190 protein-coding genes, 1 tRNA gene and 1 pseudogene (2 of these 192 cut by a window edge) are annotated in these 230,686 nt (G+C 45.6%); 90 read left to right on the top strand and 102 right to left on the bottom strand.

Translation table 11 applies throughout. The annotated features are described in order from the left end of the window. Both B5X68_RS12660 and B5X68_RS12655 read right to left on the bottom strand, forming a co-directional pair. Positions 1 to 129, bottom strand: partial view of a helix-turn-helix transcriptional regulator gene (locus B5X68_RS12660; protein WP_082215030.1) — the 5' portion only. It extends 312 nt beyond the left edge of the window; the window shows 129 of its 441 coding nt (coding positions 1-129); it begins with the start codon at positions 127 to 129; its stop codon lies beyond the left edge, outside the window. A gap of 235 nt (positions 130 to 364) precedes the next feature. Beyond that, complete coding sequence (locus B5X68_RS12655) at positions 365 to 1,180, bottom strand: 2,3,4,5-tetrahydropyridine-2,6-dicarboxylate N-succinyltransferase (protein WP_082215029.1); 816 nt, start codon at positions 1,178 to 1,180, stop codon at positions 365 to 367. Positions 1,181 to 1,592: 412 nt separating this feature from the next. Here B5X68_RS12655 and gap point away from each other — a divergent pair, with 412 nt between their 5' ends. Further along, positions 1,593 to 2,606 (top strand): type I glyceraldehyde-3-phosphate dehydrogenase, encoded by a 1,014-nt coding sequence (gap, locus tag B5X68_RS12650; protein ID WP_082215028.1) that lies wholly within the window; start codon positions 1,593 to 1,595, stop codon positions 2,604 to 2,606. A gap of 57 nt (positions 2,607 to 2,663) precedes the next feature. Here gap and trmB read toward each other — a convergent pair whose 3' ends face one another. The 7 genes from trmB to B5X68_RS12615 all read right to left on the bottom strand — a co-directional run bounded on the left by trmB (position 2,664) and on the right by B5X68_RS12615 (position 11,931). Further along, a complete protein-coding gene (gene trmB / locus B5X68_RS12645; RefSeq protein ID WP_082215027.1) occupies positions 2,664 to 3,323 on the bottom strand; it encodes a tRNA (guanosine(46)-N7)-methyltransferase TrmB in 660 nt (219 codons plus the stop codon). A 15-nt stretch (positions 3,324 to 3,338) separates the two neighbouring features. Beyond that, entirely contained in the window at positions 3,339 to 4,640 is a 1,302-nt protein-coding gene (locus B5X68_RS12640) for a bifunctional folylpolyglutamate synthase/dihydrofolate synthase (RefSeq protein WP_082215026.1), read from the bottom strand. Between the two features lie 9 nt (positions 4,641 to 4,649). Continuing rightward, on the bottom strand, positions 4,650 to 5,576 hold the full coding sequence (locus tag B5X68_RS12635) for a hypothetical protein (RefSeq protein ID WP_082215025.1): 927 nt from the start codon (positions 5,574 to 5,576) through the stop codon (positions 4,650 to 4,652). Positions 5,577 to 5,683: 107 nt separating this feature from the next. Next, a complete protein-coding gene (locus tag B5X68_RS12630; RefSeq protein ID WP_082215024.1) occupies positions 5,684 to 6,769 on the bottom strand; it encodes an HU domain-containing protein in 1,086 nt (361 codons plus the stop codon). 27 nt (positions 6,770 to 6,796) lie between these two features. Next, a complete protein-coding gene (locus B5X68_RS12625; protein ID WP_082215023.1) occupies positions 6,797 to 8,467 on the bottom strand; it encodes a TonB-dependent receptor in 1,671 nt (556 codons plus the stop codon). Between the two features lie 42 nt (positions 8,468 to 8,509). Beyond that, positions 8,510 to 11,521, bottom strand: a complete 3,012-nt coding sequence (locus tag B5X68_RS12620) for a tetratricopeptide repeat protein (RefSeq protein ID WP_082215345.1) — start codon at positions 11,519 to 11,521, stop codon at positions 8,510 to 8,512. 158 nt (positions 11,522 to 11,679) lie between these two features. Continuing rightward, positions 11,680 to 11,931 carry a hypothetical protein gene (locus B5X68_RS12615; RefSeq protein WP_082215022.1) on the bottom strand — a complete coding sequence of 84 codons (252 nt, stop codon included), beginning with the start codon at positions 11,929 to 11,931 and terminating at the stop codon, positions 11,680 to 11,682. Positions 11,932 to 11,996: 65 nt separating this feature from the next. Here B5X68_RS12615 and B5X68_RS12610 point away from each other — a divergent pair, with 65 nt between their 5' ends. Further along, on the top strand, positions 11,997 to 12,989 hold the full coding sequence (locus B5X68_RS12610; RefSeq protein WP_229208383.1) for a tetratricopeptide repeat protein: 993 nt from the start codon (positions 11,997 to 11,999) through the stop codon (positions 12,987 to 12,989). Here the strand turns inward: B5X68_RS12610 and menD are convergent, their stop codons facing one another. The 6 genes from menD to B5X68_RS12580 form a co-directional block, all read right to left on the bottom strand. Beyond that, on the bottom strand, positions 12,990 to 14,705 hold the full coding sequence (menD, locus tag B5X68_RS12605) for a 2-succinyl-5-enolpyruvyl-6-hydroxy-3-cyclohexene-1-carboxylic-acid synthase (protein WP_082215020.1): 1,716 nt from the start codon (positions 14,703 to 14,705) through the stop codon (positions 12,990 to 12,992). An 86-nt stretch (positions 14,706 to 14,791) separates the two neighbouring features. Further along, positions 14,792 to 15,655 carry a sigma-70 family RNA polymerase sigma factor gene (locus B5X68_RS12600; RefSeq protein WP_015810559.1) on the bottom strand — a complete coding sequence of 288 codons (864 nt, stop codon included), beginning with the start codon at positions 15,653 to 15,655 and terminating at the stop codon, positions 14,792 to 14,794. Between the two features lie 64 nt (positions 15,656 to 15,719). After that, the gene (gene pnp, locus B5X68_RS12595) at positions 15,720 to 17,858 is read right to left on the bottom strand and encodes a polyribonucleotide nucleotidyltransferase (RefSeq protein ID WP_082215344.1); all 2,139 of its coding nucleotides are present in this window, start codon (positions 17,856 to 17,858) and stop codon (positions 15,720 to 15,722) included. Between the two features lie 110 nt (positions 17,859 to 17,968). After that, positions 17,969 to 18,244, bottom strand: a complete 276-nt coding sequence (gene rpsO, locus B5X68_RS12590) for a 30S ribosomal protein S15 (RefSeq protein WP_026628777.1) — start codon at positions 18,242 to 18,244, stop codon at positions 17,969 to 17,971. Between the two features lie 103 nt (positions 18,245 to 18,347). Then, positions 18,348 to 19,847, bottom strand: a complete 1,500-nt coding sequence (locus B5X68_RS12585; RefSeq protein ID WP_082215019.1) for an LptF/LptG family permease — start codon at positions 19,845 to 19,847, stop codon at positions 18,348 to 18,350. Continuing rightward, a complete protein-coding gene (locus B5X68_RS12580; protein ID WP_082215018.1) occupies positions 19,847 to 20,239 on the bottom strand; it encodes an START-like domain-containing protein in 393 nt (130 codons plus the stop codon). Before B5X68_RS12580 ends, B5X68_RS12585 begins: the two co-directional genes overlap by 1 nt. Before the next feature lie 201 nt (positions 20,240 to 20,440). Between B5X68_RS12580 and B5X68_RS12575 the strand changes: the two genes are divergently transcribed. From B5X68_RS12575 to B5X68_RS12560, 4 genes are all read left to right on the top strand, one after another. Further along, positions 20,441 to 20,517: transfer RNA gene (locus tag B5X68_RS12575), tRNA-Met, on the top strand. 128 nt (positions 20,518 to 20,645) lie between these two features. Further along, complete coding sequence (locus B5X68_RS12570; RefSeq protein WP_082215017.1) at positions 20,646 to 22,421, top strand: ABC transporter ATP-binding protein; 1,776 nt, start codon at positions 20,646 to 20,648, stop codon at positions 22,419 to 22,421. A gap of 101 nt (positions 22,422 to 22,522) precedes the next feature. After that, complete coding sequence (locus tag B5X68_RS12565) at positions 22,523 to 23,224, top strand: 2OG-Fe(II) oxygenase (RefSeq protein ID WP_082215016.1); 702 nt, start codon at positions 22,523 to 22,525, stop codon at positions 23,222 to 23,224. A 4-nt stretch (positions 23,225 to 23,228) separates the two neighbouring features. Next, positions 23,229 to 23,507, top strand: a complete 279-nt coding sequence (locus B5X68_RS12560; RefSeq protein ID WP_082215015.1) for an Ada metal-binding domain-containing protein — start codon at positions 23,229 to 23,231, stop codon at positions 23,505 to 23,507. Here the strand turns inward: B5X68_RS12560 and B5X68_RS12555 are convergent. From B5X68_RS12555 to B5X68_RS12545, 3 genes are read right to left on the bottom strand one after another with little or no spacing between them, the layout of a single operon-like run. Continuing rightward, positions 23,491 to 24,402: a DNA-3-methyladenine glycosylase family protein gene (locus B5X68_RS12555; RefSeq protein WP_082215014.1), complete on the bottom strand. Its 912-nt coding sequence runs from the start codon at positions 24,400 to 24,402 to the stop codon at positions 23,491 to 23,493. The genes B5X68_RS12560 and B5X68_RS12555 overlap by 17 nt on opposite strands. A 60-nt stretch (positions 24,403 to 24,462) precedes the next feature. Next, positions 24,463 to 25,482: a DNA polymerase III subunit delta gene (gene holA, locus B5X68_RS12550; RefSeq protein ID WP_082215013.1), complete on the bottom strand. Its 1,020-nt coding sequence runs from the start codon at positions 25,480 to 25,482 to the stop codon at positions 24,463 to 24,465. Positions 25,483 to 25,506: 24 nt separating this feature from the next. After that, positions 25,507 to 26,103 carry an acyl carrier protein phosphodiesterase gene (locus tag B5X68_RS12545; RefSeq protein WP_082215012.1) on the bottom strand — a complete coding sequence of 199 codons (597 nt, stop codon included), beginning with the start codon at positions 26,101 to 26,103 and terminating at the stop codon, positions 25,507 to 25,509. Between the two features lie 96 nt (positions 26,104 to 26,199). Here B5X68_RS12545 and B5X68_RS12540 point away from each other — a divergent pair, with 96 nt between their 5' ends. Further along, positions 26,200 to 26,715 carry an FKBP-type peptidyl-prolyl cis-trans isomerase gene (locus tag B5X68_RS12540; RefSeq protein ID WP_082215011.1) on the top strand — a complete coding sequence of 172 codons (516 nt, stop codon included), beginning with the start codon at positions 26,200 to 26,202 and terminating at the stop codon, positions 26,713 to 26,715. A 66-nt stretch (positions 26,716 to 26,781) separates the two neighbouring features. Here B5X68_RS12540 and B5X68_RS12535 read toward each other — a convergent pair whose 3' ends face one another. After that, a complete protein-coding gene (locus B5X68_RS12535; RefSeq protein ID WP_082215010.1) occupies positions 26,782 to 27,261 on the bottom strand; it encodes a deoxycytidylate deaminase in 480 nt (159 codons plus the stop codon). 69 nt (positions 27,262 to 27,330) lie between these two features. Here B5X68_RS12535 and B5X68_RS12530 point away from each other — a divergent pair, with 69 nt between their 5' ends. Then, complete coding sequence (locus B5X68_RS12530; protein ID WP_082215009.1) at positions 27,331 to 28,413, top strand: DUF922 domain-containing protein; 1,083 nt, start codon at positions 27,331 to 27,333, stop codon at positions 28,411 to 28,413. Positions 28,414 to 28,426: 13 nt separating this feature from the next. On the opposite strand, the gene B5X68_RS12525 is transcribed toward B5X68_RS12530, so the two are convergent. From B5X68_RS12525 to B5X68_RS12515, 3 genes are read right to left on the bottom strand one after another with little or no spacing between them, the layout of a single operon-like run. Next, positions 28,427 to 30,208 carry a ComEC/Rec2 family competence protein gene (locus B5X68_RS12525; RefSeq protein WP_082215008.1) on the bottom strand — a complete coding sequence of 594 codons (1,782 nt, stop codon included), beginning with the start codon at positions 30,206 to 30,208 and terminating at the stop codon, positions 28,427 to 28,429. 1 nt (position 30,209) lies between these two features. Next, positions 30,210 to 31,499, bottom strand: coding sequence for a M43 family zinc metalloprotease (locus tag B5X68_RS12520; RefSeq protein ID WP_082215007.1), 1,290 nt, complete (start codon positions 31,497 to 31,499; stop codon positions 30,210 to 30,212). Next, positions 31,480 to 32,427: a PhoH family protein gene (locus B5X68_RS12515; protein WP_082215006.1), complete on the bottom strand. Its 948-nt coding sequence runs from the start codon at positions 32,425 to 32,427 to the stop codon at positions 31,480 to 31,482. The genes B5X68_RS12520 and B5X68_RS12515 overlap by 20 nt, the downstream gene beginning before the upstream one ends. A 246-nt stretch (positions 32,428 to 32,673) precedes the next feature. Between B5X68_RS12515 and dnaB the strand changes: the two genes are divergently transcribed. Further along, positions 32,674 to 34,287: a replicative DNA helicase gene (dnaB, locus tag B5X68_RS12510; protein ID WP_082215005.1), complete on the top strand. Its 1,614-nt coding sequence runs from the start codon at positions 32,674 to 32,676 to the stop codon at positions 34,285 to 34,287. A gap of 128 nt (positions 34,288 to 34,415) precedes the next feature. Here the strand turns inward: dnaB and rlmD are convergent, their stop codons facing one another. Beyond that, positions 34,416 to 35,813: a 23S rRNA (uracil(1939)-C(5))-methyltransferase RlmD gene (gene rlmD, locus B5X68_RS12505; RefSeq protein WP_082215004.1), complete on the bottom strand. Its 1,398-nt coding sequence runs from the start codon at positions 35,811 to 35,813 to the stop codon at positions 34,416 to 34,418. A gap of 62 nt (positions 35,814 to 35,875) precedes the next feature. Between rlmD and B5X68_RS12500 the strand changes: the two genes are divergently transcribed. The 3 genes from B5X68_RS12500 to B5X68_RS12490 all read left to right on the top strand — a co-directional run bounded on the left by B5X68_RS12500 (position 35,876) and on the right by B5X68_RS12490 (position 41,037). Beyond that, entirely contained in the window at positions 35,876 to 38,080 is a 2,205-nt protein-coding gene (locus B5X68_RS12500; RefSeq protein WP_082215003.1) for a T9SS type B sorting domain-containing protein, read from the top strand. A gap of 526 nt (positions 38,081 to 38,606) precedes the next feature. Next, the gene (locus B5X68_RS12495) at positions 38,607 to 39,260 is read left to right on the top strand and encodes an NAD(P)-dependent oxidoreductase (RefSeq protein WP_082215002.1); all 654 of its coding nucleotides are present in this window, start codon (positions 38,607 to 38,609) and stop codon (positions 39,258 to 39,260) included. A gap of 454 nt (positions 39,261 to 39,714) precedes the next feature. Further along, on the top strand, positions 39,715 to 41,037 hold the full coding sequence (locus B5X68_RS12490; RefSeq protein WP_229208382.1) for a putative porin: 1,323 nt from the start codon (positions 39,715 to 39,717) through the stop codon (positions 41,035 to 41,037). Here B5X68_RS12490 and B5X68_RS12485 read toward each other — a convergent pair. Beyond that, complete coding sequence (locus B5X68_RS12485) at positions 41,009 to 41,488, bottom strand: SRPBCC family protein (RefSeq protein WP_082215001.1); 480 nt, start codon at positions 41,486 to 41,488, stop codon at positions 41,009 to 41,011. The two genes, B5X68_RS12490 and B5X68_RS12485, sit on opposite strands and share 29 nt — an antisense overlap. A gap of 111 nt (positions 41,489 to 41,599) precedes the next feature. Between B5X68_RS12485 and B5X68_RS12480 the strand changes: the two genes are divergently transcribed. Next, entirely contained in the window at positions 41,600 to 42,046 is a 447-nt protein-coding gene (locus B5X68_RS12480) for an SRPBCC domain-containing protein (protein ID WP_082215000.1), read from the top strand. A gap of 53 nt (positions 42,047 to 42,099) precedes the next feature. Here the strand turns inward: B5X68_RS12480 and B5X68_RS12475 are convergent, their stop codons facing one another. Continuing rightward, positions 42,100 to 44,217, bottom strand: coding sequence for a Tex family protein (locus tag B5X68_RS12475; RefSeq protein WP_082214999.1), 2,118 nt, complete (start codon positions 44,215 to 44,217; stop codon positions 42,100 to 42,102). Positions 44,218 to 44,369: 152 nt separating this feature from the next. Between B5X68_RS12475 and B5X68_RS12470 the strand changes: the two genes are divergently transcribed. Continuing rightward, entirely contained in the window at positions 44,370 to 45,170 is an 801-nt protein-coding gene (locus B5X68_RS12470; protein ID WP_141110302.1) for a ThuA domain-containing protein, read from the top strand. An 88-nt stretch (positions 45,171 to 45,258) separates the two neighbouring features. Here the strand turns inward: B5X68_RS12470 and B5X68_RS12465 are convergent, their stop codons facing one another. Both B5X68_RS12465 and B5X68_RS12460 read right to left on the bottom strand, forming a co-directional pair. Further along, positions 45,259 to 45,501: a hypothetical protein gene (locus tag B5X68_RS12465; RefSeq protein WP_082214997.1), complete on the bottom strand. Its 243-nt coding sequence runs from the start codon at positions 45,499 to 45,501 to the stop codon at positions 45,259 to 45,261. 57 nt (positions 45,502 to 45,558) lie between these two features. Beyond that, positions 45,559 to 46,782 (bottom strand): RsmB/NOP family class I SAM-dependent RNA methyltransferase, encoded by a 1,224-nt coding sequence (locus B5X68_RS12460; RefSeq protein ID WP_082215342.1) that lies wholly within the window; start codon positions 46,780 to 46,782, stop codon positions 45,559 to 45,561. 99 nt (positions 46,783 to 46,881) lie between these two features. Here B5X68_RS12460 and B5X68_RS12455 point away from each other — a divergent pair, with 99 nt between their 5' ends. Together B5X68_RS12455 and B5X68_RS12450 are read left to right on the top strand one after the other, a co-directional pair. Further along, positions 46,882 to 48,120, top strand: coding sequence for a cation:proton antiporter (locus B5X68_RS12455; protein WP_082214996.1), 1,239 nt, complete (start codon positions 46,882 to 46,884; stop codon positions 48,118 to 48,120). Positions 48,121 to 48,154: 34 nt separating this feature from the next. Beyond that, entirely contained in the window at positions 48,155 to 48,619 is a 465-nt protein-coding gene (locus B5X68_RS12450) for an SRPBCC family protein (RefSeq protein ID WP_082215341.1), read from the top strand. Here the strand turns inward: B5X68_RS12450 and B5X68_RS12445 are convergent. Beyond that, a complete protein-coding gene (locus B5X68_RS12445) occupies positions 48,616 to 49,842 on the bottom strand; it encodes a GAF domain-containing sensor histidine kinase (protein ID WP_229208381.1) in 1,227 nt (408 codons plus the stop codon). The two genes, B5X68_RS12450 and B5X68_RS12445, sit on opposite strands and share 4 nt — an antisense overlap. A 486-nt stretch (positions 49,843 to 50,328) precedes the next feature. On the opposite strand from B5X68_RS12445, the gene B5X68_RS12435 reads away from it, so the two are divergent. From B5X68_RS12435 to B5X68_RS12415, 5 genes are all read left to right on the top strand, one after another. Continuing rightward, complete coding sequence (locus tag B5X68_RS12435) at positions 50,329 to 50,766, top strand: DUF2147 domain-containing protein (protein WP_082214993.1); 438 nt, start codon at positions 50,329 to 50,331, stop codon at positions 50,764 to 50,766. 114 nt (positions 50,767 to 50,880) lie between these two features. After that, positions 50,881 to 51,894, top strand: coding sequence for an LLM class flavin-dependent oxidoreductase (locus tag B5X68_RS12430; protein WP_082214992.1), 1,014 nt, complete (start codon positions 50,881 to 50,883; stop codon positions 51,892 to 51,894). A 36-nt stretch (positions 51,895 to 51,930) separates the two neighbouring features. Then, complete coding sequence (locus tag B5X68_RS12425) at positions 51,931 to 52,872, top strand: helix-turn-helix transcriptional regulator (RefSeq protein WP_082214991.1); 942 nt, start codon at positions 51,931 to 51,933, stop codon at positions 52,870 to 52,872. A gap of 5 nt (positions 52,873 to 52,877) precedes the next feature. Beyond that, positions 52,878 to 53,408 (top strand): NADPH-dependent FMN reductase, encoded by a 531-nt coding sequence (locus B5X68_RS12420; RefSeq protein WP_082214990.1) that lies wholly within the window; start codon positions 52,878 to 52,880, stop codon positions 53,406 to 53,408. A 136-nt stretch (positions 53,409 to 53,544) separates the two neighbouring features. After that, the gene (locus tag B5X68_RS12415; protein WP_082214989.1) at positions 53,545 to 54,831 is read left to right on the top strand and encodes an O-acetylhomoserine aminocarboxypropyltransferase/cysteine synthase family protein; all 1,287 of its coding nucleotides are present in this window, start codon (positions 53,545 to 53,547) and stop codon (positions 54,829 to 54,831) included. A 62-nt stretch (positions 54,832 to 54,893) separates the two neighbouring features. Here B5X68_RS12415 and B5X68_RS12410 read toward each other — a convergent pair whose 3' ends face one another. Next, entirely contained in the window at positions 54,894 to 57,038 is a 2,145-nt protein-coding gene (locus B5X68_RS12410; RefSeq protein WP_082214988.1) for a S9 family peptidase, read from the bottom strand. Between the two features lie 258 nt (positions 57,039 to 57,296). On the opposite strand from B5X68_RS12410, the gene polA reads away from it, so the two are divergent. Continuing rightward, positions 57,297 to 60,167 carry a DNA polymerase I gene (gene polA, locus B5X68_RS12405; protein ID WP_082214987.1) on the top strand — a complete coding sequence of 957 codons (2,871 nt, stop codon included), beginning with the start codon at positions 57,297 to 57,299 and terminating at the stop codon, positions 60,165 to 60,167. 63 nt (positions 60,168 to 60,230) lie between these two features. Here polA and B5X68_RS12400 read toward each other — a convergent pair whose 3' ends face one another. After that, the gene (locus B5X68_RS12400) at positions 60,231 to 61,829 is read right to left on the bottom strand and encodes a SusD/RagB family nutrient-binding outer membrane lipoprotein (protein ID WP_310588651.1); all 1,599 of its coding nucleotides are present in this window, start codon (positions 61,827 to 61,829) and stop codon (positions 60,231 to 60,233) included. A 41-nt stretch (positions 61,830 to 61,870) separates the two neighbouring features. Next, positions 61,871 to 65,137: a SusC/RagA family TonB-linked outer membrane protein gene (locus B5X68_RS12395; RefSeq protein WP_082214986.1), complete on the bottom strand. Its 3,267-nt coding sequence runs from the start codon at positions 65,135 to 65,137 to the stop codon at positions 61,871 to 61,873. 609 nt (positions 65,138 to 65,746) lie between these two features. On the opposite strand from B5X68_RS12395, the gene B5X68_RS12390 reads away from it, so the two are divergent. The 12 genes from B5X68_RS12390 to B5X68_RS12335 all read left to right on the top strand — a co-directional run bounded on the left by B5X68_RS12390 (position 65,747) and on the right by B5X68_RS12335 (position 85,867). Then, complete coding sequence (locus tag B5X68_RS12390) at positions 65,747 to 65,956, top strand: response regulator transcription factor (protein WP_229208380.1); 210 nt, start codon at positions 65,747 to 65,749, stop codon at positions 65,954 to 65,956. Between the two features lie 77 nt (positions 65,957 to 66,033). Next, a complete protein-coding gene (locus tag B5X68_RS12385) occupies positions 66,034 to 66,666 on the top strand; it encodes a hypothetical protein (RefSeq protein WP_082214984.1) in 633 nt (210 codons plus the stop codon). 161 nt (positions 66,667 to 66,827) lie between these two features. Beyond that, positions 66,828 to 68,555, top strand: coding sequence for a 3-keto-alpha-glucoside-1,2-lyase-like domain-containing protein (locus tag B5X68_RS12380; RefSeq protein WP_229208379.1), 1,728 nt, complete (start codon positions 66,828 to 66,830; stop codon positions 68,553 to 68,555). Between the two features lie 22 nt (positions 68,556 to 68,577). Further along, positions 68,578 to 70,572: a plastocyanin/azurin family copper-binding protein gene (locus B5X68_RS12375; protein ID WP_082214982.1), complete on the top strand. Its 1,995-nt coding sequence runs from the start codon at positions 68,578 to 68,580 to the stop codon at positions 70,570 to 70,572. Between the two features lie 187 nt (positions 70,573 to 70,759). After that, the gene (locus tag B5X68_RS12370) at positions 70,760 to 71,407 is read left to right on the top strand and encodes an RNA polymerase sigma factor (RefSeq protein WP_082214981.1); all 648 of its coding nucleotides are present in this window, start codon (positions 70,760 to 70,762) and stop codon (positions 71,405 to 71,407) included. 81 nt (positions 71,408 to 71,488) lie between these two features. Continuing rightward, positions 71,489 to 72,592, top strand: coding sequence for a FecR family protein (locus B5X68_RS12365; protein WP_082214980.1), 1,104 nt, complete (start codon positions 71,489 to 71,491; stop codon positions 72,590 to 72,592). Between the two features lie 100 nt (positions 72,593 to 72,692). Then, positions 72,693 to 76,151, top strand: a complete 3,459-nt coding sequence (locus B5X68_RS12360) for a SusC/RagA family TonB-linked outer membrane protein (RefSeq protein WP_229208378.1) — start codon at positions 72,693 to 72,695, stop codon at positions 76,149 to 76,151. A gap of 34 nt (positions 76,152 to 76,185) precedes the next feature. Continuing rightward, positions 76,186 to 77,718 carry a SusD/RagB family nutrient-binding outer membrane lipoprotein gene (locus B5X68_RS12355; protein ID WP_082214978.1) on the top strand — a complete coding sequence of 511 codons (1,533 nt, stop codon included), beginning with the start codon at positions 76,186 to 76,188 and terminating at the stop codon, positions 77,716 to 77,718. 44 nt (positions 77,719 to 77,762) lie between these two features. Next, a complete protein-coding gene (locus tag B5X68_RS12350; protein WP_082214977.1) occupies positions 77,763 to 78,695 on the top strand; it encodes an RraA family protein in 933 nt (310 codons plus the stop codon). A gap of 38 nt (positions 78,696 to 78,733) precedes the next feature. Beyond that, complete coding sequence (locus B5X68_RS12345) at positions 78,734 to 80,218, top strand: mandelate racemase/muconate lactonizing enzyme family protein (RefSeq protein ID WP_082214976.1); 1,485 nt, start codon at positions 78,734 to 78,736, stop codon at positions 80,216 to 80,218. An 89-nt stretch (positions 80,219 to 80,307) separates the two neighbouring features. Continuing rightward, on the top strand, positions 80,308 to 82,584 hold the full coding sequence (locus B5X68_RS12340) for a cation:proton antiporter (RefSeq protein WP_229208377.1): 2,277 nt from the start codon (positions 80,308 to 80,310) through the stop codon (positions 82,582 to 82,584). Between the two features lie 40 nt (positions 82,585 to 82,624). Then, positions 82,625 to 85,867, top strand: coding sequence for a cyclic nucleotide-binding domain-containing protein (locus tag B5X68_RS12335; RefSeq protein ID WP_082214975.1), 3,243 nt, complete (start codon positions 82,625 to 82,627; stop codon positions 85,865 to 85,867). Here the strand turns inward: B5X68_RS12335 and B5X68_RS12330 are convergent. The 4 genes from B5X68_RS12330 to B5X68_RS12315 are packed head-to-tail and all read right to left on the bottom strand — an operon-like array spanning position 85,862 to position 89,243. Further along, positions 85,862 to 86,431, bottom strand: coding sequence for an HD domain-containing protein (locus tag B5X68_RS12330; protein WP_082214974.1), 570 nt, complete (start codon positions 86,429 to 86,431; stop codon positions 85,862 to 85,864). The genes B5X68_RS12335 and B5X68_RS12330 overlap by 6 nt on opposite strands. Before the next feature lie 2 nt (positions 86,432 to 86,433). Next, on the bottom strand, positions 86,434 to 87,480 hold the full coding sequence (locus tag B5X68_RS12325) for an adenylate/guanylate cyclase domain-containing protein (protein ID WP_082214973.1): 1,047 nt from the start codon (positions 87,478 to 87,480) through the stop codon (positions 86,434 to 86,436). Continuing rightward, complete coding sequence (locus tag B5X68_RS12320; protein ID WP_082214972.1) at positions 87,477 to 87,851, bottom strand: response regulator; 375 nt, start codon at positions 87,849 to 87,851, stop codon at positions 87,477 to 87,479. Before B5X68_RS12320 ends, B5X68_RS12325 begins: the two co-directional genes overlap by 4 nt. Before the next feature lie 27 nt (positions 87,852 to 87,878). Then, a complete protein-coding gene (locus B5X68_RS12315) occupies positions 87,879 to 89,243 on the bottom strand; it encodes a sensor histidine kinase (protein WP_082214971.1) in 1,365 nt (454 codons plus the stop codon). A gap of 36 nt (positions 89,244 to 89,279) precedes the next feature. Here B5X68_RS12315 and B5X68_RS28635 point away from each other — a divergent pair, with 36 nt between their 5' ends. Beyond that, entirely contained in the window at positions 89,280 to 89,513 is a 234-nt protein-coding gene (locus B5X68_RS28635) for a hypothetical protein (RefSeq protein WP_141110274.1), read from the top strand. Here B5X68_RS28635 and B5X68_RS12310 read toward each other — a convergent pair. The 3 genes from B5X68_RS12310 to B5X68_RS12300 form a co-directional block, all read right to left on the bottom strand. Further along, on the bottom strand, positions 89,491 to 90,174 hold the full coding sequence (locus tag B5X68_RS12310; protein ID WP_082214970.1) for an NAD-dependent epimerase/dehydratase family protein: 684 nt from the start codon (positions 90,172 to 90,174) through the stop codon (positions 89,491 to 89,493). The two genes, B5X68_RS28635 and B5X68_RS12310, sit on opposite strands and share 23 nt — an antisense overlap. 194 nt (positions 90,175 to 90,368) lie before the next feature. Beyond that, on the bottom strand, positions 90,369 to 91,223 hold the full coding sequence (locus B5X68_RS12305; RefSeq protein WP_082215338.1) for an oxidoreductase: 855 nt from the start codon (positions 91,221 to 91,223) through the stop codon (positions 90,369 to 90,371). Positions 91,224 to 91,310: 87 nt separating this feature from the next. Then, positions 91,311 to 92,213 (bottom strand): helix-turn-helix domain-containing protein, encoded by a 903-nt coding sequence (locus tag B5X68_RS12300; RefSeq protein ID WP_082214969.1) that lies wholly within the window; start codon positions 92,211 to 92,213, stop codon positions 91,311 to 91,313. 93 nt (positions 92,214 to 92,306) lie between these two features. Between B5X68_RS12300 and B5X68_RS12295 the strand changes: the two genes are divergently transcribed. Next, on the top strand, positions 92,307 to 94,856 hold the full coding sequence (locus B5X68_RS12295) for a glycoside hydrolase family 95 protein (protein ID WP_082214968.1): 2,550 nt from the start codon (positions 92,307 to 92,309) through the stop codon (positions 94,854 to 94,856). 510 nt (positions 94,857 to 95,366) lie between these two features. Here B5X68_RS12295 and B5X68_RS12285 read toward each other — a convergent pair. Both B5X68_RS12285 and B5X68_RS12280 read right to left on the bottom strand, forming a co-directional pair. Further along, positions 95,367 to 96,023: a metal-dependent hydrolase gene (locus B5X68_RS12285; RefSeq protein ID WP_082214966.1), complete on the bottom strand. Its 657-nt coding sequence runs from the start codon at positions 96,021 to 96,023 to the stop codon at positions 95,367 to 95,369. A 76-nt stretch (positions 96,024 to 96,099) separates the two neighbouring features. Then, entirely contained in the window at positions 96,100 to 96,669 is a 570-nt protein-coding gene (locus B5X68_RS12280) for a Crp/Fnr family transcriptional regulator (RefSeq protein WP_082214965.1), read from the bottom strand. A 282-nt stretch (positions 96,670 to 96,951) separates the two neighbouring features. Here B5X68_RS12280 and B5X68_RS12275 point away from each other — a divergent pair, with 282 nt between their 5' ends. The 7 genes from B5X68_RS12275 to B5X68_RS12245 all read left to right on the top strand — a co-directional run bounded on the left by B5X68_RS12275 (position 96,952) and on the right by B5X68_RS12245 (position 105,703). After that, on the top strand, positions 96,952 to 99,384 hold the full coding sequence (locus tag B5X68_RS12275; RefSeq protein ID WP_082214964.1) for an ABC transporter permease: 2,433 nt from the start codon (positions 96,952 to 96,954) through the stop codon (positions 99,382 to 99,384). 11 nt (positions 99,385 to 99,395) lie between these two features. Then, positions 99,396 to 101,756, top strand: a complete 2,361-nt coding sequence (locus B5X68_RS12270; RefSeq protein ID WP_082214963.1) for an ABC transporter permease — start codon at positions 99,396 to 99,398, stop codon at positions 101,754 to 101,756. Between the two features lie 6 nt (positions 101,757 to 101,762). Beyond that, positions 101,763 to 102,479, top strand: a complete 717-nt coding sequence (locus B5X68_RS12265; RefSeq protein WP_082214962.1) for a hypothetical protein — start codon at positions 101,763 to 101,765, stop codon at positions 102,477 to 102,479. A gap of 145 nt (positions 102,480 to 102,624) precedes the next feature. Next, on the top strand, positions 102,625 to 103,149 hold the full coding sequence (locus B5X68_RS12260) for an RNA polymerase sigma factor (RefSeq protein ID WP_082214961.1): 525 nt from the start codon (positions 102,625 to 102,627) through the stop codon (positions 103,147 to 103,149). Next, a complete protein-coding gene (locus B5X68_RS12255; protein WP_082214960.1) occupies positions 103,136 to 103,975 on the top strand; it encodes a HEAT repeat domain-containing protein in 840 nt (279 codons plus the stop codon). Before B5X68_RS12260 ends, B5X68_RS12255 begins: the two co-directional genes overlap by 14 nt. 25 nt (positions 103,976 to 104,000) lie before the next feature. Next, positions 104,001 to 104,864, top strand: a complete 864-nt coding sequence (locus tag B5X68_RS12250; RefSeq protein WP_082214959.1) for a DUF4097 family beta strand repeat-containing protein — start codon at positions 104,001 to 104,003, stop codon at positions 104,862 to 104,864. Positions 104,865 to 104,869: 5 nt separating this feature from the next. Further along, positions 104,870 to 105,703, top strand: a complete 834-nt coding sequence (locus B5X68_RS12245) for a DUF4097 family beta strand repeat-containing protein (protein WP_082214958.1) — start codon at positions 104,870 to 104,872, stop codon at positions 105,701 to 105,703. Between the two features lie 103 nt (positions 105,704 to 105,806). On the opposite strand, the gene B5X68_RS12240 is transcribed toward B5X68_RS12245, so the two are convergent. The 13 genes from B5X68_RS12240 to hisS form a co-directional block, all read right to left on the bottom strand. Then, entirely contained in the window at positions 105,807 to 106,241 is a 435-nt protein-coding gene (locus tag B5X68_RS12240; protein WP_082214957.1) for a MarR family winged helix-turn-helix transcriptional regulator, read from the bottom strand. A 400-nt stretch (positions 106,242 to 106,641) separates the two neighbouring features. Continuing rightward, a complete protein-coding gene (locus tag B5X68_RS12235) occupies positions 106,642 to 108,489 on the bottom strand; it encodes a chloride channel protein (RefSeq protein WP_082214956.1) in 1,848 nt (615 codons plus the stop codon). Between the two features lie 68 nt (positions 108,490 to 108,557). Then, positions 108,558 to 109,322, bottom strand: coding sequence for a hypothetical protein (locus B5X68_RS12230; RefSeq protein WP_082214955.1), 765 nt, complete (start codon positions 109,320 to 109,322; stop codon positions 108,558 to 108,560). A gap of 134 nt (positions 109,323 to 109,456) precedes the next feature. Then, positions 109,457 to 111,385, bottom strand: coding sequence for a response regulator (locus B5X68_RS12225; RefSeq protein WP_082214954.1), 1,929 nt, complete (start codon positions 111,383 to 111,385; stop codon positions 109,457 to 109,459). An 11-nt stretch (positions 111,386 to 111,396) separates the two neighbouring features. After that, the gene (locus B5X68_RS12220) at positions 111,397 to 111,978 is read right to left on the bottom strand and encodes a chemotaxis protein CheB (RefSeq protein ID WP_082214953.1); all 582 of its coding nucleotides are present in this window, start codon (positions 111,976 to 111,978) and stop codon (positions 111,397 to 111,399) included. Continuing rightward, positions 111,975 to 112,790 (bottom strand): CheR family methyltransferase, encoded by an 816-nt coding sequence (locus tag B5X68_RS12215; RefSeq protein ID WP_082214952.1) that lies wholly within the window; start codon positions 112,788 to 112,790, stop codon positions 111,975 to 111,977. The genes B5X68_RS12220 and B5X68_RS12215 overlap by 4 nt, the downstream gene beginning before the upstream one ends. A gap of 3 nt (positions 112,791 to 112,793) precedes the next feature. After that, positions 112,794 to 116,219: a response regulator gene (locus tag B5X68_RS12210; protein WP_082214951.1), complete on the bottom strand. Its 3,426-nt coding sequence runs from the start codon at positions 116,217 to 116,219 to the stop codon at positions 112,794 to 112,796. Positions 116,220 to 116,370: 151 nt separating this feature from the next. Further along, a complete protein-coding gene (locus B5X68_RS12205) occupies positions 116,371 to 119,706 on the bottom strand; it encodes a UvrD-helicase domain-containing protein (protein ID WP_082214950.1) in 3,336 nt (1,111 codons plus the stop codon). Between the two features lies 1 nt (position 119,707). Next, positions 119,708 to 120,229, bottom strand: a complete 522-nt coding sequence (locus B5X68_RS12200) for a hypothetical protein (RefSeq protein ID WP_082214949.1) — start codon at positions 120,227 to 120,229, stop codon at positions 119,708 to 119,710. A 52-nt stretch (positions 120,230 to 120,281) separates the two neighbouring features. Then, the gene (hisC, locus tag B5X68_RS12195) at positions 120,282 to 121,355 is read right to left on the bottom strand and encodes a histidinol-phosphate transaminase (protein WP_082214948.1); all 1,074 of its coding nucleotides are present in this window, start codon (positions 121,353 to 121,355) and stop codon (positions 120,282 to 120,284) included. Positions 121,356 to 121,383: 28 nt separating this feature from the next. Then, on the bottom strand, positions 121,384 to 122,652 hold the full coding sequence (gene hisD, locus B5X68_RS12190; protein ID WP_082214947.1) for a histidinol dehydrogenase: 1,269 nt from the start codon (positions 122,650 to 122,652) through the stop codon (positions 121,384 to 121,386). A 4-nt stretch (positions 122,653 to 122,656) separates the two neighbouring features. Beyond that, complete coding sequence (gene hisG / locus B5X68_RS12185) at positions 122,657 to 123,520, bottom strand: ATP phosphoribosyltransferase (RefSeq protein ID WP_082214946.1); 864 nt, start codon at positions 123,518 to 123,520, stop codon at positions 122,657 to 122,659. 47 nt (positions 123,521 to 123,567) lie between these two features. Continuing rightward, positions 123,568 to 124,938 (bottom strand): histidine--tRNA ligase, encoded by a 1,371-nt coding sequence (gene hisS / locus B5X68_RS12180; protein ID WP_082214945.1) that lies wholly within the window; start codon positions 124,936 to 124,938, stop codon positions 123,568 to 123,570. A 230-nt stretch (positions 124,939 to 125,168) separates the two neighbouring features. On the opposite strand from hisS, the gene B5X68_RS28915 reads away from it, so the two are divergent. Beyond that, entirely contained in the window at positions 125,169 to 125,321 is a 153-nt protein-coding gene (locus tag B5X68_RS28915) for a hypothetical protein (RefSeq protein WP_169719995.1), read from the top strand. Positions 125,322 to 125,358: 37 nt separating this feature from the next. Here B5X68_RS28915 and B5X68_RS12175 read toward each other — a convergent pair whose 3' ends face one another. Further along, a complete protein-coding gene (locus B5X68_RS12175) occupies positions 125,359 to 125,682 on the bottom strand; it encodes a hypothetical protein (RefSeq protein WP_229208376.1) in 324 nt (107 codons plus the stop codon). A 109-nt stretch (positions 125,683 to 125,791) separates the two neighbouring features. Between B5X68_RS12175 and B5X68_RS12170 the strand changes: the two genes are divergently transcribed. Then, positions 125,792 to 126,565 (top strand): class I SAM-dependent methyltransferase, encoded by a 774-nt coding sequence (locus B5X68_RS12170; RefSeq protein WP_082214943.1) that lies wholly within the window; start codon positions 125,792 to 125,794, stop codon positions 126,563 to 126,565. A gap of 44 nt (positions 126,566 to 126,609) precedes the next feature. On the opposite strand, the gene B5X68_RS12165 is transcribed toward B5X68_RS12170, so the two are convergent. From B5X68_RS12165 to pyrG, 5 genes are all read right to left on the bottom strand, one after another. Then, on the bottom strand, positions 126,610 to 127,620 hold the full coding sequence (locus tag B5X68_RS12165) for a glycosyltransferase family 2 protein (protein ID WP_082214942.1): 1,011 nt from the start codon (positions 127,618 to 127,620) through the stop codon (positions 126,610 to 126,612). A 115-nt stretch (positions 127,621 to 127,735) separates the two neighbouring features. Then, positions 127,736 to 129,031 carry a glutamate-1-semialdehyde 2,1-aminomutase gene (gene hemL / locus B5X68_RS12160; protein WP_082214941.1) on the bottom strand — a complete coding sequence of 432 codons (1,296 nt, stop codon included), beginning with the start codon at positions 129,029 to 129,031 and terminating at the stop codon, positions 127,736 to 127,738. An 18-nt stretch (positions 129,032 to 129,049) separates the two neighbouring features. Continuing rightward, positions 129,050 to 130,762 (bottom strand): ABC transporter substrate-binding protein, encoded by a 1,713-nt coding sequence (locus B5X68_RS12155; protein ID WP_082214940.1) that lies wholly within the window; start codon positions 130,760 to 130,762, stop codon positions 129,050 to 129,052. A 121-nt stretch (positions 130,763 to 130,883) separates the two neighbouring features. After that, on the bottom strand, positions 130,884 to 132,707 hold the full coding sequence (gene yidC / locus B5X68_RS12150; RefSeq protein ID WP_082214939.1) for a membrane protein insertase YidC: 1,824 nt from the start codon (positions 132,705 to 132,707) through the stop codon (positions 130,884 to 130,886). An 84-nt stretch (positions 132,708 to 132,791) separates the two neighbouring features. Next, positions 132,792 to 134,456 (bottom strand): CTP synthase, encoded by a 1,665-nt coding sequence (pyrG, locus tag B5X68_RS12145; protein ID WP_082214938.1) that lies wholly within the window; start codon positions 134,454 to 134,456, stop codon positions 132,792 to 132,794. Positions 134,457 to 134,738: 282 nt separating this feature from the next. On the opposite strand from pyrG, the gene B5X68_RS12140 reads away from it, so the two are divergent. Continuing rightward, a complete protein-coding gene (locus B5X68_RS12140; protein WP_082214937.1) occupies positions 134,739 to 135,641 on the top strand; it encodes a PIG-L deacetylase family protein in 903 nt (300 codons plus the stop codon). A 130-nt stretch (positions 135,642 to 135,771) separates the two neighbouring features. Here the strand turns inward: B5X68_RS12140 and nspC are convergent, their stop codons facing one another. Then, entirely contained in the window at positions 135,772 to 136,929 is a 1,158-nt protein-coding gene (nspC, locus tag B5X68_RS12135; protein WP_082214936.1) for a carboxynorspermidine decarboxylase, read from the bottom strand. A 122-nt stretch (positions 136,930 to 137,051) separates the two neighbouring features. On the opposite strand from nspC, the gene B5X68_RS12130 reads away from it, so the two are divergent. The 3 genes from B5X68_RS12130 to B5X68_RS12120 all read left to right on the top strand — a co-directional run bounded on the left by B5X68_RS12130 (position 137,052) and on the right by B5X68_RS12120 (position 139,263). Continuing rightward, a complete protein-coding gene (locus tag B5X68_RS12130; RefSeq protein ID WP_082214935.1) occupies positions 137,052 to 137,639 on the top strand; it encodes a 3'-5' exonuclease in 588 nt (195 codons plus the stop codon). Further along, positions 137,636 to 138,517 carry a bestrophin family protein gene (locus B5X68_RS12125; protein WP_082214934.1) on the top strand — a complete coding sequence of 294 codons (882 nt, stop codon included), beginning with the start codon at positions 137,636 to 137,638 and terminating at the stop codon, positions 138,515 to 138,517. Before B5X68_RS12130 ends, B5X68_RS12125 begins: the two co-directional genes overlap by 4 nt. Positions 138,518 to 138,846: 329 nt before the next feature. Beyond that, entirely contained in the window at positions 138,847 to 139,263 is a 417-nt protein-coding gene (locus B5X68_RS12120) for a hypothetical protein (RefSeq protein ID WP_082214933.1), read from the top strand. 86 nt (positions 139,264 to 139,349) lie between these two features. Here the strand turns inward: B5X68_RS12120 and B5X68_RS12115 are convergent, their stop codons facing one another. The 3 genes from B5X68_RS12115 to B5X68_RS12105 form a co-directional block, all read right to left on the bottom strand. Beyond that, positions 139,350 to 139,970: a DUF6134 family protein gene (locus tag B5X68_RS12115; RefSeq protein ID WP_082214932.1), complete on the bottom strand. Its 621-nt coding sequence runs from the start codon at positions 139,968 to 139,970 to the stop codon at positions 139,350 to 139,352. A gap of 197 nt (positions 139,971 to 140,167) precedes the next feature. Next, positions 140,168 to 140,806, bottom strand: a complete 639-nt coding sequence (locus B5X68_RS12110) for a hypothetical protein (protein ID WP_082214931.1) — start codon at positions 140,804 to 140,806, stop codon at positions 140,168 to 140,170. A gap of 72 nt (positions 140,807 to 140,878) precedes the next feature. Further along, positions 140,879 to 142,387: a serine hydrolase domain-containing protein gene (locus B5X68_RS12105; protein WP_082214930.1), complete on the bottom strand. Its 1,509-nt coding sequence runs from the start codon at positions 142,385 to 142,387 to the stop codon at positions 140,879 to 140,881. 308 nt (positions 142,388 to 142,695) lie between these two features. On the opposite strand from B5X68_RS12105, the gene B5X68_RS12100 reads away from it, so the two are divergent. Together B5X68_RS12100 and B5X68_RS12095 are read left to right on the top strand one after the other, a co-directional pair. Next, a complete protein-coding gene (locus tag B5X68_RS12100; RefSeq protein ID WP_082214929.1) occupies positions 142,696 to 143,859 on the top strand; it encodes an MFS transporter in 1,164 nt (387 codons plus the stop codon). A gap of 79 nt (positions 143,860 to 143,938) precedes the next feature. Further along, on the top strand, positions 143,939 to 144,940 hold the full coding sequence (locus B5X68_RS12095) for an alpha/beta fold hydrolase (protein ID WP_082214928.1): 1,002 nt from the start codon (positions 143,939 to 143,941) through the stop codon (positions 144,938 to 144,940). Between the two features lie 44 nt (positions 144,941 to 144,984). Here the strand turns inward: B5X68_RS12095 and B5X68_RS12090 are convergent, their stop codons facing one another. Next, positions 144,985 to 145,905 carry a sugar phosphate isomerase/epimerase family protein gene (locus B5X68_RS12090; protein ID WP_082214927.1) on the bottom strand — a complete coding sequence of 307 codons (921 nt, stop codon included), beginning with the start codon at positions 145,903 to 145,905 and terminating at the stop codon, positions 144,985 to 144,987. Between the two features lie 192 nt (positions 145,906 to 146,097). On the opposite strand from B5X68_RS12090, the gene B5X68_RS12085 reads away from it, so the two are divergent. The 10 genes from B5X68_RS12085 (at position 146,098) to B5X68_RS12040 (ending at position 155,121) form a co-directional block, all read left to right on the top strand. Then, the gene (locus B5X68_RS12085; protein ID WP_082214926.1) at positions 146,098 to 146,790 is read left to right on the top strand and encodes a hypothetical protein; all 693 of its coding nucleotides are present in this window, start codon (positions 146,098 to 146,100) and stop codon (positions 146,788 to 146,790) included. 19 nt (positions 146,791 to 146,809) lie between these two features. Further along, positions 146,810 to 147,823, top strand: a complete 1,014-nt coding sequence (locus tag B5X68_RS12080; protein WP_082214925.1) for a hypothetical protein — start codon at positions 146,810 to 146,812, stop codon at positions 147,821 to 147,823. Between the two features lie 48 nt (positions 147,824 to 147,871). After that, positions 147,872 to 148,891, top strand: a complete 1,020-nt coding sequence (locus B5X68_RS12075) for a Ppx/GppA phosphatase family protein (protein WP_082214924.1) — start codon at positions 147,872 to 147,874, stop codon at positions 148,889 to 148,891. Positions 148,892 to 149,117: 226 nt separating this feature from the next. Continuing rightward, a complete protein-coding gene (locus tag B5X68_RS12070; protein ID WP_082214923.1) occupies positions 149,118 to 149,780 on the top strand; it encodes a hypothetical protein in 663 nt (220 codons plus the stop codon). Between the two features lie 214 nt (positions 149,781 to 149,994). Next, positions 149,995 to 151,491, top strand: coding sequence for an HsdM family class I SAM-dependent methyltransferase (locus B5X68_RS12065; protein WP_082214922.1), 1,497 nt, complete (start codon positions 149,995 to 149,997; stop codon positions 151,489 to 151,491). Positions 151,492 to 151,589: 98 nt separating this feature from the next. Further along, positions 151,590 to 152,177, top strand: a complete 588-nt coding sequence (locus tag B5X68_RS12060) for a TetR/AcrR family transcriptional regulator (RefSeq protein ID WP_082214921.1) — start codon at positions 151,590 to 151,592, stop codon at positions 152,175 to 152,177. A gap of 34 nt (positions 152,178 to 152,211) precedes the next feature. After that, entirely contained in the window at positions 152,212 to 152,451 is a 240-nt protein-coding gene (locus B5X68_RS12055) for a hypothetical protein (protein WP_082214920.1), read from the top strand. 16 nt (positions 152,452 to 152,467) lie between these two features. Continuing rightward, positions 152,468 to 153,730 (top strand): MFS transporter, encoded by a 1,263-nt coding sequence (locus tag B5X68_RS12050; protein WP_082214919.1) that lies wholly within the window; start codon positions 152,468 to 152,470, stop codon positions 153,728 to 153,730. Positions 153,731 to 154,049: 319 nt separating this feature from the next. Continuing rightward, the gene (locus B5X68_RS12045) at positions 154,050 to 154,814 is read left to right on the top strand and encodes a ParA family protein (RefSeq protein WP_082214918.1); all 765 of its coding nucleotides are present in this window, start codon (positions 154,050 to 154,052) and stop codon (positions 154,812 to 154,814) included. Positions 154,815 to 154,818: 4 nt separating this feature from the next. Continuing rightward, positions 154,819 to 155,121 (top strand): hypothetical protein, encoded by a 303-nt coding sequence (locus tag B5X68_RS12040; protein ID WP_082214917.1) that lies wholly within the window; start codon positions 154,819 to 154,821, stop codon positions 155,119 to 155,121. Positions 155,122 to 155,195: 74 nt separating this feature from the next. On the opposite strand, the gene B5X68_RS12035 is transcribed toward B5X68_RS12040, so the two are convergent. The 5 genes from B5X68_RS12035 to B5X68_RS12015 all read right to left on the bottom strand — a co-directional run bounded on the left by B5X68_RS12035 (position 155,196) and on the right by B5X68_RS12015 (position 163,065). After that, positions 155,196 to 157,010 carry a M64 family metallopeptidase gene (locus B5X68_RS12035; protein ID WP_082214916.1) on the bottom strand — a complete coding sequence of 605 codons (1,815 nt, stop codon included), beginning with the start codon at positions 157,008 to 157,010 and terminating at the stop codon, positions 155,196 to 155,198. Then, positions 157,011 to 157,472, bottom strand: a complete 462-nt coding sequence (locus B5X68_RS12030) for a hypothetical protein (protein ID WP_141110273.1) — start codon at positions 157,470 to 157,472, stop codon at positions 157,011 to 157,013. It abuts the gene before it with no gap. Between the two features lie 75 nt (positions 157,473 to 157,547). Continuing rightward, positions 157,548 to 159,062, bottom strand: coding sequence for a DUF1501 domain-containing protein (locus B5X68_RS12025; RefSeq protein ID WP_082214914.1), 1,515 nt, complete (start codon positions 159,060 to 159,062; stop codon positions 157,548 to 157,550). Between the two features lie 3 nt (positions 159,063 to 159,065). Then, the gene (locus B5X68_RS12020) at positions 159,066 to 162,320 is read right to left on the bottom strand and encodes a DUF1553 domain-containing protein (protein ID WP_082214913.1); all 3,255 of its coding nucleotides are present in this window, start codon (positions 162,318 to 162,320) and stop codon (positions 159,066 to 159,068) included. 31 nt (positions 162,321 to 162,351) lie between these two features. Then, positions 162,352 to 163,065, bottom strand: a complete 714-nt coding sequence (locus B5X68_RS12015; RefSeq protein ID WP_212567998.1) for a DNA alkylation repair protein — start codon at positions 163,063 to 163,065, stop codon at positions 162,352 to 162,354. A gap of 137 nt (positions 163,066 to 163,202) precedes the next feature. Here B5X68_RS12015 and B5X68_RS12010 point away from each other — a divergent pair, with 137 nt between their 5' ends. The 5 genes from B5X68_RS12010 (at position 163,203) to B5X68_RS11990 (ending at position 170,807) form a co-directional block, all read left to right on the top strand. After that, positions 163,203 to 163,712 (top strand): molybdopterin-dependent oxidoreductase, encoded by a 510-nt coding sequence (locus tag B5X68_RS12010; protein ID WP_082215336.1) that lies wholly within the window; start codon positions 163,203 to 163,205, stop codon positions 163,710 to 163,712. A gap of 24 nt (positions 163,713 to 163,736) precedes the next feature. After that, positions 163,737 to 164,585: a polysaccharide deacetylase family protein gene (locus B5X68_RS12005; RefSeq protein WP_082214912.1), complete on the top strand. Its 849-nt coding sequence runs from the start codon at positions 163,737 to 163,739 to the stop codon at positions 164,583 to 164,585. Positions 164,586 to 164,727: 142 nt separating this feature from the next. Beyond that, positions 164,728 to 167,280, top strand: coding sequence for a TonB-dependent receptor (locus tag B5X68_RS12000; protein WP_082214911.1), 2,553 nt, complete (start codon positions 164,728 to 164,730; stop codon positions 167,278 to 167,280). A 59-nt stretch (positions 167,281 to 167,339) separates the two neighbouring features. Beyond that, positions 167,340 to 168,056 carry a LolA-like protein gene (locus B5X68_RS11995; RefSeq protein WP_082214910.1) on the top strand — a complete coding sequence of 239 codons (717 nt, stop codon included), beginning with the start codon at positions 167,340 to 167,342 and terminating at the stop codon, positions 168,054 to 168,056. 177 nt (positions 168,057 to 168,233) lie between these two features. Beyond that, positions 168,234 to 170,807 (top strand): AfsR/SARP family transcriptional regulator, encoded by a 2,574-nt coding sequence (locus B5X68_RS11990; RefSeq protein ID WP_082214909.1) that lies wholly within the window; start codon positions 168,234 to 168,236, stop codon positions 170,805 to 170,807. An 18-nt stretch (positions 170,808 to 170,825) separates the two neighbouring features. Here B5X68_RS11990 and B5X68_RS11985 read toward each other — a convergent pair whose 3' ends face one another. From B5X68_RS11985 to B5X68_RS11970, 4 genes are read right to left on the bottom strand one after another with little or no spacing between them, the layout of a single operon-like run. Continuing rightward, positions 170,826 to 172,136: a glycoside hydrolase family 99 protein gene (locus B5X68_RS11985; RefSeq protein WP_082214908.1), complete on the bottom strand. Its 1,311-nt coding sequence runs from the start codon at positions 172,134 to 172,136 to the stop codon at positions 170,826 to 170,828. A 60-nt stretch (positions 172,137 to 172,196) separates the two neighbouring features. Beyond that, complete coding sequence (locus B5X68_RS11980; RefSeq protein ID WP_082214907.1) at positions 172,197 to 172,886, bottom strand: DUF3823 domain-containing protein; 690 nt, start codon at positions 172,884 to 172,886, stop codon at positions 172,197 to 172,199. Between the two features lie 12 nt (positions 172,887 to 172,898). Further along, positions 172,899 to 174,794 carry a RagB/SusD family nutrient uptake outer membrane protein gene (locus tag B5X68_RS11975; protein WP_082214906.1) on the bottom strand — a complete coding sequence of 632 codons (1,896 nt, stop codon included), beginning with the start codon at positions 174,792 to 174,794 and terminating at the stop codon, positions 172,899 to 172,901. 11 nt (positions 174,795 to 174,805) lie between these two features. After that, entirely contained in the window at positions 174,806 to 177,946 is a 3,141-nt protein-coding gene (locus tag B5X68_RS11970) for a SusC/RagA family TonB-linked outer membrane protein (RefSeq protein WP_082214905.1), read from the bottom strand. 368 nt (positions 177,947 to 178,314) lie between these two features. Between B5X68_RS11970 and B5X68_RS11965 the strand changes: the two genes are divergently transcribed. The 4 genes from B5X68_RS11965 to B5X68_RS11950 all read left to right on the top strand — a co-directional run bounded on the left by B5X68_RS11965 (position 178,315) and on the right by B5X68_RS11950 (position 182,713). Further along, positions 178,315 to 179,373 carry a hypothetical protein gene (locus tag B5X68_RS11965; RefSeq protein ID WP_082214904.1) on the top strand — a complete coding sequence of 353 codons (1,059 nt, stop codon included), beginning with the start codon at positions 178,315 to 178,317 and terminating at the stop codon, positions 179,371 to 179,373. 1 nt (position 179,374) lies between these two features. Beyond that, positions 179,375 to 180,844, top strand: a complete 1,470-nt coding sequence (locus B5X68_RS11960; RefSeq protein ID WP_082214903.1) for an MBOAT family O-acyltransferase — start codon at positions 179,375 to 179,377, stop codon at positions 180,842 to 180,844. A gap of 38 nt (positions 180,845 to 180,882) precedes the next feature. Next, a complete protein-coding gene (locus B5X68_RS11955) occupies positions 180,883 to 181,689 on the top strand; it encodes a helix-turn-helix transcriptional regulator (RefSeq protein ID WP_082214902.1) in 807 nt (268 codons plus the stop codon). A 79-nt stretch (positions 181,690 to 181,768) separates the two neighbouring features. After that, the gene (locus B5X68_RS11950) at positions 181,769 to 182,713 is read left to right on the top strand and encodes a nitrilase family protein (protein WP_082215335.1); all 945 of its coding nucleotides are present in this window, start codon (positions 181,769 to 181,771) and stop codon (positions 182,711 to 182,713) included. 32 nt (positions 182,714 to 182,745) lie between these two features. Here B5X68_RS11950 and B5X68_RS11945 read toward each other — a convergent pair whose 3' ends face one another. From B5X68_RS11945 to B5X68_RS11895, 11 genes are all read right to left on the bottom strand, one after another. Continuing rightward, positions 182,746 to 183,348 carry an START domain-containing protein gene (locus tag B5X68_RS11945; protein ID WP_229208375.1) on the bottom strand — a complete coding sequence of 201 codons (603 nt, stop codon included), beginning with the start codon at positions 183,346 to 183,348 and terminating at the stop codon, positions 182,746 to 182,748. Positions 183,349 to 183,477: 129 nt separating this feature from the next. Then, the gene (locus B5X68_RS11940; protein ID WP_082214901.1) at positions 183,478 to 184,188 is read right to left on the bottom strand and encodes a hypothetical protein; all 711 of its coding nucleotides are present in this window, start codon (positions 184,186 to 184,188) and stop codon (positions 183,478 to 183,480) included. Next, on the bottom strand, positions 184,185 to 184,589 hold the full coding sequence (locus tag B5X68_RS11935) for a hypothetical protein (protein WP_082214900.1): 405 nt from the start codon (positions 184,587 to 184,589) through the stop codon (positions 184,185 to 184,187). The genes B5X68_RS11940 and B5X68_RS11935 overlap by 4 nt, the downstream gene beginning before the upstream one ends. Before the next feature lie 19 nt (positions 184,590 to 184,608). Beyond that, positions 184,609 to 185,847: a C39 family peptidase gene (locus tag B5X68_RS11930; RefSeq protein WP_082214899.1), complete on the bottom strand. Its 1,239-nt coding sequence runs from the start codon at positions 185,845 to 185,847 to the stop codon at positions 184,609 to 184,611. 13 nt (positions 185,848 to 185,860) lie between these two features. Continuing rightward, the gene (locus tag B5X68_RS11925) at positions 185,861 to 186,496 is read right to left on the bottom strand and encodes a response regulator (RefSeq protein WP_082214898.1); all 636 of its coding nucleotides are present in this window, start codon (positions 186,494 to 186,496) and stop codon (positions 185,861 to 185,863) included. Between the two features lie 107 nt (positions 186,497 to 186,603). Next, on the bottom strand, positions 186,604 to 187,656 hold the full coding sequence (locus B5X68_RS11920) for a sensor histidine kinase (protein WP_082214897.1): 1,053 nt from the start codon (positions 187,654 to 187,656) through the stop codon (positions 186,604 to 186,606). Between the two features lie 109 nt (positions 187,657 to 187,765). Continuing rightward, on the bottom strand, positions 187,766 to 188,554 hold the full coding sequence (locus tag B5X68_RS11915; protein WP_082214896.1) for a phytanoyl-CoA dioxygenase family protein: 789 nt from the start codon (positions 188,552 to 188,554) through the stop codon (positions 187,766 to 187,768). 11 nt (positions 188,555 to 188,565) lie between these two features. Further along, positions 188,566 to 189,852: an MFS transporter gene (locus tag B5X68_RS11910; protein ID WP_082214895.1), complete on the bottom strand. Its 1,287-nt coding sequence runs from the start codon at positions 189,850 to 189,852 to the stop codon at positions 188,566 to 188,568. After that, positions 189,849 to 190,730 (bottom strand): sugar phosphate isomerase/epimerase family protein, encoded by an 882-nt coding sequence (locus tag B5X68_RS11905; RefSeq protein ID WP_141110272.1) that lies wholly within the window; start codon positions 190,728 to 190,730, stop codon positions 189,849 to 189,851. The genes B5X68_RS11910 and B5X68_RS11905 overlap by 4 nt, the downstream gene beginning before the upstream one ends. Before the next feature lie 17 nt (positions 190,731 to 190,747). Continuing rightward, positions 190,748 to 192,109: a Gfo/Idh/MocA family protein gene (locus B5X68_RS11900; protein ID WP_082214893.1), complete on the bottom strand. Its 1,362-nt coding sequence runs from the start codon at positions 192,107 to 192,109 to the stop codon at positions 190,748 to 190,750. Beyond that, positions 192,106 to 192,837: a 3-keto-disaccharide hydrolase gene (locus B5X68_RS11895; RefSeq protein ID WP_082214892.1), complete on the bottom strand. Its 732-nt coding sequence runs from the start codon at positions 192,835 to 192,837 to the stop codon at positions 192,106 to 192,108. Before B5X68_RS11895 ends, B5X68_RS11900 begins: the two co-directional genes overlap by 4 nt. A 152-nt stretch (positions 192,838 to 192,989) precedes the next feature. On the opposite strand from B5X68_RS11895, the gene B5X68_RS11890 reads away from it, so the two are divergent. Continuing rightward, a complete protein-coding gene (locus B5X68_RS11890; protein ID WP_082214891.1) occupies positions 192,990 to 193,889 on the top strand; it encodes an AraC family transcriptional regulator in 900 nt (299 codons plus the stop codon). On the opposite strand, the gene B5X68_RS11885 is transcribed toward B5X68_RS11890, so the two are convergent. The 4 genes from B5X68_RS11885 to B5X68_RS11870 form a co-directional block, all read right to left on the bottom strand. Continuing rightward, positions 193,856 to 194,920, bottom strand: a complete 1,065-nt coding sequence (locus B5X68_RS11885; RefSeq protein ID WP_082214890.1) for a hypothetical protein — start codon at positions 194,918 to 194,920, stop codon at positions 193,856 to 193,858. The genes B5X68_RS11890 and B5X68_RS11885 overlap by 34 nt on opposite strands. A gap of 33 nt (positions 194,921 to 194,953) precedes the next feature. Further along, entirely contained in the window at positions 194,954 to 195,682 is a 729-nt protein-coding gene (locus B5X68_RS11880) for a hypothetical protein (RefSeq protein WP_082214889.1), read from the bottom strand. Next, positions 195,660 to 196,124 carry an RNA polymerase sigma factor gene (locus tag B5X68_RS11875; protein ID WP_170916636.1) on the bottom strand — a complete coding sequence of 155 codons (465 nt, stop codon included), beginning with the start codon at positions 196,122 to 196,124 and terminating at the stop codon, positions 195,660 to 195,662. Before B5X68_RS11875 ends, B5X68_RS11880 begins: the two co-directional genes overlap by 23 nt. A gap of 202 nt (positions 196,125 to 196,326) precedes the next feature. Continuing rightward, positions 196,327 to 196,761, bottom strand: a complete 435-nt coding sequence (locus B5X68_RS11870; RefSeq protein ID WP_082214887.1) for a VOC family protein — start codon at positions 196,759 to 196,761, stop codon at positions 196,327 to 196,329. Positions 196,762 to 196,991: 230 nt separating this feature from the next. On the opposite strand from B5X68_RS11870, the gene B5X68_RS11865 reads away from it, so the two are divergent. The 3 genes from B5X68_RS11865 to B5X68_RS11855 all read left to right on the top strand — a co-directional run bounded on the left by B5X68_RS11865 (position 196,992) and on the right by B5X68_RS11855 (position 201,255). Further along, the gene (locus B5X68_RS11865) at positions 196,992 to 199,388 is read left to right on the top strand and encodes a TonB-dependent receptor (protein WP_082214886.1); all 2,397 of its coding nucleotides are present in this window, start codon (positions 196,992 to 196,994) and stop codon (positions 199,386 to 199,388) included. Between the two features lie 62 nt (positions 199,389 to 199,450). Continuing rightward, a complete protein-coding gene (locus B5X68_RS11860; protein WP_082214885.1) occupies positions 199,451 to 200,470 on the top strand; it encodes a sensor histidine kinase in 1,020 nt (339 codons plus the stop codon). 17 nt (positions 200,471 to 200,487) lie between these two features. Beyond that, on the top strand, positions 200,488 to 201,255 hold the full coding sequence (locus B5X68_RS11855; protein ID WP_082214884.1) for a LytR/AlgR family response regulator transcription factor: 768 nt from the start codon (positions 200,488 to 200,490) through the stop codon (positions 201,253 to 201,255). Between the two features lie 120 nt (positions 201,256 to 201,375). Here the strand turns inward: B5X68_RS11855 and B5X68_RS11850 are convergent, their stop codons facing one another. From B5X68_RS11850 to B5X68_RS11840, 3 genes are all read right to left on the bottom strand, one after another. Beyond that, positions 201,376 to 201,627, bottom strand: a complete 252-nt coding sequence (locus tag B5X68_RS11850) for a PIN domain-containing protein (protein ID WP_082214883.1) — start codon at positions 201,625 to 201,627, stop codon at positions 201,376 to 201,378. Then, positions 201,624 to 201,827: a hypothetical protein gene (locus tag B5X68_RS11845; protein ID WP_082214882.1), complete on the bottom strand. Its 204-nt coding sequence runs from the start codon at positions 201,825 to 201,827 to the stop codon at positions 201,624 to 201,626. The genes B5X68_RS11850 and B5X68_RS11845 overlap by 4 nt, the downstream gene beginning before the upstream one ends. A 63-nt stretch (positions 201,828 to 201,890) precedes the next feature. Next, complete coding sequence (locus B5X68_RS11840) at positions 201,891 to 202,646, bottom strand: MBL fold metallo-hydrolase (protein ID WP_082214881.1); 756 nt, start codon at positions 202,644 to 202,646, stop codon at positions 201,891 to 201,893. A gap of 104 nt (positions 202,647 to 202,750) precedes the next feature. Between B5X68_RS11840 and B5X68_RS11835 the strand changes: the two genes are divergently transcribed. From B5X68_RS11835 to B5X68_RS11825, 3 genes are all read left to right on the top strand, one after another. Then, entirely contained in the window at positions 202,751 to 203,167 is a 417-nt protein-coding gene (locus B5X68_RS11835) for a DUF6157 family protein (protein ID WP_082215333.1), read from the top strand. A gap of 118 nt (positions 203,168 to 203,285) precedes the next feature. Further along, on the top strand, positions 203,286 to 203,594 hold the full coding sequence (locus tag B5X68_RS11830) for a type II toxin-antitoxin system HigB family toxin (protein ID WP_082214880.1): 309 nt from the start codon (positions 203,286 to 203,288) through the stop codon (positions 203,592 to 203,594). Between the two features lie 4 nt (positions 203,595 to 203,598). Next, the gene (locus tag B5X68_RS11825; protein ID WP_082214879.1) at positions 203,599 to 203,955 is read left to right on the top strand and encodes a helix-turn-helix domain-containing protein; all 357 of its coding nucleotides are present in this window, start codon (positions 203,599 to 203,601) and stop codon (positions 203,953 to 203,955) included. A 7-nt stretch (positions 203,956 to 203,962) separates the two neighbouring features. Here B5X68_RS11825 and B5X68_RS11820 read toward each other — a convergent pair whose 3' ends face one another. The 4 genes from B5X68_RS11820 to B5X68_RS11805 all read right to left on the bottom strand — a co-directional run bounded on the left by B5X68_RS11820 (position 203,963) and on the right by B5X68_RS11805 (position 208,213). After that, on the bottom strand, positions 203,963 to 204,391 hold the full coding sequence (locus tag B5X68_RS11820; protein ID WP_082214878.1) for an SRPBCC family protein: 429 nt from the start codon (positions 204,389 to 204,391) through the stop codon (positions 203,963 to 203,965). A 98-nt stretch (positions 204,392 to 204,489) separates the two neighbouring features. Next, entirely contained in the window at positions 204,490 to 206,025 is a 1,536-nt protein-coding gene (locus tag B5X68_RS11815) for an alkaline phosphatase family protein (protein ID WP_082214877.1), read from the bottom strand. Positions 206,026 to 206,037: 12 nt separating this feature from the next. Beyond that, positions 206,038 to 206,844: a hypothetical protein gene (locus B5X68_RS11810; RefSeq protein ID WP_082214876.1), complete on the bottom strand. Its 807-nt coding sequence runs from the start codon at positions 206,842 to 206,844 to the stop codon at positions 206,038 to 206,040. A gap of 91 nt (positions 206,845 to 206,935) precedes the next feature. Then, positions 206,936 to 208,213 (bottom strand): chloride channel protein, encoded by a 1,278-nt coding sequence (locus B5X68_RS11805; protein WP_082214875.1) that lies wholly within the window; start codon positions 208,211 to 208,213, stop codon positions 206,936 to 206,938. Positions 208,214 to 208,402: 189 nt separating this feature from the next. Here B5X68_RS11805 and B5X68_RS11800 point away from each other — a divergent pair, with 189 nt between their 5' ends. The 5 genes from B5X68_RS11800 (at position 208,403) to B5X68_RS11785 (ending at position 211,109) form a co-directional block, all read left to right on the top strand. Further along, the gene (locus B5X68_RS11800) at positions 208,403 to 208,873 is read left to right on the top strand and encodes a carboxymuconolactone decarboxylase family protein (RefSeq protein ID WP_082214874.1); all 471 of its coding nucleotides are present in this window, start codon (positions 208,403 to 208,405) and stop codon (positions 208,871 to 208,873) included. 43 nt (positions 208,874 to 208,916) lie between these two features. Next, positions 208,917 to 209,261 (top strand): YciI family protein, encoded by a 345-nt coding sequence (locus B5X68_RS11795; protein WP_082214873.1) that lies wholly within the window; start codon positions 208,917 to 208,919, stop codon positions 209,259 to 209,261. 12 nt (positions 209,262 to 209,273) lie between these two features. Then, on the top strand, positions 209,274 to 210,503 hold the full coding sequence (locus tag B5X68_RS11790) for an RNA polymerase sigma factor (protein ID WP_082214872.1): 1,230 nt from the start codon (positions 209,274 to 209,276) through the stop codon (positions 210,501 to 210,503). 123 nt (positions 210,504 to 210,626) lie between these two features. Then, on the top strand, positions 210,627 to 210,776 hold the full coding sequence (locus B5X68_RS28910; RefSeq protein WP_170916635.1) for a hypothetical protein: 150 nt from the start codon (positions 210,627 to 210,629) through the stop codon (positions 210,774 to 210,776). 30 nt (positions 210,777 to 210,806) lie between these two features. Further along, on the top strand, positions 210,807 to 211,109 hold the full coding sequence (locus B5X68_RS11785) for a hypothetical protein (protein WP_082214871.1): 303 nt from the start codon (positions 210,807 to 210,809) through the stop codon (positions 211,107 to 211,109). A 51-nt stretch (positions 211,110 to 211,160) separates the two neighbouring features. On the opposite strand, the gene B5X68_RS11780 is transcribed toward B5X68_RS11785, so the two are convergent. Next, positions 211,161 to 211,970 (bottom strand): sugar phosphate isomerase/epimerase family protein, encoded by an 810-nt coding sequence (locus tag B5X68_RS11780; RefSeq protein WP_082214870.1) that lies wholly within the window; start codon positions 211,968 to 211,970, stop codon positions 211,161 to 211,163. A gap of 118 nt (positions 211,971 to 212,088) precedes the next feature. Between B5X68_RS11780 and B5X68_RS11775 the strand changes: the two genes are divergently transcribed. From B5X68_RS11775 to B5X68_RS11760, 4 genes are all read left to right on the top strand, one after another. Further along, positions 212,089 to 213,102 (top strand): GntR family transcriptional regulator, encoded by a 1,014-nt coding sequence (locus B5X68_RS11775; RefSeq protein ID WP_082214869.1) that lies wholly within the window; start codon positions 212,089 to 212,091, stop codon positions 213,100 to 213,102. 100 nt (positions 213,103 to 213,202) lie between these two features. Beyond that, positions 213,203 to 214,228 (top strand): Gfo/Idh/MocA family protein, encoded by a 1,026-nt coding sequence (locus B5X68_RS11770; RefSeq protein ID WP_082214868.1) that lies wholly within the window; start codon positions 213,203 to 213,205, stop codon positions 214,226 to 214,228. 11 nt (positions 214,229 to 214,239) lie between these two features. Further along, positions 214,240 to 215,991: a D-apionate lactonase family protein gene (locus tag B5X68_RS11765; protein WP_082214867.1), complete on the top strand. Its 1,752-nt coding sequence runs from the start codon at positions 214,240 to 214,242 to the stop codon at positions 215,989 to 215,991. Positions 215,992 to 216,071: 80 nt separating this feature from the next. Beyond that, the gene (locus tag B5X68_RS11760) at positions 216,072 to 217,640 is read left to right on the top strand and encodes a sulfatase (protein ID WP_082214866.1); all 1,569 of its coding nucleotides are present in this window, start codon (positions 216,072 to 216,074) and stop codon (positions 217,638 to 217,640) included. Positions 217,641 to 217,643: 3 nt separating this feature from the next. Here the strand turns inward: B5X68_RS11760 and B5X68_RS29555 are convergent. Then, positions 217,644 to 217,762, bottom strand: a pseudogene (locus B5X68_RS29555) (transposase); the annotation flags it as partial. A 48-nt stretch (positions 217,763 to 217,810) separates the two neighbouring features. Between B5X68_RS29555 and xth the strand changes: the two are divergent. Next, a complete protein-coding gene (gene xth, locus B5X68_RS11750; protein WP_082214865.1) occupies positions 217,811 to 218,593 on the top strand; it encodes an exodeoxyribonuclease III in 783 nt (260 codons plus the stop codon). 81 nt (positions 218,594 to 218,674) lie between these two features. Continuing rightward, positions 218,675 to 219,670: an ankyrin repeat domain-containing protein gene (locus tag B5X68_RS11745; protein WP_082214863.1), complete on the top strand. Its 996-nt coding sequence runs from the start codon at positions 218,675 to 218,677 to the stop codon at positions 219,668 to 219,670. A gap of 40 nt (positions 219,671 to 219,710) precedes the next feature. On the opposite strand, the gene B5X68_RS11740 is transcribed toward B5X68_RS11745, so the two are convergent. Both B5X68_RS11740 and B5X68_RS11735 read right to left on the bottom strand, forming a co-directional pair. After that, complete coding sequence (locus B5X68_RS11740) at positions 219,711 to 220,571, bottom strand: sugar phosphate isomerase/epimerase family protein (RefSeq protein WP_082214861.1); 861 nt, start codon at positions 220,569 to 220,571, stop codon at positions 219,711 to 219,713. 34 nt (positions 220,572 to 220,605) lie between these two features. Next, positions 220,606 to 221,922, bottom strand: coding sequence for a Gfo/Idh/MocA family protein (locus B5X68_RS11735; protein ID WP_082215332.1), 1,317 nt, complete (start codon positions 221,920 to 221,922; stop codon positions 220,606 to 220,608). Positions 221,923 to 222,137: 215 nt separating this feature from the next. Here B5X68_RS11735 and B5X68_RS11730 point away from each other — a divergent pair, with 215 nt between their 5' ends. Then, a complete protein-coding gene (locus B5X68_RS11730) occupies positions 222,138 to 222,476 on the top strand; it encodes a PadR family transcriptional regulator (protein WP_082214860.1) in 339 nt (112 codons plus the stop codon). Beyond that, positions 222,476 to 225,100: an ABC transporter permease gene (locus B5X68_RS11725; protein ID WP_170916634.1), complete on the top strand. Its 2,625-nt coding sequence runs from the start codon at positions 222,476 to 222,478 to the stop codon at positions 225,098 to 225,100. The genes B5X68_RS11730 and B5X68_RS11725 overlap by 1 nt, the downstream gene beginning before the upstream one ends. Before the next feature lie 23 nt (positions 225,101 to 225,123). Here B5X68_RS11725 and B5X68_RS11720 read toward each other — a convergent pair whose 3' ends face one another. From B5X68_RS11720 to B5X68_RS11710, 3 genes are all read right to left on the bottom strand, one after another. Further along, positions 225,124 to 226,602 (bottom strand): DUF1501 domain-containing protein, encoded by a 1,479-nt coding sequence (locus B5X68_RS11720; protein WP_082214858.1) that lies wholly within the window; start codon positions 226,600 to 226,602, stop codon positions 225,124 to 225,126. Positions 226,603 to 226,612: 10 nt separating this feature from the next. Then, positions 226,613 to 229,876, bottom strand: coding sequence for a DUF1553 domain-containing protein (locus B5X68_RS11715; protein WP_082214856.1), 3,264 nt, complete (start codon positions 229,874 to 229,876; stop codon positions 226,613 to 226,615). A 73-nt stretch (positions 229,877 to 229,949) separates the two neighbouring features. Next, a protein-coding gene (locus B5X68_RS11710) for a RagB/SusD family nutrient uptake outer membrane protein (RefSeq protein WP_082214854.1) crosses the window boundary here: on the bottom strand, positions 229,950 to 230,686 show its 3' portion. The gene runs 982 nt beyond the window's last position; only the last 737 of its 1,719 coding nucleotides appear in the window; its start codon lies beyond the right edge, outside the window; it ends in the stop codon at positions 229,950 to 229,952.

Below are 230,686 nucleotides of genomic sequence, written 5' to 3'. Positions count from 1 at the left end.
GCTTGGCTTGTTCCGTCCTGCAAGAATGTGAGACATACTGGAACGCTGAATGCCGATCTCATCTGCAAATAAGGATGGCGATATGTTTTTATCGGCTAATATCTGTTTAATCTTTTCATTCAAATTCACGATAATAGTAGTTTACAATGTTGTATGCAAGTTACTAAACGCAATTATGGTTTACAACTTTAAAGTTTAGTTTTGTTAATCAACGTTCAAATATTAAATTTACCAATGTAAATTACTGTCCATTTACATTGGTAAATCGTATTTGTGTTTCTAATTTGCCCTTTTAACCGCATGATTTAAAAAAAAAAGGGCGCTATCATCCGATAACGCCCTCCTACTGCAATAATTTATTATATTAAACTGTCACATTGTTTTCTCGCAATGCATCATTTAACGATGTTTTAAGATCTGTACTTGCTTTGCGCTTTCCAATGATCAATGCGCAGGGCACATGGTAGGTTCCCGCTGCGAATTCCTTAGGCAGTGTTCCGGGAATAACCACAGAATCTGCTGGAACAAAACCTTTGTATTCGACTGGCTCGGGACCTGTTACATCAATGATCTTAGAACTTCCCGTAATGGTCACACCTGCGCCTAAAACGGCTCTTTTTCCAATGTGGGCACCTTCCACGACGATGCAGCGGGATCCGATAAAAGCTCCGTCCTCGATAATAACAGGAGCCGCTTGTACAGGTTCCAGTACACCACCGATTCCTACGCCACCACTCAGGTGGACATTCTTTCCTATCTGTGCGCAGCTCCCGACAGTTGCCCACGTATCAACCATTGTGCCTTCATCTATATAGGCGCCAATGTTAACGTACGATGGCATGAGCACAACGCCCTTTGATATGTACGCGCCATAGCGCGCGACAGCCGGTGGCACAACTCTCACGCCCAACTTGTCATAACCGGTCTTCAATTTCATCTTATCATGGTATTCAAAGATGCCAACTTCGCTAACTGACATCTGCTGAATAGGAAAATAAAGAATGATCGCCTTTTTCAGCGCCTCATTTACCTTCCAGGAGCCGTCTTCCTGCGGTTCCGCAACCCGCAGTCTGCCTTTATCGACTTCTTCAATGATATCTTTAATGTAATTCACCGAAGCAGGATCCTTTAATAATTCCCTGTCGGACCAGTAAGATTCAATCTTTTCCGCAATAAACATGTTTAAGTATTAGATTAGTTAAAGTGTTTTAAAGTACTGTAATACAACAAGTTATATGAATCAACAATAATAAAGTCTTAAAATTAACCTTTTTACAAAATCTTGAAAACAGACAAAAAAGCACCAATTTTCGGCTCGAAATCATAGTTGATAGCTAACATCGCAATCTATTTACAGCAAAGGCAAATATAATGACATATGTCGAAGGATAGACAACAGTCCAAACAGAAATAAATACTATATATATTAGTAAATTCCCCAAAATACTAAAATAAGTAGCTCTCACTGCAATTTACTAAAAACAGTAGCAATTGAAGGTACCCCTTTACATTTACTTTTTTACGCAATTACTTTAAATAAGGGCACATTTTTGTTAATTTCGCGCTCAGTAATAAACAATCACTAGAAAGACATGTCTAAAGTAAAAGTTGCTATCAATGGATTTGGCCGCATTGGCCGTCTGGTTTACCGTCAGATTTATAATATGGAAGGCATCGATATAGTTGCTATCAATGACCTTACCAGCCCAAAAGTATTGGCTCACCTGCTTAAATATGACACTGCTCAGGGCCGTTTTGACGCCGATGTGAAATCGACTGACAATTCAGTTGTAGTAAACGGCGAAAACATCGTGATTTATGCGCAACGTGATCCTGCACAAATTCCCTGGGGATCGCATGATGTAGACGTGGTTCTGGAATGTACAGGTTTCTTTACAAGCCAGGAGTCTGCAAGTGCCCACATTAAAGCTGGCGCGAAAAAAGTAGTTATCTCCGCTCCTGCTACCGGCGATCTTAAAACGATCGTTTTCAATGTTAACCATGACATTCTGGATGGTTCTGAAACAATTATCAGCGGTGCTTCATGTACAACCAACTGCCTTGCGCCAATGGCACAGGTGTTGGAGGAAAAATTTGGCATCGTCAATGGTTTAATGACAACAATCCACGCATATACAAACGATCAGAATACACAAGATGCGCCGCATCCAAAAGGTGATTTGAGAAGAGCCCGTGCTGCTGCACAGAACATTGTTCCTAACAGCACAGGTGCTGCGAAAGCAATCGGACTTGTTCTTCCTGCATTGAAAGGCAAACTGGATGGTTCTGCTCAACGCGTACCTACATTGACTGGCTCATTGACTGAATTGACAGTTATTCTTGGAAAAGAAACTTCTGTTGAAGAGATCAATGCAGCTATGAAAGAGGCATCGAACGAAAGCTACGGATACACAGAAGACGAAATCGTGAGCAGCGATATCATCGGCATCAGCTACGGCTCACTTTTTGACGCTACACAAACAAGAGTTCAGAAAGTTGGTGATACACAGATTGTTAGAACTGTGGCTTGGTATGACAACGAAATGTCATACGTATCTCAATTGGTAAGAACAGTTTACTACTTCGCAGGTTTGATCGGCAAGTAATAAATTAATTTATACATTAAAAAGGCCTTTTTATCATGGATAGAAAGGCCTTTTTGTTTACAGGACAGTTGCTTTAATATACTTTATCGTGTAACCCTTCGAGACAAAAATGCTCTCATAATGTGTCTTTACACCATAATGTTCACCGTGTAATGGTGATTCGTAAAGGTCATCTGTGTGCTCGATCAACTTAAACTTCTCAGATTCCCCGAGCTTTTCCAAACTGTATTCGTACAAAAAAGTGCTGTCAGTTTTTAGATAAAACATTCCTCCGGGCCTCAAGTATTTTGCATAGCGCGACAGAAATGCTGGATTGGTAAGCCTCTTGTTCTCATCACGGTCCCTAACCTGCGGATCAGGATGGATAAGCCAAATTTCACTTAATTCGTTTTCCTCGAAAAACTCATCCGCATACTGGATCCCTGCCCTTAAAAAAGCGACATTGGTGAGACCATGTTCTGTTGCGATCAGGCTGCCCCTGGCAATACGATCGCCTTTTATATCCATTCCGATGAAGTTCTTTTCAGGGAATTGCTTTCCTAAGCCCACCGTATATTCACCCTTTCCGCATGCAAGTTCAACTACTACAGGGTTATTATTCTCAAAATATAATGGGTTCCAATGGCCTTTAATTTGCGTATATAATGGTTTTCCAGCCTCAATAACATTGTGCGCCTCGGCGCTGAATTTGTAGTGTTCTAATTTCCTTCTCGTCATTCTATTCAATATCAATTATAAATCCTTAATGTCTGCCACTACAAAAGTGCTCCCTCCCACATAGATCGAATCATTTGGGTCTGATTCCCGGACCGCAGCTTCCAGCGCATCATTTACGTTTAGAAAAGCGCTTCCTTCCAGGCCATATGCAGCTGCCATGTGCATTAATTCGGTTGAGTCCAGCGCCCGCATATTCGATGGCTGACAAAAATAAAATACACCCTCCGAGGGGAATAGTTGCAGCATGGATGAGATGTCCTTATCGCCAACAAACCCGACGACAAAGCGTTGACAGCCGCTCGCAATGCTTTCAAATTGCTCCAAAGCTGAGGCCAGGCCAGCTGTGTTATGGCCAGTATCACAATAAATGTCGGGCTTTTCTCCTAGCTTTTGCCAGCGCCCTTTCAGCCCTGTAAGCTGGGTTACTGAGGCAAGTGCAGTATACACAGCTTCATCGGAAAGCGCCCAACCCTGGTCTCGCAGAATTTGTATGGCAGCAACAACTCCTGCAACATTCTTCAACTGGTAAGCACCGGTAAGGTCTAAACGTAACCCCTCAAACACACTTCCAAGTGATTCTCTTTCATTTACATTCACCTCCATTAACCCATTATGAACTCCTATCTTACTGACTTCATATATATTGGATGCGAAAACTACCGGAGCATGCGCGTTCACGGCAGCATTGGAGAAGACGTGGCTGATAGCATCTGTCTGTCTTTCACTTATAACAACCGGAACTTCGGGCTTGATAATTCCTGCCTTTTCCGCTGCTATTTCTTCAAGTGTTTTACCAAGAAATTGCGTATGATCCAGACTGATATTGGTGATCAGAGATAATGCTGGCGTAATGATATTGGTAGAATCAAGTCTTCCCCCCATACCCACTTCTATCACAGCGACCTCCACGGATTGCTTTGAAAAATATGAAAATGCCATTGCAACAGTGGCTTCGAAGAACGAGGGAGATAGCTTATCAATGTTAGATTTATTTTCACCGATAAATTCCACAATGAAATCCTCTGAGATAAAAGCACCATTTACCTTAATCCTTTCCCTAAAATCCTTTAAATGAGGCGAAGTGTACAGTCCAACCTTATAACCCGCCTGCTGTAAAATGGCAGCAAGCATGTGTGATGTGCTTCCTTTACCATTTGTTCCTCCTATATGCAGCGTAGGATAGTCATTTTGAGGATCTCCGAGAGATTTACATAACTCCTGAGTAGTATGAAGGCCCGGCTTAAAAGCACGGGCCCCGATATTCTGAAAAACCGGTAACCGGCTATACAGATAATCCAATGTTTCCTGATAATTCATTCTTAAAAACTATTGGGAACGTATTTTAAATGTGATCGTTCCAACCGACTCATCCGGCACATTCGATGACTTTGGAATGAATGTCAGGTCCCGAACCGCGCTTTTATATTTATTAACAACCGCGTAGTCAGTAACTGTTGTGTTTTGCGTGATAATGCTCTTCACACGACCGTTTTTATCAACGGTGATCTTGAACGTGATGTCACCCGTAGCATCCGAATTATCGTCTACAACAGGTCTTCTCGACCAGCTCCATCCTGACAAGCTCAGACCAACTGCCGTTCCGCCGCCGCCGCCTTCACCTTTGTATGTTTTTGCAAAAAGGCTTCCAGTCTTAGAACCTTTATCGCCTACTCCTTCTGCGTCGTCTCCATTGTTATTGCCACCAACACCGCTTTTGGTGCCGTTAGTGCCGTTACTCCCCGACTTGCTTCCGGAAGATTTTGTAAAGAGTGCATCTTTATTTACGGCCTTTTCAGGAGTTGGTTTTGCAGCAGGTGCTGATGATGCTTCTGAACCGGTTGATTTCTTGCTTTCATTCTTTTCCGGTGCTTCCACAGGGCTCTCAGCCTTGGAAGTGATAACGGGCTTTTCAGCCACTGTTTTTGTAGGCTTTACCGGCTCTATTTTAGGAGGAGTCGGCGGTGTGGGCTTGGGTGTTGCAACGGATTTGACTTTTTTAACCTCATCTGCATCGGCTCGCATATTCTCTGCAACCTTGCTGTCATTTGGCTTATTAAAAGTTTGCACATCCCCTTTTCCAACCTTATCTGTTCCGTAATTAACTTCTACAAACAGCTCCATAGGCTCCACTTTTGGCAGCGAACTATTGAGCCTGATGAAGAAGAATATGCCCAGCATTGCAATCGTAATTCCTATGGACATGGCCCAGGAAACTGCAATTCGCTGACGATCTTCGGCTTGTAATACAATCATTGTATTTGCTATTATTTTACTTTTCCAACAACGTAAAATTAAGAAAAATCGTGTGTTACAAAAAAAGGAAGCACTTATTGCTTCCTTTTTTCCAATATTTTGGCTGCTTATTTTCTTTGGTAAACCCAGCCTGCTTCTCCGATTACTCCTTTCAATTTGGCAGAAGCGCGATAAGCATCGGTTTCATTGCCGTAGCCATTCACTGCTACTTTCACTTTTTTGCCGAATCTGTCCGGAGGAAGAATGCTCGCATCCTCGAAACCTTTTTCTTTCAGCTGCGCCAAAAGGACGTTTGCTTGTCTGGTTCCTTTGAATGTTCCGGCTATCACGTAAAACTTGGAAGCTTTCGCTGGCTCAACTGAGGCAGCCGGTTCTGGCTTAACCAATGGAACGACCGCCTTCTCTTCTGCTGAGTCAGCTTTAACAGCAACCTCTTTAACGGGCTGTGCAACGATTGCAGCGGAATCAATAACTGGCATTGTCGCGGGTGAAGGTGTAACTTCAACCGGTTCTGCCAACGTTTCTATTTTTTCCTCTTTGACAATTTCCGATTTTGAGAATAGCTCAGTAAATGGGTTCAGGGTACTTTGAATGTCTCCGTTTCTAGTATTTACCAAAAACACACTCAAACCGCAGATAACCGTTGCTATAACTGCGGCAGCAGCCCAACGTGCCCACTTAAACGAATTGGATCTTTCTTCCTCTGCCTCAATGATTTCAACCTGCTCTTCGGCAATGTAGGTTTCTGCTGGCGCAACAGGAATCAGCTTTTTATCAACTTGCTTCGCTCTGATCTTCTCGAAGCCATACCATTCATCCTTGAAATATTTTTCAGTGTTAGGCTCAAAAACCAGCTTACCCTCGATATTCTTGCTGAAATCCCCTATCCCTGCAATCTGCGCCTGGCCACGCTGTTCCAGGTTCTGGCGCAGCTCGTCGGTATAACCTTTCACATAATCCACTGCTTCCAAATGCGACAAACTCTCATGGCGGGATATGTAATTGGCCAAGAGTCCGTCATCCAGTTTCAGGAACTCATTGAATGCTAGCTTCTTGGCAGGCGGGGAAAAAGTTTGTGACATATCATCATAAGCAGCCGGAATCTGGTGCGAAAGCAATGCTCCGAATCCTGGAATGATTACAAATTCATATTCACCTACAAGTTTTCGGATTACTGTTTCGACTGCTATCATGAATTTTTTTCAGTTAACTGAGCGAAGTTAAAAAGAAAACGATAATCCTCCAATAAAGTTTAGTCCTTGCTGCGGGTAATATTGATAACGCTGGTACTGTTTGCCTAATACATTGTTGAGTGACACAAAAGCAGAGAAGTTCCTGGTTAACAGATAGTCAATCTTGAAATTCAGATCTGCAATAACGGGCAATTTGGTCACCTCGCCAGTCTGGAAATTTTTTGCTTTTATTCCTCTCAGCATATAGAAATCGGCAGTTACGAACAATTTTTTGCTGATGGAAAGTGCGTTAAACCAGTTTAATGTAAGATCGGGACGGTGCCATGGTTCTTCAAGGTCTGAAACAGAGTAGTCGAAGAAGTTTACTTTAAGCGAAGTTTTGAAAAGATCATTAAAGTTATAACCTGCCTGACCGGATATGCTCAGCACTTTTGTTTTGCCTGGATCGTACAGAATCGCAAATTTAGAAGTGTCCGCAAGAGAATTATTGAAATAGTAGAAGTTCCGATACTGCGTGTAGGCAACTTTACCTTCATAATTGAACCCAGACAAGCCTTCGCCCTTTACCCCACCACTGATTTCATAGTCCTTATCAGTGTTAAGAATTTGAACATTGGGACCCAGCCATTGGTTTTCGCCCAGCATACTTTTCAATGTGTTTCTCACCATATCGCCATTCCAGCCGGCAAAGATGTGTAATCCCGGAAATGGTGCAACATCTATGTTTAACACTGGAAACGCTTTGGTTCTGTTGATTTCAAGTTCGCTATCCGTTTCGTTGGCAACATTAATACCCGCTGTTACCGAAAAGAGCTCCGATGTATATTTAAATGTTGGTTTCACACGGAACAAATTCCTGTTAAATGTAAATCTGTCTACCCGTTGCGTTACGAATGCATCTGCTTCCAGCAATGCGTGAAACGACTCGGAGAGTGGCACGGAGGCCATCAACTTTGTTCCCCAGTCGAGCTCCGACGCTTCATAACGGTCACGTAATGTGTGTAAACTCGTTTTAACGGAATAGTCAACCAACACCGAAGCGTCTGTATTTTCGAAACCCAGGGCGACACCAAACCGGTTAATTGTCTGGCGGATGCTGTCCCGGTTTACCTGAACTGTTTCAGGCTGCGGTTGATAACCATAGAAATAATAGTTCTTACGGTCATAATCCAGCGCTGCCTCCACTTTATACTTGCTCCGTATATATTTCCCGCCCACCCTGAAATTCGTGGCTGCGTTTGCGGAGTTCTTGTTATCTACCGGACCATTAGCTGCCGACAAATGTTTAAGCTGAGTAGTGAAAACGAGATCTTCCGAAGGACGGCCACCCACAAATGCCTCACCCAGGAAGCGGCCGTAGTTACCGGCCCCGAGTTTAACATAGTTATTCAGCACATCCGGCTCATCCTTGCGTTTCTGTTCGTCGGAAGACGCTGCGACGCTGGGTGTAAGCTTTGGCGATGAAAGGTCTATTTGCGGATCAATGATCTGATAATCAACCTTTTTCTTACCTGTTTCTCCTTTAATAGGATCTACTTTATCATAAACCCGGTTAGCGGGAGCAAATTCAATGCTTTTCTCTTTTACAATTTCATAAGTCTGGCTTTCGATCTCTCCCCGCTGCGCCAAAGCAAACTGGGAAGAAAAGCCAAGTGTCAATAAAAATAAGGAAGAACGTATCGCGGTGGATTTCGTCATGAGTCTTAATATTTTCTGTTTGTCCCGCAGGATTGAATCTTTTTATTTACTGATCTGAGCTAATTTTTCCTTAGCAAGCTCAACTGCTTCCTTATCGTCGGAATTGTCGATGATGGACGTTAATGTAGCCTTAGCCTGACCCATTTCATTCAACCCGACATACACCTCAGCAAGCAGTATAAAAGACCTTACACGCCAGTAATCATATCCCTCGAAATTCTTGCCCATATCAATGATAGCAGTCTCGGCCTCTTTATACTTTTTGTTCTTAAAAAGCACCATAGCCGACCAGTAACTCGCTTCTGCGCCATATTCGTCTTTGGAAGAAGCAGCTATTTTCTTAAACTCTTCGCCCGCCTTCGTCAAGTCACCGCGTTCGTAAGGGACTTTACCCGCATACAATTGCGCTTTTCCTACTGCGCCCGGAATCAGGTTACCAGCGTTAATCACTTCTTTTGCATAATACAGCGTCGAGTCATAGCTCTTTAATGTATAGTAAGTGTCCATTAAACCAACCCAAGCCTGAGCCTGCTCCTTTTTGCTTTCGGAGTTACGAAGCAGCACGCGGAAGTTCGAAACTGCATTGTTATAGTTTCCACGACCAATTTCCAGTTCAGCCGAACGCTGCGCCGCTGCCGCCACAAATGTTGATTTGTTTTGTTGAACTACTTTACCGAAATATTCCAGTGCTTCATTCACTTTACCGATCTTGTCATAAGATGAGGCGATGAAGTAATTGGCGTCGTACTGGTGTTTACTGGCCGGATAACTCTGGATAAAGCTTTGCAGGGAGTTGATAGCGTTCTCATACTTCTCAGCATAATAAAGGTTACGTACGTTGTCAAACTCAACTTCTTCCAGTTTTTCATTACCTGGGTTGTTCTTTCTCACAACACCAAGAACCTGAGTGAACTCCTCAGGACGACCAACCGCTGTATAAGCCTCCTGAATCCCTTCCAATGCGCTGCTCGCCGAAGGGGAATCCGAATATTCTGTCAGGATCTTGCGGAAATCGACGATCGCTTGTTCATAAACCTGTAAGTTATAGTATGATTGCGCCCTGCGAAGCAATGCTGCCGGAATCGCGTTACTCTTAGGCTTCTCATTGATCATCCGTGTAAACCCTTTCACGGCGGCAGAATAACTTTGTTTTTGAAAATCAATGTCTGCCAACTGGAAATAAGCATCGTCCAGGTATCTCGACTGCGGATATTGGCTGATCAGTTGATCAAATTGTTTCCGCGCCTCTTGCTCGCGGTTCATGTATACATATGCGCGGGCTTTCTGGAACAATGCATAATCCTTATCCACCTTGCCCTTAGCTGAAACCTGCTCGTATGTCTTGATAGCCTCATTGTAGTTCTTCGCAGCGAGGTAGCAATCTGCTAACCTTGAAAAGCCATCCTCAATCATGAGCGGTTCGATTCCCTCAATGTTGTTGGTAAACTCCTTAAAGTAGGTTAGTGCCTGCGCGTATTTCTTTTGGTTATAGTATATGTAGCCAAGCGCGTACAAACTCTTCCTTGCGTAAACGCCCGCCTTCGGGTTTTTCGAAATCTGCGAATAGAGATTGGCAGCTTCATCTATCTTGTTCAAACCATACGTGGATTCTGCTTTGTAGTAAGTGGCAGAAATGAAAAGCTGCTCGTCCAGCGGATATTTGATGGACTTGTCAAACATGGCGATAGCATTATCAAACCGTTGTGCATTGAAATCCAGCACGCCCTGGTTGTAAGTAAGCCTCTGATAGGTGCCATTTATTTTAGTATTCCGCCTTGAAAGGCCTTCTATGTACTTTATTGCCCCAACAGAGTTGCTTGCGCTGGCATATCCTTCTGCTACTAATTCGGTCGCTTCTTCTGTATGTTTGCTTTCAGGATACTTCGTCATGAAGTCATTAAACTCCTTTACAGCCTCATTGTTGTTTCCGGACTCTAATTGAACCTTTGCGTGGTTGTATGCTGCTTCTTCTTTGATAACCGGGTTAAAGTCAAGCTTTGCTGCGTTATCGAACGAGGTTAAAGCATAACTTAAATTAGAAGTCTTTAAGTAGCTGATTCCCAGTATGTAAGAAGCGTACTGCGAAACAGAATCTTTACCCGGTCCGATAGGTTTTAGGTTCGTTATAGCACCTTCATAATTGCCGTTTCTGAATTGTGCATGACCGTAGTGAAGTGCCACAGTTGGAGGCACAGCGCCTGGTTTCATCCGCTTGTAACGCTCATAGGAAGTTACAGCCGCAGCATAGTCCCCTTTCTCGTAATAGACTTCTGCTACATATAATGCGACATCATCTAGTTTAGTATTGCCTCTCTGCGATTTCAGGATCTTCTCCCCGTATGCTAAAAGCTCATCATACCGTTTTAACTGATATAATGAAGAGATAATCCAGTTGGGTGCTTCATTCTTATAGTAAGGATGGTCTTCGATGCGCTGAAAATCCTGATAAGCTTCTTCAAATTTATTTTTCTGATAATTAATAACGCCCGCATAGAAGGAAGCGTCACCCGCATTGGCAAAAGAAGCCTCCGTTTTAACCTGATCAAATAATGGCAAAGCCGCATCCAACTGCTGCGTGTTATAATAGGACATGGCCAGCTGGTAAGTGCTTTCCAGCTTACTCGCCCCGCTCCCGGAGACATTAACGGCCTTTTCCAGGTAGGTAATGGCCTTTTCATATTGCCCGGATTCGTAATAATACCGCCCCAGATCACCGTAAATTTGCTGGGCTTTGGGATGCTCGGAATGGTTTTTAACGAAGCGGTCAACCTGCACTTCCGCCTCAGGATAGTTCAGATAAAGGCCCGTGACAGCCACATAATATTCAGCTGTGACTTTATTGTAATCCGTGGAACTCAATAACTTATCATCAGTGCTCAGGAATTCGTTGAACTCTTGCCTGGCAGCAACGTAATTAGACTTTTCATAATATTCCAGGCCGTTTCGAAAATGGGCTTCCGGTTCCGTAATACTTAATGTATTCTGAGCAAAAACCGAAGATGCGCCAACATATAAAAGCATTCCGAAAGTGGAGGCGCCGTGTTTAAAAACCATAGAGACTGAGTTGGTGAATTTTTGATTTGAATTAATGTCATTGACCATATCCTTTTAAAGAGTATTTTGGTGCGCTCTTACCTCTTAAAATTGTTTGCTATCTAACGAAAAGTGTACTAAAACCGTATACGTTGAAAGCAAACGCATTATTTATAATCCTAGAAGATCACTTCATTTCGCGTTAAAGACTCCGAAAAGTCACCATGCATTGCATCAAAACGGGAAGTTATTGCGGCAATGAACAGTTTGTCCATACAGCGCTCGATTTCTGCTGCACTTTCAACTTCATAGTCATCGATTTTGTAAGTTTGCTCATACATGCCCGATTCAATCTTGACAATGTATTTATTGTTCCACTGATAAAGGCCGATCTTAAATTTGTCGTTGGGTATATCCTTAATATATCTCATTGTAATTAAATTATTGCAACTCTATGGTAATCAGTATTAAACTAAATAAAATACTAATATTTTTAGTGCTAATTATTACTTCATGTTCCAGTCAGGACAAGAAAGATGCCGCTGATTTTTTCTTAAAGGGCAACCAGGCACTGAATCAAAAGAACTATGCCGAGGCTCTACGCTTGTATGACGAAGCAATTGCCAAAAATGCAGATTTTTCAGACGCCTACCTCAATAAAGGGATAACTTTATTGAAAATGGGAAAGCCAAATGATGCGTACGAGATTTTAACAGAAGCAATCAAAATTGACCCTACGCTCACACAGGCAAATCTCGTTAGGGCAGAATCAGGACTTGATTTAGGGAGATTGCGCGAGGCGAAGCAAGACTTACAGCAGATTGAAAAAGATTACAGGGACTCTTCCCGATTTTTTCTGGTTCGCGGGAATCTCCTGGGCGCCGAAGGCAATGCTTCACTAGCACTGGCAGACTATGACCGTTCCATTCAACTACAAAAATTAAATGTCGAAGCTTATGTGAACCGGGGTGCTATATACTACGGATTGAAAAACCTGAAATCTGCAAAAGAAGATTTCGAGAATGCGCTAGCATTAAATCCCGCGCAGCCACAAGCGCTCAACAATCTGGGACTAATTGCGACAAAAGAACAGAACTGGAAGTCGGCACTCTCCTATTTTGACCAAGTGCTGTCAGTAACTCCGGACGATCCTTATTCGCTCAACAATAAAGGTTATGTGCTTTTACAAACCGGCGCTCCAGAGCAGGCAAAAGATTTGATCGAAAAATCCCTGGAAAAATTGCCTAAGAACGGATATGCGTTTAGGAATCTCGGGGTTTATTTCCAGATAGTCGGACAAACTGAGAAGGCAATCGAAGCCTATAAAAAAGCAATTGACATTGCAGAGCCCGTAGAAATGCTTTACGGCTTGGCCGGGCAGGCTTATTTTCAACAAAAAAACACCGCGGAAGCCTGCAAAATCTGGCAGCAAGGCATTGTTCTGAAGGACTCAATCTCGATTGCTGAATCAGCCAAACGTTGCCTTTAATCATTGCTCGCGGCCTAACTTCCTCAAATCCTTCCAGACCCTTTCGTTTTCGTAAGGATCTGTAAAAATTTCAAGTAAACTGATGCCCCTGGTTTCAAGAAAGGCTTTGATGGATATTTCTAGTGACTCGGGTTCTCTGCAACTAAAATAAGCAATGTTCGAATCCTCACAGGTTCGTTTTGCAGAAAACGAATGTCTTGTTTCAAAGTATGTTTCGATCTCCGGCAACCCGGATGGTCCGTCGATCATCCGGAAAATATTTCCGCCGGCATTGTTAATGACCACGATTTTCAGATTTTGCGGAAGTGCATTCAGGAGCAAGCCATTTCGATCATACATAAACGCAACATCTCCAACGATCAGCAGCGTCTCTTCCTCGTTCACCAAAGCAGCGCCTATCGCGGTGCTTACACAGCCGTCGATCCCGCTTGTTCCTCTATTGCAAAACACGCTCCTAATGTTGCTTTCCAAGTTAAGTAAGTTGACATATCGGATAGACATGCTGTTTGCTACATGTAACTGGAAAACCCTATCTATACACTTAAACAACAAATTTAACGATGTTAAATCCGATAACTTAGATAGATTTCCAACATATTCGCCTCGGATCTGTTCAGAATTCCAGTTTTGAACAGACCATCCCGTAAGAAACGAAGAGTCCGTTTCCGGGTCAGAATTTTGTACAAACAATTGATAATCAATCTTTTCAAACAGGTTTTTGAAGAAATAATTAGGAGAAACCGGGATTGTCCTTGTCAACGATTGAGTTGGATCAGCCAAAAATTCATCTTCACTAATGTGCCAGTGCGCCCTTGGCCGGTTTTTTCTTACAAAAAGCTTAAAATCTTTTGAAATAAATGATAACCCGAATGTGATCAACAGATCCGGAACCAATTCTTCGGCATTTTTGCCGCCCAAAAACAGGTCATGATTTCGTATAATCCTAAGTCCTGAAACATTGGCAATGCTGTCTGCCAGTACAGGGATATCCCACTCTTCCGAAATCTTGTTCAGCACCTCGCTGAGCTCATGATCTGGTATATTCTGGCCCGCCGCGATTAATATTCTGGGATATTCTTCAAACTCATCCAGGAGTGCTTTCCAAACATCGGGCGAAAGGACTTTCTCAGCCGGCTGACGCGCTATAATTTTGAGGTTAGCAGAAGGGATCATCTCATCCCCTGCTGCGGGATAAAATGGCTCTCTGATCGGAACATTGATGTGCACGGGCCCCATTGGAACTATTGCAGCAAGCATTACCGCTTCATTTGATATTCTATTGATCGCCCATTTTACGTCCGCATGACTGTAATCGGCAGAAAACTCGAATGATCGCTTGATGTGCTTACCAAAAATTTCAGATTGATAGATGGTTTGCCCATCATACTGATGCAGCCATTCCTTCGGCCGGTCAGCGGAAATAACGACCAGCGGGATTTGCTGAAAAAACGCCTCAGCAACCGCCGGAGCAAAGTTATATACTGCACTTCCGGACGTACAGATCAATACCACGGGAACGCCCGTTTGCTGCGCTATTCCGAGCCCTATGAAGCCCGCCGAGCGCTCATCCATACACACATGTATCGTGAACCGCCCATAGCGTGTGAAAGCCAGGGTAAGCGCAGCACTGCGCGAGCCCGGAGAAACTACAACATGTCTCACGCCCTGCGCATAGCAAATGGCGGCAAGATCTACCAAAGGTTGTAAAATGGCCATATGTAAATGAAAATAGCCTCAATGAAGAGGCTATTTAATTAATTCTGAATCAAATTGCTGGTTAACTGCAACATACACTGCTGAAATTACCCCAAATAAGTTTTCAACGCTTTGCTTCTTGATACGTGACGAAGTCTTCTGATCGCTTTTTCCTTGATCTGACGAACGCGTTCACGAGTCAGGTTAAACTTCTCTCCGATCTCTTCCAGTGTCATCGCATGCTCGCCATTCAGGCCAAAATACAATGCGATAACATCTGCTTCACGCTGTGTCAATGTGCACAGCGCACGCTGAACTTCTTTACGCAACGATTCATTCACCAAACCGGAATCAGGCTTGTCTTCCAAATCGTTCTCCAATACGTCCAAAAGGCTGTTTTCCTCACCTTGAACAAATGGCGCATCCATAGAAACATGGCGGCCGGAGATTTTCATGGTGTCAACAACTTCGGAAGAAGAAATTTCAAGCACTTCTGCCAATTCTTCTGGTGATGGCTCACGCTCGAAACGCTGCTCTAGTTCTGAAAAAGTCTTTGATATTTTATTTAAAGAACCTACACGGTTGAGGGGTAAACGTACAATCCTCGACTGCTCTGCAAGTGCTTGCAGAATAGACTGACGAATCCACCAAACTGCGTAGGAAATGAATTTAAAACCTCTTGTTTCATCAAAACGCTGAGCAGCTTTAATCAAACCCAAGTTACCTTCATTGATCAAGTCGCCCAACGATAAGCCCTGATTTTGGTATTGCTTCGCCACAGACACAACAAAGCGAAGATTCGCCTTGGTAAGTCTTTCCAAAGCAAGCTGGTCACCATCCCTTATTTTTTGAGCTAACGTCACTTCCTCGTCCGGCGTCAACAAATCCACCTTCCCGATTTCTTGCAAATACTTGTCTAACGACTGACTCTCACGGTTGGTAATTTGCTTACTGATCTTTAGCTGTCTCATCTATCTTTTATTAATTTTATATATAACGACATTAAATATTGCCCCTGTTACCAAAAACACTATTTTAATCATTTTTGTTCTCTGGCTTCGGCAGCAACACTTTGCGGGACAGACGGTATTTACCGGTCTTCTTATCAATCTCAACCAATTTAACCTGAACTTCCTCTCCTACTTCAAGCACGCCGTCCATTTTTTCAAGACGTTCCCACTTGATTTCGGAAATGTGAAGCAAGCCGTCTTTTCCTGGCAAGAACTCAACAAATGCTCCAAATGGCATAATTGACTTCACTTTTCCAGAATAAACCTCACCGATTTCCGGCACCAGGATGATTCCTTTAATACGGGCAACAGCTTTATCCATCGAAGTCTTATCAGCAGAGAATATACTTACAAATCCTGCTCCATCTTTTTCTTCGATAGAAACCGTAGCACCAGATTCTTTCTGAATATCCTGAACAACCTTACCACCAGGCCCGATTACAGCTCCGATCATCTCACGGTCAATCTTGATAACGACAGCGCGTGGCGTGTGTGGTTTAAGATCCGCACGGCTTTCTGTCATGGTCTTGTTCATTTCACCCAGAATGTGCAATCTGCCTGCTTTCGCCTGCATAAGCGCCTCTGTGAGCACTTCAAAAGAAAGACCATTCACTTTCATGTCCATCTGGCATGCCGTGATCCCTTTTTCAGTTCCTGTTACTTTGAAATCCATATCTCCCAGGTGATCTTCATCACCCAAAATGTCAGAAAGAACTGCATATTTGCCCGTTTTCTCATCCGAGATCAAGCCCATAGCAATTCCTGACACAGGCGCTTTGATCTTCAAACCTGAATCCATCAATGCAAGAGATCCTGCGCAAACAGTTGCCATAGATGACGAACCGTTTGATTCAAGAATGTCGGAAACGATACGGATTGTGTATGGGTTGTCCTCCGCTACGGGCAATACTTTTTTCAATGCACGCAAAGCCAGGTTACCATGACCAACCTCACGACGGCCAGGGCCACGATTTGGCTTTACTTCACCCGTAGAAAATCCAGGGAAGTTATAATGCAGCATGAATTTGCTGTAACCGTATTTCATCGGCGTATCAACAATCTGCTCATCATTTTTCGTACCCAACGTAACAGTTGTCAAAGACTGCGTTTCTCCTCTTGTAAACAAAGCAGAACCGTGTGCATTTGGCAAAAAGTCAACTTCGGAAGCGATAGGACGAACTTCGTCCAGTTTACGACCATCCAGACGGATCCTTTCGTCCAAAACCAGGCGACGTGATGCTTCCCAAACGAGGTCATTGAAATAACGTTTTGCAAGCGATTTGTCAAAGCCTTCTTCATCTTCCGGGATGGAAGCCGCGAATTCTTCCCAAACTGCCTTGAAACCGTCTTTTCTAACCGTTTTGTTGGTAGAGCCCAATTGGGTTACCGCATATATTTTATCGTAAGCAAATGCTCTTAAACGTGCTTCCAAAGCTTCGTCAGCTGCATCGCCTACATATTCTCTCTTTTCTGTTTTGCCAACTGCCGCTTCAAATTCTTTCAAAGCAAGGCATTGTTGCTTAATGACTTCGTGTGCCACTTTCAAAGCTTCCACCACTTCTTCTTCGGAAACTTCGCTCATTTCACCTTCCACCATCGCGATGTCATTGTAAGTCGCACCGACCATCAATTCCAATGTAGCACGTTCCAGATCTGCTGAACCTGGATTAACGACATATTGTCCATCGATTTTCGCAACACGAACTTCTGAAACTGGTCCGCCAAAAGGAATATCAGATGCTGCAAGCGCAGCAGAAGCTGCTAATGCTGCCAATGCATCTGGTAACGCGGTTGCGTCAGCAGACATCAGCAGAATGTTAACCTGAACTTCTGCGTGATAATCATCTGGAAATAACGGGCGCAAAACGCGGTCAACCAGGCGGCTTGTTAAAACTTCCGGATCCGAAAGCTTGCCTTCGCGACGTTGGAAGCTGCCCGGAATTCGTCCCGCAGAAGCGAATTTTTCTTGATAATCAACCGATAACGGCAAGAAGTCAAGACCTTCCTTAATATCTTTATTAGCTACAACTGTCGCAAGTAACATGGTGTTACCCAAACGAACTACAACCGAACCGTCGGCTTGCTTTGCTAATTTTCCTGTTTCAATGGTGATTTCCCTTCCGTCTGGCAAGGGTATAGTCTTCGTAACTATATTAAAGAGCATAAAAAGATGTTTTTTGTAGCTGCGAAACGCCATCCTGACGTTCCAAATGTTTGTTAATTCCGCAAAAAATCAGGGAACTTTCATGTTGATGAAGTTCCCTGATTTTCAAATTACTTACGTATGTTCAATTCGGCAATAATCGCACGGTAGCGATTAATGTCTTTTTTGTACAGATAATCCAACAATCTACGGCGCTTTCCTACCATTTTAAGAAGACCAAGTCTTGTATCGTTATCCTTTTTGTGCGTTTTTAAGTGCTCGTTCAAATAATTGATACGGTACGTAAATAAAGCAATTTGTGATTCAGCAGATCCTGTGTCTCCGCCCTCTTTCTTGAAACCCTTTGATTCGAAGATCTCTGTCTTCTTTTCCGCGGTTAAATACATAATTGTAACAACAGATTAATTATTTTCAACTTTTTACAGCACCCTGCCGTAAATAAGGTCGCAAAATTACGATTTTTGACCCGAATTAAAAAATGTAATTTTACTATGATTGAATAAGCTGACTTTTTCCAAATCTACTTGCCCATTTTTCTTTTATTCTTTTGATCAACATGATGTAGACATCTTTTTCGAATAACCGCGAGTCACTTCTGGCGCGGTCGATGAAATACAAGCCGGTCAAAAACAAAACCGTATTGGCCATCCAGGCCCCCACAGGCACAACCAGCATGCCTTCTTTCACCCATTTATCACCCTGGTTTGTCAATACATAAAGCAGGATAAAGAAAATAATCGACACCAGGACCGGCACCCCAAACCCACCTTTTTTAATGATTGCACCCAGCGGCGCACCGATCAGGAACATGATCAGGCACGACAATGCATTGGTGTATTTATGGTGTTTTTCCAATTCATACTTCGTTGCATCCTTCAACTTTGTCTGCAAGTAATCCTTCTGTGATTTTGTGTAGCTCAACATGCTGTTTGCTGCACTTTTTGTATTCATGAGGATTTCCTTTTTCAAGCTGTCCGACACGGGCTTAACTAGCAAAGAATCAATCCAGGGGCCTTTTTTTAATGTTTTGTCCGTTCCTTCACGGTAATTATAAGAGTAATATTGCTGGCTTCCTGCCACCAGGTTTTTCCGAGTTTCGTTATACGAGCTGCGAAGCGAATCTGCGGTTGAAGTAAGGTCGCTGATATTCTTCATAAACTCGTGATATTTGAATTGCCCTTCATCTGTTCTCTTCATGCCAAAAGACGAAAGGCTCTCTGTTAAGCGGAAATGCTTGAATGAATTTCGGCTGAAATTGGAGTAATTCGGTACGCTGCTCCCGCCTATCGGTGAAGAGATATACGCAGGCCGGGCGCTGCCTGAATTCACCTCATCCGTGTAACGCGTGCCATTATAAAGTTCGATCACCAGATAACGATTATCGTTTATCGAATACATGCGGCCGGAGTCTGCGAGGATAATTTCTGTGTTGCCAACTTCATAGGATCGGTTACTATGCTTGTAGATCACCATTCCTTTCAGCTTGCCGTTTTCTTCCTTCTTATCCACTTTAATACTGAATCCGGGCAGATCATTGTAGAAAATCCCTTCCTTAATCTTTAATGTTGCCTTCGTCGTTTTAATGTCGTATAAAAGACTGTAACCCTTTAAGTTAGCCCAGGGAGAAACACGGTCATTGAAATAAAAGGAAAACACACTGACTGCCACAGCAACAATAAAAAGTGGCGCCATAGCCCGCACGACCGATATTCCGGCACTTTTGATAGCCGTCAGCTCGAAGAATTCGCCAAGGTTTCCAAAAGCCATCAGGGACGACAGCAGCATGGCAAGGGGAAGCGCGGTAGGAACGGTTATGAGGCTGAAAAAGAAGAATAATTGCGCATAATCCGTGATTCCGAGGTCTTTTGAAACAAAATCATCAATGTAGAAAATCATGATCCGCATCAGGAAGACAAAGACCACGACGGACATTGTTATTACAAATGGCCCCCAAAAGGACATTAATATAAGCTTATCAAGCTTTTTCATCAACTGCCTACTATATCTTTTAAATTATCAATGAACCCATCCCATAATGAAGCAAGCTCACGTTCATCGCGGTTTGCAGAGTAATCCGTAACGCGCAGGAAGGTTGTCTGGGTTAACTCGCTTACTTCAAGTTTTAGTTCCACGTGATTGTTGTCCAGGTTATCGTCACTTGTATTTTCAAAATCAAATCTTACTGCTTTATTGATTCTCAAACCTGTTTGTCTGGCAATGTGGCTGTCTCCGTCCCACTGGAAATCAAATCGGTGATCGGGCAGTACAGTGACTTTTTCAGCAAACCATTGTTCCAGTCCCGAGGGCGTCGATATATATGGAAAGAGTACTTTTGGTGAGGAGCGCAATTCAAATTCAGTAATAAATTTATATTTTTCCATATGAACTAAAATTAAAAAGGGTTAACCACAACAGTACCGCCTTATATGCTGATTTTAAAAGTTGTAATATAGCATAATTCAACAATAAATGTCATCAAAGTTAATTTTTGCTCTTTTACTCTAACGGAAATTTAGCTTTAAAATTGAAAAAACGGGTTGGAGTTTAATTTTATTTAACATACTTTTGCACCACAATAACACGGCGGGGTAGCTCAGATGGTTAGAGCGTAGGATTCATAACCCTAAGGTCGGCAGTTCGATCCTGCTCCCCGCTACCAAGTTTCAGACATCCCGACGGATGTCTTTTTTATTGCCCCTGCTTCATTCTTTGGCATCCAACGAGAATTAAATTCTCGGATTTTCGGTTTGCCTTTATAGTCAATCGCTGATTCGCCTCTTATTCACCATGAAATTATTAATACAATACCTTAGCCGGTACAAAGCCCTTATTTTCCTGGCGCTTGTACTAGCCGCCATCAATCAGGTATTTTCACTCCTGAACCCCTACATTCTCGGTAATTACCTGATCGATCCTTACGCCAACAAAGCACAGTATTACCGCGATAATGGCCTGGACGACGCATTTTACAAAGGTGTGCTCATCGGTTTGCTCATGATCATCGGCGTGGCCATGGTTTCCCGCATTGCCAAAGCATTTCAGGATTATGTAGTCAATGTTGTGATCCAGAAATTTGGCGCAAGCCTGTATACAGACGGGCTACGCCACGCATTGCGCCTACCCTTCCAGGATTTTGAAGACCAGCGCAGTGGCGAAACGCTTTCGGTGCTTCAAAAAGTAAGGGCCGATTGTGAAAAGTTCATCACCAGTTTTGTTAATGTGCTCTTTTCCACATTAGTAGGCATCGTTTTCGTCGTCATTGTTGCATTCAAACTTAGCCCGTCATTGCCGCTTATCTATCTTGTCGGGTCTGTGGTCCTGGCCATACTGACGAGCGTTCTGAGCCGGAAAATTAAGATTATTCAAAAGAACATTGTTAAAGAAACCACCGCGCTGGCAGGCTCCACAACCGAATCCCTTAGAAATATTGAGCTCGTTAAAAGTCTTGGTTTAACCCAGCAGGAAATCACCCGCCTTAACACGACCACATTCAAAATCCTGAAACTGGAACTCAGAAAGGTCAAAAGCATTCGCTCAATCAGCTTTATACAAGGCACGTTCGTGAACTTCCTTCAACAATGTATCATGTTCGCGCTGTTGTTTTTTGTGTTTAAAGACCGCATTACCGTTGGTCAGATGATGATGATGCAGTTTTATTCCTTCTTCATTTTCGGGCCGTTACAGGAATTGGGCAATGTGATCCTCTCCTACCGCGAAGCCGAGGCGTCGCTGAATAACTTGCAGACGTTATTGGCAAGGCCTGTTGAGCATAAGCCATCCAATCCCGAGGTTATTACAGACATTGAAGACCTGCGATTTGATCATGTCATGTTTCAGCATCAATCTGCGAACAGGCCCGCGCTGGAAGACATTTCCTTTGAAGTAAAACGGGGTGAAACCATTGCATTCGTGGGGCCATCCGGTTCCGGGAAAACGACATTGGTGAAATTGCTTGTGGGCCTTTACCATCCGATCACTGGCTCTGTTTATTACAACGGCGTCAACGGGAACAGCATTGATTTTGATGAAATCCGAAATAAAATAGGCTTTGTAACGCAGGATACGCAGCTTTTCTCGGGAACGATCAAAGAAAACCTGCTTTTCGTCAATCCCGATGCTACGGATGAAATGATCAATGACGTGTTGCTGAAAGCGGCTTGTTATAACCTACTGTCACGGGCCGAAAACGGGATAGATACGGTCATTGGCGAAGGCGGACTGAAACTTTCTGGTGGTGAACGTCAGCGTTTATCCATTGCACGTGCGTTGCTGCGCGTGCCGCATCTCATCATTTTCGACGAAGCCACTTCTGCTTTGGATTCCTTAACGGAAGAAGAAATTTCGAACACCATCCGCAACATTACCGACCAGCGTCAGCACATTACTGTAATGATTGCGCACCGCCTGTCGACCATTATGCACGCCGACCGGATTTACGTTCTCGAAAAAGGCAACATTGTAGAAACCGGAAGTCATCATGCTTTGCTGGATGAAAAAGGTTTGTACTACGCCATGTGGCGCCAGCAAATTGGCGAGCGTAAAGATGAGACCGTTTTATCTTAATTCACCAGTGCTTAAAAGCTAGCAAGAATCAGGTTTTTCATTGGTCTGATGATGAATATTTTTGTCCTGTTAATAGCAGGCAAATCATAGAAATCAGACTGATGAAAGACATTGAAACATTAGATTGGCAACACGTTACCGAAAATCTTCACACCAAAGGCTATGGTTTAATAGAGCAAGTCCTTTCGACTGCGGAATGTGATCAACTCATTGCATCTTACAATGAATCAGCACATTACCGCAAAACGATTGCCATGGAGCGTTATCGGTTTGGGCTGGGTGAATACAAGTATTTCCAATATCCTTTGCCGGACATTATCCAGCATCTTCGCGAAAGCTTTTATCCAAAACTTGCACCGGTTGCCAACAAATGGATGCAGGTCCTCAATATAAACCAACATTATCCCGCAGCTTTTCAGGAATTCCAAACACAATGTCATGAAAAGCAGCAAACCAAACCCACGGTCCTGATCCTAAAATATGGGGAAGGCGGCCATAATACGCTGCATCAGGACTTGTATGGCGATCTTTTCTTCCCTATTCAACTTGTCATTTTCCTGAGCGAACCTGGTAAAGATTACGAAGGGGGCGAATTTGTGCTCACACAGCAAACACCCCGTGCGCAATCAAAAGCCATTGTTTTAAATCCAAAAAAAGGTGATATCCTGCTTTTTACAACCAATTTCAAACCTGTAAAAGGAACGAAAGGTTATTATCGGGTCAATATGAAGCACGGCGTGAGCGAGGTTCGGTCTGGAAGCCGCTACACATTAGGAATCATTTTTCACGATGCATTAAGCTGACACAATGATCAAACATGCAGACATTGGTTCGCCCTCTTTCACGACAAGCAGAAAGTTGAAACAAATGATTGATGATCAATGGGTAAAATACGGCGGGAATGCGAAACTCAAAATTTACGGAACTTTGCAATGCGCTTCGGGTAAGCGCATGAAAGCGATGAATCGGGTATTTTTCAGTTCTGAACAGGAAGCTGTTGCACACGGATTTCGGCCCTGCGGACATTGCATGCGCGATGCTTATCTGAAATGGAAAACCAGAAAGGAAATTATTCCAAAACCTTGACAGTGAGGCTTCGCCAGAGATAGAAAACCAGATAACTCTCCCAACCGGCAAACTGTTGGAAAAGCGCCTCGATCTTGCCTGTTTCGCTCCTATCCTGAATAATGTTGTGATTGGCAAGGGCATTTAACAATCCGATATCCCCGTGGGGAATCCCGCCCGGTTCTTGCAGCGATTTCATCAAAACATAATTAGCCGTCCAGACACCGATTCCCTTATGATCCGTTAATGCCTTTTTACGGGCGGCGAAGTCGGGCAATGCGCGTAATGCTTCCTTATCGATGCTGCCGCTGGCAAATGCTTTTGCGATGCCAATCACGTAATCCGATTTCTGTTTCGAAAACTGCATTTCTTTCAACAGATCCGGATCGGCCGCAGCGAGCACTTCCGGTTCGGGAAAAACATAGTAAGAATCATTTCCGTGGTCAATGCGCTTACCATAATGTTCCACCAGCCTGCGCTTCACTTTGTATGCAAAGGACAAATTGATCTGCTGCCCGATAATGCACCAGCAAATGGCTTCAAAAAGATTGGAAATGCCGATAAGCCGCAAACCTTTATAACTTTCAGCCATGTAGGCAATGCGCCCGTCGGCTTTCAGCAGGTCATAAAACGGCTGAATGTTCGTGCCCATATCAAACCATTCCCGCACATAATCGATCAGATACGCTTTATTTTCTTGCGTTGGCTGACCTTCTATAATGTCGAGTTCCAGAAATCCTGCGTGTTCTTTGATCGAAACCAACAGCATTTCTCCCCCTATTTCCAGTGCTTTAAAAATTGTGTCGCCTTTGATAATATGCAGACAATCGTCATAGTTCCGGTTAAGGAACCACAAACATTCCTCAAAACTAAAAAGCGCCGGAATCGGGATCAGGACCTTATTTTCACTATTCATTTACCAAATGTACCGCAGTCAAAAACAAGCCAAAACCCGTTTCTTGCTGCATCATGGATGTTAATGCACAATTTTGAAAACCAATTCTTTCAGCAGCTCACCTTCCGGAATGCTCACACCATCGAGTCCTTTAAGCCTGGCGTCACATTCACGCAGATAATGGATGATATTGGCCACTTTGGGAAGCGGATAATTACGGATAGCCAGCAGATAATCCTTCACAAAATAAGGGTTTACACCGAGTTCAGTAGCAAGCCCTTTTTCTGTTTTGTCCTTGCTGGCGTGCGCTAACAGCACTTTTGTATAAAATCCAAAAAGAATGATCAGGATCGGAGCAAGCGGGTTATCTTTCGAATTCGCAGAGAAATAAGTGGCGATCTGATTGGCCTTCATCACGTCGCGGGTCATCAATGCTTTCTGAAATTCAAATACATTATATTCTTTGCTGATCCCCACAAACCTTTCAATGGCCGACGCATCAATTCCTTCATCCACACGTAAATTGACCATTATTTTCCTGATCTCATTCGACAACCGTTTCAGATCGTTACCAATATTATCCACCAACATCTGCACGGCTTTCGGACTGATTTTCACGCCTTCATGCTGACAAAAAGAAGTGACCCATTCCGGTAACTTGTTGTCATACATCTTTTTAGACTGCACAACTACGCCATTGGTATTGATGGACTTAATAAAGGTTTTGCGCTCGTCGGCATTGGCATGAAAACAAAAAACCAGCACGGTGCTGTTCAGTGGATTTGCAGCATAATCTTCCAATCGGGCCTGTTGCTCCTTCTGCTCGATCCCGCCCAGCTTATTGGCATCTTTAACCAGGATCAACTGCCTCTCGGCCATAAATGGAAAACGTCGGGCATAACTGAGCACGCCGGCCATATCCGTGTCTTTTCCATACAATACAAACTGGTTGAAGCCTTTTTCCGAATCAGCTACAACACGCTTTTCAAGTTCCTCTGCAATGGAATCGATATAAAAAGGCTCATCGCCGTGCAGAAAGTATATGGGCCTGAATTTCTTACTTCTGATCTCTTTAAGAACAATATCCGGTGTTTGGGCCATTGGGGATGCCGGTAAGCAATAATGTTAATGTGTTAATATAAACTCTTCGGACGCTTTTTGAAGTTCCGGGAAGAAGCTGAAAAATTTGTCGCGGTAAAATTCTTCATTTTCGCGCAATTCCAACATTGCATTGCGCAGCGGAGCCAGGTAAGTTGCCCGTCGTGACATGCGGTAAAAAGTGAGGTCCACACCTTCCAATGTTGCGTAACTTGTAAGCCAGTCTTCGCGCCGCATAGCGTCCACCATCCGCGTCATATCTGCGGGTATGAAGCGCCCATTGTCCTGAATGAGTGCGTACATGTCACGTGCGTAAGTGAAAAGCGGTTCGGGCCGGAACTGGTCGAAATGTTTGGCAAGGAAATAATCAAAATAAATGTCCATCACGATGCCAGCCAACTTTCCCTGCGACAAAGCAGCTCTGTGTGTCGCTTCGCGAACGATTTCATGCTGATCTGTAAAAAAATCAATGAACCGGTGGAGCTTCAACCCAGTGACAAAGTCGGGGTCCCAGGTTACCGTTTTTTCGTCGGTCAGCCGGCCCTTTATGAAATCGCCCACATAATTGCCCATGATCACGCCTTCCTTATTTCCAGACAGCAAAATGTGTGCTAAAAAATTCATCTAAATGACATTTTGGCAAATTTGCCGTACGTTTGTTTTCGCTACTCCTCTTGGAACAATTTTTTACAACAACAATTATTTTAATCAAACTAGCAAATGAAAGTCGAAAAAAATAACGTGATAGCGTTAACATACAGCCTGAGAATTCCTGATACAGATGGTGAAACGGATGTCGTGGAAGTAGTGACAGAAGAAGATCCAATGTACTTCATTCAAGGCATCAGCGGGCTTCCCGAGGGTTTTGAAAACCAGATCGAAGGGCTCGTTGCAGGTGATATTTTCGAATTTACCGTGGCACCGGAAGAAGGTTACGGTGAGTTTGACGAAGAAGCAATTGTTGAATTGCCAAAGGCGGTTTTCCAAATGGAGGACGTTAACCAGGACGAATTATTGCAGATCGGTAACATCATTCCAATGACCAATGAGGACGGCGAGCGCATGCACGGACAAGTTGTTGAAATCAAAGACGACGTGGTTGTCATGAATTTCAACCATCCGTTGGCAGGAAAAGAAATGCATTTCAAAGGGCAGATCATTTCAATCCGGCCGGCGACAGCAGAAGAAATCAGCCACGGGCATGTGCATGGAGCAGGTGGCGTGCACCATCATTGATAATGTTGAATTTTGAATGAGTGAATGAGTGAATGTTATATTCTATTCACTCATTCACTCATTCACTCATTCACTCATTACATACTGCTCCACCTCCACGCCGAAGCGTTTTAAAAACTCCACTCCCTCTTCAATCGCGATTCCCTTGTAGGCTGCGTAGGAATGCAGGAAAATTACTTTTTTGATTTTCATTGTATAAATCACCCTGGCGCAGGCAATGCACGGCGCTAAGGTTACGAAAAGCGTCGACCCTTCGATATTTGAGCCATTTTTTACGGCAAATAAAATAGCATTCTGTTCCGCGTGTAAGGCCAGCGAGCAGCTTCCTTTGGCGTCTCTCGGACAGCCTACTTCCGGAAATTCTTCGTCACAATTATGCGTTCCGGCGGGAGGGCCGTTATAACCAATAGAAATAATACGCGTGTCTTTCGTTAATACCGCACCCACCTGTGCTTTGATACAATGTGAACGCAGCGCCAGATTTTTTGCTAATTCCATGTAGATATCATCAAATTTCGGGCGCAAATTCGTTGTAGGTAAAGTCATTCGTTTCTTCAATAATTTTTATACAAACTTATCGAATTGAAAACGGGATTCAACACAAGATTTTGAAGTATGATCAGAAGTTTTTTGCTGGCTCTTTTAATGGTTTCAACATTCCTGCCCGCTTTTTCACAGCAGGAGAAGGTTGTATTGAAGCTTGCACAGGATCCGGCATCATTGCTTAAAACTTATAAATTTTTCATTCAGGAAGTTGAAGATCAACGCATTATTCCCGGTGCAGGTTTAGGAAAAGTGGTTTTATTTGGAAAAGATGTTCCCGCAATGTTGCCGGGGAAAGCAGAGAAAGAACTTTTCACATATTGGTCTTTTGCCGCGCCTAAAAAAGAGCAGACTTACCTGCCGCTTTATATCAGCATTAAAGATCTTTCGCTGAATGAAAAGCGGGTCGCACCTAATAAAGTGACGGGCGAAGTGAAGCTTTCGGTCAAATTTCGCTGGTACAGGAATATGCAGCCGGTAGAGTTGACCAGTTACCAGACCGCCGCCAATTACACCCGACCGGAGAGGGAATATGATTATGAAAAGCTTGTGAAACAGCTTCTGGATCAATCGTTGGCACATTTTCAAAAATGGATGAGCTTAAATGCAGGAAAAAATCCTGCGCTGGCTAGGGATATTCAATTGGTTTTTAAGGAAATCGTGAACAATGATCCGGATACGGTTTTTTATTCACCTAAAAGACCGCTGATCTGGGACGATTTCAAAGTACGGAATGCCAGGCCCGGCAGCCGATTCGCGGCGGCAGTATTTACCAGTTTTGGCTATGAAGGCCGGTCTTACCCCAAGGACGACGATCTTGTGGTTGAAATAGGTCTGAAAACTTTCATGGTAAAAAGCATGTCCTGGGGGCGGCCCGAATCCAGAAATGCAAGCACTTTGCGGCACGAGCAGATTCATTTTGACATTACGAGGCTTGTAGTCGAGAAATTCAAAGCGCGATTGCTTAAAGCCGATCTGACCATTGAAGATTATGACAGCGAAATTCAATATCAGTTTTTGGAAGCTTTCCGTGAAATGAATACGGATCAGGAACGCTATGATGGTGAAACGGGTCACGGCCTGAATGCCGGCGCACAAGCCGAATGGGACCGGAAAATCGCCCGCGAAATCTCAGCTGTTTACGCTGTCCAATAATGCGTTATATTGATTACTTCGCTGTAATGAACACAGTTTCCCCTATCTCGTGACTTGTTGCGTAAGTTTTAATATAAAAATTGTAGGCATCGACATCCTCTCGAAATGCCTTGTCAGACACAACATAAAGCGAACTCCCCTGCTTGAAACTTACAACCTGATGCTTGGGAACCGAATGCACCACCATCTGGTCTGACAGGCGAATCTGAATGCTTCTGGAAACTGAATAAGTGGCAAAAATGATCACTAAGAGATAGGAAAATTTGAGATATTGATATGTCCTGGAATGATAGGCATACCAAATCGTGAAGAGTAGCGCATACAGTAAAGCCACTTCAACTTTATCCAAATTCAGGTTTTCCAACAAATAACCCGGTAATGATTTGGGAACAGACACTGCAATATTGGTTAAATATGCAGATAGCCAAACCACCTTATTAACAATCAGTTGCAGCCAGAAAACATGCAGTGTGGATAATAGCAACAGGACTAATGCAGCCGGTAACAACACATTCGTGAAGGCAATCACAAATGGAGTGACCAACCAGAAATAACTGGGAAATTGATGAAAATAAAACAGGCTCAGCGGAAAGGTTGCAAGCTGCGCTGCGAAAGACAATGCTGAAATCTGCCAGACAAACTTCAATAATTTATTGGCCGGAGTAAAAACGCTGTTAAGTGGCTCATACAGAAAAAAAATCCCGCTCATAGCAAGATAAGAAAGTTGAAACCCAACATCGTAAAGTGCAGCAGGATCGACGAGCAAAATAAGCAAAGCCGAAAAAGCAAGCGTATTCATAGCATTGTGCTTTCGGCTAAATACTTCGGCCACAACGAAAACAATGCACATAAGCGTTGCACGCTGAACCGAAGGTGGTAAACCGGTAACCAACGCATAGAAACCTAATAAGGCAATTATCAGTGTCAGGTAAAGCATTTTGCCCAGCGGCCAACGCTTCATCCAGCCCAACAAATAGGTTATGACCAGGAATATAATGGCTACATGCATGCCTGAAACGGACAAGATATGCACAGTTCCCGAAGTCGTATAATCACTGACCTGATCTGATCGCAAATCATCTCGCCTGCCGAGTAACATGGCTTTGATCAATCCATAGGCAGCATCGTCGTCCACATTTGCCTTTAGCACATCAGCCGCCCATTTTGAAATGCCAGTGCTCCATTGTTTGAGAAAAAAGGCGTGATCCGCAGCAGGAATCAACTGGAAAGAACGCCCATCCAGATAATCCGTCCAAACTATTCCCTTGTTTCTCAGATAGCCGCGATAGTCGAACTGCATGGGGTTTGCTGCTGCCATAGGGCGTTCTAACGTGCCATTAACAATTAGCCTGTTTCCCGGCCCCGGAATAATGGCAACTTCCTGGTTAATGCTGATCAATGCTTTCAAATCAACATTGACCCACTTTTCCGGGGTTCTAATGCGGGTAATTCGGGCTTCATAGCGGATCGATTTGCTGCGCTTTTCAGGTAAGGTTTTGATATCTGCTTCGTACGCAGAGTAGCTTACATCAGTTAATGCAGTAATGTTCGCATCATTACTTTTCTCGAGGCTCGTCATTGTAAACGCGCCCAGGGAGACCATAAATAGCGAAAATGTTATTCCAAATGCTGCTTTAAGACTTTTGGAATACAAAATAAAACAAACCGTGAGAAGCAATGCAGACAGCAAGACGAGCAATGTTGTCGACTGGTCGGAAGCGGGGATAATTTCGCTCAACAAAATACCGGCTATATAAAACAAAACGACGCCGACAAATGGTGAACGTGGCAGCATATTAACGAACTATGAACCGTTTAGTGACCGTTTGTCCGCCAGACGAAACTTTGTAGTAATACAATCCGCTGGGAAATTTGCTGACTTCCAGATAACTCATGTTGGTAGCCCCGGAAATCATGCGCTGACCACGCTGATTAATAATTTCAACTGTGAAAAGCTGGAAATTAGGCGTAAAAACATTGGCTGTTAAAGTCTCGCTCACGGGATTCGGATATAACTCTACAAGCAGATCCTCGCCGGTAATTTTTGAATATTCTACCAATTTAGCGCGCCTTGGGCTCAGTTCGAGCACTGCGTGCATCCGCTCTTTCTGGTCGTTGGTAAAAACACTCATACAAACGTCGGGGGAATAATCCATGTAATTCTCGATCATATTCCGCGTCTTCACCCCACGACATTCCGAGAACACCGGCGTGCAGGAAACGTCGGTTGTTTCATTTTTGGTGAAAGCTGTTGGCGTATCCTCACAATGATCGGTTCCGCAATTTCTATCGCCCCAGATGTGGATCAGCCCAAGCCAGTGACCGACTTCATGCGTAGTTGTGCGGCCGAGATTGTAAACCGAACTCGTAATGGCAGGTGAATTCCTTCCGAAATAACGGAAATCAATGATCACACCATCAGTTAAAGATCGCAAGGCTTCATCCTCGGCTGTGGATAATCCGGCGGTAAGGTCATTAAGCTCGGTCACGACCGGAAACTGGGATGTTCCCAGATAGCGGTCGGATAACCGGCAGACCCAAATGTTGAGGTAACGGTTCGTAAGCCATGCGGGAGAAATTTCGGCAAGCTGGTCGGCATCCGTAATGGGGCTAAACTGCTCTTTCTCATTAAATGTGCGAACAATGGTCACCAGCTTGAACCGAATCCCTGTGTCGACACCCAATGAATCTGTATAAAAACCTTTATAACCTGATGCATTGCCATAATCCTCATTCAAAACGTCGATCTGATTTTGGATCTGGGCATCCGTAATGTTTGCATTTCCTTGCCCACCAACTGTCTTATCTTCCTTACTATGCACCACGTGCACCACAACCGGGATGGTTATAATCTCATCCGCATTTGTCCGCAGTGATGTTTTGTTTGCTTTAATGCGCTTTTGAATGGCTTCCTCCGACTTCAACCGAAGATTTTGTAAAGCCGGATACCTGGAAATTGTCAACGCATCCAGTTCGGTGCTGGCGCAGCGGTTGAGCAGCGCGTCGCTGTCCTGCGCCAGCACGAACGTTTTTGAAATAACAATTAATAAAAAGGTTAGCAGACGCTTACTGCTCAGATTTGTCATAAGCTGCCAGAATATCTTTTACCAAACGGTGTCTTACCACATCGGATCCGTCCAGTTCCACAAAACTGATCCCTTTGATCCCTTTCAGCACTGTTAATGAGTCTATTAACCCCGATTTAAGATTTTTAGGCAAATCGATCTGGGATTTGTCACCGGTAATGATGGCTTTTGAACTTGGTCCCATCCTGGTCAGGAACATTTTCATCTGCATGGGTGTCGTATTCTGGGCCTCGTCCAGCAAAATGAATGCATTGTTCAATGTTCGGCCGCGCATATAGGCCAGCGGGGCAATTTCGATCACGCGGCTTTCCAGATACAGTTTCAGTTTTTCCGGCGCAATCATATCGTCCAGCGCGTCATAGATCGGGCGCAGATACGGATCGATCTTTTCTTTTAGATCCCCTGGCAAAAATCCCAGGTTTTCTCCGGCCTCAACAGCGGGACGTGTTATAATGATCTTCCTTACTTCCTTGTTTTTCAAAGCGCGCACGGCAATAGCAACCGCAGTGTACGTTTTTCCTGTTCCAGCCGGCCCTACTGCAAACACGAGATCAAATTTCTCTGCCTGCTCCACCAGCAACTTCTGGTTCGGTGTTTTGGCTTTGACGACCAGCCCTTTGTTGCCATAAATGATCACATCCGCATCATCTTCCGCACTGGCAACGGGTGCCTTTACAACTCCATTTAAATAACCCTTGACATTGTCATTCGTAACCTTGCCGTACTTTTGGTAATGAGCTATTAATGAATCCATTACGTCAGTGATACGGATAATTTCCGGGGCGGTGCCCTGAATGCGGATCTCGTTTCCGCGTGAAATAATTTTGCTTCCAGGGAAAGCGGCTGCAACTTCCTTGATATTCGCATTGTGAATACCCAAAAAATCAACCATTGAAACGTCCTCGAGCGTGATGATTTTTTCCAGCAAATGAATTAAAGTTTAGTGTTTCTCTATTTGATCTAAAATTTAGTAATAATAACCAACAATTGTAAAACAAAAGCTGAGAATTACAATTATCCTGACAGATTTAAAGCCGAATGTTTAGCATATTTTGATCAACTGTTTCATTATCAGAGCCGGACAAAATGATGCGTTTTTCGAAAAAAAATAAATGAATGAACTTAACCTTCCTTTCTTTCTTACACGTCCCGCTTTCCTTAACTTTGTGTTAACATGGAAAACGACAAGGCATCCGGCAATTTCAACAAATCAGGATCGAAACAAAGCAATCAGGGGCGCAAGCCAATGGGCACCAGAACACCTGGTATCGATCAGACTTTCAGCAAGTTACCTCCTCAGGCAGTGGATCTGGAAGAGGCCGTTTTAGGTGCTTTGATGATCGAGAAAGATGCCCTTACAGCCGTTGCCGATATCCTTCGGCCGGATAGCTTTTACAAGGAAGCACACATCCGGATTTACACTGCAATTATCACTCTTTTTGCAGATTCGGAACCGATTGACATGCTTACTGTCACCTCCAAATTGCGCAGTACAGGCGAGCTTGAACTGATTGGCGGAGCGCAGTACATTATGGAGCTGACATCAAAGGTCAACTCTGCTGCCAACATTGAATTCCACGCGCGCATCATTTCCCAGGCTTTCATTAAACGAGAGCTTATTAAAGTCGCATCGGAGATCCAGCGTGAAGCATTTGAAGACACAACGGACGTTTTCAGACTCCTGGACAAAACAGAACAAAGCTTGTTCCAGATCTCTGAATCCAACATTAAGAAAAATTATGCTGATATGGGCGCACTGATGCGTCAGGCATTGGCTGAACTTGATCAGAAAAAGAATAATAAGGACGGTCTTACCGGCGTACCATCCGGTTTCAGTGCCCTGGACCGACTGACATCGGGCTGGCAGAAAACGGAATTAATGATCCTTGCGGCCCGTCCCGGTATGGGAAAGACCGCATTTGTCGTTTCTTCACTGCGGAATGCAGCCGTGGACTTCAACATGCCGGTCGCCATTTTCTCACTCGAAATGTCCTCGGTTCAGCTGGTCAATCGTTTGATATCTGCTGAGGCCGAGATTGATAGTGAAAAGATCAGGAAAGGAAGTCTTGCGCCGCACGAATGGGAGCAATTGCACCACCGCATTCACCGGCTCACCAATGCACCCATTTACATTGACGACACCCCCGCCCTATCCATTCTCGAACTGCGAGCCAAATGCCGACGCCTGAAAGCCCAGCACGACATTCAAATGATCGTGATTGACTACTTGCAGCTGATGACCGGAGATACGGGTGGCAAAGGCGCAGGTAACCGTGAGCAGGAAATTGCAATGATCTCGCGGTCCCTCAAAAACCTGGCAAAAGAGCTGGATGTGCCTGTTATCGCGCTGTCACAGTTGAGCCGTGCGGTTGAAACGCGTGGTGGTGAAAAAAGGCCGCAACTTTCAGATTTAAGGGAATCAGGATCGATAGAGCAAGATGCGGATATGGTTCTTTTCTTATATCGCCCTGAATATTACGGCATTACAGAAGACGAGTCCGGTAACTCTGTCGCCGGGATCGGTGAAGTGATCGTTGCCAAAAACCGTGCAGGATCATTGGATACAGTTCAGCTAAGGTTTATTGGAAAGTATACCAAATTCACCGATCTGGATTCGCAATTCACACCGGCACCATTCTCAGTAGACCGCCCGATTCAAACCACCAACCCGATCGCATCCTTCGAAAGTCAAAGCAAGCCCGCTCCCGCAGGCGGAACGCTGAGGAGCAGGGCAAATGATCTGAGTAATTTCGATTATAAAGGGCCCGACAGCGAGCCACCGTTTTGACATGGTGCATTGCCCCCGGCCCATGAAGGGGTGATTGTCGCTTACAAGTCCTACGCAAAGTCTTATGAGAACGCAAAGTCTCATGAGAACGCAAACTCCCCTTTAGGGGATTTAGGGACAAAACAAGCCTACCGTTTTACCAGCAACGCAACATTCTCCACATGGTGCGTATTGGGGAACATATCAACCGGCTGGACCTTTGTCACCTCGTAATCCCCCGACATCAATGCAAGGTCCCGCGCTTGTGTGGCTGTATTGCAACTTACGTACACAATGCGCTCGGGCGCGGCTTTCAGGATCGTTTCTACAACCGGCTGATCCATTCCTGCGCGCGGTGGATCGGTGATGATCACATCGGGCCGTCCATGTTCTTTCAAAAAGCTTTCATTCATAATGCTCCGCATGTCGCCGGCAAAGAAGGCTGTGTTTGTGATGCCGTTCAGTTCAGAGTTTTTTCTGGCGTCCTGCACCGCAGCTTCCACATATTCGACTCCTACAACTTTCTTAGCCCGGCGCGCTACAAAATTCGCAATGGTTCCAGTTCCGGTATAGAGGTCATAAACCGACTCGTTGCCAGTCAAACCTGCAAATTCACGCGCTACACTGAAAAGCTGGTAAGCCTGTTCAGAATTGGTTTGATAGAAAGATTTAGGGCCGACGAGGAAAGTCAGGTCTTCCATCGTCTCGCGGATGGTCGTCTCGCCTGTATAATGTATCACTTCCTGATCCTGGTAGGAATCATTTCCCTTTAGATTAACAATGTAATTTAATGAGGTGATTTCGCTGTGTGTTTTATGCAAATACTGCATCACCTGCTCGATGGCTTCATCATTCTGCTCACCAAACTGCACGATAACCATTACATCGCCCGAATTCGCCGTCCTGACCACCAGGTTTCGCAGCGTTCCTACATTGAATTTGACATCATAGTAAGGAATGTTATGCAGCTCACCGAAATGATGCAAAGAATTCCGGATTGTATTGGAAGGATCCGGTTGCAGGTGACAGTGGTCTACGGTAAATATCTTATCAAAACGTTTTGGAACGTGAAAACCGAGCGCATGCTTTGTGAACTTCGCCCCCGAATCCATCTGGTCTTTCGTAAGCCAGCGCCAGTTTGAAAAGGTAAATTCAAGCTTGTTCCGATAATATTCCGTTTTGGGTGCAGCGATGATCTCATTAATGCTCACATTTTTAATGTGCCCGATCCGCTGGAAATGGTCCACAACCTGTTGTCTTTTAAACTTCAGTTGGTGTTCATAAGCGATATGTTGCCATTTGCAGCCACCGCATACAACGTTATGCAGGCAATATGGGTCTGTCCTAAGGGGCGAGTGGGAATGGATCTTGGTAACGATCGCCTCCTTCAATTTTTTCTTGGTTTTTACAACTTGTAAATCAACTATGTCACCGGGAGCCACATTTCCTTCTACAAAAATTACGCCGTCTTCTGATTTAAATATACATTTGCCTTCTGCCGCAAAATCGGTAATTTCAACGTATTCATACCTGATATTCTTAACCATATTTCTTTTTTAAATTTCTAATTCCAAATCCTATCGGATAAATTCTACTCCCTTGTCAAGCCATGAAAAAACGGTACATCTTATTCATGCTGATGCTGTTTGCCTTTTCCAAAACCTATGCAACTCATATCGTTGGCGGTCAGCTATTTATCACTGAAAATCCAAACAATTATTATAACTATAACATCGGCTTAACGATGTATTTTGATGCCCTCAATGGTAATCCAGGCGCAGAAGACCCGTTTGTAAACATTTACGTGTTCAGAAAACGCGACAATCAGCCGATCGGTTATCTTCAGGCCCCAAAAATAGAACGAAAATCGGTCACGTATGCTAATCCGCAGTGCGGAATATCGTCGTTGGAAACATATATGATCACTTACAGCTCGTCTTTGCGGCTGGAACCGACCGATTTCAGTGATCCGCAGGGCTATTATATGGTTTGGGACCGCTGCTGCCGGAACGGCACGATCACCAATATTCAGGCGCCGGGAGATGCAGGAAGCCTTTTTTATCTCGAATTTCCTCCCCTTTTTAAAAACAATGCAAATTTCAAGAACTCATCTCCCGTCTTTCCTGCGATAAAGGGTGACTATGCCTGCGTCAATTCTCCATTTTTCTTTGATTTTGGAGGAACGGATGCCGACGGCGACAGCCTTACTTACAAGCTCATTACGCCAATGCAGGGATTTTCTGACAAAGCCAACCCGAGCGTGGAAGCAAGGGGCTCCTCCAATTATCCGCGCCTTACCTGGCTGCCGGGCATTTCAGAGGCCAATATTATTCCCGGCCCGAAACCATTGACAGTGAATGCCAAAACGGGCATGCTTTCTGTCACACCGGGAAATGTGGGCTTATACGTGTTTGCGGTGCAGGTGGACGAGTTCCGGAATGGTGTAAAAATCGGCAGCCTAACCCGCGATTTCCAGTTGAAAGTAGTTGATTGCCCAAAAATGGACGCGCCGAAATTGTTATTTAAACCAAAAGGCAAAAACACTTATTATACAGAAAATGAAATTATCACTGTAAAAGAAGGCGACCCAAACTGCTTTGAAGTAATGGTGACCGATCCGACCGTCAATCAGATCATCCGTATCAATGGCCGCGCTGTAAACAATTCCAAAGACTACTTTACGATCTTGCCCGCAGAATTCAAAACAAAAATCGCAAACGACACGTTGAAATTTGAGGTTTGCCTGGATGAATGCTTTGTCACATATGATAATCGTCCCATTAAGATCGAATTGATCGCAGAGGACGAAAGCTGCCCCGTCCCGCTGATGGACACGCTGAGCATTCTGATCCGCCGGGAGAGCAGCGGCAACAAATCGCCCGAGGTAACCACTTCCCTACCCGGCCAGTATGTGCACGTGACGGCTGGCGTGCCGATTACATTCACCGTATTTGGAAAGGACATTGATAAAGACAGCATTGCCCTTTCGGGCCGCGGACAGGATTTCAATATGGTGGATATGGCTATGGATTTCAAAGCCATCAGCGGAAAAGCGCAGATCCAGCAGACTTTTAAATGGACGCCACCTTGCAATGCCAAAAAGGGCGATACACTTGCTGTCGATTTCAAAGTGGAAGATATGCGCTGTGTCGGCAATCCGCTGGCAGTCTCCAAGCCTGTCTATTTTATCATTGACCAATCCCCAAACAACCCGCCAGCAGTCGAAACGTCACTGGCAACACCAGAGATCACCTATACGATTGGCAGCAGCTCTGAAATCGTTTTTGATGTGCTTGCCACAGATCCTGACACCAATACGATCAGCCTCGCCGCAGCCGGCCGGGGGTTCAGCATTAGCGATGCCGGGATGAAGTTCGCAAACAAAACTGGCGTGAAGCAGGTAACGTCACCTTACGCCTGGTCGCCTGAATGCTCAATGCTTGAAGGAGCATCCGAAAGAATATTCACGATCGACTTCATCACTCAGGATAAAAGCTGCGCTGCCGCCACAGACACTACCACCGTAAAAGTGACCGTGAAGGACGACGCTTCGGACGTGGTTCCCGAATTTCCAAATGTGATCACGCCTAATAATGACGGCAAAAATGACTGCTTTGTTTTAGAACATTTGCCAGCAGACAACTGTGTCAACCAGTTCAAAGATGTGACCATCTTCAACCGTTGGGGCAAGCAAGTTTATTATTCCAAGATCCGTAAAAACTGGTGCCCTACCAGCGTCTCGCAGGGTTATTATTATTACGTTGTGCAGTATACCCAAAAGTCCTATAAAGGTGGGCTAACCATTCTAAAATAACTTATAAAACTTTTGGTTCGGCCGTTACTTATGATCTGTTCGAGACATTCAATATATATTGCAAGTATTAGACATATTTTATTGTAAGTAAATATAAAACATACATAACTTTTAATACTTTTTATATTAATAATTAGTAAAAAATATAAGTGTTGAAATAGCCCTTTTAGAAGAACACAATACATATAGGATGCTCTATTAGTCAACTACTTATTATATTTATTAAAAGTATTATTATCTCAATACTTTTAATAAATTTTAAATGTCAAAATTGTATGTTTAATATAAAATGTATTTATAGATAAGTCTTTAATATTCAGCGGTTTAACACATTGTATTAATTGATCAGAGTTCGATATCTGCTTGGAAATAATGTTTATCTTGACACTCTTTATATGGCGAAGAGCATATGTTCAAACACTTCCAAACGAAAAACCACTATCAGATTTTTGTAACATTTCAATCCGAGCACACAAAAAATTAATTCCTTAATCTCAATCAGTTCCATTTTAAACCAAACCCAAGAATGAAAGTAGCATTAATCGGCGCAACAGGATTTGTCGGCGCTCCCCTTTTGCAAGAGTTGATATCACGCGGCCACGAGGTTACCGCGATCGCCAGAAACATTGAAAAGATCCCTACCGACAGCGACCTGGTAACACCCAAACAAGCTGATGTTCTCAACACTTCCGAAGTGGAAGAAGCTGTTGCCGGCTCGGATGTGGTTGTCAGCGCATATAATCCCGGCTGGACCAATCCCAATATTTACGCCGAATATCTTGAAGGCGCGCAGTCCATTCAGACAGGTGTGAAGCAAGCCGGAGTAAAAAGATTCATCGTCATAGGCGGCGCCGGAAGCCTGGAAGTAGCCCCTGGATTACAATTAATCGACACCCCGGATTTCCCGGAAGAATACAAGGCAGGCGCTGGTGCTGCACGAAAATATCAGGGCATGATCAAGGAGGAAGATACGTTGTACTGGACATATGTGAGCCCTGCTATCGAGATGCACCCAGGCACTTCCGGCAAACGGACTGGCACTTACCGCACATCGCTTGATACGCCGGTTTATAATGAGCATGGAAGAAGCATTATTGCCGTTGAAGATCTTTCGGTGGCAGTTGTTGATGAAGTTGAGAATCCTCAGTTTGCCAAGAAGCGGTTCACAGCAGCTTACTAATTGATTACTAGATAACTAACAGACTAGTTTGTATAAATAGTATTGAATGTTTGATATTTTACATAAGTATAATCCGTCCAAGCCTATTTATACAAATAACATACAACTGTACTAATTGTACATATCTTCCATAAAATACATTTTAAAAGTATATAACATAAATAACTTTCTAAAAAAATATAATGTAAAAGGACTTTTTATACATTAATATTTGACGAAAAGTATTTTACATTTCAAAAGATCTTCCTTCTAACCTATTAAGCTCTTCTCTGTCATCATTCTTGGAAATATTCAAATGCAAAAAGGTGTTACTAACGTCTTGAAACATTGAATAATAACATCGATCACAGGGCATGCGCAAACACAATTAGAAGAAAGTTATCGTTGGCGGGCAACATTATTGGCGGAAAATAAAGTTCTTTGTAGCCCATTTGCTGACACCAACTTCGTTCCAATGAAATCCCGCATTACCGGTTTGTTATTCTTTTTTGCCCTATTAAGTACTTCGGAAGCCTTCTCACAACGCTTCCTGATGGACCTGGTGGATACAACCAATCAAATGGGAAAAGGAATGCTTTCCATTTACGAGCGATACAACCGGGTCAGGATCAGCGGCTATATACAGCCTCAATTTCAGTTCATTACAAAGAAGGGAGCCGAAACCTACGGTGGCGGAAATTTCTCAGCACAGTCGAACAACCGTTTCATGCTTCGTCGCGGGCGCTTGCGCGTAGATTATGCGCATTTGAACGAACACAGTGATCCAACATCATACTTTGTTTTCCAGTTTGACGGAACAGAGCGAGGCGTGGCGATCCGCGATTTTTGGGGAAGGTTTTATGAAAACAAGTTCAAGATTTTCGCATTGACGACTGGAATGTTTGCAAGGCCATTTGGCTATGAAGTCAACCTTTCATCTGCTAACCGCGAAACGCCCGAACGGGGAAGAATGTCGCAGATATTAATGCGGACCGAGCGGGATATCGGTGTAATGCTGACTGTCACCAGTCGCAAGTCAATTAGATTTTCGCAAAAGCTAAAACTGGACGTGGGCGTGTTCAACGGTCAAGGCATGTCCGGGCCGATGGATTATGACAGCCATAAAGATATCATTGGCCGTTTTAGTTTGAAGCCGTCCAAAATAACTGCCTTAGGTGGTGCGACGATCTCCGCAGCGGTGTCAGGCTATGCGGGCGGGATCACCAGTCAGTCGCCGGTTTTGTATCGTACGAAGGTTAATGCAGGAGAATATGCAATGGTCCGTGATTCATCAGCCGGAAACTATCTGAAAGTTGCACCCAGAAACTATGCGGGGGCCGATTTCCAGATTTCCTTTCCAAATAAAAGGGGCGAAACCGAATTCAGGCTGGAATACGTTCGCGGCGACCAGACGGCAACATTCGCGAGCAGTGAAACACCCGGTGTGTATCCGGTAACGAATGGTGCAAAAGATCCCCTTTACGTCCGAAATTTTGACGGCGCTTACTTCTATTTTTTGCAGCATTTGGGCAGCCTCGAACACCAGTTTGTACTCAAATACGACTGGTATGACCCGAATAAGCGTGTTTCAGGAACGGAAATATCGAGTGCAAGAGGCTTTAATAAAGCTGATTTGCGTTATGACACCATCGGAATGGCTTACGTATACATTGCAAATGAGTCGCTCAAATTCACGTTTCATTACGACTTCGTCAGAAATGAGAAATCTGCATTGACAGGCTTCGAAACGGATGCGCCGGACGACCTTTTCACATGCCGGGTTCAGTATAACTTCTAGTTCCGAATCGTTCCGTGAGGATTTTTCTTCGATATTCAAAAATCTGATTCACTTCATTTCTGACAAACAGCGCATTTACCCAGCCGCCCAGGAAACCAAAGGGAACCTTATAATTCAATATATCTTCCATCATTACGCCGCCCGGAATCTCCGTAAAATGATGCTGATGATGCCAGAATGCATACGGCCCAAAACGCTGCTCATCTACAAAGTATTGTTTATCAGCCACATGCGTAATTTCTGTACACCATTTAAGTGGAATCCCCAAAACCGGTTTTACGATATATCGGATAATCTGTCCCGCATACATTTTTTCTCCATGATACGAAGACGTCACGACGAAGCCCATTTTGGCAGGCGTAATCTCTTTTAAGTTTCCCGGATTGGAAAAAAATGACCATGCTTCATCCAGGGAAATGGGCAGATTTTGCTTAAAATATAATTCTTGCACTTCTAATGATTTATGTTGGAACTATATACGCTAAAACATGCGTACCAGACCAAAATGCATACTCTTGGCATGGTTTTCTCTATGTTTTTGGCATGACCTAATTCCGAAAACATGAACAGAAAACTGATTGCAACTACATCCACATCCATTTATTCCAGCCCGTCATCTGTATGGAAAGCGCTGATAGACCCGGAGATTGTTAAACAATATATGTACGGAGCAGAAGTGTATTCTGATTGGCAGGTTGGCAGCCCGATCACATACAAAGGCGTTTGGGAAGGCAGACCTTATGAGGATAAAGGAACGATACTGGAAATAATTCCGGAGCGCGTCCTCAGCTACACTTACTGGAGCCCGCTTTCAGGCACCGACGATTTTGAAGATAACTACGCACACGTTACCTATCACATTTCAGAATACGACGACGAGACAACACTCACCATAACCCAGGACAATCTGGAAACGGACGAAGCGGTGGTTGCGGCGGAAGAAAACTGGATGAAAGTGGTCGGAAATATCAAACGCATTCTCGAAGGCGACAGAAAACACGTACTTTAAGGGGTTAGCAAAAAGCCAATCCGGTTTGGGATACCCGGATTGGCTTAGTATTTCTATAACTTCATGCTGAGTGCGATGCGTTTTCTTGCTAAATCAACCTCAGTCACTTTCACGCTGACGATTTGCTGTAACTTCACAACTTCGTTAGGATCTTTGATAAATTTATCCGCCATCTGCGAAACGTGAACCAACCCGTCCTGCTTCACGCCGACATCTACGAAGGCGCCAAAAGCAGTAATGTTGGTAACAATGCCAGGGAGCACCATACCCACTTTCAAATCTTCCGGTTTTCTGACCGAACTGTCAAACTCAAATTTCTTCATTCCCTCCCGTGGATCACGCGACGGCTTTTCAAGTTCAAGCAGAATGTCTTTCAATGTGGGAAGCCCGACTGATTCCGAAACATATTTCTCCGGCTTGATCTGCTTTCTTAGGTCAGGCTTCTGCATAAGATCCTTAATGTTTGCACCTACATCTTTGGCCATCTGACCCACAACATCGTAACGTTCTGGATGTACTGCACTGTTATCCAATGGATTAGCTCCATTTTCAATGCGTAGAAAGCCAGCAGCCTGTTCGAAAGCCTTCGATCCGAGACGCGGCACTTTTAATAATTGCTGACGAGATTTGAAGTCACCATTTTTGGCCCTAAAATCCACGATATTCTGCGCCAGAGCCGTTCCCAGGCCCGATACATAGCGCAAAAGATGCTTGCTGGCCGTGTTGAGATTTACGCCTACGGAATTTACGCAGCTTTCCACGACTGTATCCAAAGCATTTCGCAATGAATTCTGGTCTACATCGTGCTGATACTGACCTACGCCAATGGATTTTGGATCAATTTTTACCAACTCGGCCAATGGGTCCATCAATCGGCGGCCGATCGACACAGATCCACGCACGGTTACATCTTTATCCGGAAATTCTTCCCGCGCCACATCCGAAGCTGAGTAGATAGAAGCCCCTTGCTCACTCACCATGAACAAACCCACCTCTTCTGACTTCCCTGCATTCGCCAAAAGCTTTCTCACAAAATCCTCTGTCTCCCTTCCCGCCGTTCCATTTCCCACGGCGATTGCCTCGATTTTCCATTTCTGGATCAGGTCCGAAAGTTTAACATTGGCCTCCGCAGGTTTATCAAATGGATAAATCACCTGATCGGCCACCAGATTGCCCTGGCTATCCAACACCACAACCTTGCATCCAGTGCGGTAGCCGGGGTCAATGGCTAACACGCTTTTTTGTCCAAGCGGCGATGCCAGCAAGAGTTGTCGAAGATTCTCCGTAAAAACCTGGATAGCAGCAACATCAGCCTTCTCTTTTGAAATCTTTGCAAATTCCGTCTCAATGGAAGGTTTCAAAAGCCGCTTGTAACTATCCGAAATGGCAAGCTCCATTTGAGTCAGCACAGCAGGCGGTCCTTTGCGGAAAAGCCTGTCTAAGGCTTCTATGGCCTGATCTTCATCCGGCGAAATCGTTACATTTAAAATTCCTTCCTCTTCCCCGCGACGGATGGCCAGCAACCTATGCGAAGGAATGCGGGACAATGGTTCTGAAAAGTCGAAGTAATCGCGATATTTTACCCCTTCTTCCTCTTTCTTCTTTTTTACCTTGGAAGTAATGATTGCCCCGCGCTGGAAAAGATTCCGGATGCGGGTCCGTGAATCCTGATTTTCGTTGATCCACTCTGCGATAATGTCCCTGGCTCCCTGTAAAGCATCATCCACCGAAGCAACCTGGTCATTCAAAAACGAGGCAGCCTTTCTTTCCGGATCAGACTCTTTTCCTGTAAAAATCAATTGCGCAAGCGGTTCTAGCCCACGTTCAATAGCAATTCCTGCCCGTGTCTTTCTTTTTTGTTTGTAGGGCAGGTAAATGTCTTCCAACTCAACCATTGAAAACACATTTTCAAGCTGCTTGCGGAGGTCAGGGGTAAGTTTTCCCTGCTCTTCAATGCTTTTCAAGATCGCCTCACGACGCTTTTCAACTTCCAGCTGCTTCTGCCAGGCATCCCTTATCGCTCCGATCTGTACTTCGTCCAACCCGCCCGTGGCTTCCTTCCGGTAACGCGATATAAACGGCAGGGTCGCGCCTTCTTCAAAAAGTTGGATGGTATTTCTAACCTGTTTTTCAGAAATAGACGTCTGCCGGGCAATGTAGGGGAAATTCATTTGTATAAAATTGGGTATTCGTTAGATCAACGGACTAAAATTCATTCCGCAAATAAAGCAGATATTCGTAGATTTAATGCCTTTAACTTTCCTTCCTTATGCCCGCTGTTACCAAAATCCTGAGCCGAACGATCCTTGGCTTGCTACTTTTCATGACCACCTTATCGCCAATCGTCGTGTTGGCGCAATCTCAGTTTAAAGTCATCGCTTTCTTCACTGGAAAGAATGACCGCGCACATGTCAGTTTTGTTGGAGAGGCCAATAAACGCTTTCCAGAGATGGCGAGACAAAACAACTTCATTTATGACACAACAAGTAACTGGAATAATTTAAATGCCTCATTCCTTGCGAATTACGAAGTTGTTTTATTTCTGGACACCAGACCGGAAACACCGGAGCAGCGCGAAGCATTTCAAAAATACATGGAGAATGGAGGCGGCTGGCTTGGTTTCCATTTTGCCGCATTTGCATTAACACCTTCGGCTTATCCGCAAAATTGGGATTGGTATCACAATGATTTTTTGGGTTCGGGGCAGTATAAAAGCAATACATGGCGGCCCACGTCGGCAATTTTGAAGGTTGAAGATCCCAAAAGTCCGGTTACAAATGGGCTATCCGGGACTATAAAAGCGTCGCCTAATGAATGGTATCGTTGGGAAAAGGACTTGAAAGCGAATCCTGACATTCAGATCCTGTTATCCATTGATCCAGCCAGCTTTCCGCTTGGAACTGGTCCAAAACAGCACGAAATCTGGCATAGCGGTTATTACCCGGTCGTTTGGACCAATAAAAAATACAAGATGGTGTATATGAATATGGGGCATAACGACATTGATTACGAGAACAAGACCAATAAAGAGCTCTCATTCACATTTGACAATGCAGCTCAGAACAGATTGATTTTGAACACATTGCTTTGGTTGGGTACGGCCCGGAAATCATACATTCGTTAAAAATCTAGGGATGGGAATACCTACAACAATGGGGATGGCTGGAACCCCATTCTTGTAGAAATTAAAAAACTTGTTGAAAATATTGAAATCAGGGATTTTCAGATTCAATTTCTCCTACTTCCCGTTCTTCTGATTCCTCATCAGGCTCGTCGGTATCAAATCTGTTTCCTGTATCAACACTGGGTGAATCAGCGCCTGGCACTTCCGGAGTCAAATTCATAGGCCCCATCTGTCCGGGTTCACCGTAGCTCGGCACCGGTTGCTGTCTTGGCTGTCTGTCACGGGTTTCGTCGTCCAGCGTTTCTTCCCTCTTTTCTGTCTGAGATTTCATAAGGTTCCGTTTAGTTTACCCATATTTGGAAAAAACCGTGCCCTTCCGACATTGCGACTATTTTCTTTGCAGCAATGCCATATAAAATCCATCTGTCCCATCATTGGCAACGGACGTACGATGTGCGGAAATAAATTTCCAATCCTTCTTATTGGCCTTCATAAATCGCTTCACCTGATCTTCGGATTCAGATGGCAGCACGCTGCAGGTGGCATAGACCATTTTACCGCCGGTTTTAACCATTCGGCTGTAATTGTTTAAAATCTGCCATTGAACCTTTCTTATTTCGTCGAGAAACTGTGGTTTCAGCTTCCATTTGGAGTCAGGATTTCTTCTTAACACGCCCAGACCTGAACAAGGCACGTCCAGTAGCAGCCTGTCTGCCGTTCCTGCGAGCGTTTCAATAATCTTGTCAGACGAAATAAGCATGGTTTCCAGGTTTTTTACGCCATTTCGGGCCGCACGTTTTTCAAGTTCAAGCAGCTTGTGTTGCTCTATGTCCATAGCGAGGATTGAACCCTCATTTTGAAGCAGGGCCGCTATGTGCAAGGTCTTTCCGCCTGCACCTGCGCAAGCGTCAATAACACTATTTCCCGGCTGAATATCCAGATAAGGTGCAATAAGCTGAGAACCCGCGTCCTGAACTTCAAAAAAGCCCTGCTTGAATGCTTCCTGGTTAAGCACATTCTGCCGCTTTTTCAGAATCAGCGCATCGGGAATACTGTCGATTTGTGCTGCGCCGTCTTCACCAAATCCTTCTTTAACGGTCTGAATTGAACTTTTCAGCGTATTTACGCGAATTATAACAGGAGCCTGCTGATTTAATGCCGCAATTTCCGCATCCCAGGATTCGCCCAATTCCTCTGCTCCTATTGAATCGATCCAATCCGGGATAGACTGCGCAATTTTACGAACAGCAAGCCCTTCCTGATAACGGGATATAACATTTGCAGCATTAATGTCTTCAAATTCTGCCCAGTCAGGCAATGTGCCGTCATCCTCCGTTTTAAGATGAACCGGTTTGATGATCTGCCAGACACCCACAATTTTCCAAAATTCCTCAGGATCGGACACTTTTTCAATGTCCGCCGCGAATTTGATCAGTCTCCACCAGCGCACGATCTCATATGTGTTACCTGCAATGAACGCGCGGTCCCTTGCACCCCACTTTTTATTGGTCTTCAAAAGCTGCTCAATAACCCTGTCGGCTTGGCGGTTCTTGACAAAAATATGCTGCAACGCCTCAACCGTCGCTGCAACAAGTCCTTTGTATAGTTTCAAAATCTTTTTTTGTAAACAAATGAATCGGTAAAAATGGTAATGTCTGGCGTACAAAACAATATTTCCGGGGAAAGGCATGGTTTTTAAGCCTCATAATATATGGACAGCTATATGATTACCCTCACAATAATCGGGATTGCTACGCTTGGGATGGCCTGGATGCCTTCGTTCACAAAAACAACAGGCATTTCCGATTCCGTCGTGTATGTTGTCCTGGGTGTGATCGTGTATGAGCTTCTGGACATTCTACCGAATCCCAACCCATTGGCATTCAATGTTCAGACCATTCATTTGACAGAAATGGTGGTCATTATTTCACTTATGGGGACGGGGTTAAAGATCGATAAGCCGTTTTCATTCAAAGCCTGGTCAGTTCCTTTTCGCATGCTCACGATCACGATGGTGCTGTGCATTGCCTCTGTGAGCTTTATTGCCTATTATTTTTTGCAGTTTGACCTCGCTTCCGCGCTTTTATTGGGTGCAGTGTTAGCACCCACAGACCCGGTTTTGGCTGCCGACGTTCAGGTGGGCCCGCCGATGGAACAGATTAAAGACGAAGTGCGCTTCTCACTTACCGCGGAGGCCGGAATGAACGACGGTATGGCGTTCCCTTTTACGTGGCTGGCCATATTGCTGGCAGGCTCGGCAACAGGCAATTTCGGAGAGGTTTTGGGAGAATGGTTTCAAATTGATCTTGCTTTTAAAATCGTCGCGGGAATAGCTTTGGGGCTTTTCCTGGGCTGGATCCTCGCGTATCTCATATTCAATTTTTCGGAAAAACGAAAGTCAATCAGCCTGAATGATGGCTTTATTGCTGTGGCTGCCGCGCTGGCAATATTTGGTTTGGTTGAATTGATCGGCGGATACGGGTTCGTGGCCGTTTTCGTGGCCGCTGTGACCATGCGGAACTACGAACTGAATCACCAGTTTCATAAGGATCTGCACAGTTTTTCGGACCAAACCGAGCGCATACTCGTCGCCATTGTCCTGCTCATCTTTGGCGGCAGCATTGTCCACGGCATTCTGGATTACCTGACATGGCAATATGCGCTGCTATCCGTATTTTTCCTGTTGGTCATACGGCCAGTTTCATCCTTAATTGCGCTGATTGGAACTAAATTGCATTTTAAGGAACGGATGGGCATTGGTTTCTACGGAATCCGCGGCGTAGGTTCGTTTTATTATCTCGCTTTTGCACTGAACAAAGAGCCTTTTATGATGGGAAAAGAACTCTGGTCTACCGTCTCATTCATTGTATTATTGTCCGTGGCAATGCACGGCCTCACAGCCACACACGTCATGTCAAGCCTTGAAAAGAAATTTTCGAGGAGTGTTTAATATCCACAAATATTTATCAATTCAAATGCTGATCATGGAAACACAAAGCACCATTATATGCCCACCGGAACTGGCTTCGCGCCCGCTTGGCCTCAAAGTCGAAAAATTGATCGCATTGCCGGTCTCAAAGGTTTTTAAAGCCTGGACAAACCAAATCGATCTGTGGTTTGCGTCCCCAGGTTCCTTTTTGGGCAAACCTGAGAACAACACACCATTCTACTTCGAAACATCTTATCAAGGCATCAGACACCCCCACTATGGTCGTTTTTTGTCAATTCAGGAGAACGAAAAGATTGAGCTGACCTGGGTTACAGGTGAGGGCGGAACGGAGGGTGCAGAAACAATCGTCACCATAACCCTTTCCGGGCACGAAACCGGCACGTTCCTGAGCCTTACGCACGCAGGATTTGTCAGCGAAACTTCCCGAAATAACCATCAGGATGCCTGGCCCGCTGTTTTGGAGCAGCTCGAAGAACGTATGTCCAGACCGGCTGATTAATAAATATTTTGGGGAAGATTAATTTCAAATGTTGTGCCTTTACCAACCAACGATGAGATCGACATTTCACCTTCCAGGCTGTCGACCAGGTGCCTGACAAGTGCCAATCCGAAGCCGAAACCCTGTTCTCCGCTGGTCCCGCCGGTAGAAGACGCAGTTCCGGACATGATCGCCTTGATGCTCTCTGGCTTCATACCAACGCCCGTGTCCGAAACTGCTATCTGCAATGTGGGCACTTCAAGGGTAATGACCAATTTCAAATCTACCGTTACAGTGCCACCTGCCGGCGTAAATTTGATAGCATTTGAGATCAGGTTACCAGTGATTTGAAGAAGCTTATTTTTCGAAAAAGCCACATTTTCGGTCAAGATGCTGGTATTTATAACAAGAATAACATTTTTGTGCTTGGCTTGGGGCTCATACAGTTTCATCAGCTTCTCCTTAAACAAAGTCAAATTGAAGCGGTTGTTATCCAAGGCTTTTTTACCTGTATCGGCGGCTTTCTTTTCCTTGTGGGATTCCAGGATTTCTTCCGCAAGATCAAGGATCGAATTGCCGCTTTTATGGATCAGGTTCACAAATTCAAGCACTTCGTCCATTTGATTATCCTCTCCCTGATCCTTGATGATCTGGGCTAATCCTACGATTCCGCCTAGCGGTCCGCGGATGTCGTGCGCCACCTTCTTTTGCGTTTGTTTAGCTTCATTTAGCTTGGAACGCAGGTTTTCAAGCACTTTATGGGTCTTTAACCGACCTACAATTTCGTCTGCTATGATCTTAATCAGCTCAATTTTTTCCGGATCAAGCGATTTACGCTCCGTGTCGAGCACGCACAATGCCCCAATCTGCAGGCCTGCACTGGTCCTGAGCGGAACACCATAGTAATAGCGCACATTGGGATCGCCTGTTACATAAAACTTGTCCTTAAAACGATCATCCGTGGAAAGGTCAGCAACCTCAAAATGTTCCGTTTCCATGATCGTATACTGGCAAACCGAATCTTCCCGCAGCATTTGGTCGAGGTCCAGTCCATAATTGGAAATGGTCCATTGCGTCAACGAATCGATGAGGTTAACCAGTGAAATGGACGTTCCGGTTACTTTGGCCGCCAATTTGGCCAGATCTTTGAATGTGTCCTGATGATCCGTGTAATCCAGATCAAAATCGGCAAGGCTTAGCAGCCTTTCCATTTCATTTTCAGGAATTGGTTGGGAGTTTTTCAATTGTAAACTTTGAAGCTGGTTTATCGGCTCGAATATACTTACAAAAAGTAAAATCTATCGAATTAATTCTAAGCAAAATGGATACAAAATTTTCAAGCACGACTTTTTTATGACAATAATTTAAATGCCTTTCCGAATCATTTAGATTGAAATAAATACCACGCCGCAGCCAGTTTTCCATCCCAACGTGTCTTGGAATAATTCAGTTTTACTTTTCGGTTATCTGGTTGTATATTGTGCCAACTATGTCGTTCAGAGAATATAATTAAATGTAGGCTACAAAACGAACAGAAAATTCTAACATCGTTAACTAGCCTATCTATCATTGATAAATTATTTATCAAAATTAGAAAAACCCATTTAGACTCGAATTTAGTGGATTTGCGTATTTAGCCCACATCAGTCACATTTTTTGCATTTTTTGAATATAGTACATTTTAAAGACACCAAATTCATCAAACTTAGCCGGGGAGGACCGTACACCAAATGCATAAAATTACTTTTACAATACTTTTTGTCTTAATCTTTTGCAAAGCTTTTGCTCAAACCGGCCCCGGTGACCAGATATTGGGTGAGTGGATCAATGAAGAAAAAGATACGCGTATAGAAATTTATAAGAGTGGAGCGCATTACTCCGGGAAACTGATTTGGGCGCAAAACCTAATGGAAGCGGACGGCCAAACCCCACGAAAAGACGTCAACAATACCGACGAAAAACTAAGGATCCGAAGCTTGGCCAACATTGATCTGCTACACGGCTTCGTATTTACCGAAGGAATTTGGGACGATGGCAAAATGTACGATCCCAAAAGCGGAAAAACGTACAACTGCCTTTTGAAGTTAAGAAACGAAAAACTGGAAATCCGTGGTTACGTCGGCATTCCGCTGCTCGGAAGAACGACCTATTGGGAGCGTGCCTTATAGTCCCTTAAAAGCTGTTCTTCGTGTGTCACTATACGCTGTGAAAGCATATTTAATCCATTTTTAGGGAATACAAAAGGCAAAGCTGGTGTTCTTCTTCAAAGAGCGAAAACGCGTATGAAGAATATAAAATTAGGGATACTGGATCAATCTGTTGTAAGACAGGGCACTACGGTCCAGCAGGCCATTCAGGAAACCATTGCCACAGCAAAGCTCGCGGAACAGTTGGAATACAGCCGTTTTTGGGTTTCCGAGCACCATAATTCAACATTTATTGCAGGATCTACGCCGGAAGTGCTGATGGTGAAACTGGCCGATGCCACTAGCCACATTCGCATCGGTTCTGGAGGGATAATGCTTCCTAATCATAGCGCATTGAAAGTTGCCGAAAATTTCAGGATGCTTGAAACGCTTTTTCCAGGCCGCATTGACCTGGGCATGGGCCGCGCGCCAGGAACAGATCGCATTACTTCCTCCCTGCTAAACCCTTCCAATGATTTTAGTGAAAGCAGCTATTTGCGCCAGTTGGAACATTTGCAGCACTTTTTCCGGGATACAGCAGGCACTGAGCGCGGATTTATTTATGCTGCGCCGCAGTCGCCTACAATCCCTATGCAATGGATCCTCAGTTCAAGTGGCGGCAGCAGCAACATTGCGGCACGGTTTGGGATGGGATTGGCTGTTGCCAAGTTTATCAATGGCTTTGTAAAAGCGGATGTGATCGAAACATACCGGAAAAATTTCCGGCCATCGGATCAATACGCGGAGCCGCACGCATTGCTTTCCGTATTTGTGCTTTGTGGAGAAACAGAGGAAAAAGCGCTGGAAATGCGCAAAATGATGGATTACATTCTCGTGGAATTCGAAAAAGGAAAATTCGGTCCATTTCCCGATGCCGAAACTGTGAGAAAATACAAATTCACTGCGGGTGAGCTCGAACGCATTCGGTACAACAGCGGCAGGATCGTTTCAGGCACCAAAGAAGACGTAAAAGAACAGCTTACAGCCCTTGCTAACGATTTTGATGTTGATGAGATCATTATTTCGACTATGGCCGACAGCAGCGAGAACCGTGTAAGATCTTTCGAATTAATTTCTGAGGCATTTAATTTGAGAGAACCGGTCCAATAAGTTTATTTTTGTGGCAAATCCGTTAGCCAGCCACAAATGAACCGTTTTGACCGCATCACCGCCATACTAATTCAGCTGCAATCGCGTAAGATTGTAAAGGCCCAGGATCTCGCAGAGCGATTCGAAATAAGTTTGCGGACCGTATACAGAGATATCAGCTCGTTGGCAGAGGCGGGTGTGCCCATTATTGGGGAGGCGGGTGTGGGTTATTCTATCATGGACGGCTATCGCCTGCCTCCTGTTATGTTTACCAAGGAAGAAGCGCGCACATTCATCACGGCCGAAAAGCTGATGGAAAAGTTTACAGACCTTTCTACGCAATCGCAGTATCAGTCTGCAATGTTCAAGATCAAATCGGTTTTGCGGAGCAGCGAAAAATCAATGGTGGAAACGCTTGAAAACCACATTGAAGTAAGGCAAACGTCCACGCCGTTTTATGCCGAAGACAGCAATACACTGGATATTCTGCTTAAAAGCATTACAGAAAGGAAAATTTCAAAGATCAATTACAATTCACTCGGCCACGAAGACCTTACCGAACGTGTTATCGAGCCTGTGGGCATTTACCACGAAAATAATTACTGGTATACCATTGCATATTGCCATTTGCGCAACAATTACCGCAATTTCCGGTCAGACAGGATCCTCAAAATCGAGCTGACCGATCGGGATTTCCAGCACAAGCATGCACCGCTGAAAGATTTTCTGGCCCAAACCTGGGATTCGCAAAACCTGCGGCTTATCAGGATCAAGCTGGATAAGAAACATGCGCAGTATATCCGGAACCAGAAATACTATTACGGCTTTGTATCGGAAATCGTGACAGATGATGCCGTTGAGATGAGCTTCCTTTCCGCTTCGCTGGAAAGTTTTGCGCACTGGTATCTTATGCTCGCTACGGCAGCGTGCATCCTGGAACCGGAAATCCTGAAAGATAAGGTGAGAAAACTGCTGGTGCAGATCTCGGAAAAAATTTAACACGCATGAAAAACGTCAACATACTGGGCATTTCCGGCAGCTTACGGACTGATTCCACGAATACGCTCATCTTGAAAACCCTGGCAGATTTTTTCCCAGATCACATTACTTTTCAGATTTTTGAAGGCCTTGATGCCATTCCGCATTTTAGTCCGGGACTTCCCGAAAATGAGGCAGTTATCAAATTCAAAACAGCCATCCGGAAGGCCGATGGCGTCATTATCTGCACACCGGAATACGCATTTGGCATGCCGGGAACATTAAAAAACGCACTGGACTGGACTGTTTCAACAGGTGATCTGAATGATAAGCCCGTCTCTGCCATCAGCGCGTCTCCCCTCAACACCGGCGGCGATAAAGCCCTGGCCTCCCTCCTATTAACATTAACAGCCCTTGGCATATTGCGCAATGATGCCAGCTCATTATCCATTCCAAACATTAAACTAAAAATCAACGACTTGCGGCAAATTGCCGATATGCCTACCCTAAATGCGCTAGAAGCACAATGTACCAACCTTTTGAAAATTATCCGCTGACCACAGCTTAAACCAAAATCAAGTAGTATATTGGTAAAATGATAGAAATTATGTGTCAAATAAAAGACTATAATTTCTATATATTAAATCTTTTATTCAATACATTAAGATCTATCCACCTTAAAAAACGTTCACAATGAAATTTGAAACCCTACAACTCCACGCCGGACAACAGCCAGACCCTGCAACCAACTCACGTGCCGTTCCAATCTATCAGACCACTTCCTATGTATTCAACAATGCTGAACATGCGGCTAATTTGTTCGCATTGAAGGAGTTTGGCAATATTTATTCCCGGATCATGAATCCGACTAACGATGTTTTTGAAAAAAGAGTCGCTGCTTTGGAAGGTGGCGTTGCTGCATTAGCGACCGCATCCGGCCACTCAGCGCAATTCATCGCAATCAACAACATCACTACGGTTGGAGATAACTTTGTAACCACGTCTTTCCTGTATGGCGGCTCACACAATCAGTTTAAGAATTCTTTCAAAAATATAGGCGTTGAGGCGCGTTTCGCTGACGGAGATGATGTCAGCAGCTTCGAAAAACTGATCGACGACAACACGAAATTCATTTATCTCGAGACCATCGGAAATCCAAGTTACAGTGTCCCCGATTTTGAAGCATTTGCGGCATTGGCTAATAAATATGACCTGCCTTTGATGGTGGATAATACATTTGGGGCAGCCGGGGCCATATTTCAACCTATCAAACACGGCGCGCATGTGGTGGTGCAATCCGCTACCAAATGGATCGGCGGACATGGAACGTCGATCGGAGGCGTGATTGTGGACGCAGGAACTTACAACTGGGGAAATGGAAAATTCAAGCAGTTTACTGAGCCTTCACCAAGTTATCATGGATTGGTAATGAACGATGTTTTCGGGATTGGCGGCCCATTTGGTAACATTCAATTCATTATTCGTGCACGTGTAGAAGGCCTGAGAGACTGGGGCCCTGCCCTGTCGCCATTCAACGGATTTTTGTTCCTGCAAGGGCTCGAAACGCTTTCATTACGCGTGGAAAGAATTGGCGAAAATGCGCTTAAACTGGCACAATGGCTTGAAAGTCATTCGCAGGTGGAAAGTGTAAATTACATTGGTCTGGAAAGCAGCAAATATCATACGCTCGCGAAAAAGTATCTGACACGTGGTTTCGGAGGCGTGCTTTCATTTACCATTAAGGGAGACAAATCGCAGGCTGAGAAGTTCGTGGATAACCTGAAACTGATCAGTAACCTGGCCAATGTAGGCGACGCCAAGACACTGATCATCCACCCGGCATCAACCACACACTCACAGCTCAACGAAATAGAGCAGGTCTCTGCCGGTGTACACCCAACGCAACTAAGGATTTCGGTAGGAATCGAGCATATCGATGATATCATCGCGGATATCGAAGGCGCGTTCGGGGCCTTGTAAGTGACCTGTCAGCCTGAGCGTCACTTATAATGACGCTCAGGCTGACAAGCCCAGCAACTCTCCTACTCCCTAATCCCCTCCAAAGCGAACATAAACGCAAACTGCAACGCGACCTCTTTCAAATACTCGAACCTTCCGGAGGCGCCGCCGTGGCCGGCTTCCATGTTGGTTTTCAGGAGCAGCACATTTTTATCTGTTTTATGTGTCCTTAGCCTTGCGACCCACTTGGCGGGTTCGAAATATTGAACCTGGCTGTCATGCAGGCCTGTAATTACAAGCATATTAGGATAATCCTTTTTCTCAACATTGTCATAAGGGGAATACGTTTTCATGAATGTGTAATATTCCTTATTCTTGGGGTTACCCCATTCATCGAACTCATTGGTTGTCAACGGAATACTTTCATCCAACATGGTTGTGACCACATCTACAAAAGGAACATCAGCTATAATCCCACGCCAAAGTTCGGGGCGTAGATTGGAAATAGCGCCCATTAACAAGCCTCCCGCGCTTCCTCCTTCTGCATACAGGTGTGCGGGTGATGTGAATTTGCCTTTGATCAGATATTCCGCGCAGTCGATAAAGTCGTAGAAAGTATTCTTCTTTTTCAATAATTTCCCGTCTTCATACCATTGCCGACCCATTTCCTGACCGCCGCGTACGTGCGCGATGGCATAAATGAAGCCTCTGTCGAGCAAGCTGAGCCTTGTACTGCTGAATGCAGCATCCATGCTGTTTCCGTAGGAACCATACGCATAAAGCAATAATGGTGTCTTTTCACTCTTTTCGGTTCCTTTTTTGTAAACCAGCGAAATCGGAACTTTCACGCCGTCGCGAGCCTCTGCATAAAGGCGCTCAGTCACATATTCCTCTGGATTATAGCCGCCGATCACTTCCTGACGTTTTTTAAGTTCCTTCCCTTTGGTGTCCATGTTGTAATCGTACACAGAGTTTGGGGTGGTCAGTGATGTGTAAACGTAGCGCAGGTTTTTACTGTCAAACTCAGGATTAGAGCTCGCATAGGCCGTGTATGCTGCTTCCCCAAAGTCTACATAATGTTCCGCATTAGTGTTAATATTACGAATCCGCAGCTGTAACAGCCCGTTTTTACGCTCCGTAATCACCATATAGTCTTTAAAAACATCGATTCCTTCCAGTAGGACGTCTTTTCTGGTTGGAATCACTTCTTTCCAGTTTTCCACGCCGGTTTTATTCACTGGCGTTTCCATCAGCTTAAAGTTGAGCGCATCCTTATTGGTAACGATCAGGAATTTATCATTCTGGTGATCAATATCGTAAAGCACATCTTTCATTCTTGGCTGAAAAACCTCAAAATCCCCTTCCGGCTTGTCTGCATCCAGGATCCTGTATTCCGACGACATTGTCGCCGATGACGCGATAATAATGTATTTCTCCGACTTCGTTTTACCTACGCCAATGTAGTTGCTCTTGTCCTTTTCGGCATAAACGACCACATCCTTTTTGCTGTCGGCACCCAATGTGTGGCGCTTTATTTTTTCGCTCAGCAAAGTTTTCGGATTGGTTGCGGTATAAAACAACGTCTTATTATCATTCCCCCACTCCGATCCGCCGCTAGCCGGAAAGATCGCATCCTTGAACAACTCACCTGTTTCCAGGTTCTTCACATAAATTGTATACTGACGCCTTGAAACGGTGTCCACTCCATAGGCCAGCAATTTGTTATCAGGGCTGACATTGAAACCAACCGCGGAATAATAAGGATGTCCCTCAGCCATCTTGTCCACATCCAGAAGCATTTCTTCGGGTGCGTCCAATGTTCCTTTTTTGCGGCAATACTTGAAATACTGCTGCCCTTCCTCGCTTCTTGTATAGTACCAATATCCATTGCTGAACACCGGCACCGATTCATCTTTCTCCTTAATCCGGCCTTTCATTTCTACGAAAAGATCCTCCTGGAACTTCTTCGTGTCGGCCATCATCGTATCCGTGTAAGCATTTTCCGCTTTCAGATAATCTACAACTTTATTGCTGTCGGGGCCCTTGCTGAAAAAATCAGCCATCCAATAATACTCGTCATTCCGTTTGTCGCCATGCATTCCGGTTTCATGGTCTTTCATTTCTGCTACGGGAGGCGTTGCTCCCGGCCATTGATATGCTTCGTTCACGTCTTTATTTTGATTACAGGAAAAAATGATAACAGCTAAAAACGGTAAAATGATTCGCATTACACGTCGGTTTTAAGATAAATACTACAAATATGAAACATTATAAAAATATAAAAAGAAAATTACATTCAATATATTTATTAATTATTAAACTTATTAAAAGTATTGAATGGTTAGTATTTTATGATTGTATTCAAAGTAAATTACTTTTTAAATATTGTGCTGAATGTCACGAGCCTTAAATCTACAAAAAAGCACTTGTAATCCTTTTCATCTGCACACATACATTATATTTGAATTTTATAAATAAAAGACCTCATGGATAAACCCGTTCATAAACTTTTCCTGCTGGACGCAATGGCATTGATCTATCGCGCGCATTTTGCTTTCATCAAAGCGCCGAGAATCACGTCGAAGGGATTGAATACAAGCGCTGTTTTTGGCTTTACAAACACATTGCTTGAAGTTTTGCAAAAGGAAAAACCCACACACATCGGTGTTGCCTTTGATACTTCTGCGCCCACATTCAGGCACGTGCAGTATGAAGCTTACAAGGCGCAGCGCGAGGCGCAACCGGAGGATATCACTGTTGCTATCCCTTTGGTAAAGCGCCTTCTGGAAGCCATGTGTATTCCCATTCTGGTGCTGGACGGCTATGAGGCGGACGACATTATCGGGACCATTGCCAAGGAAGCTTCGGTTGCCGGCTTCGAGGTTTTTATGATGACGCCGGATAAAGATTACGGGCAGCTCGTAGAAGAGCACGTGTACATATATAAGCCTGCGTTCCTGGGTAAGGGCGCCGAAGTGCTGGGTGTGCAGCAGATCCTGGACCGCTGGCAAATCCAGCGCATCGATCAGGTGATTGACATTCTGGGACTGATGGGCGACGCTGTGGACAACATTCCGGGCGTGCCGGGCGTGGGTGAAAAAACGGCTCAAAAACTGATCGCGGAATACGACACCATTGAAAACCTCATTACGCACGCCGATGAAGTAAAAGGCAAGCTGGGCGAAAAACTGCGGGAGAACATTGACAAGGCGGTTTTAAGTAAACAACTTGCAACCATTGACATTAAAGTGCCTGTTCCATTTGATCCCGAAGACCTGACTGTATGCGCGGCCAATGCGGATAAGATCATAGAGCTGTTCGACGAGCTTGAATTTAAAACCCTGAAAACCCGGATCCTGGGCTCCGGCCCGGTTGCTACTACGCCTGTTTCCAAACCAGCCCCTAAAACAAAAGCCGGTCAGCTGGATCTTTTCGGCAACCCGACGGAGGAACTGGGCAAACAACCCGCGATCATCAGCGAAGGCATTGCGGACGATGACGCGCCGGAACAAGCCTACGAAGACCTGCACATCCCGACCACCAAGCAGACCATCGACAACACTTTTCACCGCTATCACACTGTGGATACGCCGGAACTGATGAAAAGTCTGGCCTATTATCTGTCTTTGCAGGAATCGTTTTGTTTTGATACGGAAACAACGTCTCTGGACACCATTGACGCGGAACTTGTGGGACTTTCCTTCGCATATTTGCCAGGGGAAGCGTTCTACATTCCTGTTCCAGCCGACCGTGAAAAGGCGATTGAGATTTTGGAGAATTTTAGGGAAGTATTTGAAAATGAGTCAATTGAAAAAATAGGCCAAAATATAAAATACGATTTGCTTGTGTTGCGAAGCTACGGGATTGAAATCCACGGCAAGCTTAGCGACACCATGCTCGCTCATTATCTGCTGGAACCTGATAAGCGCCATGGCATGGACATTCTGGCCGCTTCTTACCTGAACTACGAGCCGGTTTCAATAACTTCGCTCATTGGAAAAAAAGGTGTGAAACAAGGCACCATGCGGGACGTTTCCATTCCTGAAATCACGCAATACGCGGGCGAGGACGCGGATATTACATTGCAACTGAACACGATCTTTTCGCGCGAACTGCCTAAGGTGAATGCTTTCAAGCTTTTTGAAAAAGTGGAAATGCCGCTGCTGAAAGTGCTCGCTTCAATGGAAAGTAAAGGCGTTCGACTTGATATCGGCGCATTGAAAGAAATGTCCAATGTACTGGAATTGGATTTGAGACAAACGGAAAGCGAAATTTACGCGTCCGCAGGTCAGTCCTTCAACATCAGCTCGCCAAAGCAACTGGGTGAAGTGCTTTTTGATAAAATGAAACTCATTGAAAAGCCGAAAAAGACCAAAACGGGTCAGTATGCAACTGGTGAAGACATTCTGTCAGAACTTGAAAACAGCCATGAAATTGCGCGTAAAATTCTCGATTACAGGGAATTGCAAAAACTAAAATCGACTTATGTGGACGCGTTGCCGTTGCTGGTCAGCAGCCGCACCGGACGCATTCATACATCCTATAATCAGGCCGTTGCCGCGACTGGACGGTTAAGCTCAACCAACCCCAACTTACAAAACATTCCGATCAGGACACCGCGCGGAAGGGAAATAAGGAAAGCATTTGTGCCTGATAATGAGGAATTTCAGATCCTTTCTGCGGATTATTCGCAGATCGAGCTGCGCATTATGGCGGCTTTCAGCGGGGATGAAAGTATGATCGAAGCATTCAACCAGGGACGTGACATTCACGCAACGACGGCGAGCAAGGTGTTTAAAGTGCCATTGGATGAAGTGACTTCGGATATGCGCAGGAAGTCTAAAATGGTCAATTTCGGGATCATTTACGGCATTTCAGCATTTGGACTTGCGCAGCGCCTGGCCATTCCGAGAGGTGAAGCCGGCGAGATTATCCGTGCCTATTTTGAAGAATTCCCTGCCGTGAAAGGTTATATGGACAAAGTGGTAAATGATGCTCGGGAAAAGGAATTTGTAGAAACGATCCTGGGCAGAAGACGCTACGTGCCGGACATTAATTCCCGGAACCAGACGAATCGTGGTTATGCGGAACGAAACGCCATCAATGCACCAATCCAGGGCTCGGCAGCGGATATGATCAAAGTGGCGATGATCAACATTCACGATTTTATTGCCAACGAAAAGCTAAAATCACGTATGATCCTGCAAGTGCATGATGAACTCGTGTTCGATGCACACCGCGACGAAATCAGCCTGCTAAAAGAAAAAGTGGATGAGCTGATGCGGGTCGCCATCCCCTTACCTGTGAAAATGGAAACCGGGATTGGCATTGGTGCCAACTGGCTCGAAGCACATTAAGCAACAAAAGAAAAAGGCTTCCGGACTGATTCCGGAAGCCTTTTTCTTTTTATCTAAATAATGTTACTTCAACAACCAGATCACATCGTTAATATCGTCCTTTCCGGCAAATTGCCTGTCGATTGCCGCTTTGTAATTGGCTGCATTTGTGGTTCTTTCGGAAGATGGATATTGCCACCGCAATGCTATACGGCCCGAATTTCCGGTTCCTACTCCCGTCATAAACTTAGGAAAACCGGTCCTGCGGTAATCAAAATAAGCTTCCATTCCTGAGTTCATGAAGAATGCAAGATACTTCTGCGTAACGATCTGTTCCAGGCCTGCTGCATTGTTTCCGCTGTATTTTACCAATGGCTGCGCATAGTAAGTATTGAAGCTGAAATTGACATTATAGCTCACAAAGTCACTTGCATCGCGTCCGCCGGTTTTGGAATAAAGCATGGACAATGTTCCATCTTTCACGCCATAAAACTCCTGCGAAGCCCTTATCCCTTTTTGATACCATTGCTCTGCACTTCCAGGCGCCCAGCCCCTGTTGATGGCCTCCGCGATGTTGAAACACATTTCAGGATACCCTACGATAAAAATATTCTCCCCAGTATAGTTGGAGTAATATCTCGAACGGCTCTGGAAAGAATAAGCACCCGGCGCAAAGCCCGGTCCATTGTTGATACCCGCTTTGGACGACATATCAGCCAGATCTTCACCTGAACTTGCACCAACGAATGCTGTAAAATCAGAAGGCAATTTTCCTGCTTTCAACTGGGCACCAGCCGGTTCGGTCGTAACCATCACGCGTGGATCTTTGCGCGCAGTAAGCAAACCCACGTAAGTTGCAGCCATATTCTGGCGCGTCGCATCAAAGCCGAAATTGTCGGGATTGGAAGGATATTTGTTAAAGTTGTTCGAAATAAATTCCAGGTTATCAACCATTCCTTCTGGCAACGGATACTTCGTTGGGTTGGCTAACATTGTGGCAAACTGACTTTTGATATTCAAATCTGTATCAGCCTCTTTTTTGCTTAAACGGATCAAAATACGCAAACGGAATGCATTCACGATCTTCTGCCATTTGGCCAGCTTGCCGGCAAAGTAAAAGTCGCCGCCAACCGTTGTTTCGCCCTTCGCGATCAATGCGGTCATATCCGTATTGGATTCGTCCAGCCATTTGAGGATCTGCATGTAGATTTCCTTTTGAGAATCGTATTCCGGCGTAAGGTTTTCGCGTCCCAGGACAGCCCCTTTCATAGGCAGGTCACCGGCACGAACGCTCATCTGGTCCAAAAAGAAAGCACGGAAAAACTTGCCTAGTGCGCTATAACCATTCACATCGGCAGCACCCGTTTTCTTGTGCTCCAATTCCATTTGCGTAACATTTTTTAACGTCGTATAGTGATCATTGAATGACGACCACTGGTATTCGTTATTGCCATAATAGTTGTAGTTAATGGCATAAAACTGGTTCCAGCGCATTTCAGAGCTGAAAGGCAGGCCTGTTTCGCTGAACATATCCCATTCCACTCCCTGCAAAATCAGGGAAGCGGGTGCGGTGGTCGCACGGTTCGGATCTTTTTCCAGTTCTTCAAAACTCTTTTCACAGCCTGTAAACGTCAGGGCAAGAAAGGTGAGTGTTCCGAGTAATATTTTATGATGACGCATCATTTTCTATATTTAAAATGCAAGAAAATTGGATTTCGGTTTCGTTAAAAAGTAAGGTTGATATTAACCCCGTAACGGCGCATGGAAGGTGTTTGTGGACCTGATTCTCCGCCTGAAATGTATTGGTTCAAATCAATATCCTTCTTCTCAGCGAAATAAAGCAGGTTACGGCCAACCAGTGAGACGGATGCAGAACGGAATATCTTCGATCTTTCCAGCCAGCTGTTGGGGATCGCGTAGCCAATCACCACTTCCCTCAGCATGGCAAAAGAGCGGCTCATTAGGTTACCCTGTTCGGTGTTGTAATAGCGGCTTACCCAGTCCTGAACGTATTGCTTGGTTGCATTAGGGGCAAATTGAAGCTCAGCCAGGTTGGTGATCTTACCATCCACATCGTAGTTGAGTGCCTTACCATTGCTGATCTGAACACCTTCTCCAAGGTAATTTTTGCTATCCGGCACACCGGCTTTGAAACCTTGCCAATCCAATTCTCTCGCCTCGCCCAATGCGCCCTCGGCAAGCAGTGCATTACGTCCGCCACGGAAGGTTTGTTTTTGCACATAATTAGAGATCACGCCACCAATGCGGCCGTCGAACTGGAAGCTCATGCTCACATTTTTGTAGGCGAATTTGTTGTTTACCCCAAAGACAAATTTCGGGTTCATATAACCCAGAAACTGGTTCACCGGTAAGTAGATAGGACGACCTGAATCATCGTTAATGATCTGTCCGTCAGCTGTTTTGGCAAACGAACGTCCGTAGAATTTATCCATTCTGTCTCCCACTTTCAGGAATGTATTCAATGCGTCCACACCCGGATAGATCTCTTTCAAAACCTCTTTGTAGGTGGAGTAATTGGCAACTACGTCCCAGTTCAGGCCTGTCGCGCTTTTCAATGGTGAGCCCGTTAATGCGATCTCCCAGCCCGTTTTTTGTGTATTAATCCCGTTTACGAGATAAGAGCTGTAACCCGTTGTTGTTGAAACCGGTAAAGCGTAAATTCTCGGTCCTTCATCTGAAATAAAGTACGTTGCATCCAAACCGATCCGGTTTTGCAAGATCCGCACATCCAAACCAAGCTCAGTCTGAGAAGTTGTGCTCGGCACAATGTTCGGGTTATTCAATGTATTGGTAAAATAGGCCGCAGGCGTGTTGTTATAAGAGAATGGTGTTGAATAAACTGCCGCATTCTGATAAGTTGGACCACCATATGGTGAAAAATACTGATCGCCGTAACCCAGCGGGTTGCCATCACCCAAAGCAGGCGTCGTTCCGATTTTATCACTCGTTAAACCGTCTTTAACATTCGCATAAGAAGCCCTTAATTTCAGGAAAGAGATCACCTGCGGGATCGGCAGATAGTCCGAAAGAACCGTAGACGCCGCTACCGAAGGATAGAAGAATGTGTTATTTCCCGCTGGCAATGTCGACAGCTTATCTACCCGGCCCGTAGTGGAAATGGTAAAGAAGTCTTTGAATGAAAAGTCAGCAGAGTAATAGGCAGAGTTCACACGCATATTTGAATTAAAATTCGACGTGCGGACCGGCCTTAACGAGTTGTTGAAGTTGTACAACCCGGGAACATTCAGATAATCCGTAGAGCCATATTGCGAGCTGTAAGCAAAATTACGGAGGTTACCACCCGCCCAGATCTTCGCATTGAAACCTTCGAAAAGATCTTTGTCAAACTTCACAAGAATGTCTGTGTTGTTTTCAAACAAATTGCGGCGGTCTTCGCGGTAATCGCCTTTTGCTTCCTCTCTTCCATATGAAGTGGCGGAGTAAGGCATTTTTTCGTTTCTAAAAAGATCCCAGGTGGTAACTTGCGTTCTTAATGTGGCTTCCAGGAAACTGTTGATCTTGTAAGTCATTGCAGCTTGCCCGATGATATCCGTTTTCTGATGCCCGCGCAGCCATTCGTAACTCATGAAATAAGGGTTGTTATAGCGCTGATATTCAGCATATATCTGCTGAATCCCCTCTTTTCCAGGTTGCCAGTAATTGCGCATGTCATCCACGTTCCAGTCTGCACCCGCCCAGAAGATCATGTTATAGATGATCGAGTTCGGGCCGTAGTTTACGTCGGGAATGTTAGGCGAATACTGGCGGTTGTATTGCAGGCTCGACTCAAATTTCCACTTGTCTGAGAACTTGTAATCGGCCGTTATATTGAAGTTGGTGATGTTCAGCTTTGTGTTGGGCACAATGCCTTTTTGGTAGATATTGGAGACCGAAAAACGAATGTTGTGCTTTTCGCCGGATGCCGACACTGCTATGTTATTCGTTGAAAGAATCCCTGTTTCCAGAAAGCGTTTCAGGTTGTCTTTTCCGCGATTGATCCACGGCGTCGCGGATCTAACCTTTGTGATCGGATCAACCGGGCTGTCGTATTGTGGGATCAGCTGGCCTTCGAACTTCGGCCCCCAGCCTCCGTCGTAATCGCCATCATTCAATCCCCCACCCTTACCATCTCCAAAAGCGTAGCGGCCGTGATCACCAGGGCCATATTCATCCTGCACTTTTGGAATAGAATAAAAGCTTCTGTCCATCATTGTGGACGAGTTGAAATCCACCGAGAATCCTCTTTTATCTTTTGTGCCACGTTTGGTAGTGATCAGGATCGCACCATTCTTTCCCCTGAAACCATATAATGCTGAGGCACTTGCGCCTTTCAAAACAGAATACGTCTCAATGTCGTCAGGGCTTACATTCCAGGTATCAGAGTTCACCGGAACGCCGTCCACAACGAAAAGCACGTCTGTGTTACCACGCAAATTAATGTTAGGACGTCTCAAAAGTTCAGGCTGTGCACCGATTGTCAAACCCGCTACTTTTCCCGCCAAAGCATTGATCGCGTTCGGGTCACGCGCTTTCACCGTAGAAGCGCCATCGACCGTCTGTATCGCCACACCGATACGGCGAATGTCTTTTTTAATACCCAAAGCCGTCACAACCACCTCAGTAAGCTGGCGAAGGTCTGTTACGAGCACGATATCCAGGCGGCTTTTTCCGTTAACCGGTGCTTCCTGCGTCTGAAAACCGAGGAAAGAAACGATCAGGACCGCATCATTGTTCGCCACATCCAGCTTAAACTTTCCATCCGCATCGGTGATGGTACCGGTGGTGCTTCCTTTCACGATCACGCTCGCTCCGGGAATAGGCGCTTTGTCTTCCTGACCCGTAACTTGTCCTGTCACAGTGCCCTGGGCAGCAGCCAGTTGCGACAAGAGCATGCATCCCACTGCAAAAAACAGCTGACAGCCCCGTCTCAAAAAGCCAAGCCTTCGTTGTACGTAAATTTGTTTAATCATGGAGCAAATAATTTAATTGTTATAGGAATTGAAAATTGAAGTAGGGTATTCAATCAAATTGCAAAACTCTGCTATAAAACATTTAAACATGTTAAGTATTTATTAACATACTATAAACAAATCAGCCACAATCCAGCGAAGAAACAAAAACACATAAAGGAGGAAATAATAAAAAAGATGCGCGCTGACTTTCCCGGTGCAATCCATGTTTATTGGAGTGCGAAGCGAGCCATTTAGGAGTGAAAAGGTCAGTGAATCCCTCTCAATTTATAAAAATAAGTTTAGATAAAATACAACACACATCAACGATATTTCGCTGGAAAGGAACATTGATGCCCATTTTGCGCCCAGATTGCAATTTTTTATTGGAAATCGAATAAGAATTTTTCCAGCATCCCCGACCGGCAATACGTTTCTACTACAAACTAGTTTGCAAACGGCCTATCAAAATCAAATTTTCACCCGAATGAGAGGAACGCTTACTTCCCAAAAAGTGAACTAATATTAAATATATCTAAACGCAGGATAATTCAAACCTGCCGTTTAAAAATTGGATTGTGAGGATTAGCGGTTTTTTGTTTAGCATTTGCCAAATCATCCATCACCATTGTGTTTACAACAAGAGAGCTGGAAATTCTCCGACTGATATCGGAAGGACATAGCACAGAGGTCATTTCGAACCGCCTTAACAGAACAACCGAAACCATTAAAAGCCACCGGAAAAACATTCGTTTAAAGGCACAGGAATGCGGTGAGGACGTCAAGTCGCTGACCGTTTTCGCAATCCGCTATGTGAAAATGCTGGATCAAACCACTTGAAAAATCCCCCTTTTTGGGGGATTTACAAACTATTTCTAATGACCTAGCTTTACAGTGAACTAAAACCAATATAAACTATGAAACAAAGTATTCTATTAGCCGCGCTATGTCTCGCAATCGCGTTCATTGGCATTTTGTCCTGCGAGAAATCTGACAACGATGTTGCCAAGCAAGTATTCTTAGATGATGCACATAATCTGGCAAAGCAAAACAACGGATTTTATAGTAAGGTCGGTCAGGTGGATGTCATAGCCACGCAAGATGGCGACCAGGAAATCTTGAAAATTAACCTGCACGATGCAACCATCAATCCATATGAAATAAAGCTATATCTCAGCAAGGGAACTGGATACACAGACCTAAAATCCGGGAAGTTCGAAGTCCTGTTTTTGCGCTCGGCACTTATTTTGAATGATCCCGTGACCGGAAAGAAAATGGAGTTCATTGTTAGGAACGATTCCTTCAACGAAATGCAGGCGAAATTGCCCGAAGGATATATATCTGCAAGTGCTAGGAACGCTGTTGGCATCGCCGTTTATGGAAATCACGCCAATGCGCGAACTCATTCGGACCTTGTCCCAGCGTGCGCAACGTCGGGCGGACCTGGCTCCACCTCCTGTTCTAATACTTGTTGCAGCGTATCCTGCACTACCGGATATTACGCTTCCTGCCAATCTAGCTGCTCCTGCGTAAAGTCGTCGAGCAACTAATCTCCTTTAAACTCCTAAAAATGGTCGCTCAGAAAGCGGCCATTTTTAGTTATGAAGAAAACACTATTTAATTAAAAATTAATTACAATTTAACAGGATATATTAGTAAAAAAAAATGCGAACTTCGCTTTTAATTGTGAACAATACACTTAATATATCCAATGCGTCATTTGATTCAGAAAGTTTCAATGCTTTTTCTGACTTGTCCCATAATGGTAATGGGCCAGACAGCGAAAGGAAATTATTCCCTGCTCCCCTTAAAAGACCTTAGCTCATTTGAAAGCACCAGCCCAAACTGGTCTGTGCAAGGCGATGTGGCCATTCATCCAACGGGAACTGCAAAACCAAAAACAACATCCGGTGAGGGCATCCTCATTGGTAACCCCGGCAAAGCGCTGACAACAAAACTAAAAGCAGGCGATCTCCGTCTTGCTATGGAATTTATGGTTTCGCCAGGCGCAGAAGGCTATGTCGTACTTCCAGGCGGACAGAAAGTAAGAATCTCCGACAGCAGTCTGCAACGTGATGCGAATGCTTCCACGTCCGGATATGTCGGCCAATTCCCAACACAAAATGCTTCCAAAGCACCGGGCCTCTGGCAAACGCTCGAACTCGTTTACGACGCGGCAGTTCCAGGCGTCGCCAATTCTGCCCGTCTGAATTTGCTGTCGCTCAACGGCGTTACGGTCCTGGAAACCGTTTATCTCCCGAATTCACAAGCCACAGCAGAAGGCAAACCGCTTTCCTTCGAGGTTAATAAAGGAACAATCGCTTTCAAGAATGTGGGTTACCAGCTGCTGGCAAGCCGTAAAACATTGACATTGAACAATCTGGCCTACAAAGTTTATTCGGATAAGTGGGATGCAAAGGAATACAGCAAGCTTTCTCACGAAGGAAAATCTGCGACATTAACCCAGGAAGTAACCAACGGAATGCGCGAATTCCATTTGGTTTACGAAGGCGATATGGATGTGCAGGAAGCGGGCGATTACATTTTTACGAGCATTTACTCCGGCCCTATGCTCGATTTTGAAGTGGATGGAAAAAGTGTGATGAACACGGGCGAAAGCACTTCCCAGGAAACGCATACGGGCACAGCGAACCTCACGCAAGGCGCACATAAATTCAAAATACATTACTCGCGTTTTCCATGGAGACAACCCGCGTTAGGACTTCGCGTTGAGAAAGCAGGCATTCGTCCTTACGACCTGCACGTGCTTTCATCGCTTCCCGAGCCGGAACCGAAGCCCTACATTAGCGTTACGCCAGACAAACAGCCAGAAATGGTGCGCTCATTTATCCAGATCGACGGCGAAAAATATAAGCGCACACATTGCATTTCGGTGGGAAGCCCGCAGGGATGGAGTTATACGATCGACCTGAACCGCGGCGCAATGTTACAAGCCTGGCGCGGACAGTTCGCCAACGTTACCGAAATGTGGTACGAAAGAGGCGAGCCTCAGTTGCTGACCCCGGCGGGATTAGCCGTGCACGTTTCGGGCCGCAGCAGCCTGGCTGTTCTTGCCGACAAAGCAACGACCTGGCCGGACTCTTCCAACATTAATTTCCTCGGTTATAAAATCAACCCCGAAGGATTTCCCATATTCCGTTACGCGATTGGTGCAGCCACAGTAAGCGACCAGATCATTTCAAATGACAAAGGAATGTCCCGCACATTCACCGTGGAAGGCAAGCCAACCGGCGCGATCTACTCGTTACTAGGATCGGGAAAACAGATCGCAGATCTTAAAAACGGGCTTTTCCAAATCGATAACCGCTATTACATTCAGGTTAATCAAAAAGCACAGGCCATTGTGAGACCTGCCGGAGACAATCAGGAACTGGTGTTGCCGGTGTCCGACTCGGCCACATATACGATGTTCTGGTAACCATATTCTTAGATTCCAACCAATGAAAAATATACTATTAACGACCCTGATATCACTTGGCTGTGTCTCGGCGTATGCACAATCGAAGCAAAACAAAGAGGATGATTTTTACCGGATCATTACCATTCCTATTCCTGAGAACATTAAAATGGAAGTCGGCGGCATGCAGGTGCTTCCCGACGGCCGTCTAGCTACTTCGACCCGCCGTGGTGAGGTTTGGATGATTGGTAACCCATATCTTAAAGGCGACGGACAGCCGTCTTTTCACCGTTTTGCGTCCGGCCTGCACGAGCCGCTGGGGCTTTTATATCGTGGGAAAGACTTTCTGATCTCGCAACGCGGAGAAGTGACCCGCCTCGTGGATACGGACAACGATGGCATTGCCGACGTATATGACTCGTTTGCAAAATGGCCATTATCAGGTAATTACCACCAATATTCTTATGGCCCGGTGCCGATGCCAAATGGTGAGCTTTTGGTAACATTAAACCTCGACTGGGTTGGACGCGGTGCAAGCCAGTCGAAATGGAGAGGCTGGATGCTGAAACTCGGTGAAGACGGGAAATTGACGCCCTATGCAACCGGTCTCCGCTCCCCGTCCGGCTTCGGCTCATATAAAGGCGATATTTTTTACACCGAAAACCAGGGCGACTGGGTTGGTTCCGGCCGTATGACGCATTTGGAAAAAGGCGATTTCGCGGGAAACCCCGCTGGTTTGCGTTGGAGCAAAGAAGAGGGCTCTCCGGTTAAACTAACGCCTTCCGACGTTCCAAATACAGGCGAACCGCTTTATGATGTTGCCAAAAAATTGCCTGGCTTGAAGGCTCCGGCCGTTTGGTTTCCGCACACCCTCGTGGGAATTTCCACTTCGGACTTTAAAGAAGATGTTACCAATGGTGCATTCGGTCCGTTTGCGGGACAAATGTTCGTGGGCGATCAGGGACACAGCATTATCACCCGGGTAGACCTTGAAAAGGTGAACGGCGTTTGGCAGGGAACGGTTTTCCCTTTCCGCGAAGGCTTCATGTCGGGAATATTGCGGATGGAATGGGGACTGGATGGCTCTATGTTCGTAGGACAAACGAGTCGTGGCTGGTCCGCAACGGGTAAGCAGGAATTCGGCATTCAGCGATTGGTTTGGACGGGGAAGATGCCATTTGAAATGAAAAATGTGCGTTCTATGCCCGACGGTTTCGAGATCACATTCACAAGCCCGGTTGACAAAAAAGCCGCTGCGGACCAGGAAGCCTACAAATTGAACAGCTTTACTTACAAATATCATCAAACCTACGGCAGCCCGATCGTTAATACGCAGGAAGTGCCCCTGAAAGGAATTGTGGTTTCAGAAGACGGCCTGAAAGTGCGCCTGGTGCTTGATCCTGCGTTCCTTCGTAAGGGTTACATTCACGAAATCAAGGCGGATGGCGTAAAAGGTGCGGATGGCAATCCATTGTTGCACGCAACCGGTTACTACACATTAAATGAAATTGCTTCGGGTAATCCGGTGAATGCTTCCGCTTTCACAACCACGGTTAAAGCAGTTGCAGTGGATCACAGCGCGCATACGATGCCGGCAGCTGAAACTGCTAACTCAGCACCTTCTGCGAAAAGAGTTGTGGAAATGCCTGCAAGCTGGACCAATGGCCCGGATCAGACGATCACGATCGGAACCGTTCCAGGACTGAAATTTGACATTTCCGAAATTCAGGTAAAAGCAGGAAGCCGCATCAAAATTGTTTTTAACAACAATGATGATATGCTGCATAACCTGGTCATTACTAAGCCGGGAACGGCTAATGCAGTTGGAGAAGCGGGCCTTAATCTGGGCTTAAAAGGCTCAGAGCTGAATTATGTGCCCAAATCAAATGACGTCCTGTTCCACAGTAACATTGTAGAACCAGAAAAATCCGAAAGCATTTATTTTGTGGCTCCTAAACAAGCAGGAACGTATCAATATGTGTGCACATTCCCCGGACATTATACATTGATGCAAGGTAAATTAAAGGTTACCAAATAGAAGAAAACTCCCGTAAACTGCTGTGCTGCAAAGATTATTCTTTCAGTGCGGCAGTTTTCTTTCCAAGTCTCCCCCACTCATTTTTAATTTTAATATTACCTGAAATCGCAAGGAGAATAAAACAGCATGCAGCTTTGATTAGCATAATTCGTTGAAATTATAAAACAATCTTAATAGTCAAAAGATTTTGAATAACGAAGCGCCCATATCAAACCTTTCTGACATCAATATCCAGCTCTGGCAACGTTTTAAAGCGGGCGACTCAGCTGCATTAGGCCAGCTTGCACAAGTCCATTACCGTGCACTTTACAATTACTCCACCAAATTTTCGTCCGATCCGGACTTCATCCGGGATTCCATCCAGGAGCTTTATCTGGAATTATGGGAACGCAGGGAACACCTTTCCGAAACTGCATTCGTCAAGTCATATCTTCTCAAAGCACTGAGGCACAAGCTCATTAAGGAAAGCATTCGATTGAAACGTTTTCAGGAGCCTAAGCAGGAGCTTTTTGATCTGGATCACGAAGACGCTCCCATTGAATCGCAGATCATCGCGGACGAAAGCTCACACTCCCAATCCAGTCACCTCAAACGGATTATTACGCTTCTTTCGAAAAGACAACAGGAAATCATTTACCTGCGCTTTTATCAAAATCTTGATAATGAAGACATTGCGCACATTATGGGATTGGGGCGTCAGAGCGTTTCTAATCTGTTGCACCGCACATTAAAGGAAATCCGCCAGATCTGGGCACCTGCTGAATTCATTTGGGCATTATTTCTGATCTCTTCTCTTTTGAAACCAATTTCACACGGCATTTGCATCCTTTTATAACTATTTCAAAAATATTTTGATTTTTTTGGTTATACCGATCTAAAAAGCGGACATACATACTAAAGACCTCAGGCTTTACCTATGGACTACCGCTATCACACGGCCGAAGAACTGGCAACAGATGATTTGTTCCGAAAATGGGTCACCTCACCCACACCGGAAATCACGTCATTCTGGCTGAAATGGATAGCAGACAATCCCGAAAAATCGGTGGAAGTTGGTATGGCGCGGGAACTGGTGCTGGCGGTGTACGACATTCACACCGACGACCTTACCGAGGAGACCCTGCAACATGAAATTGCAGAAATTACGAGGCTTGCAGAAATTCAAAAACAAAACACTAACACGAACATTTATCGGCTGGTCAGGCAACCATTTTGGCGCGTTGCAGCCATTTTCCTGCTTGTTTCTGCAATCGGGCTGTGGCTTTACAGCCGCGAAAATAACGCCGCGTCTCCCTCCGCCGCACGCCACAACCATACCCGCGCGGCGGAAATGCTCATTCGGGAAAACACAGGTTCCCACGAAATGACAGTGCTTTTGAGCGATAATAGTGTTGCAACATTGTCGCCGGGAAGCATAATCCGCTTTCCAAAAACCTTCGCAGCCGGTGAGCGGAAGGTGATCCTTACCGGCGAAGCATTCTTTGACGTGGCCAGGAATCCGAAGCGCCCATTTTTAGTGTATGCCAATGAAACCGTGACCAAGGTGCTGGGAACGAGCTTCCGGGTGAAAGCGCTGGATCAGGAAAATACAGTGATGGTGCTCGTAAAAACGGGTCGGGTGTCTGTTTATCCCAAAACAGAATACGAAACGCTTCAAAATAAGCCGCACAAAAAGGTGTCGGTAATCGTGCTGGATCCCAATCAACAGGCCGTTTTTAACCGAAAGGAAAATAAGCTTGAAAAAGGGATAGTGATCAATCGCCAGCTGCTTTCCGAGCTGTCGGTTCAGAAAGAGCTGATTTTTGATGACAAACCGGTCTCCCAGGTTTTCAAAAGCTTGCAGGATATGTATGGTATCGCAATAGATTATAACCAGGAAATGCTTGCCGATTGCATCATCAGCGCTCAATTCAGCGACGAGAACCTGAAACAAAGGCTCAGTGCGATCTGCCAGGCCATTGGCGCTGGTTACGAGATGGTTGACGGGAGAATTGTAATTACCAGCAAGGGTTGCAGCTAGTTCTAAATGCTTGATTTTAATCCTCTTCTGCTTATGGATCATGTAAAATCTGTGAATTTTTTGTCCTAATCTTTCAAGTACTGAACAAACAAATAAACGTATGAAAAAACACCGACTCTTGTCCAGGCTACTTTGTAGTGCTATGCGGATATCACTTTACCAATTATTAATTGCCTTTATCTTCGCGACTATTTCCGCAGCGGCTGTCGTTGACGCCCAGGATATGTTGAATCAGAAGGTGACCATTCAGGTGAATAACCAGGAAATCAAAACGGTGCTCAACAAGCTGAATAAGCTTACGCAGATCCGTTTTACTTACAGTTCGTCGCTGCTCCGCTCACAGCAAAAGGTTTCGATCAACGCTGTTGAAAAGCCGCTGGTTGATGTACTGGACCAGCTTTTCAGGCCTATTAACATTGCTTATAAAATTGAAGGTAAGCAAGTTGTGCTAGTCAAAGGCAATGCGGAACCTGGCAGCGCGGTCCCAATCCTTACCAACAATCCTCCGGCTGTTGACAGGACTATTACCGGAAAAGTCTCCGATGAAAAGGGTCAGCCGCTCCCGGGAGTGAGCATCGTCGTGAAGGGAACGAAAGCAGGAACGGCAACAAATAGCGAAGGAACCTACCAACTAAGCGTTCCGGATGCAGGCGGCGTTTTGATATTCTCCTATGTGGGCTATGCGCCTGAGGAAGTAACGATTGGAAGCCAAAGCACTTACGACCTGTCGATGAAACCGGACGAACGCAACCTGGAAATGGTTGTGGTAACTGCGCTGGGTATTAAAAGGGATGCAAAAAAGCTTGGCTATTCAACCGCAACCATTAATACTGAGGAAATTACGACAAACCGCACCACGAACCTGGGAAACAGCTTGCAAGGAAAAGTGGCTGGTTTAAATGTTACACCGCCAGCGAGCGGACCGGGCGGATCGACTAAGATCCGTATACGCGGGCAGTCTTCTTTTGGTGGAAATAATTCACCGCTGATCATTGTGAACGGCATTCCTATTAATAATAGCAGTGTTTCCGCAGGTGGCTCAAACGGTAACGGAACGGGTAACCCGACAGGCGGCTCATCCGATGCCGGGGACGGTTTGCAGAGCATTAACCAGGACGACATTGAATCCATGACCGTTCTCAAAGGCGCAGCAGCAGCAGCCCTTTACGGGTTTCGCGCCAAAGACGGAGCGATCATCATTACCACCAAAAGTGGAAGCAAGACCACCGGTATCGGTGTTGAGATCAACTCTAATTTCCAGGCACAGGAGGCCCTCGACTATACCGATTTCCAATACGAATATGGCCAAGGTGAATTCGGAAAACGTCCTACCACGACCGGGGAGGCACAAAGTTCCGGTGTTTTTGCATTTGGCGAGCGCATGGACGGCGCTCCTACCCCTCAGTTTGACGGAACTTCGAAGCCCTATTCAGCAAATAAAGACCGTATCAAAAACTTCTACCGGACCGGGACCAGTTTTACCAATTCAGTGGCGCTTTCAGGCGGAAACGAGAAAGGGAATTTCAGATTGTCGTTCGCTAATACGGACGCGAATGCGATCATGCCGAATTCCGATTACCACAAAAAAATCTTTAACCTGGGTTTGAATTATAAGTTCTCAAACAAGCTTTCTGCGCAGGTAAATGCGAATTACTCCAACGAGTATAACAAGAATCCGCCCCAGATCGGGATCCAGGATATGAATGCCAATACCACCATTTATACACTGGCAACGAGCATTGACACAGAATGGCTGAAAAACCGCAAAGACGCAAACGGCAATGAAATGCCGCTGGCGCGTTTTACCAATCGCAACAATCCTTATTGGGTGGCTTATGACCGCTTTGAGAATGTGCGCCGCGACCGGATTTTTGGAAACACGTCGGTTCGTTATGATTTTACGGACTGGCTTTTTGTGCAAGGCCGCATTGGCCAGGACTATTACACAAGGCCGTATAATTACAACCGTCCCACCGGAACGAGGTCCATCGGCGCGGTTGCTACTGGCTTCAATGGTTATTACTATCAGGATGTGGCCACTTTTCGGGAGCGCAACCTGGACGTGCTGATCGGTGCGAACCGGACGTTCGGAGATTTCGGAATCGATATCACTTTGGGAGGAAACCAGATGCAGCAGATTAGCGACAATGTGTCTACGGCGGTGACCAATTTCTACGTGCGTGATCTTTACACGATTGCCAATGGTCAGGTTAAAAACCCAAATTACGGTTACAGCAAAAAGAAGGTTAACTCGGTTTATGGAGCTGCTGAATTTTCGTACAAAGGTTTCTTATTCGTGAATGTGACAGGACGCAATGATTGGTTTTCAACATTGAACCCGGCTTCAAACAGTTACTTATATCCATCAGTAAGTGCCAGCTTTGTGTTTAGCCAGGCATTCGCCAATGCGCCTAACTGGCTCAATTACGGCAAGTTAAGAGCTGCCTATGCGGAAGTTGGAGGCGATACAGACCCTTATTCCAACAATTTATATTATGGGATCAATGCAAACCCGTTCAACGGGACTGCCCTGGGAAACCTGCCTTCTACCATTGCGCCCAATGCAAATCTGAGGCCGTTGAAAGTGAAAGAAACGGAGGTCGGTCTCGAAATGAAAACATTTGACAGCCGCCTGAATCTGGATGTCTCGTTCTATCGCAAAAATACAGTGGATGAAATCCTGAATGTGGATATTTCCAATACATCGGGTTTCAGTCAGACCAAAGTTAATGTGGGCAAATTGAGAAATCAGGGCGTTGAATTCCTCTTAACTTTCGTACCTGTGAGAACAGAAGGCGTGACCTGGGAAACGAGCTTCAATGGCAGCTATAACATTAGCAAAGTGCTTGAACTGGCCGCAGGACAACAAAGATTTGATGTAGGAACAGGTGAATTCTTTGGGATCGTATCCCATGAAGTAGGCAAGCCCCTCGCCTCTTTACGCGGTTTTGACTTCAAACGCGATGCGCAGGGTCGCATTGTAACATCAGGCGGATTACCACAGCAAGGAAACCTCACAACGTTTGGCAGTGCAATCCCGACCTGGGTTGGCGCATGGGTGAACACGATCAATATAAAAGGCATCAGAATCGGAACGCAGATCGATTTCAAAGCAGGTAACAAGATCCTTTCCAATTCCAATCTGAACTTCCTGCGCGAGGGACTTTCGAAACCTTCGCTGGTGGGACGTGAGGGAGGTGTTTTACTGGAAGGGGTAACCCCTGAGGGCGCCCCGAATGCGCAACGTGTTGAAGCACAACAATTTTACACTGCTTACCGCAGCACCAACATTGCTGCGCCATTTGTTTACAACGGCGCATTCGTAAGATGGAGAACGATATCGCTCGGCTACGATCTTTCGCGCTTTTTGAAAGAAAAAACCTTTATCAAGGGTCTGAGCATTTCAGCCATGTGCAACAATGTGTTTTTACTTAAAAAATACATTGATAACCTCGACCCCGAAGCACAGGTGTCCGCTTCCGATAATTTGCAAGGCATCGAAACCCACACACTTCCAACCACAAGAAGCTACGGCCTCAACCTGAATATCAAATTGTAAGTGAAAAAAGGTAACCATTCAATCATTGACTCAAATGAAAAAAACACTAACATATATAACCGTCATCGCCATCCTCACCTGCGCAAGCTCCTGTGACAAGGGCTTTGAAGATGTCAACAAAAATCCCGTCCAGGCCACAAGCGTTGACCCCGCTTATTTGTTTTCCAATGCCCAGTTCGGCTCGGCAATAGCAACACAGAATTACCAGTTGCAGATCGTGCAACAGATCAACACGCCTTACACCGGTGTGCTCGAAGGCGGCAATCACAATGCGGTTTCCGATCCCAATTCCAATGCCAATTTTAACTCATTGTATCTGCAAAATGGCCCTGTGAACTTGCTGACGACGGTTATTGCGCAAACGAAGGATAATCCCGCAAGGAGCAATCTTTATAATATGTCTCGTATCTGGAAAGCTTACGTATTCATGGTGCTGGTGGACACCTACGGCGATGTGCCTTATTTTGAAGCGGGGAAAGCATTTTTGGAAGGCATTAACCTGCCAAAATATGATGATCAAAAACTGATATATGATGACCTATTGAGGGAACTCGAAGAAGGAACAAAAGGGTTGGACGCATCGAAGGCGCTGGAATCGGGCGATCTTTTTTACAAAGGAAACATTGCGCAATGGAAAAAGCTTGGCAATTCATTGCTGCTGCGTGCCGGGATGCGTTATACCAAGCTGGATGCCGCCAGGGCAAAAAGCATTGTTGCCAAAGCAATGGACCCGGCCAACGGCGGCTTAATCAGTTCCAATGCAGATAATGCCTTCATTGCATTTAACAGCACATTCAATCATCCGCTGGCGAATTATTTCCAGGGAACCGAACGGGGTAATGTGTATCTGGGCAAAGCATTCGTAGACCATCTCAAAACCACCAATGACCCACGTTTAAGGGTGATTTCTGTCAAGTACGAAACGCCAGGCAACCCGATTGCGACAGCCGGTGCGGAAGATACAGCGCCCGCCAACCAGGAAGGAATGCCTTATGGTTACAATGAATCTACAATTGCCAATGCACCTGGTTTTCCCGGCAAAATTGGCTCAGCATTTAAATATTCGCAGATTAACCGCAAAACCCTGGGCAAAATTGATGCACCCGAGTTCTTTATAACCTACTCACAAACATTGCTTTTACAAGCCGAAGCCGTTCAGCGCGGGTGGGCAACAGGCAATGTGAAAGAGCTTTACGAAGCGGGCGTAAAAGCACACATGGCACAGCTGGCGACTTATGACGTTGCAGCCACAATAAGCACGGCAAATCAGGATGCTTACATTGCTGCGCAACCATTTACGCCTGCAAAAGCTTTGGAACAGATCAACACCCAATACTGGATCTCGTCATTTCTGAATGGCTCCGAAGCCTGGGCCAATTTCCGGAGAAGCGGCTTTCCAACATTGCCTGTCAACAACTATCCGGGTAAAGATCCTTCCGTAAAGACATTCATTCGCAGGCTTGTATATCCGGTCCGCGAAAGGTCTGTTAATGAGGCCAATTACAATGCGGCAGTGGCCCGAATGGGCCCTGATGAGCTGGGAACGCCTGTTTTTTGGGATAAATAAAACCAATGATAATATTTTTAGTTACAACCAACCCTTAATTACTTATGCTTAAACAAAATCTGTTTACGGGGGCCCTTCTCCTCCTGACATTGGCTTCACAGGCGCAATCTATCTCACCCACACCGGACCAGATCAAGGCCTACACCTCGGCATGGAAGGGTGAGCGCTCTGCGGACGGTCGTCCAAAAGTGTCAGATGCAATCCTGGCGAGATTGAAAAACATTTCCATGGAAGAAGCCTGGGGTGTTTTGAGAAATAAAGGCTATCATAATCAATTCGAAGGTGAATGGCAGCTGATCTATCCTGACAGCGCCATGACAGGGCGTGTAGTAACGGCTCAGTATGTTCCCGCCCGCCCGGATTTGGAGGCATTGGTAAAAGAAACCGGCAAAAAAGAAGGCCGGGTACAAACAGGAGGCACCAATTCGTGGCCTATTGATGTACTCAAAGACGGCGACGTTTACGTGGCCGACGGCTACGGAAAAATTGCCGATGGAACATTGATCGGTGACAATTTGGGAAACTCCATTTTTGCTAAATCAAAGCGGGGCGTAATTTTCTACGGTTCTGTGCGTGACGTTGAAGGACTGAGCGAGATCAAGGGTTTCAATGCATGGATCAAAGGGCAGGACCCTTCATACATCCAGCAAATGATGCTTACTAACATTAATACACCCATTCGCATCGGCCGTGCTATTGTGCTTCCCGGTGATGTGGTTTTGGCTAAAAAATATGGGACGATCTTCATTCCTGCTCATCTGGTAGAAGAGCTTGTGCTAACCTCGGAGGTAACTGCATTGCGTGATGAGTTTGGCCATTTACGGCTCAAAGAGGGAAAATACACGCCCGGAGAAATCGATACAAAATGGTCTGACGTGATTCAGAAGGACTTTTTGAATTGGGTTAACAACTATCCCGGCAAACTTCCTATGACGAAAAAAGAACTGGACGATTATTTAAAACAAAGAAATTACTAAGGCCAGGGGCCAATTTGCTAACCTCAAAACTTACGCTAATGAAAAGCATTTTAACAGACATCATTGCTTCTAACAAACAAGTTGAACAAGCAGAGAAAGTAGTAACCGCTGCTGAAATAAATAATCCCGCGACGAAAGACAGCCGCCGTAACTTCTTGCGGAAAACGGCCGTAGGCGGAATTGCATTGGGCGGGTTCATGTCCATGTCAACCGAGGACACCATTGCGCAGGCCACTTCCAAGGTAAACCGCGCTTCCAAGCCCTCGGAATTAAAAATCACTGACCTGCGCTATTGCATTGTGCAAAATGTAGGCCGCACGCCCATTATCCGCATTGATACGAACCAGGGAATTTATGGTTTGGGCGAAGTGCGCGACGGTGCTGACGAGCGTTATGCATTGTTTTTGAAAAGCCATTTACTGGGTCAAAATCCATGTAATGTGGAACAGCTTTTCAAATCGATCAAACAGTTTGGCTATCATGGCCGGCAGGCAGGTGGCGTTTGCGGGGTTGAGATGGCACTTTGGGACCTCTGCGGAAAGGCCTATAATGTGCCATGCTGGCAGCTTTTGGGCGGTCGTTACCGGGATAAGGTGCGCCTTTATGCGGATACGCCTGAGTCCAATGATATCAATGAATTCAAAGAAAAAATTAAATTCAGGACGCAGGATCAGGGTTATACCTGGCTGAAAATGGATGTTTCCATCGGAATGTTGCGGAATAATGAGAACAGCGTGGTCAATAACAAGTTCTGGGGTGGCGGGTTTTCCCAATGGGCGGGTGATTACCATTCCTACGCAAATACCAAACACCCTTTCACAGCAATCCAGATCACACCAAAAGGTTTGGATGAAATGGCAAAAGTCGTTGAAGACGTCCGTAGCGTTGTAGGTTACGAAATCCCGCTTTCAACGGACCATTATGGCCATTTTGACTTAAATAACGGCATTCGCCTGGGTAAAGCATTGGATAAATATCGCCTGGCATGGCTCGAAGACATGGTGCCCTGGGAATATACAGACCAATGGAAAACGATTTCCGACGCATTGGAAACACCCACGTTGACCGGCGAGGACATTTACCTGAAAGAGGGCTTCAAAGCATTGATCGACAAACGTGCCGTAGACATTGTGCACCCCGACCTTGCATCATCAGGAGGCTTGCTGGAAACCAAGCGGATTGGCGATTACGCAGAGGATAACGGGATCGCTATGGCCATGCACTTTGCCGGAACACCCGTTAGCTTCATGGCAAATGTGCATTGTGCAGCTGCCACGCAGAACTTTCTGGCATTGGAACACCATTCCGTGGATGTGCCCTGGTGGGAAAGCCTGGTGAAAACAACCGACGGCCGCAAGCTGATCGACAAAGGTTACGCACCTGTGCCGCTGGAAGCACCGGGACTGGGTATCGAACTAAACGAGGAAGAGGTAAAAAAACACCTCAATCCGAAGGACAAAAGCTTCTTCGCGCCGACACCAGACTGGAACGAAAAGCGTTCGCACGACCGGTTATGGAGCTGAAAGCATAAAACGGGGTTTCCAATCTTAACGCATTGGAAACCCTTATTTAGCATTTATTCGCTATTTTGCGCTCTTCACACCCATTACTAATGATGAAGAATCTGCGCAATGTACTTTTCTACACGATAACAATTGGTGCCTTTTCTGCTTTGCTTTATTTTTTTATCAAGCAGGGCAAATCACTCGAAAACGCTGATTTACTGGCCGGTGACCCGGTTGCCACCACATCTTCCTGGGACCAGTTTACAGACACTTTCCAGCATAACCTATCCCACCCGCTCGCCACGCTGCTCTTACAGATCATTACCATTATTTTGGTTGCGCGTGTTTTTGGCTGGTTGTGTAAATCCATCGGTCAGCCGACCGTAATAGGGGAAATTGCTGCCGGAATTTTTCTCGGCCCCTCGCTGCTCGGATTGTATTTTCCCGAATTCTCTACATTTCTTTTTCCCGCTCAGTCGCTGGGCAATTTACAGTTCCTGAGCCAGGTCGGACTGATCCTGTTCATGTTCATAATCGGGATGGAACTGGATCTTAAAGTGTTGAAAACCAAGGCACAGGAAGCCATTGTGATCAGTCACGCCAGCATTATCCTGCCTTTTGCACTGGGGGTCGGGCTTGCGCTTTATATATATCAGCAGTTTGCACCAGACGGCATCAGCTTCTTGTCATTCGCACTTTTTATTGGAATAGCGCTCAGTATCACGGCATTTCCGGTTCTCGCCAGGATTGTTCAGGAGCGGGGGCTGTCGCGCACAAAGCTGGGCATGATGGTGATCACCTGCGCCGCCACAGACGATATTACCGCATGGTGCATCCTGGCAGCAGTTATTGCCATTGTGAAAGCAGGGGACTTTGTGAGCTCCATTTATACCATTATCCTTGCCGGGGCCTACGTATTTTTAATGCTCAAAGTGCTGAAACCCGTACTGAAACGGGTCGGAGACCATTATTCCTACCGTGAAGGATTAACCAAACCGGTGGTTGCCATGTTTTTTGTGGTGCTCATGTTCTCTTCGTACTGCACCGAAGTGATTGGCATCCATGCATTGTTTGGCGCATTTATGGCCGGGGTAATAATGCCTGCCAATCAGAACTTCCGGAACATTTTTATTGAAAAAGTGGAGGACGTTTCCATGGTGCTGCTCTTACCGCTTTTCTTCGTTTTTACGGGCTTGCGCACACAGATCGGGTTGCTCAATGATCTTTATCTGTGGGAAATTACGGGCCTGATCATTGCAGCCGCGGTAACCGGAAAGTTTATCGGAAGCGCGGTTGCGGCACGTTTCGTGAACCAATCCTGGCGTGACAGCCTTATTATCGGATCCTTAATGAACACGCGGGGGCTGATGGAGCTGGTCGTGCTGAACATTGGTTACGATATTGGTGTGCTCTCACCCGAAATATTTGCAATGATGGTCATTATGGCACTTGCCACCACTTGTATGACGGGCCCTGCGCTGGATCTCATCGACCGTTTCTTTCCGGAAAAGAAATGGGAGGCCGCGGCGGAAACCAATGAAGATCCGGGATTTTCTATCCTCATTGCATTTGCCAGCCCGCAGGGCGGAAAGAAAATGCTCCGTTTGGCTTATCATTTTATACAAAAACAACTCGCTTCGCATCATATTACGGCATTACACCTTTCTCCAAGCAGCTATCTCAACCAGGTTAATACCGAAGAATACCAGCTGGAAACATTCAGGCCGATAACCGAAGAAGCTGCTGCGCTGGAAACACAATTTGCATCTCTTTTTAAGCCGTCCCAAAACATTGAGCACGATATCATAGAAACCGCCAATGCGGGAGAATATGATATGCTCATGATTGGAATTGGCCGTACGGTATTTGAAGGAACATTTCTGGGTAAAATCCTGGGCTTCACCTCCAAGATCATCAGTCGCGAAAGGCTTTTTGACACTATTTCAGGAAAAGAAAAGCTATTTCATGCCGACGTTTTTGATGAGCGTACCACGCACATTATCAAGTCGGTGAAAATTCCTGTGGGCATCCTGATTGAAAAAAACCTGAGCAAAGTCGAAAATATATTTATTCCCATTTTTTCTCCGGATGACAAGGTTTTGTTTCAGTTTGTAAGAAAGCTGGCATTACGTGAAAGCATAAATCTGGCCATCATGGATCCAACCAACGCTGCAAGCCAATCCCCTGAAATCCAGTCGGAGCTGGCGGCGATCAGTGACTATAATAATGATCGGGTCAGGTTGCTTCATGAGAATGTGCTTGAAAAGGATTTTTTACAGCAACAAGACCTCATGATCATCAGTCTCGACAGCTGGAAAAAGGCCGTTGAGTCCCACAGCCTTTGGTTGTCGCATTCACCCTCAGTTTTGATCGTGCGGGGATAAATGTTTATTTTACATTAGCGACGACAGCATTCCAGAAAATATGATATCCCAGATTAAGAATAGCAAGATTTTTAGTTCAATTAACCCCCAGACGATCCTTTTCTTCTTTCACAATTTTTTTATCAATGTTGGTACAACGCTGGTTTACGTCTCTGCCAATGTTCTTTTACTCGAAAACCATCCCGAATATTCGCTGCCGATCGCTTATGTTGCCGCTGCTCTTGCGGTAATGGCAGCAGGAAAAGTATATGAATATTTTGAACATCACCTCGTTCTGAAACGCCTGAGCCTGGGTACCATGTTGTCCTCGCTTTTGATGGTGGTGGTGGTGATGGGCCTGCTCTGGGCCGGTCACGGCATTGCAACCGCCATTGCGATTATGGTCGGTTACCGGATCATTTATCTGCTCATTAATCTTGAATTCTGGGGCTTATCTGCATTGGTTTTTGATGTGCGCCAAAGCAAAAGGCTGTTCAGCGTGATCGGCTCGGGTGATATGCCTGCCAAGGCGCTGGGTGCGGTTTTAGCGGTTTTGATACATTCTCCATCGGTTTTAATGATCCTGCTGGTCATCTCCCTTGTATTTTTTGCGCTGGCATTTTACACACAGGTCCTGACGTTCCGGTTCACCGAGATCCCTAATCCGCATCACGCCCGCCCAAGACAAATAAACGCTTCGGACTCGAAGATCATTCAGAAGTATTTTGGTGGGAACAAGTTGCTTACCTCACTTTGCCTGGGTATGGTGTTCGTAGCTGCCGCTGCGACGTGGATAGAATATCATTTTTTTGTAAATGTCAAATACAAATTTCATAGCCAGCACGATGTCATTGGCTTCGTAGGAACATTGTTATCAGTCACTTACGTAATTTCTACATTTGTAAAACTGATATTTTCAGGAAAAACGGTTGAACGCTTCGGTGTAAAACTAACGCTGTTTCTGCTGCCTTTAACCACGATATTTATATCACTCGGACTGCTCATCTCATCCTATTTCAGAAAAGACGAACCCTCGTTACTGGTCTATTACTGTGCCGCTTACCTGCTTTTTGAATTGGTCAGGCGGACCATTTTCGATCCGGTTTTCCTTGTTTTGTTTCAACCGCTTTCTACCAAAACACGTTTGAAAGGACATACGCTTGCCAAAGGTTTGTTTGAACCGTTGGGTATGCTCATCGCCGGGGGCCTCTTATGGATCATTTACACGCAGAAACTAAGCAACATCAGCCTCACCTTTGACCTTTCCCTCCTATTCGCAGTAGCGGCTCTTCTTATTTTCCGAAAAGCATATGGACATTACATTCAGGAGTTGAAGAACGCGATCAGCAAAAGGTTTATACGAAGCGGCGAAATGGCCTCCCCGTCCGAAGCATTGCCCATTATCACCGAGAATTTGAAAAGCGAAAGGAAGGAAGAAGTCCTTAACGCGATTGACTGGCTGGCACGAAACAAGGAATCTGTTTTTCGCAGGAACGTTGATTCTTTGCTCAAAAATCCAATCACAGCGGTTCGCTTGAAAACGTTGCAAACCCTGGCGTCACTTGAAAAACCGGAGCTTTCGGAAACCTTTCTTAAATACATTGAGACCGAGCCTGATACGGCTTGCCAGACGCTGGCCGTCCGAATTGCCGCTTCCAAATCTCAGCTGACAGATGAGCAACTGGCGCGTTTTCTGGCGCATGAAGATCTGGACATTGTGAAGGGATCGATTTTGGGAAGTTGGGAAGCTGGCAAAGCATTGCCACTTATTCATGGCACATTACGCAGGCTTTTCCAGTCGGAGCAGGAAGATGCGCAGTTGATTGCATTGGATTGTGTGAAGACCACCGGCCTGAAGGCATACGAGGAATTTGTAAAATCCTGCCTGCGTAATGGCTCGGAAAAGGTTCGGAACTATGCGCTGGAAGTGGCAGCAACCGTGGGCTCACCACAGCTTTTGCGAGAATTGAAACCATTGCTCACCGGCTCATTGTCGAGACAAACGGTAGCATCCCTGATCAAATCCGGCGACTCGGGCATTGGCATTGTGGAAGAGTGGCTGCGCAATGATCCCTCGCGGGAGCGCATGCAAACGCTCATAAAAGTAGCAGAAAAGACAAAACACGAATATATACTTCAAATACTTTTTAAACTTATTAAAAATATTTACCATAATATAAATTTAGTAAATTCAAAAAGTAGTATACATTTTAGTGGGATTGATACTTATATTCATCGGGATGCATTGAAAGCATTGACCAATTACTCGTTAATGGCTGATTACAAGCAGATTGTTTCCGAGTTCGTTGAAAAGGAATTGTTTCATGCTTCAATGATTTTAAATGGTATGGACGAAGATGAAGCGGACGAGACGTGGAATAGTACATTGGATTATGAGTTGGAGCTCACCAGTCAGCGCCTGTTTTACCTCTTTATGATGCAATATGATAAAGACGCGGTCCAGAATGCCTGGAAGGGAATCAGGCATGCTTCGCGCGAGAAAAGGGCCAATTCACTCGAAATGATCGAGAGCTTTTTGCCCCGCATGCTTTACCCTTCGTTACATGCATTGTTTGAAAACATCCCCATTCAAAAGAAGCGTGAGGCGCTGCGCCAGTATATGGGCAACCAGGAAGCCGGCGTGTCTCTGATCCCTTACATTTTGACACAACAGGAAAAATTATTTACGGAATGGACCATTGCGCTGGCTGTTAAAAAAAGCGAAGATCCAACCGAACTTGCATTAATAGAAAACCTCAACACACATTCTTCCCGGCTTATCCGGGACGCTGTGCGTACAAAATTTGCAACAGATGCAGACGCTTCGACCCTTAATCTGACAACTAATACGATGAAACACGCAGAGACCTCCCAGCAGATTTCGGAAATGGAACGGGTAATTGTTTTGAAAAACACACAACTTTTTGCCCAAACCCCCGAAAACGTGCTCAGCTCCATCGCGCCGATCATGAAAGAAATTACTTACAGCGACGGCCAGGAAATTTTTGCAAAAGGAGATCCGGGTGATTCCATGTACATTATTTACACGGGGCAAATTGGCATTTATGATGGTAAAAAGCAGCTTGCACTGTTCGATAAGGGTGAGATTTTCGGGGAACTGGCCTTACTCGATACGGAGCCAAGATCGGCAACAACGGTTGCAGAAACGGATACATTGGTTTTCCGGATCGATCAGGAGGATTTCTTTGAGCTGATGGAAGAACGCGACGAGATCCTCAAAAACGTACTGCGTATCCTTTGCCAGCGGATCCGTGCGCAGAACGAGAAAATGCGCCTGCTATAATAAGGTTTCGAGATTCGCCTGTTTGGGAAGTTCCCGCAGGCGCTGCGCCGACTGCGTCCAGTATTTGTGCGCGCCGATGAATTTAACCTGAATTGCATTCCAGGCGTCGATATCGGTTACCATATTTCTGGCTTTGAGCTCTCTGTACAATGTTTCGGCGATGGGTTCAAAGTCTGCACGGCCGAGATAATCCAGATCGGCATCACAAATGATCTGTTCCAGATGTGTTTTCGGGCTTTGAGGGATCCGGGTTGCCAGGATCATTCCGCATATAGTTTCAATTTGGCCGGGATTGTAACCAAAACCCGGCAATGCCTCGCGCGCAATCCTGCATCCTTCCTGCTCATGTTCTTGGTAGGTGTACATGAAGCCTGAATCATGGTATAGTGCAGCTGTTTTCAGCAAATCGCGCGTTTCCTGATCGTTGACACCTTCCAGAGCAGCCAGATGCAATGCAGCGTTGGCAACATCCAGCGTGTGATGCAAACCGTGATAGTAAAGTGTGTCCGATAACCTCCGTCGAAATTGGTCGACGATGTAAATTTCTGCCTTTTCAACATTCATGACTATTCCAAAACTTCGTAGATCTTAACAGGATTGGCCTTATTTTTAAGAACAACCTCTCCCACCAGATTACAATTAAATGCTTCCTTAACAGCAAGGTAAGCAGATTCAGGAAGCAAAACCTGACCTGGTTTTGCCGCATTCTGTAAGCGTTGCGCAACATTAACTGCATCTCCGATAACGGTATAATCCAGTCTTTTCAATGCCGCAGAACCAATGTTACCCGACACCATTTCCCCGGAATTAATGCCAATAGAAACTTTTGGGAAATAACCCGAATGTCCCTCAGGCTCTTCTTTGAAATTATTGATCTGGTTTCTGACAGCCAGGGACGTTTCAATGGCGCGGTCCAAGTGATATTCGCCCCGAAAAACGGCCATAACGGCGTCTCCCATGAATTTATCAACCAGCCCGCCTTGGGCGATGATTTCCTTAACCATAACATCAAAATACTTATTGATCAGCTTCACAACCAGATCCGCCGGTTCATTTTCGGAAATTGAAGTAAAACCGCACATATCCATAAACACAACCGTTGCTTCAATGTTTTCGCTCGTCATCAGCGACTTTTCAAATGTATCCTGCGTCATAAATTGCAGGACGGAGGAATCCACATACATGCGCAAAATATCATTCTCACGAACTGCCTTCAGCGTTTCGCGCAGCTGCGCCACATAGGTGAGCGTCTTCTCCATTGTGACTTCAAGATCCTTGAAATCAATGGGTTTAGTAAGAAAATCAAATGCGCCCCGGTTCATGGCTGTGCGAATGTTGTCCATATCGCCGTAAGCGGAAACGATCACCGATTTGAGGATCGGGCTCAGCTCGCCCAGGCGGATAAGCAGCGTCAATCCATCCATTTCGGGCATATTAATGTCACTCAGCACCATGTCCGTATCAGGGTGCTCCACGAGTGCTTCAAGGGCTTTATAGCCGTTTTCGGCGAAAATAAATTCGTATTCCTGCTCGCGGATCTGTCTTCTGAATTTCTGCTTGATCAGCAATTGCAGATCCGCCTCATCATCCACAACCAGTATTTTGGCTTTCATAGGGTTTTCAGCAATTTCTCTTTTAATTCAACAAAATTGACAGGCTTCGTTAAGAAATCATCTGCACCAAGCTTCATTGCCTGATCATGGTTGTTGCTATCACCGTATGCCGTTATCATCATTACTTGCGGCGGCGCGGCTGGAAAATCCTTCCGGATCGTCTTTAACAACTCTATTCCGCTCATGCCCGGCATATTAATGTCCGACAAGATCATCACCACTTCGGAAGGGTGCTCGGCCATAAAATGCAGCGCTTCTTCACCTGAAAAAGCAAATGAAAATTCAAACTGTGCGCTACGGATCTCCTTTCTGAATTTTTGTTCAAAAAGCGACTTAACGTCTTCCTCGTCATCCACTACAAGTATTTTCATATCAAAATCAATAAAGCGCCGAACTGATCAGGCGATTGGAATTGTGATCTTAAACTCTGTTTTTTCTCCCGGAACGGTCTCTACATCGAGCATTCCGTTATGGGCGTTGGTAATGATATCGTAACTCATTGAAAGGCCCAGTCCGGTGCCCTGCCCTGTTGGCTTCGTCGTAAAAAACGGCTGGAATATCTTGGCTTTTACTTGATCCGGCATGCCGGTGCCGTTGTCGGTAACCCTTATATAAAGCTTTCCTGCGAACATTTTGGTGGAAATTTTCACTTCCGGCTTGTAGTCGTCCAGCTTGCCGGCCTCCGTTAACATTCGTTTTTTCTCGGCTACGGCGTAAAATGCATTCGTAAAAAGATTCAGAAAAACCCTTCCAAGATCCTGGGGCATGACCATCACCTTGCCAATGTTGGGATCAAAATCGGTGACCAATGTCGCATTGAATTCCTTATCCTTGGCGCGCAGACCGTGATAAGCGAGCCGCATATATTCGTCCGCCAACGCATTGATCTCTACCGCCTCCTTCTCACCTGAAGAAGCGCGCGAATGCTGAAGCATTCCTTTAACGATCGAATCTGCGCGTTTACCATGGTGCGTTATTTTCTGCTGGTTTTGGCTCAAATCGGCAATAATGCCTTTGATATAGTCCTTATCTTCGTCTGAAATGGATGTTTTATTCACCTCTTCTTCCAGTTCCTGGCAAAGCTCAACAGAGACTTCCGAAAAATTATTGACAAAGTTGAGCGGGTTCTGAATCTCGTGCGCAATGCCCGCCGTAAGCTCACCCAGCGAGGCCATCTTTTCGCTCTGGATCAGCTGGTTCTGAGTCGATTTCAGGTCTTCGATTGCTTTTTGCAATTCTTCTTTTTGCGCTGTGAGTTCCATTGTGCGCTCTGCGACAAGATATTCCAGTGATTCCTTTTGCGCCTTGCTTGCCATTTCTTCCCGCAGCCGGTCCTCGCGTTCCTTTAAAAGGATCTTTCGCTGTTTCTGCGCATAAAACCATATGACAAAGCATAGTACAAATGCAAAAGAAGTGGCAATGTTAAACCAGTCATCGTACTCCGCATAAAATTTCGGAGCTGCTGCTTCCAATATATCACTAATGATGGATATGGCTACAAATGGAATGACAGACTGAGTAACTGACCTGATCGGACTAAAATCTTCCTTGGTGTAAAGAATATAGATGATCAGGATCATGAAAACATGCCAGATCCAACTGAACCAATCCGGGCTATCCGCAATGTAATAAGTAGAAATTAATGCGATGCTGATATATCGTCCATAAAGCAATAAGCGGTCCCAATTTGGGAGACTGGTGGCTGTATGCAATGAGGACCGAACATACTGGATCAGGAAGAACGAAACGAGAAAGTAATCCATGCAGGTTTTACGGTGCGGTTTTTTCCGTTTTTATGAATGTCAATTTCACAGCAAAGTAATTATTTTCACGGATTTTCTTACATTAAGGTGAAACAGGAATTTATCAGATCAGGGATGCCGCAAACCCACCAGTTCACCATCTTGCTAAGCCAGAGACTCTTGCTATTTGGCTTAATGACGCTTTGTTTCGTCGCGCAGGGTGCAACGATCAGGGAAATATCTTCGCCTGATGGCAAAACAAAGCTTTCTACCGGTCCGCAACGATCTTAATGTCTTTCACTTCCAGCACGTTCTTGTCGTAACCGAATTGTGTAACCTTTATCATCGCCTGCCCAACCTGGGCGAGCGTTGAAACGGCATTTGGGAAAATGACCTTAAAAAGAGGATAAAGCCAGGACAAATATTTTACAAATGACAATGTGTTTTTCAAACCCGGCGTTGGGTGCATATATCCCGGTCGAAATGCAAAAACCTGCTTGAATGGCAATTTCATCAGGTCATTTTCAGTTTTTCCCTTTACGCGCGCCCACATCGAACTTCCTTTTTCCGTGCTGTCCGTGCTGGCTCCTGAAACGTAACAGAACGTCATATCCGGGTTATGCTTTACCAATGTTTCCGCCACATGCAATGTTAATGTGTAGGTGATCCTGGTATATTCCTGTTCCTTCACACCCACGGAAGAGATCCCAAGGCAGAAGTAACAAGCATTATAACCAATCAACCGATCCGCAATCGGCCCCAAATTCAGAAAATCACCATGAATGATCTCTTTTAACTTCGGGTGAACGATGCCGGATGGCTTTCTATTAATGATCAAAACCGCTTCTACATCATCGCTCTGCAAACATTCATGTAAAACACCCTCGCCCACCATACCCGTAACGCCGGTGATAATGGCTTTTATTTTGTTGCTTTTCAAATTTTCTGTCATCGTTTCATATGAGTAAGAAGTGTTGCTGACTTGTCATGCGGAGCGGACCATTACTTGTCCTGCTGAACGGACGATTACTTGTCCTGCTGAGCGGAGTCGAAGCACGTCACTCCTTGGTAACGTGCTTCGACTCCGCTCAGCAGGACAAGTGAATGAACGCTTAGCAAAACAGGACAATCGCCCTCTAATATATCCTAAACCTCCTCTGTATCAAAGTCAGTTGAAACCGTCAGCTCTTTCCAGTCTGCCAACTCTTTTTGTACGGCGGCGATTTTGCCATTTGCTACCGAAAATGCGTCACTGCCGAGAAACAGGTTCATGGGCGGGTTGGCTTCGGAAACAATGCGGATCATTGCTTCTGCCGCTTTTTCCGGATCGCCGGGCTGTTTTCCGTTGATCTCATTTTGATGCGCGTTTTGCGAGTCGCGTACTTCCTTATAGTCTTCAATCTGGATTTTTGGGAGGCCTATGGACGAATCTGTAAGGAAATTAGTCCTGAAATAACCTGGTTCCACAACCGTTACATGCACCCCGAACGCCCTTACTTCCTCTGCCAGCGACTCGGAAAGGCCATTGACCGCAAACTTGGTGGCACAATAAGCGCCAAATCCAGGAAAACCACCCATAAAGCCTCCTATTGAGGAAATATTGAGGATGTGCCCCGACCGTTGTGCACGCAAGTAAGGCATTGCTTTACGGATTACCGTGAAGACACCAAAAACATTGATTTCAAAATTCTCGCGCACCTCGTTGTCCGAAAGTTCTTCCACGCTTCCCAATAAACCATAACCGGCATTATTGACAACCACATCAATGCGGCCGAAATGTGCGACGGTTTTTTCAATCGCTTCCTGCACGCTCGCTTCGCTTTTCAGATTGGTTGCCAGCGGCAAAAATTGTGGGCTATCATTACCGACCGCTTTTTGCAGATCTTCCAGATTTCGTGAAGTAGCAGCCACTTTGATGCCGCTCGCAAGCAGTTTTTGAACCAATGTCAGCCCCAAACCTTTCGAAGCACCCGTTACGAACCAAATTTTATCAGTTTCCATCTTTTTGTTTGTTTTAATTTGATGAAACAAAATTAGGTCACCGGGAAAAATCCGCCATTGCGCTGTTCAAACAGATGATTGCGAAATTCAAACAATCCTAAAAGAACTGGGCGTCTGACTGGTTTGCTTCTTGAAAAAGTTATTGAAATGTGCGGGTTCCTCGAATCCCAGACTGTAGCTGATCTCTGAAATATTCCAGTTTGTGTGCTTCAAAAGCGCAACCGCCTCGCTTGCAATGCGTTCAGCAATGTGCGTGGTGGTTGTCTTACCAGTAGTTTCGCGGATTGCTCGGTTCAAATGATTAACATGCACGGACAATTGTTGCGCGAAATCGTTTGCGGATCGAAATGTAAAACGCTGCGAAGTTGACTCAATAGGAAATTGCCTTTCCAGCAACTCCGTAAAAACCGCTGTAATCCTCGAATTGGCATTTGGATGCTGATATAACGACTCGGAAGGCTGCATTTTCATCGCATAATGCACCGTTTCAGTAACATAGTTGCGGAGCAGATCATATTTATATTGATAATCTGAATTAATCTCTTCCAGCATTTTTTCAAAAATTCCCTGAACATGTGCCTCTTGCGCTTCATTGAGCAGGTAAGCCGGTTTTCCGCCCGGTGTAAACATTGGCAAATCACCCAATCCGTCGCGAATCCTGCCTGAAAAGAAGCCTTCGGTGAAAATGCAGAAGTAGCCGGAAATGCTGTCAGGCCCGCCTTCCCAGGTGTACGGAACCTGCGGATTGAAGAAAATCAATGTCGGACCATCGGTTTCGAGGCTTTTATCTGCATAATGGTAAATGTTCTTTCCACGGATAAGGGTAATTTTGTAAAAATCCTTGCGGCTGTACTGAATAGGCGCCGAATTCGGTCCCATACAATCTTCCAAACGGAAAACATTGAAATGACCAATGTCCTGTTGAAGATTATCCGGCAGCCAATTAAACTTATGCTGATAAAATTCTTCGAGTGTTTCTGAATTTGCCATAGAACGAAGTTACAAAATTCAAATAGAAATAGTAGAATCCAAATGATATAAACTTGTTAACCTGTCCCTTTTGAAATACTCTAAAAACCATTTATGAGATTACTTAAAACGCAACTTTCCGGTGCAGGAAGGACACTCAGCCTTTCCATATGTACATTCATTTTCCTTCATGCCTGCAACACTGCCTTTGCCCAATCCGATCTCAAATTTTGGTATAAACAACCCGCCAGAAACTGGAATGAAGCGCTGCCGATCGGGAATGGCCAAATTGGGGCTATGGTTTTCGGAAGGGTTAGCGAAGAAATTATCCAACTGAATGAAGAAACACTCTGGTCCGGCGGGCCAGTAAACACAAACCCGAATCCAACAGCAAAAAACCACCTGCCCCAAATCAGGACTGCGCTTGCTAATGAAGATTACAAACTAGCCGAAGAGCTCACGCAGAAATTACAGGGGATTTTTACAGAATCTTATGAACCGCTTGGTGATCTCATCATTAAGCAGCAATTCGAGGGACAACCCACTGCCTATAAACGTGACCTGGACATTTCCAATGCATTGTCTTCCACAACTTTCACGGTTGCAGGTGTTGATTACAGCCGAGAGATATTCATTTCAGCGCCCGATCAGGTGATGATTGTAAAGTTGAAAGCGAGTAAAAAGGGTGCGCTCAATTTTACGGCCAGCACGCAGAGCCCGCTTTACTATAATAATGTTGTGATTGCGCAGGATCAGGTGGCAATGAAAGGACAGGCGCCGGCCCACACGGATCCCAGTTATATGCAGACCATGGAACAGCCCGTGGTTTACAATGATCCTTCCAAATGCAAAGGAATGCGGTTTGAGCTGCGCATGAAAGTGAAGGAATCGGACGGAAAAACGATCGCGGACGCAGAAGGCCTGCACATTAGTGATGCAACAGAAGTCGTACTGGTTTTATCGGCTGCGACGAGTTTTAATGGCTTTGACAAATGTCCTGACAAAGAAGGAAAAGACGAATCGCAAATTGCGGAAAAATATCTTTCAGCTGCACAGGCCAAAAGCTTCGAAGCCTTGAAAAGCGAACACATCGCTGATTACCAGAAACTTTTCAACCGGGTTAGCCTTGTCATTAATGGTAATCCTAAAACGGAGCTACCTATGGATGAGCGCCTTAAAGCATACACGGAAGGTGCGAAAGATCCGGGCCTGGAATCACTTTATTTCCAGTTTGGCCGCTATCTGCTTATTTCCAGTTCGCGTCCCGGCGGCATTCCTGCGAATTTGCAAGGCATCTGGAATCGTGAAGTCCGCCCGCCGTGGAGCAGTAACTTTACGACCAACATCAATACACAAATGAATTACTGGATGGTGGAAACGGCAAACCTTTCGGAATTGCACGGCCCATTAATAGACCTGATTGGCAACATTGCCACAACCGGTAAGGAGACAGCCAAAAATTTCTACGGCGCAAAAGGATGGACCCTGCATCACAATTCGGATATATGGGCAACAACCAATCCCGTAAGCGGAAGTCCGTCATGGGCAAACTGGCCCGTGGGCGGCGCATGGTTATGCCAGCATTTGTGGGAACATTATCAGTTTAGCGGCGACAAGGAATATTTGTCCAAAACGGCATATCCATTGATGAAATCGGCCGCAGAATTCTGTCTGGACTGGCTTATCGAGGATAAAAACGGCAAGCTGGTTACCGCTCCATCAACAACTCCTGAAAACATTTTCCTCACTGAAAAAGGCTTTAAAGGTTCTGTTTCAGTGGCAACAACGATGGATATGGCCATCATCTGGGATCTTTTCACCAATCTGATCGAAGCGTCGGAAAGACTGGGAACAGATGCGGAATTCAGACAAATGCTTATTGAGAAGCGCGGCAGATTGTTTCCTATGCAAATCGGAAAAAAAGGCAACTTGCAGGAATGGTATAAGGATTGGGAGGATGTAGAACCGGAGCACAGGCACATTTCACATTTGTTTGGCCTTTTTCCAGGGCGGCAAATCTCCCCGCTATCGACACCGAATTTTGCGGACGCTTCCAAGAGAACAATGGAATTGAGGGGAGATGGCGGTACGGGGTGGAGCAAGGGTTGGAAAATCAATGTCTGGGCGAGGTTACTGGACGGGAATCATGCGTATAAACTGATTCGTGAACAACTGAAACTTACAGGCGTTGAAGGAACTAACTACGCAAATGGCGGCGGAACCTACCCTAACCTGCTCGACGCACACCCACCATTTCAGATCGACGGAAATTTTGGCGGCACATCCGGGATCACCGAAATGTTGCTTCAAAGCCACGACGGCCTCATTAATGTTCTGCCAGCTATCCCCGACAACTGGACAAGCGGAGAAGTGAAGGGAATGAAAGCAAGAGGCGGTTTTGAATTGGACGTCACCTGGACCAACGGAAAAATTACACAATTGATCATCCGCTCCCAACTAGGCGGCAATTGCCGGATCGGTGTTCCCGGCGCGGTTAAATCTGCCTCAAAAGTTGCGTTGAAAGCTGCAAAAGGAGATAATTCCAACGCATTTTACAAAAGCATTCAACCAATGCCTGCTGGCGCGGCAATCGTAAAAGCCGGACGATCAGCATTTGACTTTCCAACCGAAGCAGGAAAAGAATACGTTTTCAAAGCGAAATAGCGGACTGCGGGCTGCAAGTCGTTACATGCCTCCGGCATTCTATCTTTCTGCACATTCATTTCTTGCTACCAATATTGCATCGCTCCGCGATTTGAAGCAATGCTAGACGAATGCAATATTGGTGGCAAAAAAGAGCGAACGCGGTTCGAAAAATGCCGGAGGCCATGCAATATTGGTACCAAACAACAAGGGCGTGGTTCGCGAAAATGCCGGAGGCATGCAATATCGGTAGCAAAAAAGAGCGGACGCGATTCGAAAAATGCCAGAGGCATGCAATATTGGTACAAACAACAAGGGCGTGGTTCGCGAAAATGCCGGAGGCATGCAATATCGGTAGCAAAAAAGAGCGGACGCGGTTCGAAAAATGCCGGAGGCATGCAATATTGGTACCAAACAACAAGGGCATAGTTCGAGAAAATGCCGGAGGCATGCAATATCGGTAGCAAAAAAAAGCGAACGCGGTTCGAGAAAATGCCAGAGGCCGTGCAATATTGGTACCAAGCTCGCGAGTTATATGGAAGCCCTGTTTTTGTCGACAAAATGAGCCAGAGAAAGCACGATCAACTGCAACACGGCGAAGGAAACGAATAGCATTGGGATAGAATTTTCCGGCGGTGGGCCGAACATATTGTAGAAATCGGTGAGCAGGAAAAATGCAACAAGCAGCCAGAAGCCCCATTTGCCCTTGTTACTGATAGCTTTTGTATTCCTATAATAAAGGTAAGCGCCGATCCCAAAAATGATGAGTTCCAGGATCACGGTCGCTTCGAGCGAGTTCCACAAGCCCATTCCTACCTTTGTGCTGGTGAATGGCGTCAGCGGTAAGTCGGCAATGTGTACAACCAGATCCAGAAACCAGTGACTCAGGACCGCCAGCCCCACAATCACTGCGCTTTTCACATCTTTTTTGAAAAACCAATATACAAATGCGGACAGCAAGCCCCATACAATGCCCATGAGCAGACTATGCGTATAAGGATAATGTACAAAATCAAAAGGCGTGACAACGGTAATACCAGGCGTAACCTTCACCTGTTCGACATTCAGCAGCAGCAAAAATGGCCATAGAATGTCGACAAATTCAACGGCTACGAATAATGTTAAAAGCGAGATTTGGGGAGCTGCCTTTTTCACTCCGAACGCTAATCCATAATGACCTATAAACATACAAATGGCTGGTTGATTAATGACTTTACAAAAGTATAATCGACAAGATTAAGGCCACTTGACCTATATCAAGAAATCAGATCAGCTGTTTGCGCCGGATGCGGCTGATGGTTTCGGGCGTCATGCCGAGCATGGAAGCAATGTATTGGAGCGGCACCTGGTTAAAAATTTCGCGGCTATTTTCAAACAACACATTATAGCGCTGCTCAGCGGTCATGGAAAGGAAAGAAAACACGCGTTCTTCCAGCGTCACGAAGCAATGTGCAATGAACAGCTTTTCGGTTTCGTGCCATTTTGGGATGAAATCCCCTATCCGATCATAATCGGCCTTGTCGATGGTATATAATGTTGTGTCTGCAAGCGCCTGAATGTTCCAGCGGGAAGGTTTACTGAATATGAGACTGGACAGATCTGTTATAAAATAGCCTTTTGATGAAATCCACTGCGTCACTTCCCGGTCTTCGAGATTTACATAAACCCGCAGAATGCCCGTTTGGATAAAGCTTAGTTTATTGCAGCTCTTCCCGGTTTTGAGATAGTAATCGCCTTTTTTTACAAATTCCGGCTTGAAAAACGAAGCCACGGTAGTAAGATCGCTTTGATCGAAATCAAAGTAGGATTGCAGGTAATGTTCCAGTTCCGTCATTGCTGAATTGTTATAATTCAAATTTAACAATGCGCTCCCACACCTCAACGTTCCTCCCGGATTTTATGGAGGTCGTAACCCAGTCGGCTTGATGTTAGTGTTGGCCGATTTCGTACAAAAGTGTTCGAATGCGAACGATTCGAATAGAAGGATGCATCCTAATTGCCTTACTAAGAGCTTTTCCTACATTTGGCATATATTTTATACAAAGAACTATGTTATACAATGTACCGTCTGTTAGCCATAAAAAATAAAATATAATCCGTTTCAATCTTCCGCTTTATGTTAAGAAACTATTTCAAAATCGCTTGGCGTAACCTTGTCCGCAACCGCGCCTTCTCCGCAATCAACATTACCGGGCTGGCCATTGGCCTGGCATCCTGCATGCTGATCAGCCTGTATGTGCTGGACGAACTGAGTTTCGATCGCTTTCATGAAAAAGGCGACCGGATCGTGCGCGTTGTATTTAAGGGCGTTATGCAAGGTGGAGAAATGAATGAAGCGCATGTCATGCCACCTACGGCAGCTGCGCTCAAAGCGGACTATCCCGAGGTTTTAGAAGCCACACGGCTAAGAAGAGGCGGCTCGCCGCTGGTGCTGCTCAATCAAAAATTGTACACGGACGACCAACTTGCATTTGTAGACTCCAATTTCTTACAGGTTTTTACATTCCCCCTCATTGAAGGCAATGCAAAAACTGCGCTCCTTCAACCCAATACAATTGTCATTTCGAGGACACTAGCCGAAAAATATTACGGAAAACAGGACCCGATCGGCAAAGTACTGACTTTTAAAGATTGGAAAACGCCTTACACGGTGACGGGCGTGATGGAGGAAATGCCGGCACATTCGCACATCCAATTTGATATGCTTGCTTCCATGTCGTCGCTGGAAGATGCCAAATCTACTTCCTGGATGATTTCGGAGTTCTATACCTACCTCGTTTTGCCGGAAGGTTATGATTACAAACAGCTTAATGCCAAGCTTCCGCAGACGGTGGATAAATACATGGGCCCGCAGCTAAAACAGGCACTGGGCCTCACAATGGCTGAGTTCCGCAAAAAAGGCAACAGCCTTGGCCTGTATCTGCAACCATTGAACGACATTCATTTGCATTCAGATTATCAATTTGACCTGGGCACGAATGGCGATCTGAAATACGTGTACATTTTCAGTGCCATTGCAATCATCATGCTTTTGATCGCGTGCATTAATTTTATGAATCTGTCCACCGCTGGTTCGTCCAAACGCGCCCGGGAAGTGGGTGTGAGAAAAGTGATGGGATCTGAAAAAATTGAGCTGGTTGCCCAGTTTTTGATGGAATCCATTTTGTTAACGGGCATTTCACTGGTTCTGGGAACGATCATATGCCTCGCGGGTTTGCCGTTACTCAATAGCCTTTCCGGTAAAAACCTGGGATTCAGCTTTGAGGCAATTCAAGCTATTTTGCCTGCACTACTCCTTTTTGGTTTGTTTGTCGGAGTTTTTGCGGGCAGTTACCCTGCCTTTTTTCTTTCTTCGTTCAAGCCGATTTCAGTTTTGAAAGGCGGAAGCGCAGCGGTTAAGCTCAATTCCTCGGGCAAAAACATAGGCCTGAGAAGTGGATTGGTGGTTTTTCAATTCTTTATTTCAATCACCTTAATGGTCGGCGCCACGGTGGTTTACCAGCAATTGAAATTTATTCAAAACAAAAAACTAGGGTATGATAAAGACCAGGTTCTGGTTGTTCCGGCCTGGGCGCTAGGCAAAAATCTGCCTGTTTTTAGGGATGAACTACTGCGTGATTCACGGGTTAGCAACATTAGTTTATCCGGTTATGTGCCTGCCGGACCGTCGGATGGCAATAACTATATGATCTCGCCGGAGAACAATTCTTCGCAGCTTTTGAAAACGCTTCGCTATGAAGTCGACTACAATTACCTGGCCACTTTGGGAATGCAAATGGTTGAGGGGCGCAATTTTTCCAAGGATTACGGAATGGATTCAACCGCGATAATCCTTAACGAAACAGCCGCAAAAGCGCTCGGATGGCAGAACGATGCCCTCGGCAAGATCGTTTCGCGCCGCAACAATGAAGGCAAGGGCACCGACTATCGCGTAATCGGGATTGTAAAAGATTTTCATTTCAAATCATTGCGTGAAAAGATTTCACCCCTTGTGATGACATTGAATCAGGGGTATGGCTGGATGATCATTAAAACAAAGAATAAGGAAGTTTCTGGCTTGCTTGCCAAAATGCAAAATCAATGGGACAGCTTCAAACCCGACCTGCCTTTCACCTATTCGTTCCTGGACGAACGATTTAATGAGACTTATAAAACGGAACAAAAAACGGGTCAGATACTCGGGCTTTTTGCCGGACTAACCATTTTCGTGGCCTGTATGGGACTTTTCGGACTTGCGATTTTCACTGCCGAACAGCGGACGAAAGAGATCGGCGTCCGCAAGGTTTTAGGTGCTTCCGTGGCGGGTATTGTTGCGCTGCTTTCGAAGGATTTCATCAAACTCGTCCTCGTCGCGATTGTGATAGCACTGCCCGTTTCCTGGTGGATGATGAGCCGCTGGCTGGAAGATTTTGAATACAAGATTGCTATTTCGTGGTGGGCGCTGGCATTGGTAAGCCTGCTTTCCGTGGCGATAGCGCTGCTTACAGTATCGTTTCAGTCGGTTAAGGCTGCATTAATGAACCCGGTCAAATCACTTCGTTCGGAATAATCTTTCAGGCCATGTTAAGACATAACTTTCTGGTCATTTACCGGAGCTTCAAACGGTTCAAAAGCACTTTCTTCATTAATCTGGTGGGGTTATCCGCCGGATTAGCATGCACATTGCTCATCTATTTATGGGTTTCGGACGAGCTTAAAATAGATAAATTCCACGCAAATGATGCGCAGCTTTTCCAGGTTTTGGAAAATCGCGTGCAGGCCCACGGAATCATCACCTCTCCCACCACATCCGCGCCCATGGCCAAAGCGCTGGCCGCTGAGATGCCGGAGATCGAATATGCAATTTCCTCGAAAAACATTGAAACAACATTGTCTGTCAAGGACATAGATATTAAAGCAAAGGGAAAATACGTAAGCGGACCTTTTTTCAAACTCTTTTCTTACCAGCTGATCGAGGGAGCCGAAGATCAGGTGTTGACGGATAAAAACGCCATTGTCATTTCAGAAAATCTGGCACAGAAACTGTTCCATACGACCGAAAACCTTATTGGAAAGGTCATTGAATTGCGGCACGAAAAGCAATATACAATTTCCGGTATTTTCAAAGATGTCCCAGAGCAATCATCTGAGCAATTTGATTTTCTGACATCGTTCGAGATTTATATGGACTTGCGCGGGGAAAACGCAAACTGGTTTAACACCGATCCGCAGACATTTGTCATGCTTAAAAAGGGCACCAATGTTGCAGCGTTCAACGCAAAGATCGTAGATTTTGTGAAGGCCAAAAGCAACGGTGATAACAAACACCGCACTGCTTTCCTCACACCCTACTCCGAACGTTACCTGTATGGGCGCTACGACAGCGGTGTGCGCGCAGGCGGGCGCATTGAATACGTCCGGTTATTCTCCATCATCGCGATCTTCATCCTTAGCATTGCGTGCATTAATTTCATGAATTTGTCAACGGCAAAAGCCTCCGGCAAATTAAAGGAAGTAGGCGTAAAAAAGGCAATCGGGGCAAGCAGAAAAGCATTGATTTTTCAATATTATCTCGAATCCGTGCTTATGGCGATGCTCTCGCTGGCAGTGGCAATGCTCATTGTATGGGCTGCATTGCCGCAGTTTAATGAGATTACTGATAAAAAACTAAACCTTGTCCTAAGTCCTCATGTGATCTTGTCGTTCCTGGCAATCACACTTTTCACAGGTCTCGTTTCGGGTAGTTATCCTGCGCTTTATTTGTCGGGTTTTAATCCTGTTGCGGTTTTGAAAGGCAAATTAACGACGTCGCTGGGCGAAATATTGGTAAGAAAAGGCCTTGTGGTTTTTCAGTTTGCCTTGTCCGTGATCCTGATCGTCTCGGTGCTGGTTGTTTACAAGCAAATTGAATTTGTCCAATCTCAAAATCTGGGCTATAATAAAGATAACATTCTTTATTTTGAACAGGACGGTAAGCTGGAAGATGCAAAGAACGCCGAAATGTTTGTTTCTGAAATGAAGAAAATCCCCGGAATCGAAAGCGCTTCTACCATGGGTCACGATTTGACAGGGCATAATTCCGGAACTTCGGGTGTTGAATGGGCAGGGAAAGATCCCGAAAACCGGACTGAATTTGAAAACGTCAGCGTTCATTACGACATGATGGAAACATTACACATGCAAATGGTGGAAGGCCGGGCATTCGACAGGTCTTTCGGGGCCGACAGTTCGAAGATCATCTTTAACGAGACGGCCATCAAATTCATGGGTATGAAAGATCCTATTGGCAAAACAGTGAAACTTTGGGGCGAAGACATGCAGATCATCGGAGTTGTTAAGGATTTCCATTACGAATCACTGCACGAAAGGCTCAAACCTGTTTTGATCCGGTTAAGCCCGCAATCAACATACACTTTCATGGCGAAGATCAAGGCTGGCAGGGAGCAGGAAGTAATTGCGCAACTCATGCAGCTGCATACGAAACTGAACCCTGGATTTGCCATGGAATACAGGTTTCTCGACGATGAATACAAGCACCAATATGTCTCAGAACAACGCGTTTCGGTTTTATCAAGGTATTTCGCCGTGCTGGCCATCCTGATTTCCTGTCTTGGGTTATTTGGCCTCGCAGCATTTACGGCGGAGCGGCGGCTCAAAGAGATCGGGATTCGCAAAGTGCTGGGTTCCGGCGTATTGAGCATTGTTTATTTGTTATCCAGTGACTTTACCAAATCCGTCGCCATAGGAATCACTATCGCACTCCCCGTGAGCTATTATATGGCCAGTCGCTGGCTTCAGGGTTTTGCGTTTAGCATTGATCTGGAATTGTGGTATTTTGCGCTGGCGGGAATCGTGGCACTGCTTATCGCCTGGCTTACAGTAGGTTCACAGGCAATAAAAGCCGCGAATGTTAACCCATTACAATGTTTGAAAAGCGAATAAATAGCCATGTCTGAAACTGTTGAATCATATTTCGGAAAATGTCTTTTAACCCAAGTTTCTAATTTTTACAAAGATCCAATCAAAAACGAGGCTGAGGGAATTGCGGCAAACGGCGTTGTGGAAGCGGAAAAAGTGCAGGTCATTCATTATCCAGACTGCCAGCAGTTGGTTTTCCACATGCCCAAATATGCCTACGATGCGGGCTCCTACCTGCTGATCGACAATGCTACCGGTGCGATGATAGAGGATTTGCAAGTAAAGGACCGGCTGAATGGCGGCACAATGATGCTGATTGACACGCTTCCTTACAAGCCCGGCTCCTACACCATTGAAGCTTCCTGGCCGGATGGATGGACGCATCAGATTTGTTTTACAAAGCTTGAAGAGACCAATCCAAGTTCCATCAGCGTTGGTTCGCGTCAACCTTCAAATGATTTGCCCAACAATCCCATGCCGGTTGTGAATTACGTTCAGGATGGCCGTGGCGGGAAAATTTTTTACCGTAATGGTGAGATTGCGATTGGGTTTGACTGGGAGTTTGCCGGAGGAAATGCAGTTGTTATCATTTTTATTCCCGAGGAAAAACATTGGGAGGCCCAAACCAAAACGTCTCCGGCAAGCCGGGACGAAATTATTAAGCATGTAGCCAATCGAGCCATTGAAGACAAAGCCCCTGGTTGCCGCGCCGAAATATATGCCGACCATATTAGCATTGTTCGCTAACATTAATATGCTCATCCGCAATGCATTAGTGTTTATCAGGAAAAATATTCCTAAATTCCTGTAACCTTTTCCCACTCTTCCAGTTCTCACAACAGGATCACCACAAAAGACAAACCGTTTGAACACGCTGACAGATAATTCACTCATGCTGAGGGTTAAGGCCGGGGATCTGGACAAGATGGGCTTGCTCTTCGAACGGTACAACCGACCCTTGTTCGCGTTTTTTTATCACATGACGCACAAGAGGGACGTAAGTGAGGATCTCGTACAGAATGTGTTTTATAGAATGCTCAAATACAAGCATGCGTTTACAGGCGAAGGGGAATTTCGAACGTGGATGTATCATTTGGCAAGAAATATCCTGAACGATTCAGTAAAGCAGAACAGGTCTTCTGACCATTATGATGTGAGTGAAATGGCTGATAAACTAGGCGGTGGAACCTTGGCTGATGAAGGTTTTGAAAAAAGAGAAGATGTCGATTTCCTGCACAAAGCAATGGCCGGACTCAGCGACGACTACCGTGAAGTGCTTGTCCTGAGCAGGTTTCAGGAAATGAAGTATGATGAGATCGCAAAGGTTTTGAATATCAACGAGGGAACAGTTAAGGTGCGGGTCCACAGGGCATTGGGAGAGTTGAAAAAAAAGTTTTTTACAAATGAAAGACGATAAAGACATGAGTTGCGAACATGCAAAAGATAAATTGGAAGACTGGCTTCACAACGACCTGGACAAAGCGGACAGGCTGAGTGTAGACAAACATCTTGCCGAATGTGTGAATTGCCAGGAAGAATTTGCAGCCGATAAACAGCTCTGGGAAAGCCTGGCTAAAATGAAGGTTCCCGAGCCACGCGAGGAAATGCGGGTCAACTTTTATGCCATGCTGGATAATTTTAAAGCAGCGGAAGCGACAAACAAGCCTTTTTCTTTCCAAACATTAATTGAAAAACTTCGGGATATCGTACTCCCGCAATGGACTGTCCAGGTCGCTTTTAGCCTGCTACTCGTTGGATTAGGCTGGGTAATCGGCAATAAGACAAGCCAGAACAATGTGTCTTCAACTGCCTATCAGCAACAAATTGAAACACTGGCCACGCAGGTTGAGGATATGAAGAGCAACATGATGCTGGCGCTGATAGAAAACCCTTCGGCCACGGAAAGGCTTCGGGCTGTGAGTTACACGAGCGACATTACGCACGCCGACGAAAAGGTGATTGACGCCCTTTTTACCACATTAAATAACGATCCGAACGTAAATGTGCGCCTCGTGGCTCTGGAAGCGCTGACGCAATTTGCAAAGGACGCGGCTGTCAGGGAAGGTCTGGTTAAATCGCTTGCATTGCAGGATTCTCCAATGGTACAGGTCGCTTTGGCGGACGTGATGGTCAAATTACAGGAAAAAGGCTCGGTGAAGGAGTTGCGCAAATTACTCGATAAAGAAGGATTGAATGATCTGGTGAAGAACAAAATCGAGCAGACTATCAAGGACTTATCTTAAATAAACCATAATCCAACTGTTAGCTATGAAATATTTTGCAATCCCCTTATTAGCGGGAGCGGTGCTTTGTTGTACCCAGGCTCCCGCACAAAAGCTCGAATTCAAGGAGCATGTGAGTAAAGAATTTAGCTTGTCGCAGAATGCCTCTGCTAATGTGCTGGCCATCTACAACATTAATGGCTCCATCAAAGTGGAAGGTTATAATGGAAACAAGGTTTTGATTGAGATCGATAAAACCATTACCGGCAAAACCAACGATATCCTGAACAAGGGCAAGCAGGAATTTAAGTTGAATTTTGATCAGAAAGCAGACAGCATTACGGCCTACATTTCCGAACCGTTCGACTCGCGGCCAAATCACGGGAGAAGAAACTGGGACGGCCCTAAAATCGAATACAACTTTGAACTTGACTTTATTGTAAAGGTGCCATTTGCGATGAATTTACACGTCTCGACGGTAAATGGCGGCGATGTGGATGTGAAAGACGTTACAGGCACATTAGGGGTCAATAATGTGAACGGCGCAATTACGATTGAGAATGCAAAAGGCGCTGCAATTGCCCGGACCGTTAACGGCAATGTCACTGCCAATTACGTTTCGCTGCCGCCGGGAGAATCCGATTTCAAGACATTGAACGGGGATATCAAGATCAGCTATCCTCCGGCCTTTTCCGCCGATTGCCAGTTTAAAAGCTTCAACGGTGAATTTTATACAGACTTCCCAAATACGGAATCGCTTCCGGTGAAAGTGGTCAAAAATGAGGAGACCAAGCCGAATAAAACGGTTTACAAACTCAGCACCGAAACCAGGATCCGCATCGGAAAAGGCGGGCCAACCTACAAGTTCGAAACATTCAACGGGAATATTTATATTAAAAAACAATCATAACAAAAATGAAAACCAACCAATTACTGACCCTCTCGATTGCTGCGTTGCTAGCGTGTTTCGCCAGCCCGGTCAATGCGCAGACAGGCGCCAAAGAGCAACTCGTTGTCCCATTGTCAGACGCTGGAAAACCGGGATCTTTACAAGTAAACCTGATCAACGGGACCATTCGGGTTACGGGCTATTCGGGCAACCAGGTCGTGATTGACGCAGTTGTCAAGAACGATGAAAATGCTGAAAAACCGAAGAACGAGGCGGCCGGCGGAATGAAAAGAATTTCCCGGAGCGGCGGTCTTGAACTCACGGCTACGGAGGAGCATAATGTTGTAAAACTGACAACAAAAATGGTCAATACAACGATGCTTTTGGAGATCAAAGTGCCACAGAAATTCGGTCTTAAAGTGGGCACGGTAAACAACGGCGACATTGTCATTGATAATGTTTCGGGAGAGATGGAAATACAAAATGTGAACGGCGATATCACGCTTACCAACATCTCAGGTTCGGCTGTGGCGAACACGATAAACGGGACATTGAAAGCAAATTTCAAGACCATTGACACGTCGTCACCGATGGCTTTTTCGACACTCAACGGCAACGTGGATGTGACCATTCCGGCAACTGCAAAGTTCGATGTAAAGCTCAAATCCGACCGCGGAGAAATTTACAGCGACTTCGATGTGGACGTGGATAAAAGCACTCCCCAAGCGACTCGCACGGCTAAGGATGGCATGTACAAAGTTTCGATCGATGATTGGGTAAAAGGGAAGATTAATGGCGGCGGAAGCGAAATCATGATGAAGAATATGAACGGCAATATCTACGTGCGAAAAGCGAAATAAAACCGCCTTTACACGCTGGAAATGCCTAAACCCACCGATGCCCTCAGGCATTCCGGTGGGTTTTCCTTTTCGTGTATGAAATGCTCCTCATATTGGCCCGCTTCTATTCAATTGTGCCGCCCAATTCCAGGAGTATTTTTGAGATCTCATCCAGTTTTTTGGTTTTGACAGGCGCCAAAATCTGGTCCGCTAAAACTTCGGCAGTTGCGGTTGCATCCGTTAGCACGCGCTTGCCAGCATTCGCCAGCTTTACATAAGACACCCGCGCGTCACGGCTGTTCGCCTCACGTTTCACCATTCCCAACTTCTCCAAAGGCGTTAGCATTCTGGTAATTCCCGAGGCAGTTAAACCAATTTTTTCAGCCAAATCTACACGCCGCATCTTCTCATCTGGCGCTTCACCGAGATGAAACAAAATTAAAAACTCATTCAAACTGATGCCGTGGCCGCTCAATTTTGAATCGAATCGCTTGGTAATCAAGGCCTGAACCGTCGTGAGGTTCAGGAACAATTTTAAAGGCTGTGCTATGGTTGACATATGATTGACCTGTATTTGTTGTATTGTTGATTAATAGTTGAGTAATCAAGTATAATGCAAATATATAACAACTTTAAAGCATTGTCAAACAATCATTTGCAAATATTTAAATCAAAAAGTGTGTTTTTAACGGCTCTGACAACGATTTCTGAAATGTTTCACGTGGATCGTTTTCCTTGGGCTTAGCTGCGGCGTTCTAAGCTAATTTTCAGCACGTAATGATGACAGTTACAGTGAGGTTTTTAATGCAAAAACGCATGCACCGGAGCATCAACTCCGTCACAGGTCTCCGTCATTTCACATTTGATACGTAACCATTTTGGCTACCAAGATTACATGCCTCCGCCGTTGCGCGTTTGATATGACGACATTGAATTTGAAGATGATCTTTTCAGCTCTTTTATCCTGAATGTGCGCGTAGTAATTGGCGGTAACTGTTCAGGATTGCGGACTTGGAGATGAACCCGACAAACTCTCCGGAAACTTTCACCACAGGCAGGTTCCATGCGCCGGTGTCGTCGAACTTCTTGATCACGCTGACCACACTGTCGAAGTCGCTGATCACAACCGACGGGACTTTCATCAAGTTGGAAACGGTCAGCATATCGTACAGATCCGGGTTGAACAGCAGCGGCCGGATGTCGTCTAGGGAAATGGTGCCAAGCAGCTTTTTGTCCTCGTCCACCACCGAGATCATATTACGTTTTCCTACCCTCACCAGCTCCGCAAGTTCTTCGCGCGTCGCGTGTGCATTAATGGTCTGGACATCCTTATCGATCAGGTCAAGAATGTGCAGAAGCGACAGCAAATTCCGGTCGTGCTCGCGGGTGAAAATCTTGCCTTGCTCTGCGAGTTTTTTTAGGTCCGGCGAGATGGGTGAAAACCATTTTGCCATCAGAAATGAAATGACAGAAACGATCATCAACGGAATGAAAAGATCGTAGCCGGATGTGGATTCGGCGATCAGGAATATTGCGGTCAAGGGCGCGTAAAGCACGCCGCTCATCACGCCCGCCATGCCCACAATGACGAGGTTATTCATGGGAACATCGGTCACGCCAAGCTGCACGCAAACCAGGGCGAACACATAACCGAGCGAGCCACCCGCAAAGAGCGAAGGAGCAAAGTTCCCACCATTACCACCACTGAAAATGGTGATCGAAGCGGAGAATGCTTTGAGCAAACAAATCAATGCAACGAACACCACAACGACCCACTCACGGTAACCAATGAAGCGAAATAGGCTGTTGTCGATTACGGATTGAATTTGCCCGTTTGTAATCGCTTTAATAGTGTCGTAACCCTCGCCGAACAGCGGCGGATACAGCACGCACAGAACGGACAGGATCGCACCGCCAAGCATGGCTTTTTGAATGCGGGTAAGTTTGAGTCCGTGAAAAAACTCATCAATGTATTTGGCAATTAAAACAAAGTATCTGGCGTAAAGTCCACATAGCACACCCAGCACCAGATAGAAAATGATGTTATGATAGTCGAACGGGTTTCGTGTTTTGAATAAAAACAGCACATTTTCCTGCAAGAGGATTTTTGATACAAGGCTTCCGCATACGGCTGCGACAACGAGCGGAATAAAATCCGAGAAAACGACACCTGTGAGCAGGATCTCAAAAGCGAACATCATACCCGCAATGGGCGCGTTGAATGCCGAAGCAATTCCCGCGGTTGCTCCCGCGGCAAGGAGCAGCGTGCGCTCACGATAATCCAGCTTATAGGTCTGGGCGAAATTAGAGCCAATTGCTGCGCCAGTAACGGCGATGGGGCTTTCCAAACCAGCCGACCCTCCCAACCCTACGGTGATCGCACTCTGGACAATCTGGGAATACATTTTGACCGAAGAAACCACACTTGAATTCTGGGCGATTTCGTACAGGATAACCGGGATGCCTTTTTTGTCCTGACCTTTAAACACAAAAATCACAACGATTGTCGTGATCACAATGCCGAGAAAGGGAAACAAGATGTAAAAGAAAACCTGCTGCTCAAAGAAAACTTTGTAAGTGATCACATAGTGAATGTAGTGAACGAGCGATTTGAGGATCACGCCCGCAAGGCCGCAGGTTATGCCGACCAAAATACCCGACAAGATCAAAAACTGCGACCGTGTGAGCACACTTTTCAGCCAGAAAAGCACAATTTCGTAACTGCGTGCCTTGTTGAGGCTGTATCTGAGAAAGTTTCTTCTAAACTTTAAAAACCCGAATAATCGCTTAATGTTGCTGTTGTTCACAATTTACCGTTTTGGGTCCGCCGGAAAAACCGGAGTGCCGGAACGCCGGCGGACTTCCATTTTCAATGCTAGTTAGCACGGGCAAGCTGAACTTCCAACTTAATGTCAACATTACGGTCATTGCCGTTGTAACGCGAGTTATAACCGCCCGAACCGATGCCAACACCCATTCCGCCGCCCATTCCAATTCCTCCCCCTAAACCTATGCCAATGCGGGGACTGAAGCCGGACTGAGACGATTGTCCGTCCACCTTGATGTTAACGCCCAACATCGCAGTTTCCTTTGCATTCACACCCATAAGGCTAAACGGGATCGCAATTTGCTCCGTAAGCTCACCGTTTTGGTCCATCAGGATCTTGGACTTGATGCTGCCGTCCTGTGCAACCAGGTTGATAAAATGCTGGCCTTGCTTGTCCTTCCATACCGCTTCCTTATTATAAGAATCCAGAAGCAGATCCAGGCCCAGGCTATTGGGAAGGTCGGTGTCAACGCGTTTGAGTGCTTTCCTGTCCTCTTTCATCACGACGGGAAATAATAGAGAGTACTGATCTTTTTTCTGTCCGTCCGGGCTGAAGGAGATTTTGAGGCCGCTGGAAAGAATGTTTTGAATGGTTGTCGGATCCTTTGTTTTCAGTGTCAGGTAAACGTAATGTTCATCATTAATGATGCCGTATCTGAGCCTTGATTTCTGATCCTGCTGATCTGGTTTGATTTCATCCACGTATGAGAAGGGCGCGTTCCATTTTGACTCGTAAGTCATCGTTTTAGAGGAACTGCATCCCGCGAGGGCAACTAGCAACAGCAGAGACCAACTGTTTCTTGTGATTTTCATTTTGTCTTTAAATAACGATTATGACTAATTTTATAAACGAAATCCTTCAATTAATCATTACGGCAAACAAAAATAAATCGTTGCAATATCATGCCGCCGTACCAAAACTGTGGAATAAGTTTCCGGCACATAACCTAGTCCCGGCCATCTTGCCCGAGCAAAATAGCGATCTTCTTATGCAGTTTTTCGGGTTCAAACGGTTTCGATAATGTATCATTCATGCCCGATTCCAGCGCTTGCTGCACCTCTTCGGGTAACACTGTGGCCGAGAGAGAAAGTATGGGCGTTTTAACCATGAGTTGATTGCGGGCAAAGCTGGCTGCCTGAAAACCGTCCATTTCCGGCATGCGGGTGTCCAGAATGATGAGGTCAAAAATCCTTTCCCTTAATGCGTCGACGGCTTCTTTTCCGTTCAGCACCATGGTTGTATCCAGCATCCAGGTTTTCAGGTATTTTTTTAGAAGCAGCGCATTAATAGGGTTATCCTCGGCTACAAGCACGGTTTTGCCGGTAAAAGGCGGCAGGTCCTGGAATGCAATCGCGGGTTTTATTTCAACGCTTTTTTCATTTGCATCCGGCAGGATCAGCGTGAAGAAAAACTGGCTTCCTTCGTTTGCCTTGCTGTTCACTTCGAGTTCGCTGCCCATGAGGCGCACGAGTTTTTGGGAAATAGTAAGTCCCAGGCCTGTTCCCCCATATTGATGCGAGATGTTTTCGGATGCCTGTCCGTATTCCGAGAAAATGTTGGCCAAATGCTCGTCGGACATCCCTATTCCGGTGTCTTCGACGCTAAATTTTATTTTATGGCCTAGCTGTGTTTCAGAGACCAGCTCCATTTTGCAATCTACCTTACCGCTTTGTGTAAATTTTAATGCATTCCCAAGCAGGTTAAGCAGGATCTGATTAAGCCGCATGCCGTCTACCATGACACATTCAGGCAGCCGCTCGTCGGTAATGAGGTTTAATTTCAGATTTTTTTCATCTGCTTTAAATCGCATCAGATCAATGATGCCTTTGCCGAGCACACGGAGGTCTGTGGACGTGGGGATGATCGAGAATTTTCCTTCGTCTATTTTTGAAATGTCCAGAATGTCATTGAGAATGTTCAGCAGCGAGCCGGACGATTGGCGCAGCATGTTAATCAGGTCGCGCTGAGAGGTGTCCAGTTGCGTCGCGCTGAGCAGGTTACCAAGTCCGATGATGCCATTCAGCGGCGTGCGGATCTCATGGCTCATATTTGCCAGAAAAGCTTCTTTTACCTTCCTTGCTTTCTCTGCCTGGCTTTGCGCGTCAATCAATGCTCTTTCGTGGGCTTTTCTCTTTTCCACATCATGCAAATTCACGAACAAAAGCCTGTTTTTGTACATAATCCTCAATTCCAGCCAAACCGGCTGCCTTAACCGCCCGAAAAACCGGTCTTCCACCACATTTGTTTCCCCTCCGATGTAACTTTTTTTAACCAAAACTTCACGTAAGGATGAATTCAAAGGATCGACCAGCAGGTCCAGGATCGTTGTCCCTACCAGGTGATTCGGCGACACGCCAAGGATTTTTTCAACAGAAGGATTTACTGAAATGATATTGCCCGTCTCCGGCTCAACAGTCGCAATAATGTCCGGAGAATTAAGAATGATGGTTGCGTAATTTTCCAGCAGCTTATTTTTATCACGGATCTCTTTCTGACTTCTCGCCAGCCTGATCAGCGAATCAACTTTGGCATTGGTAATATATGGATCAAGCGGCTTGTATAAGTAATCGATCGCGCCCGTTTTCAGTCCGCGCACCGCATAAGTAGTCTCTTTTGAGATTGCGGTTACAAAAACGATGAGTATTTCTTTGGTCTTAGGATTGGATAACAATGTTTCGGCAAATTCGAAACCATCCATGCCGGGCATTTGAACGTCCACGAGCGCAACCGCAATTTCATTTTCCCAAACCATCCGCAATGCTTCGTTTGCGGAAGTGGTCGAGTAAATTTCAATATCATCCCTGCTGAGAATTGCCTTTAAAGAAATAAGGTTTTCTTCGCGGTCATCCAGCAGCAGAATTTTTGTGTTTTCCATTTTAATTTACGCTATGAAAGTAGGTCGCTGATCGTTTTGTAAAACTTATCCTCCCCTAACAGGTTATGTTGACGGTATTTTAACAAAGCTTCCTCAGGCATTCTCGGAAATTCAGCGGATTCCGGGTCTTGCACATATGTAGGAAAGCCTTTTTCAGCTAACAATTTCAGCCCTTCGGCACCATCCTGGCTTGATCCTGAGAAGAGCATTGCGGCCTTCACCGGAATGCCGGACAGGGCTGCCGAAATAAATGTGGCATCAATCGAGGGACGCGAGAAAAAATCCGGCTCAGTGTGGTCATAATAAAACCGGTGATCTTTTCCAACCAGCAAATGATAATCCGGTAATGCAAAATAAATGCTGTTTGCTGTGATCGGATCAAGATGATGCGGCTCGCTCATATGAACGTCGGTTTTTGTTTTAAATAAATCGGGCAAAACCGATGAACTGTGTTTTCCCCTGTGCAACACAAAAATGACTGCAAACGAAACCGGGTTTCTCAACAGCTTAATGATGTCCTCAAAGATCACGAAGCTTCCAGACGAGCCGCCAATTAGTACAAGACTTAGCGATTCATCCTTCGCGCTGTTCATTTGATTTTCTGATAAATATTCAGTGTACTGTCGATTACTTTAAAATGAGCTTCCAGCCCCGAATAACGCAAAGTTTCGCGTTTTCCCAAACAAAGAAAGCCTAACATGCTCAGACTGTCGTACAGAAGCCTGAAAACCTGCTGCCTTAATTCCAGCGTAAAATAGATCATCACATTGCGGCAACTGATGAACTGAAATTCATTGAAAACACCGTCGCCGGTGAGATCGTGTAATGAGAATACAATATTTTTCCGAAGTTCAGGTGAAATAATCGCCTGATTATAAGCAACATGATAATAATCCGACAGGGAGTGCTTTCCACCTGCCTGCATATAACTTTCTGAAAATGTTCTTGTGTTTCCCAGGGTAAAAACGCCTTCTCTTGCGGAGGTAAGCACTTTGTTGCTCAGGTCGGTGGCGTAAATCAATGAGCGGCTAAGCAGTCCCGCTTCTTTGAGCATGATTGCCATGGAGAATGCTTCTTCACCGGATGCACATCCGGCCACCCAGAACCGCAATGCCGGGTATGACTCCAGATAACCGAAAACCTCTGTCCTTACCTTTTTGAAATATTCGGGATCACGGAACATTTCGGAGTAATTCACTGTGAGTTCCTGGATGAGCTCATATACAAGGCTTCCGCCGGGTTCAATGTGATCCAGCAGCTCGCCGAGGTCCATGTCATATTTTGCAAGATAACGGCCTGCTCTTCTCAGCAGCGAAGGCCGCGCATAACCGGAAAAATCGAACCCCGAGATGTCGCGGATACGGATGATCAATTCTTCCAGCTGATTATATTCTAATACTACCATACGTTACGCGGAATGCAACCATACTTTGATCAATGCTAGCAGCTTATCCACGTCCACAGGCTTGGAAATGTAGTCGTTTGCACCAGCTGCAAGACATTGTTCCCTGTCTCCCTGCATAGCCTTCGCAGTCACCGCAATGATTGGCAGGTTGGCCCATCTACTCACTTCCCTGATCTTCCGTGTTGCCTCGATCCCATCCATTTCCGGCATCATTACGTCCATCAGCACGAGGTCTATTTCAGGAGTGTCTTCCAGCTTTTCAATGGCTTCCCTTCCATTTGTGGCTATTTCTATTTTAAAACCAGCTTCTTCCAACACAGCGCTTAGCGCGAAAATGTTTCGCATATCGTCGTCGGCAACGAGCACTTTCTTGCCTATAAAAACATTTTCCGCATGAACCACCGGGTTGCTGAATGCTTCCCGTTTTTCGGGTGCCTTAACCGTCTTTGGCTGGATATTTTTCAAAAACAATTTCACTTCATCCAATAAACGTTCATTGGATTTCCTGGTTTTCATCACCACCGGATGCGCGTATTTCATCACACGGGTGAGGTCAACCTGATTCAGATCTTCGGCTGTATTTACAACAACCGGCACCGCGCTCCAAGCCGGATTTTTTTTGATCTGATCCAGGAAATCCAGCCCGTTCATATCGGAAAGCCGGATATCCAAAATGATCCCGTCAACGGTTTCTGCATGAAGGATGGACATTGCTTCTGCTCCCGAAAATGCGTAAAGCACAAAAAAGTTGTTGGCAGTGAGGAAGTCGCCCAGATATTTACTCTGGTACTGATCGTCTTCTACGAGCAGGATCTTTTGCTTTTCCGTTTTGCCGGATTCCAGTTTAAGCAATGTGAAAATATGTTCCGCCGACTTCTGGTCCACAGGCTTTTGCATGAAACCGATCGCTCCTTCTTTCACCATATCCATGTCCAGATACGAGCCGGACGAGACGGTGTGAACAGGAATGGACTTTGTTTTGGAATCGGATTTCAGCTCTTTTAAAACCTCATCGCCTGACATATCCGGCAAATGCATGTCCAGAATAATGGCTGTGGGCTTGAACGTCAGGACAAGCTCCATAGCCTTTTTACCCGTTTCCGCGACCACAACTTCAAAACCGCTGTCGCGCGCCTTTGCGGACATATCGGCTGCGAATATCTCGTCGTCTTCCACCAGTAAGAGTCGATAAGCTTTGCCATTTTCATGAACAGGGTTTGCTTTGACCGGTTCCGGTGCTTTAACAACCTCAGCAGGCACTTCGATCTGGTCCGAAGTTTCCGTTTGATTTTTAACAGGGATTTTCAGTGTAAATGTAGACCCTACCCCAGCCTGGCTCTTCAACGAAATGGATCCCTGGAAAAGGTTGGCCAGTTCACGGCTGATCGATAATCCAAGTCCTGTTCCGCCATATTTGCGGCTCGTGGAACCGTCGGCCTGCTGGAATGCTTCAAATATGGACTGCTGCTTCTCAGGTGCGATTCCAATCCCTGTGTCGGAAACTTCGAAGAATAAATGTGATGCTTCCTGTCGGATGTTCAGCGCAACAGTTCCCGGCGCGGAAGTAAATTTCACCGCATTGGAAACCAGGTTACGGATAATTTGTAACAACCTAACCTGATCAAGATACAGCACATCCGGGCAGGATGCGTCTTTTTCAATTTTAAGGGTTAGCCCTTTATTTTCAGCTATTTTCTGGAATGTGTTCCTGATTTCAGACAGCAAAAGTTCCGTATTAACGTGCTCATACATGAGCTCAATCTTGCCTGATTCCACCTTTGCAAGATCCAGAATGTCGTTAATAAGCGTCAAAAGATCATTGCCGGAATTGAAAATAACCGAAGCATATCGCTGCTCCTCTTCATTCAGCCTCGCACCTTTGTTTTCGCCCAAAATCCTGGACAAAATTAGAATGCTGTTAAGCGGTGTTCTTAATTCGTGGCTCATATTGGCCAGGAATTCACTTTTGAACTTCCCGCTTTTTTCCAGCTCGTCGGCTTTAATTTGTATCTGATCCCGCGCCTCTTCGATGGTACTTTTTTGCTCTTCCAGCATAAAAGCCTTCTCTTCCAGCTCTGTATTGATCTGCTTCAATTCCTCTTGCTGCACCCTGAGCTCCTCTTCGGAAACTTGCAAAAGCGAAGACTGGCGCATCAGTTCCTCGTTCGTAACCCGCAGCTCTTCCTGCTGGCTTTCCAGCTCCTCAGCTTGTAACTGCGTTTTTTCCAGCAATTCGTTTGTAGTCTGGCGGGCGTGCGCAGCCATGATCGCAACGGCAACATTATCCGAAACCATTTCCAGCAATTTGGAAACTTTGTCACCGGGATCATTTAAATAACCTACTTCGATAACCGCCGTAATTGCGCCTTCGAATGCAATGGTTTTGATGTAAACAATGGAAGGATCTGCATTGCCTGTTGTGCTGGCAATTTTAAGATATGCGGCAGGGACAGTGATTTTTTTCAGTCCTACCTGGTCGGCAGCCAGTTGTCCAAGCAGGCCTTTGCCGAGAATGATCTCCTCTGGCAAAGACGCCGATCCATCGATTCCGTAACTGCTGGCAAGCTGCAGTAACTCCCCTGTACGGTTCACGAGATACATTGTTCCCACCGGCGAACCTGTCACTTCCACGAGCTTGCTTAACAGTTTTCTCGCCAGTTCATGCTGGGTAGGCTCTCCCCGGATCGCTTCGGCGAGCTCCACGGCATTATTTAATATCCAGTTCTTTTCCTGATCCTCAATAGAAAGCTGTTCGAGTTGCTTATTGGCCTTAATCGTCTCATTTTCAGAAGCAACCTGCTTATTATAGGTTGTTCTGATGAAATAATAAAGCAAGAAAACGACAAACAGAAACGCCAGCGTTCCGAATAGAATGTATTGCGTTGCGCGTTTCGAGCTCTCGCCCGCCAGCTGCTCCCGCTCAGCTAATAGTCCCTCTTCCTGGTTTTCTATTCGTTTAAAGCTAAAATCAATTTGAGAAGAAAGGACCTTGCCTTTTAAAACGATGGCCTTAATGGTGTCTATCTGGTAATTTGCGGATTTCAGGGTTTCGTATTGCTGGGCCATTAAGTCGAGCCGCACTTGTATTAATGGCGTAAGCGAATCCAGCCGGCTAACTTGTGATTTATTGTCTTTCACCAACTTTCGCATCGCATCCAACTCTGACCAAACATTGTCAACGGCCGCCCGGTAATTATCTTCGAATGTTATATTTTTGGTGAGTGCGAAGCCACGGACATTCGATTCTGCCATGAGCAACCGGTTTCTCACAGCTGTTGACACCGTCATTACTTCCCTGGTATGATTCACCCAGCCGGCATTCTCCTGCTGCATCCTTATCGCGTTATAAGAGGTGAGGCCGACGACAACAACCAGGATAACGGAGAAGATTATACCAAGTAAAATCTGTTGCTGGAAAGATATGCGCATAAACTTCTAAGTAGCGGAATGTTGGTTTTGCAATTTCCCGTCAATATCAGGAAAAAAAAACCAAATTTGGTCCAAAGCGGGCGCTTACTTAGAACTATTTTAAGGATTAGTATCGAATATTGGTTATGAACTAGTTCTACTTTGAACTGTCCTATTCATTACCCTTGCCGGAGATCCACTCCACCAGCTCGTTTTCCAGTGTGATCAGCACACCACGGGATCGCTTACCGGCACCTTCATACGTTTTGATCAGTTTTCGCAGATGCCTGCGTGGTTCGTCCGCATTGCTGCCACCTACAAACGACATAAAAATGAACTCGCCGTCTGGTCGCTGGACAACCCGGTCGATGTGCAGCAGGTTGCCTCCGGGAATGAGCAATTCTTTGTTGGTTTGCACTTTACTCACGTCCTGATAAAGACTTAGCAACTCGGGATCACTGAGTAAATCACTAGTCTGAGCCTCAATCTCAGCTGTTTCTGATTTGGTAAAAATCCCTTCCCCTACCAACCGATCCAGCGCGAGTGGCAGGTCAGAAATGGTTTTAAGGCGGGTAAGCAGATAACGGATTTTTTGTAACCGGTCATGCTTAGGCTCGAATGTTTCTACGTCGAAGATCCGGTCGGCCATTCTCCGGAGGCGCAATGATTCTGTACGGTCGTTGCTGAGAATGTGATTTAATACAAATGGCTGGGCGTCCGATTTTCTGTGCGCATGCATAGGCGCACTATGGCCATTGGAAATAATGTATTTTGACTCACTTTCATTCCAGGCCGGCACGAAATCCTCTTGCGCAAGAAAATTTTGGAGCCAGTTGCTCACCTGCTGCCCTGATTCCCAGCGCCGCTCCCTTTTTGCCAAAATGTACAAGCGCTGCACCGGCCGCGTGAAAGCCACATAAAGCAAATTAAGATTTTCGACCAATGTCCGCGTTCGCTCGTCCGTATACTGCGTTGCTATTGCCGTGTTTTCGAGGTCTTTAACCACAGAAACCATTGAACTGCGCAGCTTTTTCGGCGCATAATCCGGCTGATCTGCCAGGGTAAGCTCTTCATAATCCAATTCATCCAGATCGAGCCAGAGGCGGTCGAGCTTGGCATTGGGCGTCACTTTCCAATGCGCATAAGGCACGATCACGACGGGATATTCGAGGCCCTTGGATTTATGAATGGTGGTAATGCGGATCGCGTCGGTTTCGTCGGGGATTGTAATGGAAAGTTTGTGCCTGGCCGACTCCCAGTAAGTCAGGAAGTCACCCAGGTGATTGCTTTTTCTGTTGCCAAAATCCAGCACCACATCCAGAAAACGAAACAAATATTCATTTTCAAAATGGTTTTGAAATAACCCAAAACGTTGCATTAGCTGCTCGCTAAGCTCGAAAACCGACAGTTGTCGCATGCGGAACGAGCTCAGATTGATGTTCCATTTTTTGAAATATTCCAAAAATGTGTCCAAACCGCTTTCTTCGCACAGAATGCGGATTTGCTCGTACTCGCTCGCTGCGGGATTTTCTCTCCGGATAACATGATGAAAAAGATAAGCTGCCTCGTAGCGCGCCAGACGATGGTCTGCGCTGAGCAGCACTTTCATGAACGAAATGATGAAATGGACAGAACGGGAATAGCCGAGTGAAAGCGCATCGTCCGAAATCAGCGGAAGCCCAGCCTCTTTTAATGTGCTCGCCAAGGCAGTCGCTTCTTTCTTTTTCCGGCACAGAATGGCTATATCGCGCCAGTCGTATCCTGCTGCCCTCAGCTCGGTCACGAGTTCCAGCGAACGCCTTACAATGCTATCCGATGAGCTTTCATCGTCTGTATCCTCATTATCGTCCTGCATTTCAAGAAACTCGATCTCGACATGTCCTCCAGCGGGAACTGTTTCCGGGATTTCCTGCTGAAAATTTTGATCGTAAACTTCCTTAATGAGCACATTGTCAGCACCAGCTGTTTCGGCAATGAATGCAAAAAATTTATTATTAAAGTCAGTGATCTCGCGACGGCTCCTGCGATTTACTTTCAGATGGTTTACATCGAGATAATTATCCAGGCTCAGTAACCGCTCTGCATTATACGAACTGTTGCCCAGGACAGTGGCCAGCGCCATCACCTGGCTTGTAGCAAGATGCAGAATGAGGTCCATATCGCCACCCCGGAACCGGTAGATGGATTGCTTGGCATCCCCAACGATCAGATTGAAGAATCCGCCTGACAACGAATTCTCAATTAGTGGAAGCAGGTTGGCGAATTGCAGCTTGGATGTGTCCTGAAACTCATCAACCAGAATGTGATTATACCGTTCTCCCAGTCTTTCAAAGATAAACGGAACAGGCTCCCGCGCCACGATTTCAACGATTTTCCTGTTAAAATCTGAAATGTGGACCTGGTTATTTTGCTTCAAAAGCGCGTCAAATTCCTTCCTGATCTCGCCCAGCAACGACAAGTTATAAATGTGCCTGTCCAACTGGTTATACAGTGTAATTTTCTGCGATTCAGAAGTCCTGATATTCTCGATCTGATGAAAATAGTTTTCCAGATCTGTCCTGACCTTCTCAATTTCGTCCTTAATTAAAACAGGGGTTTTGGCGCCATACCAAACACCTTCTCCGATGGTTTTATAAACGTAAGAATTGGGTTCGGCCCACAGCTTTTTTACTTCGGCGCGGTCACGGAAGTAACCGTAAATCCCTCTCCCGCTTTGGTGAAAATCTTTTTCGGTTAGAAAAGTGGATTGTATGAGCTCAAAAGCATTTTTGGATAATTTCGCAATGTGCGCCTCCCGTTCGCGGACAAAAGCGCGCATTTGATTGCGGATCGCGATCCAGTCCTGCATCCTGAGATCTTCCACACGCTTCATTTGCATGTAACTTTGCTCACTCAGCAATGTGCCTGCGGTTCCACGGATCTGCATGGGCAACGTTCCCCAGCTTTTCCCCTCCTCGGCATTTTCACGATAATATTTCTCAACTATTTCTGTAAGCACTTCTTCGCCATCCTGCCCTATTCGTGCGAGCAGGCGATCCACAGCGTCGTCCAGCAGATCGCTGTCCAGCTGCGTTTCGAAAATGAACGGAATGCCGAGCTCGTCTGTAAAACTGCTGATGAGCCGTTGCGTAAACTTATCGATGGTCATCACCGAAAAGTCGGAATAACGGTGCAGGATCTGCCTGAAAACGAGTTGGGCCCGTCCCGCAATGAGCTGGCAGGCGCCTTCGAAAAGTGTACTGTCTTGGATCGTATCCGGGTACATTTCTGTCACCACATCACGCAGCATGGGATGGGGAACAGCACCGGAGTTGAAAGAATCGGAAAAGATCCGCAGCATAAGCAGGATGCGGTCTTTCATTTCATTGGCTGCTGCATTGGTGAATGTTACAGCCAGGACATGCCGGAAATAAGTGTCTGAATTCGAGTGCAGGGCGAGTTTGAGATACTCTTTTGTGAGCGTATAAGTCTTACCCGACCCTGCCGATGAACTATAAACTTTAAACACCTTACAGGTTGAAGCGGATGCCTCCTGAAATGTTTGGGCTTAGATAAAACGGTCTTGGCAGCAATTCAACATAGGTCCCGCCTTCCAGAAAAACCGAAATACGGTTGTCCGGAATGTAATATTCAATTCCACCTAAAACGGATCCACCAAGCGAAATGTCCTTCTCATAGTTTCCATTCAGACGTTTTGGGTAAGATCTGCGGCTGTTCACTTGTCCGCCCAATCCGTAGTAAACGTGTACGGCTTCGGAGTTGAAAAGCGGTGTATGCCATAAGTAATGTACTTGCAATGACACGCCGGCATTTTTGTAAATTCCCTCATCTCCTCTGTATTTCCGGTCGTTGGACAAAATCCCGCCATAAGTCCCCACGGTGACGTCCAGTGCGTGAATGTTATTGAAATACTTGCGGATATTGATCCCTGTCGGCTCTCCCAATTTGAAACCAACCGCCCAGTTGTCGTATTGGGCATGTGCAAAACCAAAGCTGAGGATAAAGGCAAACGTTAAGGCTAATTTCTTCATAATGAGTTTTTATCGGGGAAATTTTTTATTCGGTGCTTTGTAAAAAAGTGTGCTAGGCTGCTACACTTTTCTGCTGATATTTTTTTAATGACTCAATTAAAGCTTCATTTTCTTCACGGGTTCCTACCGTAATTCTCAAACATCCGTCGCAAAGGTGAACGCGCGAACGATCTCTTACGATGATCTCTTCGTGGATCAGGTAATCCATGATGGCCTTTGCTTCATCAAATTGTACCAAGAGAAAATTAGCATCCGTTGCATGCACTTTAATCACCAACGATAAATCCGTTAACATGTTACACAAAAAAGTCCTTTCTTTAAGAATTTCTGCGATCATTTTATCTTTCTTATCAATTCCCCCCAAACCTTCCAACAATGCTCTCTGAGCTGGCAGGCTAATGTTATAGGGCGGTTTGATCTTGTTAAGGATACGGATCAGCTCGGGACTTGCAAAGCACATTCCCACACGGATCCCTGCCAGTCCCCATGCTTTGGAAAATGTCTGCAGCACCACCAGATTGGGATATTGGTCCAGATGCTGAATCCAGGAAGGCGTGTCTGTGAAATCAATGTAAGCTTCGTCCACAACCACCAGGCCATCAAAGCTTTCCAGAATTGTGCGGATCGCTTCGGATTGCATCACATTGCCCGTCGGATTATTAGGAGAACAGATCCAGATAATCTTTGTTTTCGGCGTGATCGCATGAAGCACGGCCTCAACATCGATCTGGTAATCAGCCGTTAAAGAAACCTTATCAATGATCACATCGTGGATGGAGGCGCTTACTTCATACATTCCATAGGTCGGCGGCAAAATCATGACGTGATCCTGACCGGGCGTACAAGTTGCTCTTGTGAGCAGATCTATCGGTTCGTCGCTGCCGTTTCCAAGGAAAATGCGGTCGATGCCAATGTTCTTGATTGGCGACAGCTTATGCTTGATCTCAGCCTGATATGGATCCGGGTAACGGTTATAATTCTCTTCCGTTACAGATCCGTAAGGATTTTCGTTCGCATCCAGGAATATGCCCGAATGCCCCGTATATTCATCCCTCGCGGAAGAATACGGTGCGAGTGAAAGTATGTGCGGACGAAGGATTTTATTAAGATCAAATGTATTTTTCATGCTGCAAATATTCATAATTCAAATTCTTTTACAAAAGACTTTTTAGCCGGATGCTAACGGCTCTTTTGTGGGCGTCCAGCGACTCGGCCTCTGCCATGGCTTCTACCACCGGGCCAATGTTGCCAATTCCCTCCTTTGTAATGCTCTGAACAGTGATCTTTTTTACAAAACTATCCACAGAAACACCGCTATATGCCCTTGCATATCCGTTTGTAGGCAATGTATGATTGGTTCCGGACGCATAATCGCCGCATGATTCGGGTGTGTAATTGCCAAGAAAGATCGAACCTGCATTCACTATTTTCTCTGAAACCTCCTCTGCATTTTCAACACTTAAAATCAAATGTTCCGCTGCATATTGATTCAGCAGATCAATGGCCTCTTCCTCTGTTTCGAGCAGAATGGCTTTGCTGTTGGCAATGGATTGCGCAGCCAGATCGCGTCTCGGCAATTTGTCCATTTGCGAGGATAATGTCAGGTTAACTGATGACAGCAGTTTTTTACTCGTCGAAACAAGCAGCACCTGGCTATCCGGGCCATGCTCGGCTTGTGATAAAAGGTCGGCAGCCACAAATGCTGGAATTGCAGTGTCATCCGCATAAACGGCAACTTCCGAAGGCCCCGCAGGCATATCAATGGCGATGCCTTCTTTGCTGATCAACATTTTAGCGGTGGTAACATATTGGTTTCCAGGGCCAAATATCTTATAGACTTTCGGCACACTTTCCGTTCCGTAGGCCATGGCGGCTATAGCCTGCGCGCCTCCTATCCGGAATGCTCTGGTTACGCCGACCAGCTGGGCAGCATACAGAATCGCCGGGTGATCCGATGGAGTGCATAATACAACCTCTTTGCAACCCGCGATTTTTGCAGGGATTCCCAACATTAGCACGGTGCTGAACAATGGTGCGGAGCCGCCGGGAATGTAAATGCCCACTTTTTCAATACCAACACTCTTCCGCCAGCAGGTGACGCCGGGCATGGTTTCTATCTTTTCGGCAGGTTGAAGCTGGGCTTCGTGAAACTTATAAATGTTCTGATAAGCCTGCCCTATCGCCTGTTTAAGCTTTTCATCAAGCTGGTCAGCTGCGCCAGCCAGCTCTGCTTCGGTGAATGCAATGTTTTCAAGAACCGTTTTGTCAAATTTCAACGCCAGCTCCTTAATGCCTTTATCACCTTCATTCCGCACCTTTTCGAGGATAGGATTTACTTTCGCTTCAATATCCTGTGCTTCCTGAACGGGGCGGGCCAATAATGCAGGCCATTGGTCTCTTCCAGGAAATGGAATAATATTCATACAATTACAAGATCATTTTTTCAATTGGAATAACCAGAATTCCCTCTGCACCAGCCTGTCTGATTTTCTCGATGTTTTCCCAAAACTCATTTTCGTTGATTACAGAATGCAATGAACACCAGCCTTCTGTCGCTAATGGCAGAATGGTTGGGGCGCGCATTCCGGGAAGGAATTTGGTAATGCTTTCCACTGCGCTGGTTGGGCAGTTGAGCAAAATGTATTTGTTATTCTTGGCAACCTGAACCGACTTGATGCGGAAAAGCAACTGATCCAGCAGGTCCTTTTGAACATCGGAAAGGTGCTTACTGGCTATCATCACGGCCTCAGATCTGAAAATCGTTTCCACTTCTTTCAGACCATTGCTCAAAAGCGTGCTCCCAGAGCTTACAATGTCACAAACTGCATCTGCAAGGCCAATGCTCGGCGCAATCTCCACAGACCCGCTGATCTCGTGAATTTGTGCCTTAACATTGTTAGAACTAAGATATTTTTCCAACAAACGCGGATAGGTCGTCGCAATGCTCTTTCCTTCCAGATCTGTAACATTGTTATAATCATGCTCTCTCAGCACACCTATCGATAATCTGCACTTGGAAAAACCCAGCTTATGGACCGTATCCACATCGCGGTTCGACTCCTCGGAAACGTTTTCACCCACGATGCCCAGATGAGCGACGCCGTCTTCAACATATCCGGGAATATCGTCATCCCGGAGGAAAAGAATTTGTGCTGGAAAATTCGTGGCGTCCGTTTTTAATTTCCCGGCACCATTATCAAACCTTATCCCACACTCCTTGATCAGTTTCAAAGAGTCTTCACTCAATCTTCCGGACTTTTGTATTGCAATTCTTAATATGTTGTCATTCATTGTGTTGTGGGCGTCTGCTTAGCAAGTTTTGGTTCAGAAATTTAAGTTCAGTCATTGTTTTCGGCGAGTAACGCGGTGATGTCGTCAGCATTTAATTTCTGCTGCTCGCCTGTCTTCATATTTTTCAAAGTAAGTTGTCCGGTCTCCATTTCATCGGATCCAATAAGGATTACAAATGGAATGTTCTTCCGGTCGGCATAATCCAGCTGCTTTTTGAGCTTCACAGAATCCGGATAGATTTCCGCATTAATGCCAGCTTCTCTCAATTTTGGCAACACAGACAATCCAAAACGGAATGCTTGCTGGTCAAAGTTTGAAATCATAACCTTAGTTGCCGTCTTTTGGTTTTCGGGAAAGAGATTAAGCTCTTCCATTACATCATAAATCCGGTCAACTCCCAGCGAGACTCCTACGCCTGAAATGCCCGGAACGCCGAAAGTGCCGGTCAGGTTATCGTAACGGCCGCCACCAGAAATGCTGCCGATCTGGACATTGTTCGCCTTCACTTCAAAAATAGCCCCTGTATAATACGAAAGGCCACGCGCCAAAGTCACATCAAGCTGGATTTTGGGATTTTCAAGCCCAAGCAATTTTACCAGATCCCAAACCTCTTCCAGTTCCTGAATGCCTTTCATTGCGATTTCGGAGCTTGCCAACCAGTTCTTTAATGTTGTAAAAGGCTCAGCACCTTCGGAAAGCGTTAAAACCGGATCGAGCTGGGTAACGCTTTCATTGGAAAAGCCGCGTTCGATCAGTTCCTCAACGACTTTATCTTTTCCTATTTTATCCAATTTATCAATCGCAACACAAAGCGGGCCTTCCATACCATGCGCACCAATCATGTCCGCAATGCCTGTCAGGATCTTGCGATTGTTGATCTTCACCGTAAAATCATTGATCCCTAATGCGGGCAGGATTTCATGCAAAAGCAAAACAATTTCGGCTTCACAAAGCAGTGAATCGGTTCCGACAACATCGGCGTCACATTGATAAAATTCGCGGTAACGGCCTTTTTGAGGGCGGTCTGCACGCCAAACGGGCTGGATCTGATATCTTTTGAAAGGCATTACCAATGTTCCCCGGTTCATTACCACATAGCGTGCAAATGGAACCGTCAGGTCATAGCGAAGTCCTTTTTCTGAAATTTTCGAAGTTAGTGGCTTGTAACCCTCCTGCCAGTCGGAATCGGTAAGTTTTCCGCTGAAATCGCCTGAGTTCAGCAACTTAAACAAAAGCTGGTCGCCTTCGTCACCGTATTTACCCATTAACACCGATAGATTTTCAAAGGCTGGTGTTTCCAGGGGCAAAAATCCGTATCGTTGGAAAGAGCGGCGGATGGTGTCAAAAATAAAAGTACGTTTTGCCATTTGTTCGGGACCGAAGTCTCGGGTTCCGCGGGCAAGGGATGGTTTACTCATTGAATTCATTCGGTAAAAGCACTGCTCAACGCAACTTGAAAGTGATATGCCGGCAAGCGAAGTTGCCGGCTATCGAACGTCAATTGGTGTCAGTATTTGTAATTAATTTGGCCCGTGAGCCAATTTAACCGTAAAGTTAGGGCAGGTTAGGCAATATTTGTGACTATTGTCTGCATTATTTACGCGAAAATGATTAATTTTGCGGCTCTTTCACAAAACAATATTTTACAATGGGAGTTACGGAATTAAAACGTAAGAGTCGCAGAAACAAAGCAGTAGCTAATAACCGCACAGCGAAAATCAAAGATCTTTTACGCAAGCCAGAAGTACGCAACGTTGATGTTGAAGCAATAAAGGCTCAGTTTGAAGCTAATAAAAAATAATTTTAGCATCTACGAAAAGGAATTCAACTAGTCCCTGTCAATCTGTTTTGGTAGGGCTTTTTGTTTTTTTACCGGGTTTGTGCTTACTCGCAGCCTTGATGTTGATCTTACGAACCAGCTGACGCATGCTGCGCCGGGTTTCCCTGCGGACATCGAGTAAAATACGGAAACGGAGGGCTTCGCCAAACATGACCAGGCCACCGTTGATCAGCGCAAGACTATATAATCCTAATACAACCCAAACCTGCGTAGGAACTCCTGTCCGGCGCTGGTGTGCTGCCTCGCTCAGGACGGTAAGGCCAAAACTGAAAATCAACAGGCCGCATGGAGCTAATATCATCCATTTGGTACGCGTTGACATTCGTTTAATTAGCCTTTTGCCAGGTGGTTTCGGATCGATCGATGGAATCATTTATTACTTTTTTCCTTGTTATGATCCTAAAATTATTAATTTTTAGTTAATTGATTTAATGAAATCCATCATTAGTTTAGTATTAAGATATATTCCCCGGCCCTATCTCCAGTTGGTCGGTCACTGGGTTGCCCGTTTTCTCAGCATTTTTTATATCGGCAACAAGGTCGAATGTCCTGTTTGTGAAAGCCGTTACAGGAAATTCCTTCCATACGGCCGCAATACTTCCAGTCGGGAAAACGCGCTTTGCCCAAGTTGCCTGTCATTGGAACGGCACAGATTAATGGGTCTCTATCTTAAAAGAAAAACTAATTTCTTCACTGCGAATCTTAAAGTGCTGCACGTAGCGCCGGAATATTGCTTCATTGATCGCTTCGAGCAAATGAAAAATCTGGATTACATTACGGCCGACATTGAATCACCACTGGCGAAGGTGAAAATGGACATTCATTCTATTCCATTCCCTGAAAATACATTCGATGTGGCCTTTTGCAATCACGTGATGGAGCACGTCGACGATTACATTCTGGCGATGAGCGAGCTTCACCGCGTACTGAAACCAGGAGGTTGGGCATTGATCCAATCTCCGCAGGATATGAAGTACGAAGTGACTTACGAAGATGCCACGATTACTGATCCAAAAGAAAGAGAAAAGTACTTTTTGCAAAACGACCATTTGAGGTTGTTTGGACGTAATTACGGTCGTGAATTGGAAAAAGGCGGTTTTACTGTGACTGAGGACCGTTTTGTGATGGATGAGCTATCCAAAGCAGAAGTCCAAAAGTATGCCTTACCCGGCGAAGAGATTGTATATTTCTGTCAAAAACTATAATCTGTTAAACCTTTGCCCCGGGCTTAAGCCCGGGGCATTTATAATTATGAAGGATATTCTATAGTCGCGCCGGTTTCCCGGTGCGACTTTTTTTCGAAGAGTCTTTTCCATCCTTCCTCCATAAAGCCGATTCCGTAGCCAAAAAGCTGTACAAATGCGGCCCCTATTCCCAGAAACGCCACTTCGACACTCTTTGTTTTTTGTAAAGCGTCGATAAAAAGCAGCAGAATGTAAGTGCCCAGGCCCATCAGACCGAGGTAGAAAAACGGCTCGAAAATCAGGAACCAGAATGGAATGCTGCAAACGGCCAATGTGAAAAGCAATGGAAATGTGTGCACCAGTTTCAGCTCATCGGGATAGAAGCGGGCAATGTTGATCCTTGCTCTTCCGAAGAATTTCAACTGCCTGAAAAACGGAACAAATTGCGTGCGGCGCTTGTGATAAATAAAAGCTTCCGGGATCAATGCGGAACGAAATCCAAGGCGTAACGCACCAATGCTGAACAAAATGTCCTCCCCCATCCGGCTCGTCAGAAAGCCGCCCGTTTTCTCCCAAACCTGCCTGGAAAGACCCATATTGAAGCTTCTTGGATGGAATGTACCGCCCATATTATTCTTCTTTCCTCTGATCCCACCTGTCGTGAAAACAGATGTCATGGAATAACTTATGGCCTTTTGAATCGGTGTAAATGATGGATGATCCGTATCCGGGCCGCCGTAAAGGTCAACGTATTCGGTGTTCAGTTTTTGCTCAACAACAGCAAGATAGTTTGGCTCAATTAATGCATCGGAATCCAGCAGAATAAAGTAATCTCCCGAAGCCCGTTCGAAACCATGATTTCTTGCAAAACCCTGGCCTCCGTTTTCCTTGAAGAAATACTTAATGTCGAGTTTTTGCTCGAAGGACCTTACAACAGCATCAGCCTTAATCTTCGAGCCATCCTCTACAATGATCACTTCAAAATGCTTAACCGTTTGCTGCACAAGACAGTCCAGCAACTCCTGCAACTCGTCGGGTCGGTTGTAGACAGGGATGATGATGGAGTAGTGGCGCATTGTTTAATGAGTGAATTTTGAATGAGTGAATGAGTGAATGAGTGAATGAGCGAATGAGCGGTCGCCGATGCGATGAACGAGCGGTCGCCGATGCGATGAATGAGAGTGCATTCATTTATAAGCTTAGAATTTCTTTCAGGGATTCTTCGTTGGCCTTGATGATTTTGTCTAAATGCTTGTCTTCCAATGCGGTGGATAGGAACATGCTTTCGAACTGGGATGGTCCCATGTAAATGCCGCGGTCCAGCATTGCGTGGAAATATCTGCCGAACAATGGAAGGTCTGAGGATTTTGCGGACGGGAAATCAGTTACGGGCTGATCCGTAAAGAATAGCGTGTACATGGAGCCGATTTGATTTAATGTGTAATTCAAACCTAGCTTTTGCATGGACGCTTTGAAACCATTGACCAGTTTTTCGCCAGATGCTTCCAATTGCGTATAAACTTCCGGGTGGTCGTTGAGATAGTTCAGCATTGTAAGGCCTGCCGACATAGCAATCGGGTTGCCTGACAGCGTTCCTGCCTGGTAAACCGGGCCGGCCGGTGAAACCTTGTTCATAATGTCCGCTCTGCCTCCATACGCCCCTACGGGCATTCCTCCACCTATTATTTTTCCTAACGTTGTTAGATCCGGGGATATTCCGAATCTTTCCTGTGCTCCGCCCTTCGCCAAACGGAAGCCTGTCATCACTTCATCCAGGATCAGCACAATTCCCTCTTCATCACAAATTTTCCGCAAGCCTTGCAAGAAACCTTCCGCCGGAAGCACACAGCCCATGTTACCGACTACAGGTTCCAGTATCAATGCTGCAATGTCGTTTTTATTCGCGTTGACTAGTGTCTGAACTGCTTCCAGATCATTGAACGGCGCGGTTAATGTATCGTTTGCAACACCTTTTGTAACGCCTGGGCTGTCTGGTGTGCCGAATGTTACTGCGCCGCTTCCTGCTGCGATTAAGAAGCTGTCGCCGTGGCCATGGTAGCAACCTTCAAACTTGATGATTTTATCTCTTCCTGTGAATCCTCTTGCTACTCTGATAGCCGACATAGTTGCCTCCGTGCCGGAATTAACCATCCTCACCTTTTCAATCGATGGCACCATGCTAACGATCAGTTCGGCCATTTCCACTTCCCTGCGCGTGGGCGCGCCAAAGGAAAATGAATGCTGAATGGCATCGTAAACAGCCTTTTGGATCAATTCATTGGCGTGTCCCAGTATCATTGGCCCCCAGGAATTGATCAGTTCTATATATTCATTATCGTCCTCATCGTAAACGTAAGGCCCTTTGGCCGATTTGATAAAAACCGGTGACCCTCCTACCGCCCGGAAAGCCCGAACAGGAGAATTGACGCCGCCTGGAATAAAATGCTGTGCTTTTTCGAAAAGATGCTGACTCGTTGCAATATTCATTGGATACGCTAATTTGGGTTACCTGTCCACTGGCATCCATTTGGAGCCATTATATTTCAAAACAGGTGTAATCTGATTCTCGTTTGATTTTGTAAAATTAAATCCGGAAAGAAGATATTCTTCGTCGCCAGGTCGGGCTGAACGGAGGCCGTCCTGAAATTTATCCTTGTGCTTGGCCAGCATCCGTGCAAAAAAGAGCAGCTGATCATAACCCTGATAAGAGTAAACAGAAGGGAATGTGCTGGTTTTGTTCCAGTAATTTTTCTGAAACTCGCGAATATTTTCCTTCTCCCGGTCCACAGGATCCGTGTCGATCAGGTAAAGCCTGGAAGCATATCGGTTAAGCCTGGATTGCTGCGCATTGAAACTGGTGGATGTGCTGAGCACGGGCGTTGCTGTCAACTTGCGTCCGTTGAGCACTTCCATGAGCATTGAGCCGGCACTGCCATCGGTTGAAAAAAGGGCAATGTGTGCTGGTTTAGTTGTTTCAAATGTTGATATGTTGGTTTCCATCCATTCGCGGCCAGGTTGGATTTTGATCATTTCCAAGACTTTACCGCCTTTACTTTTCCACTCATTGGCATAGGAAAAAGCCATGGCCGAATCCTTGGCGGAGCCACCATAATAGATCGCATTATTGGAGCCGATTGCCTGCGTTTTCATCCATTGGGCCGCTCTCTGCATTTGAAATGCTATGGAAGGGTGCGCAAGGTATATATTGGAACCGGCTTTCAGGAGGTTGCCATCGGTGGAAAGCGGGTTAAGCATAATGGCATTTGCATTGGCAAAATAGCCCGCGGTAACTTCAAATGTGGCGGGATAAAGGGGCCCGATCACCATATCGGACTGCTGAAAATTCTTATTGTCGACGATCGGCTGAACGGCTTTTGCGTCCGCACCCACGTCGTATGCCCACAGGTTTACATTAATTCCTTCGGCTGCGAGCTGCTCTTTTGCCATGGTAAGGCCAAGATAATAGTCATAGGCAAACTGGTTTGAACGACGCTTCGCAGTACTGAATTCATCCAACCGGAACGGAAGCAGCACAGAAACATCATAGTAACCCTTTGTCCACTGGCCCTCCGACTTAGGAATGCTTCGTTTTGGCGCTTCCTCTGCGACTGCAACCTTCTCTTTTTTACTAAATTTAAATTGCTTCTGCAGCTGATCTGCAATCTGGAAATCCGTTTGTGTCGAGCTTGGTGAAGTTTCAATGAAGTGGACCAATGTTAATGCAATGTCCCGATCGCTAGCATATTGCTTTTGCAGTTCTTTTAGTTTGGCAAGGTCTGTGATCGCGCCAAAGTAATGTTGTTTCAGCGTAAAAACATCTTTTGCAAGTGAGGAATCTTTGATTTTGGCCAAATGCCCCAAACCTTCATCCAACTGCCCTGCTTCCAGTGCAATGGCTCCCAGCAGATACTGCGCATCGCCTATCCGGTTCCACCCGGGATAACGGCTCTGCAATTGCAATAGCATTTGCTTGCTTTCCTTATAACGTTTCAATTGATAGGCAGAGAGCGCATAGTAGTAATGTGCATAGGCCGAATATGTCGTTTTTGCATTTACGCTCGTGAGGGGCGACAGCTTCTCCATGGCTGCTGCATAACGTCCTTGTTTATAGTCCGACAACGCTGATTTGTATCTGCTTTCCGTTTGCGCAATATTTTGGGCAAGGGCTGCATCGCTCAAACCGACGAGGATGAAGATGACTATGGTAATTACTTTCATCGGAACAGTGGGTGAAAATTGAGTAACGCCGGACAAATTACAAAATCCGGTTAAAGAGAAAAAAACAGGCAATATTTCCGGTTGGAAACATTGCCCTATATATTACGCTATAATAAATCTTTTATTTCTTTTTCGAACGTTTCTCGAGTTCGGCCTGCTTCTTTTTAGCCTCTTCTGCGGCTTGCAGCGACTTTTCTAAATACTTTTGAAACTTGGTTTGTTTCTTCTCGCCGTTCGCATTTTTCTTTCTGTTCTCTTCCAGAATGTTCCGGATCTTGTCCTCATTCACAAAGCGTTTGATCAAAAGCTGCTGAGCAATTGTCACGACGTTTGAAACGAAATAATAGAATGTCAAACCTGCGGGGAAAGAGTTCAGAACGAACATGAACATCAAAGGCATAATATAACCCAACACTTTCATGTTCACCGGACCCGGCTGGGTTGGCGTGATCTGGTTGTTATAATATGCATAACCAATGCTGGAAGCAGTCATCAAAACTGTAAACAAGCTGATGTGGTTTCCTACACCGAAAGGAACGGTAAACGGCAATTTAATGAATGAGTCGTAAGTGGAAAGGTCACTAGCCCATAGGAAAGATTGCTGTCGCAGCTCTATCAAGTTGGGAAAGAGGAAGAAGAGTGAAAACAGGATGGGCATTGTCGCCAGCACGGGAATACAGCCGCTGAGCGGGCTTACGCCTACTTCCTGATACAGCTTCATCTGATCTTGCTGCTGCTTTGCCATATCATCAGGGTTCTGGCTGCGGATCTGTTCCAGTTCAGGCGCAAGCAACTTCATCTTGGCCATGCTGATGTACGACTTGTATGTAAGCGGCGTTAAGATCGTTTTTACAAAAAGCACCAGCAAAATGATCAGAAGACCGTAATTACTCACGAATTTTTCCAGGAAGTTGAATAGTGGAACCAGGAAAAACTTGTTGATGGGCTTTAAAAATGCGTATCCCAAATAAACATTCTGATCGAAATTTTCTGCCTTTACTTTATCTACGAGGTGATAATCATTCGGACCAAGAAAGAACTGATAGTTCGCCTCTCCTTTTTGGATCGCCGACATCGGAATTCCGGCAGTAACGTGCATGGTTTTCACCACGGTCGAATCGGCCGGATTAACGTCTGCCCGCATAGACATGTTACTGAATGGATGTTTCTCTGAAATTAAGCCAGCCAAAAAGTATTTATGTTTGATCGTAAACCATTTCACCGGCTCGGCCGTTTTCTCCTCCTCGGTTGCAGTAGGGCTTGTAGCAAGGCTTTGCAGCTCATCCGTATAGTAGTTGATCGTCACTACCTCACGGTTTTTGTGCATGTCATTTTCCAATTGCAGCAGATCATTGTTCCAGTCCAGCTGCACCAGTTTATCACTGGATCCAGTAGCATTCGATTTGATGCCATAATCGATCACATAACCTGACCCTCTTACCACATAAGTCTGTTCAACAAACTGGTTATTTTTCAGCGGTGCACGATAAGTGACTATTACTGAATCCTTTTCGTCCAATTTCTGATCCTGCGCGTCTGTGGTAAAAAACATATCCGTCAGATGCACATCACCGGTTGGTGTAGGAAAATTGATACGGAAATTATTATGATTTTCTGCAATCAGATAAAGCGGCTTTTGATCATAGGTTTTGTATTTTTTCAACATTACCTCTTTCAGGATCCCGCCCTTATTTGAGAAAACAACACGTGTATCGTTGGTCTCAATTACCAGGTCCTTGGGAGCGACTTTTGCAACCGCATTTGAATCTGTATTTGAAAGTGAGCTGGTTGAATCCGAAGCTGTTGGTGATTGAACAGAGGGTTTTGAGGTAACTGTTTTTACTTGCTCCACAGGTGCAGGTTCCACAGGTTTCGGAACCAGGATCTGGTAGCCAATCAGCATTAGCATGATTAATACTAAGCCGATGATAAAATTTTTATCCATTATTTACTTAAAATTATTGAAATAGTTTACCCGTTACGGGACGGCAAAGGTAATAAGTTTTTTCCTTATCGGCCTTTTTTGTGATCAGTGGATTGAGGTGTTCAATGAATCAACGGATCTCTTTTCGAGCGAATAAGCGAGTGCTGCACTCACGAAGTTCACAAAAATCGGGTGCGGGTTCATCACTGTGCTTTTCAGCTCCGGGTGGAACTGCACGCCAATGTAGAATGGGTGCCCCGGAAGCTCCACCATCTCAACCAGATTGTTGTCGGGATTGATCCCTGTCGCGATCAGCCCTTTTTCTTCAAAATCTTTGAGATATTTGTTGTTGAACTCGTAACGGTGACGATGGCGCTCGCTGATGTTGGTTTTTCCATAGATCCGGCTTGCCAGGGAATCCTTTTTGATCTTGCAAGGATACGCACCCAAACGCATGGTCCCTCCTTTGTTGGAAACGTCCTTCTGATCTTTCATCAAATGGATCACGGGATGATCGGTGTTCACGTCCATTTCCACGGAGTGCGCGCCACCCCAGCCGATCACGTTTCTTGCATACTCGATAACGGCCATTTGCATGCCCAAACAAATCCCGAAGAAAGGAATGTTGTTTTCACGCACATACTGGATCGCGGCGATCTTTCCTTCAATCCCTCTTTCACCAAAACCAGGTGCTACCAGCACGCCGTCCAGGTTTTCCAGTTTTTCAACAGCATTTTCGGCGGTAAGACTTTCGGAATGGATCCATTCAATGTTCACCTTGCATTCATTCGCAGCGCCGGCATGAATGAATGATTCAACGATCGACTTGTAAGCATCATGTAATTCCACATATTTCCCTACCAATCCAATGCGGATGGAATCAACCGGATTTTTGTAGCGTGACAAGAATGTTTTCCAGGAATCCAGGTCAACGTCTTTATCATTGTAAATATCGAGCATATAAAGCGCACGCTGGTCGAGCCTTTCTTTCAGCATGAGCAAAGGCACGGCGTAAATGGTGTCCGCGTCCATTGCCTCAATAACCGAATTCACCTGAACATTACAGAAAAGCGCGATTTTTTTACGGATGTCGTAAGGAAGCGGATGCTCCGTGCGGCAAACGAGAATGTCCGGCTGAATCCCTGATTCCTGCAACATTCTCACTGAGTGTTGTGTCGGTTTCGTTTTCAACTCTCCCGCTGAATTAAGATAAGGGATCAATGTCAAATGGATCACGAGTGTATCGTGCTCTTCCATTTCAAACTTAACCTGACGTACTGCTTCCAGGAACGGAAGCGACTCAATGTCCCCTACACAGCCGCCGATTTCCGTAATGACAATATCGTAATCGCCGGTTTGGCCGAGGAGAAGCATGTTCCTTTTGAGCTCATCCGTAATGTGCGGAACCACCTGGACTGTTTTCCCAAGAAAATCGCCCCGACGTTCGGCTGTGATGACATTATGGTAAATGCGGCCCGTGGTAACATTGTTTGCCTGGGAGGTGCGAACATTAAGAAAACGCTCATAATGCCCAAGATCAAGATCCGTTTCTGCACCGTCGTCCGTTACATAGCACTCACCGTGCTCGTAAGGATTCATTGTACCCGGGTCAATATTTAGGTATGGATCAAATTTTTGAATCGTAACAGAAAGCCCTCGGGCTTGCAGTAGTTTTGCTAATGAAGAGGCAATGATTCCTTTGCCAAGTGAAGATGTTACACCGCCCGTAACGAAAATGTACTTCGCGGTCTTTCGTGCTTTGGAAGCCATAAGACGTTGCTTTTTTTCTATGATTACGGGATACAAAGATACAGGAATATTAGAAGAATCTTAATGGGGGCTTTTTAAATATTACCGCAGAATCATTAAAGACTTGTTACTCTGGACGGTTAGCCAGCGTAAATTTTTCCCGTCCCAGTTTCTCCAAATCCGCTTTTTGCTCTTCCTGCTGACGGATATTGACTTCAAAAGATGCGCAAAGTTTTTTATAAAAAAAACTACAAATTTTAATTCCTATTTTGCATCATTCCCAACCTAAATCAATTTAACCATATGAGAAAAATTTTATTTCTGCCTATCCTGGTGATGTGGCAATCGCACGTCTTTTCCCAAAACGCAGCAGAAACTCCCAAAACACCACTGAAAATTATAGTCTTTGGCGCCCATCCGGACGATTGTGACCTGGGAGCGGGCGGCGTGGCATCCATTTACTCGTCTATGGGCCATAAGGTCAAATTTGTTTCCCTTACCAATGGCGACGCAGGGCATCAGGATATTGGAGGCGGCGAACTGGCCAAACGCAGACTGAACGAGACCAAAGAGGTTGCAAAACGACTGGGCATTGAATACGACGTTCTGGATAACCATGACGGTGAGCTTTTTCCCACTTTGGAAAACAGACTGGCAGTAATTCGTAAAATCCGCGAATGGAACGCGGATGTTGTCATCGCACCCCGTACAAACGATTATCACCCCGATCACCGTAATACAGGCGTGGTCGTTCAGGACGCATCTTACCTTGTGATCGTGCCCAATATTCTTAGCAGTGTGCCTCCATTGGTTAAAAATCCTGTTTTTCTGTATTTCAGAGACCGTTTCCAACGGCCTAACCCTTTCCGTCCCGACATTGCCATAGATATCACAGCCGCCATTACTAAAAAAGTTGACGCGTTGGATGCGCATGTCTCCCAATTTTACGAGTGGCTGCCATGGACAAGCCAGGATCTTGCTAATGTTCCCAAGGGTCTTGAAGAGCGAAAAAATTGGCTGATGGCAGCGACTGAAAAGCGCTCTTCTATCACACCGGAGATTAAGGTGACTGTGGAAAAATGGTATGGAAAAGAACAGGCGGAGAAGATCAAATTCGTCGAAGTCTTCGAAATTACAGAATACGGAAAACAACCATCCCCGGAAGAAATAAGAAGGTTATTCCCGATGCTTCCAAAAGAAAATTAGCGCCTTTGAACCACAAATTAATTCGCAATTCTTAATAGAAATAAAGCCTCGTTCAGATCGTATTATATAACGATTTTCTGAACGAGGCTTCTTACTTTTTGTCTTATTAATGCCAAAAGTGACGTGTTTACTACGATAACCTGTCCTTGAAACTTTCGTACCCGAAAGATTTGATCAAGTTAAAATCCCTGTCACTTCCAATCATACCAATGGAAGGTAAGTTAACACCGTTAAATGTTGTGGTCTTTACCATTGTGTAGTGGATCATGTCCTCAAATATGATTTTATCTCCAGCGGCCAACGGTTTATCAAATGAATAGTCACCTATAAAGTCTCCGGCAAGGCAAGTCATTCCGCCCATTCTATAAGTTGGTTTTCCCACCACGGCTTCCATGCTCGCACCTGTGATGGCGGGCTTGTAAGGCATCTCCAAAGTGTCGGGCATATGGGCAGCGAAGGAGGTGTCAAGGATCGCCACATCAATGCCTTGGCTGTCCATCACGTCCAACACTGTCGTCACCAGAACACCTGTTCTCCAGGCTATGGCTGAACCTGGTTCCAGTATCACATCCAGATCATATTTGGCTTTGATATTACTAACTAATTTTTTTAGCTTTTCGATATCATAACCTTCCCGTGTCATCAAATGTCCACCGCCCATGTTTAACCACCTGGCCTGATGCAACAAATCTCCAAAGCGGGATTCCAGCGCTTCCAATGTCCGCTCCAGCGTGTCTGAGCCGTTCTCGCAAAGGGTGTGAAAATGAATGCCGTCTATTCCTTCGGGAAGTGTGTCCGGCATTTTGTCCCGTGTGATTCCCAGTCGTGATCCCGGAACACATGGATTATACATATCAGTCGCCACTTCGGAATATTGCGGGTTTACCCGAATGCCGCATGAAAGTGCGTGCGCAGGGTTGGCTGACTTGAATGCTTCCACCCTATCCTTAAATCTTTCCCACTGGCTCAGCGAGTTGAAAGTAATGTGGCTGCTGCGCTCCATGATCTCGGTAAATTCGCTGTCCAGGTAGGCTGGCATATACGTGTGCGCCTGGTAACCCATAAAATCATTGATCAATTTCACCTCATTCAGCGAACTTGCTGTTGCCCCGCTGAGATATTCCTTCACGATCGGGAAAGCGCTGAACATGGAAAATCCTTTCAGCGCCAGGATGATCTTACAGCCTGCCGCCTGTTGCACCGAATCTATCAATGCCAGGTTCTTACGCAGGAGCGTTTCGTCCAGAACAAAACAAGGAGACGGTATTTCGTTGTAATCGATGGGCATTTTATATAAATGAATAATGAATGGATCAGCTAAAATGTAATGTTTCTCTAATTTTGTACACAAAAGTATAAGTTTGAGTTTCAAAACGGGTCCTATTTTCTGTTACCAATCAAAACCATTGCATGGCATTCCTCGTGTTAGACATTGAAATGACAGGCCCGGAGCCGGGCTGGAATGAAATCATCCAGATTGGCGCGGAGTTTTTTGACGACAACTGGCGTTCTCTGGGCACCTATTTGCAGAATGTTTATCCTGAAAATGAGGAAGCATTTTCTGTAAAATCTGAGGAAGTGCATGGCTTGTCTATGGCCGATCTGGAAGATGCACCCATGATCTACGACGTTTTGCCAGAGTTTGAAAAATGGTTGAAAAAGCTGAATGCCGGAAAGCCCAACCTTACCAATGTCATCATCTGCGGTCAGAGTGTCATTAATGACATCAATTTCCTGCGCTATGCCTACCGGAATGAGAAAATGAAATGGGGATTCTCCAATAAGCTGATCGACTTGCATACGGTTTCTTACCTGTTCTTTCAAATTTTGGAAAAGAACGGCAAGAATGTTCCCCGCTCTTTAAGCCTTGGCTCGGTAGCCACTTATTTTGGCTTTGAACGGGAGGAAGAAACCCATAATGCGCTGGAAGATGCTCGTTTGACGGCCAAATGCCTCAAAGAATTCTTTAAACTAATTGACAATGTTAAACTCAAATGATAGATTACAATCCTAAAGAGTGGTTTCGGTACATCTTTTATTTTCAAAAAGGAGACACAGTCCGGAAACTTACCCCGCTGATTTTAACGATAGCAGTCTACTCGACCGCCGTCGCTTATCTATTGCTGATACATTTCAAGTTGAAGGAGAACACCGACTTGAAAAACATTTCCCTGATGCACTCGCTGCTGGGTTTTGTCATTTCAATGTTATTGGTTTTCAGGACAAATACGGCTTACGACCGCTGGTGGGAAGGCAGGAAACAATGGGGCTCACTTATGAACAGCAGCCGCAACCTGGCATTAAAATTAGATGCGCTTTTAGGAAAGGATCATGAATCGGAGCGTCAGTTTTTTATGAAAATGATCCCTAATTATGCATTTGCACTCAAAAACCATTTAAGAAGCGGTTACCGGCCTGCTGAGTTTGAAGATTCCGACCTGTACCCAAAAACGACACTGAATGTGCACGAGCATATTCCTAACCAGATTGCCGCTGCCATCTTTAGTAAAGTGATCGACCTTCAAAAAAGCGGTGTTTTACTACCTGAACACATCATCCTGCTAAATCACGAACTTGAATCTTTTACTAACATTTGCGGGGCCTGCGAACGGATAAAAAACACGCCTATTCCGTTGTCTTACAGCTCGTTCATCAAAAAATTCATTTTCATTTACTGCCTTACGCTGCCGATCGGATATGTGTTCAGTTTGCATTTCCTGGTAGTTCCGTTCGTCATGTTTGTGTTTTACATTCTGGCGAGCCTTGAAGTAATCGCAGAAGAGATCGAAGATCCGTTTGGCGAAGACAGCAACGACCTTCCCATGGAGCGGATCTGCCATGGCATTCAAACTTCCGCGCGCGCATTGCTCCGATAATGTGGAATTGGAGCAGATATTAGGAAGAAATTAGAAACACTTAAGAAATTGATTAAAATTTAATTTTTTTTCAACAAATCTTTGACTCGTGTTTTAATCCTGTTTTTCCCACATAATCATTTTTTTCAGAAGTATGCGTTTTATGACAAACCTAATCTTGTCTTACTAACTAAATTTCGGCCTTTAACCCGTCATTTTTAATCGTAAAATCGCTTACTGAGCATTTTTACTTCTAAAACGAGCGGTTAGTGCGCTACAAAAAAAGTTTTTAAATTCATGCAATCCTGATACAACGGGAGGTTTTAGTATTCGGTTAAACGACTAATATCATGAATAAATCAATTTTTTTAGTAGCTATATTTTTGTTTGCAGGCCTGGTAACATTTAATGCACAAGCTCAGTCCATTGTTGACCCTGGCGTTTCGGTTCACAATTATAAACATCCAAACAAAGCTGCGAAGGCCAAAGCTAAGCGCGGTAACGACGCCGTTGTGTATAATTTGAACACAATCGAAACTTACAGTAAGCACCAGCGCAGCCGTTACGTGAGCAATACGCCAAAGTATGCGCCACGTCCGGCAACATTGGTTATCACCAAGAGATACACGCCTGAAGGTGTTGATATCAACCCGCTGATTTCTCCGAGGAATTATAAAACGCCGACGAACACAGCAAGCAGCAAAAATACGCAAGTGGCTGATTATTATAACACTTCCGACAGCTCGGCCTATCCGACTGTCGATTAATAATTCCTAGGCCCAACAGAAAAGCCGGTCAATGTTGACCGGCTTTTTGTTTGACTGCTATCTTGTCTTTTAAAGCTTCCTCTTATTTACAAACCGGAAACCTGCTTATTCTCATTTAGTACGATCCTCAGCTTAAAACCTGCCAGATCAGTTTTAACTTCCCGGCAAAGGCCGTTTTTATAAGAATATATCCCTTGTTTGCCGTCTGGCAGTGTTACGCCGTACTTCCCTTCGGATAGCTTTTTCACACTGCACATTTTACCATAACGTTCAGAATAAACTTCGCTGATGTTAATTGGCTCCTTATAATAAAGGCCTGTAATTGTTTCGCTGATCGGGGTATTGAAGGAGAGCTTCGGCTTGTCTTCACCGTCCTCGCCGGAAAACAAAACCTCGTACGAACTTTTCGCGGCGCTCTTTGTCAGCGTTTTTTCCTTCAAGTCGCCGTTCACATGGTGCGCACAAGTTGCGGAAACCAGTTTTCCGTCCGAGTAATTGGCCTGAGTGGAGTATTTACCCTTATAAAACATGACCTTGAAATCAGACTCTATGCGGTGCTGCTCTGAGTTATCCTTGCCGATATCATCAAAAACCTTTAAAGATCCGATGGTGCGGCCTGCAACAATCACATCATAAACATTTTGCGCCCTGGCAAGTGAAGCTGAGATAAATAATATACCGAAAACCAAATACCCTGAAACCCTCATCTTTTGTCTGTTTGCTGTAGGAATAGCGTGTAGCTTATATAACTCTAAACTATCATACCTATTGCCTTCCTTAAAGATAATCAGCATTCTGACACGCTTAGCAGCCGTTCGCTAATATTTAATAACGGGTAAAATGGGGACTGATTGAAGCATAGTTACCCAATGTCAGGAAATCTGCACTTTGAGGCTGCCCATTGCTAGAACTTGCCAAACTTGAATGTAACATTATAGGTAATGTTGCTCAAATCGGAATCCGTAAGATCATTTCCTTTGGCTCCAAACGCCTGGCGATACGAAACACCCGGACTGAAACGCATCCATTTCAGAAGGTTAAATTCCACCTGCACGCCCGGCTCCATTAGAAAGAAGAATTTCGGGTCCTGATCGTCATGATCGTCCCATTCAAAATCCCAGTCATCCATGTCATGACGGTCGTATTGAAGCGTGAAGCCGGTGCCGGTTAGCAAATTGAAATTAAAATGAACCCATTTGGTTGAAGCCACAACATATTCCGTCATCAAACCGATCTGGCCATACTGGTAAGTCATCTTTCTGCCTGGAAAAACCTCACTCTCAGCTGGAACCGGAATGTAGTTTGTTGTTGCCGCAGCACCAATTCCAAGCATAAAGCGCTGATTTATAAACCATCCACCGTAGATGCCGGGCATATTGGCGTAGCTTCCGTTTATTTTTGTAAACTTATTTGAAATCGCAGCATAGCCTCCTGAACGGTGAATGCCGGAGCTTTTAAAAATTGTTTCGTTTTCCTGCGCCAGAATGTTAGGAGCGGAAAGGGCCACTAAACAGATGGTTAGTAAGAGTATGTTTTTCATCATGATCTGATTTTGTTTCCTCTCAGACAATCCAGAAAAACAACTCCCCTATTTCAACATTAAATTTCTTACAGATTATTTGGCTGGCGAAAAATCGAGCTGCTGGATTAAAGCTGGATTTTCAGGTGATAATGTGAAGAAAACCCGGATATTCCCGTTGGGGCAATTCAGCAAAAAGCTGCCCCTCAATTGGTTTTCAGCCTTGATTTCCGTTGATCCTGTTACATTACCCGTTTGCGCAATGATGGCGTCCAACTCCTGCTTTCGGTGGCTTACTGATCTGTCCGGAAAGAAATTCTCTGCAAATATTCCGCTTTGCTCCGCTCCTTCCCAATGTGGCAAAAGTTTTAGCAACGATGCTTTTCTTTCTTTCAATACGGCCGATACTTCTACCGGAAGCGGTTTTAGTCCTGCTAATGTAATAATTGTATCAAGTACCGCGGTGTTAATGGTGGCCATTCCAGCGTACGTGCGATTGGCGTGCGCGAGGATTCCGATGCCGTATTCGGGTAAGATTTGCCATTGGCTGCCGAATCCAGGCAGGCCGCCTGTGTGCCCGATGCCCGTGCGCCCTTCACAATCGCGGCTCCAACGTAGGCCGTACCCGTAAGCAGAAGTCATTGCACAGGGGCGTCCACTCGGATATTTATATTGTGCATTTAAACTGTTGAAATTCCACGGCATCTGCATTTCCCGAACATCGCTTCTCAAAATGGGACCCGTTTCGGGATTATTACCAGCAGGCCATGCCGACAAGTGAAATGCCACATATTTGCTAAAATCATCAATGGAAGTGATCAATCCGCCCATTGCGCCGTAAGTTCCGTCGTGTTCAAGTTCCTCTTCCTTCCAAATTTCATCTTCAAACCGGTAACCATGTGCTAAAAGATCTTTCGGTGCTTTCGAGTATTCCCAAATCGTGCTGCTCATCCCCAATGGTTTGAAAATGACTTCATCAATATATTGCTGATAAGGCTTACCCGAGACATTGCTAATGATCTTGCCCAACATAGCGAAACCCAGATTGCTATATTCATAAGTAACGCCCGGCACATTTGAGAAAGAAATTCCTTTTTTAATCAACTCAATCAGCTGCTCATCTTTTGTATCCAACTGCCGGTCGCCCCATGGATTATCCTCCGGAAACCCTGCCTGATGGGTTAATAAGTGCCTGATGGTTATAGCCGGCGCGTCCGTTGTTAATGCGGGCATATCCTTCAATTCGGGAATGTATAAATAAGCCGGATCGTCCAGTTTCAGTCTTCCCTCTTTCCGTAAAGACAAAATCCCCATTGCTGTCACGCTTTTGGACATGGAAGCAATTCTAAATAACGAGCCCGGCGATGCCTTCGTTTCGGTCGCGATCTCCGAAAAGCCGGTCGCGCCTGACATAATGAGCTGGCCATCCGCCACAATGCCGAATGCTAAGGAAGGAAAATGGTTTTTCTCAGCATATTCATTGTACATTTTTTCGACAACAGGCAAGGTCGCCTTAATTCTGGCGGCACGGTCGGCCGTGCTTTCCTGCGCGAAGCTGCTTGTTAGAAGGATTAAACTGAGGAGTGAAGTAAATGCAAATTTCATTTATCCAATGATTTTTATGATGGCTGAAAGGTGAATTTACAAAATGCATTACGCTATTTTAAAAAAGCATTGTTCAAAAATCCTATTTCTTACTTTTGTACAACACATACTTTTTAATATTATTTAAAAAGTACAACAACTGTGAATTTAAATCACTTGTAAACCGTTATTTTTGCATCAGGAAGTATTTAACAAAAAAGTCCGTCTTTGTTTTGCACTACCCGAAAAAATTAGCATCTTAAAAAAGTTATAACAAATAAACACGAATTGCTAGTCGTACACACATTCACCACAAAATTTTCGCTCCTATGAATTATTCAATTTTTGCCCCCTCCGACTCCCGAAAGTATTTGCGCCTGGCGGTAGCTGCTTTCTTCTTTGTACAGGGACTTAGCTTTGCTGCATGGGCAAGTCGCATTCCCGATATCAAGAATATGCTGCACCTGACCGAAGGCGGTTTGGGGACTGTTCTTTTAGCACTTCCAATTGGTTTAATGGCCAGCTTACCCATCTCGGGCTGGATGGTGACACATTACGGAAGTAAAAAAATGGTTTTGATCGGCGCCATCCTATATGCCGTCACATTATCATTCATTGGTTTCGTTACAAGGACCGAACATCTGGTGATCGCGCTCTTCGCATTCGGACTTTGGGGAAACCTGACCAACATTGCGGTCAATACACAAGCTGTTGCCGTTGAGCAAGTCTACGGAAAATCCATAATGGCCTCGTTTCACGGCTTATGGAGTTTAGCGGGATTTGTGAGCGCCATGATCGGTTCTTTTTTCATTTCGGTTCATATCCCTCCTCATATTCATTTCAGCGTCATTGCGCTGGCAGCATTCATCATTATTTTCACCGCGTACAAGCACACAATGCCTGATAGTGAGAAAAACGAAGGCGAAGCGCAGCCCATGTTTGTAAAGCCAGACCGCGATTTGCTGATGCTGGGTTTGATCGGATTCTGTGCAATGGTCTGCGAAGGCGCTATGTTCGACTGGAGCGGCGTTTATTTCCAGGAAGCAGTGCACGTGCCGGCATCATTGACCACACTTGGTTACGTGGCTTTTATGGGCACCATGACAGGCGGACGTTTTGCCGGCGACTGGCTTGCTAACCGCATCGGAAGAAAGAAAATGTTGCAGATCAGCGGCTCGCTAATGGGCTTGGGACTTGCTATTGCGGTGTTGTTCCCTTTCCTGGTTCCCGCAACCTTTGGATTCTTATTAGTTGGATTTGGAGTTTCATCGGTTGTTCCACTGGTTTACAGCGCAGCGGGAAAATCAACCACCATGTCAGCGGGAATGGCATTAGCCGCGGTTTCATCTATCAGTTTCATAGGCTTCCTGATCGGACCGCCATTGATCGGAATCGTAGCACAGTTTGCTGATTTGAGATGGTCATTTGGCATCGTTGGCATACTTGCTTCACTCACCGCATTTCTGTCTGCGAAAGCTAAATTGATTCAATAAGACATCGCTGGTACATTATTTTCAGTTGTAAAAAGGATAATCGTGAGGTTATCCTTTTTTACATTTAAAGCATTTTCAAATGAAAAACTTCCTACTCGCGCTTCTCCTTGCTATCTTATCTGTGTCCCACCTTCAAGCACAAAAGGACTCATTACGCAACCTGGATATCAATCTCGAAAATTATGATTATCCGTTTCCCGTTTCATTTTTGGAGTTTGAATCACAGGGCGAGCCGCTGAGAATGGCCTATATGGACATTAAGCCTGCCAAAGCAAATGGCAAAAGCATTATGCTGCTGCACGGCAAGAATTTCAATGGCGCTTATTGGGAACAGACTGCCAAAGCACTCTCGGACAAGGGTTATCGTGTCATCATTCCGGATCAAATCGGATTTGGAAAATCCTCCAAGCCCGCTCATTTCCAATATTCTTTTCATGAGCTGGCTGCTAATACCAAAAGGGTTTTGGATGAGCTAAAAATTACTAAAATAATCGTCCTGGGACATTCTATGGGCGGTATGGTAGCGACCAGGTTTGCAGTCATGTATCCCGAAACGGTGGAGAAATTTATTCTCGAAAACCCGATCGGACTGGAAGATTACAAGCTAAAAGTTCCTTATCAATCTGTTGATAAATGGTATCAAAGCGAGCTGAAAAGCGATGCGAATTCCATTAAAAATTATCAGCTAACCAGCTATTATGATGGAAAATGGAAGCCGGAATACAGTCGTTGGGTAAACTTGCTTGCGGGCTGGACATTGAATAAGGATTATCCCAGAATCGCCTGGAACTCAGCATTGACCTATGATATGATTTACACACAGCCGGTTTGCTATGATTTTGATAAAATAAAGGCGCCAACATTGCTCATTATAGGGCAGCGCGACCGCAGCGCAGTTGGCAAAAATCTTGCGCCGGAAGATGTGAGAAAAACGCTCGGCAATTATCCTGAATTGGGGAAGATTACTAAATCAAAAATTAAGAACAGTCAACTGGTCGAGTTGGATAACATTGGCCATTTGCCGCATATCGAGGACTTTGATCGCTTTATTCGGCCGCTTTTGAAGTTTTTAGCAATGTAAAATCTGCCTGATAATAAGCAGATTTTACATTGCTATCAGGATTTTTAGCCAAGAAACTGCCGCAGATAATTCCTGCTTGTCAGAATTGCGCTTTGCACATCAGTAATGCTTCCTTCGTACGCCTTATCTTCCACTTCGATCACCACCGGACCGCGGTAGCGCACGTCTGTTAATGCTGCGAAGAATGCCCGCCAGTTTACGTCTCCCAAGCCGGGCAGCTTCGGAGAATGATATTCCAGCGGGTTCGCCATAATGCCCACCCTATCCAGTTTGTCCTTGTAAATTTTGGCGTCCTTCAAATGAATGTGATGCAGACGATCTTTATAATCGTATATCGGCTTCGTTTCACTCATCATTTGCCAGATCATATGGGACGGATCGTAATTGAGACCAAAAATGGGGCTTGGAATGATCTCAAACATCCGATCCCAAACAGCAGGACTGATCGCCAGGTTTTTACCGCCCGGCCATTCATCGTCCGTGAAGAACATCGGGCAGTTTTCAATCCCAACTTTCACATTCTCCTCCTCAGCAACTTTTATTATGGAAGGCCAGACATCTGCAAATTTGGCCAAATTCTCCTTAATGCTCTTCGCCGGATTACGCCCGATAAATGTTGTCACAACCGGAATGTTCAGCTTCGCCGCTCCGCGGATCACCTGCTTAATGTGTTCGATATAATATCCGGAACGCTCCTCGTCCGGGTCCAGCGGATTAGGATAATAACCCAGCGCCGAGATTGTAACATTTGCTTCCTTCAATGTGTGCTTGATAACCGAAATGCGCTCCGGCGTCAGGTTGTTCACGTCAATGTGCGTAACGCCCGCGTATCTCCTGCTATCCGCATTATCCGAAGGCCAGCACATCATTTCTACACAAGAAAATCCATGATTACCTGCGAACTGGACCACATGTTCGAAGCCAAAATCGCCCAGAATGGCGCTATTAAAACCTAGTTTAAGCATAAGGATTTAGTTTTTGAGGCAAACTTCACTAAAAAACCGGCGGCATTCAAGATTCATTCACAATTCTATCCAAATTTTCCGCGGCTTCATCAATTCAGGGCACCATTGGTAATTATCGTACGGTACGAAATCCTTTTAATTTTAGTAATATTGACCTAATAAAATCAATGAATCTTAACACTTTAGACGCATATGGCAGATTCAGAACCGGGTATTGGAAAGAGGATACTCAGCTTTTTTATCAAGGAGGGCGAGGAACCGATCAGGCCGGCACAAGCGGGTGCTACGCCAGTCGCTCATGCAGCATCGGAAGCTACGAAACCAGTCATCGCGAACACCGCCCCGAACGCTGCGGGCACTGGCAACATCGATAAGAAATTCACAGAACATTTCGTGAGCCTGCTCGAAAAAGCCAACCTGCCGGGACCTGATTACTTCGAATACAAGCAGGCGCTGCAAAGCATGGAAGGCCTCGGCTTAGGAGAAGAAAAACAGTTCCAGGCGGCGTGGGCCAGTTTCAAAGCCATGGGCGGCGTGAAGGAAACGACTGTTTTGAACACGTCGGCTAATCAGTATCTTGGAATTTTGGATAAGGACCGTGCATCATTTTTGAAAGACGTCGAAAAGGCGATCAAAGATCGTGTCGGGGCTTTACAGGATGAAGAAAAACGGCTGGAAGATTCTAATAAGGCCATCACCCAGCAAATTGCCGACCTTCAAAAAAAAGTGGACGAGAACAGAAACCGCCTCGGACAGATTTCAGGAGAAGTTGCAGAACAAAGTGCGAAGATCAATGCAAACAAGGATAGTTTCGAAATCACTTACCTGAGTTTCGTGGATCAGATCAAATCGGATTTAAATAAAATCAATCAATATCTTAAATAACCTAACATTTCGATCAACAATGGCTACACCAGATTTTACACAAATCGGAGGCTCGCAGGAAGATGCGTCAAAGCGATCTTACTGGAGTAAACCCGAAGGAATAACCTCACTCCTTTTTCTTGGAGGAGCCGGGGCCATAACCCTTTATTATTGGAATAAAATCGCAGCTTTCCTGATAGAAGTGACCAAAAACACACTCTATCTGGGCTTTTTAATGGCTGTGCTCGCGCTGCTTATCTTTTTGTTTACCAGCAAAGATGTAAGGACAGCGGTTTTCTTCCTGTTCAAAACACTGATGCGCAACATTACGGGCCTCATTATCAAACTCGACCCGATTGCGATCATGAAAATCTACATTGATGACCTGAAAGAGAAAAGGGAGAAAATGCAAGGTCAGATCAATACGCTGGCGGGCCAGCTTGTGAAACTGAACAAGAACATTAACGAGAACAATGAGCAGATCAAGCAGAAATTTGCGGAAGCAAACAAAGCGAGCACCATGCTGGATCGTCCGGGAATGAAAGAAACGGCTTCATTGGCAACCATCGAAGGAGCCGGTTTGCAGGAAATGAATGAGAAGCTATTTCCGCTTCAACGCAATATGAAAACGGTGCTGGAATTCATGGAAAAAGTGAACAAAAGCGCCGATTACATTATTAAGGAGACTGAAATCAAGGTCAAACTCAAAGAAGCCGAATATAGAATTGTAAAGGAAAGCTCCAATGCTCTACGCACTGCGATCAGCATTTTTAAAGGAAATCCCGACAAAAAGTTCTATTTCGACGAGTCGATGGAATACATTCAGGACGATATGAGCCAGAAATTGGGCGAGATGAAACGTGCGATGGACTTGTCATTAGACTTTATCAACGGGGTGGATGTTCAAAATGGTTTGCTTTCGGATAAGGGACAAGCCATGCTTGAGGCGTATAATTCCGGGCAGTTCAAACTCATCCAGCTCGATAATCCGCAGCCTGTGAACCGTTCGGTAGAAACTCCGAAAGATTCCAGTTACAAAGGATTGCTGGATTAAAATTCTTCCTTATTTCGATTTACATTATTCATTTTACACCAAATATCAATGAAAAGACTAACAGTTGCAGGTAGGTTAATTATAACCGCCATCATTCTAGGGGCCATATTTTTAGGTTATAAATATCTTGGTGGAGAAAAAGCCCTGAACCAGATGGCTGAGGATCGGGCAGAAAGTCCGCAGACGGAAGCGAGTAACACCGATCCCGATATGCCATCCACAGAAACGCCGGCAGAAAATTCGGAAGCGACTAACACAGAAGTTTCAACATTCAGCTATACGCCGCCAGCGCCGGTGGACGGTAAATTGCGCGGTGTTGTTGAACTTGGTGCAAGCGGATTTAACTCATTTATCATCAAAGTTGACAAAGAAAAACGCTGGTCTCTTGAAAAATCCGAATTCGGGAATAGCCTGGTAACGGAGAATATGGCAACCGATGAAGATGTAAGAATTGGGCTAAAAAAGTACATCGGAGGCATGCTGGATTACGGCGTTGGCAGCAAAGACATTCACTTTGTTGTAAGTTCCGGTGCTGCTAAGGCAGATGTCACCTTGAAAATTACGCGCGTTTTGAAGTCATTGGGATATGTTGTAAATCAGGTTACTGCTGAGCAGGAAGGCCAGCTGGCATTGAAATCGGTGTTACCTGCTGACTATGCGGACAAAGCGTTTGTGGTTGACATTGGTTCTGGAAACACCAAAATATCCTGGATCGAGAATGGGAAAGTTTCAGCAATTGAGTCCTACGGCGCCAAATATTTCCAAGATGGCACAGATGATTCCAAAGTTTATCAGGAAGTGAGTACGAAGGCAAAACAAATTCCTGAGGACCTGAGAAAAACCTGCTTCATCATTGGCGGTGTTCCTTTTGAAATGGCCAAAGAAGTGCGCAAAGGCAAAGAGCGTTACACAACATTGAGCGCGCCTTTGGCTTACTCAAAATTGACAAATGCTAAATCAAAGGCAGGCGTTAACATTTATAAAGCAGTGACAGACGCAACTGGCTGCCAGCAATTTGTGTTCGACTGGGATGCCAACTTCACAATCGGTTTCTTGTTAGGATTATGAGTTGACAGAAGTTGAGCCACTTTTTGGAGGAGGGGAAATTTACAAATGTAAAATTCCCCTCCTCTTTTATTATCTTTCCCTTTTATTGCAAAATACACATGACACCATCCCAACTCTTCAACTCCATGTGGTTTGTGAACCGAATCCGCTTAGTAACATGGACTTACGTTCCGTTTAGCGCCCTTTTATTTGGTTTTGTACTCACTTTACTAGCGATTAGATTTGCATGGAGCAAACTGTTTTGACCAAGGGCTCGTATATTCAAATCTCGATCGGTGAAAATCAACGGATTTTTGCACGCGAGCTGGTTGAGCATTCGCTTCGTCATCATCACGTTGCCAATATTTGGGACAAGCAGAACGACAAACTTTCGCAAACGAGAATGATGCGTTTTACCGGAAGTTTGGGCGAAGTCATCTTTGCAGACTGCTATCATTTACCCCGACCGACGAAATCCTTTGGTGCAACGGATGGTCAGGATTGGGGACAGGACTTTTTGATCAAATCCGAAGAGCATTCATTTTCAGTCGATATCAAATCCATGAAGCGCCGAACAGGCCTGTTGGGCTCCGATTATGTTTTGAACATTCCATCTTCTCAACTACATAAAGCCAATTCCAAAACTTCACATTACTTCTGCATTTCCTTCCATCAATGTCCCACCGAAGGCACCGTCGCCTCCCTGCTCGGCTTCATTGATAAGGTCGCATTAGAAATAGGAGAAATCGGAACCCTCTACAAGAGTGGCACAAAGCGTACGCGCTCTGACGGAACCACATTCACGTTTTATGAGAACACCTATGAAGTTTTCTTTCGGGATATTGATCCGCCGGTTGTGACGAATTATATCAAGCGGCTGCCAGGGTTTCGTATTTGTGCGTTGAAATAGATGAAACTGTCCTTATCTTTGGATTTCAAATCTTACACACATTTATGGCTATAAAACCTACAAAAAACACAAGAGTCCCATCTTTAAAAGAGCAAAAAGCTTCCTTGGTCTTCAATCTGATGGGATCCGCAAAAAATGGTCCGCTACGAAACATGACTGACGTAGAAATTAAAGATATGAGAGTCAAGGTGCGCTATGGCCTATAATTTAATTAATGGCTTCACAAACACGCACTTACGAGAAGAAAAAGCTACTTGGCCAGGTTTATACTCCCTTTCCTATTGTTGATAAAATTCTGCAAGATTCCGGTCTTTATAATGTTGATCTAACAAATAAAAAAATCCTGGATCCGGCCTGTGGCGATGGCCGATTTCTGGTTCCTATTGTTGAACACATTATAAAATCAACTGACAACGAGCAGCTTATTATTGTTTTAAGCCAAATTTATGGCTGGGACGTTGATCGCAATGCGCTCGAAATTTGCCGGAAGAATTTGGACGCCTTAGTTGAACCGTTAGGCATAAGTATTAGGTGGAATCTCAAACTTTGCGATGCGCTGAAACAGGTTGAAAAGCGTTTAAAATTTGATTTTATAGTTGGTAATCCTCCCTATATTCGCATTCAGCATCTTCCAATAAAGCAGAGAACATTCATTCAATCCCATTATCATTTTTGTAAAAAAGGCTCTACGGATGCTTATATAGCGTTTTTCGAGCTGGCTTCGAAGTTGCTTTCGCCGGACGGAATTTGCGGATTTATAACGCCTAATGGCTTCCTGACTTCCGAGACAGGCAAGCCGCTCCGCTCCTACTTTCAGCAGAATGGCAACTTGAAGCAAATTACCAATTATGGCTCTGTGCCGGTTTTTGGCAATACCGCAACTTACTCTGCAATCACGATTTTTGGAAATGGAAAACAAGAGAATTCAGAGCAAGAGAATTTCACGTTTGAGCAATGTGAAAACACTGATTTACAGTATCAAAACCGTCAGATCCACTTCTCTGAACTCCCGGAATTGAAACCCTGGCAGCTGTCAGTATCCGCTTATGAGCATATTAAGGGGCATAGGCTTGGCGATATCTGTCAGATTTCGGTGGGCGTAACCACCTTAGCTGATGCTTATTACCTCTTTTCCATCATTAGCGAAGATGAAGATATTGTTTATGCCAAGAGCAAGAATGGTTTATTTGTTCATCTTGAAAAAGGCATTCTAAAACCCATCATTAAGGCTTCCAAGTTGAAGTCCTCAACAGATCCGGTAACGGAATATATTTTGTTTCCTTACCAAAAAGATGCTGCTGGAAAACAGCGGATTATTCCAGAAGACATCCTCCAAAACCATTTTCCACAAACTTTTTCCTATTTACTTAAAGTAAAACCCGCGCTCGATCGTCGTGATAATGGGAAGCCTAATGCGGTTGCGTGGTATGCTTTCGGCCGTGCGCAGGGATTGGACAGTACATTTGGGAAAAAGATCGTGTTTTCTCCTATGAACCGGGCACCAAATTTTGTGCTTTACGACAACCCTGATGTTACCGTTTACTCAGGATATTTTATAAAATATGATGGTAATTATGATGCGCTGCTGGCCCAATTAAACTCTCCGCGAATGGCCGGGTTTATTGCTGTCGCCGGCCGGGATTTTCAGGGAGGCTATAAGGGCTATAATAAAAAAATCATTGAAAATTTTATCGTAACGTTACCTGCATAGCCTGAGAGACTGATTTTGTTACAAATAATTTAATCCTGAAAATCGATAAATAAACGAACGTTCATTTATATTTGTGACTAACTTTTATTGGTTATGCATTGAGAACCAGGGACATTAACAAAGAAACCGTCATTCGGGAAAAAGCCATTCGAATGATCGTCGAGCACGGATTTGAAGGCTTAAGCATGCATAAGCTTGCGAAAGCGGCTGGCGTCTCGGTTGCAACGATATATATTTATTTCAGAGACCGCGAAGACCTGATCCAGCAACTGTATGCGGAGGAAATGCAAAAAATGGTGGAAGCAACATTGCGTGATTTTAACCCCGAATCGCATTTTGATGAAGGCTTGAAAGTGCAGTGGCTTAACCGGATGAATTATTGCTTTGAAAACCCTTACAGCATGTTTTTTACAGAGCAAGTGAAGCATTCACCCTTGTTTGACCGCTCCAATATTGACACCCGGTTCCTCCATGCAATGCATTTATTTGTGCACCGTGCCATTGAAAGAAATGAAATTATTCCGTTGCCGGTTGAAATTTACTGGTCAATTGCATTTGCCCCGCTTTACCAACTGGTGAAATTTCACATAGCAAAATCAAGCATGCCGGGACGACCTCCATTTATTTTGGATGAAGAAAAGATAAATCTGACATTAAGCTTGGTTATCAAAGCTTTAAAACCTTAACTACAAGGTTTCTTGCCGCCTTAAATTAGCTGATATGAAAAATAATCCTGATGGACAAGAGTTTATACTGGTCTTCCGCACCAACATAAACCGCAAAAAAGATGTTAAGTCCCTGTCTCCGGTGCTTAATGGCTGCTCGGAAATTATCAAATGGAATATTGATTTATCGGACTGCGACAACGTTCTGCGGATTGAAGCAACGCATCCTGATCATGAACCCGTGATCCATTTGGTGAAAAAAGCGGGCTACACTTGCGAAGAATTAACAGACTAAAACCAAACAAAAATCTATGTCAGAAACTCCAAAGAGCACATTTTCCGGATATGAAAAATTTATCATAGCCATTCTTGCCACATTACAATTTACCATTGTTCTCGATTTCATGGTCCTTTCGCCGTTGGGCTATATCTTGCTCGACAAGCTCGATATCACCACAAGCCAGTTTGGGTTCGTTGTATCCGCTTACGCATTCAGTGCCGGGGCTGCGGGCTTGCTTACCGCCGGATTTGCGGATAAGTTTGATCGCAAAAAAATGCTCCTGTTCTTCTATACGGGGTTCATGATAGGCACTTTTCTTTGCGGCATCGCTCCTACTTATCATTTTCTGCTCATGGCGCGTATTTTCACGGGACTTTTCGGAGGCGTGATCGGTTCCATCAGCTTTGCGATCATTACAGATTTGTTCCCGATCAACATGCGCGGACGTGTAATGGGTTTTGTGCAGATGGCCTTTGCAAGCAGTCAGGTTTTAGGAATTCCGATCGGCCTTTACCTTGCCAAAGAGTTCAGCTGGCATGCACCGTTTTTGATGATCGTCGGGTTAAGTGTAATTGTAGGGCTGCTTATTGTAACCTACATGAAACCGATCAATGCGCATTTAAAAATCCAAACGCAACGCAATGCATTTCAACATTTGGGAAAAACATTATCCCGGCCAGAATATCTTCAGGGTTTTGCAGCGACTACATTACTGGCTACCGGAGGTTTCATGTTAATGCCTTTCGGAACGGCTTATGGCGTTAACAACCTCGGTATTCATGAAGCCCAACTTCCTACATTATATATGATCACCGGAATTTGTATGTTGGTGTTTAGTCCGTTTATCGGGAAGCTTAGCGACAAGATTGGGAAATACAAAGTTTTCCTGGCGGGCTCGGCAATCACCTGCATTATGACACTCATCTATTGCAATCTGGGTGTGACGCCGCTTTGGATCATCATTGTTTTGAATGTACTGCTTTTCGTTGGCATCACCGGCAGAATGATATCTGCATCCGCGCTTATGACAGCCGTTCCCGAACCGCAGGACCGCGGCGCATTTATGGGAATCAACTCCTCGATCCAGCAAATTGCCGGAGGACTTGCAGCACTTTTGGCAGGGTTTATCGTCTCCGAAACCAGCACCGGATTTATCGAACATTATCCGACATTAGGAAATGTGGTTGTCGCCGCAGTGATCATAACCGCATTTTTAATGTATAGGATTCATAAATATGTTACTGCAAAATTGCTCGCAACCCCGGCAGAAGCTGTGGTGAAGCCCACGATTTAAGGAATAAGCACTATTAGCAATAAGCCACATCCCCTGTCAGCCTGAGCGGAGTCGGAGGCGCGTTACCAAGGAGTAGCGCGCCTTCGACTCCGCTCAGGCTGACAAGGCTTGTAACGTTGTGGTATTAAGTATGTTAAATAAAAACAAAAAATAAATTCATTTAATACTTATTATTCTTTTAAAAAGATCGATACATTTACAAAGCAAAAAACTTTTGAGACTTTCTATTTATAAGGATTAGGGATAAAATTATTTTATGTTTATTTACATATCAGACTTGAAATAAACTATTATCTTTTTATACTTATAATACTTTTAAATGAAAATCATTAGTATTGTCAACAACAAAGGCGGTGTGGGAAAGACCACTTCGGCTCAAAGTATTGCTGCCGGTCTCAGCAAATTTGCCAATGCAAGAGTGTTGGTAATTGATCTGGATGCGCAGGCTAGTCTTACCAAAAGTTTCGGCATTCAACACGCCGGACTTAAAAAAGACAGCGGCTCGTTTATCACCGGCGAATATGAATTTGATGAGATCGTCAGGCGCGTTGGGGATATTGATGTGTTGCCGGGATCGGCAGAACTGATACACCGTGAAGACACGATCAAGGCGGCTCCTATCTTCCCTTTCAACCTGAAAATTGCGTTGGAAAAAGTAAAGGACCGCTACGATTTTGTGATTATCGACTGTCCGCCTGCTTTATATGGAAACACGCGGTTGGCCTTAGTTTCATGCCACCAGTATTATGTTCCGTTGCAGGCTGAGTTTTTGAGTTACGAAGGTCTTCGCAATTTTTTGGTGTATTCTGCCGAGATCAAGAAAATTAGTCCGAGTACAAACCTGGGCGGTGTTTTTGCAACAAGATACAACCCGAAGATAAGAAAGAAGATCAGCCATGAACTGATCAGCGCTACCAAAGAACAATTGGGCGATGTATTCATGGCGTCCTATATCCGAGACAATGTCGCGCTTTCCGAAGCGCAGGCAAACGGAACAACGATATTTGATTACGCGCCCAGCAGCAATGGCGCCGAAGACTATTATAAACTGACAAGAGAAATTTTAGAACGAATCAATAACTGACACAATGGCTAAGGAAAGGAAATTTGAGTTTGCGCCGCTTCCGCTGGTTGCTGACATTCAGGAGGAGCTTGAAAACAACAAACCTAACGAGGTGGCCGACGGAGCGCCTACGAAAGTAACTTTTGATTGTGATTACATTTTAATGGAAAACATGAAAGATTACGGTTACTGGGAAGGTCTCACGCAAAAGGACATCATTCTCGAATCCCTGAAACTCTATTTCCAAGATAAAGAAATTCGCCCAAGACCAGATAAGATCCGGAACCGCACGAAAGTAGGACGCAAGCCGAAATCTGTTAGTGAATAGCAAGCACTTGTGCTTGTCACATTGAGCGTACCGGGCCGCCGGGCGGTACGCTCAATGTGACAAGGATTTAAGCCTCACTCAATCAGCAACTTTCCGGTGACTTCCTTACCACCATTGCTGAACCGATACAAATACAGTCCCGCGGTTTTGTGAAGATCCATTTCAATATGCTGCTCAAAGTCTTTATTCAGCACTTTTTTGCCGGTGATATCAAACAATGTAAAAATTGACTTCCCGGTAAGTTTCGTTGTCACTTTCACGAAGCCTTTTGCGGGATTAGGCGAAACCTGCACCAGCGCGCTGGACGGATTCTCGACAGCCAGAATCGGATCCACTTTAACTTCCGTTGTGGCCGTGTCTGAACAACCATTTAAATCAACAACCCTTACTTCATAAGTGCCAGCATTCGCCACGGTTGCATTTTCAATCAGTGAAACCTGCACTTGCGATAAGTAATCATTTGGCCCTGTCCAAAAATATTGCGAACCGCCGCTGGCCGCAATCTCAATGGTCGCCTTCTCAAAATACGGCCCTGTATTCGTAGCGGTCGCCTCCGGCTGTTCAAAAACAATGATCTGGGTTTTTAACGTTGAGTCAGGCAGTCCGGCAGTTTTGCATGTTGCGGAATAAGTGGTAGTTTCTTTTGGGCCAACATTAACCGACAAACCGCTTTCTCCCGTTGACCAGCTTACATTTCCCTTGCAACCCGACGCACTGATCACACTAAATTCACCGGGACAAATGCCCGAATCGGACACTTTTAATCTGAAAACCTGCGGCGCATTACTTTTGGCCAATGTCCACTGAATGTTCTTGGTCCGCTGTTCTTCCCTGTCTTCCCGTCTGCTCAAAAGCGTTGAATCAAAAACAGAAGCGATTAGTTCGCCGGTGTTTCCCTGCATATCAGCCTCAGACAAGCTGATTTCACTTCCAGTTTTTATCAATTTCCCATCCAGCAGCCATTCTACTTTCAAGCTGTTTGGCTCTGGTTCGACGAGTTCAAGCTTGAATGTTTGGGGCTCTCCTTCCAGTACAATTTCCTTCGTGATTTCCGGAAATGCCCGCTCTATCGGATTTACAACTTGCAGGATCCGCTCGGCTGTTGCTTCCTTGCACACTGCACAGAACGGGCGATCAAGATATTCCATCAGGCAATTGGCATGTGTTGGCTTAAACCACTTTGCAGCATCTCCGTCCCCATGCGGGTATATGCCAATGTTGGTTTCATTAAGCCAGTTTTTCCATTTCACATTAGCCGGATCATTTATAGCGGTCATATTCGCGGCTTCCCAGCCGTATTGCGGCCCCGCCCAGTATTCGTCATTCAAAAACGAAAACGTATGTCCAATTTCATGCACCCCGATGGTGTTGGCAGTTGAATGCAATGTATGAACCGCAATTCCGCCGCCGGAGCCACCGTAAAAAGGCGTATTAACCAGCATTACCACCAGATCAGCCACCGGGAAATTATAAGCCAGCACATCGGTTAATCTCTGATAATTCTGTACAACCACCAGCCGGTGAATGTACTCGCCAAAACTGGCGCCATAATAAGTGTCTTTTTTACCAACAGGCTGGTCGGGATAAGCGTCGGGCGCATTTCCGGGATTGGTCACGCCACTTTCCTTGGAAGGCGTAGCAATGGAGAAAAAGTTGAAATAGTTGCGATAAACATTATAGGGCGCATAGTCAAGGAAGAAATCGGCAAATTTTCTTGCCTCTTCGGTAAATCTGGGAAGCTCGGCCTGCGTGAAACCATCTCCCAAAATAACAACATTGACCCGGTTATCGATCGAACCATGCTTATAAATGGTATCAACCTTGAAACTCTGAGAAAAGCAATTGGAATAAGAGATTAAAAGAAGTGCGAGGGTAAAAATTCTGGCCATCTATTTTAGGTTTAGTGTGTAAATTTTAACATCTCCCTTTTCCGGCGTAAGGCTGCGTAATTCAATTTTTTCCAACCCGATATCTTTTTGAATGCGGACAGAAAGAATGCCTTCCTTCGCATGCAAATCCTGCTTGCTAAGCTTCCCATCCTGGCTTGCAACCTCAACAGATTTATAAAGCGGATGCTCAAAAATCATTGGAATTTCCATGTGACTAATGGAATAGCGCTGAATCACGCTTATCTGGTAAGGACTATGAACCGGCGCCGCCATATTTTTCAGCTTTCCGCTTCCTGAAACCGCATTGACCAGCTCAACCGTCTCCGTTTTTCCATCTCGCTTAATGATCTTGAAATCCAGGAACAAAATCTGGTTAGCAGCATTCGGATCGTAATTTCTCACATTTTGAACACTGAGCGTCGACTCAGAAGTCTTACAACCCAACAGCTGTGCAGCGATCATAATTAGAAAAAAGCTCAGTTTATTCATCATTATTGCTGACACAAATTCCCCGAAAACGGTTGCATCCAACATTCGTTAAGTCAGAATGCTCTTTACAACATTGCCGTGCACATCCGTCAGCCTGAACCTTCTTCCCTGGAATTTATAAGTCAGTTGCTCATGATCAACGCCCATCAAGTGCATTAATGTTGCCTGAAAATCGTGCACATGCACCGGATCTTTGACAATGTTGTAACTAAAATCATCTGTTTCACCAAAGCTGATTCCCGGCTTTACTCCCGCCCCGGCCATCCACATAGTGAAACATCGCGGATGATGATCGCGGCCATAATCATCTGCGGTGAGCTTGCCTTGTGAATAAACTGTCCGGCCAAATTCGCCTCCCCAAACCACAAGCGTGTCGTCCAAAAGCCCTCTGCGTTTCAAATCCATAATCAATGCAGCCGTGGCCTGATCTGTATTTTTACATTGATGTGCAATGCCTTTTGGTAGTCCGCCGTGGTTATCCCAACCCTGATGATAGAGCTGTACAAACTTCACGTCTTTCTCCAAAAGTTTACGTGCCAGAATGCAGTTGGCCGCATAAGTCCCGGAATCGCGGCTGTCGGGACCATACAGCTCAAAAACTTCGTCGGGTTCGTCAGCCGTATCCATTACTTCGGGCACGGACGTTTGCATACGAAAGGCCATTTCATATTGCGCAATGCGCGCATCCACTTCGGGATCGCCATAAGGCTCATTCTGAAGTTGATTCAATTTTGCCAGATAATCCAGCATTTCCTTCCTGTCCGCGCCGTCGTATCCTTCTGGATTATTCAAAAAAAGCACCGGATCTTTCCCAGACCTGAACTGAACGCCCTGATGTTTGGACGGCAAAAAGCCATTTCCCCAAAGTCTGGCATATAAGGGCTGGTCTTTCGAACCGTTTTTGGAAACCAAAACAATGAACGAGGGCAAATTCTGATTGTCGGTTCCAAGACCATAACTAACCCAGGAACCAATCGATGGCCTGCCGGGCAACTGGTTGCCTGTTTGGAAGAATGTGATCGCCGGATCATGGTTAATCGCCTCAGAATAAATCGATTTGATCATGCATAGCTCATCCACGACCTTGGCCGTGTAAGGCATTAATTCGCTCACCCACGTCCCGCTTTTTCCGTGCTGGTTAAAACCGTAAATCGATGGAACCACCGGCAGCGAACTCTGGTTTGCGCTCATGCCCGTCAATCGCTGGCCCTTACGAACCGAATCCGGCAGGTTCTGTCCCGCCATATTAACGAGTTTAGGCTTGTAATCGAAAGTTTCAAACTGTGAGGGACCGCCCGCCATGAAAAGGTAAACCACTCTTTTCGCTTTGGGAGCAATGTGCGGCAATGCTTTCAAAACTTTTTCTTCCAAAGTCGAAGCGCCTTCCGGTGGTGTAGCTGCACCGGAACCAAAAAGTTTTTGCGCGCCAAACAATGACCCCATAGCCAATGCACCAAGCCCAAGTGAGGTTTTAACCAGGAAATTCCGCCTTTCCAGCTTTTTATTTAGTATGTCAAATTCAGGGCTGTTGATCCTGAAAGGTTCTTCATGATGATTTTCCATGGTTCATCGCTTGGTTAAAGCTGCATCCGAATTCAAAATTGTGCTTGCAACGACTGCGTTAGCTGCTATTTGCGCAACGTCCGTTTTTTTATCAATAACATATTGCCCCTCAGCAAGCCAGCCAGCCGCCTTTTTGGGATCCTTCCTGAATTTTTCAAGCTGGTTTTTTTGTAATTCCAACAACAAAACGACCTCCCTGGCAGACGGTTTTCGGCCTGTCAGTTTGCGATAAGTTGTTATAATCGCCTCATTTACAGCACTACCCATTACCATCTGCTGGCCCATCACTTTCATAGCTTCATTAAATGTCGGATCATTCAATGTGACCAGCGCTTGCAGCGGCGTGTTGGTTTTTTGTCGCCTTACCACGCAGAAACTTCGGGAGGTTGCGTCAAATGTCGCGAGCGTTGGGTTGGGGACGGACCTTTTCGTGATTACGTAAAGGCTCCTTCGGTAAACCGCTTCGCCTGAATCACGCTGATAAGTTGTATTATTGATTTCCCAAAGTCCGTCGGGCTGATACGGCTTTACGCTCTTACCACCAATCTTTTTATTGATCAATCCGCTTGCAGCCAATGCATTATCTCTAAGCATTTCAGCCGTAAGCCTGTTAGCCGGGCTGTGCGACAACAACCGGTTTTCAGGATCTTTTTCCCGAACCTCCCTGGAAGCATCCGACCGCTGCCGGTAAGTAGCCGACATAACAATGAGCTTGTTAAGCTTTTTCACATCCCACCCCGATTCCTGGAAACCAATCGCAAGCCAATCCAGCAAGTCCAGATGACTGGGCATTTCCCCTTGATTACCAAAGTCTTCCGTGGTTTTAACCAGTCCGGTGCCGAAGAAATTTTGCCAGAACCGATTCACTGCAACCCTTGCAGTCAGCGGGTTATCCTTACTCGTGAGCCATTGCGCCAGCCCGAATCTGTTTTTGGGAAGATTTTCAGGAAATGCTAATATGGATTTGGGTGTGTTGGGAAAAACCTCTTCTCCGAACGAATCATAGTTCCCCCGAAGCAATACATGCGCCTTTTTCCGTTTCGGCATTTCCTGCATGACCATCAGTTCCCGGATGTTTTCCGACGAGTCGGCCAATGCTGTCCGAATTTTGCGCAGCTCGCTTTTTGCATTGATAACCGGCTGGGAAACAGCGGATAAATAATATTCTTTCAGCAAATTCCGCTGCTTGTCCGACAGTGCGGCTTTCTCGCCAGAAACGATCGATTTCCAGTCTTTTTTTCCGGCCAGAACTTCTATTTCAAAAGGTGTTAAAGCACGATTATACACTGTAATGTCATCAGCGAGACCATCTTTAAGGCCATTTCCACGCCACCACGCGCCTATTTGCAAGCCCGGTTGCACTTTGGATTTGAACAAAATATCTTTTGTCAATTGATCCGTCTCCGTTTCCATTGCCATTTCAGCTCCATCCAGGAATAGTTTGAAGCCAGCTGCTTTTGAAGATCCGTCATAAGTGATTGTTAACTGGATCCATTTATTCCTCGGCACGGCAGCTTTCGAAATTTTTGTAATGGCATTGGAAGGTGCGGTGTGCGCCATATTCAATTCCAACTTATTGTTTTTCAGATATAGATGATAGCCGCGAAAGTTGTAAAGCCGCTCTGCCTGGCTCTTGTGCAAAATCACCCCTTCCTTCATTTCCTTGGGCACATTCACCCAAATTCCAATGCTGAAAGGTTCTGATCTTCTAAAAACACCAATTTGATTCAAGTCCAAAAAAACGTCGCCGTCAAAACGCATCGCATAACCGTCTCCGTGACTTGCAAAAACGGGCTTGTCCCCCGTCATGCCCGATTCTCGTTTCATTATTCCCGTCTGCTTCGGGTTAATATTATTGGATAAATTTTGAGCGGATAATGTGTTTTTATCAAAGGGAAAATGTGCTTGCAGACCTGCCTTCGGGATTTTCTCATCCGCTAAGCTTTTTACACTGGCACTGCCCAACCAATTTACGAAACCAGCATGATCACTCTTGGCGCTCTGATTCACCGCTTCTTGCTTTTCCAATTCCTGCGCTTTCAAAAACCGGAGCATTTTCTCCTGCTCATCCGTTGGCAGCATGAGCGTCGGCGTAGGGAGCGCGTCGTCCCAGGAAATTTGCCCCGCTTCTTTTACATTGTTAAAAAAGCTGAAAAGCTCGTAGTAATTCTTTTGGGAAATCGGGTCGTATTTGTGGTCATGGCATTTGGCGCAGCCTACTGAAAGTCCGAGCATTGCATCACCGAAAGTGTTTGTTCTGTCCACCACATATTCGGTCTGAAACTCCTCCTCAATAATCCCTCCTTCCATATTTTGCTGGTGGTTCCGATTGAAAGCCGTTGCGATCAGCATATCCTTTGTTGGTTTCGGCATCAGGTCACCTGCCAGCTGCCAGTGCAGGAATTTGTCATACGGAAAGTTCCGATTAAATGCCCCGATGACCCAATCGCGGTAAGGCGACATGTCGCGCAGACGGTCCACAGTATAACCATGCGAATCTGCAAAACGCGCCAGATCCAGCCAATCGACTGCCATTTTTTCACCATAATGAGGTGATTTCAGGAGCCGGTCAACTTGCTTTTCATAGGCGTTGGCCGACTTATCATTCAAAAAAGCATCTATTTCGCGTATTGTGGGAGGCAACCCTGTCAAATCAAGCGATAACCTGCGCAGTAACAATTCTTTTCCGGCTTCGGCAGATGGTTTGAGCTTCTCCTGTTCCAGTTTTGAAAGGATAAAATTGTCGATCGGATTTTTGACCCAACCCTCGTTTTGAACTTCGGGAACTTCGGTTTTTTCAGGTTTTACAAATGCCCAGTGCGGCTTATATGCGGCGCCATCTTTGATCCATTTGATCAAAATTGCCTTCTCTTTTGCATTCAAGCTTAAATGCGAACTCGGAGTCGGCATCATATATTCGGGATCACCGGAAAGAATGCGGTGGAAGACTTCGCTATTTCTGAGATCGCCCGGATCTATCGCGACTTTTCCTTTATTTTCAGAAAGATCACTATATGCAGCTTCTTGAATGTCAAGCCTTAATCCTGCTTTTTGCTTTGCCTTATCCGGGCCGTGGCAAGCGAAGCATTTATCGGATAACACGGGTTTTACGTGCTGGTTATAGTCCAGTTTTTCAGGCAATTCTTCGTATGCGAGCTGCACATCCTCGGGCAGGTCGGGTCCGCAGGAAAACATGGCAAATCCGGATAGGAAAAATAATGTCGTTTTTAGAAAAAATATCGGATCAAAGAATCGCATGCTTTTTGATATAAATCCATGAATAATGCGCCTACCGGTTTTTTAAACCCAGATAATGCGCTCTTTCCGCCTCATTCAAATGCTCAATGGCATACCGAAGCATGACGCGCGGCATAACGGCCGCATAATGATCTAAAAATCCCAATAATCGGGACTTGTTTGTTTTACCGGCCTGCCTTATCCAGCCTCCGGCAGCCTTGTGTATCAAGTCCTGATCGTCGTGCACCAAAATTTCCGCTATCTTGAATGTGTCTTTCGTTTCACCCATTTTAAGAAAGTAAGAAGTGCTCACAATGGCTGTCCTGCGCTCCCACATACTGTCCGAAACCGCCAGTTTGTAGATGATATCCCTTTGTTTATCAAACAGATAACGACCTACAACATATTGAGCTGCCAAGTCCACCAGATCCCAGTTATTGATCCTGTCGGACCTGCGCATATAAAGATCAAATAATTCTTTTCTCCTGCTGTCCGGCGTCTTTTTATGTCTGCCCTGCTTATCCATAATGCTCATTGCCCCTGCCCTGGCTTCATGAATGTCGCTTTCGAGTAACCTTTCTATTTCATCAGGTGTCATTTCTATGAATTCTTTGGCCAGCTCAAAAACCTGTCCCATACGCACTCCAATGAATTTATCGCCCGCTCCGTACTGCCCGTCGCCCGATTTGAAATAGCGCAAAATTTTCTCCGCTTCTTCCGCTGAGGACAATGCTTGCAAACGCTCGATAAAATGGACCGCGGTCATAGTCATACCGATTTTAGTCATTTTCCACTTATGATTCAAAGTTTTGTCCTAAATGTTTTTCCAATTCCTATATTTGCGATATAGCCGTTGATACATATCGAACATTTATTTTGTCTGCACCTTTAATGAACCATAACATGCTAAAAAATAGGACCTTATTGCTATCATTCTACTTTACAACGACGTTGATGCTCGCAGCAACCCTTACTGTCAAAGCGCAGAATGTGGCTACATTATCCATCATGGGCGAAGTAGCAACGCCTTTGGAACTCAAAAAGGAGGATTTCATGGGATTCAAATCGGTAACGTATAAAGTAAGGGATCGCGACAATAAGGAACATGAGTTTAAAGGCGCGCCGCTGATTGCGATTTTGGAAAAGGCCGGTGTGACAACGGGTGCGAAACTCCGCGGCGAAAATCTAGCCAAATTCGTGTTCGTGACTGCGGCTGATGGTTATGAGGTGGTTTATGCATTGCCGGAGATTGACCCGGAATTTACTGATCAGGTAATCCTGGTCGCGATTGAGAAGGACGGCCAGCCTTTGCCCGATGGTGAAGGGCCGTTCCGGATTATTGTTCCGAATGATAAAAAACAAGCGCGATGGACGCGGGAAGTCCGGTCAATAAAAGTTATGTTTGCTAAATAGACGTAACTGCCTGCTGGTAAGCCCATGAAACAAATTTTCCTTTTGATTTCCCTGTTCTTTTTCGCGCTGATATGCGAGGCACAGCAGAAAGCGCCACGACTGATTGTTCGTGGTGATGATATGGGTTATTCGCATTCAGGCAACCTGGCGCTTTTGAAATGTTTCAAAGAAGGTTTTCAAACCTCTATCGAAGTGATCGTGCCTTCGCCCTGGTTTCCGGAAGCTGTTCAAATGCTGAAAGACAACCCGGGCGCCGACATCGGCATCCACCTCGCGCTCACCAGCGAATGGGATAATGTGAAATGGAGACCGGTTTCGGATTGCCCGAGCCTTTGCGATGAAGACGGTTATTTTTATCCCATGGTCCGGGCTAATAAAAATTATCCCAAACGCGCAATCATGGAAAATAGCTGGAAGATCGAAGATGTTGAAAAAGAATTCAGGGCGCAGATTGAACTGGCTTTGAAAAAGCTCCCAACTATCTCTCATTTTTCGTCGCATATGGGTTGCACCGGCATTTCGGAAGAGGTGAAAGCATTGACCAAAAAGTTGGCGAAAGAATACAAAATCCCTATTGATCCCGAACCAGCCAATGTGAGCTATATAGGCTATGAAGGTCCGCACAAGACTTCCGGGGAAAAAGTAGAAAGCTTCATCAAAATGCTGGACAAACTCCAGCCCGGCAAAACTTATATGTTTGTGGATCATCCCGGACTCAATGATGCGGAATTACAGGCAATCCATCATATCGGCTATGAAGATGTGGCGGCAGACCGCCAGGGCGTGACCGATCTTTTTACAAGCGAGAAGGTGAAAGCGGCCATCAAGGCGAAGAAGATAGCGTTGATCGATTATAAAGATCTGGCAGAATGAAATGTGGGCCGCTCAGACCGGTCGCCCGCACCCATCTGCGCCAATGCTTCATCCATCCCGTTTAATCAAGCCTTTATCATAAATTACTATAAGGTTTTTTTATTCCGTTGCATTTTTATGGTGAAAATACAATCCCATAACAATGATAAAACTTCTTCTTTCCTCATTCATCATTCTGGCCACGCTCGTTTCCCCTGCAATTGCACAATTTCCAGGTGCCGGCGGAACCTCCCAGCCCAAGGCGCTCCCCGGAACTGCAGGTGACCAGACGCCAAAAGGAAACTCAAAACTATCCGGTTCCATCGTGGACTCGTCTTCTGCAAAAGGCATCGAATTTGCCAGCATAGCACTTTACAGCAAGACAAGTGGTCAGGCTGTTGACGGAACTGTGGCGGATGAAAAAGGTAAATTCACGCTATCCAAACTCGCGGCAGGCGAATATAAAGTCCTGATCTCGTTCATCGGATTTGTGAATAAAACAATAGACAACATTACAATCGGCAAAGGCCAGGAGCTGGATCTGGGCGTGATCAATTTGTCGTCGAATACCAAAACATTGAATGAAGTCACCGTTACCGGACAAGCTGCTTTGATCGAAGAAAAAGTAGACAGACTTGTTTATAATGCAGAAAAAGACATTACCGCAAAAGGCGGCGACGCGACGGATATTTTGAGAAAAGTGCCGCTCTTGACGGTCGATCTCGATGGTAACGTTTCTTTACGCGGAAGTCAGAACATTCGCGTATTGGTGAACAATAAACCCAGTACGATCATTGCAAACAGCGTTGCGGATGCATTGAAGCAGATTCCGGCCGATCAGATCAAGTCGGTTGAAGTGATCACCAGTCCTTCTGCCAAATACGATGCGGAAGGTTCCGGCGGGATCATTAACATTATCACCAAGAAAAACAGCTTGCAGGGGTTGAACCTGAATGTAGATTCCGGTATAGGAAACCGCGGTTCTATTCTTTCTTTAAATGGTGGTTACCGCAAAGGAAAGGCCGGTTTCACGATCGGTGGTTTTGGACGCGGCATGTATAACACCATCACAAAAACAACCCTGGAACAAACGAGCATTGTGAACGATGTTTCGACGGTTACCCGCCAGACAGGCGATGGATCGAGCCGTGGGTTATTCGGTAACTACAACCTTGGTTTTGATTATGACCTGGCTAAAAATCAGAGCATTACGGCAGGCGTTCGCTATGGCGTACGTAACTTTCGCAGCCAGCAGGATCTGATCACACGCATTATGAAAACGGGGGAAACGGACTTTAATTCTGCCCGTAATGTGGATGCCAAAAACCTTTCCGGGACTATTGATGCCAACATTGATTATCTGCATACATTCAAACCACAACAGGAATGGAGCATTTCCACACTTTACAGCCGCAATGACCTGACCAACGATTTTGATGCAGATATTTTGAATGGCGGCAACGAGCTGATCAGCCGCCAACGCAATTTGAATAAGAGCATTAACCAGGAATTTACATTACAGTCTGATTATCAAACTCCTATCAAGAAGAATCAGATGCTTGAATTTGGAGGAAAAGCCATTTTCAGGGAGGTTACCAGCGCCTATAACTTCCTGATCGCCGAACCAACCGGCGACTTCCGCCCTGAGCTAGACCAGCCGGCGGGCGATTTGACTTATCACCAAAACATTGCAGCCGGTTACACATCTTACACATATACAACCAAAAAACGCTACACTTTCAAAGGCGGTTTGCGTTATGAGCATACCTTTATTGATGCCAGCACCAATGAAGGAACGGTTGGCGTGGGTAATTACGGTGTGCTTGTGCCGAGTGTAAATGCTTCCAAAACATTCAAAGGAACAACTTTAAAACTAGGTTATAACCGCAGGATCCAGCGTCCTGGATTGCAGCAGCTGAACCCTAACTTCAACTCTGCCAACCCTCAGAACATTACCATTGGTAACCCTGAACTGAGACCGGAGCTAACCAACAACTTTGAATTAGGAGTGAGTAAGAACATTAAAAAGACATTCATTAACGCAACTTTTTTTGGCCGGGTGACCAATAATGCGATCACGCAAGTGCGCCAGCCATCGGACACTCTCGCCGGCTCGATCATTACCACTTACGAGAACATTGGCAAGCAGCACGCGTATGGCGTCAACCTTTTTGCGAATGTAGCCGCGACTTCGAAAATCAGTTTTGGGATTTTCTCAAACATATTTTACACTACATTAACGGGCCAGACCCTGGAAAAAGGTGTTTCAAGAACATTGGATAACTCAGGTTTTGTGGTGAGCGGCGGTTTGTTCTCGCAGGCGACATTCAAAAATGGCTGGGGAGCTCAGGCTTTCGGTTTTATGCAGGGAAATCAGGTTCAGTTGCAGGGGCATCAGGGTGGGTTCGGGTTTTATACGGTGGGTGTGAAAAAAGAATTTGCCGACAAAAAAGCGAGTTTGGGACTGGCCGCAGAAAACTTCCTGAGCAGACGTTTCAAAATGCACACAGAACTGACGTCTCCGGATTTCAACCAGGTTAACGACATTTTCATGTATAATCGCGGTGTAAGGCTAACATTTACTTACAAGATTGGAAAAATGACAATGGACGCGCCGAAGCGCAAGGCCAAGTCTGTCAACAACGACGACGTGAAGAGCGAAGGTGGTGGACAGTCGGGCCCAGCTCCTGCTGGCGGTGGCAATGCACCTCGGTAGTAAATTCACAATCAATGCTTTAAAAAAACAAACTAACTTAACTCCAAATAAACCTACGTATGAAAACAACCAAAATGTTCGTCGCTTTTGCAGCGGCTTTGATCTCGGCAGGCTCTTATGCGCAAACGGTCGACGAAATCGTGGACAAACATGTGACTGCTTTGGGCGGTATGGATAAAATCAAGGCGGTTAATACAGTCATTACTGAGCGCTCGCTGGCCGTGCAAGGCATGGAAATTCCAACCAAAACGGTTCTCGTTGTTGGAAAATCGCTTCGTAACGAATCTACCATTATGGGAAATTCAATGGTCCAGGTGGTGGACGATTCGAAAGGCTGGATGATCCGTCCTACGCAAATGGGTGGCACGGGAGAGCCTGAGGACATGCCCGCCGATCAGCTAAAACAGCAAATCGCATCTCTGGATCCATTTGGAGGGCTTGTTAATTACAAGGAAAAGGGCAACAAAGTAGAGCTCGTTGGCAAAGAAAAACTTGACAAAAAAGACGTTTACCATTTGAAAGTGACTTCGAAAGAAGGAACAACAATGGATGAATATCTGGACGCTGAAACTTACCTGGTAAGCAGGGTAAAAGTGGACATGAATGGCCAGAGCGGCGAAATTGACCTTTCGGATTATAAAGAGGTGGAAGGTGTTAAATTTCCAAATACAATGGACATTACCAATGCGCAAATGGGCACTATGTCGTTCATTACGAGCAAAGTATCTGTAAATACACCCGTTGACTCGTCGATTTTTAAGAAGCCCGTGAAATAGCGGAACGCTTTTGCATCCCTTAAAGGCATCGGAAATCATTCCGGTGCCTTTTTTGCTTGTAATCAATGTATTGCAAATTGTTGGCGAAACAAATAAATAAGGGATAAAGTAAAATGAAGCCAAAAAAATCTTAATATTTACTAATTGCGCACCCTGCCAGATCGTGGTCGTTTGAATATGTGTAAAAGTTTGAAGATCGTTTTTATCCTGCTTGCATTCCAGTTTTTCAATGGGATGATCAATTTGTGCCTTGCGCAGTCGTATGGCCTCGGTTTTGAGAGTTTTGAATCGGTGCAGGACAAAAGGACAGGGCTGGATCTTTCGCCGGATAAGACACTTTGTTTTGACAAAAACTTCGAGCTCTCGTTCGAGGTTTCCTTTCTGAAACATAAAAAGAATTATTTCGGGTACATTGTCAGACTGATCGAAAACGACAAGAAGAACATTGACATTCTTTACGACAATTCTTCCCTTAATAAGGACCGGTTTAAAGTTGTTATAGGCGATAAATTCTCCAAAATCGCTTTTGACATGGACGAAACTTCCCTTTATCAGAGCTGGAATAAGGTGCGCCTGGTCTTTGATAAGGATGCCGGAACGCTCACTGTTTTCAGCGGATCGCAGCAGTTTAAGCAGGCCGTGGCATTGGAAAGAAATGGCTGCTTCAAGATTCTGTTCGGTGCCAATAAATACAAAAATTTCAATACAACCGATGTTCCGCCGATGAAGATCAGGAACATCGCCATTGCTGAGAACGGGGCAGAAAAATATCGCTGGAATCTCGACGAAATGAGTGGCACGAAAGCAGTCGGGACTGTTAAAAACGCAGACGGACTAGTTGCTAACCCACTATGGATCAAGAAAATGCACTACGAGTGGCAACCGTTGCAAAGTTTCTTAGTGCAAGGTCCTGCCCGCGTTACATGTGATCAGACAACCGGGATCGTATACATTGTTGGCACCGATACATTGACGACGCACCGCATTTCAAATAACCAGGTTAAGCGGATTCCGCATCAGAAACAGCCGCTTTTCATGGATAATCAAGTGCTCTATGAAAAGTCTTCAAACCGGATCTACAATCTTTTTATTAATGAAAAACAGGTTTCCTATTTTGACACATTAAGCGGCAAGTGGAACAAGAATAATGTTACCGCCGAACTGAAAACGCATTTCCTGCACGCAAATAAATTTTATTCAAAAACAGACTCAACAATCTATATTTTAGGCGGTTACGGACATCTTGAATATAAGAACATCATCCAAAAATATCATCCGGGAACCGAAAAATGGTCGCAAACAAGCGGACAGGACAGTGCTTTCTCGCCGCGTTATCTGGCAGCTGCGGGCGAGGCAACCGGCGGCGCATACATTATGGGCGGTTATGGAAGCGTCACCGGCAGGCAGATCCTGAATCCGAGAAACTGGTATGACCTTATCTATTTCAACACCAAAACAGGTTCTTTCAGAAAAATATATGACCTCAAAATTCCGCAGGAAGATTTTGTTTTTGCCAATTCAATGATCGTCAGGGAGAAGGAAGGCGCTTACTATGCGCTAATTTTCCCAAAAGATAAGTTCAATTCTGCATTACAGCTCATCACCGGCTCACTATCCAGGCCGGAGTATAAGGTCGTTGGCTCCAAAATTCCATTTGAATTTATTGATACAGAATCATTTGCAGACCTTTTCTTTGATGAGTCAACCGGCAGGTTTGTGGCTGTCACCCTTTTCAGGACGGACAAAAACCAAACCAAAGTTTCTATTTATTCCCTTTTCTCGCCGCCATTGGAAACGGTCCCGGCCGTTGCCCAGGCTTCCGCAAAGTCGGGAAATGTGCTTTGGATTGTTGGAGCTTTACTGGCCGTTGTTCTCGGGTTTTATTTTTACAAACGCCGCAAACCGGCTGATGCGGCGCAAGAGGTTATTCCGGTTCCGGCTGAAAAAATCTCAGCTGCGGAAGTTTCGTTCTCCCCTTCCCCGATCATTGACATTACCGAAAAAAGCATTGAAACAAAACCAGTTCCGCTTCACAGCAGCGTCATGCTGTTTGGTAACCTGCAATTATTTGATGATCAAGGGACTGAGATCACCAGATTGTTTACGCCTTTACTAAAAGAACTGTTTCTGGTCATCCTTTTGCATTCCGTTCGCCGGGAAGGGATTAGTTCTGAGAAATTGAAGGAATTGCTTTGGTTTGATAAATCGTCGGAAAGCGCGCGGAACAACCGGGCGGTTAACATTGCGAAGCTGAAAGGAATTTTGGACAAATTGAAATTTTGCCATATCTCCAAGGAAAGCGGATATTGGCGTGTAAACATTGATTATGAGCAAATTCACGTCGATTATGCGGAATATTTGAAACTGGTTTCAGATAAGCGCGTGCTTTCCAGGCAGGACATTGCAGACTTGTCGCAGATCAGTAAACGCGGAACATTCCTGGCTGATCTCGAATATGAGTGGCTGGACAGTTTCAAATCGGAGATTTCCAATGAAATCGTCGACGCTTATTTGCGTTACGCAGCGTCGGTGAAAATTACGGATGATCCTGAATTCATGATTAAGGTGGCCAATTATATCTTCTATTTTGATCCGGTTAACGAAGAAGCAATGACCATCAAATGCAAGGCATTGGCGCTTTTGGGCAAGCATTCTCTGGCAAAAACGACTTTCGAGAATTTTGCCAGAGAATACAGCCGGATTTACGGGGAAGAGTTTCAAAAAGACATGCCGGAAGTCCTGCATTCCTGACAGCCATTTCTGATTCTCTTAAAGAGGTCTTTCAGGTTTCTTAGCGCTGAATCCCGATTCCCCGTGAAACCATTTGGCGCCTTGCCCGGTGAGCCAGAGATAATGATCCGTTTTGAGTTCAGGCTCGATGCCAACAAACTTTCCGTCGGCGTTTTCGGGCAGTTCCCCTTCACGCCTGCATTTGAAAATAGCAGTGCCTTCGTCCACCTCGTCAAACATCGCCACATACAATGCTTCCGCGCCCGAGAGCCTGGCACCTGCGATCTGTTGCCATAAAAAATCGCCCTTTCCGCGCGGAATCTGATTGTAAAGTGACTTATCATTCTTTAAATTACCCCAGCTAAAACCTGGAAAAACAAGCGGCGCGTAATCCAGATTATTCGCTTTACACCACGCAATGTCGGCAGGCAAATTAGGTCCCGCAACGCTCGTATAAGTGGAAGCATTATAACGTCCAACCGCCCAGGGCATCACCACATCGACACTTTTGACAACTGTGTGTAGTAATGTCGAATTTTCCGTGTCCTTCCCGAGGCTCCGCCAGTAGTAAGGCACGCCCAGCAAGATGGAGGCCTTTTTTGTTGGCCCTTTCACTTTTTCTATCAGCTTTTGAATGTCGGCAATGGTGTATTTGCGACCGTCGTTGAAACCCACACCCCAGATCGCAAGCAAAGGGCGGCCGTTATGACGCAGATACTGCGGGTTTTCCGTGTTATCAAAAAGCTTGAAAGTGCTCTGCAACTCTTCCCAATCTTTGACGATGAAGTCCATATCCGCAGAAGATGATCCACTCAAATCGTACATTATACTGATCGCCCTGCCATATTTTTTGGACGCTTTCAATGCATTGGCAAGCACTTTATTGAAATGCCTCTTGCCACTTTCCCCTTTCACTTCTCCAACAAAACGCTGCATATAAACGCCATCAATGCCGTGCTCCTTCATCCATTTGAAATGCAGATCCACACTTTCCTCGTCATACGGGCTGTAAACTGGCGCAGTCTCGCCAGTTTTGTACTTAAAAGCCGTTTTATAGGTTTTGGAATAATCAGAAACGTCAGGCCAGAAGTCAATGGAAGTTGCACCCGGCTCAAATTTCCCGCCCTTCTGGTAATGATGCCAGCCACGGCCCGCTCCATCGCCCTCAGCACTAAACCAGCCCTGGTAACCAGCCATTACAAGACCTTTATAACTTTTGAAAAGAACGCCGGTCTCATCATACTTGACTTCTTCAATTGGTTTAGAATCAATATTTTGTTTATCATCCTCCGCACCATTGCAGCCGAATGAAAGAAAAGGTAAGAGTAATAGGAATCGAAAAAATTTCATAGTTAAAGGTTTAGTTTTTAAATCTCTGCATTAAATGGATTGGAATCCATTGCAACAAAATCACAATGCAATCCGCACAGCTTTTGCATAGTTGAATTTGGATTCCGGGGCATCAATGATTGCGCCGATGCGGAAGAAATACTGGCTGCCGGCTTTCAGGTTGTTACTGTTCGACGGAATGTCAATTTCCAGTTTGTAAACCTTGTTCGGGTCCGTTGCAGCATTAATGTCCGTCTCAGACAAAACCGTCCGCATAGGCTCCCCTACCGAAGGTTCAGGATGCGCATAAAGGCCTATTTTTCTCACATTATTGATTACAGTCTGCTGGATTTTGAACGTCGCGATTACTTTCGAACCGGACTTTTCAATCTTCGCATCTTTCACGCGGATATAGGGCTGCACTTTGAAATCGAGCTTCGTTTCACCGGCCACATTAACGTCCTGCGGCTCAGCCGGCACAAAATTCCCGCGAACGGGGGTAATCGTGTATTGATTAGCAAAAATCAGGTTGTTACGATACGTTCCGTCATTTTTAACGATCATAACCTGCTTGGTCTGAGATGCATAACCATGTTCAATAAACTCAATTGTGCTTCCGCGGATAATGTCCTGCTCCACAGGCTCATTCGTTTCCACATCCAGGAATGTCCCGTAAAGCCGCGCGTCCGGCGCCGGGTAATTGTCTATTTTACAAGCCGCTGCAATAAAGATAATCAGCAAAGCAGACAGATAGGTTTTCAAATGTTTCATGTTTTCCAATGCTTAATATTGAGGATTTTGAACCAGCCCGTTAGAACCAATGCCAGGGATATAGCGGTAATACTGTTTGTAATCGAAGGTTGATGGATTCAGTCGCGCAATATTCTGGCGGATAAAAATGTATTTTGCAGGTGTTACGCGCAGATCCAGCACGGGAATGAGTGCATGACGCACACGGTTATTGAAAAGCGTGTGATACTCACGCCTTCTCACCAGGTCCCAGAACCGCTTGTTTTCAAAAGCCAGCTCCACCCTTCTTTCCCGGATTACGTTGTCGATCGTCAGGGGAATGTTTTTGGTATGGCCGGCACGGCGGCGAATGTCGTTCAATGCCTGCGCTCCTTTTGCAGCTGTTCCTGTGCCGCTTTCGACGATTGCTTCTGCGTAATTGAGCAAAATTTCAGCATAACGGAAGTCGGCCCAGTCGGAAACAGTCTGATTCCAGCCCGGCGCAACATTCACTCCCTCGTTCAAAAATTTCTTAAAGCTCACGCCCGTCCGGGTGTTGTTTCCACCCCAGGTGTCGAAACCGGAATATTGGGTGCGATCCGCTGCGCCGTACGGATAAATGGTCGTGCCACCCACCTTAATCGGATCACCGCCAAAAAGTTGTGCATTGCCATCAGGCTTCACGAATCCAGCCTGAATGATGATCTTCTGTCCTTTCCAGGGCGTTCCGGGCAAAATCGCTGTCGCCCACAAACGCGCGTCTTTATCTTTATAAATCCCTGCCGGATCGTCGTAGCGTTTATAGTTTTTAGCTGGGTCAAATCCATTGTAATCGTTCACATCGTTACCCGCAACTGTCGTGGCGATCGGTGCATTTTGACCGGGATTTGTGTAACTTTCATAAGCATCGATCAGGTCCAGCGTGGGGTTCATGCGGCCAGGGTGCGGCCAGCCGTTAGCGGTCTGATTAGGCTGATACCAGATTCCGTAATTGTGCCCTGTTCCCGCGCCGGGACGCGCAAAACCTTTGATAAAAATAGTCTCCGTTGGCGCAATGTTAGGATCTTCAAATAGCTTGCGATAATTTTCGGCAGCTTCTTCCGGACTAGCGGGCGTTGGTTTATAAAGGGCGAATTTTCCGGAATTTATAATGGCCTCAGAAGCATCAATGGCTGCCTTATAGTAGTCAGCAGCAGCCGATTTTTCTATCCCAACCAGTTTCTGATCCACAGCCGTGCCTGAGATCGGCGCTCTTTCGCTATATTTTGCCAACGATGCAGCGTGTAAAGCAGCCCTGGATTTAAGTGCGTAGGCCACCCATTTCGTAGCACGCCTTTCGCCGCCCGGCCAGGAATCGGCCAGATTGGCAATGGCAACATCACATTCTTTTAATACAAAATCCCAGGTTTCTTTTTCCGTGCTGCGAGGCACTTTCAGCGCTTCTACGTCGCCTTCATATTTCTGCACAGCGGTGATCAAAGGAACGCCTCCGTATCTTTTTACCAATGCAAAATAAGCGTAAGCGCGAATAAAGGCACTTTCTCCCACCAGGGCTTTGGTTTCGTCCTCCGTCACGTCCAATGTAGGGATAATGTCGATCAGGATGTTGGTGTCCCGGATGAGCTTGTAACCCTGGTCCCACCATTGAAAATCGTCGTTACCGATAAAATCACCAAATTCCGTGTGAACGGCTTCGTCCGTGATCATGGCCGGCGCAAATCCTCCATTGTTCGGATCACCCGTATTCCAGTTGAAGCCCTGTCTGAAAAACGTAAAGTCCTCGATTGGCAACTGGTAATACAAATTTGCCATGTACAACTTCACCCCTTCCGGATTCGAAAAAAGGTTTTCCCCCTGCAACTTGTCCAATGGCTGCTTATCGAGCACATTGTCGCAGCTAACGGCGGTTAACAGCACAAATAGCATTAATATATGTTTGGTCAATTTCATTTTCTCAGCTGTTAGAATGTAACATTAATACCAAAGTTGTAGCTTCTGGTAACCGGATAAGTAAGCCCGGCACCAAACAACCCTTCAATTTTTTCCGGGTCAAAAGGCTTCACGAACGGATCGGCCCAGGTGAAAATATTGTGCGCGTTTCCATAGATCCGGACGTCGTCAATCCCGATCTTTTTCAGCCAGCTTAGATTGAATGTATAGCCAAGTTGCGCACTCTTGAAGCGCAGATACGAAGCATCTTTCCGCCAGGCCGAGCTTTCTGCATACATGGCTCCCACGTTATAATTGAATCGTGAAGCTGGCCATTTGCCTGGAATCCACTCATTATCACCGTCCAGATGCCATCTGTCATAGAAATATTCAGGCGTGTTGCCTCGGAAGGCAAAAACCTCCGCATAGACTTCCCGGAAACGCACGCTGTATTTGCCCGATCCCTGGAACAGCGCGGTGAAGTCAAAACCCTTCCACGAGGCATTTAATGTTACGCCGTAATACATTTTCGGATCGCCGCCAAAGAACAATGGCAATGCATCATTCCCATCAATCATACCGTTTCCGTCCACATCCTTGTATTTAAAATCACCGGGAAGCTCGCGGGTGTTACCCAAATCACCATTCTGGATCGGCGCGTAAATCACTTCATCCTTATTTTGAAACTGTCCTTCTAACTGATAAGCCCATACGACGTCATTCCAGCGGTTGGTTGTTCCCGTCTTCCATTTGTCCATGCTGTTCAGAAAATCACCCCTCTCCACATAGCGGTTCATGGTGCGGGCGTAGTTGAAGTTTCCTGAAATGCCATATTTGAAATCGCGGATCTGACCATTGTAAGCAGCCGAAAACTCAATTCCCTGCACGCGGTCGCTGTTCAGGTTTTCGTCCGGCAATGTTCCGCCGAAAGTGTTGGGTAACGATACATTTCGCCTGGCCAGCAACCCTTTGCGATCGCGTTGATAAACGTCAAAAGTCAGGTCAATCCGGTTGTCCCAAAGTCCGATATCAATGCCGACATCCTTAATCTTCGATTTGAACCATGTTAGTTTTTCGTTTACAATAGCAGGAGAAGCTGCTCCGGTTGTATAATTGCCATTGGTAAATTCATATCCGCCGCCGCCCGTGAGCGAGAAGCCGGGCACATACTGGAATGGCGCACCTGCGTCAGCACCCACCAGCCCGTAAGAACCCCTGAGTTTAAGATTGGAGATCACAGGAATATTATCCATAAATGCCTCCTCGGTGACGCGCCAGCCAGCAGAAACCACCGGAAACAATCCCCAGCGACGATCCGGATGATAGCGATACGAGCCGTCATAACGAGCTGCGACTTCCAACAGATATTTCTCTTTAAAGTCGTAATTCAGCCTTCCCACAAATGATTGGCTTGCATATTCGCTTTCTGAACCGCTGGTTGTCTGGTTATTCAGCCCGGCCTGGTCAATCTGGTCATTGGTATAAAACGCATATTCCCTGCCTAAGCCAGCCCAACGGTTTTTGGATTCCTGCTGCTCATAAACCAATGTTGCACCTACATTGTGATTTTTGGCGATAACCGTGTTGTAAAGCAACTGTCCCTGGAAAGTCACGCGGTTATTGTCCGAAAAATTATTACCGATGCGCGAGGGATTGCGTTGCAGGTGCGCCGTGTATTTATCCGTTGCCGCGTCGTATGTGTAAAGGTTATAGCTCTTGGAGACCGACTTATTGCGGTAATTGTTGCTGTCATATGCCACCAAACCTTTCACTTTTAAGCCCGGCACAAAGGGAACCGAGTAAGTCAATGCGAAAGTCGATTGGAAAAACTTGTTGGCTTCTTCATTGTATCCCGTCAGGTCACCGTCCGCAAGTGCAACCGGATTATAGCCTCCGCTGAGCAGGGAAGGATATTTTGGGTTGTCATTGGCATATGGCCGCTCCGTCGCCAACGCGATTCTGGTCCCTTTATAAATGTTGAAAAAGTTATCTCCCGGCTGATCCCGCTTGTCAAACAAGCCGGAAAGGATCAGGTCCGCTTTCAGGTTTTTAGTTAAATCAATGCCAACGTTCGCCCTGAATGTGTACTTTTTGTAACCCATATCCTTACTTTTCAAAAGACCATTCTCGTTTTGAAAACCAAAGCTGGTAAAATAAGTCACTGCACCTTCCCCACCCGAGGCTGAAAGAAAATGCTGCTGCTGGGAAGCCGATTTGTTCAAAACAGTCTTATACCAATCCGTTCCCTCATATCCAGGCGCTCCCGTCCGAAATTTTTCTATCTCCTCCGCCGTATAAACCGGATTTTCTCCGAGATTCTTCGCAGCGTCATTGCGCATTTCTGCCCATTGCAACGCAGAGGTCATTTGCGGAACGTCGGTAGGGCTTTGGCGCCCGTAAACCGCATTATAGCTGAACTTTGGCTTTCCCTTACTTCCTTTTTTCGTTGTAACAATGACAACACCATTACCCGCGCGGATCCCAAAAATCGCAGCTGACGCATCTTTCAGCACCGAAATGCTTTCAATATCGTCGGGATTGATCTTTTGAAATTCGTAACCTCCGTCACGGGCAACGCCATCCACTACATAAAGCGGCTCGCCAAACCCGCGGATGTTAATGCTTGTGCTGAACGAACCCGGCTCGCCGGAATTCTGACGGATCTGCACACCGGCCACTTTTCCCTGAAGACTTTGCGCCAAACTCGTATGCGTTGTGGTTTTGATATCCTCGGAGACAATGTTAGATATCGCACCGGTGAGCGTTTGTTTTCTCTGCGTTCCATAACCCACCACCACAACTTCCTGCAAATCGTCGGTGCTGGGTTCCAGTTTGATCGCAAAATCGGTTTGGTTGCCCACAGGGATTTCCTGGCGTTTGTAACCCAGAAAACTCACAATCAGCACCGAGCCGGATCGCGGCACGCTCATGGAAAACTTACCGTTTGCATCGGTTGTGGTTCCTTTTGCGGAGCCTTGCAACACAATGCTCGCGCCCGGAATGGCGTCGTTCTTTTCATCTTTGATCTCACCCGAAATGTTGGTTTCACTGGCAGACTGCGCAACAGCCCATCGCTCCGTCAGCAGCGAGACGGCTAGCACCAGGCAAAAATGCAGCAGGTATTTTTGGAAGGTTCGTAACACTTCCTGTTTTAATAAAAGTCGATTTCCCATAGAGTTCTTTTAAGTCGGTGACAGCAATGTGAGGCGTATCAGGTTGGCCAAACCATGGGTCAAAGTAATGTGGGGCTCATTAAGAAATGATTAATAAAACATTAATCAAACCTTACCGGAGAAGATTTTTATCTAATTTTTAAATAAAATAATCCAATAACAGAAATCTGCGGAGATGTACGCAACGGGATGCTGGGTGGAATTACGCGAATCCATACCGCTAAATAATAACAGGGCATGCTTGATGTTTTTTCGGAGCCAGATTCTCCCGAATAACGCTATATTTATTCCAATTAATTGATATACAATCAATTGTAACCAAGAAACAATTAATTGCAATTGCACATCCTTTCCTAAAATTCACTTACATGGAAACTTCTGATTACAAAAAAGCGGCCTGGCTAGCACTCGCAATCGTGCTGTTGTTTGTTGCAGGCTGGGAAATCTATTGGCGAAACCAGGGCTTCGCACTTTCATTCAATGACGATGAAAGTCTGTGGTCGCACACCCGGAAAAAGATCTACGACATCGCGCCCGGCCAGCCGGTCATTATCGGCTCATCACGTGTGAAGTTTGACATTGACCAGGAAACCTGGGAAAAAGAAACGGGTTATCAGCCTGTGCAACTCGCACTGGTAGGCACTTCGCCCCGACCCATCCTCCGCGACCTGGCCAATGATCCCAAATTCAAAGGCACAGTCCTGGTAGGAATAACGGAAGGGCTTTTCTTTTCCGCGGACGGTTCATTTATGGAAGAAAGGGCCGGCAAGCGACTGGCATTTTATCCCAGATGGTCGCTTTCGCAGCAAGCCAGTTTTCACCTGAACCACATCCTGGAAAGTAACTTTATTTTCCTGGACGAGGAGCGTTTTTCGCTTAATTCGCTGCTCAAAAGGCTGCCGATCGAAAGCCGCCCAGGCGTATTCGTTTTCCCGAATTTCCCGATGCATATGGGCTATACAACGGCGAACCGGCAGGAAGTTTTCAGTGATACATTTATGGCGGATACGGCAGTGCAGCATGGCGTCCAATATGTGTGGAGCTACCTGGGTATGCTGGGAACAAAACCGGGCTTTTCGGGCGACACGCTTACTAACATTATTTCCTCCGTGAAAGAGTCGGTTGACAAGATCAGGGCGAGAGGCGGCAGTGTCACATTTTTGAGAATGCCTTCCAGTGATCCCGCCTGGTCAGCCGAAAAGCAGTCTTATCCGCGCGAACTTTTCTGGGACCGGCTTTTAAGAGAAACTGGCGCGCCAGGGATCCATTTCACTGATTACCCGGAGCTTTCCAAATATGTGTGTCCCGACTGGTCGCATTTGAGTCCGGCTGATACAAAGCCATTTACCAAAGACCTGATCCGGATTATTGAAGAGAAAAATCGCGTGACGCTTCATAAAACATCAGCCACACCAAAAATTCAATAACATGGTATTCAATTCATATACATTCATTCTGTTTTTCATCCTGCTGCTGGTTTTGCATAACCTGCCGTTTTCATGGAAAACCAAGAAGATCAACTTGTTACTGGCCAGCTATCTGTTCTATGCACTCTGGAATCCACCGTTTATTCTGCTATTATGGCTGTCCACGGTTGTGGATTATTACATGGCCCGGCTCATTTCGGTAACCGAAGACAAAATGCGCAGAAGAATGTGGCTGGCAGTGAGCCTCGTTTTGAACCTCGGAATGCTGAGCTATTTCAAATACGGTGGGTTCCTGCTCGAAAACTTTACTGCATTGATGGCCAGCATGGGCATCGCCTTCCAGGCAGTGAAACCAGACATCATCCTGCCGGTCGGAATTTCCTTTTATACGTTTGTAACTTTATCATACACTATCGACGTATACAGACGGAAGTTTGCGCCAGAACCATCGTTTCTCAACTTTGCATTGTTCGTTACTTATTTTCCGCATTTGGTTGCCGGTCCGATCGTTCGCCCCGAAGATCTGATCCCGCAATTTAAGGAGCCGCGAAAAGCTACTTCTTATCAAATGCTATGGGGACTTTTTCTGCTTTCGCTGGGGCTATTTATGAAGGTTGTTATTGCGGATGGCTGGATGGCCGAGCCGGCGGATTTTATTTTCGGTTTACCCTTCCCTGTCAATCCGTTGGACGCCTGGTCGGCAGTGCTGGCCTTTTCCGCTCAGATTTTCTGTGATTTTGCTGGATATTCCACGTGTGCAATCGGCGTTTCGCTATGCCTTGGCTTTACTTTGCCGGAAAACTTCCGATTCCCCTACGCTGCCATCGGTTTTTCTGACTTTTGGCGGAGATGGCACATTACGCTATCCACCTGGTTACGCGATTATCTTTACATTCCTCTTGGTGGAAACAGATCAGGAAGCTTCCGTACGTATATCAACTTGATGATCACAATGTTACTGGGCGGACTCTGGCACGGTGCTTCCTGGAATTTTGTGATCTGGGGCGGTCTGCACGGATTATTTTTGTGCATTGAAAGACTGATCCGCGGCATTCCCAAAAAACAAAAGAACACGTCGCTGGCCGAAGATCTGGTAATACAAGCTACGCTCATCCCGATCCGGAGCAAAAACCTGTCCGGCTTCCTGCTGGCCCTATTCACGTTGTTCCTGGTTAACATTACCTGGGTGTTTTTCCGGTCGCCGGACTTTGGCTCTGCAATGCGCATGTTACTCTGTATGTTCGGGGTTATTACTGAGGGGCCCAAAATGCTGGCAACGCCTGATATGATAAAAGTTGCCATTGTCACGGTTGCGCTTTTCAGCACGCATTGGTATATGCGGGATAAATCTGTCAAAGCGGTTTTTAGCAGATTTCCGTGGTGGCTTTTGGGGACGATCTGGTCTATAATGCTGATCCTCATTATACTTACCCAGAAAAGCACGAGTTCGTTTATTTACTTTCAGTTTTAGTTTAATAACTTTGCATGGACTATTCTGAACAGTAGCCCATGCAATTATATCCATCCCCAGCGCTGGCTCCGTACATTCTGCACTATCTGATTCTTGAAGATCATGTTTTGCAGCCTTCGCGGCACCGTTTCTTTCCGGACGGCCATCCCGGCATTGCTTTTCATTTTGGTGATGCGTTCTTGCAGCAGGATTATTTATCCAAAACACCCTCAAAACATCCCGAAAGCTTCATATACGGGCAAGTTAACCATCATTTTGATTTAATTTCCGGCACGAAAATTGGCATGCTCATTGTGGTTTTCAAGCCGTTCGGGCTTTCAGGTTTCATGAAAATGCCTGCAAAATTACTTGCCAACCAGACATTAGCATTATCTGAAATCTTCCCCAATTCAGCCGCCAGCCTGACAGATCAGGTTTTGTCTGCCGCTAATCATCCTGAGCGCATTAAAAGGATAGAGTCCTTTTTGACCAGTCAGCTAGCAGGTAATCCGCGTGATATCAGGCTGGTAGCAAGCTCCACAAACATAATTGACAATGCTGCCGCACCCGTTTCCGTACGGCAGCTTGCTGACGACCTCGCCGTTTCAGAGCGCAGTTTAGAACGTGCATTTGATCAACACATCGGTATTTCTCCAAAATTATACAGCCGTATTGCCCGGTTGCAGCGTTACCTTAAACTGAGGAAAACCAGTCCAGCAATGTCGCTAACGGCGCTGGGTTATGAGGCCGGTTATTACGATCAGGCACATTTTATCAAGGATTTTGCTGATCTGGCGGGAATTACACCCTCCCAATACGACCTAAGCACAAATCGGTTGGCAGTCAATCTCATGCAGATCAAATGATCCACCATCGTTTGATTTTGTCGGAATTTTACAATCCAGGCCTTTCTGTTGTATATAGTTTTACATGAAAAACAAAACCATGGAAAATCTAAAAATAGCGACAGCTCAATTCGAAAACAGAAGTGGGGATAAGGCATATAACCTCGAAACGATCGACAATCTCGCGGGCAAAGCAGCAGCTGAGGGTGCGCAGGTCGTTGCCTTTCATGAATGTTCGGTTACCGGCTATTCATTCGCTAGAAAGCTGGACCGCGCTCAGCTGACCGAACTTGCGGAAACTATTCCTGATGGCCCGAGTATTCAAAAACTAATTAAAATCGCCGCCAAACACAATATTGCCGTTCTGGCAGGGCTCTTTGAAAAAGACGAGGCTGATAATCTATTCAAAGCCTACGTTTGCGTTGACAAAAATGGGTTAGTCGCCAAGTTCAGAAAGCTGCACCCTTTCATCAACGGCAACCTGACGCCGGGCAACGAATACGTGATTTTCGATCTGTATGGCTGGAAATGTGGCATTTTGATTTGCTATGACAACAACATTGTCGAGAATGTCCGGGCAACCGCTTTGCTCGGTGCAGACATCATCTTCATGCCGCACGTGACCATGATGACGCCTTCAACGCGTCCCGGCGCAGGCTTTGCTGACCCTGCTTTATGGGAAAAGAGACACGAAGACCCAACATCGCTCCGGCTGGAATTCGACGGATTGAAGGGGCGTGCGTGGCTGATGAAATGGTTGCCGGCTCGTGCTTATGACAACGCCGTCTATGCGGTTTTCTCCAATCCGATCGGCATGGATGACGACCAGCTCAAAAATGGCTGTTCTATGATACTCGACCCATTTGGCGATATTATCGCAGAATGCAGGAAGCTGGACAACGACATTGCCATCGCCACCTTAACCCCTGAAAAACTAACCCAGGCGGGCGGTTATCGTTACAAAATGGCTCGTCGCCCGGATCTATACGCTGATATTATTGGTGCCCAACATGCTTCAAGTCAAAAAGTGGCCTGGCTAAGCTAAGTATTTGAGCGCGAGATTGGTAGCGGCCTGGTTTAATTATAAATAAATCCGGCCGCTGCATTTTTATATTTTCCCGCTTGCAGCTCCTGCTTCATTTTACGAAAGCTGTGCAACGGTCCCTGCGCGGAAAATGTGTTAACAACCCATGCCGGAATGTCACCGCCCGGATCGACCTGCAATGTATATACGATGCTTATTTTTTCTGTTGAAAGCGGTTTAATTGTCCAAAGACCTTTCGAATGGCTAATGCGGACAATGTCTTCCTTATGCGCCACGAATCCCGGGACCGCAGGTGCATCCACCGTCACAATTTTCGTGAGCTTGTCCTGACTGACGCGGATATGTGCTACAAAATCACGGTTTGAGAGCGGCCATGGCATGCTTACCTCAGAATAGTAATACAATTCAGATGGAGAAACTTTTTTCAGCAGGTCGCAGGATTTTGTATGAAAAACCCATTTTTCGGCTGCTTTGACGTCCAGCAACATGGCGACCAACTCTCCTGCACTTGCTTTTACTTCACATTCAACACGCAATGCATTGATCCTGGAATCGGGGACGCTTTGAGAAAACACCTTAATGCCCTCGGATTCAGTAACAAGCTTCCAGTCGCGCTGCGCGAAAGCATTTGTCATGGTTAAGGAAAACAAAATAAAGAGACTTAAAAAACGGCGCATGCTAGCATCATAAAACATTGATTCCTTCTTTGGAACGCTGTTAAGCCGATTTTAATTCTGCATGGAAAAAGGCAATGTGCTATATTTTCAGGACGCCTTGAACAGCCTGACTCCGTAAGCGATCAGCAATAAGCCGAAAATCTCGATCGCCATGCGGCCCATGCTGATCTGATAAAAAAGGGATGGCAAATCATTATACAGCCTGTCTGAAAAGAAAAGGATTAAAATTGAAAATGTATTGATGCAAAAAAAGCCCCATACGATCAGATTAAGCGCATCGGTGCTAAGCGAGTTACCGATTTTATTGATAAAATGCTGTTTGAAAAATAGTACAGAAACCACGATCAGATACAGCGCAAGGCAGAATGACCCGATCTTTTGGGCATCCTTATAACCTTCAAAAAAAAGCGTGTTGAAAATTTCCAAAACAAAAAAACACACTGACACAGTGCGAATAAGCTTACCCGTTGGCTCCTGCAAGATGCGGCTGAAAAACAGGCCCAGAAACCAGAATTCGTTTAAATAGTAAAGTGGCGAAATGAAAAATGTGTCATCAATTTCAAATTTCGTGAGGTAAGGGACAAAAAAGTCAGGAAATGTATTGACCAACCCGATAAAAGACGACTCAAAAATAGCGATCACCAGCGCAAACAATGCATACCAAAACAATGGTCTCAACACCGCATGATCAGGCGCGCCGGAGTAACGCAGCAAAAAAACGCCAACTATGGCGCTTCTCGCTGCTAAAAGCACATAACCAATCTTGATCACCAATTGTCCAAACTCCGATTCTGTCATGTTGGGATGCGCACTTTTACGCCTTCGCCCGCGTCGCCGCCCTCCTGGCCACAGGGCGCGTCACTGCCCGAAATGATGAGGGAACGGCTGGGTTGGGTGTAAATGTAAATGTTTAAAACAATGAAGGCGCCTCTCAGCATTTGATCTTCCAGCACGGCTCGCTCAACAACAAATCCGTTTTTGAATTCCTGTTTTTTGAAATACTTGAAAATCCGGATATCGGGTTTTCCATTGGCGCGGTTGATAATGCGGATCAAAATTCCATCGGCACGCTTCCCGGAGTTCATGATACGAAAAATGCTCGCCTTAGTCCGACATTTTTGCGTAAATCCTTCCGGCAAGGGCACCGGGTTTATGGCAACTTCCTCGAAATCTGACTTGTTAATGATAAAATCTGGCATGACAGCGATCGTTTGAATTTTAGTTACTGGCAAATTTTTCGTATTCAATGTATTTAGGGAAGGCTTTCAGGATAATGGTTTGCAGCTCTTCGTAGGAGTAAGGCTCTTTGTAATGCACGCCAATGCTGGGCAGATCAGAGAGCGACACGTAGCAACTTTCTTCGCCGGATTTGAAAACCATAAAGGTGAGATCTCCGGGTTGCAGATGCAGGAGCTTGTAATTGGGTTCAAAATGATTAACCTGTTTTCCGGTTGCGCGCCCACCAAACTTCAACTTCACGCTGGCCACATTCTCGTCTGTAAAATAGCTTTCGCGAATGCCGACAAACTCATAAACGGCAGGCGACTTGTCTGTGGCCGGTTTTTCCGAGATCATGATTTCGAGGCTTTCCTTTTTCCCAGCCAGGACTTTGAGCAGTTTTAGCTCTTCTGCGGTTTCGTTGTTCAAAAATGCGGTGAGCGTTTGATAATGCGAAGTGATCACCGCTTCCCGCACTTTGAGATCCTCTAACCTGACCCTGAAAATGGACTCATCCAGGAAAAATCCCATCACCATATTTCGGATATCCTCAATGCCGCCCGTATTCTGCATATCCGATAGTTCCAAACCAGCATCTTCAATCGGCAAACTAGTCCGTGAAATAGCCGCCATCTTCAAAAAATTGGTTGTCACCGACACGATTGACGGGTCTTGTTCATTTCTGTTTTGCAGGCAGTTATAATCTAAATAGGCGATTTTTCCAGGTCCCGTTGTGCATATATCGCTTCTTTGCTGGTTAGCGAACGGATCGACTACACGGATCAGTTTCACTCCCTCACTCACCCGGCAATTGGTGACCACTACGGCATGGTTACCATTCTGAATGCCCGGATACTTCATACCCAGAATGATCGGTTTGCCCGCATCGGTGTATCTTCTCAGCGTGGCAAAACTGGGAATATTGGCCTGAAAACGCTGTTTTGCATGAATACCAAACACTTTTTTCAGAATTTCCTGGTAATATTTTTTCTCGGGTCGCAAGGACGGATAACCGTCACCTATTGCACAAAAAGAGGTCAGCATAGCCAGATTAGCGTTTAAGGTGCCTTCAATCGTATAATATTCTTTCAGGATACGGCGCTGCAAGGGCATCTCAGATCTCGGAATGTTCTCGAAATCGCCCTGCCCGTGGAGGAACCGCGCGACCATTTCGATGCAGGCGGCCCAGCAAATGGTAGAATGCACCTGCCGGATGTTAGGGAAGTTGGAAACGCTCATTTTTGTTTGGGAGTTATACCAGGTGCCATTCCAATGCCTTCACAACTGCTTCGGGCGCGGAATTAACATGCAGTTTTTCATAAATGTGGTTCACATGCGTGGCAACGGTGCTGAACGAAATGTTGCAGGCATCCGCGATCATTTTGTAGCTCATTCCTTTTACCATATGGCGTAAAACCTGTTGTTCACGCTGAGTGAGTTCAACAAAAGTGAGCTCACTCTTAACAAACTGGTGCTGAAACATTTCCAGAACCCGGCGAGCAATGGAAGGCGACAAATGGGAACCGCCGGTGTTCACTTCCCGGATCGCTTTGACGTACACTTCCGGATTGGGATTTTTAATGATGTAACCCGATGCACCGGAGCATATCGCCTGGAAAATCTTATCATCGTCCTCAAAAACCGTCTGGATCAGCACCTTCACGTCAGGTGCATTTTTCCTGATTTCGACCATGGCATCAATACCCGACCTTTGCGGCATTTGAATGTCCATCAGCACCACGTCCGGTTTGTGTTTTTTAACGATCGGCCACGCTTCCTTTGCGTTTGGGTAAGCGTCAATGAACCATATGCCGTCGGTTGCGGACAGATACATGGCGAGGCTTTCCCTCAAATTTTTATTATCCTCAAAAAGTAAGACACGAATCATGCAATTGACCTTTTTTCAGGTGATAAGTTGAACACTTGCTGATGACAAATTTGGCAGCTTATTTCAGGATAAAATATCAACAATTATATGGATATTTTATCCGTACATCACAGTGCAATATCCGTTTTAAGACGTGTTCCCTTTCCTTTTTCAGAATCTATAAATAACTGAATTCCAGCCTCATTGGCGCGATCCTTAAAATTAGCCAGGCCGTTTCCGTTACTTTCCGCGGCCATGTCGAAACCAATTCCGTTGTCTTCGATTCCAATGTGGACCGTGTCTTTGGAGCGCGATACGTACACCCAGACCATACTGGCCTCGGCGTGCTTTACAATGTTGTTAATGGCTTCTTTGAAGATCAGATAAATACTTTTGCGCTGATCCATCGTGAAGTTGACCTGTCCAAGATCTGTCTCGACTTTGAAGTCAAAACCAATGTCCCTGCCCGACAAAACACCAGACGCAAAGGACTCCATGCGGTCGAAAAGCTTATAAATGTTATCGTTTTTGGGATTAATGGTCCAAACGGTGTCCTGCATCAGCATTACGGACTCCTTGGAATTGGCGATGATCTTTTCCAGCACGGGTAGCATTTCTGGTGGGGCTTTTTTTCTTAAAACTTCTACAAAAATCGCGATGCTGTTCAGGTTTGAGCCTACTTCATCGTGCAGGTCAGCTGCGATTTTGTTCCTGACGTGCTCCATACGCAGCTTCTGGCGGAAGTCATAAAGCAGGAATAAGTAAATGCTGACGCCGATCAGCACTAAAATATAGAAGACAATGGAAGGAATAAACCACCATTGATTCCAAAATCCGCGCTCTTTCTTTATGTGAATTTCAGAACTGGCCAGTTCCTTTTTTCCCGCCTGAGCTTTGATGTGGTAAATATAGTCTCCCGCATCAAGAACAGCATAGCGTGAAACCGGATAACCAGACTCAATCCATTCATTATCAACACCATTCAATTGATATAAATAAGTGACCGAATCCGTCGGGGAGCTTTGAAACTCGATGATCAGATCATTATCACCGGCTTTGAGGTGGATAGTGTCACCTGAGAGCTTACCTGGTTTACCATTAACCAAAACCCTGCTGATCTGCAATTGTGCGAGACAACAATGCGAAGAAATGACCAACACAAGCAGGAGTGCAAGACGCATGATAACAGGCAACGTTTCAGGGTTCGCAGAAAGCTTACCAAATTACAAGAATATGCGCTGGTAAGCAAGCCTTTGCGTGACACATGCCGGTTTGCGACGGACTGTTTGCCTACTTTATTAAAAAATCGGCCTGATCTGAGATACTCACAACTTCCTCGGTCAATAAATCGCCTTTAAACGGCTCGATCGGCGTATAACTGCTAGTGTGAACGTCTTTATAAGGTTTGTTGCTGGCAAGATTATAGGCTGTGATAATGGACCAGCGCGGATGATCCGACAGGTTTGCGGCGGAAGCATGCAACACATTGCAATGGAAAAAAGCAGTATCCCCCGCTCCCATTTCCAGATAATCCAGCGGCATGATCTTCAATGCTTCGGTTACTTTTTCCATATCCGCACCCACCTGCTCGCCCGAGAAGCCGTGCTCGACGCGTCCCATTTTGTGAGAGCCCCGGATCATTTGCAAACATCCGTTTTCTTTTGTTGCGGGCGTTAGTGCTGTGATAACACTCAACATTTCCGGCAACAGAAATCCATTGTTTTTGTACCAATATCCATAATCCTGATGCCACTCCCAGGCACCGCCTGTCCTGGGTTCTTTTTGCATCAGTTTGGAGTGATAATGTGCGGCTTTTCCGTCCAGAATCTGCTCTACTGCATTCACAATGCGCTCAGAACGAGCAAATTTACTATAAATGCTCTCATCAAGTGCATACCAGAGCGCCAGCTTGGTTTTGAGGCCTGCCGCGTCGGTACGGTCGTAACTTTTGCTTGTGATCACGTCGTCGGTTGTGGCTACGCGGTAGAGCAGTTCTACTTCTTTTTTAGAGAAAAATTCACGCACCACAACATAACCGTCGCGATGATAAGATTCGAGGTGTTCAGGGGTAAACTGCATGGTTATGGAGTCTATGATTTTACAGAATCAATGTTAGGAACGAGCACGTGGATGATGAGCAATGCCAGCGAATACATGGATGCGGCGACGATAAATATACTTTTATAACTGCCCGTGGCTTCCAGTAAATGTCCCGTTGCGGTGGCCATAAGCATGCCGCCCACCGCGCCGGCCATTCCTATGAAACCGACGATCTTGCCGGTGTCTTTTCTAGGGAAAAAATCGGTTGCTAGTGTGTACATATTCGCAGACCAGCCCGTGTGTGCGGCCATACCAAGTCCTATCAGCAGCACCGCAGGCCAAAGCGTTCCGATGCCCGAGACGAAATAAATGGGCATTACCATCAGTGCGCAGATCAGCAGCGTGGTTTTGCGAGCCGCATTCACCGACCAGCCCATTTTCAGGAATTTGGAAGATATCCAACCGCCACCAATGCTTCCCGCGTCCGCGATCAGATAAGCCGTTATGAGCGGCAAACCCATTTTATCAATGTTGATATGATAAGTCTGGTTCAGGAACTTCGGAAGCCAGTAAAGAAAAAACCACCAGATCGGGTCGGTGAGAAATTTGCCAGCTGCCAGCGCCCATGCTTTTCTGGTTTTCAGGATTTCAATTAATGTGGCAGATGGAGCTTCTTTTGAAATTTGGTCTGAATTGATCAGGGCTAGCTCTTCGCGATTGACATCCGGGTGCTTTTCAGGCGCTTTGAACGCTTTTATCCAAAATAACAACCACACAAAACCGAGCATTCCGGTAACAATAAACGCCCATCGCCAGCCGTAATGAATGGCAATGAACGGCACAACCAGCGGTGCAACAATGGCCCCGATATTGGATCCCGAATTAAAAATCCCCGTTGCCAGCGCCCGTTCTTTTCTCGGAAACCATTCCGAAATGACTTTTATCGCCGCGGGAAAATTGCCAGACTCGCCTATTCCCAAAGCCAGCCTCGCCACGCCGAAACCGGCGGCCGAACCCGCAAAAGCATGCCCTACCGCCGCCAGCGACCACACGAAAATTGAAATGATATAACCCTTTTTCGTTCCCAGATAATCGATGAGCTTACCGGCGAGCAAAAGCCCGATGGCGTATGAAAACTGGAACGCAGTAACAATGTAGCCATACTCCACTTCCGACCAGCCGATCTCCGTTTGCAGCTGAGGCGCAAGGATAGCAAGCACCTGGCGATCGATATAATTGATGGTTGTGGCGAAAAAAAGCAAGGCGCAAACCCACCAGCGCATGGCAGAAGGTCTGTTTACGATAAGCTCTTGCGGATTCTCAGCCAATGTGTTCATTTTCCGCCTGTTAAGTTGGCTTTATATCGCTTCCAGACTTCCATAGTACTGCTGATCAGTAAGGGCTTGTTGCCCTTGATATTATAGCATTGAACGCCGATCGGGCCTTTGAAACCGAGATCTTTCACAATATATTTTACCAAACCATAAGTATCGAATGTGCCCTGACCGAGCGGCAAAATGTAATCATCCCAAACGTTCTTTTTGTCAGTAATAACGGCATTAGCACCTGATATGGTGATCATTTTCAGATATGGTTTCATGGCTTTCAGATCCACGTGAAGCGATTTCCGGTCGTCGGCGGTGGTGGTTGCGAGCCAGTGACAGAGATTGAAAGTCAAACCGGCATTTTTCCTGTCGATCTGCTTGACCAGGGCCAATGCATGAGCTGTTTTCTCGACATAAAAACCATAATGCGGATAAATTGCCACTTCCAACCGGGAGGCAGCAGCGAGATCTGCAAGTTGCCTTACTAACCTGACAATCAGAGTGTCTGCTTGCCCGTCGGATGATTTGTAACGTTTCGATTCACTGACAATAAAAGGTGCAATGATGGTTCCGCTTCCCTTTAATGCCTTGATGTATTCGGGCAGACGCGGATCCATATACGGCTCTTCCAGATTGAGTTTTACATAGAAATACGATCCTTTGAACTGATGTTTGTCCAAAGCCGCTTTCATCCCTTCAAAACTCTCGGTCTGGTTGATCTCAACTCCGTCAAATCCGGCTTGCTTTATGAGCGCAACCTGCTTATCAAATGTGTCGTAAATAGAGTCCCCACGGATGATGTTATGAAGTGTAAAAAATTCATTACCAATACCTTGACCTAGACAAAGGCCTATTTGCAAACAAAAAATAATCACCAAAAACGATTTCATAAATGCTTCGGTTAGGATTACAAAACCCACTCTTTTCTCGCCAGAGGAGCGGCCAGCAATGCGTTTGCAGCATTATTGCCGTCAAAAAGCTCCTTTTCAGGGTTCCATTTCAATTTTTGCCCAGTTTGGCATGCAATGAGCCCGATCTGCGAAATAGAGATCGTACGGTGACCTACTTCCAACGGTTCCAATGTCTTACGGTTGGTCCGGACGGCTTCGATAAAATCGGCCTTATCCCAAAGTGTTTTAGACAAATCCAGTTCCCCAGCCCCAGGTTTTGAATTAAGTATGGCGGGATTACTGGCCGTAATTGTGCCTGGAAATCCATCCACGTAAATCCAGCCTTGGGAGCCTGTGTAGCGGATGCCCGGCTTGCTGGTTGGCGTTTGCTGACACGTCATTTCAACCCCATTCGCATAGCGGTAAGTCACCTGAAAATTGATCATGGAGTTCCACAGGCTTTTCGGGAATTCGCCGCTGCCTTCGACTTCCACCGGGCCGGAATATTCGCTGTTATTAGCCCACTGAGCCATATCAAAGTAATGTGCGCCCCAGTTTGAGATCATTCCCTGCGCATAAGTGTCCACGCGCATCCAGTTTGGCCTTTTCTTCAAATCAAATGGCGTGTGCACGCGCATGTCCGTGTAAGGCACGTACGGCATCGGCCCAAGCCAAAGATCATAATTCAAGTCCTTAGGAACAGGCATATCCGCCTGGTTCGGAACCGGGTCCGGATCGGAAGGAAAAGTGATCTCAACTTTCTGCAACTGCCCGATGCGACCATTGCGAACCAACTCAACCGCATGATTCTGAGGCCTTACCGAGCGAAATTCACTGTCCGTCCTATTTACAATGCCGTACTTTTTGATTGCCTGCACAAGGTCCCGGCCCTGATGCACGCTCATGCTGAGCGGCTTTTCGCAACTCACGTGCTTCTTGGCGCGTGCGGCCATGATCGCCATAGGCACGTGCCAGTAATCCGGCGTCGAGATCATGACAGCGTCAATGTCTTTTCTGGCGATGATCTCCCTGAAATCCTGATGCCCGGAACAGCCCTTATAAGCGTTTCCCGGCTTGTTTTTGCTATAATGGGCTTCTACAACTTGCTTAGCCTGAGCCATTCGCCAGCTGTCTACATCGCAAACCGCCAGAATTTGTGCTTCGGGAATTTCCAGCAATCCGGGCACCCGTGCACTGATCGTTTCCAGATCCGCGCCTTGCAGATTTTGCCCGAAGCCTTGTCTGCCTGTCCCTATTAAACCTACTGTAACACGGTTGGAAGGCGCATTTTTACCAAAAACAGATGCCGGAACAATGGTAGGAAAACCCATAATTGCCGCAGCCGCAGCCGACTTTTCAATAAAATTTCTGCGGTTCATAGTTCCCTGATTTTGATATTCCTAAATGCTACGCTGTGGCCATGATCCTGAAAAAGAATGTAACCCTCCGGAATGGTGCCAAAGCCCTGATAATCTTTGTATTTACTATCAATGATCCCTTGCTTGAACCTGGTATCCTTCCTGTTCACATCCAGCACTTTGACCTGGTCAAGCCAATGTTCAATCTGGTCGTTCTCGACTTTAATTTTTGAAGTATGCCAAACTTCGATCTTCGTATCCGGTTTTTCAGCAGCTATAACGTCATATATCGAGGCCGTTTTGAGATCTTGCGGCAACAGTTTGCCCTGATAAATGTAGGTTGCGTCGTCGATCAGCTGATATTCGTAGCCCGCCTGCGAGCCTTTTTCCGGTTTGGGAAGGCGTTCTTCAATAAAATATTTTACACCTGAATTCCCACCTTTTCCAAGCCTCCATTCAAAAACCAGTTCGAAATTTCTGTATTTTCTCTGTGTAACAATGTCGCCTGCGTCACCCGATTCAGCACCTTCCGAAAGCTCTCCGCGTAGCTCTCCATCCTTCACCACCCAGCCGTGTTTCGGAAATGCTGTGCTGTAAGCTCCACGCCAGCCATTGGTGGTCTTGCCGTCGAAAAGTAATTTCCAACCTGCGTCCTGTTCTGATTTCGTAAGCACATTTGCATTCTGCGCTCGCGCCAAGAAATTGGAAAACAACATGATAACGAGGAGAAGGGAGGAGATTCGCGCCATATTAGTTTTGTTTCTTGCAAAATTCAATTAAAAACATTCATTTTTCTAATGGTCTTTTTGCAGAAAATACCATTTTATTTGCATCTTGGGCTGTATTTTGAATAACTATGCAAACCTGGCAACAAAGGCCCGGCTAGTGTTTATGAAACTCCATGCGTCCAAACCGACTGAACGTTCCGCAGAATGATGCCCGGTCGTTTGACCTGCGGCATGAATTTGTCCCCTACTTCACCAATCCCTGGCATTTTCATCCTGAATTTGAGCTTAACCACGTCATTTCCGGCTCAGGAACGCGCTTTATCGGCAATTGCATCGAGCGTTTTGAAAGCGGCGAAGTAATTTTAATCGGTAAAAATCTGCCGCATTACTGGAAAAACGACAGCATCTATTATCAGTCGGATTCAGGCATGATGTCCGAAGCAATGGTTGTGCGGTTTTCCGAGGATTTTGCGGGCAAAGATTTCTTTCAGTTGCCAGAAACAGGTGCCATCTCAGCGCTGCTAAATAAAGCCGCTGCGGGGATCAAGTTGATGGAACCGCTTCGCTCTGAGATTGCAGGGCATCTGCAAACATTGATCCGGATGACGGGCTTTGAGCAGCTGATGTTTTTGATTTCAATGCTGCATAAAATAGCAGTTTCAACACATTTGCAACCACTTTCTACGCCTTATGCACCGAGTCAGTTGCTGGCGAAAAACAGCAATCGGCTGAGTCAGGTGATGGCTTATTTGCATGAACATTTCACCGGGCAGATTTTCCTGAATGAAGTTGCAGATCTGGCTAACATGAACGAAAGTGCATTTTGCCGCTATTTCAAATCACAAACAGGCCAGACATTAATCCAATATGTAACGGACCTGCGCATTCGCTATGCATGTGAACTATTGGTCAAAAGCGAAGAATCTGTGACGCAAATCTGCTTCCAGGTAGGATTCGAGAATGTTTCGCATTTCATTCACGCATTTAAAAAACTGCGCGGGCAAACGCCTTTTGAGTTTAAGAAAGGAAAGCAGCCGGGTTATCTGCCGAGTTTAACACCAAAGGAAATGTAGCCCAGTTTACCACTACGCTGGTTATAACCCGCGCCCGATCCCGTAACACCTGGCTGCACCCTCGTATGGACAGGTAGATAACCGGGATAATAATTTACGAATAAACCCACAGCTTTATACCCAATTTCAGCAAGATAGCTGACCCCAAAGTTGCTGTTTTTGCCTCTGAGCTCATAACCTTTCCCGGATATGATCGGGCTTATCGACGTGGTTTTGCCACCATCCGGTGTGTTCACATTTAAAACGGCACTTTGGGCAGCCGGATTTATATTTTCAAAGATCTTATTATAATTAAATCTCGCTCCAACGCTAAAATACCATGTTGATTGCCCTTTTGCATTTTTAAGCGAAAACCTGGGCGCAACCTGAACAAAGCTTTGAAAAGCATTAAAATCCGATTGGGAAGCCACAATCCCTTCCTTACCCAGAACCGAAAACGCGCGGTCGGAAACTTCACTAACTTCCTGATTAGGAACATTTTCCAGAATATTCCAATGCACATATTGCTGGATATTGACACCTGCCCCTATCCCATAACGCAACGAAAAGCTGGCCTTGGGCATCGTCACTAGTTTCATGTCATGCAGCACAGAAGCACTGACGGAAAGCTTGTTCCGCAAAAGAATCTGACTTTGCAATGCGGCAGTGGGATGATTCAGTGCACTTGGCGGCGGACTGAAGAATACGTATCTGTTCACATGCGTTCCCGTGCCGAGATGCAAATTCAGGAATGTGTTTTGCAAAAATTTCTCACGCAGTCCTGGCGAATTATGCGTTTCGGGATTCTCAAAATCGGCTTTTTCCAGCCTGATGTTTTGGACCTTGGCGCTATCCTGGTTCGCCTGCCTGAAATTCAGGTCTCTTATAATGCGGTTCAAATCAAGCTGTTCGAGGTTTTTGAGGTCTTCTCCGGTTTTTCCGTAAAAGATGACTTTGCTGTTGGCCCCGGCTTTCAGGATGATCGTATCCGGCTCGGCAGCGTTGCAGAATGGGCAAAGCAATGTTGTTAAACAAACAAAAAGTGAGTTCATGGCTAATAGATTTTAAGCGTATAACAAATAAAACTAATGTTGCTGTGAAGGATTTTCCGGCGCAACGACCGTAGGGTTTTCAATGAAACTATGTCGTACAAATGACCAGAAAGTCTTGTTATTATCGATATAGCGCGTTCTCAGCCGCCGTGTTTCGCGTTCCTCTTTTGCCTTTTTAAACATGATCTGCAATGCAGTGAGCTGGGTTTCTTCTTGACGTTCGGGCAATTCGATCTCCGCTATCAAAACCCGCTCCTTTGCTGGCAATGTTGGGTTTTGATCAGGCATTTTTAAAGAATCCATCTTCACCTCTGTGAAAAGTTCAACATTATTTTCAATCAACTCGCCCGATTTCACGCTGGGTATTTCATTATCAACCGGGGCCGATTGAATTTCCGGGACAGGCTTTTTTTCAATGACAACCCGTTGCGCATCCGCGTGATGAAGCTGAACTTTTGGCTTTTCATCTAAGCCCTTTACTGATAACTGCTTATCAAAATCGGTTTGTACAACAGGTTGATTTGCACTATTCCCAATGTTTTTCGTTTCAGCCGACATTTCTTTTTTATCATTTGGCCACATCAAAAAAATAGCGATAAGGATACTGGCTGCGGCAGGAAGGAGATACCAGATCCACCTGACCTGCCTTTTTTCTTTCTGCTTTATCTTTCCCCAAACTTCCTCCGCATCCCATTTTTTGTCATCGGGATCCTCATTTAAGGCCAGGTCTTTTATTTTATTAAATAATCTTTCGTTGTGCATAAATTGGGTCGAGTTCTATGATTCTCTTTTGCAGCATTGATTTCGCCTTGCTAAGTTGTGATTTGGAAGTCCCGGCGCTGATATCAAGCATTTTTGCGATTTCCGGATGGGTGTAACCTTCCATTTCGTATAGATTAAACACTGTCCGGTAACCCACTGGGAGTTGCTCAATAACCTGAAATATGGCTTCGGCGGTCAGGCTTTCAATTAAGTCATTGTCTACAACAGCAATGTTAACTTCCTCTTTATCAGTCAAAAAGTCAAACTTGCGGTCGCGGCGGATTATTTTCAAACATTCATTTACCAATATGCGCTTCATCCACATTTCAAATGGTGGAATGGCTATAAAACGGGCTGCCGCTACTTTATGTAAAACAATGTAAAAGGACTCTGCAACGGCATCTTGCGCCAGATCATGGTCAGACAAATATCGTTTTGCCAACCGGTACAACTATTTTCCATACGTGTCAAAAATTCTCCGCTGCGAAGCAGGGTCATTTTTCTGAGCTTCGGCAAGAATGGAAAGTGTAATCAAGATAATTTGGCGATGAACTGTGTCAATAATCATCTCAACCCTGCAAGGGTTGCCTGGGTTGTAAAAGATTATGAAGATAGTTGAAGATCAGTTACTGGCGATGTGCCGGTCAGGCGGAATGCTTTGCAGCTAATGGAATATTGTAATTGAACATCCAGATAATATCAAACTGATCCTGGACCACGCCAAAAAGATCATCATTAACCTGGTCGTTCAATGCATAAATGACTTTTCCCTCGGCTGCGAGTTTGGTGAAGCAGCGAATAATTTCCTGTTGATCGTCGAAAAGCAGGGCGATAGAAATATCATTGGCCGCAATGAAATCCTGAGAGCCCATGAAATCCGTTGCCATGATGGTAAATTCCCTGTTCGTCAGCATGGCATGCATAACCTGATCGTGCATGCCATGTGGAAATTCGATCGCAAACGGCGTGTCGCCGATCGTTTCGAGCGTAAGATTTCCTCCAAAACATTCCTTATAGAATTGCATCGCCTGCTTGCAGTTGCCATTGAATGTCAGATAGGGTGAAATGCGTGTCGCCATATTTACGTCGAATCGGGGTTCAACAAAAATAACGCAGCGCTACGGTCTGCAACAGGGATAATACGACAAATTGGGGGGCATTTTGCGACAACTCCGATGAAAACCGGTTTACACTTCCCCCCTCCCGCATTACGTTTCGCCCTGTGCATTTTACGCTTCACCCGATCTGAACTGTTTTTGGCGACGGAATCCCGCCAGATTTGTGACATCACTCAATCAAGATATTAGCCATGAAAAAATTATCATTACTTATTCTTCTTGCTGTCTCGGGGCAGCTTGTCTCCGGGCGGCTCTTCGCTCAACAGGCAACGCAGACGATCCGGGGCGTGATCCGCGACGAAGTTTCGCAGACACCTGTTATCGGCGCTTCGGTTATGCTCATTCAGCCGGAAGGTTCGGGTCCGGTAGGTGCGATTACGGATGTCAATGGTGCATTCAAAATTACCGGCGTGCCGCAGGGAAGGCAGACATTCCGCATTACGTCGGTCGGTTACGAGGAGCAGCGCCTTTCGAATGTTTTGCTCACTTCCGGCAAGGAAGTTGTCGTGAATGTTACTATGACTGAAAACGTGCAGGCGTTGAACGAAGTGGTTGTAACGGCCAACCGAAGTAACGATAAAAGCAAGACAAACAATGAGTTATCGCTCGTCAGCGGCCGCTCTTTCAACATTGAAGACACGAAACGCTACGCAGGTTCATTGGGCGATCCATCGCGGATGGCTGCGAATTATGCCGGCGTGGTTTCCGGTGATGATTCCAGAAATGACATTGTTGTTCGCGGTAACTCTCCAACCGGAATGCTGTGGCAGCTGGAAGGCCTTAACATTCCGAACCCAAACCATTTTGGCTCATTGTCAGCCACCGGCGGGCCGGTTAGCCTGCTGAATAACAACGTTCTGGCAAAATCAGATTTCATGACCAGCGCGTTCCCTGCACAGTATGGCAATGCATTGTCTGCCGTTTTTGACCTGCGCATGCGGGAGGGAAATAACGAGCAATCGGAGTTTCTCGGGCAGGTTGGCTTTAATGGTTTTGAGCTTGGGGCCGAAGGGCCATTTTCCAAAAAATCAAAGGCTTCCTATCTTTTGAATTATCGCTATTCAACACTCGGCGTGTTCAAGGCATTGGGCATTAACTTCGGAACTGGCAATGCCGTGCCTGATTACCAGGACCTCAATTTCAAAGTGGCTGTTCCCACAGGTGCGAAGGGCAAGCTGACATTGTTCGGAATAATCGGCGCCAGCGATGTGCAATTCCTTGGTAATGACGTAGATACAACCGTTACAGATTTATACGGCACCGAAAATAGCAACACAAAGGTGCGTTACGCAACAAATATTCTTGGCTTATCCTACGAATACAACCTGACTGCCAAAACATTCGCAAAGCTAACACTCGGCATGAGCACCACCGATCAGAAGTTCAATGGCGATTCGATCAGCACGGTTACCAGGGAAGCTTTTGCTAATTCGGAAGGTCGTTTCAAAACGCAGAAATATTCGGCTTCGCTCAATGTTCGCCATAAGATCAATGCAAAAAACAGCCTTTACGGCGGTGTAACAACGGATTTGCTTAATTTTGATCTTTATAACAGAAACATGTACCAGGCGGGAAAATTTGATACGGTGCGTGTGGATGTGAAAGGGGAAAATTCGTTGCTGACGCAGGCATATGGTCAATGGAAATATCGGCTTAACCGGAGTATGCTGCTCACAACAGGCGTTCATTTTCAGCATTATAGCCTAAATAATAAGGTTGCGGTCGAGCCGCGGTTTGGCTTTCAGTATGCCTTCAAAAACGGCCAGTCACTCAGTGCAGGTTACGGGATGAACAGTCAGGCGCAAGACATTTACACCTATTTTGTACAAACAACAACCGACAACGGAACTGTTTTTACCAACAAAGAACTGGATTACACAAGAAGCCATCATTTTGTGCTAAGCTACGAAAACAGGCTGACAGAGAACCTATTGCTGAAAATAGAGCCTTATTACCAAACGATTAACAACGCACCTGTTGAAAGAACACAATCTTCATTTTCAGCACTTAACATCGGCAGCTCATTCGGTCCCTCTAACCGCGACAGCCTGGTGAATGAAGGAACCGGGGAGAATGTCGGGATTGAACTGACATTGGAAAGATATTTCAATAAAGGCTATTACTTCCTCATTACCAGCTCATTATTTGAATCAAAATATAAGGGAAGCGATAAAATTGAACGCAATACTGCCTTTAATACGCGCTACGTTTTGAATGTGCTGGCGGGTAAGGAAATAAAAATAGGCAGAAACAAAAATAATGTGCTGAGCGCCAGCATCCGGTCGACACTTGTGGGTGGAAAATACATTTCTCCGCTAAATCTCGAAGCGTCTCGAATTCATGGAGACGCAGTATATGACGAGAAAAGGGCATTTTCGCTTCGTCAGGACCCCTATTTTAGAACAGACCTCCGATTTTCGTACAGGAAAGAATACAAAAGAAGCACGATGGAATTTGCGCTGGACTTGCAAAATGTGACTGCTAACCAGAATGTATTTCAGCAAACTTATAACCCGCGCACAAACAGCCTGGCGACTCAGTATCAGCAAGGTTTTTTCCCGGTGCCCCTTTTCCGATATACTTTTTAATTGCATTTTGCATAAGTTCGCCGCGACTTGAAAGTCGCGGCGAAACAGCTTAGCCCTTGGTTATGAAAGAGAAATATACTTTGAACGATTGGAAGATGCGATTGGTTGGGATTCCCTTGCTCGCATTCCTGATCCCGGCAATCATCCATTTCGAAAACCTCATAAAGTTCAACATTATATTCGTTTATAATGTGCTGATTTCAGGGCTGATAACCTTTGCATTGTGGGAAGGAAACCGCTATATCATTGTAGCCATGCGCCGACACTTCCCTGATTACAATCAAACCGAAAAGCGACTTTTGAGCGAAGCCGTCCTTGCATTGGCCTACACATTTGTGGTCACATTGGTTCTCGACGAACTTCTTTGCAAAATATTTCTCCGATCGAAAGGGACAATGCTGGGATTCAAGATCAGTCTGATCCCGACCGTTTTGGTTTATCTCGTTTATGAAGCTGTTTATTTTTTTGAAGCGTGGAAAGCCAATGTCCGAAAAACAGAATCGCTTATGCGTGAAGGCGTTCAGTCACAACTGGAAGTGCTTAAAAATCAACTCGATCCGCATTTTTTGTTTAACAGCATGAACACGCTGGCAGCATTGATCGACGATGACAACACAGATGCGCAGGACTATCTGGAAAGATTGTCAGACGTTTACAGATATGTTTTGGTAAGCCGTAATAAAGACACAGTTCTGGTGGAAGAAGAACTCGCTTTTGTGGATGCTTATGTTTACCTGAACAAAATCCGTTTTCGCGATAACCTGCTGGTGGAAAAGGACTTATCCATCGCGGCTTACCAGCAGCATGTGACACCGCTAAGTTTGCAAATGCTGATTGAGAATGCGATCAAGCATAATGTTGCCTCCAAGGAAAACCCTTTAAAAATCACGATCAGAGAAGACAATAATTACCTGGTCATTGCCAATAATATTCTTGAAAAAACAGTCCTTGAGAAGTCGACGAGGGTCGGGCTTCAAAACATCATCAACCGATACAGCCTGCTGACAGAACGACGTGTTGAGATTACTCGAAGTGACAATTTGTTCAGTGTTAAAATCCCGCTTCTAGCGCAGCTGACTTAGTTTTTATAAGCATTATTATGAAAGTTGTCATTATAGAAGACGAATATCCGGCTGCCGAACGGCTGGAAAAACTGATCAAAAAACTTGATCCTAAAATTGAAATTATTGCTGTGCTCGAAAGTGTGGAATCAGCCAAGCGCTGGTTTGCCGGGGCGCATCAGGTGGATTTGATTTTTTCCGATATACAGCTCTCCGACGGGCTCAGTTTTCAGATTTTTGAAGCATTCCCCGCGCATAGCCCGATAGTGTTCACCACATCTTACGACGAATATGCTATTAAAGCATTTCGTGTAAAAAGCATTGATTACCTGCTGAAACCCATTAAGTTGCCCGAACTGGCCGATGCGATAAAGAAGTTTGACGGGTTGAAAGAGGACTTTTCACCGAAGTCTTATGCAAGAAAAGTCGAATCTCTTCTGGATAGTTTGGAAATGAGCAAAAAGGCGCATAAGACGCGTTTTTTGGTCAAAAATGGTGAACAGCTGATTCCGATCCACCAAGATCAGGTCGCTTATTTTTACACGGCTAATGAACTCGCCTGCCTGGTGGGAACAGACGGTCGGCAATATCTTGTGGATTACAAGTTGGAGGAGTTGGAAACTTTGGTAGATCCGGCCAGCTTTTTCCGTCTGAACCGGCAATTTATCGCAAGCGTAAGTGCGATCCAGAAAATCCACACATATTTCAACGGGAAACTAAAAATCCAGCTCCGCCCAGAAACCGCTCAGGAAGTAATAGTCAGCCGAGAAAAAGCCCCTGCATTCAAATCCTGGCTGGAAAACTGAGGGGGTGTGATGTAGATCTCATTGCTGCTAATGTCAGCCGATGCCCAGCATTTCATAAAGTTCATTCGTTGCGATCACTCGATCAAAACCCAGGTTCTTCAATGACTAGTAAGCTTTTTATCACCTGTCCACAGCATTCCGTTTGAGAAAATCAACCTGCTTCATAACAGTATAAAGCAAAGTGCTTACCGCTTCAACAGGCTGCCTGGAAAGTTGAACAATCCTCGCCTGATGCTTGAATAGCTCTGCCATAGCATAGTAGCAACTTATCCGTTGTATGTTTGGCAGCGGGCTAAAAAGAATTTCGGAAATATGGTTGTTTGGAGAGATGCAGGCGCTGAACAGGATATTCGTATCGACAACTACGATCATGGAAGAAAACGTGATTTGTTTTCAGCCCACCAGTTTTTATTAACCTGCATTGCTAATTCAGACGCGTCTTCGTCAGTCCCTTGATTTTGGGCGGCGATTTCGAGGATATTAATGTAGTCAATGACTTTTTGAACCGCGCCCATGTTGATGGAGTCGCTGGCCTCTATTATGATGCTTTTATCCTGACGTGTAATGACCATAGCTGTGCTTTTCTCAAATATAACACAGTTATGGTCAAGAGTCAATTGTATATTTTAAAAGCCTTACTTAATAGAATACCAATCTCTCAGCCTTACGTCGATCTTCGCGTCTCCGGCGTTTACCAGTTTTTTGAAGGCTTCGGTGTCGCTAAGGCCGTTTTGGCCGCGATAATGGTAGGGATAAACGATCTTTGGTTTGAAATCCAGAACGGCGGAAGCTGCTTCGGGTACATCCATCGTGTAAGGCAAATTCATGCAAACGAATGCTGCGTCAATGTTTTTCAAAGCGCGCATTTCGGGAATTCCGGCTGTGTCGCCACTGATGTAGACGGTTTTATCGCCAAACTTCAAAACATAACCATTGCCGCGGCCTTTGGTGTGCTTTGCATCCGCCGCCTCCGGCAAATTATACATCGGAATGGCCGTAATAGAGACATCCAGCTTGCTGATTGTCTGACCGTTAGCAACTGCAACAGCTTTCGCTTTGAGCTTTTCCGACATCATGTCAATGACAGCTTTCGGCGCTACAATGACCGCTTTGCTCAGATCCAGGGAATCCAATGTTTTAGGATCGAAATGGTCGCCGTGAATATCCGAAATGAGGATCAGGTCTGGGGCGGCAATGCCTTTGAATGTTTTCGTGCCGCCGTATGGATCCACGTAAATCGTTTTTCCGCCCCAGGTCAGGGTCATCGTGGCGTGGTTAAGCGGTTGGATTTTCAACGGTCCTTTTGACGTTTGCAGGTCATCGGCAGCGGGAAGTTGCGCCCATAGCGGAGCGGAAATCATTAGAAATAAGAGTGCAAATGTTGCTTTCATTTTATATCGAGTTGTTTGTTCAAAGTTAACTTTTTGTATTTATTTCCAGACCTTTTAAATTGGTTACATTACATTAATTCTGAAACAGATTTATGATGACGAAAATGAAAACACATACAACCAATTACTTCGATGCATTTATTCAGGTTGCCGAAGATAGCCCCGCCAAAACCGGCGAAGTTCCACCAAATAAAGGGCCGGAAAAATCAGTTGCGAACATTCAATTTGAAATGATCAGCAAAGAGCCTTATAAGTACACTTCCGACGATGTCTTGTTCCAGACTTATGCCACCCGACAAGGTTTCGACAAAAGCGACCTCGCCGCTGAACGCGAAAAATTCTTTTCAAAAGGTCAGGCCTGCCTGAGAGCTTCACCGCTTACAAAACGATACGGCTGGGGCGTCCACAGCAACTCAGAAGGAAAAGTGGCATTATACAGCCTGGACTCTCAGGAATACGAAAAGTTCTCAAACGATGATAAAGTGGAAACCGTAAAAGCAATGCGTTCCAAGCGAGCATAAGGACCGAAAAAAAATAAAATTTTTTTCTTTTGTATGTGACCCGGGTGAAAATGTTACGTCTAGTGATTTGTAATTCTAAAATTAAGACCTAGATTTGTTCACTAATAGTAAACTTATCATGTTTAACATTATCGCACGCAAAACACTTTTAGCATATTGTGTTATGTATCCGCAGGCTTCCAATGCATTAAGAGAATGGTATGAAGAAATGGTCAACGCGGAATTTAGTAGTTTTCAGGAATTAAAGGCTGTCTTTGCAAAGGCAAGTTTGGTAGGCGATGATCGGGTGGTGTTTAATATTATGGGGAATCATTACCGGCTGGTGGTGCGGGTTGTATTTGAATACAAAACGATCCAGATCAAATGGTTCGGAAACCATTCGGAATATGATAAGGTCGACGTTAAATCAATAAAATATAAACCGTGAAATAATGGAATTGAAACTGATTAAAAGCGATTCAGAGTACGAGCTGATGCTCGGATGGATCGATGAGCAATTTGATAAAAAGCCAAATCCTGAAAGCAAAGAAGGAAACAACCTGCAAATCGCTTTGCTCTTGATCAAAGCTTATGAAGATGTGCATTATAAAATCCCCTTTCCGGATCCAATTGAGGCCATTAAGCTTAAAATGGAAGAGAAGGGATTAAAAAGTAAAGATTTGGTGGATTGGGTCGGCAGCAAAAGTTATGTTTCAGCCATACTGAACAGAAAGAAACCCCTGACATTGAAACTCGCAAAATTGTTTCATGAAAAGCTAGGCATCCCTGCACAAGTGCTGCTCGGATAGCTGACCGCTAAAACTTCCGGCGCTGATATGGCGTTCCGGCTCCGTCTTCGCAGTAAATTTTCAGGCTGAACAGGAAAATGGCCCAGTTGTAGTTGCAAAACTGGTAGAATTCGGTGAGCTCGCGCCAGTTGAAATGTTTGAGGACGACTGATGTGACGCCATTTTTTTCGCTGAGTTCAAATGAGATGCCTGTACCGACCCACTCCGGATCCGACTCGATACACTCCCACTCAATCCTTTTGTTTTGGGATAATTCTACAATTTTCATCTTGGTGTAATCTTCGTCGCCAAAGCCGAATTCATTGACAAATCCAATTTCCGGCTTCACAACCAGATCCGTTGTCCATACAGCGGCAAGTCCTTCCTGCGTGGTAAGCGCTTCATAAACTTTTGCGACAGGAACTTTGATGTAATTAATGTGCTCAATTTTTTCCATTTTTCATGACAGGTTAATGTTTGCAATCTGCAAAGCTAACCTTTGATTTTCGTTGATTGGTTGGGCATACGGGACAACTCCCGGGGCGAACGGGACAATTATCGGCGTTCTGTTTTGCTGAAAGTGAAGTAACGATATTTGCCTAAAACGGAAATATAAACTGTCAATCTGTACACGCCCCAGGGATATTTGACTTCACTCACGAGTGTTTCCTGGATCATTTTCCCGCCCGAATCTCCCGGCTTTTTCAATATTTCGCTGATAACCCGACCGTCCATTTGCGGAGGGATGGGTAAGCCGTAAATTGCCAGGATCGTTGGGACAATATCCACATTGGAAGTTGGTAAATCTGTGTCTTTCAACCTTTTGAAATCGGGTCCTGCTGCCATTAGCTCGATATGGATCTCATAGGGACTCGATCCGCCGTGCCCTGCGACTCCGGTTGAAAAGTCGGTTCCGGCAAAACCTTTGGCATTCTTCTCATCATTCCAATTTGGGGCTACAAGAATGTCACCGGCCCGCTTATGATTAAAATGAACAGCGTCAAATGAAAAAGTGCCTTCTACCCACCCTTTTAAACTTTTTTCCGTTCTAGCTTTGGTAAAAACAGCGCCAACCCATTCCTGTTTATGAAGTGCCGTGACAATCTTTTCAATTTTTTCAGGATCGTGATCCTTCACATAAACAGAGCCCTCGGCCAGGATCACATCGTCCGATTCCTTGTCTTTTTTTAAACCCTCTTTTATTAAAAAATCACTAAGGTCCTGCTGTCCAACATTTGTTACGAAGCCATGATCAGTCGAGATAATGATGTTGTATTGCTCTTTAAGTCCCCGGCTTTCAATGGCTTCCAAAATTCGGCCAAATTGAGCGTCTACAAATTTAATGGCACTTACGGCCTCTTCCGAGCCTATTCCATGCTCGTGCGCAGCACCGTCCGGATCGGAAAACCAGATTGCGCTTACCAGCGGCGCTTTGATGTCCAGGCTATATTTCAACAATGCGTCCGTAACCCATTTGTGCCTGTTCTGATCTTCTGAACCCTCTTTTGAAACTTCACCCAGATCAGCCAAAACCAGGGATTTCATTGAGTCAGGCAGTATGAGGCCTGGGTTGATGATGGCTCCGCCACTTACTTTGTAATTTTGTAAAAATGCCTGTCCCGTCGTCCCTGAGCTAAAAACCATCATTCTTTCGCCTGCCGACTGAAGCACTTCACCCAGCGTAACAGCGGATAGCAATGGCTCTGAGTTGGCGGCGATGAATTTGGATAAGTCTTTATGTGAAGTCCCAATACTTTTCGTCTTGTTAACTTCCGGAAAGTAGACGGCATTTCCTAAAATTCCGTGCGTTCCGGGGTAAGAGCCCGTTGCATATGAAGCAGAATTCACTCTTGTTACGGTTGGAAAAACGCTGTGATGATGCTTTCCGACGGACGCTTTTTGCCTGAATGCGAACAGGTTAGGCATTTGCTCGCTCGTTATGTAATCTGGCCTTAGCCCATCGAAAAAGACAATGAGCGTTTTGTTCCTGACAGCCAATGATGGTGTGGCTGCGTTATGTTGCCCGAAGGCATGAGTTATTAATAATACAAATGTGCCGACTAAAATGCCTGCTGCTGACCGGATTTTCATAAAATGTCATGGTTATTTGATCTCGGCTGCCACTACTTTGTTTTCCGCACGGTTGATGCCGAAAATAATCTGCTTCTCCTTCGTCCAATGATCCATTGCGACCCCTTGCCCATGTACAGGAGCGGGAAGCGTCCTCACGTGTTCGAGCGTAAATCCCGATTTCGGCAAACGCATCACATACAATTCCGCCTGATCGTGTCCCGTACAATAAAGCAGTCCATCTTTGCCCCAGGCGCCTCCTGAATTGCTTTTTGGCGTAAAAAGATCTACAATTTGCTTCGGGAAAATCCATGATTCGAGCTGCCGCCACTCCGAATCATATTTTACCACCGACGTCCAGCGCACATCCCTGCCTTCACTGGCCTCTTTACCGGCATAATGCGCAAATCCGCCCCACCAAAAACCATCTTTTTGATCAATCCAGGTAAGTGAGCCGTGTTCGGCGATGCCAAAACTATGGTTACCAACGTGTTGCATTGAATTTACATCAAAAATTTCAATGGAACTTGCCATCGGAATTTCAGGATAATTGGTGTTGGCGCAATACAGTTTCCCTTTGATTACCACCCCGCTATTCAAATGCTTAATGCCTTCTTTTGAGCCATCCCACATAGCAATTTGTTTGCCGTCACTTTTGGAATGTTTGGTAATAGAGCTGTTGTTGATCACATAAAAATGGCCTTCATCAACAGCCACGGCCTGTTTTGCCTCGGTCACCTGAAATGAGCGGATCTCTTTTATAGATTGGGAAAAAGAATGTAGCGGAAGAAAGCTGCTGAATGCACACCAAAGTAAGAACGGCACATTGCGTAGGATCATGACGGCTGAGAATATTATTTGACCAATAAAATTAATCAAATAATATTCTGCACAATTTTACCTTAACATTAAACTTCCCAAGCACCCAAATTCAGTGTACTTTTTCTAATGCTGGCGCCTTGTAAGTGTAAACGGTGTATGGAAAAAGGAAGTGCGCAACCAGCTTGGAAACAAGGCTGGCGATCAGAATGGGCACAAAAAGCATGTAATTATCAGCAATAGCGCAGACCAAAAATATGGCGGTAAACGGCGCATGAATGCTGCCACTCAGCACGGCGGCCATGCCTATGACCATGAAATTTACGGCAATTAAATTAAGTCCGAAAAAGTGGTTCAAAACAGTGCAAACGATGAGTCCAAGGAAAGCCCCTATGAATAAACTGGGTGCAAAAACACCGCCATCACCGCCAGCACCGAGTGTGATTGAGGTCGCCAAAGGCTTGAAGATCAGTATTAATAATAAAGATAGTATTGTTGCCATGGCTGTCTCAGGCGTCAGCTTTATGAGATGATTAATCCCTGCATAACCTTCGCCGTACAGACTCGGAAAAAAGAAAACTAGCGTTGAAATCAGCAATGAACCTGCCAGGATCTTGGTGAGATCATTATTTAAAGAACCGAAAAAACGCTTGAAAAACAGCACGCTTTTGGTAAGATAAACCGCGTTAAACCCTGCAATAATCCCCAAAAGCACGAAATAAGGCAATGCATAACTGTTCCAGACGGAGACATTGAAATTGAATATTTGTTTGAAAAAGAAATAACGGGTCAAGATGTAAGAAACCAAAACGGCCGTGATAACGCTGGCGGTGTGAAGCTTGCTTTTTCTTTTGGTAAAAACCTCAAATGCAAACAAAAAACCGGCAACAGGTGCATTAAACAACGCAGTAACGCCAGCAGCCAGCCCGGAACACACCAGGTCCGTCCTGTATTTTTTAAGGTAATTTACCTTGCGACTTGATAATGCGCCTACGGAAGCCGTAGCAACCACAGTGGAAACTTCAATGCCCGTTGAGCCGCCAAAAATGACTGTCAAGAATCCATTGAAATAGTGGGAAGGAACCTTGTAAGCGGGAAGTGTATTGCCGTTTTTATTAATTGTATCCAAAACCTCCTTAATGCCTTTATTGGCCTTATTCCGGAAAAGAAACCGCCGCAGCATATGGATCGTCGTGATGCCGATCAGGGGCAGCACGAAAATAAGGTAAGGGTTTTCATGGATCTTTTCGAGCAAACTTTCTTCGTAATGTTCGGTGATCACTTTGAGCGTGTCCGCGATCAATGCGGAAAAGACGCCCGTAAGTGCGGCTGCAACCAAAACGCCGATGACCCTTTTGCTCTTTTTAACGTGATAAGATTTCTGATCCATGCTACATTAATATAAAAATACAATCCCCTCATTTCCATTTTGGTTCCGCTAAGTGGCACCTATTTGCCTTAACGGGTCGCGGGCCGGACTCGCTCAGGAAAAAAAATTTTTTCGTGTTTTGTCCAATTGTCCGCTTGCGAAGCATTACTGTGATGTAAATCAAGTATTCACTTACAAAACAAAACGAAAATGAGACAGCGAATTAATTTAATGGAGAAAGGTGGCAAAGCGATCAAAGCAATGTTCGGACTGAGTGGTTATCTTGCAAAATCAGAATTGGGACAACCGCTTCTTAATTTGATCTATTACCGCGTTTCGCAGATTAACGGATGTGCTTATTGTCTGGATATGCATTCCAAAGATCTTTTGGCAAAAGGAGAAGATGTGCAGCGGCTGTTGTTGCTGGATGCATGGCGCGAAGCTCCGCTTTACACAGACCGTGAAATGGCGGCGCTTACCTTTGCAGAGGAACTGACAAAAATTCCGGGTGGAGCAGTTTCCAATGAGGTTTTTGAAATTGCCCGAAAAGAGTTCTCGGAAGGAGAGCTGATAGACCTTACGATGGCGATTATCACGATCAATAGTTATAATCGCATTAACATTGCCTTCCGCACGACGGCCGGCTCCTATCAGCCCGGAAAGTTCGAGGTGCATCCATAGGCAAACCAATTTCACAATATCCACCATCAAAACATTTTAAAAAATGCCAGATTTCATGTTATTGTTCCGCCAGCCCAGCTTTGATTACAGCAACTTCACAGCCGAAGAAATGAAGGCGTTCAATAAGAGATGGGCTGATTGGGCTGGCGCAATTGCCGTGCAGGGCAAATTGACGAATCGAGGTTCACGTCTGCCTGAGGAGGGAAAAGTGCTAAAAGCAGGTGGCGTTATTACCGATGGCCCGTTTGTGGAAATCAGGGAACGTCTGGGGGGTTTCGTCATTGTAAAGGCCGATAGCCTGGACGAAGCAACAACCCTGGCGCACGGATGTCCTGCTCTCGATCGGGGTGGCAGCGTGGAGATCCGCCCGATTTATCGCCCAGCCTGATATTTACTTGCCATGGAAAAGGAGTTTTTGAAGCAATTATTTCAACAAGAGTTCACCAAAATGGTGGCTGTGATCAGTAAACTTTACGGATTACAGCACATTGAAACGGCAGAGGATATCGTAAGTGAAACGTTTTTACAGGCGACGGAAACCTGGGAAACGAAGGGTGTCCCGGAAAATCCGCCAGCCTGGCTTTATGCGGTTGCAAAGCAAAAAACGCTTACTTTTTTCAGACGAAATAAAATTTTTAATGAAAAAGTATTGCCCGAAATCATCGGGAATGATGCGGTAAGCGACGATGAAATGCTGAATTTCTCAAACCAAAACATAAAGGACAGTCAGCTGCAAATGCTTTTTGCGGTTTGCAATCCTGCGATCGCAAGTGAAGCGCAGATTGGGCTGGCTTTGCGCATTCTTTGCGGGTTTGGAATTGAAGAAATTGCCGAGGCATTTTTATCCAACAAAGAGACCATTAACAAAAGGCTTTTCCGTGCGAAAGAAAAACTTCGCACGGAAAAGATCAAAATGGAACTCCCGCCTGAGGAAGAAATTTCAAAACGGCTCGATAATGTGCTGCATATCATTTACTTGCTGTTCAGCGAAGGTTATTATTCCAAAACACAAAGTGAAATTTTAAGACAGGATTTTTGTCTTGAAGCCATGCGCTTATGTCTGATGCTGATCGATTACCCCCAGACCAATTTGCCCTCGACGAATGCATTAATGGCACTGATGTGTTTTCACGCGTCACGCTTCCATGCGAGACAAACCAGCGAGAATTCGCAGGTTCTCTACGAAGATCAGCATGAAAGTCTATGGGACCACGCATTAATAAATCAGGGAACGCATTTTCTCGCGCTCTCGGCTCATGGCAATGCATTGAGTGCCTATCATTTGGAAGCCAGGATTGCTTTTTGGCATTGTCAAAAGGATGATAGTGCCGAAAAATGGGAGGAGATTTTGCAGCTATATAATCAGTTGCTGCTTGTTAATTATTCGCCCAGCGTCGCGCTAAACCGCACCTTCGCGCTGTACAAGGCCAATGGCAAAAAAGCTGCGCTTGCGGAGGCGGAAAAACTCAGGCTGGAAAACAATCACTTTTATTTCATTTTGCTCGGAGAGCTATACAAAGATCTAGACAACGAAAAGGCCCGAATGAACCTTGAAAAAGCATTTTCCCTGGCAAAAACGCAAACAGAGCGGCTTGGGATAAGAGAGAAGATTGACGCGTTGTCAGTTTAGCAAAGGGTTATTAGGTTTCATCCTGCCATCAGCCGGGAAATAAATGGATCTCCCCGAACAATCATTGCGGTTTGTTAGGTAATCTAACAAACGTTATATTTGATTGTTAACACACTATTATAAATGAATGCTTTTCATCTGAGAATGCTCCTGGCTGCCAGAAGACAGCTTTTGCGGGATATGTCTAAGCAAATGTCCCAGGATCAAATTGACCGACTGCTGGATCAGATTGCAGTTTTGGTCAAACTTATAGAGCAGTTGGAAAAGAAGTGAAGTCGACGTTTTTAATAAATCGTAATTGGTATGGAGGTTGACGAAAAGACTGAGTTAAGTAAAAAAATTGAAGCATTACTAGCTGAGGGTGATGCTGCCATTGCGGACGCCCGCTCGTACTTGATCAGCCAGGGTGAATTAGTGGACTTGTCTGAGTGGGTTACCGTTAAAGAATATTGTCTGCGGTTTGGGATCAAGAATGTGGAGACAGTACTCAACTGGATCAGCAGAGGCATTGTACCTAAGGAAAACATTATGGTCGTTGAAGAATTTAACAATACGAAACTAATCAAGGCGATTCCCTACTCTGTGCGTAGCGCAAAGGTTTCCTAAATGCACACAAGTTCCGATCCATTAAATCCTTCCTCTCATCGCGATCGCTATTCAGCTTTGGTACAGATCTTTCAGCAGACCCATCATATGTACATTAATATCCCATTGGTTGGCGACGGGCGTTTGCGAGTAGGGCAATAACGGCATATACGTGGCGGGGCCGAACTCTGTTGTAACTGTAAGCGGCGTGTTTTTCGCATTGTGTACAGCAACCACCTGATCCCACCATTGCAAATGTTTTTCCAAGGTTTCTGCCCACTCCGGGGCGCGCGGATCATTCACTTGCGGACCTTCCGGGTGTCCTACCCTGCTGTGAATATGGTCTGTATGGGCTATGGCCAGTGCAATTTCCTCGGCCTGATCTTCCAGCAATGATTCATGCACATTACACCAATGCGATATGTCCAGCGTGATGCGCAGGTTTGAAATTCGTGTGAGATACTGATGGGTAACGTGCGCAGCATATAAGCTTTTCCCGCGATGCGTTTCATGAATAATGCGAATGCCCGATTCCGCAGCAAGCGCCGCAGCTAGATCAAAAAGCCGCTTGTTATGGTCAAAACTAAAATAATCTTTTCCCGTCTGACAATTGATAAACACCGGCTTGGCCGCAATCAGATTTCTGAGGTATTTCTCGTAATTGGCGGCATGCAAATTAATATCCCGCTCAAACGACTGCCAATATTGACCGATCAGTTCCAGACCATGCTTCGCCAGTGCTTCCAGAATTTCGTCTGTTTCTTTTTTTTCAAAAGGCAGCGCCATTTCCACACCGTCGTAACCTGCGGATTTTACATTGTTACAAAAAGTGTCAAATGGAAGCGTGTTGCCCCATTGGGGCGCATAAAACTTGATTTTCATGTCTTGATCGTGGTGGATTCCTTGGAAAAAGACCAGCACAATCCGCAATCTACCGCCCTTGAGTCAGTCCAGCCATATTTTTAATATATTTAGGATGACATAGACCCGGAAGCGACAAATGAGAGACCTGATAAAAATAAATGCCCTTTCTAAACAACCCAAATACCAGCAGATAACGAATGAGGTGATTGCTTCCATCGAAAAAGGCACATTGAATCACGGACAGCAATTACCGTCGATCAGCGAACTGTCCAGCTGGCAAAACGTGGCGAAAGTAACAGTTGCGAAGGCTTACGAAGACCTGAGAAAAAGAGGTGTGATCCAGGCAAAACATGGCAAAGGGTTTTATGTGGCCAACACGGCGGTAAGAAGCGCGCTCAATGTTTTCCTGCTCTTTGATACATTAAACGCTTATAAGGAAACCTTATATTTTGCCCTCAAATCCCGGCTTCCGGAAGGAACGCAGCTCAGCTTATTTTTCCATCATTACGACCGCAAGTTGTTCGACGACCTGATTGCCAACAACTTGAATAACTATAATTATTTTGTGATCATGCCTCACTTCAATGAGAATGTCTCTGCCACATTGAACCGTATCCCAAAGGACAGGCTCGTGATCATTGACAAGGCTGCGGAAGATGTTTCGGGTGAATATGCGGCAGTGTACCAGGATTTTGAAAATGATATTTATTCGGCGCTGGAATCAGGTCTGGATCTACTAAAAAAATATAAAAAACTTACGTTGGTGCTTGCAAAGGGCCAATTTCAGTTTGTTCCCGACGGCATTATTTCTGGCTTTAAACGCTTTTGCAAGGAAGCGAAAATGGATTGCCAGATCGCGGATAAGTTTAGCACCGGCATTGTCAGAAAACAAGAAGCTTACCTGCTTTTTGCAGATCGTGACCTGATTGATTTTGTGAAACATGTGCGTCATGAAGACTTGCTTTTAGGAGAAGAAATTGGATTGATCTCCTATGACGATACGCCTATGAAAGAGATTCTCGAAGGCGGAATCACTGTTATCTCCACCGATTTCGAACAAATGGGCCAGACACTCAGCAAAATCATTGATCAGAAACTAACAACAAAAACCGCAAACCCGTCCAGCCTCATTCGTCGCAAGTCGCTGTAAATTCTGCTGCTGCAAATGCTTCACAAAACAAAAAACAATATATTTGTTAAATAGTAGAGTGCAGTAGAGATAAAGCTGATATCATCATTTATATGACTTTATGAGGATTTATAAATTTGCGGTTCTCGGAACCGGCTTTTGGTCGGGATATCAGCTTGCGGGATGGAATGAGCTAAACAATGTAAAACCGATTGCATTCTATAACCGCAGCCTGGACAAAGCCAAAGCCCTGGCCGCGAAGCACGAGGTCGGGTTTGTTTACGACAATGTGGATGCGCTTCTCGATCAGCATGCTGCTGAACTGGATTTTGTGGATATCGTAACCGACGTAAACACCCACGCACTTTTCACCGAAAAGGCCGCTTCACGAGGCCTGAATGTGATTTGCCAGAAACCAATGTCGCCGAGCTGGGAAACATCGCTGGCTATGGTCGAGACTTGCAAATCGGCTAATGTGCAGTTTTATATTCATGAAAATTTTCGTTTCCAGGCACCGATCAGAAAGTTGAAGGAAATATTGGATTACGGTGTGATAGGCAAAATATTCAAAGCCAATGTTGCTTTTTGCTCCGGATTCCCGGTGTTTGATAACCAACCCTTTTTAAAAGATCTCGAAGAATTTATCATTACCGACATTGGCTCCCATGTGCTCGACATTTCCAGATATTTGTTCGGCGAGGCCGCATCATTGTATTGTCACACGGCGCGGATTAACCCCGCTATCCGGGGCGAAGATGTTGCTAATGTGCTCCTGCGGATGAAAAACGGCGTTTCTTGCTTTGTTGAAATGTCCTATGCCACCATTGCCGAGCAGGAATCTTTTCCGCAAACGCTGATCACCGTGGAAGGAGATAAAGGCATGATCCAGTTGCTGCACAATTATGTGATCAAGATCACAACCCGCAAAGGCACGGTGATCACGACAGCCGACCCGAAACCTTATCCATGGATGGATCCCGCATATGCGGTGGTGCATTCCTCCATTGTGGACTGTAACCGCAACATTCTGGATAGCATTATGGGGAAAAAAACTGCGGAAACCACCGGGAAAGACAATCTGGAAACGATGCGGCTTGTGCAGGCCGCTTACCAGTCTGCCCGGGAAAATATAGTTATCAACTTTTAACTGCTCACCTTATGCTGCTTCACGCCGGTCCTGTTCAAGCTGATTATGCGGAGGGAAACCTTCGCTACATCCGCATTGGAAATCAGGAAGTTGTACGAATGATTTACTTCGCTATCCGTGATCGCAACTGGAACACATTACTGGCTGAGATCAGCGCCGAAGAAGTCAAACACAATGCGGATTCGTTCTCGATAAAGTTTACAGGCAAGGTTCGGGAAGACGGTTTTCAATTTAAGTGGAAAGTGAAAATCATCGGCTCGGCCGACGGAAGCATTCATTTCAGCATTCATGGCCAGGCCGGAAACACCTTTTTGAGCAACCGTGCAGGACTATGTGTGTTGCATGCCACCGACAAATTTGCCGGGACACCTTGCTGCATTGAGCATCCTGACGGCTATTTTTCGCATAAATATTTCCCCGTAACAATTAGTCCGCACCAGCCGTTTCTGAACATTCGCGCTATGGAATGGCCTGTGGGCAAAACAACCAGGGCAAGGCTGGATTTTGACGGTGATATTTTTGAAACCGAGGATCAGCGAAATTGGTCTGACGCTTCATACAAAACTTACTACACGCCGCTCGAACTGCCTTTCCCCAGATTGATAGAAACGGGAACACTGATAGATCAATCGGTCAAACTGACTGTAACGGATGCATTTACTGCGCAGGAAAATGATTTTGATACGGTTAGGATTCATCGAAACAATGCTTACACCGGATTTCCGGATATTGGTTTACGGCTGGCTTCAAATATCAGCGATAGCGAATTGGAATTTGTCAAAAGCTTAACAATCAGTCATTTAAGAAAAGCCATTTCGCTTTCATCGAAGCATTGGCATGAAGAGTTGCTACAAGCTTTGGAACATTGCCGTTATTGCGAAACCACCTTGGAACTGGTCGTTTTCTGTAATTCCAGCAATATCGATATTTCAGCGTTTTTAGATCTGGTTAATGTGCATGCGCATATTCTGAAATCGATCATCTTCTTCGACGAAACTTCCAAAATGACGAGCTCCGATCTCATTGCTCATGTAGTCTCAAAGATTCGGGAGCAAATGCCAAACGTCGAATTGGGAGGCGGAACAGATGGACATTTTGCCGACATTAACCGTAATAGGATTGATTCTACAACACTTGATTTTATATCATTTTCACTCACTCCGCTTGCGCATTTGAAAGATGATCGAACGATGATCGACAATATGCAGGCGCAATTTGATATGATAAAAGGCGCTGAGGAAATCGCTCCGGGGAAAAGATTGCATGTTTCCCCCATAACCCTGAAACCACGGTCCAACGCCGTGGAAGCCGATAACGAATCGGTTGAGAATAATTATGACACCCGGCAAACGTCCGATTTAGCTGCTGGCTGGACATTGGGAAGCCTTAAATACCTGACAGAAGCTGGTGCCAACTCCATCACTTATTTTGAAACCAATGGTTTCGGCGGCATTATCAGTGATGGTAATATTTATCCGGTGGGTAAACTTTTACAATTCATTTTAAACTGGAAGCCGGCTGAAATTGAAGCTACTTCATCGGACTTACCACTAAATGTCTCTTCACTGCTCATGCACCGGTCCGACAGAAATGAAAGCTGCCTGATCATTGCCAATCATACAAATGAAAAGCAGACAGTTATCCTGGAACCTAATAGTGAACTGAGATACCCAAAAATTATATTTACCCTAAATAATAACACGGACAGCGTCCTTGAAGGCAACATGTTGACATTAGCGCCGATGGGCGTGGTGGCATTGTAGGAAATTCATTGTTTCAAGGCAACAGGATTATTTCTAATTTGCCTGAAATCAATAAGAATTGACTTCCTAGCCCAACCAAAATGATTGCTATTCGCCTTATCAAACGCATTTCCGTCTCATTGCTGGCTTTGATGCCGCTCATCTTTAATTCCGTTTCCGCGCAAACCAGCAAATCTGATAAACCCAATATCATTGTTTTCCTGGTCGACGACATGGGTTGGCAGGATACTTCGGTTCCTTTTTGGACTCAGCAGACGCCATTTAATAAGCGCTATCGCACACCAAGTATGGAGCGCATGGCCAGGGAGGGCATGAAATTCACGAACGCCTACGCGATGCCTGTGTGTACGCCTTCACGAGTGAGCCTGCTTACGGGTGCTAACGCGGCCCGCACACACGTGACACATTGGACTTCACCGGATAAGGACAAAAACACCGATCATGAAGATCCGACTGTAAAGCCGGTAGACTGGAATATTAATGGTTTTAGTCCTGTTGCGAACGTTGCGCATACTTTTCACGGAACGCCTTTACCAGCCATTTTGAAACAAAGCGGCTATTACACCATTCACAGCGGTAAAGCACATTTCGGTTCCACGGGCACGCCGGGTTCGGATCCGAAAAATATGGGATTTGACATCAACATTGCAGGGAGCTCTATTGGCCATCCCGCGAGTTATCTTGGCGAAAAAAACTATGATAATGTTGTTAATGGAAAGTCCAATCGTAATGCTGTGCCTGGCCTGGAAGCCTATCACGGAACTGATGTTTTCCTGACCGATGCCATTACGACCGAGGCTTTGAAGGCCATGGAAAAGCCTCTTGCCGATAAAAAGCCTTTCTTTCTTTACCTGGCACATTACGCCATCCATATTCCGTTGAATGCCGACAAGCGCTATCTGGACAAATATTTAAAAACCGGCCTGGACAGCACAGAGGCAAAATATGCGGCGCTGGTCGAAGGCATGGATAAAAGCCTCGGCGACGTGCTGGATTTTCTTGATGCACGCAAGATCGCTGATAATACGATCATCCTTTTCATGTCGGACAATGGCGGGCTGAGCACTATTCCTTCACGTAGCGGACAAGCGTGGACGCATAATTTGCCATTAAAAGCCGGTAAAGGGTCTGTTTATGAAGGCGGAATCCGCGAGCCGATGCTGGTGCGCTGGCCAAAAGTCGTAAAGCCCAATTCCGTGGCCGATCAGTATGTGATAATAGAAGATTTTTTTCCGACAATCCTGGACGTGGCAGGCATCAAAAACCCTAAACTGGTTCAGCAAACCGATGGAAAAAGCTTTCTCCCCTTACTCAAAAATCCTGCATTAAAAGACGCGGACCGTGAGCTCGTCTGGCACCATCCCAACCGCTGGATTGCTGCGGAAGGGCCTAATATTCACTATGCCAGCGCTTTTCGAAAAGGAGATTGGAAATTGATTTATAATTACCGGGAAGGAAAGCTGGAATTATATGATCTTAAGAACGACATTGGAGAGGAAAATGATCTCGCCAATTCCCGTGTTGAAAAAGTGAAGGAACTCGCGGTGCTTTTTTCAAAACAATTAAAACAAATGAATGCCCAGTGGCCGGTTTTCAAAAGCAGCGGAGCGGAAGTTCCCCTACCCGATGTTATCGCGGCCAAACTTTAATTTTTTACTGACAAAATCATAAAGCGCTCGTAATATTTGTGCCTGGTCTCATCCTGAAATTCCTGGATCGTGAACGCATTCCTTTTTTTCATGATAAGATACACTGATAGAAATAGCCGGGATTGATTTTTATATTAATATTCTTAACAAAAACTACCTGATAACCTGATATGAGAATCGCCACTTATAATGTCAATGGAATCAATGGCCGGTTGCCTGTGCTGCTGCGCTGGCTTGAAATGACGAAACCGGACATCGTTTGTTTGCAGGAATTAAAAGCACCGCAGGAGAAATTCCCGGAAAAAGCGATTTCGGATGCAGGTTATAATGCGATCTGGCATGGGCAAAAAAGTTGGAACGGTGTAGCGATCCTGGCGCGGGGCATGGAGCTTAAAGAAGTGAGAAGGACACTTCCGGGCGACGACGAGGATGTTCATAGCCGTTACATTGAGGCTATTATCAATGGAATGCTGATCGGCTGCCTGTATCTGCCGAATGGCAATCCGGCTCCGGGACCGAAATTAGAATACAAGCTGCGCTGGTTTGAACGGTTTACCGCACACGCCGCTGAGCTGCTGGCGTATGACGTGCCCGTTGTCCTGGCAGGCGATTACAATGTAATGCCCACAGAGCTGGATGTTTACAAACCCGAGCGCTGGGTAGACGATGCACTTTTTCGTCCTGAAGTGCGCGCTGCATTTAAAAATATTGTAGACCAGGGCTGGACCGACGCGATCAGAAAATTGCACCCAAATGAAACGATTTACACATTCTGGGACTATTTCAGGAATGCCTACGGACGCAATGCGGGCCTTCGGATCGATCACTTTTTACTGAGTCCGCACATTGACGCACGACTTCTTGCGGCCGGCGTGGACAAGGAAGTTCGCGGCTGGGAAAAATCAAGTGACCATGCACCGACCTGGATAGAAATCGCCGATCCGGAAGAATAAAATTTCAACCGCTTACTAATCCTGACCTGCCTGTAAATAAGTAAGAAATTCGCCGCGCGCGTGATTGCTTATTTTGCTTGCATGAAAACGATAACACTAATTAACTGGGTGGCTGTCAGCGTATATGCGATTGGTATTCTGTGGACGCTGCTCATTTCAAAAACGCAAACGGACCGCGGAATGGCCCAGGGCATGTTGATGATGCTTTACATCCCGCTGGCCTTTTTGGCGTTGCTCAATTATTTGCCTTATAAAACAACGAAGATCATTGCGCTGGTTATCAATATTTACCCGTTGGTCATGGGCGTTTTTTACCTTGGCCTAGGCCGTGTGATCACGCAATATCAGACCAAAAGCTATGATCAGGAGTTGAATGAAAAGGCAAATGGCACCTATTACTTTCCAGATCCATTGCGGCGAAATCTGGCTGCCGCCATTGCCAGCGGGGATATGGAACAATTAAGAGCCGGACTTGAACAGCCAGTTCCGAACCTAAATGCAAGCGGGGAAGATCATGTAACATTGCTGGACTTTGCCGCCATGCAAGCCAAGAAAAACCCAAAGGAAAAAGTGCTGGAATCCCTTCAACTTTTGTTGGATAAAGGCGCAAAGATTGAAACAGACGATACATTACGTACAGCAACCCATTTCAATATTCTCGAAGACGATCCTGCGTTTCTTGAATTTTTCCTTAAAAACGGAGCGGATGCGAATGCGGTTGAAGCAGAACGGAAGTATCCGGTCCTTTTTAAAGCCATTTATCTGGATGTGAATGACCCTTTCAAAATCAAAAAGGTGAGCTTGCTGCTCGAACACGGCGCTAACGCCAATGCTTTTTCTCCAAAATATGACGATCAGGTGATTGTTTGTTCAGTGCTGTGCGCCGCGGCTGGCTCGGAAATGTGGGAAGTCTGCAATCTGCTGCTCAATCATGGCGCTAAGCCGGATTATCAAACCGCTGGCGGCTGGGATATTCGGAAGGCGGTTGCTTACCAGGACAAGCAGTTCAACAGCTGGGGAAAAACGCCGCCCCTGGAATTTACATCGCTGAAAGAACGGCTGAACGCTTTGCAATGAGTTTAAAAAGTAAAAACCCGGACTTGTCCGGGTTTCGCTTTTAGTAAGTAAGACTTTTCAGGTAAGCCATCGTCTGCGGCACCTGGGTTGCATAGCTCGGACTTTCATCCTCAATATAGTAATGCTCGATGGAGGACTTCTTCGCGGCTTTCAAGATCGCCGGAATATCAAGTTGCCCGGTTCCCAGTGCAACGTCATTTTCAACCGGCGTTCCGCCTGACATATTTCCGGCCACTCCTTTTTTAAGATCCTTCATGTGCATTAATTTGAAGCGTTTTGGATATTTCGAAATCAATGCTGCGGGATCTGCGCCAGGAAAAAACGTCCATAGCAAGTCAATTTCAAAGCTCACATATTTAGGGTCTGTTTTCTGGATAATGTAATCCATTAATGTCCCGTCTTCATGTTTTTCAAACTCATAACCATGATTGTGATAGCAGAATGTAAGGCCGAATTCGTCCTTTAACTGTTTGCCGATCTTATTAAAATCAGCAACCGTTTTTTCAGCCATTTCCAATGTAAAAGGCCCCTTGTGCGGAATCCAGGCAACTCTTACAAATTTAGCCCCCAAAGCTTTTGCGTTTTCACCAACCTCTTTTGTTTTGTCCAGCGCATCCGGATATTGCACGCCGAAAGAAGAACATTTCATGCCGCGCTCATCTAGAAGCTTCCGCAGTTCAGCAGCGGTTTTGCCGAATAAGCTTGAAAATTCCATGTCTTTAATGCCCAGCTTTTGCAGCGTATCCAATGTAGCAGCCGGATCTTTGGCCAGGCTTTTGCGGAAAGTATAGGAAACCATTCCCGGTGTTTCAGGAAAAAGCGGTTTTGTTTTCTGTGCAAAAAGCGGATTAACCCCCAATGCAAAAACGAAGGACGCAATCAGAATTTTTTTGATTTTCATTTTATAATCATTTGTTAAATAATGCTTTGATAAATTATACAATCACATCCCAGCCCTTCGCATACTCCCGCGACCACAACTTCGTCGCTTCCTTATCATTGAGAATGTGCCCGTTTGCAGGATCGCATTTCAGGGCGCGGCCTACGCGATAAGCAATGTTGCCAAGCTGCGGGAGTAAAGTGGATTTGTGGCCTTCCAGAATGGGGGCATTGATCTTTTCTTTTTCCCGGATCGCTTCGACGAAATTCACAAGATGCAGTCCATCAAGCTTTTCCAACGGGCTTACGGTGTTGGTGGCGTCAAAGGGCGTGTCGTCTTTCACCTCGGAGACCAGCTTATTGGCTCCGTCGAAAATCTGGTAACTGTTGGCGCCGGGATAAACGATCGTTCCTTTGTCACCATAAAAAATAACTCCGCGGGCGCTATCCTCCGAATTGTAACCATTGCAGCTTCTTCCTTCCCATGTGCAGCCAGTGTTATTGGGAAAATTGTAAGTAATCGTTTGCGTGTCAGGCGTTTCCCAGTCATCCTGAAAATGGAATCGCCCGCCAGCAGATACCACTTGTGTAGGATAGTCGACGTTTAGTCCCCAGCGGATCACATCCAGCTCATGCGTGCCGTTGTTCAATGCTTCGCCAGTTCCCCAGTTCCAGAACCAGTGCCAGTTGTAATGCACAAGGTTATCCTTAAACTCTCGGCGTGGCGCGGGACCTTGCCAAAGATCAAAATCCAGATTCTGCGGAACGGAGGTGACGACCCCTTTTCCAATGGATTTGCGGTTGTTGACATACCAGCCTCTGGCAAAATACACCCGCCCGATCGCCCCGCCGTGCAGCTTGGCGATCATATCTTTCACGTTGCTGAATGTCCTGCGTTGGCTGCCCATTTGTACGAGCTTCTTGTATTTGTTGGTTGCTTCTACGAGCAACTCCCCTTCCCTGGGGTTGTGGCTGCAAGGTTTTTCCACATACACGTGCTTTCCCGCTTGCAAACCCATAATTGCAGCAGGCGCGTGCCAGTGATCGGGCGCAGCAATAGCCATTCCATCGAAGTCTTTCTTTTCGAGCATTTTGCGGATATCGCTGAAACCCTGCGGCTTCTTACCAGTCAGTTTTTCAACTTGTGCAATGGTTTTCGCAAGCACAGTCGCATCCGGATCGCAGATATAGCCGATCTCCACATTAGGGATCGAGGCAAAAGTTTTGGTAAGAAATGCCCCTCGGCTGTTCGTGCCCATAACGCCCAGCACAACCTTATCATTAGGCTGACCATTGAAAGCAAAAAGATTTGAGGTGGTGAGTGCGCCGGCTCCGACAAGGCCTGTCTTAATGAATTCGCGACGGTTCTGCATAAGATATGTCTGGAAGTTTTCTTTAAGAAAGACGAAGATTTTCGATTCATACCCTACAAGCGGGCAGCTGTCCGTGTTAGCACGCCGGTTGTCCGAAAGCGAACATATTTTTAGCACTCATTTATTCGAAAATATTCCTTAGGAACCTCAGAAAGGGCTTTTCAAAAAATGGCACGACATTTGATCGACATTATCGTATCAAATAACAACTTGCTATGAAACGAACTTTTCTGGGGGAGTTTGAAGAAGTGATTTTACTCACCGTCGCCATCCTGGGCGAAGAAGCATACGCCGTAACCGTCACACAGGAATTGGAACAAAAAACGGGCCGCGTTGTGGGGTTCAGCTCCGTACATACCACATTGCAGCGGCTCGAAGAAAAACATTATCTATCCTCATCCATGGGCGGTGCAACAGCCGAGCGCGGCGGTCGCAGAAAGCGCTTTTTTACTGTAACTGCATTGGGACGCAAGGCATTAATGGAAGTGAAGCAGGTTCGCGAAGAGCTTTGGAATGCATTGCCGCCGCAGACATTGCAATTAATGGGCATATAATGAGCCAAAACCCTCCCAAGTTCGCCAAACCGCCCCGATGGGCCTCCACCCTCCTACGCTGGTGGGCCGACCCCAACACGGCCGAAGAAGTGGAAGGCGATTTGCTGGAAATGTTCGCTTATTGGCAGCAAACTGCTGGTTCAAAGCGGGCAAAATGGCGTTACGCATTGAGCGTGTTGAAGTTATTAAGGCCATTTACCCGGAAAAAGAAATCCTACGACTATCCGAAAACTTATCTATTCAGCCATATTATGATACAAAACTATTTCAAAATTGCCTTACGCAACATCCTGAAACACAAAGGATATGCTGCGATCAACATCGGTGGATTGTCCGTGGGAATGGCCGTTGCAATGCTCATCGGTCTCTGGGTTTACGACGAAGTGTCTTTTGATAAATATCACAAAAATCACGACCGTATAGTGCAACTGTTCCAATTCGTGACATTCGAGGTCGAAAAATCGACTTATGATGTGATGCCGATTCCGCTGGCAGGCGAGCTTCGTACCAAATATCCTGATTTCAAATCGGTGGTTATGTCGAAGCGCCTGAGTCAGGTTCTCGCGGCAGGCGATAATAAGTTTGCGAAAACAGGCAGTTCCGTTGAACCTGACTTTTTGGAAATGATGTCTGTCAACATGCTCGCCGGAACGCGCAACGGGCTGGACGATGCAAACGCTATTTTACTTTCCGAATCACTGGCCAAGGCACTTTTCGGAGACGCGGATCCACTTAATCAGCTTGTGAAAATTGATAATAAGGTTAATGTAAAGGTCACAGGTGTTTATGAGGATTTTCCAAACAACAGCACATTTAAAGAAACGCTGTATATCACGCCCTGGGAGTTGCTTCTCAATAATGATCCTTATGCCAAATCCATTGAAAATGATTGGGATAGCAACAGTTACCAGATTTACGCGCAGCTGAAAGATGGCGCCGACCCTGAACAGGTTTCGGCCAAAATCAGGGAAATCAGAACAAAAATGGATGACCCACCGCGTTACAAACCTGAATTTTTCCTGCATCCCATGAACAAATGGCACTTGTACGGCGACTTCAAAAACGGCGTAAATACGGGCGGATTAATTCAGTTTGTCTGGCTGTTTGGCATCATCGGCGTGTTCGTTTTGCTGCTGGCCTGCATCAATTTTATGAATCTAAGCACAGCAAGGTCAGAGAAACGCGCCAAAGAAGTGGGCATCCGAAAAGCGATCGGTTCGCTCAGAGGACAGCTGATCAGTCAGTTTTTCAGCGAATCGCTGCTGGTTGTACTTTTTGCATTCGTTCTCTCTGTGTTTCTGGCAGCGGCTGCATTACCTTTTTTCAATGAAGTTGCGCAGAAGCAAATGTCCATTTTATGGTTGAATCCTTATTTTTGGTTGCTGGGACTTGGTTTCAGTTTGGTAACCGGCATTATTGCAGGCAGTTATCCCGCGATCTATTTATCCTCTTTCCAACCATTAAAAGTCCTCAAAGGCAGATTTTCGGCCGGACGCTTCGCTGCGATTCCGCGTAAAGTGCTCGTTGTAATGCAGTTTACAGTTTCGGTTACGCTCATTATCGGCACTATCATCATTTTCAGACAGATTCAGTTTGCCAAAAATCGCCCTGTCGGATACAGCAAAAACGGGCTGATCGAAGTTAAAATGAACACGCCTGAGCTTTTGCAACATTATGAGGCACTGCGGCTAGATCTGCTCAACACCGGCGCGGTGAAGGAAATGGCCCAGTCTTCCGGCGTAATTACCACTCAGGATGGCGGCACTACGGATATTTCCTGGGAAGGAAAAAGTCCTGACACGCAACCGCTGGTCATGCACAATTCCGTCACGCATGATTACGGCAAAACCATTGGCTGGCAAATATTGCAGGGCCGCGATTTTTCAAGAACATTCTCAACGGATTCCTCAGCCATGATCCTGAACGAATCGGCCGCAAAATTGATGAACCTGAAAAAACCGCTCGATTCTTTTGTAAGGGCCAGCGGCAGGCAATATAAGATCATCGGTGTGGTAAAGGATATGATAAAAGAGAATCCCTTCTCGCCTGTGAGTCCGTCATTTTTTGTCGTCAATTATCGGAACATTTCGGTCATTAACATCAGACTTACGCCGGATATCAGCGCAAGCGAGGCAATTGGAAAGGTTGAAAGTGTATTTAAAAAATATAATCCGGGCAGTCCTTTTACTTACAGTTTTGCCGACGAGGAATATTCTAAAAAGTTTGGAACCGAAGAGCGGATCGGCAAGCTGGCCAGTTTTTTCGCGATACTTGCGATCTTCATTTCCTGTCTCGGACTATTCGGTCTGGCATCGTTCGTAGCTGAGCAGCGCACCAAAGAAATCGGCATCCGCAAAGTGCTGGGCGCATCGGTTGCCAATCTGTGGGGCATGCTTTCGAAGGATTTTGTGCTGCTGGTTATCATTTCCTGTCTCGTTTCCATCCCCATTTCCTGGTATGTCATGAGCGACTGGTTGAAAAACTATAAATATCATACAGAAATTTCCTGGTGGATATTTGCATTAACCGGGCTCGGCGCTTTGGGAATAACGTTGCTTACAGTGAGTTACCAGGCCATTAAAGCCGCACTTTTGGATCCCGTAAAGAGTTTAAGAAGTGAATAAAGGCACGTGAATCGTGCCTTTATCTAAGTCAAAATGGGTTTCACAACTTTGCCGTGCACGTCGGTGAGGCGATAGCGGCGGCCCTGGTGTTTGAAGATCAGCTGCTCGTGGTCAAGGCCCAGCAAATGCATCACAGTTGCCTGAAAATCATGCACATGCACAGGGTCTTTAACCACATTATAACCGAATTCGTCGGTTTCTCCAAAAACAAAACCTTTTTTAACGCCCGCTCCTGCCATCCAGATCGTAAAGCTTCTCGGATGGTGGTCGCGGCCGTAATTGTCTTTGGTAAGCTTGCCCTGCGAATAGGCCCCGCGTCCGAATTCTCCTCCCCAAACCACCAGCGTTTCATCCAGTAACCCCCTTTGTTTCAAATCCTTAATCAATGCAGCAGAAGCCTGATCCACGCTTTTTGCCATGGTTTTAATGTCATTCGGCAAATTACCGTGCTGGTCCCAACCCTGGTGATAAAGCTGTACGAACTTTACGTCCTTTTCAATTAGCTTGCGCGCCAGCAGGCAGTTGGCGGCAAATGTTCCGGGCTTGCGCGATTCTTCGCCATAAAGGTCAAAAATGTAATCCGGCTCTTTGGAAATGTCCATCGTTTCGGGAACGGCGGTTTGCATGCGGTAAGCCATTTCGTATTGCGCCATCCGGTAATTCACCTCAGGGTCCAGGATTTTTTCAAACTGCGCTTGCTGCAATTTCACCAGCGAATTCAGCATTCTCCTGCGGCTTGTTTTGTCAATGCCCTCGGGATTATTGAGATAAAAAACCGGGTCCGGCCCGGAGCGAAAAACGACGCCCTGGTGCACAGATGGCAGAAAACCATTGCTCCATAACTTGGCATAAAGCGGCTGGTCCCCGGCGCGGCCTTTGGAAAGCAACACCACAAAGGAAGGCATGTTCTGGTTGTCGGAACCAAGCCCGTAACTGATCCACGATCCCCACGAAGGACGTCCGCCCTGCTGGCTTCCGGTTTGGAAGAATGTTACCGCAGGATCGTGGTTAATGGCTTCGGTATGCATGGAGCGGATGAAGGTCACATCATCCACAATGCTGGACGTGTAAGGCATCAACTCACTGATCATCATATCATTGGCTCCGTATTTGGCAAATTTATATTTGGATGCTGCCAGCGGAAAGCTGCTTTGTCCGGCCGTCATACCCGTCAGCCTTTGCCCTTTCCGCACCGATTCGGGCAGATCCTGGCCCCACATTTGTTCCAATTTGGGCTTATAGTCAAACAGTTCGAGCTGCGAAGGTGCGCCGCTTTGGAACAGATAAATAATCCGCTTCGCTTTGGGCGCAAAGTGTGGCTTACCCAATGGCAATGAAGCGCCTTCCGGCGTTCCGGAAGCAATCTTCTTCGCCATCGAATCATCCGCATTCAATAGGGAAGCCATGGCAGCCGCTCCCAATCCAAGGCTCGTTTTTGACAAGAAATTTCGTCGGCTTAACTGCTCGTGCACATGGTTTTCAAGTTCTCTGTAAAAGCTCATAACTGTTTCTTTATCGCTTGATCAAAAATTCGTCAAAGTTCATGACCGTACTGGCCACGATTGTTCCCGCAGCAACCTGCGCAGGATCCAGCATTTTGTCCACAGGATATTCCCCGGTAGATAGCACTTCCTTCACACGCTTCGGATTTTTGCTGAAATCCGAATATTCCTCTTCATAAAGTTCTTTCAAAATGGACATCTCCTTCTTGCTTGGCGGCCTGCTCGTGAGTGCCGTGAAAGCATAGGAAAGTTGTTCATCCAGCGTCTTGCCTTTTTTCAGCATTTGCTGCGCCAGCACGCGCGAGGCCTCTACAAACTGCGGATCATTCATGACAACCAATGCTTGGAGTGGCGTGCTCGTTTTCTGTCTTTTAGTAATACAAAAATGCCTTTCCGCTGCATCGAAATTCAGCATCATCGGCGGCGGCGAGCTGCGTTTCCAGACTGTATACAAGCTGCGCCTGTACAAACTATCGCCGTGCTGCTGCTTGTAAACGACTTCATTTCTGGTGGCTAATGCTTCCCAAAGGCCGTTTGGCTGATATGGATATGCGCTTTTGCCCCCTATTCTTGGCGTGAGCAAACTACTGGAAGCCAGTGCATTGTCCCTGATCTGCTCCGCGCTCATTCGGTAACTCGGGCCGCGGGCATACAGTCTGTTATCCGGATCACTCTCGCGCATTTCGGGATTTCCGTTGGACGACTGCCTGTAAGTGGCCGAGGTCACGATCAATTTCTGCATGGCCTTTACATTCCAATTCGATTGACGGAAAGTGGCCGCGAGATAATCAAGCAGTTGCGGATGCGTAGGCAGTTCACCCTGGTTACCGAAGTCATCGCTGGACACCACAAGACCTTTGCCAAAATACATCATCCAGAAACGGTTCACGGTTACGCGGGTAAAAAGCGGATGGTCTTCATGTAGCAGCCATTTGGCCAATCCCAGCCTGTTTTTAGGAAAACTCTTAGGTATTTTAAAGAAACTATCAGGCGTATCCGGGTTAACCGGCTTGCCCGGCGCATCGTAAGCGCCGCGATTGAGAATGAACGCTTTCCGCGGAAACTTGCGCTCCTTCATCACCATCACGTCAATTTCCTTATCCAAAATTTCCGTCTCCTCCCCGATCAGCTTCCTGCTTTCGGCCAGGTGTTTTGTGAATTCCGGATCAACATTATTGAAATAATATTCCTTTAAAGCCGCCAACTGAGCTGGCTTACGCGTCGCTGCGGGTGTTTTTATGGCTGTTATCAATTCATTTTTCAATGTATAAAGACCCATCATTTCCAAGGTTGTCAGTGACCTTGTGTAGATCTTGAATTCATCTACTTCAAAATTTTTGGTGCGCTGATCAGACAGGCGGCCGATATTGAGCTTGTCCACATACCAGTTTGTTTTGTTTTTTCCGTAAAGAATACTTTCGGTGAGGTTATCATTGTACACGACTACTTTGGCGGGCTGTCCATTGATATACAATTTCAAACCATTGGCCTTGCTCATACCGTCGTAAGAAAAGCCGATCTGCGTCCATTTGTTCATCGGGAATTTTTCGACCGTCTGTAATTCAATCGCATTTTCAGGCCATACGTGGCTCATCATCAGCCTTATACGCCCGTCTTTTTCCCTGAAAATATTCCAGCCACGATAACCATTCATGACGCCGTTGGACTTGTGAATAAGCGAGCCGCTGACAGCAGGATCATGCAGATTAAGCCATATACTGATGCTGAAAGGCTGATTGCGCTCGAAAAACGCAAATTTGTCGCCAAAACCCACCGAATTCTCGCCATACATATAGCGCGCTTTGCCAATTTTCCCGGGACGTGAGGACACATTAGAAAGGCTGTCATCGCCTTCGGATTTTGCCATGTGCTTCGGATCAGCGAGGTTTTGGAATTCTTTCCCTTTTGGCTCGTCAAATGTGAAATGGCCCACCAGATCTTTGGAAGCAGGAAGCAGTGCTTTTTCAGGGTTAGTTTCTGCGGTTACAAGCCAGTTTTGAAAATTTTGCTCCGCTATGGCAATACGTTTTTCTCTTTCCGTTTTCTCTTTGGAAAGATTGGCATGTATGAATTTCAGCTTGGCGTCCGCTTCGGGTGTTGGCAATGTTATGCTTGGGCTGGCTTCCCCATTGTAAGGGATCTGGCCGTTTTCATTGTTATTATTAAAAAATGAATACAGCGAATAGTAATCCTTATGGCTGATCGGGTCGTATTTGTGGTCGTGGCAGCGGGCACATTCTACGCTGATGCCCAGGAATGTTTTACCAAAAGTATCCACGCGGTCCATCACATAAGCCGTCCGGTATTCTTCAGGAATAATCCCGCCCTCCTGACTTTGCTGGTGCATACGATTGAAGCCTGTCGCAACCATCTGATCCCGAGTAGGTTTTGGCAACATGTCCCCTGCAAGCTGCCAGGTTACGAACTGGTCATAAGGTTGGTTTTGGTTAAAAGATTTGATCACCCAGTCGCGGAATGGCCACGCGGTGCGCATGCCATCGTCCTGGTAACCGTGTGTGTCCGCATAACGTGCCGCATCGAGCCAGGAAACGGCCATATGCTCGCCATAATGCGGTGAAGCCAGCAGTTTGTCAACCACATTTTCGTAAGCTTCCGGCGATTTGTCTGCGAGGAATGCTTTTACTTCTTCGGGTGTGGGCGGCAAGCCGGTAATGTCCAGGTAAGCCCTGCGCAGCAATGTTGTCTTTTCCGCTTCCGGTGCTGGTTTGACTCCTTTTTCTTCGAGCTTGCTGAGAATGAAACGGTCGATATCGTTCTTGACCCAACCTTCATTTTTAACTTTTGGAACCTTAGGTTTTTCTACGCGGGTGAATGCCCAGTGCGGTTTATACTCGGCACCTTCTTCCACCCATTTTACTAAAATCGCTTTTTCCCGCGCAGTCAGCGACAAATGTGATTCTGGTGTGGGCATTAATATTTCCGGATCAGTTGAAAGTATCCGGTGCACGAGTTCACTTTTATCCGAGTTACCTGGTTTGATCGCTTTCAGCCCGCTCTCAGTCTCCTTTTCGTAAGCAGCATTGGCAAGGTCCAGTCGCAGGCCGGCCTTCTGGTGATTGGCATCCGGACCGTGGCAAGCAAAGCAACGGTCTGAAAGAATCGGTTTGACGTCATAAGTATAATCAATAGGCTCCTTTAACGTCGACATTTCTGCGGCGACGTCATCCGGCAGATCCGCTTTGCCGGCGCACGAGGCCAGTAAAGCACCGCCAAGCGGCCATATGAAGCAATATTTTATGAATTTCTTTAACATTAATGGGTCATTTTAAATCTTAATTCACAGCAGAGAAGCTGCATTTGAAAGCGCTTCTCTGCTGTATATAACGTTAGTAACCAGGGTTTTGCTGTAAAGTAGCCTGACCATTTTTAGTACTGTAAACAATTGCCTGCTGCGGGATCGGATAATATTGGTGCTTTTCTTCGAATTTGGCTCCGCTAAGGTAGGTTCGCAGATTTTTTTCTTTGTCCAGATATTTGTTCAGCACATTCACCGCAATCCCCCACCTGACCAGGTCAAAGAACCGATGTCCTTCCATTGCAAACTCGAGGCGGTTTTCGAAACGAACGGCTTCGCGTGCCGTGGCAGCACTGGTCCAGGGATCATTATATACGCCTACAACATAATTAGCAGCGGGTTTGCCGGCATCTGTTTTCACAAATCCACCTGGATTTGCAGCCCTTTTCCTTATCAGGTTCACATATTCTCTCGCTTTTTCCAGATTCCCCAACTCTACTTCGCACTCTGCCAACCAGAGAATTACATGGTCGTAGCGCATTAACCGATAGTTATTTGTGCTTTGTCTTGGGTTTCCGGTCTTGCCGGATTCCGCTTTGCTTACAATTTGTTTTTTGGAAGAATAAGGACCTGCATAAGACTGGTCACGGATCCAGAAACGGCCCGGGTGCACGCCCCAGTCAATGTATGGAATGCCGCGACGGCCAACCGTCCAGTCCAGACGTGCATCGAGCCTGCCTGTGTAAGGCTCGAACGGAGCAGATGAAAGCAGGCCTTCGTCATTCTTCACATCTTCGTCATTGAATGTCTGGATCATGGGCAAGCCTT

Source organism: Dyadobacter psychrophilus, from assembly GCF_900167945.1.
In the GTDB taxonomy this organism is placed as follows: domain Bacteria; phylum Bacteroidota; class Bacteroidia; order Cytophagales; family Spirosomataceae; genus Dyadobacter; species Dyadobacter psychrophilus.
Note: the sequence above shows the minus strand (reverse complement) of the source record. Positions and strands in the feature narration are given on the sequence as shown.

Bases quoted from the DNA above. Each gene is read 5' to 3' on its own strand.
- B5X68_RS11735 (WP_082215332.1), bottom strand. From the start codon at position 221,922: ATGCAGAACCGTCGCGAATTCATTAAGACAGGCCTTGTCGGAGCCGGC.
- B5X68_RS12250 (WP_082214959.1), top strand. From the start codon at position 104,001: ATGAAATATTTTGCAATCCCCTTATTAGCGGGAGCGGTGCTTTGTTGT.
- B5X68_RS11960 (WP_082214903.1), top strand. From the start codon at position 179,375: ATGGTATTCAATTCATATACATTCATTCTGTTTTTCATCCTGCTGCTG.
- B5X68_RS11745 (WP_082214863.1), top strand. From the start codon at position 218,675: ATGAAAACGATAACACTAATTAACTGGGTGGCTGTCAGCGTATATGCG.
- B5X68_RS11880 (WP_082214889.1), bottom strand. From the start codon at position 195,682: ATGCACAACGAAAGATTATTTAATAAAATAAAAGACCTGGCCTTAAAT.
- B5X68_RS11985 (WP_082214908.1), bottom strand. From the start codon at position 172,136: ATGAAATTTTTTCGATTCCTATTACTCTTACCTTTTCTTTCATTCGGC.
- B5X68_RS12140 (WP_082214937.1), top strand. From the start codon at position 134,739: ATGAGAAAAATTTTATTTCTGCCTATCCTGGTGATGTGGCAATCGCAC.
- B5X68_RS12355 (WP_082214978.1), top strand. From the start codon at position 76,186: ATGAAAAAAACACTAACATATATAACCGTCATCGCCATCCTCACCTGC.
- B5X68_RS11900 (WP_082214893.1), bottom strand. From the start codon at position 192,109: ATGAACCGCAGAAATTTTATTGAAAAGTCGGCTGCGGCTGCGGCAATT.
- B5X68_RS12155 (WP_082214940.1), bottom strand. From the start codon at position 130,762: ATGAAAGTAATTACCATAGTCATCTTCATCCTCGTCGGTTTGAGCGAT.
- rlmD (WP_082215004.1), bottom strand. From the start codon at position 35,813: ATGGTTAAGAATATCAGGTATGAATACGTTGAAATTACCGATTTTGCG.
- B5X68_RS11780 (WP_082214870.1), bottom strand. From the start codon at position 211,970: ATGAAAATCAAGTTTTATGCGCCCCAATGGGGCAACACGCTTCCATTT.
- B5X68_RS12380 (WP_229208379.1), top strand. From the start codon at position 66,828: ATGCGTCATTTGATTCAGAAAGTTTCAATGCTTTTTCTGACTTGTCCC.
- B5X68_RS12520 (WP_082215007.1), bottom strand. From the start codon at position 31,499: ATGACAAATCTGAGCAGTAAGCGTCTGCTAACCTTTTTATTAATTGTT.
- B5X68_RS12360 (WP_229208378.1), top strand. From the start codon at position 72,693: ATGAAAAAACACCGACTCTTGTCCAGGCTACTTTGTAGTGCTATGCGG.
- B5X68_RS12415 (WP_082214989.1), top strand. From the start codon at position 53,545: ATGAAATTTGAAACCCTACAACTCCACGCCGGACAACAGCCAGACCCT.
- B5X68_RS12095 (WP_082214928.1), top strand. From the start codon at position 143,939: ATGAAAAACTTCCTACTCGCGCTTCTCCTTGCTATCTTATCTGTGTCC.
- B5X68_RS11955 (WP_082214902.1), top strand. From the start codon at position 180,883: ATGCAATTATATCCATCCCCAGCGCTGGCTCCGTACATTCTGCACTAT.
- B5X68_RS12490 (WP_229208382.1), top strand. From the start codon at position 39,715: ATGAAATCCCGCATTACCGGTTTGTTATTCTTTTTTGCCCTATTAAGT.
- B5X68_RS12340 (WP_229208377.1), top strand. From the start codon at position 80,308: ATGATGAAGAATCTGCGCAATGTACTTTTCTACACGATAACAATTGGT.
- B5X68_RS12085 (WP_082214926.1), top strand. From the start codon at position 146,098: ATGGCAGATTCAGAACCGGGTATTGGAAAGAGGATACTCAGCTTTTTT.
- B5X68_RS11800 (WP_082214874.1), top strand. From the start codon at position 208,403: ATGAGACAGCGAATTAATTTAATGGAGAAAGGTGGCAAAGCGATCAAA.
- B5X68_RS12050 (WP_082214919.1), top strand. From the start codon at position 152,468: ATGTCAGAAACTCCAAAGAGCACATTTTCCGGATATGAAAAATTTATC.
- B5X68_RS11885 (WP_082214890.1), bottom strand. From the start codon at position 194,920: ATGAACTCACTTTTTGTTTGTTTAACAACATTGCTTTGCCCATTCTGC.
- xth (WP_082214865.1), top strand. From the start codon at position 217,811: ATGAGAATCGCCACTTATAATGTCAATGGAATCAATGGCCGGTTGCCT.
- B5X68_RS11835 (WP_082215333.1), top strand. From the start codon at position 202,751: ATGAAAACACATACAACCAATTACTTCGATGCATTTATTCAGGTTGCC.
- B5X68_RS12200 (WP_082214949.1), bottom strand. From the start codon at position 120,229: ATGAAGAAATTAGCCTTAACGTTTGCCTTTATCCTCAGCTTTGGTTTT.
- trmB (WP_082215027.1), bottom strand. From the start codon at position 3,323: ATGACGAGAAGGAAATTAGAACACTACAAATTCAGCGCCGAGGCGCAC.
- B5X68_RS12005 (WP_082214912.1), top strand. From the start codon at position 163,737: ATGAAACAAATTTTCCTTTTGATTTCCCTGTTCTTTTTCGCGCTGATA.
- B5X68_RS12230 (WP_082214955.1), bottom strand. From the start codon at position 109,322: ATGAAAATCACAAGAAACAGTTGGTCTCTGCTGTTGCTAGTTGCCCTC.
- B5X68_RS12260 (WP_082214961.1), top strand. From the start codon at position 102,625: ATGCTGAGGGTTAAGGCCGGGGATCTGGACAAGATGGGCTTGCTCTTC.
- B5X68_RS12215 (WP_082214952.1), bottom strand. From the start codon at position 112,790: ATGGTAGTATTAGAATATAATCAGCTGGAAGAATTGATCATCCGTATC.
- B5X68_RS11945 (WP_229208375.1), bottom strand. From the start codon at position 183,348: ATGACAAATGCTTTCGCGCAGCGCGACTGGAAGCTTGTTACTGAATCC.
- B5X68_RS12500 (WP_082215003.1), top strand. From the start codon at position 35,876: ATGAAAAAACGGTACATCTTATTCATGCTGATGCTGTTTGCCTTTTCC.
- B5X68_RS11720 (WP_082214858.1), bottom strand. From the start codon at position 226,602: ATGAGCTTTTACAGAGAACTTGAAAACCATGTGCACGAGCAGTTAAGC.
- B5X68_RS11845 (WP_082214882.1), bottom strand. From the start codon at position 201,827: ATGGTCATTACACGTCAGGATAAAAGCATCATAATAGAGGCCAGCGAC.
- B5X68_RS11890 (WP_082214891.1), top strand. From the start codon at position 192,990: ATGCGTCCAAACCGACTGAACGTTCCGCAGAATGATGCCCGGTCGTTT.
- B5X68_RS12015 (WP_212567998.1), bottom strand. From the start codon at position 163,065: ATGACCGCGGTCCATTTTATCGAGCGTTTGCAAGCATTGTCCTCAGCG.
- B5X68_RS12100 (WP_082214929.1), top strand. From the start codon at position 142,696: ATGAATTATTCAATTTTTGCCCCCTCCGACTCCCGAAAGTATTTGCGC.
- B5X68_RS11825 (WP_082214879.1), top strand. From the start codon at position 203,599: ATGGAATTGAAACTGATTAAAAGCGATTCAGAGTACGAGCTGATGCTC.
- yidC (WP_082214939.1), bottom strand. From the start codon at position 132,707: ATGGATAAAAATTTTATCATCGGCTTAGTATTAATCATGCTAATGCTG.
- B5X68_RS12630 (WP_082215024.1), bottom strand. From the start codon at position 6,769: ATGATAGCAGTCGAAACAGTAATCCGAAAACTTGTAGGTGAATATGAA.
- B5X68_RS12530 (WP_082215009.1), top strand. From the start codon at position 27,331: ATGATCAGAAGTTTTTTGCTGGCTCTTTTAATGGTTTCAACATTCCTG.
- B5X68_RS12535 (WP_082215010.1), bottom strand. From the start codon at position 27,261: ATGACTTTACCTACAACGAATTTGCGCCCGAAATTTGATGATATCTAC.
- B5X68_RS12275 (WP_082214964.1), top strand. From the start codon at position 96,952: ATGTTAAGAAACTATTTCAAAATCGCTTGGCGTAACCTTGTCCGCAAC.
- B5X68_RS11950 (WP_082215335.1), top strand. From the start codon at position 181,769: ATGGAAAATCTAAAAATAGCGACAGCTCAATTCGAAAACAGAAGTGGG.
- B5X68_RS12335 (WP_082214975.1), top strand. From the start codon at position 82,625: ATGATATCCCAGATTAAGAATAGCAAGATTTTTAGTTCAATTAACCCC.
- B5X68_RS12255 (WP_082214960.1), top strand. From the start codon at position 103,136: ATGAAAGACGATAAAGACATGAGTTGCGAACATGCAAAAGATAAATTG.
- B5X68_RS12020 (WP_082214913.1), bottom strand. From the start codon at position 162,320: ATGCGATTCTTTGATCCGATATTTTTTCTAAAAACGACATTATTTTTC.
- B5X68_RS12495 (WP_082215002.1), top strand. From the start codon at position 38,607: ATGAAAGTAGCATTAATCGGCGCAACAGGATTTGTCGGCGCTCCCCTT.
- B5X68_RS12130 (WP_082214935.1), top strand. From the start codon at position 137,052: ATGGCATTCCTCGTGTTAGACATTGAAATGACAGGCCCGGAGCCGGGC.
- B5X68_RS12420 (WP_082214990.1), top strand. From the start codon at position 52,878: ATGAAAAACGTCAACATACTGGGCATTTCCGGCAGCTTACGGACTGAT.
- B5X68_RS12280 (WP_082214965.1), bottom strand. From the start codon at position 96,669: ATGACGGAACTGGAACATTACCTGCAATCCTACTTTGATTTCGATCAA.
- B5X68_RS11775 (WP_082214869.1), top strand. From the start codon at position 212,089: ATGAGAGACCTGATAAAAATAAATGCCCTTTCTAAACAACCCAAATAC.
- B5X68_RS11995 (WP_082214910.1), top strand. From the start codon at position 167,340: ATGAAAACAACCAAAATGTTCGTCGCTTTTGCAGCGGCTTTGATCTCG.
- hisC (WP_082214948.1), bottom strand. From the start codon at position 121,355: ATGAAAAATACATTTGATCTTAATAAAATCCTTCGTCCGCACATACTT.
- B5X68_RS12045 (WP_082214918.1), top strand. From the start codon at position 154,050: ATGAAAATCATTAGTATTGTCAACAACAAAGGCGGTGTGGGAAAGACC.
- B5X68_RS11805 (WP_082214875.1), bottom strand. From the start codon at position 208,213: ATGGATCAGAAATCTTATCACGTTAAAAAGAGCAAAAGGGTCATCGGC.
- B5X68_RS12210 (WP_082214951.1), bottom strand. From the start codon at position 116,219: ATGCGCATATCTTTCCAGCAACAGATTTTACTTGGTATAATCTTCTCC.
- B5X68_RS12350 (WP_082214977.1), top strand. From the start codon at position 77,763: ATGCTTAAACAAAATCTGTTTACGGGGGCCCTTCTCCTCCTGACATTG.
- B5X68_RS12305 (WP_082215338.1), bottom strand. From the start codon at position 91,223: ATGGAAACTGATAAAATTTGGTTCGTAACGGGTGCTTCGAAAGGTTTG.
- B5X68_RS11965 (WP_082214904.1), top strand. From the start codon at position 178,315: ATGGAAACTTCTGATTACAAAAAAGCGGCCTGGCTAGCACTCGCAATC.
- polA (WP_082214987.1), top strand. From the start codon at position 57,297: ATGGATAAACCCGTTCATAAACTTTTCCTGCTGGACGCAATGGCATTG.
- B5X68_RS11865 (WP_082214886.1), top strand. From the start codon at position 196,992: ATGAAAAAATTATCATTACTTATTCTTCTTGCTGTCTCGGGGCAGCTT.
- B5X68_RS12330 (WP_082214974.1), bottom strand. From the start codon at position 86,431: ATGAATGTTGAAAAGGCAGAAATTTACATCGTCGACCAATTTCGACGG.
- B5X68_RS12270 (WP_082214963.1), top strand. From the start codon at position 99,396: ATGTTAAGACATAACTTTCTGGTCATTTACCGGAGCTTCAAACGGTTC.
- B5X68_RS12435 (WP_082214993.1), top strand. From the start codon at position 50,329: ATGCATAAAATTACTTTTACAATACTTTTTGTCTTAATCTTTTGCAAA.
- B5X68_RS12580 (WP_082215018.1), bottom strand. From the start codon at position 20,239: ATGGAAAAATATAAATTTATTACTGAATTTGAATTGCGCTCCTCACCA.
- B5X68_RS12220 (WP_082214953.1), bottom strand. From the start codon at position 111,978: ATGAACAGCGCGAAGGATGAATCGCTAAGTCTTGTACTAATTGGCGGC.
- B5X68_RS12625 (WP_082215023.1), bottom strand. From the start codon at position 8,467: ATGACGAAATCCACCGCGATACGTTCTTCCTTATTTTTATTGACACTT.
- B5X68_RS11770 (WP_082214868.1), top strand. From the start codon at position 213,203: ATGAGGATTTATAAATTTGCGGTTCTCGGAACCGGCTTTTGGTCGGGA.
- B5X68_RS11920 (WP_082214897.1), bottom strand. From the start codon at position 187,656: ATGCGTCTTGCACTCCTGCTTGTGTTGGTCATTTCTTCGCATTGTTGT.
- B5X68_RS12565 (WP_082215016.1), top strand. From the start codon at position 22,523: ATGAAAGACATTGAAACATTAGATTGGCAACACGTTACCGAAAATCTT.
- holA (WP_082215013.1), bottom strand. From the start codon at position 25,482: ATGGCCCAAACACCGGATATTGTTCTTAAAGAGATCAGAAGTAAGAAA.
- B5X68_RS12125 (WP_082214934.1), top strand. From the start codon at position 137,636: ATGATAGATTACAATCCTAAAGAGTGGTTTCGGTACATCTTTTATTTT.
- B5X68_RS12640 (WP_082215026.1), bottom strand. From the start codon at position 4,640: ATGAATTATCAGGAAACATTGGATTATCTGTATAGCCGGTTACCGGTT.
- B5X68_RS12620 (WP_082215345.1), bottom strand. From the start codon at position 11,521: ATGGTTTTTAAACACGGCGCCTCCACTTTCGGAATGCTTTTATATGTT.
- hemL (WP_082214941.1), bottom strand. From the start codon at position 129,031: ATGAATATTGCAACGAGTCAGCATCTTTTCGAAAAAGCACAGCATTTT.
- B5X68_RS12540 (WP_082215011.1), top strand. From the start codon at position 26,200: ATGAAAGTCGAAAAAAATAACGTGATAGCGTTAACATACAGCCTGAGA.
- B5X68_RS12000 (WP_082214911.1), top strand. From the start codon at position 164,728: ATGATAAAACTTCTTCTTTCCTCATTCATCATTCTGGCCACGCTCGTT.
- B5X68_RS12055 (WP_082214920.1), top strand. From the start codon at position 152,212: ATGAAAAATAATCCTGATGGACAAGAGTTTATACTGGTCTTCCGCACC.
- B5X68_RS12480 (WP_082215000.1), top strand. From the start codon at position 41,600: ATGAACAGAAAACTGATTGCAACTACATCCACATCCATTTATTCCAGC.
- B5X68_RS11970 (WP_082214905.1), bottom strand. From the start codon at position 177,946: ATGGGAAATCGACTTTTATTAAAACAGGAAGTGTTACGAACCTTCCAA.
- B5X68_RS12470 (WP_141110302.1), top strand. From the start codon at position 44,370: ATGACCACCTTATCGCCAATCGTCGTGTTGGCGCAATCTCAGTTTAAA.
- B5X68_RS12475 (WP_082214999.1), bottom strand. From the start codon at position 44,217: ATGAATTTCCCCTACATTGCCCGGCAGACGTCTATTTCTGAAAAACAG.
- B5X68_RS11820 (WP_082214878.1), bottom strand. From the start codon at position 204,391: ATGGAAAAAATTGAGCACATTAATTACATCAAAGTTCCTGTCGCAAAA.
- B5X68_RS28915 (WP_169719995.1), top strand. From the start codon at position 125,169: ATGGGAGTTACGGAATTAAAACGTAAGAGTCGCAGAAACAAAGCAGTA.
- B5X68_RS12170 (WP_082214943.1), top strand. From the start codon at position 125,792: ATGAAATCCATCATTAGTTTAGTATTAAGATATATTCCCCGGCCCTAT.
- B5X68_RS12105 (WP_082214930.1), bottom strand. From the start codon at position 142,387: ATGAAATTTGCATTTACTTCACTCCTCAGTTTAATCCTTCTAACAAGC.
- B5X68_RS12065 (WP_082214922.1), top strand. From the start codon at position 149,995: ATGGCTTCACAAACACGCACTTACGAGAAGAAAAAGCTACTTGGCCAG.
- B5X68_RS11850 (WP_082214883.1), bottom strand. From the start codon at position 201,627: ATGATCGTAGTTGTCGATACGAATATCCTGTTCAGCGCCTGCATCTCT.
- B5X68_RS12560 (WP_082215015.1), top strand. From the start codon at position 23,229: ATGATCAAACATGCAGACATTGGTTCGCCCTCTTTCACGACAAGCAGA.
- B5X68_RS12320 (WP_082214972.1), bottom strand. From the start codon at position 87,851: ATGAAAATACTTGTAGTGGATGACGAGGAAGACGTTAAGTCGCTTTTT.
- B5X68_RS12545 (WP_082215012.1), bottom strand. From the start codon at position 26,103: ATGAATTTTTTAGCACACATTTTGCTGTCTGGAAATAAGGAAGGCGTG.
- B5X68_RS12325 (WP_082214973.1), bottom strand. From the start codon at position 87,480: ATGAAAGCCAAAATACTGGTTGTGGATGATGAGGCGGATCTGCAATTG.
- B5X68_RS11990 (WP_082214909.1), top strand. From the start codon at position 168,234: ATGTGTAAAAGTTTGAAGATCGTTTTTATCCTGCTTGCATTCCAGTTT.
- B5X68_RS11740 (WP_082214861.1), bottom strand. From the start codon at position 220,571: ATGAAAATCAAAAAAATTCTGATTGCGTCCTTCGTTTTTGCATTGGGG.
- B5X68_RS11925 (WP_082214898.1), bottom strand. From the start codon at position 186,496: ATGATTCGTGTCTTACTTTTTGAGGATAATAAAAATTTGAGGGAAAGC.
- B5X68_RS11980 (WP_082214907.1), bottom strand. From the start codon at position 172,886: ATGAAACATTTGAAAACCTATCTGTCTGCTTTGCTGATTATCTTTATT.
- B5X68_RS12395 (WP_082214986.1), bottom strand. From the start codon at position 65,137: ATGATTAAACAAATTTACGTACAACGAAGGCTTGGCTTTTTGAGACGG.
- B5X68_RS12070 (WP_082214923.1), top strand. From the start codon at position 149,118: ATGGAGCAAACTGTTTTGACCAAGGGCTCGTATATTCAAATCTCGATC.
- B5X68_RS11815 (WP_082214877.1), bottom strand. From the start codon at position 206,025: ATGAAAATCCGGTCAGCAGCAGGCATTTTAGTCGGCACATTTGTATTA.
- menD (WP_082215020.1), bottom strand. From the start codon at position 14,705: ATGGCCATTTTACAACCTTTGGTAGATCTTGCCGCCATTTGCTATGCG.
- B5X68_RS11760 (WP_082214866.1), top strand. From the start codon at position 216,072: ATGATTGCTATTCGCCTTATCAAACGCATTTCCGTCTCATTGCTGGCT.
- B5X68_RS28635 (WP_141110274.1), top strand. From the start codon at position 89,280: ATGTCAATTTCACAGCAAAGTAATTATTTTCACGGATTTTCTTACATT.
- B5X68_RS12120 (WP_082214933.1), top strand. From the start codon at position 138,847: ATGAATAAATCAATTTTTTTAGTAGCTATATTTTTGTTTGCAGGCCTG.
- B5X68_RS11840 (WP_082214881.1), bottom strand. From the start codon at position 202,646: ATGAAAGCAACATTTGCACTCTTATTTCTAATGATTTCCGCTCCGCTA.
- B5X68_RS12245 (WP_082214958.1), top strand. From the start codon at position 104,870: ATGAAAACCAACCAATTACTGACCCTCTCGATTGCTGCGTTGCTAGCG.
- B5X68_RS12465 (WP_082214997.1), bottom strand. From the start codon at position 45,501: ATGAAATCTCAGACAGAAAAGAGGGAAGAAACGCTGGACGACGAAACC.
- B5X68_RS12430 (WP_082214992.1), top strand. From the start codon at position 50,881: ATGAAGAATATAAAATTAGGGATACTGGATCAATCTGTTGTAAGACAG.
- B5X68_RS11910 (WP_082214895.1), bottom strand. From the start codon at position 189,852: ATGAACACATTGGCTGAGAATCCGCAAGAGCTTATCGTAAACAGACCT.
- B5X68_RS12635 (WP_082215025.1), bottom strand. From the start codon at position 5,576: ATGATTGTATTACAAGCCGAAGATCGTCAGCGAATTGCAGTTTCCTGG.
- B5X68_RS12345 (WP_082214976.1), top strand. From the start codon at position 78,734: ATGAAAAGCATTTTAACAGACATCATTGCTTCTAACAAACAAGTTGAA.
- B5X68_RS11830 (WP_082214880.1), top strand. From the start codon at position 203,286: ATGTTTAACATTATCGCACGCAAAACACTTTTAGCATATTGTGTTATG.
- B5X68_RS12600 (WP_015810559.1), bottom strand. From the start codon at position 15,655: ATGAGACAGCTAAAGATCAGTAAGCAAATTACCAACCGTGAGAGTCAG.
- B5X68_RS12240 (WP_082214957.1), bottom strand. From the start codon at position 106,241: ATGTCAACCATAGCACAGCCTTTAAAATTGTTCCTGAACCTCACGACG.
- B5X68_RS12310 (WP_082214970.1), bottom strand. From the start codon at position 90,174: ATGACAGAAAATTTGAAAAGCAACAAAATAAAAGCCATTATCACCGGC.
- hisG (WP_082214946.1), bottom strand. From the start codon at position 123,520: ATGAATGACAACATATTAAGAATTGCAATACAAAAGTCCGGAAGATTG.
- pyrG (WP_082214938.1), bottom strand. From the start codon at position 134,456: ATGGCTTCCAAAGCACGAAAGACCGCGAAGTACATTTTCGTTACGGGC.
- B5X68_RS11715 (WP_082214856.1), bottom strand. From the start codon at position 229,876: ATGTTAAAGAAATTCATAAAATATTGCTTCATATGGCCGCTTGGCGGT.
- hisS (WP_082214945.1), bottom strand. From the start codon at position 124,938: ATGAGTAAACCATCCCTTGCCCGCGGAACCCGAGACTTCGGTCCCGAA.
- B5X68_RS11975 (WP_082214906.1), bottom strand. From the start codon at position 174,794: ATGAAATTGACCAAACATATATTAATGCTATTTGTGCTGTTAACCGCC.
- B5X68_RS12035 (WP_082214916.1), bottom strand. From the start codon at position 157,010: ATGGCCAGAATTTTTACCCTCGCACTTCTTTTAATCTCTTATTCCAAT.
- B5X68_RS12615 (WP_082215022.1), bottom strand. From the start codon at position 11,931: ATGAGATATATTAAGGATATACCCAACGACAAATTTAAGATCGGCCTT.
- B5X68_RS12265 (WP_082214962.1), top strand. From the start codon at position 101,763: ATGTCTGAAACTGTTGAATCATATTTCGGAAAATGTCTTTTAACCCAA.
- B5X68_RS11895 (WP_082214892.1), bottom strand. From the start codon at position 192,837: ATGGCGCGAATCTCCTCCCTTCTCCTCGTTATCATGTTGTTTTCCAAT.
- B5X68_RS12225 (WP_082214954.1), bottom strand. From the start codon at position 111,385: ATGGAAAACACAAAAATTCTGCTGCTGGATGACCGCGAAGAAAACCTT.
- rpsO (WP_026628777.1), bottom strand. From the start codon at position 18,244: ATGTATTTAACCGCGGAAAAGAAGACAGAGATCTTCGAATCAAAGGGT.
- B5X68_RS12410 (WP_082214988.1), bottom strand. From the start codon at position 57,038: ATGCGAATCATTTTACCGTTTTTAGCTGTTATCATTTTTTCCTGTAAT.
- B5X68_RS12285 (WP_082214966.1), bottom strand. From the start codon at position 96,023: ATGTTTATAGGTCATTATGGATTAGCGTTCGGAGTGAAAAAGGCAGCT.
- B5X68_RS12080 (WP_082214925.1), top strand. From the start codon at position 146,810: ATGGCTACACCAGATTTTACACAAATCGGAGGCTCGCAGGAAGATGCG.
- B5X68_RS11795 (WP_082214873.1), top strand. From the start codon at position 208,917: ATGCCAGATTTCATGTTATTGTTCCGCCAGCCCAGCTTTGATTACAGC.
- B5X68_RS12075 (WP_082214924.1), top strand. From the start codon at position 147,872: ATGAAAAGACTAACAGTTGCAGGTAGGTTAATTATAACCGCCATCATT.
- B5X68_RS12585 (WP_082215019.1), bottom strand. From the start codon at position 19,847: ATGAAAAAGCTTGATAAGCTTATATTAATGTCCTTTTGGGGGCCATTT.
- B5X68_RS28910 (WP_170916635.1), top strand. From the start codon at position 210,627: ATGAATGCTTTTCATCTGAGAATGCTCCTGGCTGCCAGAAGACAGCTT.
- B5X68_RS12025 (WP_082214914.1), bottom strand. From the start codon at position 159,062: ATGGAAAATCATCATGAAGAACCTTTCAGGATCAACAGCCCTGAATTT.
- B5X68_RS12040 (WP_082214917.1), top strand. From the start codon at position 154,819: ATGGCTAAGGAAAGGAAATTTGAGTTTGCGCCGCTTCCGCTGGTTGCT.
- gap (WP_082215028.1), top strand. From the start codon at position 1,593: ATGTCTAAAGTAAAAGTTGCTATCAATGGATTTGGCCGCATTGGCCGT.
- B5X68_RS12365 (WP_082214980.1), top strand. From the start codon at position 71,489: ATGGACTACCGCTATCACACGGCCGAAGAACTGGCAACAGATGATTTG.
- B5X68_RS11765 (WP_082214867.1), top strand. From the start codon at position 214,240: ATGCTGCTTCACGCCGGTCCTGTTCAAGCTGATTATGCGGAGGGAAAC.
- B5X68_RS11810 (WP_082214876.1), bottom strand. From the start codon at position 206,844: ATGATCCTACGCAATGTGCCGTTCTTACTTTGGTGTGCATTCAGCAGC.
- B5X68_RS12175 (WP_229208376.1), bottom strand. From the start codon at position 125,682: ATGTCAACGCGTACCAAATGGATGATATTAGCTCCATGCGGCCTGTTG.
- B5X68_RS12030 (WP_141110273.1), bottom strand. From the start codon at position 157,472: ATGATCGCTGCACAGCTGTTGGGTTGTAAGACTTCTGAGTCGACGCTC.
- B5X68_RS12090 (WP_082214927.1), bottom strand. From the start codon at position 145,905: ATGCTTAAACTAGGTTTTAATAGCGCCATTCTGGGCGATTTTGGCTTC.
- hisD (WP_082214947.1), bottom strand. From the start codon at position 122,652: ATGAATATTATTCCATTTCCTGGAAGAGACCAATGGCCTGCATTATTG.
- B5X68_RS11860 (WP_082214885.1), top strand. From the start codon at position 199,451: ATGAAAGAGAAATATACTTTGAACGATTGGAAGATGCGATTGGTTGGG.
- nspC (WP_082214936.1), bottom strand. From the start codon at position 136,929: ATGCCCATCGATTACAACGAAATACCGTCTCCTTGTTTTGTTCTGGAC.
- B5X68_RS11730 (WP_082214860.1), top strand. From the start codon at position 222,138: ATGAAACGAACTTTTCTGGGGGAGTTTGAAGAAGTGATTTTACTCACC.
- B5X68_RS11905 (WP_141110272.1), bottom strand. From the start codon at position 190,730: ATGAAATCGTTTTTGGTGATTATTTTTTGTTTGCAAATAGGCCTTTGT.
- B5X68_RS11725 (WP_170916634.1), top strand. From the start codon at position 222,476: ATGAGCCAAAACCCTCCCAAGTTCGCCAAACCGCCCCGATGGGCCTCC.
- dnaB (WP_082215005.1), top strand. From the start codon at position 32,674: ATGGAAAACGACAAGGCATCCGGCAATTTCAACAAATCAGGATCGAAA.
- B5X68_RS11940 (WP_082214901.1), bottom strand. From the start codon at position 184,188: ATGACAGAATCGGAGTTTGGACAATTGGTGATCAAGATTGGTTATGTG.
- B5X68_RS12165 (WP_082214942.1), bottom strand. From the start codon at position 127,620: ATGCGCCACTACTCCATCATCATCCCTGTCTACAACCGACCCGACGAG.
- B5X68_RS12295 (WP_082214968.1), top strand. From the start codon at position 92,307: ATGAGATTACTTAAAACGCAACTTTCCGGTGCAGGAAGGACACTCAGC.
- B5X68_RS12450 (WP_082215341.1), top strand. From the start codon at position 48,155: ATGGAAACACAAAGCACCATTATATGCCCACCGGAACTGGCTTCGCGC.
- B5X68_RS12455 (WP_082214996.1), top strand. From the start codon at position 46,882: ATGGACAGCTATATGATTACCCTCACAATAATCGGGATTGCTACGCTT.
- B5X68_RS12300 (WP_082214969.1), bottom strand. From the start codon at position 92,213: ATGGCAAATTCAGAAACACTCGAAGAATTTTATCAGCATAAGTTTAAT.
- B5X68_RS12425 (WP_082214991.1), top strand. From the start codon at position 51,931: ATGAACCGTTTTGACCGCATCACCGCCATACTAATTCAGCTGCAATCG.
- pnp (WP_082215344.1), bottom strand. From the start codon at position 17,858: ATGCTCTTTAATATAGTTACGAAGACTATACCCTTGCCAGACGGAAGG.
- B5X68_RS12555 (WP_082215014.1), bottom strand. From the start codon at position 24,402: ATGAATAGTGAAAATAAGGTCCTGATCCCGATTCCGGCGCTTTTTAGT.
- B5X68_RS11790 (WP_082214872.1), top strand. From the start codon at position 209,274: ATGGAAAAGGAGTTTTTGAAGCAATTATTTCAACAAGAGTTCACCAAA.
- B5X68_RS12315 (WP_082214971.1), bottom strand. From the start codon at position 89,243: ATGGATTACTTTCTCGTTTCGTTCTTCCTGATCCAGTATGTTCGGTCC.
- B5X68_RS12570 (WP_082215017.1), top strand. From the start codon at position 20,646: ATGAAATTATTAATACAATACCTTAGCCGGTACAAAGCCCTTATTTTC.
- B5X68_RS11870 (WP_082214887.1), bottom strand. From the start codon at position 196,761: ATGGCGACACGCATTTCACCCTATCTGACATTCAATGGCAACTGCAAG.
- B5X68_RS12385 (WP_082214984.1), top strand. From the start codon at position 66,034: ATGAAACAAAGTATTCTATTAGCCGCGCTATGTCTCGCAATCGCGTTC.
- B5X68_RS12375 (WP_082214982.1), top strand. From the start codon at position 68,578: ATGAAAAATATACTATTAACGACCCTGATATCACTTGGCTGTGTCTCG.
- B5X68_RS12400 (WP_310588651.1), bottom strand. From the start codon at position 61,829: ATGATGCGTCATCATAAAATATTACTCGGAACACTCACCTTTCTTGCC.
- B5X68_RS12655 (WP_082215029.1), bottom strand. From the start codon at position 1,180: ATGTTTATTGCGGAAAAGATTGAATCTTACTGGTCCGACAGGGAATTA.
- B5X68_RS12525 (WP_082215008.1), bottom strand. From the start codon at position 30,208: ATGCTGCCACGTTCACCATTTGTCGGCGTCGTTTTGTTTTATATAGCC.
- B5X68_RS11935 (WP_082214900.1), bottom strand. From the start codon at position 184,589: ATGCCAGATTTTATCATTAACAAGTCAGATTTCGAGGAAGTTGCCATA.
- B5X68_RS11855 (WP_082214884.1), top strand. From the start codon at position 200,488: ATGAAAGTTGTCATTATAGAAGACGAATATCCGGCTGCCGAACGGCTG.
- B5X68_RS11785 (WP_082214871.1), top strand. From the start codon at position 210,807: ATGGAGGTTGACGAAAAGACTGAGTTAAGTAAAAAAATTGAAGCATTA.
- B5X68_RS12115 (WP_082214932.1), bottom strand. From the start codon at position 139,970: ATGAGGGTTTCAGGGTATTTGGTTTTCGGTATATTATTTATCTCAGCT.
- B5X68_RS12010 (WP_082215336.1), top strand. From the start codon at position 163,203: ATGCTAAAAAATAGGACCTTATTGCTATCATTCTACTTTACAACGACG.
- B5X68_RS12110 (WP_082214931.1), bottom strand. From the start codon at position 140,806: ATGATGAAAAACATACTCTTACTAACCATCTGTTTAGTGGCCCTTTCC.
- B5X68_RS11930 (WP_082214899.1), bottom strand. From the start codon at position 185,847: ATGAGCGTTTCCAACTTCCCTAACATCCGGCAGGTGCATTCTACCATT.
- B5X68_RS11915 (WP_082214896.1), bottom strand. From the start codon at position 188,554: ATGCAGTTTACCCCTGAACACCTCGAATCTTATCATCGCGACGGTTAT.